The organism is Bacillus cereus (assembly GCF_007678085.1).
GTDB classification, from domain to species: Bacteria; Bacillota; Bacilli; order Bacillales; family Bacillaceae_G; genus Bacillus_A; species Bacillus_A cereus_BE.
In genome coordinates, this window is sequence record NZ_VEDW01000003.1 from 460,038 (window position 1) to 629,980 (window position 169,943).

Genomic DNA, 169,943 nt, shown 5'->3' on the forward strand with positions numbered 1-169,943 from the left:
CCGCACGTACTATCTGAAGCGGAAGAAGCTTTATTAGCAGAAGCATCTGAAGTAATGAGTGCATCAAGTAATACATTTGGTATGTTGAATAATGCGGATTTGAAATTCCCATCTATTAAAGGTGAGGATGGAGAAGAAGTGGAAATTACACATGGTCGTTACATTCAGTTTTTAGAAAGTGATGATCGTCGTGTGCGCGAAGATGCATTCAAAGCTGTATATGAAACGTATGGAAAATATAAGAACACATTTGCAAGCACGTTAAGCGGAGCTGTGAAGCGTAATAATTTCAATGCGCGTGTTCGTAAATATGATTCTGCACGTCAAGCGGCATTAAGTAATAATAACATTCCTGAAGCGGTGTATGATCAACTTGTTGAATCTGTAAATGATAATTTACACTTGCTACATCGTTACATTGATATTCGTAAGCGTGCACTAGGTCTTGATGAGCTTCATATGTATGATTTATATACACCACTTGTACCAGAAGTGAAAATGAACGTGAAATATGAAGAAGCACAAGACATGTTATTAAAATCTTTAAACGTACTTGGTGATGAGTATGTTGACATTTTAAAAGAAGCATATGAAAATCGCTGGGTAGATGTGTATGAGAATAAAGGGAAGCGCAGTGGAGCATATTCATCTGGTGCATATGGAACAAATCCGTATATTTTAATGAACTGGCATGATAATGTAAATAATTTATATACACTTGCCCATGAGTTCGGTCATTCCGTGCATAGTTACTATACAAGAAAGACACAGCCACACGTATACGGTGATTATTCAATCTTCGTTGCGGAAGTAGCATCAACTTGTAATGAAGCGCTTTTAAATGATTATTTATTAAAAACGACAGAAGATAAGAAAGAGCGTCTATACTTATTAAATCATTATTTAGAAGGATTCCGTGGTACTGTATTCCGTCAAACGATGTTCGCAGAGTTTGAGCATATTATTCATAAGAAAGTACAAGAGGGACATGCGGTTACGCCTGACATGTTAACTGAGATCTACTATGATTTAAATAAGAAATATTTCGGTGATGCTTTAGTAATCGATGAAGAAATTGGTTTAGAATGGTCTCGTATTCCACACTTCTACTACAACTATTACGTATACCAATACGCAACAGGATTTAGTGCAGCAACGGCTCTATCTAAACAAATTTTAGAAGAAGGGCAACCAGCAGTAGAACGTTACATTAATGAGTTCTTAAAAGCAGGAAGCTCAGATTACCCAATTGAAGTGCTGAAAAAAGCTGGAGTAGATATGGCATCTCCAGAACCGGTAAAAGAAGCATTGCAAGTATTTGAAGAGAAATTAAATGAATTAGAAGCATTATTATTTGAAGAGAATTAATAGAAAAGACGAGGGATTTACCTCGTCTTTTTTGTTTTAAATCTTTTTGTCGATATTTGTCGAAAAATAAAGCGAATTTCCTTCTTTTTTCTAAAGTAGAAGGCAGTTTTACAGTTAATTAAAATCCTTTAAAGCGTTTTTTATGGTTGAAATAAGAGAGAGCGATGACAATGACTCCAAATAAAAGAGGGAAGGCAATAATTTTAGGAAAAGCTTGTAGTAGAGAGAGGATGTACAAGAAAAAAGAAACGATGACAGCTAGAATGATAAGTAAAATATACGTTTTTTTCATACAGAACACCTCCAAAATAGCTTTTTTATAGCTTATTCAGAAATGAAAACGTTTAGAATGTGACAAAAGTGTGAAATTCGACAAAAGGGGTTGTCATCTGACGTCGAATCTTGTAATATAATAAGCGTGAACGAATTCACATACAAACATATACCCCTTTGTTTGAACGTGAAAATTTCTCCCATCCCCTTTAATATTTTTATAAGCCGTAAAGAAAAAGACCTGGTGTTTACACCAGGTCTTTTTCTTTTGCTATCCATTTCCAATAACGCTCACATTTTACGTCAATCATTTGTACTTTTCGTTTCAGTTGTAATTTTTTCAGTTCACGCTCGATTTCTTGCTGCGAGCAGTCATATATAAATGCTACTTCTTTTGAAGATATAAATTGCGTTGCTTCTAATAACACTTCTAAAGGTGGTAATGGTTCTGGTTCGATTTCACATTTTACAAGCTCTTTCAATAATTGTACGTATACGTCGTAGGAATAAGTTCCAGCGATTTTAATACCTTCTTCATCTGAATTCGCATGAAAAAATACGAGAGAAGGTATTTCTGTAATATGCATCTCATTTGTGAATTTCAAGTCACATTGGAAAGCTTTTTTTGCGCTAGTGGAATGTAGGTCTTTTTTAAATTCTTCTACATCAATATCACTATCTCGTGCGCATGCAAGTAATAATTCGCAGTCAGGGTTTGATACATTTTCAAGGAAGATGTATTCTTGGAGTTTTCGCAAAAACTTCGAACCTGCTTTTCGGCCCTGCAACTCCGCTGCCTTAATTGCCATCGAAACTAAATATGGTGTTGACGATGCCTCTTGCATATGTACTTTTCCATCACATGAAAAACCTTGTAAACTTGTTGTCTTTTCCCACACAAATCGAATATTAGCAGGTTTATTCCATTTGTGTGAGGAAGCGTTCGTTCCGTCCACTTTTCCTGTTACGATATGACGAATAGAGAAGTATTTCCCATATTCAAGCCATAGTTTAATAATAAAGGGCTCAATTTCCCAGCAATCTTTACAAAGTGGATCAATAAATAAATATGCTTCTACAGACTTATGCTCACATGCGGAAGGAGATGGCATATTTATATGCTTTGCTTCCTGCTTATCCATTACACTTCACCTGTTTCGTTTGGAGTATTAACCATATGCTGAGCAGTTAATGCTAAACGTTCGAAAACGAACTCTCTAATATGACCGTGCACTCCTGTATCATCCATTGCTTGCTCCATACATGATAGCCAAGCCTCTGCTCGTTTTGGAGTAATCTCAAACGGAAGATGGCGTGCTCTTAACATAGGATGACCATGTTCTTCAGTATACAAATTGGGACCACCTAAATATTGGGTTAAAAATTGTTTCTGCTTCCTAGCGGTTTCTGTTAAATCATCCGGGAAGATGGGAGATAGGTCAGGGTGTTTCCTGACATAGGAATAAAATGTGTCTACTAATATTGCAATGCATTGTTCACCGCCAATTGCTTCAAATGGTGTCATCGGTTGCTTGCTCATCCTTTATAAACTCCTTTTTCCATGAAATGTATATCTATTGTAGCAATGGAATGTTCCAGAGGGCAAATAAACAGCCTTCATAACGTTCTTTGCTTATTCTACAAATGTAAAAGAATCTTTTCCTTTTAAAAAGTGAGATATATCCACTAGTAGAACGTATTCACTAGTGGAATTTTCACTTTAGCGTGCTTTGTTTTGTTTGGCAAGGAAAAAGCGTTTTACTTTATTATTTGTATGACGGATTGGTATGTCGTGCTGCTTTAATAAATGAATAAATGCTGCTTTTCCTGTTTCTTCATCTTGCACTTCAAATTCAATTTCATAATCATCGTGATTGTAATAGAAACTATGATCAAAGACAAGCGTTCCGCCTTCAAATAACGTTTCGGCTCTTTCAGTTGTTAAACTACCCATATAAGTTAAAGCGGAAACAGGAATTTGTAATTTGTGTAGTTGATCCATTACAGCCCCTTGAATGATTACGTTTGTTTCCATCATCATGTTTGCTTCTTCTGCTGTTACGACTTGATGTGTTTCTAACAAACCAACCTCTGCAGGTTGTTTCAATGTTAATGTATAAGTTTCTCCTTTATGACGAATACGAAGTGCAGAGCCAGCTTCTTTTAATGAGAAGTCAGGTGTTTCAAAGTAGTGATTCACCTGTTTCGTAAATACTTCAATAGAGAATGATTTACATAATGTATCGAATTCTTCTTCTGTAACAATATTTTTAAATTCAATTTCAATTTCTTGTGTCATTGTATGCACTCCTTTTGAAAAATAATTCCTTACACATTATCGCTTTTTCACAAATTTGGTTCAATGTTTTATTTGTTTGCGTCCATGTTATGATACAATAATACTGTTAAGTAAGACAGGAAGTTGAGATGGAGGAGTTAGAGCATGCAAAATAAAATCCAAGTTAAGAGCGTAGAAAAGAGAGAGAATGCTCTTATTTTTTGTGCGGAAAATAGTGAAATAGAGGTAAAGGAGTTAAGTGCACGTAATCACGTACTTGTAGACTCAGACAATTTATCATTTTTATATATCTTAGAAAACGAATCATCTTTCATTTATGTAAGTATTCCGCACATATGCTGGGAAGCAATGCATGAAGCGATGAATAACGATGTTATAATGTTTGTTCGCGTGAATGACATTGAAATGGAATTAGAAGGATTAAAAGAAGAAGTAGAATATTTAGTTGAAAATATTGAAGGTAATGCAAATTACGGAGAAGAACTAGTAACTGCTGTAGAAAAAGTATTTCTATAAGCAAATGGATTGATTTTGGTGGTGGTTGAAATGAATCGAAATTGGGAAGAATTTTTAGCACCTTACCACCAAGCGGTGGCAGAGCTGAAAGTGAAACTAAAAGGAATGCGTACTCAATTTGCAATGTTAACAGAGCATTCTCCAATTGAGTTTGTAACAGGAAGGGTAAAGTCGGTTGCAAGTATTATTGATAAAGCGGAGAAGAGAAATGTACCGCTAGACCGGTTAAGAGAAGATATGCAAGATATCGCGGGCCTTCGAATGATGTGTCAATTTGTTGATGAGATTAAGCCTGTTGTAGAATATCTTCGAAAACGAAATGACTTTGAAATCGTGGAAGAACGTGATTATGTCACGCAAAAGAAAGATAGCGGTTATCGTTCTTATCACGTTGTTATTAGTTATCCTGTTCAAACGATTCAGGGTGAAAAAAAAGTATTGGTAGAAATCCAAATACGCACGCTAGCAATGAACTTTTGGGCAACAATTGAGCATTCTTTAAATTATAAATATAGTGGACGTTTTCCTGAAGATATAAAAATACGCTTACAACGTGCAGCGGAAGCAGCATTTTTATTAGATGAAGAAATGTCTTCTATCCGTCTTGAAATTCAAGAAGCGCAGAAAGCTTTTTCAAGAAAGCAAGAAACGAAAGATTCCGAATCATAAACTAAAGGGTGTTGGGCGATGAAATTTACAATTATGTCAAAGGGAGATCAATCATCAGATACATTGGCAAGCACGATGAAAGAGTACTTGCTAGATTTTGGATTTATAATGGATGAAAAGGAACCCGATATTGTAATTTCTGTTGGGGGAGATGGAACGCTTTTATATGCGTTTCATCGTTATTATAATCGATTGGCTGAAACAGCATTTGTTGGTGTACATACAGGGCATTTAGGTTTCTATGCAGATTGGTTACCGACAGAAGTAGAGAAATTAGTAATTGCAATTGCTAAAACACCATTCCAAGTGGTGGAATATCCGCTTTTAGAAGTGATTATTCGCTATGTGAATGGGAGTAAAGAGTCACAGTATTTGGCGATGAATGAAGCAACTGTTAAAAGTGCGGAAGGTACATTAGTAACAGAAGTGGAAATACGCGGAGAGTACTTTGAAACGTTCCGCGGGGATGGCCTTTGTATTTCTACTCCTTCGGGAAGTACTGCGTATAATAAGGCGCTTGGCGGAGCAATTATTCACCCTTCTATTGAAGCGATTCAAATTGCAGAAATGGCATCTATTAATAATCGTGTGTTTCGTACAGTAGGTTCGCCGCTTGTACTGCCGAAGCATCATACATGTGTGTTGAAGCCGGCTGCAGGAATGAACTTACAAATTACGGTAGACCATTTAACGATGGTTCATCAAGATGTGAAATCAATCCAGTATCGCGTTGCAAACGAGAAAGTACGATTTGTTCGTTTCCGTCCATTCCCGTTCTGGAAACGAGTTCGTGACTCGTTTGTTGCAGATAAATAGAAAGGGTTTATATATTTGAACAGATTTACATTGAAGTGGGATATAGAATCGGCTGAAGAGGGAACTTTAGTTAGAGAATTTTTAAGAACAAAAGGGATTTCTAAAGCCGCATTAACGGATATAAAGTTTCACGGCGGAGCTATTGAAGTAAATGGTCAACATGCGAGCGTTCGTCATCAGTTGCAAGCTGGTGAGGAATTACGTGTCTTTTTTCCAATGGAAGAAAGAAGTGAAGGGATGATTGCAGAAGATATCCCTTTATATATTGTATATGAAGATGATGCGGTTCTTGTCATAAACAAAGAGGCGAACATGTCAACGATTCCGTCTAGAGAACATCCGGCAGGGAGTGTTGCGAATGCGCTCTTATCTCATTATGATAAGCAACATCTTGCAAGTACGGTGCACATCGTAACAAGGTTAGATCGTGATACTTCAGGGCTTATGCTTATTGCAAAAAATCGTTTCGTGCATCATCTATTATCGAAACAGCATCAACAAAAAGCTGTGAAAAGAACATATGAAGCAATCGTTCATGGTGAGATGATAGAACGAGAAGGAACGATTGAGGCACCGATTGGACGAAAATCGGATAGCATTATTGAGCGAACTGTTTGTGAGGAGGGGCAAAGAGCAGTTACTCATTTTAGAGTGATTGATAGCGCCAATCATAATACGCATGTATCGCTTGAGCTTGAGACAGGAAGAACACATCAAATTCGTGTGCATATGGCGCATATAGGACACCCGTTACTTGGCGATGATTTATATGGAGGAAAAAGGGATGAAATGAAACGACAAGCACTTCATAGTACATCTTTGACGTTTTATCATCCTGTTTTAGAGAAGGAAATGTCTTTCACTACAACGATTCCAAGCGATATGCAAGGGGTATTAAGGCATACTTAAAAAGGGAACAAAATTCTTATGTAATGAAGAATTTTGTTCCCTTTTTTCTTAGCGGAATAATATTAAAATTTGATTTTCACCCGTGCGCTTTATAACGAAAAATCCACTTTCGGATTTTGTAGCAATGCCATCGTTATTTGGACGACAATATCCATGCGTTTCGCAAGTACCGTCATCGTGTACTAACATTTGTCCAATCAATCCGACTGGAAGCCACTCGGTACGATCTTTTCTTGCTATATATTTGCAAGCTGGATCCCATTCTGTATTTAAAAGAGGTTGTATGTCTTGTGATTCCGTACGTACATATTGGCGTTTTCCAAAGTTATCTGTTTTATATCGTTTCTGCCAACTTAAAGCACCGCTATTTCCTATAAGGGCGGGGGTTGCACTAGATATTCCTAAAATGAATGAATCGTTTGAAGTAGCGATCCGAATTTTTTCTTCGCTACTAAATGTAACGAAATAACCTACATCAATAAAATTATTGTCTGCTGTTTCAAACATTTGTGCAAAATCAGTTCCACTTGCATTGTAAGAAGCACCATCAATATACATTTCCCCATTATGAGCAAGCCACTTTGCACCGATATTATGGTCAGTTTCATTTGTACCATTTGCAATAAACCAAGAATAAGATTCTTCTGCTGTGCCGAAACGTCCCATAATATGGCTACCTGCAAAATGAGCTGTTGATGTATGATTACCTTCCGCATGAGAAGAGAATCCGTTAGCGATAGTCGCGGTTCCTTCTGCATGTGCTGCTTCGCCTAAAGCGATTGTATGTTTACCTTCCGCATGAGAATAAGAGCCGCCTGCTGTCGTTTCACTTCCTTCACTATGGGAACTATGTCCAGTTGCTTTCGTTTTTGATCCTTCTGCATGAGAGAAAGAAGCTTTTGCATGTGTAAGAAGCCCTTCTGCATGTGAAGCTATACCCTCTGCATTAGAGTGAAGCCCCTCTGCATGTGCATACCGCCCACCTTTTTTTACTTTTGTATTTTCAGGTGTAGGGGCTTGGATTATGATCGTTTTTTCTGTTTGTATATCATTGGATGGTGCTAAAGCTTCTTTTATTTTCTTCACTTGATTGATAATAGCAGCTGGAATTTCTGCTTCTGTTTTTTTATTTATTACTACAGGTATATTTTCTTCTATATTTTTCTCTGTTTGCTCAGAAGGCACAATCTGTTTATTCTGAGTAGAGAGAGGTTTATTTTTTTGCTGCATCTTTGTTTTTCTATTATCAATTATGCGGCTCATTACAGCATTTTCTAAAGAGACATATTTTGGTCTATCTTTGTTTTTTGTGGAAGCCTCTTGTCCTTCCGGTGCTTCTAAAGCTGCAGCTCGAATGCTGCACCAGTTGTTAATTCCGTACATGGGTAGATAAAAAGGCGGGCATTTTCTTTTTTGTTTAGAAGATTTTTTCTTCATACTGTCACCTCCTGCGACAGTATATGCCGTGTAATGAAAAAAAGATGCACTTTCGTGCATCTTTTTTTCATTACTTTACCTAGTTTTTTATGAGAGCCGCCTAAATGAAACGATAATCCCTCGTACATTTTAAATAAGGGTTATGAAATTGGGCGGAATTTTTCAGGTACAAAAGGCAGGGAAGAAGGAACGGAAATGGTCTCCATTTCAGGATAACGTAGTCCGGTTAGTTTGCCACCAAATACAGCCCCAGTGTCAATATTAACTGTATGATTTACAAAGCGAGGTTCTTTTACGGGTGTATGTCCATATACAATCCAAGCTGTTCCTTTATATTCCTGCGCCCAGTCGCGACGGACAGGTGAGCCGTCAGCATGTTTTTCTCCTGTAATATCTCCATATAATACAAAAGTTTGTACTTTTTTATCTTGTCTTCCTATGTAATCTTGCCGAATTCCGGCGTGACAAACAATTAACTTTTTTTCATCGAGTACGTGATAGAAAGGGGATTGCTCGTAAAGTGTGATGAATTTTTCTTTTATCATGTTTTGTTTATGAGAAGGCAGTGCTTCATATTCAGCAACAGTTGTTTCGAGTCCATGAGCAATTGTCACGTTGCGCCCAAGGAAAAATCGGTATAGTTTATTACAGTGATTTCCCGGAGCGTAATAAGCTACTTTTTTATTTATAACAAGTTCCCACACAATTTCAATCATACGTAATGAATGAGGACCGCGATCTGTAATATCACCAACAAAAGCAAGCTTGCGTTGATCAGGGTGAATCGGCAGGTCATTATTCCAGTTATATCCGAGTTTCATCGTTAAATCTTGAAACTCTTGGAAGCATCCATGAATATCTCCTATAATGTCATATTTCATATTTAAACCTCCATCATATTTTTCATTAGTATATCTAAAAAAGGATAGAGATAAAAATATATCGTTTCTATGCTTCAGTTAAACATAAAGGTTTTCGTCCTTGAGCGAACATTTAAAACAAATCCAATCGCTATCATGTATGTGAGCAAGGAACTTCCTCCGTAGCTCATAAGAGGTAATGTGATTCCTGTAATAGGCAGTAATCCAATGGTCATCCCGATATTTTGAAATACTTGAAAAGTAAACATTCCAATTGTGCCCGCGCAGATGTAACTACCGAATGGGTCATTACTTTCTAAAGCGATATGAATCATGCGGAAAATAAGTAGGAAAAAAAGTGCAATAATAACACTTGCGCCTAAAAAGCCGAATTGCTCAGCGACGTTGGTGAAAATAAAATCTGTATGTGGTTCTGGAAAGTATACTTGCCCATTTTCCCAACCTTTTCCTTGCATTTCTCCTGATCCAGTAGCTAAGAAAGCTTGTCTTAATTGATAGCCTTGCGCATCATATTTGTATGGCGCTAACCAGCCATAGAAGCGATTTAGTTGATATTCTTGTAAAATGTGTGCTTTAAAGAATTTTGTATGAGTAAAAAAAATATACGTTAATGTAACGCCAGCTACAAAAATACCAGAAACTAATCCGAAAATAAAACGCCAACGTATACCAGAAACTAGTATCATTGCTGCGAGCATAGCTGAAATTACCATTGTGTTTCCTAAATCAGGTTCCTTTGCAATAAGTAGTAGGGGTGGCAAACTTGTTGCACATATTTTTCCGAGTAATAAAAAATCATCGTGTATTGTTCGGAAAAAATATTTCTCATTGTGATTTGCTATAATTCGTCCAGTGACGATAATTAAAAACAATTTCATGATTTCAGAAGGCTGGAAATTTCCGATGCCGGGAAGCCTGTACCAAGCGGTAGCACCTTTAATTGTAACGGCACCAGGTACTTGAAGTTCTAGTCCGATAAGTAGTACCAATGCAAAGCTATATAAATACCAAGCAATTTTTTGATAACGATCGAAATCAATAATCATAATCATACCAATGGCTATAAATCCAATGAAGTACCATTGGATTTGCTTTAATACAAAATTTACATTTTGCAAAAATGGTGGTAAAGAGGCTTGTGCACTTGCAATTGCAAAGCAACTAACAGTCCCAATGGCAAATAAAATGAGTAGTAATACGTAGTCTATTTGATATTGAGAATTTGGATCTTTCAATGTATGTATTCCTTTCTATCGCCTAGTAAGTATATGGATCATGTCATGATAAAAATAATATACAAGCAGACTATGCATACATTTATTCCACTATTTGTGGGAAGTCATACATCACGAGGAAGGAATAGCTCCTCCCTTGTGATGGACTATATTGCACGGAGCTCTTTTGTAATGATATTTAAACAATAAGAAAGTCGTGCATGTGTATTTTGATCTGGAATGAGGTTTGGAAATAAATCGTAAAATTTGACCGCATTTTTATACCATCCGTAAGCTCTTATCAAACCTTTTTTATAATATCTGGCGTCTTGTAAGAAACCATACTTTTTTGAGGTTAAAACGAGCTGGGAAAAATCTTCACAGCCCTCAAGGAATTTGTGACGTACTTGCTGTCCAGTATGAAGACGGAATGAACTTAAGGGCTCAGTGATATACATCGCATCACCTTTTGAAAGTAAACTTATCCAAGAGGCCATATCAACACTACAACCATATTTTCTGCCATTTAAAGTGCCGAAAGGTTCCGTTAATAGGCTTTTTCTAAAGAGTACGATTGTAGGCTCACCGATAATATTTTGTCCTGCCATAAGCATACGGTTTCCAAAATCTTTCCCATTTAGTAGAGTATCTTCATCATATAATTTTTTCATGGAGGGATGTTGTTCAATTATATCTCCATTATCATCAATCCAAGTGCGATAGGATGTGATAAGAGCGAGATTTTTATTGAGGTCTTGTTGGAAATAAAACATCATTTTTTCGATTTTATTATTATAAAATGTATCATCGTCCATTAAGAAATTTATGTACTCTCCGTTTGACTGTTCTAAGAGCATAAGGGCGTTATGAAATTGTCCTAGAGTAGAGGCATTTCGAATGTATGTTATATGTTTATGTTTATGTAAATAATGTCTGTATATTAATTTTTCTGTTTCATTATTTGTACTATCGTCCCCTACAATAATTTCAATATTTGAATAAGTTTGCGCTAATGCACTTTCTAAAGCGATTTTAAAATAATGTGGTCGATTATAGGTGGGAATAAGGATGGAAACGAGCGGCGGATTTTTTATATTATTCATATACAACTACCTTTCAGAAATTTTTTGTGTAAGAATAATATCTTGATAACTTGTGTGTTCCGTTCTGCTACACCATGAACCATAATGGGGAGAAGTCTGCATTTCTAGTCCATACTTATTTAATAGGGTACGAATATCTTTCTCAGGATGGGCAACTGCGAAATTCGGGATATCTTTATTTAGAACATAACAATTGTCAATTTGGTGATAAAAATCTAACGTACTTAGTCCTGCATTTAAGTAATAGGATGATTCAGGGTTAATTAAAAAGAAAGTAATAAAACATCGCCCATCTTTTTTCAGAACTCGTGCAATCTCGCATACGTAATGTTCTAATTCTTTTGGAAGGAGATGGGTAAATACAGACGTTAAAAAAATAAAATCGAATGATTCATCGTCATATGGAAACTTGTATTGGGAAGCATCTTCTTTTCCATCGGGATTGTAGAATTGATTATATATATCGACATGTTCAAAATGGAAATTGTTACGGCGTGTAGAAATGTTATTTTTGCACCATGTAATGCCCGCATTGAATAAGTCAAATCCATAATAAGTACCTTCATCGTTTAAATAATCCATTAATGGAACCGCCATTCGGCCAATGCCACAGCCTACATCTAACACTGTTTCATTTGATTTTAAATTGCCAATGTCAATAAAATACTGCATAAACTCTTTTCCAACTTCTTCAAAATTACCACCTACATATTGAACGAGTTCTGGTGGTGGAATTAATGTGATTTTTTTCTCGTTTTCGTTCATACATTCACTCCGTCCTTGTAGTAAAGTAGGGGATTTCTATTGTATATATAAGTTAATCATTTATAGTGAGGGGAACTTTACACAATTAGTTTTTATGAATAAGTAGTGTAATAGAACCCCTCAAAAAATAAAGTTATATTCTATTCTTTTCGCCAATAAATACCGAAATCATCAATCTTAGTAATAGGAGCTTGTAAGTTTCTTTCATTTCTGAAATCTGTTACAGCCTCTGCGCATGTTACCAATCCGTAATCATCAATAATAATATAGCCGCCTGTTGAAACTTTATCGTATAAGTTTACCAGACTATCCATCGTTGATTCATACATATCACCATCAAGGCGAGCAATTGCAATTTTTTCTACCGGTGCTGAAGGCAATGTATCTTTAAACCAACCCTTTAAAAATTTTACCTGATCATTTAATAAATCGTATTTTCTAAAGTTTTCTTGCACTGTTTCTAAAGAAACTCGTAAGTAATCGAATGTGTGCAAATAATCACCGTAATCTTTCGGATATTGTTCTAAGTTAGGTGCTGGCAGACCTTCAAACGAATCGGCAACCCACACAGTACGATCTGTAATGTTGTTTGCTTGTAAAAAACCATTCATAAAAATGCATGATCCTCCGCGCCATACACCAGTTTCAATGAAATCACCTTCTATATTTTCCCTGACAACAGTTTCCATAGCCTCATGTAATTGATTCATACGTTTTCGGCCAACCATACTGTGTGCTGCTCTTGGCCAATCCTTACCACCTTGACGCGCATTTTTTGAAACGTTAGGATCAACGATTTTTAAATTGTGATTTTCTACGTATTGCTTGAGAAATAAAGGAAGCGGAACTGTAACTGGTTCATAGGATAGCTCTTTAGATATATGTAACGAAGCAGGTAAGTATGGTTCGTATTCTAACCATATTTCAAATAGAATTGTTTTCTTTAATAACTCGAGATAAAGCTGGACAGCCGATTTATTTTCCATATAAGTGCCTCCTGCGGAATGTCATACAACATTATGACTATGTAGAAAAGAAAGATTTAATGATTGAATTTAATAATGAAAAAGCAGTAAGACTGATATCAGTCTTACTGCTAAGTACAAAATTAAGCGATTTTTTCAATAATAATTGATGCACTTGTACCAAGAGCTAGTGATAAACCAATTCCTGTAACAACTGCTTCAACGAGTGATGGTGTTGTAGTAATTTGTGTAATGGCTTGGATAACGATAGGAGCTCCAAGTGAAATTAAACTTGTGCCCGCACCTGGTACAGTAACTCCGTTAACTTGAATGGCAAGACTTCCTAATAAACTTACTGCTGCTGTATAAGCAATAACAGTAATTTTATAGAACCCAGTTTCACTAATTACGAAAGTATCAGGGTCCATTTGAGAAATTGCTGTACCAAACTGAGATCCAACGGTATTAAATGGTACTGGATCATTAATTCCAAGAGCTAAAGAAACTGTAGCTGAGTTAAAGGCATACAATCCTGCTGGAAGTCCTAAGCCAGAAGGTCCAGTCGGTCCAGTCGGTCCAGTCGGTCCAGTTGGCCCAGTCGGTCCAGTTGGCCCAGTCGGTCCAGTCGGTCCGGTAGCGCCAGTAGCGCCAGTAGCGCCAGTAGCACCAGTCGGCCCAGTAGCACCAGTCGGCCCAGTTGGCCCAGTCGGTCCAGTCGGTCCGGTAGCACCAGTAGCGCCAGTAGCACCAGTAGCACCAGTTAGCCCAGTCGGCCCAGTCGGCCCAGTTAGTCCAGTTAGTCCAGTTAGTCCAGTCGGTCCAGTCGGTCCAGTTGGCCCAGTTGGCCCAGTTGGCCCAGTCGGTCCAGTTGGTACAGTTGGCCCAGTTGGCCCAGTTGGTCCAGTCGGTCCAGTCGGCCCGGTAGGAAGGGTAAACGGTGGTATTGGTGGTAATGTTGGTCCTACAAGATTAGGGTCAAATGCACTAGCTGATAAAGATTCATCGGGATTTAATCCATCTGAATAATTATTATTTGACATAAATTCACCTCCATAAAGCGTTCATTATATAGTAGATGCAAAACCGGAAGAAAATGACACGGACATTTGAATTATTGAAAAGAAATCTTCAACTGCTTGTGCAAGTTAAAAAAGTGGAAAGTTTATTGTATGTATAACATATGATTGATTTGGAAGAGGGTGATTATGTTGAACAAGCAAGGAATTACAATTAGTTTATGTATGATTGTTCGAGATGAGGAAGATACAATCGGTCGATGTTTAGACGCAGTGGAAAAAATTGTGGATGAAATTATTATAGTTGATACAGGTTCCATTGATCGAACGAAAGAAATTGTAGCTCAATATACCTCTAACATATATGACTTTCCATGGATTAATGATTTTGCGGCAGCTAGAAATTTTTCTTTTTCAAAAGCAACGCAAGAATATATATTATGGCTAGATGCTGATGATGTGTTGTTAGAAGATGCTCAAGAGGCATTGAAGCTATTAAAAAAAGATTTAGATTCTAATGTGGATGCTGTTTCGATGCCTTATCATCTTGTAATGGATTCTAATGGGAAACCTTTATACTGTACAAAAAGATATCGGCTTGTAAAGCGTGAAAAAGAATTTCAATGGTTTGGAAAGGTGCATGAGTATTTAGCTATTTTTGGTGAGATTTTTAATAGTAATGTTGCGATTACGCATAAAAAAGAAAAGAAAGTAACGAACCGCAATTTGAAAATTTTTCAAGATGCTGTAGCAGCTGGAGAGGAATTGAGTCCGAGAGATTTGTTTTATTACGCGAATGAATCTATGGATAATCAAAAATATGATGATGCAGTTTTGCTATATGAAACATTTCTTAATCAAGACGAAGGTTGGTATGAAGAGAAAATTTATGCATGTGGTAAATTAGGAGATTGCTATGCAAAGCTTGGAATGTGGGAAAAGGCAGTTGAATCTTGTGTGAAGTCATTTCGGTATGATGTCCCTAGAGGAGAGAATTGTACAAGAATAGGATATATATATATGGATCAACAAAAATATAATGAAGCAATTTTTTGGTTTAAACTTGCAACAGAAGTGACAATGGCAACAGACAGTCCTTTTCACAGTCCAGCTAGCTACACGTGGATTCCTTATTTACAAATGTGTATTTGTTATAGCAAGTTAGGCGAGCAAGATAAAGCTTATTATTACAATGAATTGGCAGCTTCTTATGTTCCGAATAATGCTGCAATTGAATATAACCGCAAATATTTTCGGAGTGTTTTTGATGAACAATATAAATCGTTATAGGTTGCGTTTTTTAGAAATGGCCTATTACGATTCTAACTCTAATAGATTGGCTATCTAGTAAAGTCTATAGATGAGGTTTATATTTCAAATTCAATTTGTATAAGGAGTGTGTGAAATGAATCCCCAAAAGAATTCTTTATATGAAGAAAAGTCTGGGCATTATTATAATGCAGTGAATCCGAATTTATTAAAGCATATAAAAAAGGAATGGAAAGAAGTTCTTGATATTGGTTGCTCGAGCGGTGCATTGGGAGCGGTCATAAAAGAAAATGGCACACGTGTATCAGGAATTGAGGCATTCCCAGAGGCGGCAGAAAAAGCAAAAGAAAAACTAGATCATGTTATTTTAGGTGATATAGAAACAATGGATATGCCGTATGAGGAGGAGCAATTTGATTGCGTTATATTTGGGGACGTATTAGAGCATTTATTTGATCCGTGGGCTGTAATAGAAAAAGTAAAACCATATATAAAGCAAAATGGTGTAATTTTGGCTAGTATACCGAACGTTTCTCACATTTCAGTATTAGCTCCCTTACTCGCTGGAAACTGGACGTATACAGAATATGGTCTATTAGATAAAACACATATTCGTTTCTTTACATTTAATGAAATGCTAAGAATGTTTTTAAAAGCAGGTTATTCGATTAGTAAAGTAGATCGTGTATACGTTGATCATAAAATGTATGAACCGCTTATTGAGGAGTTATATGGGATTTGTAAAAAATATCGTCTTGGAAGTGGCTTCATGGCTGAGACAGTTGTATTTCAATATATTATTGAAGCAGAAAAATCACAATTATGAGTACGGCAGATAAAACAATATTATTTGTTACGTGTATAAATGATCGGAAAATGTATGCACAATGTGCACGACATATATTACAATTGCCAGTTCCTCCAGGATATACAATACAGTTTATGCCGATTCGGAATGCGAAAAGTATGACGAGCGGATATAATCAAGCAATTTCGCATCCAGCGAAATATAAAATATATATACATCAAGATGTTTTCATTGTAAATATGGGATTTTTATATGGATTATTGCAATTATTTCAGGATCATGAACATCTTGGAATGATTGGTATGGTTGGAGCCCAATATGTTCCTCCGAATGGAATATGGAATGTAGGTAGAGGAGTTGTTGGAAAAGTAATTGGTTATATGAATGATTTATTTTATATGGCCAGTCAAGAAAAGCCGTATCATGACTCAAAAACATTTATGCCAGTTGAATGTATTGACGGTTTATTAATGGCAACGCAATACGATATTCCGTGGCGTGAAGACTTGTTTGATGGGTTTGACTACTATGATGTGTCTCAATCATTTGAATTTAGAAAAGCTGGATATACAGTTGGGGTTCCTGTACAGCGTGATGCGTGGTGCATTCATTATCATATTGATGTGAATATGACTAACTATGAAAAATACAGAAAGATATTTGTGGAACACTATATGTCAGATGTAAAACAAGACGAATAGAGGGGCTACAAAATGAAAGATCATACAATATTAGTCGTTGTTTGTATAAATAATGAAGAGCTGTTTGAACAATGTGAGAGACAAGTAAGAAATCTTTTTGTTCCCCCTGGTTATGTCGTACAAATTTTTCCGATACGAGATGCGAAAAGTATGGCAAGTGCATATAACCGAGCACTTTCATATCCCGCGAAGTATAAGGTTTATATACATCAAGATACGTATCTTATTAATCGAGATATGTTTTATACACTCATTTCTCTTTTTAAAGATAATGAAAAACTCGGTTTAATTGGCGTAGCTGGAGCCCAGTTTTTACCGAGCAACGGGATATGGTGGGAGGGGAAAAATTTAGTAGGGAAAGTGATTGAGTATAGAAGGCAGAATTATCAATTATTAAATTTAGACCAGCTGTTTTATGGGAATCAATCATTTATGTCAGTTCAAGCAATTGATGGATTATTAATGGCTACACAATATGATATTCCGTGGCGTGAAGACTTGTTTCAAGGATTCCACTTTTATGATGTTTCGCAGTCTTTAGAGTTTCAAAAGGCGGGTTATTTAATTGGTATCCCTAATCAAGCAAATTTATGGTGTATTCACTACAACGGAGATGAGTTTGATGCGGATACATATGAGAAGGATCGGAAAGTGTTTGTAGAACATTACAAAGATATACTATCTCCATCATAAGGGAGAGATGCAGGATGAAAGGAATTATTTTAGCAGGTGGAACTGGGTCGAGATTATATCCAATAACGAAAGTAACGAATAAACATTTGCTTCCTGTTGGACGTTATCCAATGATTTATCATGCAGTATATAAACTAAAACAATGCGAGATTACAGATATTATGATTATTACGGGTAAAGAGCATATGGGAGATGTTGTTAGTTTTTTAGGAAGCGGTCAAGAGTTTGGTGTGTCTTTTACGTATCGTGTGCAAGATAAGGCTGGCGGAATTGCGCAAGCATTAGGGCTTTGTGAGAATTTCGTCGGGAAAGATCGCATGGTAGTTCTATTAGGAGATAATATCTTTTCTGATGACATTCGTCCGTATGTTGAAGAGTTTGCAAATCAAAAAGAAGGTGCGAAAGTACTGCTGCAATCTGTAGATGATCCGGAGAGATTTGGCGTAGCAAATATTCAAAACCGAAAAATAATTGAAATTGAAGAAAAGCCGAAAGAACCGAAAAGTTCCTATGCAGTCACAGGGATTTATTTGTATGATTCGAAAGTCTTTTCTTATATAAAAGAATTAAAACCTTCCGCAAGGGGAGAACTTGAAATTACAGATATCAATAATTGGTATTTAAACCGAGGGGTACTTACTTATAATGAAATGAGCGGTTGGTGGACGGATGCGGGAACTCATGTTTCTCTTCAAAAGGCGAATACGTTAGCGCGGGATATAAACTTTGGGAAACAGTTTAACGGAGAATAGGTGAGAATATGAAAGTTGTAGAAACAAACTTTATTGACGCAAAATTGTTAGAACCGAGGTTATTTGGAGATGAGCGTGGCTTTTTTACTGAAAGTTATAATAAGAAGGTGCTAGAAACATTAGGGATTACGTATTCATTTGTACAGGATAACGTATCTTATTCAGCGCAGGCGGGAACGATTCGGGGATTACACTTTCAAAAGAATCCGAAAGCACAAACGAAACTTATTCAAGTTATGCAAGGAGCAATCTATGATGTTATCGTTGATTTGCGAAAAGATTCCCCAACGTTTAGGCAGTGGAGAGGATATATTTTAAGTGCGGATAATCATCGGCAATTATTAGTGCCAAAAGGATTTGCGCATGGATTTTGTACACTTGTTCCGCATACGATTGTTATGTATAAAGTAGATGAGTATTATAGTGCTGATCATGACTCAGGGGTACTTTGGAGCGATAAAGAATTAGCAATTCCATGGCCAGTAACAAGTCCTATTTTGTCTGACAAAGATAGAATATTACCGTCACTTCAGGAATGTGAAGATAGCTTTTGAGTAGGGGAGTTGTTTATGAATATATTAGTAACAGGTGGGGCCGGATTTATTGGAAGTAATTTTGTTCATTACATGTTACAAAGCTATGAAACATATAAAATTATTAATTTCGATGCATTAACATATAGCGGGAATTTAAATAACGTGAAGTCTCTTCGAGATCATCCGAATTACTCTTTTGTAAAAGGGGAAATTCAAAATGGAGAGCTGGTGGAGCATGTTATTAAGGAACGTGACGTACAAGTAATTGTCAATTTTGCAGCTGAATCACATGTGGACCGTAGTATTGAAAACCCGATTCCTTTTTATGATACAAATATAATTGGGACAGTCACCTTATTAGAATTAGTTAGAAAATATCCGCATATTAAACTTGTGCAAGTATCAACAGATGAGGTGTACGGCTCTTTAGGGAAAATAGGTCGATTTACCGAGGAAACACCATTAGCTCCAAATAGTCCGTATTCTTCAAGCAAAGCGAGCGCCGATATGATAGCTTTATCTTATTATAAAACATATCAATTACCAGTTATAGTAACGCGTTGCTCCAATAACTATGGGCCGTATCAATATCCTGAAAAACTAATTCCGTTAATGGTTACGAATGCGCTGGAAGGAAAAAAATTACCGTTATATGGCGATGGATTAAATGTAAGAGATTGGTTACATGTAACGGATCATTGTAGTGCGATTGATGTTGTTCTGCATAAGGGGCGTATAGGAGAAGTATATAATATAGGTGGAAATAATGAGAAAACAAATGTAGATGTTGTGGAACAAATTATTTCTCTCTTAGGAAAGACGAAAAAAGACATTGCGTATGTTACAGACCGTTTAGGGCATGATCGTCGTTATGCGATTGATGCGCAAAAGATGAAGAATGAGTTTGGCTGGGAACCGCAGTATACGTTTGAACAAGGGCTAAAAGAAACGGTGGAATGGTATGAACATCATATAGAATGGTGGAAACCACTAAAAGAAAAGTAAGGGGCATATAAATGAAAGAACGGATTATCATAACAGGAGCAAATGGTCAATTGGGAAAGCAACTACAAGAAGAGTTAAATCCTGAAGAATATGACATATATCCATTTGATAAAAAGTTACTAGATATAACAAATATATCCCGAATGCAGCAAGTGGTACAAAAAATAAGGCCACATATAATTATCCATTGTGCAGCGTATACGAAGGTTGATTATGCTGAGAAAGAACAAGATCTTGCGTATAGAATAAATGCAATAGGAGCTCGAAATGTAGCGGTTACTTCACAATTAGTAGGAGCGAAGTTAGTTTATATTAGTACTGATTATGTATTTCAGGGCGACAGACCGGAAGGGTATGATGAATTTTATAATCCGGCACCGATAAATATATATGGAGCTTCTAAGTATGCGGGAGAGCAGTTCGTCAAAGAGTTACATAATAAATACTTTATCGTTCGTACATCGTGGTTATATGGTAAGTATGGAAATAATTTTGTGAAAACGATGATGCGATTAGGGAAAGAGAGGACAGAAGTATCTGTTGTAGCGGATCAAATCGGTTCTCCTACTTATGTGACAGATTTAAATGTAATGATTAATAAGCTCATTCATACTTCTTTATACGGTACGTATCATGTATCAAATAGAGGCTCGTGTTCTTGGTTTGAATTTGCAAAGAAAATATTTTCGAATGCAAATATGAAAGTGAATGTATTACCAGTTTCAACTGAAGAATTTGGAGCGGCGGCAGCGAGACCGAAATATTCTGTTTTTCAACATAACATGCTACGATTAAATGGTTTTTCACAAATGCCTTCTTGGGAAGAAGGATTAGAGCGGTTTTTTATAGAAACAAAAAGTCATTAACAATTTTAAGTTAATGACTTTTTTGTTTGCCTTTAAGAGGTTTTATGGTACTATAATTATAGTATCAGGTACTAATAACAAGTATAAGCAATTCTGGGAGGATATATCATGGAACTATTACAAGGGAAAACATTTGTTGTTATGGGCGTTGCGAACCAAAGAAGTATTGCGTGGGGAATTGCTCGCTCTTTGCATAATGCAGGTGCAAAACTAATCTTCACATATGCAGGAGAACGTTTAGAAAGAAACGTTCGTGAATTAGCGGACACATTAGAAGGACAAGAATCACTTGTATTACCTTGTGATGTAACAAATGATGAAGAACTTACAGCTTGCTTTGAAACAATCAAGCAAGAGGTTGGTACAATTCACGGTGTTGCACACTGTATAGCTTTTGCAAATCGTGATGATTTAAAAGGTGAATTTGTAGATACTTCTCGCGATGGATTTTTACTTGCACAAAATATTAGTGCATTCTCTTTAACAGCTGTAGCAAGAGAAGCGAAGAAAGTAATGACAGAAGGCGGAAATATTTTAACGTTAACATACCTTGGCGGCGAGCGCGTTGTGAAAAACTATAACGTAATGGGTGTTGCGAAAGCTTCATTAGAAGCAAGCGTGAAATATTTAGCTAACGATTTAGGCCAACATGGCATTCGCGTTAATGCTATTTCTGCAGGACCAATTCGTACGTTATCTGCAAAAGGTGTAGGCGACTTTAACTCAATCTTAAGAGAAATTGAAGAGCGCGCACCACTTCGTCGTACAACAACTCCTGAAGAAGTTGGGGATACAGCAGTATTCTTATTCAGTGATTTAGCACGCGGCGTAACAGGAGAAAACATTCACGTTGATTCAGGATATCATATCCTAGGATAAATATAATATTCATTTTTAAAGGACAATCTCTAAATGCTGAGATTGTCCTTTTTATTTGTTCTTAGAAAGAATGATTTTTAACGAAAGTTCTTACCACGTTATGAATATAACTATAATAGTACACGATTTATTCAGCTACGTATGGAAGTGGGAGGGACGAGTGTGAAGAATAAAAATAAAAGTTCAACAGTTGGAAAACCGTTGTTATATATTGCACAAGTAAGTTTAGAACTTGCTGCACCGAAAATAAAAAGAATTATCTTAACAAACTTTGAAAATGAGGATCGAAAAGAGGAAAGTAATAGAAATGAAAATGTTGTAAGTAGTGCTGTGGAAGAGGTAATAGAACAACAAGTAGAAGAAAAAATAGAAGAAGAGGAACAAGAACAAGAGCAGCAAGAGCCAGTGAGAACTGTTCCGTATAATAAATCATTTAAGGATATGAATAATGATGAGAAAATTCATTTCTTATTAAACCGTCCTCATTACATTCCGAAAGTAAGGTGCAGAATAAAAACGGCTACAGTTTCTTATATTGGATCAATCATATCGTATCGTAATGGCATTGTATCCATTATGCCGCAAAATAGTATGAGAGATATTAAGTTGTCTATAGATGATATCCAATCGATTAGTATGGCCGGCTTTTAAATATGTAAAGGTGGTAGAAATCTTCTACCACCCCAATAGTTTTTTAGTTTACTTCACTTATTAGATAGAAACGTCGCGTAAGCACTGAATCGCACAGAAGCAGCTTAAATCAACAGTAAGACAAGTGTTAGTCGATACTAATCTTGCATTTGGTACAGCTAAAAACGTACAAATTGGATCATTATCAGGTGGTACAGGAGAAGTATCACCTAATACTACAGTTAATACACGTAATACAGCACAGCTATCATCATCTACACTTTCCACACGGAAAATTGGAGATCGGCAGCTTGAAAGGCTTGCAGTTGGTGCAAATGCTTCAAAAGGTTCTCCACTTTTTGTGTATAAAATAAAAGGGCGTGTATTTGCTACTGAAGCACTATTGTGTGCTCCTAAAAATGGGATTTCACAACCAGATCCACACGTTGTTGTAGAACAATCTTGTAATTCATTGATGAATTTTACAACGTCAACTACACAATGAGAAGAGCCATGGTGTTTATTTTCGTTACAACTCATTAATGTCACTCCTTATCTTCTTGTTTGTATTTACATTAATAAGATATTGGAGTCGAGGAGATTTGGTCACAATCTCAAGACCTTTTTTTTTAAATAGGCGAAAGAAGATAAGGGAAGGTGGAATCATGCTGTTTACAAGTTGGCTTTTATTTTTCATTTTCGCGTTAGCTGCTTTTAGGCTCACCCGTTTAATTGTGTATGATAAAATTACAGCTTTTTTGCGAAGACCGTTTATTGATGAATTAGAGATTACAGAGCCGGATGGAAGTGTATCAACGTTTACAAAAGTAAAAGGTAAAGGATTAAGAAAGTGGATTGGAGAATTATTAAGCTGTTATTGGTGTACAGGTGTATGGGTTAGTGCTTTTTTATTAGTTTTATATAATTGGACTCCTATCGTTGCAGAGCCGTTACTTGCATTATTAGCTATTGCAGGAGCAGCAGCAATCATTGAAACGATTACAGGATATTTTATAGGAGAATAATATATTTTCATAATATGAGAAAAAGCGGAGTTTAAAAGAATGAGGGAACGGAAATAAAGAGTTGTTCATATAGTAAATAGACAGAATTGACAGTAGAGGAGATGTTTGCTGTGAGCAATAATCCAAGGCAAAATTCATATGACCTGCAGCAATGGTATCATATACAGCAACAACACCAATTGCAACAACAGGCATATCAAGAACAATTACAGCAACAAGGATTTGTAAAGAAAAAGGGATGTAATTGTGGGAAAAAGAAGAGCACAATAAAACACTATGAAGAATGAAACACTCATATTACTGTGAGTGTTTTTTATTATAAATATAAAAAGCGGTATTTCTAATGAAGAAATACCGCTTTTTACTAGCTAATTTGTGCAACTGTTAATGCTGCAGCACGGATGTCTACAGTTCCAATTAACTCAACTGGTACAATTTGAATTAAATCGCCAGGGTTTAAGTTAATAAGAATAACACCACTGGATACGTCTACTTCACCAGTACCAATAACGTTAGAACGAACTGCTGTACCTGATCCAGGAATAATGTTAGCTGGCGTACCTAATGATAAGAAGAAACGACCAGCTTCTGGTGCAACAGGTGCGTTATCAAGACTAATTGTTAATGTATAACTGATTTGATAAATACCAGCTCGTAGAATTCGAATGCCATCTCCGACACTTACTGTATCATTTATTACAGGAACAGTAATATTTGGGTTTGGACTTACGCTAGGTAATAGTAATGGTGTGAATAATGAAGCGAACTGAGGGGCAGAAGCGTTGAAAGCAAAACCGAAGGCAGGTAGTGTACTAGCTGGTTTCGCCTCACAATCGATTTTAGTAAATTCGCAATCAGAAGAGAACATGTTTTTCACTCCTTTATCTGTTTCTACTTTCAGTTAATGAAAAGGACAGGTTCTATGTTCTAGACAAGTTCCCAATTTTATAAAAAATACATAATAATACCTTTTAAGCATGGATTGGGTGGCAGAATTTTCTGCCACCCAATCCATGCTTAACTCATTATTTAGTTTTAAATCGTAACATCACGTAAGCATTGAATAGCGCAGAAGCAACTTAAATCAACAGTAAGACAAGTGTTGGTCGATATTAATCTCGCATTTGGTACAGCTAAAAACGTACAAATTGGATCATTATCAGGTGGTACAGGAGAAGTATCACCTAATACTACAGTTAATACACGCAATACAGCGCAATCATCATCGTCTATACTCTCGACACGGAAAATTGGAGATCGGCAGCTAGAAAGACTTGCAGTTGGTGCAAATGCATGAAAAGGTTCTCCACTTTTTGTGTATAAAATAAACGGGCGTGTATTTGCTACAGATGCACTATTATGTGCTCCTAAAAATGGAACTTCGCAACCAGATCCGCATGTTGTCGTTGCACATTCTTGTAATTCATGTATAAAACGAACGACATTTGATACACAGTTGAAATCACAATCGTGATGATGATGATGATGATGATCTTCGTTACAATTGCAGCTCATTATGTTCACTCCTTATCGTGAGTTCTGACATACACTATTACAATATGAACGGGATATGGTTGATATTACGTTAATTCTTATGATAAAAACAAGGAATTTATATAGTAGGGATGTACATAATGCAATATGAAAAAAGACATCCTTATTTAGTGGATGTCTTTTCAGGTAAATCTTTGCGCGCAGTATATAAAAAACGAGAGATATCTAATTTTTTTCCTCTAAAAAATTGCGGAGAGGAAATGTAAAGTTCTTCTTTCGCACGTGTAATTGCGACATAAAGTAGTCGACGTTCTTCTTCTAAAGCTTCAGAAGTCTCTGTAACACGATCATTTGCATCTTTTAAAGAAGAAGTATGGGGTAGAATACCATCGCTCGCTCCAAGTAAAAATACGCATGGAAATTCAAGGCCTTTTGCGTTATGGATAGACATAAGTGAAACAGCATTTTTTTCCGGCATTGTTTTTAATGCTTCCATTTCTTTTTGACCTTGAATTGCTTCATCAATAAATTGTAAGTATGCTGGAATATCGGTGAAACGAGTTGCAGACTCCATTAATTCTTCTAACATTTCTTCTTGTATATCTTTATGCATTGTAAAGGAAGAGCGATCATTACTTTGTAAGTACTCTAAATACTTTCCTTTACCATGAATAATTTCTTTCAATGCTTTTTTTGGTTCTAATTCTTTTATAAATTTAATAAAATCGATACGCTCATTTACCTTTTTTACTTGAAAAGGTTTTAAGCTCGGATTTAATAATAAGAAATGAAGAAGAGAAGGGAAACGGCCCTCACCGTATTTCCATTGTTCACGTTCAATAAATGAAATACAATCATCACGCCCTATATACATTGTGGGCAATATATTTGAAAGTGATTCTAGTCGAAACGGTTCAATCACCAGTCTTAAATGATCTAATACAGGCTTAATTAAAGAATGTTCATAAAATGATTGGCTCGCACCGTGCTTAATAAACGGGATTTTGTGAATTGTAAGCTGATCAAGTAACGAACGGCTTACAGAATGTGTGCGATACAGTAAACAAAAATCTTTAAAGCTACGTTCGCCGCTATCTACTTTTTCTTGAATGAGTTGCAAAATTTGATTTGCTTCATCAAGAGTCGTAGCAGGTCTGGCGTAAAAAGGTTGTACACCTTCTTCGCGCACAGAATATAGCTCTTTATCAAAACGCTCTTGATTTAGTTTGATAACTTCATTTCCAAGTCCGACGATAAAAGGATTGGATCGATAATTCGTATTAAGCGCGATAATCGTAGTGTTATCAAATTCTTTTGGAAAAGATAAAATAATTTGGTGACTTGCTCCTCGCCAGCCGTATATCGCCTGGTCGTCATCACCTGCGATAAATAAATTATTTCTTGGCGTGGCTAACAATTTTACAATTTCATATTGTGCATACGATGTATCTTGGAACTCATCTACTTCAATATAGTGGAAACGTTGTTGTAATTGGGTAAGCAAAGGAGCATTATTCTCTAACATATAGTATGTTTCTAATAGGATGTCATCGAAATCAATATAATTATATCGTTGTTTTACTTCTTCAAAACGCTCGTATACTTCTTTAAATTCTTGTTCAACGGGTGTTTTTGCTTTTACATCTTTCGGACGATTCAATTTGTTTTTCTCAAGTGAAATCATAGCGAGTATTGTTTCAGCATCATAATCGTCTTTTAAGCGTAACTCTTTTAAAATTTTCTTTATCATAATTTGTTTATGTTTTTCGTTTGCTAAAATTTGCTGATTATAGCCTTGACTACGAAGCAATTTTAAAAAGACTGAGTGGAATGTACCAGCAACAACGTAGCTACTTGCAGCACGATTCATACCTGGTAAATTTGCTACACGGTTCCGGATTTCTTCAGCTGCTTTTTGTGTAAATGTAAGCAGTAAAATATTTCGCGGATGAACTTGTTTTACATTTACTAAATAACCTACGCGGGTTGTTAAAACAGATGTTTTCCCGCTTCCAGCACCAGCTAATGTAAGGACAGGGCCTTCTGTCGTTCGCACGGCTTCTAATTGTTTTTCATTTAAAAATACATTTTGTTGCTCGAGAGCGCGGAAATACGCTGCATCTGCATCTTCTTCCATAATTAAATGGGTAGATGTTTTCGGAATATGATATGTTGCACGCGGAATATCAGCGTGCGTTAATGATTTTTGTGAAAATTTTTCTTGTGTCATATATTCACCTTCAAAACTATAGCATCAACATTTAACTTTAGCGGAAGAAAAAGAAAATAGCAATGTAAAAAACAGGAGGGGATACCTCCTGTTTTCTAATTACAATTCTTTTATCATAACAATGTGAGGAATATTTGCTTCCATGAATACATTAGAATTCGTTACATATCCAAGTTTCTTATAGAAATCTTCAGCATGTGTTTGGGCATGCAGCTTTAATTTGGGTAGCGAGTTTTCCTTCGCATACGCTTCAAGTGCATCCATAACAATTTTTCCAATTCCTTTTTTACGATGGGAAGCTAGTACGCAAATGCGTTCCATTTTTCCTATTCCATCCAGTATGCGAAAACGCCCAGCACCAACTGGAACATCATTATCATATATAACAACGTGTGTTGAAGTTTCTTCAAACTCATCATACTCTTCTTCAGCAGAAACTTGTTGTTCATTTACAAATACTTGCTTACGTACAGAGAATGCGTCTCTTAGTTGTTCGTCCGTTTGTACGATTTGTGCGTGCAAATTAGTTGTTCCCCTTTCCAAGGTGGAATGTTTCGTGTACAGTCCATGTTCCATTTTCTAGTTGGTATAGAAGATGGAAGCGATCAATTGGTTGTTCATAATAGAAATCTTTCATACGTAATCGACCTAATACATCAGCATGCTCTGCATCTGATAAGCCTTGTCCGATTGTTAAATGAGGTACGAAAGCGTATTCGCGTTCTTGTGTAAAGAATTCACTATGCATTTCTTCATTTAAGAAAGTAAGTTCAGGTGTTTTTTCTACTTTAAAATAAAGAACATTATTAACAGGTGCGAATGAACCAACTTTTCCAACATGAAGAGTGAAAGGGTTCGTTTTACTTGCGATTGTATGTAACTCATTTACAATCGATTCTAATTGTTCATCTTGCGTCTCAAAGGGTGTTTTCAATGTAATATGTGGCGGAACTAATGCGTAGTGCGGATCATAACGCTTACGCAATCCGTTCGCTTTATCTTGAATCATTTTAGATGGAAAAATTACAATGCCTAATTTCATGTTCCAATTCCTCCCTTTGTAAGTCTAGTTAGATTTTGAGAAAATAATTCTCTTAATCTATTATATCAAATTATTCTGAATACTGCTCCCTATTATTTCATTGATAGAATATGAGAGAAAGCTTTTGGTAAATCAGTTTGCCAATATTTCCACGTATGGTTACCTTCAAACTCCTCGTAATGCGTGATGAAATTTCTATCTGTCAGAAGCGTATTGAGCTCACGGTTTGGTTTTACGAAATCAGAAACTTGTCCATCCGTGCGTTTTACAGCTGTTTCTTCTGTCCCAATGACGTGATAAAGGTCTAGCGCCTCCGGATTTTTGAATTCTTTTGCTAAGTTCATCACTGTTTCATCCACAAATGGTGATTGCATAACGACTTTACCGAATGTATGCGGATACATAAGTGCAGTCATGAAGGAAACTGTTCCGCCAAGAGAATCCCCAATTAACACACGACCTTTTCCCATTTGGTACGTTGGATAATTTTCATCGATATATGGTGCAAGTTCATGAGCAAGGAAACGAATATACGCAGCGTTTTTCACTTCATTTGGGAAATATTTTTCTTTACGATCGTGTACATTTTTATATGGAATACCGACAATAATTGTACGGTCAATTTCTTCAGTTTCACGAAGGCGCTCAATTACACGGTGCGCTTTACCGAGCTGAAAATAATCTCTACCATCTTGTGCAATTACAACTGTATGTTTGTGCAGTGGTGTGTAATTTACTGGTAAGTAAACGAGAAGTGTGACATCTTCTTGAAGTGATGCACTATAAAATGAAATTTCTTCAATTCTCCCTATTGTTTGATTCATGTAGATCCCCCTAAATAAAAATTTACTGTAATGATTGTAAGAGCGACGCTTGTAGTGAAAAAGAAAGAAATATTCACTAATAGGTGCTTTCGTTTCTATTTTACCATAATGGTACGAAGAATCTAAAAAATTAGTATTTAAGTTATGAAAGAAAACGGATATAATGAAGTGGGATTTTTGACAGGTGAGAGGGGAGACGGAATTTGAAACAAGATAGATCAATCGCACTACCATTAGCCATTTCCATTATAGCCATTTCATTTGCAGCAGTTTTTGTAAAGATGTCCTCAGCACCATCTTCAATATTAAGTATGTACCGATTATGGATTATCGTACTTATTATGCTGCCTATCGTTTGGAAAAAACGAGAAGAATTTAGTAAGATTCAAATAAAAGATTGGGGATTTTTAATTGGATCTGGTTTCTTTTTAGCACTTCATTTTCTTTTATGGTTTGAATCTTTAAAGCATACGACAGTTGCTAGTTCAACGATTATTTTAGCGCTTCAACCAATTGTATCTTTAGTTGGAGGCTTTTTCTTATTTAAAGAAAGAACAACATACTCAGCTATTGCAACAATGGGAATTGCGATATTAGGCGTAATGTGTATTGGATGGGGAGATTTAGGGCTAAGTGAACAAGCAATTTATGGAGATATATTATCCTTTTTAAGTGTAATAGCGGTTGTCGGTTATTTATTTATCGGGCAAACGACAGTAAAGAAAGTATCACACTGGATTTACAGCTTTACAGTTTTTGCATTCGCAGGTATTTTTATGGGGATTTATAATATAGTGTTGCAAGTGCCTTTTACAGGTTATACGAAGTGGGATTGGACCGTTTTTCTTTTACTTGCGGTTGTTCCGACAGTGTCACACGTCATTAATAATTGGTTATTAAACTACGTAAATGCAACAACAATTTCAATGAGTATTTTAGGAGAACCAGTTGGAGCATCTATATTAGCGTTCTTTTTACTCGGTGAACGACTAAATGCCATGCAAATTATCGGTAGCATGCTCGTATTGTTTGGTGTATCTGTGTTCTTACTACAGCAACAAAAACGAACAGCAAAAAATGTAGTAAACGAGCCGGCGTATACACAGGAATTATAGTATTAGGGGAAGAAAAGAGAAGTTGTAATACTTCTCTTTTTGTTTTATATAAATACGGGTGTGGAAAGGGAAAGGAAATGGAATTTCCATCAAAAAAAGATGTATGGTTATATCCGATTTTTTTCGTTGTCATTGGAGCGTGTTTTGCTCCCCTATTTGCAGGAAGAGAATATTTTCTTTTATTTTTTACAATTCCATTAGCAATATTATTTATATGGAGTTGGTTTTCGACAAAATACATCGTCGGAGAAGAAACAATTACAATTAGATCAGGTTTCGTTAAAAAGCGCATATTTATACGAGATATAAAACAAATTTCAAATACGAAAAATCCAATTGCGGCTCATGCTTTATCATTTGATCGGCTTGAAATTGTTTACGGCGCGCATCAAACAGAAATTATTTCTCCTAAAGATAAAGCACAATTCATCAATCTCGTTACAAGTAAAAATTCACACATTGAAATGAAGTAAAAGAGTGGCTACGAGGCCACTCTTTTACTTTGGGTTTGTCATATAAGGTTGTACATGAATCATACATAAATCACGGAACTTTCCTTCAGCAGTTGTGACAATTACGACTGCTCTTCCCGCACTTTTTCCAGTAATCGTTACCGTATCCCCTTTTGGGTACATTGTGATAACATCAGCGTTCATATTTGTCCAAATAAGTTCTGTATTCGTCGCTTGCACTGGCAAAACGGAAGCTGATAACTCAGTGCTTTGTCCAGTTCTTACTTTCAACTTATTTTTTTCCATATGAACACCGATGACTGAAATAACAGAAGGAGCGATAGAAATTTTAGGTGGATTAGGTTGTATGTTTAAACAAGACATAGAAGTATTTGTGATAGGTGAAAATTTTCGTGTTTGTTGTTGCTGGAAAGCTGCTAACATGTTGGAGTCCCCTTTCTGTATAAGTGCTGATAGTACTACTATAAAGGAGTAGTGTTATGTTTAATTTAACGAAACATAAAGAAATTGTTAAATTCGAGCAGAAGATTGTCGAACTTTGATATAAAGAAAGCTCTGCTGATACGATAACAGCAGAGCTTTCCCTTTATAGATTATGACTATGTTGTTTTTCGAAATTCTCAAATTGCTCTTCAACTTCTTTTGAAGGTTGTGTTAGTAAACTAACAATTACGATTACTAGTAAACTAATAGTGAAACCAGGAATCATTTCATATAAGAATTCTTTTAAGAATTTGAATTGAGTCCAAATAATTACTGTAGCGGCACCAGAAATCATACCAGCAAGTGCGCCCCACTTCGTCATACGTTTCCAATATAAGCTTAATAAAATAGCAGGTCCGAATGAAGAACCAAATCCAGCCCAAGCGTATCCAACAAGAGCTAAAATCGTATCATTTTGTTTAAGTGCTAATGCACATCCAATTAAAGCGATAGCAAGAACAGACATACGACCGACAAATACAAGTTCTTTATCAGAAGCAGAACGTTTAAAGAATGTACGGTATAAATCTTCTGTTATAGCACTAGAAGTAACGAGTAACTGAGATGAGATTGTACTCATAACCGCTGCTAAAATAGCTGCTAATAAAAATCCAGTAATAAGTGGATGGAATAAAATAGTGCCAAGTTCAACGAAAATCGTTTCTGGGTCAGAAAGTTTTAAACCTGCTTTTGAATAGTACGCAATACCGATAAGGCCAGTAAACATAGCTCCAGCAACAGAGAAAATCATCCAGCTCATACCAATACGTCGTGCGCTTTTAATTTCTTTTACAGAAGAAATCGCCATAAAGCGTACGATAATATGTGGTTGTCCAACATAACCAAGGCCCCATGCGAATAATGAAATAATTCCTAATACAGAAGTGCCTTTAAAAATATCTAATAATGCCGGATCAATAGATTTAATTGTTTCAAATGCTGGCCCAAGTCCATTTACGTGCATAATTGTTACGACTGGAACAAGAATAAGAGCGACTACCATAATGATTCCTTGCACGAAGTCTGTCCAACTTACAGCTAAAAATCCACCAAATAATGTGTAAGCTACAACAACTCCACCAACGATAAGAAGACCAACATGGTAATTGAGTCCAAATGAATTTTCGAATAATACAGCGCCAGAGACAAATCCTGAAGCTACATAAAACGTGAAAAATATCATAATAACAAGTCCAGATACTAGGCGTAGCATATGGGATTTGTCGTGGAAACGGTGTTCCAAAAATTCTGGGATAGTAATAGAGTTGTTTGCAATTTCAGAGTAGGTACGTAAGCGAGGAGCGACATAGATCCAGTTTGCGTATGCGCCTAATGTTAGGCCAATCGCAATCCAACTACTACTTAATCCAACGCTAAACATTGCACCGGGTAAGCCCATTAAAAGCCAACCACTCATATCAGCTGCTCCAGCACTTAATGCTGTTACTGCGGGGCCTAGTGTACGCCCGCCAAGCATATAATCTGTTAAGTTGGATGTTTGTTTATAAGCGAAATAGCCGATAATTAGCATCCCGAGCATGTAAATAGAGATAGAAGTTAAAATTAACATCTGCGTACTCATGTAGTTCCCCTTTCTTTTGTCATGTCTTTTGATGCGTTATGCATATTTATAATCTATCATGATTATTCTGAAAAATCCATATAGAAATATGAATTTTCAGAAATGTAAGCGTTTTTTGATGTTATTTTACTTTTTTAATATATAATATTCATACAAAAAACCTTATTTTTAATAGAGTATTTATTATATTTACATAAAAAGAGGTTGTTTTGTCAATATAATATTGAAAGAAGAGAAAAATATTTTTTTAAAAAAAGTATTGACTTATGAAAAAAGTTAAGTCTATAATGAGTGCAACTTAAAAAATGCAAGCGTTGATGAAGAAGAGTACACATGATGAACATGTCAGAGAGCTGATGGTTGGTGCGAATCAGTATGGGATTAATGTGGAATGGGCTTCGGAGCTTCCAAACCGAAACGAAAGAAGTAGGCTTTGGCGACATGATCTCATCGATATAAGAGACACGTATTGTTTTTGATACGGTAAAGTGCGTTACATTTGTAACGAATTAAGGTGGCACCACGGGAGTACCCGTCCTTTCTATAGGATGAGTACTCCCTTTTTGTGTACAAAAAATTAAATAAATGAAATCGTTGAAGTAAGAAGAGTACGTATATTGGAGACGTTACAGAGAGCCGGGGATAGGTGGGAGCCCGGTGCGGTGCCATATACGGAATGGGCTTACGAGAGGTATGCTGAACAATTATTTTCAGTAGGCAACCCGGGTTCCGCCGTTACAAGGATAAGGTATATATTTTGTACCTGAACAAAGTGGGATGCTTTTGCGTCCAACATGAGGTGGTACCACGGTAAATTTATCGTCCTCTACATATTTTCGATATGTAGAGGACTTTTTTATTTTTCAGATTGAGGTGAAAGGCATGATAACAAAAGAGGAATTTATGAAGCAAAAAGAAGAGGGAAGAGCATTTTTAGTAATCGCTGAAGAAGAAGGAGATAGCATTACGCCAATTTCTTTATATAGACGTATGAAAGGAAAGAAAAAGTTTTTATTAGAAAGTTCGCAGCTTCATCAAGATAAAGGACGCTATTCTTACTTAGGATGTAATCCGTATGGCGAAGTGAAAAGCATTGGTACGGAAGTGGAACGAACGATTTATGGCCAAACAGAAAAGTTGCAAGGTAACGTACTACAAGTGTTAGAGGAAGAAACCCGGTCAGCTCAAGTAGACAGTCCATTCCCATTTTGCGGAGGAGCAGTTGGTTATATTGGCTATGACGTCATTCGGCAGTATGAAAACATTGGCGTAGATTTACACGATCCGTTAAATATTCCAGAAGTACATCTTTTACTGTACCGTGAGTTTATCGTGTATGACCACTTACGCCAAAAATTGTCGTTTGTATATGTATGCAGGGAAGACGATACAGCTTCTTATGAAGAAGTATACGAAAGATTGCAAGCATACAAAGAGGAAGTGCTACAGGGGGAAGAAGCGGAAGTAACTCAAATAAGATCAACATTATCATTTACTTCTTCTATAACGGAAAAAGAATTTTGCGCGATGGTAGAAACGGCGAAAGAATACATTCGAGCCGGGGACATATTCCAAGTCGTATTATCTCAGCGTTTGCAAAGTGAATGTATTGGTGATCCTTTCGCTTTATACCGAAAACTTCGACTTGCAAATCCATCACCATATATGTTCTATATCGATTTTCAAGATTATGTTGTACTCGGTTCTTCGCCGGAAAGTTTGTTAACGGTAAGAGAGGATAAAGTGATGACGAATCCAATTGCCGGTACAAGGCCGAGAGGGAAAACGAAGCAGGAAGATATGGAAATCGAAAAAGAACTGTTAGAAGATGAGAAAGAACGAGCGGAGCATATGATGCTTGTGGATCTTGGAAGAAATGATATAGGTAGAGTGAGTGAAATTGGCTCAGTTACGATAGATAAATATATGAAAGTAGAAAAATACTCTCACGTTATGCACATTGTATCTGAAGTTTACGGAACATTGCGAAAACAAATGAGTGGATTTGATGCATTAGCATATTGTCTACCAGCAGGAACAGTGTCAGGCGCTCCGAAAATTAGAGCGATGGAAATTATAAATGGGCTAGAGAATGAAAAAAGAAATGTATACGCAGGTGCAGTTGGATACGTTAGTTTTTCAGGGAATCTTGATATGGCGCTTGCGATTCGAACGATGGTTGTAAAGGATGAAAAAGCATACGTTCAGGCAGGAGCGGGAATTGTTTATGATTCAGACCCAGTAGCTGAATATGAAGAAACGTTAAATAAAGCGAGAGCACTATTGGAGGTAATGAAATGATTGTACTGATTGATAATTATGATTCATTCACATATAACTTGTATCAATTGTTAGGTGAATATGAAGAAGATATTGTAGTCGTAAGGAATGATCAAATAACGATAGAACAGTTAGAAGGGATGAATCCAACAGGAATTGTGCTTTCACCAGGACCAGGAAAACCAGAGGATGCTGGTATTTGTATCGAAATGATTCGTTATTTTTATAAGAACATTCCCATATTAGGTATTTGCCTTGGCCATCAGGCGATTATATCAGCATTTGGAGGAGACATTGTAAGAGCAGAGCGCATTAAACACGGAAAAACATCACGCGTGAAACATAACGGAACGTCAATTTTTTCATACGTTACCCAGCCGTTAACAGCGATGCGATACCATTCACTGGTAGCAGCGCAAACGAGTTTGCCACAGTGTTTTGACATACTAGCGACAGCGATGGACGATGGAGAAATTATGGCAGTTCGTCACAATTATTATCCGCTATTCGGATTACAGTTTCATCCGGAATCAATCGCAACAGAAGAAGGCGGAAAGTTGATACGTGCCTTTTTAGGCGAAGTGAAAGAGGAGGAAAGAGTATGAATCACTATCTTCGTAAATTAGTGGAGGGACAACATTTAACAGAAGAGGAAATGTATAGAGCAGGGCTTATTTTATTAAATGAAAACATATTGGAAAGTGAAATTGCAGCATTCTTAGTTTTACTGAAAGCGAAAGGTGAAACGGCAGAAGAAATATACGGCCTCGTTCGAGCTCTTCGTGAAAAGGCATTACCGTTTTCGAACCATATACAAGGAGCAATGGACAATTGCGGGACAGGTGGTGACGGTGCCCAAACGTTTAACATTAGTACAACTTCAGCATTCGTACTGGCAGGAGCAGGCGTAAAGGTTGCAAAACACGGTAACCGTGCTGTTTCTAGTAAAACAGGAAGTGCAGATTTATTAGAAGAACTCGGTGTAAATATTAGCAGTACACCAAACGAAATTGATTATTTATTAGAGCATGTCGGAATCGCATTTTTATTCGCACCAGCAATGCATCCAGCATTAAGGCGCATTATGAAAATAAGAAAAGAATTAAATGTGCCGACGATCTTTAATTTAATTGGACCTTTAACAAATCCGGTGAATTTAGAAACACAATTTGTCGGCATTTATAAACGAGATATGTTATTACCAGTTGCGCAAGTATTACAGAAACTAGGCAGAAAGCAAGCGCTTGTCGTAAACGGAAGTGGTTTTTTAGATGAAGCGTCATTGCAAGGAGAAAATCACGTTGTCATTTTAAAAGATAATGAAATAGTAGAAACGAGTATTGAACCTAAGAAATACGGTTTCCAAATAGTGAAAAACGAAGAGATTAGGGGTGGAGATTCGAAAGAAAATGCAAAGATTACGCTCGGAGTATTAAGCGGAGAAAAGAGTGTCTACCGCGATACTGTTTTATTAAATGCAGGTCTAGCTCTTTTCGCAAATGGAAAAGCAGAAACGATTGAAGAAGCAATTACACTCGCAGCGCATAGCATTGACTCTGGAAAAGCATTAGCCAAACTAAACTTATTAATTGCAGCAAGTAATGAGAAATTAGAAAGGGTGAATTAAAGTGGAGACGATTTTAGACAAAATTGTAGACCAAAAGAAAAAAGAAGTTGCGGCCTTATATGAAACGTATACACCATTAAAAGAAAGTAGAAAGACACATTCTCTTGTAGAAGCGTTACAGCAGTTTATTGTCATTGCAGAAGTAAAGCGAGCATCACCATCAAAAGGAGATATCAATTTACACGTTGATGTACGAAAACAAGTAAAAACATATGAAGAATGCGGCGCAGGAGCAGTTTCTGTTTTAACAGAAGGTCAATTTTTTAAAGGATCGTTTCATGATTTACAAACGGCAAGAGAAGAAAGTAACATTCCGCTTTTATGCAAAGATTTCATAATCGATAAGATTCAAATTGATAGGGCGTATGAAGCTGGGGCAGATATTATTTTATTAATTGTAGCCGCGTTAACGAAAGAGAAGTTACAAGAGCTGTATAACTACGTACTAGAAAAAGGATTAGAAGCAATTGTTGAAGTTCATGATGAACAGGAATTAGAAATTGCGATCCAATTAAATCCGCACGTTATCGGTATTAACAACCGTAATTTAAAAACGTTTGAAGTGGATTTAAGCCAAACGGAAAAGCTCGGGAAACGATTAAATGAGGAGAGATTACTTTGGATTAGTGAGAGCGGGATTCATTCAAAAGAAGATATTATTCGCGTCAAACGAGCCGGAGCAAAAGGTGTATTAGTTGGAGAAGCACTTATGACATCATCTTCTATAAGTACCTTTTTCGAAGACTGTAAGGTGAACATATGAAAGTGAAAATTTGCGGCATCACTGATGTTGAAACGGCAAAACGTGCTTGCGAATACGGAGCAGATGCACTCGGATTTGTTTTTGCAGAAAGTAAGCGAAAAATCACTCCAAGGCTAGCGAAAGAAATTATTCAGGAGCTTCCAGCAAACGTGTTAAAGGTCGGTGTTTTCGTAAATGAATCAGTAGAAGGTATTCAGAAAATTGCAGATGAATGCGGGTTAACACACGTGCAACTACATGGGGATGAAGACAATCATCAAATTAGAAGATTGAATATTCTGTCTATAAAATCGCTAGGAGTAACTTCAGAGAGTGATTTGAAAAATGCTCAAGCATATGAAACGGATTATATATTGTTTGATAGCCCGAAAGGAAAGTTTCACGGAGGAAATGGAAAGACATTTTCATGGGAGTTACTCACGCATATGCCAAAAAAATTGCGAGAGAAAACGATATTAGCTGGTGGATTAAACGCTCTTAATATAGAAGAAGCAATTCGAACGATTCAGCCTTACATGGTCGATGTAAGTAGCGGAGTGGAGACAGATGGAAAGAAAGATGTAGAGAAAATAAAACAATTTATTATAAAAGCGAAGGAGTGTTCCAAATGAATTACACATATCCAGATGAAAAAGGTCATTACGGTATATACGGAGGACGCTACGTTCCAGAAACGTTAATGCAATCTGTATTAGAGCTAGAAGAAGCATATAAAGAAGCAATGCAAGATGAAGTGTTTCAAAAGGAATTAAATCATTATTTAAAAACGTACGTCGGAAGAGAAACACCGCTTTATTTCGCTGAAAATATGACGAAGTATTGCGACGGTGCAAAGATTTATTTAAAACGTGAAGATTTGAACCATACAGGAGCTCATAAAATTAACAATACAATCGGTCAGGCACTTCTTGCGGTACGAATGGGCAAGAAAAAAGTTGTCGCTGAAACAGGGGCAGGACAACACGGAGTGGCAACCGCTACTGTATGTGCCCTACTCGGATTAGAATGCGTCATCTTTATGGGAGAAGAAGATGTGAGACGTCAAAAATTAAATGTGTTCCGAATGGAATTACTCGGAGCGAAAGTAGAAAGTGTAGCGGCAGGTAGCGGCACATTAAAAGATGCGGTGAACGAGGCGCTTCGTTACTGGGTTTCACACGTACATGATACGCACTACATTATGGGATCAGTTCTTGGACCGCATCCTTTCCCGCAAATTGTCCGTGATTTCCAAAGTGTAATTGGGAAAGAAACGAAAAAACAATATGAGGCGTTAGAAGGGAAACTACCAGAAGCAGTCGTTGCTTGTATTGGCGGTGGTAGTAATGCGATGGGTATGTTTTATCCGTTCGTACACGATGAAGAAGTCGCTCTTTACGGTGTAGAAGCAGCTGGAAAAGGCGTTCATACAGAAAAGCACGCAGCGACTTTAACGAAAGGAAGCGTTGGTGTTTTACACGGATCGATGATGTATCTTCTACAAGATGAAGAAGGACAAATTCAAGAAGCTCATTCTATTTCAGCAGGGCTAGATTATCCAGGTGTTGGGCCAGAACATAGCTTGCTAAAAGATATCGGTCGTGTTTCTTACCACTCCATTACAGATGAAGAAGCGTTAGAAGCATTTCAATTATTAACGAAAAAAGAAGGGATTATTCCGGCATTAGAAAGCTCACATGCTGTCGCATACGCTTTAAAATTAGCGCCGCAAATGAAGAAAGACGAAGGGCTTGTCATTTGTTTATCTGGCCGCGGTGATAAAGATGTAGAGAGTATAAAACGTTATATGGAAGAGGTGTAAAAAATGGGAGTAGAAAAAATTAAAGCAGCGTTTGAAAATGGTAAGAAAGCATTTATTCCGTACGTAATGGGCGGAGATGGTGGCCTTGAAAAATTAAAAGAAAGAATTCGTTTTTTAGACGAAGCAGGAGCAAGCATCGTTGAAATTGGCATCCCGTTTTCAGATCCAGTCGCAGACGGTCCAACGATTCAAAGAGCAGGGAAACGAGCACTAGATAGCGGTGTAACAGTAAAAGGCATTTTTCAAGCATTAATAGAGGTAAGGAAAGAAGTGCAAATTCCGTTTGTACTCATGACATATTTAAATCCAGTACTCGCATTCGGAAAAGAACGATTTATCGAAAACTGTATAGAAGCAGGGGTAGACGGCATCATCGTTCCAGATTTACCGTATGAAGAACAAGACATTATTGCACTGTTACTTCGAGAGGCCAACATTGCGCTAATTCCACTCGTTACCGTAACGAGCCCAATTGAGCGAATTGAAAAAATTACGAGTGAATCAGAAGGATTCGTCTACGCCGTTACAGTAGCGGGCGTAACGGGAGTACGTCAAAACTTTAAAGGTGAGATTCATAGTTACTTAGAACAAGTAAAATCACATACGCATTTACCGGTAGTGGCAGGGTTCGGTATTTCAACAAAGGAACATGTAGAAGAAATGATTACAATATGTGATGGAGTAGTCGTTGGAAGTAAAGTTATTGAGCTGTTAGAAAATGAAAAGCGAGAAGAAATATGTGAATTAATACAGGCAACAAAACAAAAAGAAGAGGCATAAGTCTCTTCTTTTTGTTTTACGTAATAAATGTTAAAATATACAGAAAATACATATAACTTAGAGGGTGAGAAGGCATGCTAAGACGGAAACTACTATATCTTCTTTTAACTGTACCACTATACGCTTGGCTCATTAGCATGACGACAATAGAGTTGATGGCTCTATTTTTAGGATATGTATTCATCTTTTCCAACTTAAATCGCATTCAAGAGCAATCTATTTTAGAAATATGTATATTTTCGATTAGTATAGAACTATTTAGTATCGTTTCGATTGTATTATTAAACGAATTATTTCGCTGGATCCATTCATTTGAGTTAATGAAATTTGGAAATGTTGTATTGCAAGTCATATGTGCTTATATTGTGTTTGTTGTGTTAGATAAAATAGTCGGACAGCAGAATGTTTTTCAGGATAATAGAAAATGGGAGTGAAAAGGAGCCGTTTGGCTTCTTTTTTTAATCTGTTGTAAAAACAATTGAAAAATATTACATCTGTTATATAATAGTTAAAAATTGTATTTTAAACGAAATGAGATGATAACATGGCCATATTGTTGGCACTTATCCCAATTATGATGATTTTCATTTGTTTATTTTTATTTAAACAAACGTCATTAAGATCCTCGTTAATTTCTTATGCGGTATGTGTTGGAATCGTTTTACTCTCGCCAACGTTTCAATTAGGGATAAGTGAAACTGTGCACGCAACGATTAAAGGATGGTTAATTTGTTTTATCGTTGGGTACGTGTTGTTTTTCGGTATTTTTTTATTTCACCTCATGAACAAAATGGGGTACATCGACCAAGTAGCACGTTTTCTAGAAGAGGTTACGCATGATCGTTTATTACAAATGCTTCTTATGTGTTTTGGTATTTGCCCACTAATTGAATCAGTAAGTGGATTCGGAATTGGTTTCATGGTTGCAGCACCTATCTTTCTATCATTAGGCTATAAACCGTTTCAAGCTGTACTACTTTCGTTTATTGGTTTACTAGCTAGTTCATGGGGCGCAATGGCAACTGGTACGATTATCGGTTCGCAGCTTATAAATATGCCGCTTACAACACTTGGCACAAATACGGCACTACTAAGCATTCCGATGTTTGCTTATTTCGTCATTCTTTCTTTACACGTTGTTGGTGGCTGGCAGGCTGTGATTGAAAAGTGGAAGGAAGGATTCGGCTTCTTTCTATTATTTTCTCTCGGAATCTATCTTTCTAACGCATACGTAAGTGTTGAACTCGCAGGTATATTAAGTTCCATCGTTACAATTACATTTGGCTTTCTTATCATTAAAGTAAAAGGGAAAAATGAACAAAATCTAATAACAGAACATGCTGCGGCAACGGAAAGAGAAGCATCTATTATAAAAATTATTAGCCCTTATATATTCTTAACTGTTTGTATATTGCTTTCTCGCCTCGTACCAGCATTACATGATTTGTTCAGATCATATGCAGTCCTTGATTTAAAATCATACTCTTACAAGTTAGAAATGCTATATTCACCAGGATTTTGGCTCGGTATGACTTGCTTATTTACTATTATTTTCTTCCGTATTCCATCTCATATTATTAAACAATCAATCTTGCAAACGATAAAACAATGGATTCCTTTTGCGATTACGACAACAATGTTTATCGCCATTTCAGAACTAATGGGTGCATCTGGTATGCATGCATTATTGGCAAAAACAGCAGGTGAAACATTTGGAACGTTTTTCGTTTTCGTTGCTCCGTTTATCGGAGGAATCGGTGGATTCTTAACAGGTAGTAATGCAGGCTCAAATGCGATGTTTATAAAACTACAAATGCAAACTGCGCAAAACGTAGCACTTCCGTGGCAATACGTCACAACGCTTCAAAACACCGCGTCATCAGTAGCGACAATTGCTTGCCCATCACGTATTACATTAGGTGCGTATTTATGTAACATCCCGTATCGTGAAAATGAACTATTAAAGAAGACGACGCTAATGATCTTTGGTGCGGTGTTGCTCGTAGTAGTAGAGGTGATTGTTTGGTATATGTTGAGAAATTAAAAATCCTCCTAACATGGGAGGATTTTTTTTATGATTGGATAATGTTTTAAATATGTAAAGCTTCTACTAAATGAATAGGAGATGAAATGTATGCCCCTAAAAAACTACGGCGTGTTAAAAGGGACAGTTATACAATCAAAGATTGGAAAAGGGAAAACACCTCATTATCAAGTTCATTTACAAGGCGAAGCAGAAGTAGATTATCGTATTGCAATTAACGTGAAATCGCAAAGTTATCCGTCAGAAGTTTTATATTTTGCGAGTAATGATATCCGGTCAGAAGCAATTCGTATTTTACCGACATTACCATTCGGTTTTACAGAAATAAAAAACAATGAACCGAAAGTAGCGTTAGACTATGTAAGAGGTAATGTATTTGATTCGAAGCAAATGATTCCTTTACCTGCTGAAAAAGCAGGAGTAGATAATGATTTAAATGAAAAAATAGAACGTTATATAAAACGAGCAATAGAAGACAAAGCGATTATTTACGCGTTTGGTGAAAGATGGGGACCAGAAGAAAATACACCCGATTCTTATTTTCATTTTGAACCAGGAAACGGTATACACGATATTCACATGAATCAAGGAAATGTAGAGAAATGGAAAGGTGATAATGGTATATGGCAAGACGGAGGCATACTCATTCACTTCGAAAAGGAAGAAGAGTGGATTGGTATCTTTCTTGCCTTCCAATCACAGTCATGGTGTACCGATGAAGAAGGACATGCTCGTGTTCCGGTTGAGCATTGTGATTATAAGAACAATACGTGATGAGAAGAGCTAGTTCGTAATGAACTAGCTCTTCTCATTGTAAACAAGATAAATGGTATATAGTGGTGGGATTATGTATGCAATATTAAAAATGGTGATAGAGTTATTGATTTTTATTCGTATTAGAAAGTAGGTATCAATTAGCAGTACAAGGAGGTCTAGCTTTGAAGATAACGGAAGAAAATGTTGTGCAACAAATAAAAAAACGTAATGAGAAAAGCATTACGTTTATTATTCAAACATACGGCAGTTTACTCAGCGCTATCATTAAAAGATATGTACAGAGTAATCAGCAAGATTATGAAGAATGTTTAGATGATGTATTACTAGCTATCTGGTTTCATATCGACTCATTCGATCCAAGTAAAAATACCTTTAAACAATGGATAGCAGCAATTGCTAAATATCGAGCAATTGATTATCAGCGGAAAAATGCGAGAAATTGGAAACAAACTGTTTGTACGGAGATTAATGATCGTCTGTATCAAGAACAAAGAAGACAAAACGATTTCTTAGACGTACAAGAATTGCTCAGTAAACTGTCAGCAACGGAGCGGAACATTTTTGAAAAGTATTATCTAGAAGGTGTACCGTCTCGTGAAATTGCATCCCACCTTAATGTGAAAGAGTCATGGGTTCATAACAAACTGTCACGTGGAAGAAAAAAGCTCAAACAGATTTTTATTTTTAAAAATGGAGTGTGAGGGCATGTCTATTTATAAAGAGTTAAATGATATTCAGCTGGACATCACAGAGTTTGAAGAGATTCCTTTAACCAAATTAGAGGAAAAACATTGGGAAAAACGTGTGAAAAATAAGCTCCGGAAAAACAAACAGTCAAAGAAATGGTTCGGAGTTGCAGCAGCTTGCATGTTAATGGTCAGTATTACAGCCCCACTTGGACAATCTTCTTTAGCAAATACTCCATTTATTGCTGGATTGATTGAAAAATATCTTGATGAACAGCAACCGCGTGACTATGCTCCCTATAAAACAGCTATTGGAAAAACTGCTGAAAATAAATACGGTAAACTGACTTTAAACGAGGTAATAGTTGATGATAATAAACTACTCATCAGTTCAACATTTGAGCCAGCGAAGGGTGTGGAATTTGATTATCAAACATATTTAATCCCACAGGTACGAATAAATGGCCGTGATTTTTCTAGTATAAAGGATGCACAATCAATTGAAGTAAATGATTCTATGTATAAAATCTACGGTGGTGTCGAGTTAAGTGAAATGCCACAAACTGACGAACTTCAAATCGAAATTACTTATAATACATTCAACAGGGATACTGTAATTGAGCAACCATGGATATTTGATATTGAAGTATCGCAAGCTCAGTTGATGAAAGAGAAGCAGACGTTTGATTTAAATGAAACAATTGTTTTATCTGATGGCAATAAAGTAAATGTTAAAAAAGTAGTTTCAACGCCGATTTCTACAACAGTTTATTATGATGTAACACAAAGTACAAATGAAGATATTTATTTTAAAATTGAATCAGAATCTGGAAAAACATATATATTTAAAGAGGCATTTGCATCGAATAAAGAAGGAGACATTTCTTTTAGTAGATTCGATGGAATTAATGTATCGGTAGGAAAATATTCACTTGTACCGTATTCGGGGAAAGAAAACGAAGTGATTGGGCCATCTATTCCGATTCAATAACTTATTAAATCGGATAAATAGTCATCTAAAAATAGAGGAGGGCGTTCAAAACGAACGCCCTCCTCTTATTTTATAAAACCCAAAACTAACAAGTGTAGAAAGACAAGAGAACAGCAGCGCGACACTAGAAAATGCAATGAGGTACATATTATATTTCATCACTTTGCCAATGAGTTGGTTACTGTCGTACTGAAATAGTCCTGCGATTATGTTGAATAAAAATAACACGATAAACATGACGATCACACCGTCTATTGATCCTTTAATATCTGGTTTACTTAAAGCAATATGTGCAGAAATACAAATGGCGATAAATAAAAATAACCAAAAGGAAGGATTCAATACATTACTTATTGTAAATAAGCTTTTCAATAATACGAACGTCGACAAGAGCATATTCTGAACCATTTCTACATTAATAGAAGTAGAAGCGATTGTTTTTTCGAGAGTTGTATTAAATAAGAAATATGAGTCGGGTACGAAATAGCGCATTAAAAGGATTAATGCAGTAATACCGGAAATAATAGGACCGATTCCAATGAAGAAGTTCCCAATTCGTTGATATACACTTTTTTGATTGTATTGATGTTGTACGTAGCCTAAAGCACCTTGACTTGTATCTGTTGGGAAAAACTGCGTTGCTACGATTTTATGACGAAATAGTACACACATAATGGCATGTCCAAGTTCATGAATAGGAACGCCAATCCAAGCCGTTAAAAGGAATCCTTTTCTTCCGAAAGCTCTCGACCAATACATGCGTGTGAGAGATTCTAAATAGCCTAATAGAAATCCAATTACAATGATAACGCCAATTAAGGAAAATAATTGGATTACGCTTGTAAGGAGTATTTGAAAAATTGAGTTTACCAATTCCATTGCCAGTCATCCAATCTGTTAAAAATGTTATTTGTTCTGTTTCATAATAGCATTATTTTTCAAGATTGCTAGCACATATATTTTCATTTGAAAGAAGGATTTCATAATCTTTTTCTTGTAGTCATGTTTTATGTACAAATTCATATATTGAATTTGTAACACCCCATATGGTATCTGCTTAAGGAGGGAATGAAAGAATGAAATGTCCGGCGTGTCATACGGAAAATGCTGCAGAGGCAAAGTTTTGCGGAAATTGTGGACATTCGTTGACCGAGGAAGTAGTAGCGAGTGGTGCACAGGAAGAAGGTGAGCAACAAGCACGCGTAGCACCAGCAAAGGAAACTCGACCGAATGAAAAGGTAGAGCAAGCGAAGCGGTTTGCGAGTGGCTATTTTCAGTTCTTTAAAAATGCTTTTACATCACCATCGGCCATTATGAAAAGTGGAAATATGGAAGTGCGAAATGGAATTACAAGTCTTGTTCTTATTTGTTTTTTAGGAGCATGTATTTTTTATAGAATAATGAGCGCTGGGGCAGCGCTTACGAGAACATTAGTGCCAGATTTATCTACGGCTTCTTTCTTTGGAGAGTCTATAAAGGTCTTTTTATTTTTACTAATTTTAACTTTATTTGTAGGATTTGTTGTTTTTGTAAGTGGTAAGATGATGAAATCATCTTTTTCGTTTCTTGAAGTATTCGGTATATGGGGAACGATAGCGACGCCAGCTATTGCTATATTGGTGCTTTCTTTTCTTTTTAGTTTTTTATTAATCTTTTTCTTACCAATCTTATTAGGGCTGGCTATAACGTATATGGGAATTAGTATAATTGTAGCTACAGTAAAATTAGATAACGGCGGATTAGATCCCGTTTACACACTTCTTATCGCAAATATTTTAATCGGAATTGCAACATTCATTGTACTGTGGTCTTACATGATCACGATAATTCGAGCCTTTACACAGGGATTCACTGGCCTCTAAAGAAAAGGTGGATGAATGTATGTACAAAGTAAGTGTGGGACTCAGTTTGAAGATTGAATCTTATAATGTTGAACTAATCAAATCAAGAGAATAAACACGTGAAAAAGGTACAGTGTATAACTGTACCTTTTTTATGGTTATTTATCTGAACCAGGATCCCTTGAGAAAAAGATGTGAAAGAGAAATGTGACTTTACTTGATCCTCCTGATGTACTAGCTTGTATATGGGATAAAGGACCAGATGTTAGAGCTGCCTCGGAATGGGGTGGCACGACTATTTTGAGCGCATGATCTGAATCTGGCGAAGCAGTAACAGTTATTGTATCGTCAGAAAAGTTCAAAATTTTAACGGAACCGACTGGAAAGATGGATTTGCCAGCATGTGATGCTGAAGCGAATTGGGTAGCTTTCCAAATATCTTGCGCAAAAGTATCATCGTTAGATAACCAAGCACGAGCGCTGTATATTGTTGCATTAATGGAAAATTCTTGGTCAAGTGAGAGGGCGGGTTTCGGTTCTTTTGGTTCTTGCGGTTCATCTGGAAGCTGGGCGAGAAGGCTGGCGCACATGTATGTTTCACCTACTTTCAATAGTAACTGTTATAGCATATTAAACATGTTGTTTTTAAGACACGACGATTACCTATTCAGGCATAGGTTTGTGCACCAAATTTGAACATGAAATTCTCTTTCTTTACAATAGAAAGTAGGTGTTATTTCTATAAAATATGGAAAACGTAAAGAGTATGTAAAAAATAAGGAGTGGTAAAGTGAACTATGTCATTATTGGCGGAGATGCAGCTGGTATGAGTGCAGCTATGCAAATTGTTAGAAACGATGAAAATGCAAATGTTGTAACGTTAGAAAAAGGTGAAATTTATTCGTACGCGCAGTGTGGATTGCCGTATGTCATTAGTGGTGCTATCGCTTCAACGGAAAAATTAATCGCGCGTAATGTAAAGACGTTTCGTGATAAATATGGAATTGATGCGAAAGTACGACATGAAGTAACGAAAGTAGATACGGAAAAGAAAACGGTGTATGCAGAGCATACGAAGACGAAAGAAGTTTTTGAATTTCCGTACGATCGTTTATTAATTGCGACTGGAGTGCGTCCTTTTATGCCAGAATGGGAAGGTCGAGATTTGCAAGGCGTTCATCTTTTAAAAACAATTCCGGATGCTGAGCGCATATTAAAAACGTTAGAAACGAATAAAGTTGAGGATGTAACTATTATCGGCGGCGGTGCGATTGGACTGGAGATGGCAGAAACATTCGTCGAACTTGGTAAAAAAGTAAGAATGATTGAGCGAAATAATCATATCGGTACAATTTATGATGCAGATATGGCTGCATATATACATAAAGAAGCAGGTAAACATAATATTGAAATTTTAACGAATGAAAATGTAAAAGCATTTAAAGGAAATGAAAGAGTAGAACAAATTGAAACGGATAAAGGAACGTATAAAGCGGATCTTGTTTTAGTGTCGGTTGGAGTAAAGCCAAATACTGATTTTCTTGAAGGAACAAATATACGTACAAATCATAAAGGGGCAATTGAAGTAAATGCATACATGCAAACGAATGTGCAGGACGTATATGCAGCTGGTGATTGCGCAACACATTACCACGTTATAAAGGAGATTCATGATCATATCCCGCTCGGAACGACTGCCAATAAACAAGGCCGACTTGCAGGACTGAATATGCTTGATAAACGAAGAGCCTTTAAAGGTACGTTAGGTACAGGTATTATTAAATTTATGGATTTGACGCTTGCAAGAACAGGCTTAAATGAAAAAGAGGCAAAAGGACTACATATTCCGTATAAAACAGTCAAAGTAGATTCTACAAATATGGCGGGCTATTATCCAAATGCGAAACCACTTTATTTGAAATTACTATATCGCTCTGACACGAAACAATTATTAGGCGGACAAATAATTGGAGAAGAAGGTGTAGATAAGCGAATTGACGTAATCGCAATGGCACTTTTCAATAAAATGAGCATTCATGATTTAGAAGATGTCGACTTAAGTTACGCACCACCATATAACAGCGTTTGGGATCCAATTCAGCAAGCGGCAAGGAGAGCGGAATAGCACTTTTAAAGTGCTATTTTTTTTGCAAAGGTAGGTAAACTTTTTTAGCGAATAATAAAGAGGGAGAAACAGTTACATATAGGGAAGGGGATCATAAAAAATGTTTGTAACACTTCAAACAGTTCAAGAATCAGAAAAAGAAATATTACGTAATTTGTATGCACTATATCTTCATGACCTCTCTACATTTACTCCTAATATAACGATTGAAGAAAATGGCTTTTTTGAATGCAAAGATTTACACATGTTTTGGGAAAATGACGGAATCACTCCGTATTTTATAAAAGCTGAAAATAGTATTGTAGGATTTTTATTACTACTGGAACGTCCATACTTGAAAAAAGAAAATGACTTTGGCATAAATGACATTTTCATATTGAATCAGTATAAGGGAAAAGGAATCGGTAAAAGAGTTATTGAGAATTTATTAAAAGAGAAACGAGGGCAGTATTTTGTTATCGAACTTGTGAAAAATGTACCAGCAGTTTCTTTTTGGAAGAAAGTATATAGGGAGCTAAGCATCGAATTTGATGAGAAAAAACAGTTAATCGATGATGAAGAATGTCTTGTTCAAACGTTTAAAATATAATGAAATCGATGCTCCTAGTATATTACTTTGAAAGTTAACTATATCCCGCGTTAACGGACAGTAAAACTCCCACCTCAAAATTCAGTTGGAGCAAAGAAGTTAGGTGGGAATCGGGCTGTCCGTAAACGTCCGATTGGTGAAGGCTGATAATCAGTGGGGGATGAACAAAACCCCCACTGATTAAAGTTTCACTTTATTTCGAATATACCGTTCACCCTTGAAAACATAGTACTTATCGCTTATATTTTCATATAGTATTTATTTTAAAATAAAGCAATGAACGAACCAGGGGGCACAGTATGGCAATTAATATGAAAACAATTGAAGAATGGATTGCTGAATCAAACGCAAGACATGAAGAAGACTTTGGAAACGTTGTTGAAGAGATGAAAGAAGTATGCGTTGGACTTGATAATGCGACATTAATTTATACGAAAAATGTATTTTGTTTCGGTAAGAAAGTAGAAGTATTGTTCTTCTTCCAAGACCATGTCGTGATCGGACAAGAAAAAGACGAATATGTTGAAATTGAAAAACTAAAGTATGATGCTATTACACATAGTAACTTAAAAACAAATGACAAAAATACAACGCTAGAATTAAAGTTTGCTAATGGACAATCTATCAATTTAGATAGTTTAAATGATAACTATGGTACGAAAAATTGGTTATTCGCGAGACAAATTAAGAGTATTTTTAAGTTAATCTAGTAAAAAAGCAGACCTCAAAGGGTCTGCCTTTTTATTTGTTTCCTATTACACAAAGGCATCCTCTTTCTTCATAACATTTCACGCTTGTAAATCCTGTTTTATAAAATAGGTTTACTATTTCTTCATTCGTTTTACATTTCTCCATATGATATTGAATTTTGAAGGTTTCAGCTACTAATAAAAAAGATCCATTCGGTTGTAGGACGCGAAATACTTCTTTTATATCTTGTTCCACATCAGGCCAAAAGTAGTGCGTTTGAAGAGCGGTAATGAGATCGAAGAAGTTTGTATGATAGGGAATAGAAGAAACACTTGCTTGTTGAATAATGACTTTTTGGTTTTGAACATCTTTTATATTCGTTTGTATAGAATTTTTTACAGCTTGATCGGAGTAATCAATCCCATATATTTTCCCAAGTGGAGTTCGTTTTGAAAGAGTGTGTATTGTTTTGCCTCCGCCACAGCCAATATCTAATATGACTGCATTTGTCTTTATATGTACTTTCTGTAATGCCCAATTTGTTAGTCTCGTATGTGCACTGTTCATAATACAAAGCATGGAAGAACCAATTGTCCCGCGAGGCTTTTTTGCTTGCTGAATTAATCGTTGGAAAATGCTCAAGTTAAAATCTCCTTTTATGTAAGAATATATACTCATTTCGCTTTTTATAAATTAAGTCCTTTAAAAAAAGCACGCCGGTGGGCGGCGTGCTTCTAATTACGCAAATCCCCTTTTAACCAATTCCGCGCTCGATACGCCCCAACAGGAATTTGAATGAGAGACGTTTCATTTCCAGCATCTATTTCGTACAACTGATCACATGAATTTGTATCAAAGCTAAGTAAAGGGTGCCCAGCCATTCCCATTGCGGTCGCTGCAAAAACGAGTTTATGAACGAGTATACCAGCTTCCATTTGGTGAATACGGTATCCTCTATAGCTTAATGCATTTGTATAGTAATCTTTCTTTCCGACTACATGTAGGCAAAGCGGTACTTGAAAAAGGTTTACATTATCCATCGTCATACTAGATTGAAGGGGATAACGAAGGTCTCCGTACCGAAGTGGTTGTATGGAATGCGTTTTACTGTTATAAGTGTAAGCGCCGTTTTCTATATCTTTTACATTATAGAAACATCCATATAATGAGACGCGCGCATTTTCATTTACATACTTACCATCAAGGTCGTTGTAATAAGGGAAGGAGAGGCTCGCTTCTTGTAGTAAAGTAGCGAGCTCGGCTGCATCCCATTTCGTTAAAGTAAAGTCAGCATCAGGGGAATACCGCTGTTTACAAAGTTGTAAGAAATCATACGATAACCGTTCTACTTGCGGCAACTGTACAGCGTACGCATGATGTTGATAGCGCTCTTTATGATGTAGCGTTTGGAAGTGCGCTGTCGATTCAATCATAGAAGCTTCATTTATTTTTGCTATCATTGGATATTCATTTACATGTTTTGAGCGAACGAAATGTTCATGTGCTAACGGCGGAATTTGCTGTAACAACTCATGAGAAGTAACTGTTTTATTTTCACGGTAATCATTGTGAAACCAATTAGATTGCGGTTCTGTACTTAAAGGAACGACAGCATACACACTTTCTTCGCTTTCTGATAGTCCGAGCAAATGATTGATTGCCCGGTCTAGAAACTGAAAGTATACGCCATTGTTGTAACCGAATTGTTTGGCACATTCGAGTAATTGTCCGATGAGAACACCACTATCTAATCCTTGAAGTCGATATGAAAAGTTATTGTATTTAAAGAAGTTTTTCCAAAACATAGTGGATACGAATGCAGCGCCAAAACAAGACTGTATGTTACAACGATTGCCAAGTGCCTCAGTAAGATAAGAATCAAAATTTCCTTCACGAAGTAAGATAAGCCGGTGATGCGCAGCGTCGTAATGGTAAATACCGTCTGGATAATGATCAATCTTTAAATATATATACAATTCATTTGGATATAAAGCGCCGCCTGAAGGGATAGATCTTCGAAATAAAATTTTCTCGCTATTTAGCTGACATAATTGTGTTAAACCAAATGAGGACCAAAGGTAATGACCAATCTCCTTCAAAGTAGGTGTAGTAGAAGAGTTAGGTAAAGATAATGGGATTTCTAAAGGGAGAGGGATGACAGGTACATTTCGATATAATTTATAAGGAAGCGGTGCATCTTTCCAGTCCACTTCATGGTTCGGCATAATTTCATCGATAGAAAAATGGAGATGATGTAAAAAGGTATCCAGCTGCATAAAATCCCCTCCTTTACTATGGAAACGGATGCGGATGTGGATTTAATTGTTCATTCGTTAAAGGTTCGTTTGTATATCCAAGTGTCATCGGCACAGTATATACTCTATCTAGTCCTGTAACTCGAGTGAGGTGATGGCCGAACGTCATCGGTAGCATGCCTGGAATAATGACTTTTACGCAATGTAATCCGTTCTTTTCTATAAGAGGTACGGTTTGATCTACAACGACTACTTCAAGTCCAGATTGCTGCAGGCGGTTTAAAAGTTGATGAAGGTCGGATGTTAAATCAAGGTCAACAGATTGTATTGTATTCATTTCTTGGAACGTTTGCACCGGTGCATCTTCACGTAAAAGGAAGTGAAGACGTTCTTCCGCTTCTTTCAATCCGTACAACATACTATGGTCTTCCATTTTATTTACGAGATAAGGGTCTTGTAAGCAGTTTTCGTAGTGCTCTCTTTTTTGTTCGAGTTCATCGTCTGTTATTAGTAACATACCTGCTATTTCGTGAATAGCACTCTTTAAAGCGCGGACTGGGTCCAAATGAGAGCCCCCAGCACAAACAACGTTCATTCCATTTTCTCGCGTATTTTTCGCAATTACCCATAAGCTTGGGATACCGTGTTCCATCGTTGCGTTAAAAGCATGTAACTCATACCCAGTAATTGTGTACAGCCGCTGGATCATTAATTGTAATTCCGTATCATTTGCTGAATTAAGATCAAGGCGGGGAAGGGGTAGTTCGGTATACCAAGTGAGCAAAAAGGCGTCGCGCTCTACAATTTCTAAAATACCGTGAAAAATTGCTTCTTCTAAACTACCACCAATGGCACATCCATTTGATGTTTCATATACGTAAGCATCTCGATGACCGAGGCTATAATAAGCGATTGATTCAGGAACTAAAATTGGCTGATTTTGTAGTAAAGAGTAGCCCCATACCCAGTTTTGTTCGTAGTCAGGATCAAAAGGTTTAAACGGGAAACTATCACGATTATAATGTTCATTTGTATGTACACCGAGCGAGAGGGGATTCAGTGCATAATCCTCTAAATCATGAAAACTACCATGCACATTCGTCTTTTTTCCTCGAGGTGACATACCACAATATCGTTCTAAACCTTCTAAAATAGCAGTCGCTTCACTCATTGCAAATGAATGAGTTCGGCCTGCAACACCTTCATTTCCAAACATTAATGGCATGTTTATAATAACGTCAGCAAACGGTAATAAAGAATGCTGCATTTTTCCGTTCAACATACCGACGCGGTAATCTAAATAATCTCTCGTTAAAAATGTGTTTAGTTCATGAATGGAACGACAGCGATATGTTGTATCACTTGTTTTTAAGCTCGGTTGTAATGAAATCACAGCTGCATCTGCCGTATCGTCAGGCAAATTGCTACATACAGGGCAGAGCGGATCTGGAAGAAAAGAATGCCGCGTACATTGCAGTGTTTGTAAGTTTAGTAAAATGAGTTCGTTTTCTAAAGAAGAATGGCGATGAGCTAATATCTTTTCTGTTTCTGCGCAAATAAGATGGCACATTTGTAACATGCCATTTTGGGTGGCACATACATCACGCCTCGTTACGTTATCTTCTTTTACCGCGTATTTTCGTTGTAGCTCCCACATTTCTTTTTGATCAAAACCAGCGATAAAGCGTCGTCCATCGGCACAATGGGTACAGCCAGCTGCAAGAGGATGAATGTAAGGACCGATAACACCTTCACCAAATGAAGTAAACCCACGTAGCCACGGAATCTGATTGGAACGAAAAATTAGCTCGGCATCATGATGAATAGCAGAAGGAGAGCCATCGTGTAATACGAGAGCGAGTTGAATATTTTCAGGGAGTTCGTCTGTAATAGTATGTTGGCGAATAATGGAAAATTGTTCACTTAATTGATTGTGTACATAGTCTGCAAGTAAGCCATCTCCTATAAGTAATATATTTTGAGTCATAGACTATCCTCCTTTGCAATTAATACCCCGTACACACCATCTAAGTTTTCTTTCAAAAATGGTTCAATTGCTAAATCAAATACGAATGGATAAAAATTATGTTCTTCTAAATGTTGCAAGGCAAGCTGTACAGATTGCGTGCTTGGAATTTCTTCTTCCGCTTGTATTTCTAACCTAAAAGAATCCGTGTCATATAAAATAATAGAGGATTCCGGCAAAATATTAGCTCTGTATGGAGTCTCTTCATTTTGAATATGAAGAAGGGATAGTTGTAGTGCGTGTCGTAACGCTAACGTTGTATTAATATTAGATGCGCCGTACCATCGCTCATTTATACCGACCCAAACGACTGGAAAGCTGAGAATCTCTTCACTTACTGCTATTTTAGGTGTTTCATGAATTGTAGCGAGAGCATCGTAATAAAATCTACAATGTTTATCATGAATTTCGGTTAATTCGACCGTCGTAATTTCTTCTAGCATATGTGACTGCCGCTCATACAATTTGTTATTTAAGTGTTGTTGTAGCGCCCGGTATACACCTTCTGTCATTGTTTCCCCAGCGCCAATACCGATATCGTTATGTTCAGGAATAAGGCGGTGCATAATTTCTGCTACATATGTTTCAACTCCTGCTAAACCAGCTTCTCGGCGTGCTTCATTATGAGTCAAACCACCACAAGTCATAAGGGGTAGGAGGGAAGCAGGACCATCTGCTAGTGGAGTAGCTACTTGAATATTGCATCGTGATAACGGTAATTGATATAAATCTTGTTCATCCCATACATGGAATATACCAGCTTCTTTAGAAGTTAATGAATCGAAAAAACGGAATAAATCAGTTGAGGTATGTTGGTTGGACCGATGTTCAAGTTGTTCAGAAAGATTTTCTATCGTATCAATTGTAAAACTTTCATCTGTTGCGAGAGGATGTTTTATAAAAGGATGCCATGCGCCTTCGAGTGTTTCATAATTTAATAAAAAGAATTGTGGTTCTTTTTCTCGGTAAGAATCATCAGCGACATGCTTAAATAATTCAAATACGATTATATTTGCTAACATTGCAGATGTAACGGGTGAAAATGATGCTGATGAATGTTCATTTTGTAAAGTCGTTTCATGTAGCCGATGCCATGCGGATTCCCAGCATTCTTCACGATTAGCTGTGACGATAGGGCCGGCTATACCAAGTGCTGATAAACAGACGGCTGGTATGAAGTTCTTTCCTGTATCTCTACAAATCGTGTGAACTGCTCTTAAACCTTCAATATCTCCATTTTGAGAAACGTACAAAATCCAGTCGAAAGGTTCGAACACTTCATGCAGGGGACGATCAATTGTCGTATCTATTTCTTGAACAAGGACGTGATCATCTACTTCATGTGCAAGTTCTACTAGCTCATGAATGCGTTCGTAATTTGTTTCCGCATAATCTGTAATAAGGTAATGAAAGGTCGGTAATCCAGATTCTAATAAAGAAGAAACTAAGGAAATAAGCATATCTCCAGAACCAATTATAAGGACATTTGCCGCGCGATACATTTCGAATTTTAGAGCGCCTGAATGAGAATCCGCTTCTAAAAATTCAATTTGTGAAGCGTATCTATCAAGTAATGCGCTATTTAATTCATGAGGTGCATCTTGACTTACATCCCGAACGAAACCATTTTCATATAAAATCTCTCCGATTTCAAATACACGATTTTGATAGGGGAGAGGGAGACCATCGGTTATTTCTGCTAAAGAGTAATTCCCGTTAAACATCGGCATTAATTTTTCAATCCAGTTGTAAATTCCATCACCGTCCATACGAAATGAACTGGCGTTATTTCGAAAATAGACACCCCCGTTTGAGTCGGGGAGGAAGAAAGTATCTTTATTTGCTTTCAGTTTTGTATGAATTGGAAGGTTACTCATATTAATCCTCCTTACGTTTAGGCATACATTATTAACTTATGTTATGAAATTTGTCCCGTATGAACGCAATAAAAAAAGGCTGTAGAATGATTCATTCTACAGCCTGTAATAGATTATTAATCTATCAACCTTCTAATAATAATGATTTTGGATCTTCAAGCATATCTTTAACAGCAACAAGGAAGCTAACTGCTTCTTTACCATCAACAATACGGTGATCGTAAGATAAAGCGATGTACATCATTGGACGGTTTTCCATACGTTCTGCATCAATTGCAACTGGACGTACTTGGATTTTGTGCATTCCTAAAATACCAACTTGTGGGCTGTTTAGAATTGGTGTTGACATTAGAGAACCGAATACACCACCGTTTGTAATTGTAAATGTACCACCTTGTAACTCTTTTAATGAAAGTTTGTTATCGCGTGCTTTCATACCTAAATTACGAATTTCGCTTTCGATTTCAGCGAAGTTTAATTGGTTAGCATCGCGTACAACTGGAACAACTAATCCATCTGGAGCTGCTACTGCAATACCGATATCATAGAATTTTTTAATGATAAGCTCGTCGCCTTGAATTTCAGCATTTAATAATGGGAATTGTTTTAATGCTGCAACAACTGCTTTTGTGAAGAATGACATGAAGCCAAGACGTACATCATGTTTTTTCTCGAAAGCGTCTTTACGCTCTTTACGTAATTCCATGATTGCAGTCATATCAACTTCGTTAAATGTTGTTAACATTGCAGATGTTTGTTGAACTTCTACAAGACGTTTTGCAATTGTTTGACGGCGGCGGGACATTTTCACGCGCTCAACTGGTTTTTCGAATTCCGTTTTTGCAACTGGAGCAGGAGCTGGACTTTTTGGAGCAGCTGGTGCTTCTTTTGGTGCTGCAGCATGAGCTTGTACATCGTGTGGTCTCACACGTCCAAGTGGATCTGTGCTACGTACGTCGTTTAAGTCGATTCCTAATTCACGAGCCATTTTTCTAGCAGCTGGTGATGCGATAGGACGGTTTGTATTTGGTAAACCTTGTAAAGTTGCAGTTTGCTCAGCATTTGGTGCCGCAGCTTTCGGTGCTTCAGCCGTTTCTTGTTTTGGTTGCTCAGCCACTGGTGCAGGTGTACTTACTGCAACTGGTGCTCCGTTTGCATCTAAAATTGCGATAGTTGCGCCAACTTCAACTGTATCCCCAGGTTCGCCTAGTAACTTCGATACAATACCTGAATCTTCTGCAATGATTTCTACATTGACTTTATCCGTTTCAAGCTCAACAACGCTGCCACCTTTCTCAACTTTGTCGCCTACGTTGATAAGCCATTGTGAGATAGTTCCTTCAGTAATAGATTCTGCAAGCTCAGGTACTTTAATTTCGATCATTTTAAATGTCCTCCCCTTATTTGCCTAACGGTGTGTTTTTTCTTCTTTTGTCTTCGGTAATCTCCATTTGTTAGCCTGCCCCCCGGACAGAATATCTGCCCGGGGGGCAAGCTAGAAAGCTTCGTTGTTACTTTTTAGTTGCTGTAAACTTCAATTTCTTGTTTATCTTGACGGAAGTTATACTTCACATCTAAAGCATGTGCAACAATTAGTTCTTGCTCAGCTTTATGAGCGAATGGATCGCCACCAGATGGGCTAGAGCGATCTGGGCGTCCAATGTAACCTGTTTTCACTTTATCTCCAGCAAGTTCAAACAGAATTGGAGCCATGTAATGCCATGCACCCATATTACGAGGTTCTTCTTGAACCCAAATAATTTCTTCTAAGTTTTTAAAGCGTTTAATAATAGATTGAACTTTCTCAGCAGGGAATGGGTACAGCTGTTCAATACGAACGACATGAACTTCATCTAAGTTGTATTCATGTTTACCAGACTCAATTTCTGCAGCTAAGTCAATCGCCATTTTACCTGTGCTTAAAACAAGACGTTTTACTTTGTTTGGTTTTGTGCCAAGGTTTTCTTGTTCTAGAGCAGGCTGGAAACGTCCTTCGCTTAACTGACTAGCAGTTGAAAGCGTAAGTGGGTGACGTAATAAACTCTTCGGCGTCATCAGTACTAATGGTCGAACAGCTTCTGTTCCTAAGATAGATGCTTGACGACGTAAAAGATGGAAGTATTGTGCCGCGCTCGTTAAGTTTGCAACTGTCCAGTTATTCTCAGCAGCTAACTGTAAGAATCGCTCTGGACGTGCACTAGAGTGCTCTGGTCCTTGACCTTCATAACCGTGTGGTAATAGAAGGACTAAACCAGATTTTTGACCCCATTTTGCTCTTCCAGCTGAAACATATTGATCAAATAATGACTGCGCAGTATTTGAGAAGTCACCATATTGCGCTTCCCACATTACAAGCGTTTCTGGAGCGAATACGTTATAACCATACTCGTAACCAACAACAGCAGCTTCTGATAACGGACTGTTATGAACAGAGAATGAAGCGTTAATGTTTGGTAAGCGATGCAATGGTGAATATGTTTCATTTGTATCAGTATCGTGTAATACGATATGACGGTGCGCGAATGTACCACGCTGTGAATCTTGACCAGTTAAACGAATTGGCGTACCTTCTTGTAAAATAGAAGCGAATGCTAATGACTCAGCAAGTGCCCATTCAATTTTACCATTCTCTTCAAGAGCATCTTTACGGCGCTCAAGAATTTTCTTTACTTTCGGGTATACGTTAAAGCCTTCTGGCCAAGATAGTAGACCTTCATTAATTGCACGAAGTGAGTCGATCTCAACACCAGTATCAATTGGCTGAATCCCTTTTGCAACAACATCTGGCACTTTAACATGAATTGTTGCATCGCTCGTATCAGCTGGTGGTACTTGTGCATAATCAGATTTTAATTGCTCTTGTATAAACTGAGTAATTGTTTCAACCTCATCTGCATTTAGAACACCAGCAGCTTGTAATTGATCTGCATAAATCGCTCTTACAGTTGGGTGATTTTTAATCTTTTTGTACACTTGTGGTTGCGTAACTGCTGGGTCATCCATTTCGTTATGACCGTAGCGGCGGTAACCGATTAAATCGATTAAGAAATCTTTTTTGAACAATGTACGATATTGAATCGCAAGGTTAGCAGCAGCAAGACAAGCTTCGGGATCATCAGCATTCACGTGAACAATCGGAATATCGAAACCTTTTGCAAGGTCGCTTGAATATTTCGTAGAACGAGAATCATAGCTATCAGTCGTAAAACCAACTGCATTGTTTGCGATAACATGAATTGTTCCGCCCGTTTGGTACGCGTTCAATCTGCTTAAGTTCAACGTTTCAGATACAATACCTTGACCAGGGAATGCAGCATCACCATGAACTAAAATGACGAATGATTTTGAAGTATCTTGTTCTGGAAGACCAGATTTTTTACGATTCTCTTGAGCCGCACGTGCGAAACCTTCCACAACAGGGTTAACGAACTCAAGGTGACTTGGGTTATTTGCTAATGTAACACGCGTGCTCACTTCTTCGTTACTAACGACTTGTTCTCTACCTAAATGGTATTTTACGTCGCCAGTCCAGCCAGAATTAGCCACTGCGCCTTCTATTTTTGCATGTTTGAACTCAGCAAACATGTGACTATATGGTTTTTCTAATACGTGTGCAAGTACGCTTAGACGACCGCGGTGAGCCATACCAATCATGACATCCTCTACGCCGCTTTTTGCACCTTCTAGAACAATTTCATCTAGAACAGGTACAAGCATATCAACGCCCTCGATAGAGAAACGCTTTTGCCCAACGAATGTTTTATGCAAGAATTGCTCGAAACCTTCAACAGCTGTTAAACGTTTTAAAAGAGCAGTTCGTTTTTTATTTGATAGTGGTTGACGCAATGAATTTGATTCCACCATTTGATGCAACCACGCGCGTTCTTCACTATCTTGTATATGAGAAAATTCATAAGCTAAAGATTTTGTATAAACGTCTTTTAATCTATGAATTACATCAAGTGCAGTGTGAATACCTTCTGGTGCATCTTGCCATACTGTTTTTGCTGGAATCGCTTTCAAGTCAGCATCGCTTAGTTCGTTCATTGCTTTCTCAAGAAGAGATTGTCCATTTGCAGCATCTTCCATCGGGTTGATGTGAGCCAACGTATGCCCGAAAGAACGAATCTGTTCAACAAGTTGAACGACTTTAAGAATTTTTTCAATGTTCCCTGTGTTTTGAGGAGAAAAATGTGTTGCTGTGTTGTCCCCTGTTACGACATCATCTTGAAACGAAGGAGCTCCAAAAATTTCAAAAAGCTCTTGTAATTCCGGATCAACAGAACCTGCTCCAGTTACGTAAAGATCATACTGTTCAATCACATAACCAAGGTTCGGACCGTGGAACTTGGCCCAAGGGTTTGTCGTTGTATTCTTCCTCGTCATTTGTTTAAACCTCCCAATGCATATAATCCTTTTCCTTACAAAAGGTGCATTTTGCTCTTTTCAATAATTGATGAATCAATAATCAATGTAAATGTTTTCTTTACTCTTATGTTATTACAATAATTTACATAATACCAAACACTATTACTTATCTGTTTTGTAAAAAAACATTCACAATAACTTATCACCCAAGTTAATCTTTCATGTTATAAAGTAATTTTACAGAAAAATGGGGTGGATATATTTGGTATACCTATACGGATAACTAAAATTGTTGCATGTAAATATAAGTATAATAGTTAGAATGTTTCGATAAAAATGAGTTCGAATTATGTATATTGAAATAATAAGCGCTTTCATTGATATTATACAACAATATAACGGAATATAGTATAAAAAATAAAAAATTATGAATTTATCGTAAACTTTATTTAGATAGTGTTAAATATTGAAAGGAAAGTGAAGGATTTCTACAAAAAAAGTTGCTAAACATAAAAAATGCTTCATAAACAGTTAGTTTCTATAAATATGACGAAAAACACCGTAAAACCAATAACGTATTTCGTGGAATAAAGAGATAAATGAAATATTTTAAAAGGATAAAACAAATATGAAGATATTAAATTTTAAAAAAAGAGAGCAAGAGATATAGTAACGATTATTTACAGTGTTCCGCGTTTCATTTCAAAATAGACGTGCTGAAAATGAAAAAGTTTCTTCTATATAAATAGAACGAAAAATAAACAAAATGAATGTAAAGGAAGCTTGACGTAAAGTTTGCTTTACATATATACTCGGTATAAGGGAGGAGGGAGAAATTTCCTTGGAAAATAAAATGGTCGAATACCGAAAAAAATTTGGACTATCTCAAGAAAAATTGGCTGAGAAACTTGGAGTTTCCAGACAAACCATCATTTCAATTGAAAAGGGAAAATACGATCCATCACTTCCGTTAGCATTTGAAATCGCGAAAACATTTCAGACAATGATAGAACATGTATTTATTTACGAAGGAAAAGAAGGGGAGGAATCGGAATGAATTATTCACAAAAGTACTTTGTAATTATGGGAATTATTTTTCTAATCATGAGTGGATTTATGATATTAACAGGTATAATGACGCATTCTGCACCACCACCAGCAACTTATCCATTACTTGGTATGATGATTATGTGTTTTTGCTTAAGTTATTTACACCCACAATTTAAAGAAAAAGATGAGCGAATGAAACTCATTCGTTATAAAGGAATGTTCGTGACCTTTTTTGCCTTAATAGCATATTATCTTCTTTTCTCTTTCGGCTTAAACTTAAAAATACTTACACTATCTGCTACTGAACTATTGAACATACTAATGGCACTTACGATGAGTACAGTTTTTATCTCATTTGTTGTTTTGTCGAAAAGATATTAAGATGGAAGAGAGAAAGGAAGATTAACATATGCAAATGATGTATGCTTTTGGCATTGGGCTTGTATTATTTTTAGCTGTATTTTTACTTATTCGTAAAGACGTTCAAGGCGGGACGTTAACGAAACGAGGCTTTTATAAAATGATCGGCTGTTTAGTTGTTATGTTTATAGCGATTATCGTAATGATCGTTTTAATAAATCAGTCACTATAGAATGAACCTTACTTGAGTAAGGTTTTTCTTTTTGTTATAAAATCCGAAAATCCCTACGATATCCATTTACTACATATAATGGATATTATATAATTTAATAAAATGATAGATAGGGAGCATACTATATGAATAAAAAAACTATCTTCTTTTTATTAACATGTCTACTACTTATAGCTAGTATTACTTATATAATATGTAACAAACGAGAACAAGTGCCACCTATGTTAGTATGGGAGGGGCAGGAATACTATGTAACGCATGAACCTGCCAAAGCAGAAGAAGTCGGGCAAAGGCTAGGAGAAGTAACAAAGAAAATTGAAACAAGTAAAAAGCCTACTAAAAACAGTGAATCCAACACATTACAAGAAAAAACAGAAGTATTTACAATGATAGAAGAAAAAAATCCTCACTCACCTTTAATGATAAAGGAGCCTTATAGTGACGAATATAGAGTAGTAAGACCGATGTTACATGTACTATAAAGTGAAAAGGAGACTCATATGCAGACAGTAACTTCATATCCATGGTCGTTAAGATAAATGTTTGTTTTTTTCCTTTGCTTCATCCTTACGCCAATCGGTGCAATTTATCCCGCATTAACGGGCAGTAAGAACCCCCTGTATAGTGATAATAAAGTTATTGAATTTTGACTAAAAAAGATAAGAGCCTTACTACATTCTATATGCAGCAAGGCTCTTTAAAGTTGTTTCAAATTATATCCATCTGCTTATGTAATGCTTAAAAAATGAATAATAAAGTTGTTTACTTCTTATTAAACTAACGCCCCCTTAGTTTAAGTGTAACTCTTCACAATTATTTGATATTATATAGATAAATAGAAATATAAATCAGAATTTAGTTTATAGTTATAAAAATAAGTTATTTATACCCTTATAATTCTTCAGAAAGGAGAGTGTATGAAAAAGACTATTGTTTTTGTATTAACGATATCTATATTATTCTCAGGATTCGCAACACAAAGTTATGCGTTGTCAGATTCGAAATCTGTGGCAATACAAGCATTGCTAGATGATGCCTGTCGTACGTCAGGTGTGCCTGGAATGTCACTCTCAATACTTGCTGATGGTGAAGTGTTCTACTTTTCTTCTGGGTATGCAGATCTTGAAAAGGGACTGTCTGCAAGTGAAAATACACTCTATGAGTTGGCCTCGGTGAGTAAAGCTTTTACTGGTATGGGGATTTTGCTATTGGAAGAGCAAGGGCTGCTATCAATGACTGACCCTATCCAAAAATATTTACCTTGGTTTACGTTAAAGTATCAAGGTAAACCTGTTGATATGCAAAACCTTACACTAAATAACTTTCTTCACCATACCAGCGGCCTAACAAATATTAGACATCTTCAAAATATTCCACAAGGTAATACGCCTGATATGTTGCAAAAGACTGTGGAAACGCTGGTAGATGCAGAATTGGCGTTCTCTCCTGGTGAACAATATAACTATGGAACCGTTAATTATGACGTATTGGGTTTGGTTATTGAGATTGTATCACGACAAAGCTATGAAGACTTTATGAAGGAGCAGGTATTTCTACCCTTAGGTCTTTACCAGACGTATGTTTATAAAGAAGATGCTCAAGCCACTGGACGGTTAGCACAGGGTTACCGTTCTTCCTTTTTTATAACAACTCCATTTAACGCTCCGTATTATACTGGGAATAAACCTGCCGGCTATATCATTTCTAATACAAAAGATATGGCGCGTTGGATGGGCATACAGATGGGTATCGTGCAGGACATACCCGAAATATTTCACAGGGCCATCGAAAAATCACATAGGGGTGATATGTCTGTTTCGGCTGTCAATGATATGTATTATGCGGCAGGTTGGTCGGTAAACGTCGAACAAACGTTTATAGAACACACTGGGGGTAATCCAAATTTTAGTACCAAAGTAGCCATACTGCCAAATGAAAGAACAGCCATCTGCTTACTGAGCAACGGCGCAAATACCAATATAAACCTGGTACTACAAGTTAAAAATATATTAAACGGCAATCTAACTCAGTCATATGAGATAAGTGGCACACAGCTTTTGGACATCATTTTGTCGTCTACCACAATTATTCTTTGCCTATTAGCCGTTCTGTTATTTTTCTTAGGATTAAGAAAAAGGAAAACGAATGAGCAGCAGCCAATGACAAAAAAGAGAACAATCGTAACAATTATTTTCCTAATCGCTACGATTGCCCAGTGTATAATGTTTTTTGCCTTCGATTGGTCAACGATACTTATTTGGCAAACATATAGTGTTCTTACAGCTTTAATTTCGTCAACATTATTAACAGCAAGCATTACTTGGTTTGTATATACTCACCGATTAGATGCCTCGGTCCGAAAATAAGTACAATGTTAAGTAAATAAATCTTAATTTATCGATATCCTTAATTTAAAAAACAGAAGACACCTCGTTGTCTTCTGTAATGTCATCGACACTTCTCCTAGTTAAACCCACTTGCTATTTCTTCCACTAACCTGCCTCGTTAGTAGAAGAAGGATTTTTAAACTACTATATTATTTTTTAAATGACTTTATTGTAAATTAAACAACTTTATTATCTTTGTACACCCCCACCTCAAAATTCAGGGGAAACAAAGAAGTTAGGTGGGGGATCAACTGCCCGTAAAAGCCCGATTGGTTCAACTAATAATCAGTGGGGGATGAACAAAACCCTACTGATTAAAGTTTCACTTTATATTTTGATGAATAGAGAAGCACTACAAAAGAGAGATTTTATTGTATATGTATCATTTGCTACTATTAATATATCGCTTTGGTTATCGCTTAGGATCTTTGATTGGAGTATTTGGATGGTAGCGGGGCATTATGTACTTGGAGCAATTGTTATTGTTTTTTCGAATATGGATAAGAGATAAGCCAGCAACCTTGAAGGTGTTGGTTTTTATTTTGCTATTTATACGGATTGATTGAAGGTGCCTTGTAGGAATACTACAAGGTTCTTTATCTTTTGGGAATGAATAGAAAATGAATCATATAAATGCTATACTAAAAAATGTTTGTAATGTCAGTTTCATACTATTATATAGTGATGACTTACTAGAAAAGATAAGAGGAGAATGAGCATGCAAAAGATAAAGAGATTATTGCTGTTAATGATGGTAGTAGGATTAACAGTAGGAGTTTTAGCAGGGTGTGCAAATCCGAAAGATACGACAGAAGAATTTTTAACTGCGATACAAAAAGGTGATGCAGAAAAGGCACGTACATTTGTTGAGAGTGACAAGGAATTTAATAAACTAAATGAAAAAACAGATGATGCTGAGGCAAAAGCAATGCTGAGTGCAATTACGAAAAACTTTAAATTTGAAAAGCCAGAAGAAGTATCGAAAAAAGATGACACAGCAGAAGTGAAAGTGAAAATTACATCTGCTGATCTATCCGTTGCTGTAACAAAAGCAGTGGGAGAAGTTATGCCAATGGCCTTCGCTAGCGCTTTTAGCGAAGACAAAGAGCAATCTGAAAAAGCAATCGAAAAAACGATGACATCAGCAATCGTCAAACACTTATCAGATAAAGATGCAATCATGGCAACTCGCGAAGTTACATTGAACTTAAAGAAAAACAAAGATGGTGACTATAAAATCGTTGCAGATGATAACTTGAAAGAAGTATTGTTTGCCAATGCGAAGTCTTTGGAGAAGATGTTTGGTGGGAAGTAACTAGCTTAGATAAAAAAGAGAAACCATATCACGTAGGAGGGTGATATGGTTTCTCTTTTTTATGACCCCGGAGAGGCTCGAACTCACTATCTCCACCAACACTCTTTCATGATTATAGCAGATGATAGGGGATGAAAGTTGTTGTAGCTCCGTTCCATAGAGATACTATACAGGAAACAGTTGATAGGCATACCTCTTTAGTTTTATTTAGAAAGATTGAATAGGGATAGGTCTACGTATCTAATAGTAGATACTTATAGTAGAAATAATTTCGTAGAATGGGACTAGATGATATTACTGAGTTAGCGCGAATGCATAAGTTATAAATTCAAGTGCCGAAAGGGTAACTTTGAGGAGAAAAAGACTTCGAAGTTTTAAGATTATATAAAATATTCATAGTTGCGAAAACTCTATTGTGGTAAAATATTCTATATAAATATTTAAAAGGGGAATGGATATGGGGGATATAAAAGTTACTCCTGAACAGTTGCGAAAAGTGGCAGGAACTATTAGATCAACTATCACGAATGCAACTGTAACACAGGAGAGACTAAAACGAGATATTGATATGATTTCTAGTAATTGGTTGGGCTCAACCTATATGAAATTTAATACGGATTTCCGTGATTCATCCTTTAAGATGGCACAATTTATAATCATATTAGAGCCACTTGAGAAGTTTCTTCTTGATTCTGCTAATAAATTTGAACAAGTAGATAACATGGATGTTGCTATTGCACTAGCCTCCAGTATTTTAACTGGGAAACCTTTTAAAGGGGATTATGAGGTATTAAAGGGGGATTTTAAATTTGCGGAAGGTGACCATACGGGATTCAAAGCAGAAGGGTCACTAATAGAAGGAGAGTATGAAATATCTCAGGGGAACAAACTTGCATTTAAAGGTGGGTCAGGTTCTCTTGAAGTTAGTATTCCAAAGGATGAGAAGATATTAATCGGTGATGTTGCAGGCGGGGGGCTGGTTGGAATTAAAGCTGGCGGTTCTTTTTTTGAGAGTTCGATTCAAAAAGAAATGTCTAATGATTATGTAGGACAAGCAACAGTGACACAAAAATATGGAGATGTATCAGGTGTTGCTGGAATAGATGAGTACACTTTGAAATTGGGGGCGGAAGTTACAGTAAATAAATATGAACTTTTATTGGAAAAAATTGATGTTCCAAATATTATCCCGTTTTTTGAAGATCATGACTTAACAGTTCGCCTAGAGTATGGATTTGGTACAGCTGGGGCAAAAATACACCTTGGTCAAGAGATGGGTGCATACTTTGGGAAAAGTCATGGTGGGGGATTTTTTGCTAAGTTTGAGAAGAAGGATGAGGAGTAGTAAAGTGATGAAGATTCCGAAAATTATAATGGTAATAATAGTTGTAATTTCAATCGCTGTCGGGCTGATGGGGCCATATTCAATAAAGGAAAAGATTGTATATACATTTGGTGTGGTCTTTTGGGGAGCAATGGCGATAGGAGCAATTAATTTAATGGAGTATATTAAAAGGAGAATGAGTAAATGAAACTTTTACCAATCGGAACAGTAGTTAAGCTAGAAGAGATAGAACAATTTGTTATGATTATTGGAAGAATGGTTGTATCAGCAGATAAACGTGATTTTGATTACGTGGGTGTTCCTTATCCAGTAGGCTATCTAGGTGATGAAAAAGTATTATGTTTTAATCATGAAAAGGTTGTAGAGGAAATGCATAGAGGGTATATGACTGAGAGTGAATTGGTTCTACGTGAGAAATTAGTAGAATTGTAAAAAGAAACATAAATCTTAAAGATATGATAGGAGAAACAAAATGGGGAAGATAATGAGAATTATTGTAATTATTGGTATCCTTATTCCTCCAGCGTTAATGTGGAGTGCACCTGACATTCCTCTAAATGTTAAACTTCTTTTTACAGGTTTACAACTAACTGTAGGATTCATCGCAGTAGTAGTGTTAGAGGTAATATTTAGAAATCGAAAAAAGAAGAGGGCAAAATAGATATAAAATGTATAGACTGGCAGATAAGAATATTGGTGGTTAATCTTCTCAATAAAAGAAGCTAACAGAAGCAGGGAGAAATCCTTGCTTTATTTTTTGTATAGAATTACTAAGTAGAGTATCGTTAAATTAGGATATCTGAGGGGGATAGGGATCTGAGTTAAATAAACGGTAGTCTTAAGAGTTATCTAACTGATTTCAACGAGTGTAAAAACTATAATTTTAATTACTATACAAATTTAAGTAGCATTTTCTTTTCAGTCATTTCTCAGTTTTATGGAAACAAAAAAGAGGACTACTTATGGTGTCTGATAGAGATCACCACAAGTTTAGCTTGTGAGAATACTCTATCAAGCCTTGATACTATTAGGTTTTATGACCCCGGAGAGGCTCGAACTCACGACCTCCACCCTGTCAAGGTGGCGCTCTCCCTGCTGAGCTACGGGATCTTCAAAAATGTGTATGTAACAGCATCTTTAATCTGTATGCTAAAGTAATTATATAAAATTAACTGAAATTTTACAATATTATATATTAAATTTGAAGGGAAAGTAGTTGGAATGGCGCTAGTCGTGTATTAAGGAATATATAAGTAGAGAATGTAATGAAAAGTGAGTTCGAATAAAGCAGTTATATTATTTTTTTCTATACCAATCTAAAGGACCCTCATCACTTAAATCAACAAGAAAAGGGAGTAAGAAATGTAAAGGTAAGCTTATAAATTCCGGCATAGCGCTCAATGTTTTCTTTGATAGATATTGTCTCCCAAAACAATACGGGCAATCTTTTTCAAATGTCACGAGTATCGACCATACATCTTTTGCTTTCCACTTCGTTTTACAATACGTACAACGCGCCATAGAGTTCCTCCTCATGTTAAGCTTTCTTCTAGTATATTCCATTCTATTGTACGAAAGTCATTTGTATTTGGTGTGATAAAATATAAGTTATTTTATTTTTATGTGAATGTATTTAGTAATTTATGATCATTTACATATCGTTTGATGTTTTTGCAGGATGATAGATTTTCAGTTTCAATATGCAAATTGGCCAATATATCCTTTTTACAATTTACTTAAAATCATGTATAACAGAGATACAAGATTATTTTACCCCGCATTAACGGGCAGTAAGACCCCACTCAAAATTCAGCAAAGCAAAGAAGTTAGGTGGGGGATCAACTGCCCGTAAAAGCCCGATTGGTTCAACTAATAATCCGTGGGGGACGAAGCCCCCCCACGGATTAAAGTTTCACTTTATAAATATTCAGAAGTAGAGGGAGAATTATTGTAATGGTAAGGAAAACGTTCAAGATGCGCGTATCTAGAAATAGAACGATTTCGATTAATGGCTCGATTCTTGATGTGGATGTTACACATGATGAGTTTTTACAAGAGTTTGTTGAGTGGGTCGATTCTAAAGGTTGGTCGTTTATGGGGATGACAGATGAGATTACACCTGAGGAAGCTAGTCAAAATCTAATAGATTCATTGATTGATGAGAAGGATAAGAAAGAGTAATTCCTTCTTATTTTTTGTTGTATATTTATGTTATTTATCGTAAAAGTATGATATAGTAAAAAACAGTAAATATTCTTCCAATTTAATACAAATTACATATAGATTGGTAGATTCAGTTTTTAAGCTGTGAGAGTATAGTGAAAAGGGAGAGTCATATGGTAAATTTTAAGAAAATTTTGGCTTTTATTACCGTTATTTGTTTATTTTTTTTGACACCTATGACGTTACGTGCTGAGACGAATATTGGAGTGAATCCAGAACAAGTGGCACCACCACCTAAGGAAGGGCCAAATGTTTTTAGTCAGTTTGCAACTGCGATTGATGCGAAAACAGGAGATGTTTTGTACGACAAAAACGCACATCATCGCGCATTTCCGGCGAGTATGACGAAGGTGTTAACAGCAATTTTACTTATGGAGCATACGAAGCCAGAGGATCAATTTACGTTTTCACAATTAGCATTAGATCAAGAGAAGAGTAATTATCAAATTGAGTTTCAACCTGGTGAGACGATTAATAGAAATACAGCGCTTATGATTTTAATGGTGCTGAGTGCGAATGATGTGTCGTATGCAATTGCGGAGCGCATTGGCGGAAGTGTTGAGAATTTCGCTCATATGATGAATGAGAAGGCGAAGCAATTAGGTGCTACAGATAGTCACTTTGTAACGCCAAATGGATTGCATGATCCAAACCATTATACGACGCCGTATGATATGGCTATGATTACGAGAGGTGTACAAAAGTATCCTGAGATTTTACAAGCGATGAATACGAAAAGGACGACGGTTACGACATCTAGCCAGACGGTTTCTATTTTTAATAAGTCTACTTATTTTGAAAATCCATATAGCATTGGTGGTAAGACGGGTTTTACAAATGAAGCACGCAATACACTCGTTTTATTAAATGAGAAGGATGGGAATCGTATTATAAATGTAGTAATGGCTTCTCAAAGACCTGAAATTTATGAAGATTTGAAGCAGATGGCGGAATATTCTTTTGGTCAATTTGTGAAGCAAACTGTACTAGATAAACATAGTTGGCATCAAAAGACAACGTATTTAAATAAAGATATTGATAGTGAACTGGAGCAAAGTGCAGAACTTATGCTTAAGAAAGATGAAGGAAAAAATGTGAGGACGATTTTCCGTGCGGCTTCATTAGATAAAGATTCTTTGTATCATAAAGGAATTCATCGTGGTGAAGTAGTTGGTGCAGTGGATATTACGAAAAACAATCAAACAATTGCGACGATAAATGTTCTTTCTAAAGAAGATGTTACTTTTGCGATGCCTAAAAAAGATACGGCTACGCCTGAAGTAAGCGAATCAAATATGAAAATAATAAGCATTGGAATAGGCGCAGCTGTATTATTTGGAGCCATTCTATTTCTAGTGCTACGCCGAAATACAACAGGAATGAAATCAGAAGAAAAATAAATTATTAGTTAAAAGGCTGTGAAGAGACTTTGTCACAGTCTTTTTTTATATACAAAATAACTAATAATTGTAAATTTTCTTATTGCATTTCTGTGTTGTTCGTTATATTATTTACTTGTGTTCTCGTTAAAGAACGATAGTGAATATTGCATACTTCAAATAATATAAAACAACGGAGAGGGAGAGAAACGATGAAATTAATTTGGAAGGTGATTAGCAACGTTATCTCATTTGTTTTATTTGCATTGATGATTTGCTTAGCTTTTGTAGTTATTTCTTCAAAAGCGAGCGGTGGGGATCCAACAGTGATGGGATATCAATTTAAATCAGTGTTATCAGGATCGATGGAACCGACATTTTTAACAGGATCAATCATTGCGATAGAGCCGACGAAAGATGGTTCTAAATATCAAAAAGGCGATGTTATTACTTTTAAAGAGAAAGATGAAAAAATTATCACTCACCGTATTATCGGTGTGAAAGATACAAATGGAAAAGTAATGTATGAAACAAAAGGGGATAACAACAACGGCCCTGATTTAGAACCAGTACTTGCGGAGAATGTCATTGGGAAATATGCGGATATTACAGTTCCTTATGCAGGATATGCATTAAATTATGCGAATTCAAAAGCTGGAGCTGCGTTGCTTCTTATTATTCCAGGGATCTTTTTACTAGGCTATTCCGCGATTTCTATTTTTAGTGCTATTCGTAGCATTGACGGAGAAAAGAAAGAGAAAAAAGTAGAACAATCCGTCTAGTTCGTTTGGTTATACTTTCCTTTTAGGAAGTTAACAAATATATATATTAAGGGGATATGGACATGACTTTAAAGAAAAAATTAGGGATGGGTATCGCATCAGCTGTATTAGGAGCGGCATTAGTTGGCGGAGGAACATTTGCATACTTTAGCGATAAAGAAGTGTCAAATAATACATTTGCGTCTGGTACGCTTGATTTAGCATTAAATCCATCAACAGTTGTTAATGTATCGAATTTAAAACCTGGTGATACAGTTGAAAAAGAATTTAAATTAGAAAATAAAGGGACATTAGATATTAAAAAAGTACTACTAAAAACAGATTACAATGTAGAAGATGTGAAGAAAGATAATAAAGATGATTTTGGTAAACATATTAAAGTAACATTCTTAAAAAATGTAGACAAGCATGAAACAATCGTAAAAGAAACAACGCTAGATAAATTGAAGGGTGATACACTTACTGCGGTAAATAACGATTTAGCTGCTTGGTTCTGGGATGAAAAAGGTATTTCAGCAGGTAAATCTGATAAATTCAAAGTGAAATTTGAATTCGTTGATAATAAAAAAGATCAAAATGAATTCCAAGGCGATAAGTTACAATTAACTTGGACGTTTGATGCACAGCAAGGCGATGGTGAAACAAAATAATAAGGACAACAAAAAGAGACTATCAAAAATGATAGTCTCCTTTTCTGTTAAAAGGGAAATGTAAAAAGAAACATAATTTCTTATATCATTTTATAATTCCCTTTATTATAATAAAGGTATAGTTCTTGATAAAGAACAAGTTGTTCGATAGGAGAGATTAAAATGCTGAAGCCACCTAGCAATTTCAAAAAGATGCTTATATTGCCATGTTTGTGTTCTATTACTTTTTATTTAGGCTCTCAAATGATGACTTATACAGAAGCAGCTTTCGTTCATGAAACGAAAGTAACGGCTACAATTTCTACAGCAAGTATTTTTCCAAAAACAGTTGATCAATTAACAGAACAAGCTAAGCAACATAAGGAAGTTATTTTACGTGAGTATGAAGAGATGAAATCAAAAGTAACTGTCACTTCCACTCAAGAGTTAGAACAGGCGCTTGTTACGTGGAAGCAAGGGCGTGAGAAAATAGTTGCGGAAAGAGAATTGTTACAAAAAGTATATGTATCAATAGAAACCCCTTATAATCAAGTACAAGAAGAGTTAAAAAGTAATACAACCGAATCGAATAAGCAAGTATTCTCGTATGTGAATGCTGGCTTCCATATAGTGAAAGACAATTGTGAGTATGTTGATAAAGAGGTAAGGTTACAGGTGATTGATAAACAAATTCAAGATTTTGAGAAATTACTAGTAGAGGAAACGGCAAAACAAGTGAGTGAAAGTAAGAAGCAAGAAGAAGCGAAAAAACTAGAAGAGAGTAAGAAGCAAGAAGAAGCGAAAAAACTAGAAGAGAGTAAGAAGCAAGAAGAAGCGAAAAAACTAGAAGAGAAGAAACAAGAAGAGGCGAAAAAGTTGGAAGAGAAGAAGAAACAAGAAGAACAGAAAAATAAAGATAGCAAGTAAAATACAGCAACATTTCAGAGCGAATAGAGGTTATAAAGCTGAATAGGCAAGAGAGCATTGCGCCTCACCTATTCAGCTTGTTTTCTTTATTTCTCAATATTTTTTTGAAAATTTAAAATAGTATTGAGAAATAAAAATAACTGAAAATACTAATAAAAAAATGTTGTATTTATATAGTGTTGTTCGTTATAATGAACTTAAGGTTTTTAAAAGAGAACGAATGTTAGCGAAGCTAATATAGTTTTCTTTATGTTCCTTATTGAAAAATAAGGGGTAAAAATATAAAAAACAGCTAGGGGGAATTGATTGTGAGTCTGAAAAAGAAATTAGGTATGGGAGTTGCATCAGCGGCACTGGGGTTATCTTTAATTGGTGGAGGAACATTCGCTTACTTTAGTGATAAAGAAGTATCGAACAATACATTTGCAGCTGGGACGTTAGATCTTACATTAGACCCTAAAACGCTTGTAGATATTAAAGATTTAAAACCAGGGGATTCTATTAAGAAAGAGTTCTTATTAAAGAATAGCGGTTCATTAACAATTAAAGATGTTAAACTAGCGACAAAGTATACTGTACAAGATGCAAAAGGTGATAATGCTGGTGAAGACTTTGGTAAGCACGTTAAAGTGAAATTCCTTTGGAACTGGGATAAACAAAGTGAGCCTGTATATGAAACAACTTTAGCAGACTTACAAAAAACTGACCCAGATCTTTTAGCTAAAGACATCTTTGCTCCTGAGTGGGGAGAAAAGGGTGGATTAGAAGCTGGTACAGAGGATTATTTATGGGTACAATTTGAATTTGTAGATGATGGAAAAGACCAAAATATCTTCCAAGGTGATTCATTGAATTTAGAATGGACATTCAATGCTAACCAAGAAGCTGGAGAAGAAAAATAATAAAAAAGCGGGTATCCCCCGCTTTTTTTTATAAAGAAAAAAGAAGTGCCGATTGTAAGCACTTCTTTCTATTTATTATTTTTGATCTTGCTTCCATTTTGTAAATTCAAGAAATTCACGAAATTGTTCTTTGGAGACGCCGGAGCTCATCGCATCTTTAACGAGTTGTGTCCATTCGGAGTCTAAGTGATTTTCCTTTGTTGTTTCATCATGAAGTAGAGTGTCAACTGGAATTTGTAGAACTGCTGCGATCTTTTCAAGAAACTGAATGGAAGGGTTTTTTTGTAAATTTCGTTCTATAGAACTAATGTAAGATTTAGCAACACCGGCTTTTTCGGCAAGTTCAGTTAATGAAATACCTTTTTGTAAACGCAGGCGTTTTATACGTTCTCCAATCATATTTGCGCACCTTTCTATCAATATGTCGTCGTCTTATGATGTCATTATTATAACATAAACTTCTTTAAAAAGAACAAACCTATTGAGCCTGGCTTGATGGTTTCGTACGTTGGAAAAAATGTTCGATATCTTGTAGAGCGATACCAGCGTCTAGAGCTTCAAGTATTAAATCAATCCATTCTTGATCCAATGCGTCAGTCTTATCTTTGTACAAATGTAATTCCTCCCTAATTATCGGTCATAACTGCTGCTACAGAATACGTGATAATGCAATCGGATTTTGTATTTTTATGTAGTGAATTATCAAATATTTTGTAGATAAAACAAAGATAAAATCCCCATTAAATTCCCTCTATGGCGATTATAAAGTTTTTGACAAATATTTTCAATATTTTCAGAAAACATTGTTGAATTGTGATATGCTCGTATGCTAACTATGGAATTTTTACAAATATATTAAAAACATTACATAATATGACTAAATATTGAAAAAATATTGAATTTTTAATAAAATTCAATTTGTAATACATATTATTTATTAGGGGAGGAAATAAGGGATGAACAAGAAACCGTTCAAAGTTTTGTCATCAATCGCTTTGACAGCTGTATTAGGTCTTTCATTGGGAGCGGGTGGTCAGTCTGCATATGCTGAAACGCCTGTGAATAAGACAGCTACTAGCCCAGTTGATGATCATTTAATTCCAGAAGAACGTTTAGCAGATGCGCTAAAAAAACGTGGGGTAATTGATTCGAAGGCTTCAGAGAAAGAAACAAAGAAAGCTGTCGAACAATACGTAGAGAACAAAAAGGGTGAAAATCCTGGGAAAGAAGTATCAAATGGGGACCCACTTACGAAAGAAGCATCTGACTTTTTAAAGAAAGTGAAAGATGCGAAAGCAGACACGAAAGAAAAGTTAGATAAACCTGCAACAGGAACACCTGCAGCGACAGGACCAGTTAGGGGTGGTCTAAATGGTAAAGTACCAACATCTCCAGCGAAGGAAAAAGCATACAACGGTGATGTTCGTAAAGATAAAGTACTCGTTTTACTTGTAGAGTACGCTGACTTTAAACATAACAATATCGATAAAGAGCCTGGCTATATGTATTCGGAAGACTTTAACAAAGAACATTATGAAAAAATGTTATTCGGTGATGAGCCATTCGCATTAGAGGATGGAAGCAAAATCGAAACGTTTAAACAATATTACGAAGAGCAATCTGGTGGTAGTTATACAGTAGACGGAACAGTTACAAAATGGTTAACAGTTCCTGGTAAAGCTGCTGATTACGGTGCAGATGCTGCTACAGGGCATGATAATAAAGGACCAAAAGGACCACGTGATTTAGTAAAAGATGCATTAAAAGCAGCTGTAGATAGCGGTATTGATTTATCTGAGTTTGATCAGTTCGATCAATACGATGTAAATGGTGATGGAAATCAAAAACAACCGGACGGTTTAATCGATCACTTAATGATCATTCATGCAGGTGTTGGACAAGAAGCGGGCGGTGGTAAATTAGGTGACGATGCAATTTGGTCACACCGTTGGACAGTTGGACCAAAACCATTCCCAATTGAAGGTACACAAGCGAAAGTTCCATATTGGGGCGGAAAGATCGCAGCATTCGACTACACAATTGAACCAGAAGATGGCGCGGTTGGTGTATTCGCGCATGAATACGGTCATGATTTAGGTCTTCCAGATGAGTATGATACAGACTATACCGGTCATGGTGAGCCAATTCAAGCTTGGTCTGTTATGAGTGGCGGAAGTTGGGCTGGTAAGATTGCAGGAACAACGCCAACGAGTTTCTCACCACAAAATAAAGAGTTTTTCCAAAAAACAATTGGTGGTAACTGGGCGAATATCGTAGAAGTAGATTACGAGAAATTAAATAAAGGTATCGGTCTAGCGACATATTTAGACCAAAGTGTTACGAAATCTAACCGACCAGGTATGATTCGTGTAAACTTACCTGATAAAGATATAAAAACGATTGCTCCAGCGTTTGGTAAGCAGTATTACTACAGCACAAAAGGTGACAATCTGCATACAACGTTAGAAACACCATTGTTCGATTTAACGAATGCAACGAATGCGAAATTTGATTTCAAATCGTTATATGAAATCGAAGCGGAGTATGATTTCCTTGAAGTACATGCTGTAACAGAAGATGGTCAAAAAACGCTAATTGAAAAACTTGGTGAGAAAGCAAATAGTGGAAATGCTGATTCGACAAATGGAAAATGGATTGATAAATCATATGATTTAAGCCAATTCAAAGGTAAGAAAGTAAAATTAACATTTGAGTACATTACAGATGGTGGCTTAGCATTAAACGGTTTCTTACTTGATAATGCTTCATTAACAGTAGATGGTAAAGTAGTATTCTCTGATGATGCAGAAGGTACACCACAATTTAAATTAGATGGTTTTGCAGTTTCTAACGGAACTGAGAAGAAAAAACATAACTACTATGTAGAGTGGAGAAATCATACTGGATCAGATAGCGCATTGAAATTTGCTCGCGGTCCAGAATATAACTCTGGTATGGTTGTATGGTATGCAGACTCAGCTTACACAGATAACTGGGTTGGTTTACATCCAGGACATGGTTTCCTTGGTGTAGTGGATTCTCATCCAGAAGCAATTGTAGGAACTTTAAATGGTAAACCGACAATTGAAAGTAGTACACGATTCCAAATCGCTGATGCGGCGTTCTCATTCGATAAAACGCCAGCTTGGCAAGTTGTATCTCCAACGCGCGGAACGTATACGTATAATGGCTTAGCAGGCGTACCGAAGTTTGATGATTCGAAAACGTATATTAATAAACAGATTCCAGATGCAGGACGTATTTTACCGAATCTTGGCCTGAAGTTTGAAGTAGTAGGACAAGCTGATGATAATTCTGCAGGTGCTGTTCGTTTATATCGTTAATACAGTAAAACTACCGAAAGATTTTCTTTCGGTAGTTTTTTTGTGAGCAATGAATTTTATATACAAGAAGAAGTTATATATAATGTAACTTTACGAATAGGAATTTATTATATATGAAGTCTATATAAATAATGAAAGAATTGGATAAAAATAGTGGGAGAAGGTGAATGAATGAGTGTTTCTTCTATTGTAAATAAACAAAAGGCATATTTTTATAATGGCCATACGAGAAGTATAGAAGTGAGAAAGAATAATTTGAAGAAGCTTTATGAAGGCATTCAGCGTTTTGAAGAGGAAATATTTCAGGCATTGAAATTAGATTTAAATAAGTCAGTTCATGAGTCATTCACAACGGAAGTTGGATATGTATTAAAAGAAATTTCCTTTCAATTAAAGCATATTTCATCGTGGAGTAAACCGAAGCGTGTTCGAACAGCGCTCACTCATTTTGGATCAAAGGGGAAAGTCGTACCTGAACCGTACGGTGTGACACTTATTATTGCACCGTGGAACTATCCGTTTCAATTAGCAATTGCACCACTTGTAGGAGCGTTGGCAGCTGGAAATACAATCGTTTTAAAGCCGTCAGAGCTAACGCCAAACGTTTCAAAAGTGCTTACGAGAATGTTAGAGGAATTATTCCAAGAAGAGCTTGTAGCTGTAGTAGAAGGCGGTGTAGAAGAGAGTACGGAATTGTTAAAGGAACCGTTTGATTATATTTTCTTTACAGGTAGCGTTGGTGTCGGAAAAGTTGTGATGGAAGCAGCTGCGAAACGGTTGACGCCACTCACGTTAGAACTTGGCGGAAAAAGTCCGTGTATTGTACATAAAGATGCAAAAATAGACGTAACAGCAAGACGAATTGTTTGGGGGAAGTTTTTAAATGCAGGGCAAACGTGTGTAGCGCCTGATTATATGTACGTGCATGCTTCGGTGAAAGAACAGTTAATCGAGGCATTACGACACGAAATTGCAGAGCAGTATGGAAAAGAACCTTTGCAAAATGACAATTACGTGCGCATTGTGAGCGAGCGTCATTTTGAACGATTATGTCGATTTTTACAAGATGGTCAAGTTGTAATCGGCGGGAATTATAAGAAAGATACATTACATATTGAACCGACAGTAGTAACGAACATTACATGGCAAGATGCGGTTATGGAAGATGAAATTTTTGGTCCGATTTTACCAATTATAGAATACGACAACATAGAAGATGTAATTGACACAATTCAGCAACATCCAAAGCCATTAGCGTTATATGTATTTTCTGAAGATAAAGAAGTACAAAAGAAAGTGACGAGTAATATTTCATATGGCGGAGGCTGTATTAACGATGTTGTCTATCATCTTGCAACGCCATATTTACCTTTTGGGGGCGTTGGAAGTAGTGGATTAGGGAGTTATCATGGGGAAGAAAGTTTTCGGACTTTTTCACATTATAAAAGCATTTTGGCCCAATCTACGGCATTCGATATGAAAATTCGTTACTCTTCTACAAAAAGTGCTTTAAAATTCATACGAAAGTTGTTAAAATGATGATGGTGTTTATCAGTAGGCGTAGCCGTATGATAATAGCCCCTTCGCAATGGAAGGGGTTTTTCTGTTCGATGTTATGTATCATGCGAAAATGAATCAAACATACTACATAAAGAATAGAAGAGAACGCTGCTAAACAACCATTTTTGTTTGGATCGAAACAAAAAAATAGTCTATAGAACATAAATATTTATTCATGAATATAAAAATTAAAATTTAAGGTAGATAGGACGGGAAAATGAAAAAGATTATTAAAGTTGAAGCAGTAGAAAAACATTTTGGAAATCAAGTGATTATCCCACCTCTTTCTTTAGACATTAAAGAAGGGGAATTTTTAACGATTTTAGGACCGAGTGGTTGCGGGAAAACGACGTTACTTCGTATGATCGCAGGTTTTGAAACGCCAACTAAAGGGAATCTTTTATTAGATGATGAAAAGATTAACGATTTGCCACCATATAAGCGTCATATGAACTTAGTGTTCCAACATTATGCGCTATTCCCACATATGAATGTGGAGAAAAATATTTGTTTCGGTATGAAAATGCAGAAAGTACCGGCAGCAGAGCAGAAAGAGCGTGCTGAAGAGGCAATGCGTTTAACGCAGTTACTTGAGTTCCGTAATCGTAAACCTGCAAAGCTTTCTGGTGGACAACAGCAGCGTGTAGCAATTGCGAGAGCAATTGTAAATAACCCGCGTGTATTATTACTAGATGAGCCACTTGGGGCGTTAGACTTTAAGTTAAGAAAAGATTTGCAACGTGAATTGAAAAACTTACAACGTAATTTAGGAATTACGTTCATATACGTAACGCACGATCAAGAAGAAGCGATGAGCATGAGTGATCGTATTGTCGTGATGAATAAAGGACATATTGAACAAATTGGAACGCCGAAAGAAATTTACAATAAGCCGAAAACGATGTTCGTTGCGACATTTATCGGTGAAAATAATATTGTGAAAAACGGGGAAGGCTATGTAGCAATTCGCCCTGAAAACGTAAAGGTACGTTCGGTTGAAGAGCCGATTTTAAAAGAATACCATCTTGGACATATTGAAGACGTTGAGTTTGTTGGAAATATGGAAAAGCTTTATGTACGTGACGAGAAAACATCAGAATTACTAATGGCATATCAAACTGCTGAAGAAGCAACGCAGTGGAGCATTGGAGATAATGTATACGTAGGCTGGGAGCAAGAGGACGAGGTGACCTTAAATTGAAAAAAGGGAAATTACTCGCACTACCGACAGTCGCGTGGCTGTTAATCTTCTTCCTAATTCCCCTTCTGTTTGTATTGGCATTTGCCTTCATGCAGCGCGGAGCATATGGGACAGTGGAAATGCAATTTACATTAGAAAACATAGCGCGTGTATTTGATCCATTATATATGGGGACGTTATGGGAAACTGTTAAGATTGCAGTTATTACAACAGTAATCTGTTTAGTAATTGGTTATCCATTTGCGTATACAATTACGATTGTTGATCGTAAATATCGTTCCATTCTTTTATTATTGGCAACGATCCCGTTTTGGATTAACTTCCTTGTTCGTTCATACGCATGGATTGTTATTTTACGTTCACAAGGACTTGTAAACACATTGCTATTGAAACTAGGTATTATTAGTGAACCTTTAAATTTACTATATAATACACCTTCTGTAATACTCGGAATGGTCTATTCTTTATTACCATTTATGATTTTACCAGTGTATGCAGCAATTGAGCAGCTTGATAAGCGTAAGCTAGAAGCAGCTTATGATTTAGGGGCAACACCAGTAAAGGCATTTTGGAATGTTACAGTACCAATGACGATGTCAGGGATTGCTACTGGCTCTATTTTAGTGTTTGTTTCTTCTATCGGAATGTTTGTTGTATCAGACGTTATGGGTGGATCGAAAGTAGCATTAATCGGAAACGTAATTCAAAATCAATTCTTAGGAGCGCGTGATTGGCCGTTTGGATCTGCGTTATCTATGATTGTTGTTCTATTCTCTGTACTGTTAATTTACTTATATTATCGTGCAACGAAAGTATATAAATATGATGGGAACGGAGGGGAATAGGCAAAAATGAAGAAGTTTTTAGTTTCTTATTCTTGGTTAATTTTATTGTTCTTGTATTTTCCAATGATGGTTTTAATGGTATATTCCTTCAATGATTCTCGCATTAATGCGGAATGGGAAGGTTTTACATTCCATTGGTATACAGATTTATTTCAAAAGCAAGATGTTATTGATGCGTTTGTAAATAGTATGACGATTGCGATCATAACGACGATTGTAACGACAGTTCTTGGTGTGATTTTCGCGATTGCATTACATCGTTATAAATATCGTTATGAAGGGGCTATTAACGGTCTTGTGTATTTACCAATTTTAATTCCTGATATTTTAATGGGATTATCTTTACTTATCTTATTTAGTCAATTAGGTATGGAACTTGGCAAAACAACAATTATTATTGCGCACATTACATTTAGTATTTCATTTGTTGTCGTTATTTTAGCTGCACGTCTTTCTGGTATGGGACGTGATTTAGAAGAGGCTGCGAATGATTTAGGAGCAACGCCGTGGCAAACGTTTCGTTATGTAACGTTTCCAGCAATTGCACCGGGAGTTATTTCAGCTGCATTATTAACATTCACATTATCAATTGATGATTTTGTAATTAGTTTCTTCGTATCAGGACCAGGATCAACAACATTGCCATTATACATTTACAGTATGGTTAAGCGTGGAGTATCACCAGAAATTAATGCACTTTCAACAATTTTAATTGTAGCTATCGTAGGATTAATGGTTCTATCTGAAATCTTCCGTAACAAAGGTGCAGATGGTGAAGAAAACTCTGGAGGACACCTTCCTTTATAATACGAACGACATAGAAAGTACGAGGGGGTAATAAACCGATGAAATTAATGAAAAGATTAGCCGGCGCAGCAATTAGCTTTAGTCTTGTTGCTGGTGTACTTGCTGGTTGTGGTGAAAAGAAAGAAGAGTTAAACATTTATAGCTGGGCTGACAATTTTGATGAGCAAGTGCTAAGAGATTTTGAAAAGAAATATAACGTAAAAATTAACTATGATAAGTACGCAAGTAATGAAGAAATGCTTGCGAAATTACAAGCTGGTGGCGCGAAGTATGATTTAATTCAGCCATCAGATTACATGGTTAAAACAATGGCAAAAATGGATTTATTAGCGCCGTTAGACAAAAAGAATATCCCGAACATCGAAAATATGGTTTCTAATTTCAAAACACCGGCATTTGATCCAGAGAATAAATATTCTTTAGTATACACTTGGGGTGTAACAGGGATTGCATACAATAAAAAGTATGTGAAAGAAGCTCCTACAAGCTGGGCTGACTTATGGAATGAGAAATATAAAGGGCATGTAACTTTATTAAATGATTCTCGTGAAGTATTAGGTATGGGTCTTAAGAAGCATGGTTTCTCAAACAGCACGAAAGAAGATGCGCAGTTAAAGACAGCAGCAGATGATTTAAAGAAGCTGCTTCCAAACTTATTAGCATTTGATACAGATAATATTAAACAAAAATTCATTACAGAAGATGCTTGGATCGGAACAGTTTGGTCTGGAGATGCAGCATTTATCGCTAAAGATAATAAAGATGTAGAGTACGTTGTACCAAAAGAAGGCGGCACAATTTGGGCTGACACGTTAGCAATTCCAAAAGGTGCGAAAAACAAAGAGCTTGCAGAGAAGTTTATGAACTACTTACTAGATGAGAAAGTAAGTGTAAAAAACTACGAGTCAATTGGATACAGTAATCCAAATGAAAAAGCTCATCCTCTTCATAGTAAAGAATATCGTGATAACCATATGATTTTCTTAACGAAAGAAGAATTAGATCGTACAGAATGGCTTGTTGATGTAGACGATAAGTTAAAAGACTATGATCGTTATTGGACAGAGCTAAAAACAAAAGGTAAATAAGTAAGAGAATGCGGTTTCTAAAACAGAAATCGCATTTTTTCATAGTAGGAGGAAATCGTTTGAAAAAGAAGTTATATCAATATGAGGTAGTATGTATCGTTTTATTACTTGCTGTATTTGGCATTGTTGCTTGGCGTGTACATGCGGGTGGCGTTACAGTGATGGATACATATGTACGAGCATTAGTAAAAGGATTACAAACAGAAGGTTCGCTTACATTTTTTTCACATTATACAAAATTAGGGTCTGCTATTGGGATTGTAACTACGCTCGTTATAAGTTTACTTGTTTTTTGGAGAAAACGTTATTATGGTGCGATGATTGTATATCCAGTTGGTATTTTAGTAACACATCTTGTAAATAAAGGAATAAAAGAAATTGCGAAAAGGGAGCGTCCGTCGTTAAATGAAGCGTTGGATGCACTTGGGTATAGTTTCCCTAGTGGGCATGCAATGTTATCTATTATGACATTCGGGTTTCTTGCTTATATCATTGCGGCAAATTTGAAGAGTGTAACGGGGAAATATGTTATAACGATCTTGATGGGAATTTTAATTGTATCGATTGGGTTAAGCAGAGTTATTTTAAATGTGCATTATCCAACTGATATTTTAGCTGGTTATTGCGTAGGTGGTATTTTGTTAATTATGGCGATTTACTACCATCGTTTACTTACCGAGAGATTGGGGCTTAATAAAGAGAGATGAAAAAACGTCTAGAAAAACTATCATTATAGTGTTTCTAGACGTTTTTTGTTTGTACGAAGATGTGATACAGTATAAATGACAATTGAATTATTTAAAGTAGGTGAAAATGTTTGAAAACAAATGTACATAAAGTAGATAAGTGGGGGAAGTTAGGCGCTTTTTTGTATCAATTTCGTTATACAGTAATTGTAGCATTACTATTGGTTGCGATCGCACTCGGTATTTTCGCTCCAAAGCTTCCGGGAGTATTAGGTGGTGATGGCTTCCAAACGGAAGGAGACTATCAAAAAACGAAAGAAATTTTAGATAAAGATTTTAAGAGGTCTCAAGATACGCTGTTACTCGTCTTTGAAAAAAATAAAGGTGTTTCACATGAGGAATTTCAAAAGCAAGTAGAGGGAATTGTAAAAAATGTACAAGAGGAAGAGACTTATGAATCTTTCCATCACCCAGTGCAAAATAAAGAAATGTTACAAGATGATATCGGCTATGCGACAATTTTATTTTCCGGGAAAACAAACAAGGAACGAATGGAAAAGACGTTACAATTTGCTGATAAAATCGAAAAGGAAAGTAATGCAGAGTTAAAAGTAACACCTACAGGGTTTCCAAAAATTAATCAAGAGATTAATGAAAGAACGCAAAATGATTTAAAAGTAGCAGAGATGATTGGATTACCAATTGCATTTCTCGTATTACTATTTTCATTTGGTAGTCTTTTGGCATCTATTTTACCAATTGTAAATGGGGCACTTAGTGTTATTAGTACGATGGGCATATTATATTTTATAGGTAGCGATAAGGAACTATCTATCTTTGTGTTAAATGTTGCACCGATGATTGGACTTGCGTTATCTATTGATTTTGCTCTATTATTTGTAAATCGCTTTCGAGAGGAAGTTGCAAAGCGAACGGTAAAAGAAGCGATAGCAATTACATATCAAACAGCAGGGCGCGCAATCGTATTTTCAGGATTATGTGTATTTGTTGGATTATCTGGCTTGTTTTTCTTTAAGATCGATTATATTCAGTCTGTCGCAATTAGCGGAATGATTGTTGTCATTATGAGTATTTTATTCTCACTCACACTTCTGCCAGCGCTATTATCATTAATTGGTAAAAGAATATTAAAAAAGAATCAAGTAGCACATACACCGGCAAAGGCGTGGCGTAAATTTGCACAATTTGTAATGAAGCATCCAATTGCGATGATTATTGTTGTTACAACATTTATTGTGATTTGCTTATTACCATTACGTACAGCTAATTTACAGTTCCCTGACGTAGAAGCTTTACCTAAACAAAGTGATACAAGAATTGCATACGAGAAGTATGAAGAGGCATTTAATGAAACTGCAAAAACACATGCTGATGTTACGTTAGTAGTAGAGACGAAAAAAGATATGAAAGAAAAAGAAAGTTTACAAAAGGTAGAAGAAGTCGTTCAAAAATTAAAAGACGATAAAAAAGTGCATGAAGTAAGAAATTTATACGATGGGTTAACAGGTATGAAAGCAGATCAAGTTGCTGGAATATTAGCGTCGCCAGAAGCAGCGAAACTAGCTCCTGTATTTGAAGCATATACGAAAGAGAATAAGACGACAATAGAAGTCTTTTTGAAAACAAAACCACGTACTGAAACTGCTAAACAGTGGGTTCGTGATTTTAAACAAAATTATAAAGAAACAGATGTTACGTATTATCTAGGTGGAATGACGACATTCCAACAAGAGTTAGAAGATGAAATTAAAGATAAAGTTGCAATTGGTATGTCTGTTATATTTGGATCGACCTTTGTTATATTATTATTTGCATTCCGATCTATACTCATTCCGATTAAGGCGATTATTATGAATATACTTAGTTTAAGCGCAACAATTGGAATTGTTGTTTGGTTATTTGAAGGTGGGCATTTTGGATTAGAAGCGAGTCCTGTTCTATTTGTCTTACCAATCTTCATTTTCGGTCTCGTATTTGGACTTAGTATGGATTATGAAGTCTTTCTTATTTCACGTATTCATGAGCTATATGAAGAAACAGGAGATAATGATCAAGCGACGTTAGAAGGACTTGTGTCAACAAGTAGAATCATTACATCAGCTGCGTTAATTATGATTGTTGTAACTGGTGCGTTCGCTTTTACTGATATTTTACCAGTACGACAAATGGGGCTTGGCGTTGCATTAGCGATATTCCTTGATGCAACAATTATTCGTCTTATGCTTGTACCGAGTTTAATGAAATTGTTTGGAGACTGGAACTGGTGGTTACCATTTCAAAAGAAAAGAGAAAAATCATCGTAAAAAATACTCATCTATAAGATGAGTATTTTTTTATGAATAGCAAGACCTACATTTTGCAAATAGTATGTGATAAGAACATTACATATAAGTAGGTGAAGGCAATGTTTCGTTATTTTAAGTTTAAGCTAAATGATACAGTACAGTTTGCAGAAAACGATGGGCATATGTATCGCATTGTCGGTTATCGGTTAGAAAAAGGATTTTATCCAAAAGATGAATGGACTCATATCATTTATGAATTGCTTAGAGATTTTGATGGATATACGATGGATGCGGAAGAGGAGGAACTTGTAAAGGTCATTCAGGTAGAGGATGAGTATTACAAAATACAAGAGGTATCGGGCTATCGTTATCCAGTAAAAATGAAGCAAAAACAACAAGTGATGAAAGTAGAAAAGATGGATGATTTATTAGATACGTATAATGATTATAAAAGATTGGCGGATTTCTTTAAAGATTTATCCTATGAGCAAAAAGCGGACGAAGTATTGCAGGAAATGAAACGGCGTAGAGCGTGAGGGGACAGTCTACTATAAGACTGTCCTCTATTTTTGACGGTGCATCAAATTGTATTTTCCGTTACAATGAGAGAATCAATAGAAATAAGGTGATACAGTATGGAAACGAAGAAAAAAGGCGAATGGTGCGAAATTACTGTTCCAGCGAAATGGAATGGCAGAAGTATTGATTCGTTATTAAAAATAGAATGGGAAATACCGAAAAAGTTGTTACATCAGCTTCGTATGGAAAAAGGTGTTACCGTTAACGGGGAACAGAGAAGATGGAATGAACTTTTAAAAGAGGGCGATAAGTTACAAGTGCATATGTTTATAGAGGAAGCATACGATGTAGAGCCTGAGTATGGTGAATTACATGTAGTGTATGAAGATGATCACGTACTTATTGTAAATAAGCCTGAGAAGATGGATACGCATCCTGCTGAAAAAGGCGGGACGGGAACACTTGCAAACCTTGTTGCTTTTCATTTTCAAATGCAAGGTTTAGAGACGAAGGTTCGTCATATTCATCGGTTAGATAAAGATACGACAGGTGGTGTCGTGTTTGCTAAGCATAGAATTGCGGGTGCAATTATGGATCGTTTATTAATGGAACGAAAAATTAAAAGAACATATGCGGCGCTTGTGGAAGGAAAAGTGAAAAAGAAACAAGGAACAATTGACGCAGCGATTGGAAGAGATCGCCATCATGCGACGAGACGACGTGTTTCTCCAAAGGGAGACCAAGCAATCACATATTATAAAGTAGAGAAGTACTTTAAAAAACAAAATGCTACCCTCGTAACGTTACAATTAGAAACAGGTAGAACACATCAAATTCGTGTTCATATGAGCTACAATGGTAATCCATTAGTCGGGGATGTATTATATGGTGGGCAAACGCAATATATGTCCGGGCAAGCATTACATGCGATGAAAATAAACTTCTTACATCCAATTACGAAAGAAGAGATTGAAGTGGATGTACCATTTCCTATAAAATTAAATAATACAATGAAAGAATTTCAAAGAATGAATGCGTAAAATGTAAGTTTAAATTTGAGAAAAGTAAATTTTTGCAGGGATTTCTCTAAAAGAAGCGAAGCCGTTAAGAGAAAAGAGAGGTGAGAATTACTTGGTCAAATATAAATATATACTAGGAATATTTTTCGCTTGTCTTTTAGTTACTCTATGTCTCTATCCATATTTACCAAATCGTATGGCAGTACATTGGAATGAAAATGGTGGACCGAACGAGTTTATGAGTAAACAAGTTGTTATAGCATTTATTCCTTGTCTTATTACTTTTTTACATGGATGCGTGTATATTATTTCACATAATATATATAAGTTGAATGAAGGCGAGCATATCATTATAAGTGGATTTCTAAAGACGATTACTTTATTTATGTTGTTTATCCATATGCTCATTCTCTTTATTAATTTTGGAAGTGTGATATCCTTTCAGACAGGATTAACAATTGGGATTAGTATGTTTCTTTTTATGCTTAGTAAAGGGTTTAAAGAAGTTAAGAGTACGGAAAAAGACCCAATTCAATTACAAAAAATTCGTTTAGTGAGCAGGCGGATTTTTCAAGTGATGGCATGTAGTATATTGTTCTCATTGTTTTTGAACTTGAAATGGGGATTTTATGTGTTACTTACTGTAATAAGTTGTGGCTCTATTTTGTTTATGTTCTACATATTGTACTCATACATAATAGAAAGTTATGAAACATAAAAAAGAGTCTTCTCATTATGAGAAGACTCTTTTAATCTATTTACTTCGTAATAAATTGTTGTGTCCAGTAGTTGCCGCTTTCTACATAGCCAACACCGATGTGAGTGAAGCCGTTATTTAAGATGTTTGCACGGTGTCCAGCACTGTTCATCCAAGCTTGTACTACTTCTTCAGGTGTACGTTGGCCTTGAGCGATGTTTTCACCTGCAGACTTATAAGAAATACCAAATTTCTTCATCATGTCAAACGGAGACCCGTATGTAGGGCTGTTATGATCAAAGTAGTTGTTTTTTTGCATATCCTCAGACTTGATACGTGCTACTTTGCTTAATTCAGTATCGATTTGTAATGCTGGTAAGCCTTGTTTTGTACGCTCAGCGTTTGTTAATTCAACAACACGTTGTTCGAATTCGCTTAAAGATTTTGCTTCTTCAGCAGGCTTTTGCTCAGCAGGTTTTTGTTCAGCAGGTTTTTGAGTATTGTTGTTTTCAGCAGGCTTTTGAGTTTCTGGTTTTTGAACTTCTTCAGCAGGCTTTTGCTCAGCAGGTTTTTGTTCAACAGGCTTTTGAGTTTCTGGCTTAGCTGTTGGTTGCTCAGTTACAACATTTTCAGTTGGTTGTTGACCAGGAATGAAGCAGTTTGGTTGGAAATTTCCTTGTTGCCATTGTGCTAATGACTCAACTCCCATAGATTGTAAGAATGCTTGTAATTCTTGTTGGCTCATTTGCTTCATCATCACTTTTGAATGCTGAATATTTTGAACCTTTATGTTAGATGGTTGTACTGTTGCAGCTTGTGCATCTAAAGATGATACTCCTAGAGTAAGAGCTGTTGCAGCAGCTACAGATAATAAAACACGCTTTTTCATGATGTGTGTCCCCCTATATAAAGTTTTAATTTGTTTTCACACGATTTGTTTTTGACAGCCTGTCTGACTGACAAATTCATCGTAGCATACAATTTGCAAGAAAAAAGATGGAAAAAAATTCATAGACTTAAAATTTACCTAATTTATCCTAAGAGGGGAAAGGAGGGGAAATAAGAGAAACATAGAGTATAAAAGGAATTTTCAGCATTTTTATACTTCGTTTTAAGAGGGTGTTTTTGGATAAATGTACCTATAATGAAAATGAAGAATCCTATTGTATCAATGGTTTGAGCATTTTTTTGAGGAATATACTGGATTGATTTTTACAAAACTGTAATGTTTCTGTTGTTCTTTTTTATAATAAAGTAACATATTTTTAATGTTGTAGCGGACAAAAAAGCGGCTATCTCTTTACGTAGACGAAGGAGATAGCCGTTTTCTTATTATTACGTATGTTACGAGTTATTACGAGTTGGTTTCAATTGCTTCTAATAATAGATCTACAATGTGAATTCCTCTCATTTTATGAGAAAGACCTTCTCGCTCAATGCCTAATTTCATTTGTAATAAACAACCTGGATTTGCAGTAACAATGGTTGCTGCTTCTGTTTCATGCACACGGTCCATTTTATAATCTAGAAATTCCATTGATAACTCTGAATGAACAATATTGTAAATACCAGCAGAACCACAGCAGCGATCTGCATCTTTCATTTCACGGTATGTTGCGCCTTGAATTGCTTCTAGTAACATACGAGGTTCTGAAGATGTTCGCATAACATTGCGTAAATGACAAGAGTCTTGATACGTAATAATTTGCGACGGAAGTCGTAAGTCATTACGTTTATGGAAATCTAGTTCTACTAGAATAGCGGTAATATCTTTAATTTTAGAAACAAACTGCTTTGCGCGTTCAGCCCACTGTGGATCGTCTTTTAAAAGATAATCGTAGTCTACAAGGTAAGCTCCGCAACCACCGGCATTCGTAATAATATAGTCGATGTTTAAATCTTCGAATGCTTTTATATTGCGTTTCGCTAGTTCTTTTGCTCCGCTTTTCTCACCAGCATGTCCATGTAATGCCCCGCAGCAACTTTGTGTTTTCGGAATAACGATATCACAACCAGCTAATTGAAGAAGTTTCATCGTTGCGTTATTTGTTTCTAAAAACATCGTATCCATTAAACAACCTGTGAAGAATGCAACTTGTTTCTTCTTTGTACTTTCAGCAGGTAAAAATGCAGGACGATCTTTCATTGCTTTCATTTTAGGGACTTTTGGCAAAACGAGATCCATTGTTGCAAGTGTTTCAGGGAATAACTTCATAATCCCTGTTTTATGTGTTAGCGTTTGTAAACCAGAACGCTGATAAAATCCGATTAGTCCTGTTAATGTTCTCATTCGATTTTGATGCGGGAATAGTCCTTCAAAAACGACTTTACGAACGGCTCTCACTGGCACCGAGAACTTTTTATTTTGATTTATAATATCACGAGTTTCTTCTAATAAATGTCCATAATTCATACCAGATGGACAAACAGGTTCACAAGCACGGCAGCCGAGGCAAACATTTAATGTGTTTTCAACATCTTCATCTGGCTCAATTAAACCGTCAACGACCGCTTTCATTAATGCGATACGTCCTCGGGGTGAATGTGATTCTTTATATCCAGATTGGATATAAGTAGGGCAAGTTGGTAAGCAGAAACCGCATCGCATACAGTTTAGTAGTTCATCTTCACTTAATCGTTCTTTAAATTCCTTTTGAATGTTTTCTTTATTTAAGGTTGTCATCGTTCAACCACCACTCTTTTGCGAGTGTCTTTCGCGAACATCTTGCCTGGATTCATAATGTTATTCGGATCGAAGGCTTGTTTAATTCCTTGCATAGCAGCGATACCTTCTTTACCTAATTTCATTTCTAAATACGGAGCTTTCATCGCACCAACGCCATGTTCACCAGTAATTGTGCCACCAAGTTCGATTGCTTTTGCAAATATTTCAGCAAAAGCTTGTTCAGCCCTGTGCATTTCTTCTTCATTACGAGCATCTGTCATACAAGTTGGATGTAGGTTACCATCACCAGCATGTCCAAACGTACAAATAGGAATATTATATTTTTTGGCAATCGCATTAATTGCTTCAACCATTGGAGCTATCTGTGAACGTGGTACCGTTGCATCTTCCAGTATTGTTGTAGGTTTTAGTCTTGCAAGTGCTGATAGTGCACTACGGCGAGCTGTCCGAAGCGCATCTGCTTCTGCTTCATCTTTTGCAACGCGAACATCGACTGCATTCATAGAACGACAAACGTTAGCCATTTTTTCAATATCTCGATTGACAACTTCGGGCGGGCCGTCTTGTTCAATTAATAAAATTGCTTTTACGTCAGTTGGCAAACCGATTTGTGCAAATTCTTCTACTACTTCGATTGTTGGTTGATCTAAAAACTCAAGTGTCGCTGGAATGATTTTATTTGCAATAATAGAAGAAACAGCACGTGCAGCTTCATTAATATCTTCATATAGCGCAAGCATTGTTTTCTTCGTTTCAGGCATAGGAACAAGTTTTAATATTGCTTCTGTTACGACGCCAAGTGTTCCTTCAGAACCGATAAATAACCGAGTTAAATCGTAACCAGCTACATCTTTTGCTAATTTACCACCAGTGCGAATAATATCACCATTTGGTAAGACAAGTTCAAGACCCATCACATAATCACGTGTTACGCCATATTTTAATCCGCGTAAGCCACCTGAGTTTTCATTAATGTTACCGCCGATTGTAGAAATTTTCATTGAGCTTGGATCTGGTGGATAAAATAAACCTTTTTCTTCTACCGCTTTAATAATATCAAGTGTAATGACACCAGCTTGTACAGTAATTGTTAAATTCTCTTCATCAATTTCTAAAATGTTATTCATATGGCGGAAGATAAGGACGATACCGCCTTCAAGTGGGCATGTTCCTGCGCAAAGGTTTGTTCCAGAGCCACGAACATATACAGGAATTTTATGAGTGTTACATACTTTTAACACGTCAGCTACTTCATTTGTATTACGAGGAGCAATGACTGCATCAGGCATTGCTTGGAAGTTTGGAGTGGCATCATAACTATACGTTAAACGCCCCATATTGGATGTATCTACATTATCTTCGCCAACAATGGATACGAATGAATGAATAATTTGCTTTTCTAACATTGGAAATCCCCCTCAAACTGTTAACGTATTTAATCAGTATAAAAAACGTTGTAACAGTGCTTTCATTATAATGATAAAAAAGTTGGGGGATTCTTTCTATGTATAATCATCTAAAGATTAATCTGTTTTATCATTCTTTTTTGTATGATTATCTAATAAGAGTAGCGAGAAGTATAAAATATGTAAGTCTTTGAATTGTTTCGGGTCAAGTCCTGTATGCTCCTCAATCTTTTTAAGTCTGTAATGCAAAGTGTTAATGTGTATATGTAATTGTTCAGCTGTTTGCTTATAGGATTGGTTATAATCGATAAATAAGCGTAAAGTGTGCATAAGCTCAGGAAATGATAGTAAGTTTTCGATCGTTCGTCTTAGAAACTGTTCCCGCGTTTCTGCAGAAATATCTTGTAAGCACATTTCTAAGCGTAAATCTTCATTAAATATAATTTGTTTCGTTTCAAGTGATACGGAAAGGGCTTGTAATGCTTGTTCGTACGATAAGTTCATATTGCTTGGCGTAACGGATTGTCCAATCCCGATATATAAAGGAATAGAAAACGAATTTTCACAGTCTTGTTTTAATCGTGTTAAAAATTGATACGTTTGCTCTTTGGAGTTCGTGGCTGTAAATAAAATAAATCGATCGTTTCCCCAGCGAACAAATAGATGCTCTTTTGTTAATAGATTGCGTACGTGTTGCCAAATCTTACGCTGAAGCATCGTGTCATTTTGATCGATAGAGAACAAAATGAGTTGTTTCTTCTTATATAAATCAATACCAAGTGTTTTTGCGCGATCGAGAAAGCTTGGAGACCAGTCTGTATTTTGGAGCCAATCAAAGACAAATGCTTCATAAGAACGGTGTTCGAGTTCTAGTTGTTCTAAAAAGTAGTTTTCGTGAATGAGTAGTTCGGTCATTTTACGTAATATTTCTCCGTATTGTGAAATGTTTTCAGGTTCGCCTGTAATTCCAATGACACCAATTACTTCGTCATGAAATAGTAAGGGGAGGTTCATACCGGCCTTTACGCCTTGCAAACGTCGCTCATCTTCTTTTGTAATAATGACAGTTTTCTTTTGTTTCGCGCATTGGAGTGCACCTTCATGAAATTGACCGATTCTTTTTACATCTGTACTTGCGATAATAACGCCTTGTATATTAATAATAATGATATTTTCTTTAATTAGTCTGCGTACTTCTCGTACAATTTTATTCGCTAAATCAGGAAAAAGCATAATTTGCACACCTCAAATTCTATTTGTTGTACATTATATATGTAAATGAAGTAAGAAAGGGAAATTTCACACTTTCCACACATTTATTTGTTATTTTACAATTATAACGAAATCATCCGAAGATGGAGGGAATCTTTTGAGAAAGTATGTTTTTCTTCTCTGTTTTTTATTTCTATTAGTAGGGTGTCAAGGAAGTTCATATACACCTATTGCTAAAGATAAAAGTGTTATTATAACAACGAATATAAAAGAAGGTAGTATTAGTTTTGTTGACAAACAAACTAAAAAATTAATTACGACATGGGAACTTAATGAACCAATGGCAGGAGTTGCACTACTTCCAAACGGCGAGGACATACTTGTATATGGGAAGCAGTTAGAGTACATGTATGTATATTCACTAGCAGAAGGAAGGCAAGTGGACAAATATAAAACTGGAAAAGGCATTGTAAATGTAATTGTATCCGAAGATAAAAAGCAATTATTTGCTGCCGATCAAACTGCTCAAAAGGTAAGGTTCTTTACGATAAAAGGGAAAGAGACAGGGAGTGTGTCAACCGGAAAAGGCCCAATAACGATGGTAGAGTACCATAACCAGTTATCTGTATTAAACTTTTATGATACGAAGTTAACGACAATTGATACAAAGAAAAAAGAAGTGATACAATCCTTTATGATTCCCCCAGCATCAACGGGAGCGACAATTAGCTCAGGTGGGAAAGAAATATGGATTGGCGGACATGGTGATGGAAATCAAGTCAATGAGAAAGTATTAGTGTATTCATTGCAGAGCGGAGAAATGGTACGTTCTTTACATGCTCCGTTTATGCCTGTGAATATAACGAAGGATGATAAGTATGTATATGCATTAAGTCACGGTTCGAATACGCTTAGAAAGTTTGATGTTAGCACGTATAAAGAGGTGCTTTCTGTAGAAGTAGGATCGAACCCATTTGCATTTTTGAAGAGCGGAGCAGAAGGATACGTAGCAAGCTATGATAGTGATGAAGTGTGCATCATAGATATGAAGAATTTGAAAATAAAACAAACAATTAAAGTCGGAAAAGGGCCGTTTCAACTCATAGAGAGAGAAGGGAAGGACAATGAGTAAATATAGGGTGCTAGTTGTAGATGATGAAAGTGATATGAGGCAGCTTGTTGGAATGTACTTAGATAATTTCGGATACGAGTGGGGAGAAGCTGAAAATGGAAAAGAGGCTCTAAAAAAATTAGAGACGGATCATTATGATTTCGTTGTATTAGATATTATGATGCCAGAGATGGATGGACTTTCAGTTTGTAAAGAAATTAGAAAAACGTCGGATGTACCAATTATATTTTTAACAGCAAAAGGTGAAGAGTGGAATAGGGTGAACGGCTTACGTATGGGAGCAGATGATTATATTGTAAAGCCATTTAGTCCTGGAGAGTTAATTGCTCGTATGGAAGCTGTGTTAAGACGTTATACAAAGCAAGAGCAACAAGAGGAGATTCAGTTTGGACCGATCCTTATTAATGAAAAAAGTAGGAAGATTGAGGCTGATGGTGAGCCGATTTCTCTTACAGTAAAAGAGTTTGATTTACTCTATTTTCTTTGCCAACATACGGGCCAAGTATTTAGCCGGGAACAATTGCTGGAAAAGGTATGGGGATATGATTATGCCGGAAGTACAAGAACAGTAGATACGCACGTGAAAACGATGCGTTTGAAGCTTGGAGAAAGTGGAAACTACATTCAAACCGTTTGGGGTGTAGGCTATAAATTTGAGGTGTAACGTATGTTTACGATGGTACAGAAGCTTTGGCTTACAGTAGTATGTGCAGTATGTGTAACAGTTTCCTTTCTTTATTTTGTATCTTTATACTCGTATGAAAAACTATACGTTGATAATTTAAAAGATTCATTAGTAATGGAAGGGAAGCGTCTTGCTGCGCAATATGATAAGCGTGAAGGCATATCAACTTTTGAAGAGAAAGTAAGAGCATTTGATCAAATATCTAGTTCAGACGTTCTTTTCGTATCTAATCCGCGTGATTTAAGCGCGTGTTTACCTTTTGATGTTCATCATCATTCTCTTATAAGTGAAGGGGACAGGCAAGCATTATTAGATGGGAAAACTGTGACAAAGATAGGATATGAGGAACATTTTGACCGAAATATTATGGGGGTTGTCATCCCTGTTTTAGAAAATAAAAAATTAGTTGGCATCGTATATTCTTATATTCCTTTAAAAAGTATAAAAGACTTAATATATGATATGGGCCTTATTTTAGCACCGTTAGCACTTGCTATGACTTTACTGACAATATGGATTGGTAGAAAGATTATTATTGCTATTACGAGACCGCTTTCGCAAATGGAACGAGTTGCTAATCATTTGGCTACAGGAGATTTCTCAGAACGGATTACAATTTCTTCGGAAGATGAAATTGGACGGTTAGGAAAAGCATTTAATAAAATGGCAAATTCTTTAGAGACAGAAGACGTAAAGCGTAAGGAATTTTTAGCTAACGTTTCGCATGAACTAAGAACACCGCTTAGTTATATAAAAGGATATAGCGAAGCTATTTTAGATGGTATAGCGAAGGGACCACAGCAAGAAAAAGTAACACAGCTTATTCATAAAGAAGCAGGTCGTATGCAGCGTCTCGTTCATGATTTATTAGATTTAGCACAATTAGAAGGTGAACATTTTCCATTAAAGAAACAACCTATCGTTTTTTCACAACTCATTGAAGATGTGTTAGATACGTATGAGATTAAGTTTATAGAAAAGAAAATTCGTATTTCAACGAATTTAAATCCAGAAATCATTGTAATGATTGATGAGGATCGTATGCAACAAGTACTTCATAACGTGTTAGATAATGCGATACGGTATACAAATCAAAACGGGGATATTGTGATAACACTCAGGCAGATAGATGATTACTGTGAATTAAACATAAAAGATACAGGAATCGGTATTGAAACAGAGCATTTAGAAAATCTTGGTGAACGTTTTTACCGCGTTGATAAAGCAAGAAGTCGTCAACATGGTGGAACAGGTTTAGGCCTTGCCATTGTCAGACAAATTGTTCATATCCATGATGGACAGTGGCGAATTGAAAGTGAAAAAGGGAATGGAACGACGGTTAGTATTAAATTGAAAATACAAGTTGAAGAAAGCATGTTCTAACGTGAAGGATATGCTTTTTTTCATGAATACATATAAATTAATAGCAAATAAATATTAAGAATTTGACGATTTTATGAACAAAACATTTGTACTTCTTACCAATTCGTTCTAAAATAGTTATGATGCAAAGTTCTTATAAATCGTTTCAATTGTTGTTTGGAAGATACTGAGGTGATTTAACTGGAGTACAAATCTATTAAACCGAAAAAGATTTACGAAGAAGTATCTGAAGCTATTTTAACAATGATTAAAAATGGTACGTTAAAACCTGGTGACAAACTACTTCCTGTACATCAATTAGCTGAGCAGTTTCAAGTTGGTAGATCTGCTGTTCGTGAAGCGTTAAGTGCGCTAAGAGCAATGGGCTTAATTGAGATGAAACAAGGAGAAGGTACATATGTGAAGAATTTCGATTCTTCTTCATTAACAAAATCATTAAACAATAAATTATTAATGAAGAAAGAAGATATTTTGAACTTATTAGAAGTACGAAAGGTGCTTGAAGTGGGGGCAGTTCGAGCAGCTGCGGCAAAGCGTACGGAAGATAATTTGCAAAATATGAAGCATTGGTTAGATGAAATGGCAAAGAGCATTGGAGATGAAAAGGCTGGCGAAAAAGCAGATTTTCAGTTCCATATGGGAATTGCGGAGTCTTCGCATAACAACATTTTGCTTGAACTCATGAATCACGTTTCAGAGATGATTGCTGAAACGATTGGTGAATCAAGACGCATTATTTTATATGGTGAACAAACAACATCAGAACGACTTATAGAAGAGCATCAAGTTATATATGATGCAGTGTTAAAGCAAGATGTAGAATTAGCGCAGCAAGCAATGCTAGATCATTTAACAAATGTAGAACACATTGTCACAGGTAAAAACGATATAAATTCGTAATTTAATCTTTTAAAAATCAAATTTTTTGATAAAATAGAGAGAGATTAAGTAAGCGTTTTCTTTAGAAGAGGGAGAGGATAGGCCATGGTTGAGCCTACTTCTTCTTTCTTTAGTCATCTGATGACCATATGTTTGTTGGTGGAGTTGTAAAAAGGGGGAGTAATAGTTATGAAAGTTACTTTATTTGTTACTTGTTTAGTCGATATGTTTGAAACAAACGTCGGCAAAGCAACAGTTGAAGTGTTGGAGCGTTTAGGTTGTGAAATTGAATTTCCAGAAGCACAAGTTTGTTGTGGTCAGCCTGCTTATAATAGCGGCCATGTAGAAGCAGCAAAAGAAGCGATGAAACATATGATTGAAACTTTCGAAGATGCAGAATATATCGTTACACCATCTGGTTCTTGTGCGACAATGTTTCATGAGTATCCGCATGTTTTTAAAGATGATCCGAAGTGGGCTAAACGTGCACAAAAGGTCGCTGATAAAACATATGAATTGACGCAATTTATTGTAGATGTTTTAAAAGTGACAGATGTTGGTGCAAGTTTACCAGGGATCGCTACTATTCATAAATCTTGTCATATGACACGCCTGCTTGGAGTAAAAGAGGCACCAGGAATTTTATTATCAAATGTAAAAGGATTAACTGTGAGAGAACTGCCAAATGCACAAAATTGTTGTGGGTTTGGGGGAACGTTTTCAGTGAAGATGACTCCAATTTCTGAGCAAATGGTAGATGAAAAGGTAGATAGTGCAATGGAAACAGGTGCTGATTATTTAATCGGTGCAGATTGTGGGTGTTTGTTAAACATTGGCGGACGTATTGAGCGTTTAGGAAAAGAAATAAAAGTAATGCATATTGCTGAGGTACTGAATAGTCGCTCATGAAGGGGGAACATAAGCTATGTCTATGAAAATCAGTGAGAAAAAATTTAATGATCGCGTTGGCGATGGAATTCAAGATTCTTTTATGCGCGGAGCGGTATCTTCTGCACAAACGCGCTTATATACGAACCGCTTAAAAGCAGCGGATGAATTAGGAAATTGGGAAGAGTGGCGTGAACTAGGTGAACAAATTCGTCAACATACGCTAGAAAATCTTGATTATTACTTAATGCAGTTAAGTGATAATGTATCAAAAAGAGGCGGACACGTGTACTTTGCGAAAACGAAAGAGGAAGCAGCAAAGTATATTCAAGACGTTGCAAAAAAGAAACAAGCGAAGAAAGTTGTAAAATCAAAATCAATGGTAACTGAAGAAATTAGTATGAATCATGCCCTTGAAGAGATTGGTTGTGAAGTGTTAGAAAGTGACTTAGGAGAGTATATCTTGCAAGTAGATAACGATCCACCTTCACATATTATTGCGCCTGCACTTCATAAAAATAGAACGCAAATTCGTGATGTATTTAAAGAAAAGCTTGGCTATGAAAATTCTGATGATCCATACGAAATGACAAAGTTTGTTCGCAAGCAACTTCGTGAGAAATTTATGGATGCGGAAATTGGTGTAACAGGTTGTAACTTTGCAGTTGCAAATACTGGTTCTCTTTGTTTGGTAACGAACGAAGGTAATGCCGATCTTGTTATGTCGATTCCGAAAACTCAAATTGCAGTAATGGGTATGGAACGTATGGTTCCAACAATGGAAGAATTAGATGTTTTAGTTGGTTTACTATGTCGTAGTGCAGTAGGGCAAAAATTAACAAGTTATGTAACTGTAGCGGGACCAATTCAAGAAGAGGAAGTAGATGGACCAGAAGAATTCCACTTAGTTGTTGTTGATAATGGCCGCTCTCAAATTCTTGGCTCTGAATTCCGCTCAGTATTGCAATGTATTCGTTGTGCTGCTTGTGTTAACGTATGTCCTGTATATCGTCACGTTGGTGGACATTCGTATGGTTCTATATACTCAGGACCAATCGGAGCGGTATTAACTCCACTTTTAGGCGGATATGATGATTACAAAGAGCTTCCTTATGCCTCTAGTTTATGCGGAGCGTGTACAGAAGCTTGTCCAGTAAAAATACCATTGCATGATTTATTATTAAAACATCGTCAAGTAATTGTTGAGCAAGAAGGACGTGCTCCACTTGCAGAAAAATTAGCAATGAAAATGTTTAGTATGGGTGCATCTTCAGCAGCTTTATATAAAATGGGATCAAAAATGGCGCCAGCAGCAATGAGTCCATTTACATCTGGTAACCGTGTATCAAAAGGTGTTGGGCCACTTAAAAACTGGACAGATATTCGTGAATTCCCAGCTCCAAGTAAAGAACGGTTCCGTGATTGGTATAAAGATCATAAGAAAGGCGGGGACAAATAATGACAGGATTAATTCAAAACCGTGAGTCCTTTCTAGATAATATTGCAAAAGAACTTGGACGTGAGCGGAAAACGGAGGGCGTAAAGCGTCCAGCATGGAAAAGTAATGTGAATGTAGAAACGCTAAAAGATTATTCACAAGAAGAATTGTTAGAAGTATTTAAAAATCAATGTACAAACATTCATACAACTGTAGTGGAAACGACAAACGACCGTTTACGTGAGGATATTCAAAAAGTAATCGTGGAAAACGGCGGGGGACCTATTATGTTATCGGCAGATGAACGTTTTGATTCTTATGGATTGACTTCTTTATTTAAAGAAGAGCTTCCAAAGCAAAATGTTGAAGTGAATGTGTGGGATCCTGAGAAAAAAGAAGAGAATATGCGTATCGCAGAAAGAGCGAATATTGGAATCGCATTTAGTGATTATACTTTAGCTGAATCTGGTACGATTGTGGTACAAAGTCATAAAGGTCAAGGACGTTCTTTACACTTTTTACCGACGGTCTACTTTGCTATTATTCCACGTGAAACACTTGTGCCTCGTATTACACAAGCAGTTCAGGATATGAACACACGTGTAGAAAATGGTGAGACAGTGGCATCTTGTATTAACTTTATTACAGGACCTAGTAACTCAGCAGATATTGAAATGAATCTTGTTGTCGGAGTACATGGACCATTAAAAGCAGTATATTTCATCGTATAAAAGAGGGGAAAGCAGGCCAGAAAATGGCCTGCTTTTTTAATAGAATAGAGATAATATGAAGTAGAAGTTCTCTCCTTTTTTTGCTATGTTCTTCTGGAAAGGAGAGGAAGGGATGTTCACTTATTTATATGCATTGTTAGTGGGGATGGTGTTTGGTTCTTTTTTTATGGTAATTGCGATGAGAGTGCCACTAGGTGAGTCTATCATTACCCCGCGTTCACATTGTCATTATTGTAAGTATGTGCTAAAGCCAAAAGAATTGATCCCAATCATTTCATTTTGTATACAAAGGGGACGTTGTACGAATTGTAAGAGGGCTATTTCAATTTTGTATGTAGTATTTGAACTTGTAACCGGAATGATATTTCTTCTTACTGTATACATGATTGGGGTGGAACGAGAGCTTATTATTATTTTATCGCTATTTTCATTACTTCTTATTATTTCAGTTACAGATTACATATATATGTTAATCCCAAATCGTATTTTAGTTTGGTTTGCCTGTTTGCTCATTTTAGAATGTATTTTTGTACCGTTAGTCACTTGGACAGATAGTATAGTTGGTAGTAGCGTTATATTCATTTTGTTATATTGCATGCAAAAGATATATCCAGAAGGGCTTGGTGGAGGGGATATAAAATTACTTTCGTTGCTTGGATTTATAGTGGGACTAAAAGGGATTTTTATGATTTTATTTTTAGCATCTTGTTTTAGTCTTTGTTTCTTTGGAGCTGGTATAGTATTAAAACGTATGAAAATGAGGAGCCAAATTCCGTTTGGTCCTTTTATTAGCCTTGGGGCAATATGTTACATGTTGGTCACGTATACAAAATAGAGAGGGGATAGAAAATGAATGTATATATGGATGATCAAAGAAGTTGCCCGTACGGGTATGTACCGGCAACTACAGTAGAATGTGCTTTGCAAATGGTTCGGGATTATGAGGTGAATATTCTTTCCCTTGACTTTAACATGGGATGGGGAGAAAAAAGTGGATTAGATTTTGTAGAAGTTTTTTGTAAAGAGGGTTTATATGTAAATGAAGCTCACCTTCATATGAATGATGTCATCGGTATGCACAAGATGAAACAGAGGATTAATAAGGGAAAGGAAGAAGGGGAAATTAATCCTCACCTTGTTGTTAAATATGTGGGGAGCTAAAAACTCCAAAGTAAAACTTTGGAGTTTTTAATGTTTCATATGCGCTTGCAACGGAATGATTTCTTCTTGTTGAGCTGCTACTAGTTCAGTTTCTTCTTGTTTCACGTCAGGTACTTTCTTTGTTAAGTAATGGTAAACCATACCAACAAATACAGACCCACCAATAATGTTACCGATTGTAACTGGAATTAAGTTATGAATAGCACCTGTAAAAGAAATTGTCTCCGGATGCGGTGAAATTAAAGATAAAGCAAACAGTGATAAGTTTGCAATGCTATGCTCGTAACCAGATAAGAAGAATGTGAAAACGAGTAGCATCATCATCATAATTTTTGCTGTATCACCTTTCACTTGAGAAGGTAAGAAACACGCAAGACATACAAGCCAGTTACATAAAATTGCTTTAAAGAATAATTGCATTGTAGGTGTATTCATTTTTCCTTCTACTACTTTATTCATGAAATGACCGTGATCAATTGCTTCGAAAATTCCAGTTGCATAAAATAGTAAGGCAAAGAATAAAGCTCCAGCTAAATTCCCGGCATAACAAGCGACCCAGTTACGAAGTGTATCAGAAATCGTTGTTTCTTTTCTTAAAGTTGCTACAGTGAAGTACATTGTGTTGCCAGTAAACAATTCAGCACCGCCATATATAATAAGTACGAGGGCAATTCCGAAAAACATAGAAGCAGCTAAATAAGTTGCTGGTGAATCTGCAATGTGAAAAAAGTTACCTAATTTAAAACATAGTACAATAATAAAACCGATATAAATACCCGCAAGTGCGGCACGAATGAAATATTGCATCGGGTTTGTATCTAGCATTTGTTTTTTGCTCTTAGCCAGTTTGACAACATAATCTAATCCTTGTTCTAGCATGAGTAATACGCTCCTTTAGTACATCATCTATAAATACTCTTTATATGAATAAAGTACATGGATTCGATCATAGTTTCAATAAGTTTGTGCAATGTTTCACAAAAAGGACATACATACATCAAGAAAACGTTTGCAAAATGTAGTACAATAGAAATTTTTCTGGACATTGAGAGGAAGAAAGGAAAAAGAAAAAGCGCTGTAATTACAGCGCTTTTTCGTCTAAATTCTTTTCTACTTTTACTTCTACTTCTTTCGAGAAGAACCAGCCGCCAACTGCGATTCCAACTAATACAATCCAGAATGTAAGCTTCCAAGGTGTAGATTCTGGGAATGAATGCGGAATTACATTTAATGCAGGGTGTGCTAAAGTATAAACTGCTAGTTTCACACCAACCCAACCTACGATTAAGAATGCTGCAGTTTCAAGTCCTGGTTTACGTTTTAAGATTTGTACGAAAGCAGTTGCTGCAAATCGCATAATGATTAATCCGATAAGTCCACCTACAAAGATAACAACGAATTGCCCAGTATCAAGACTACCAATTGTACCTAATCCTGTTTTCGGTAAAGTCATTGCTAATGCAACAGCAGCTAAAATTGAATCAACTGCGAAGGCGATATCAGCAACCTCAACTTTAAATACAGTCCACCAAAAGTTCTCTTGTTTTTTCTTTGCTTCTTTTTCTTCTGTTTCTTCATCCGTATTCTTTTTAACATACGTTTTAAATAAGTGATTACCAGCGATAAACATAAGGTAAATGGCACCGATTGCTTGCACTTGCCATACGTCGACTAGGAACGAAATCATAAATAATGATCCGAAACGGAAAACAAATGCCCCCGCTAATCCGTAAAATAGTGCTTTCTTTCGTTTTTCTTCTGGTAAATGTTTTACCATAATTGCAAGAACAAGAGCGTTATCAGCCGCTAAAATCCCCTCTAGTGCAATTAGGATGAGTAATACCCAACCATACTCCAATAATAATGATACATCCATGTACATTCTCCTCTCATTTCTATAAGTACTAAATAAGTGAAGAATTTCCCCACTATTTAGTTTCCCCATACTCCTGCCTATTAACTTTGGAAGAATTTGGTAATGAATACAAAAAAGACCTCTGCCGTTAATAGGCAAAGGTCTTGCTAGACATATGTAATGAAAATGCCAACAAAGCCGGAAGAACTAAGTTCTACGTAATGACGACTTTGTTTCCAAGAAATATTCTTGGACGCTACTCCCCTTTGGAGATATGCTATTGTACTCTCATTATATGGATAAATTATACGGTTGTCAACCTGTTAAAATATCTTCATTCGGATATTTTATTTTTCTGTTCTTTTTACGTGCAAATGAAAAAGCAAGTGTTAAAGGTCCCATTTTCCCGAAAAACATCATAAAGATGATAATAGCTTTTCCGATCATCGTTAAGTGTGGTGTGAAATTCATACTAAGACCGACAGTCCCAAATGCTGAAAATACTTCGAAAGCACTCATCAATAGAGGAACTCGCTCAGTAATACTTAAAATTAAAATAGCAAAAAAGATAAATGAAATGGAAATAATAGTGATGGTCAATGATTTGACGATGAGAGTATCTTTAATAGATTTTTTAAACACGACAATATCATCTTGTTCTTGTAAAAATTTAAATACCCCAAAAAACATGATTAAAAAGGTTGTTAATTTAATTCCACCCCCGGTTGAGGCACTACCAGCGCCAATAAACATAAGGAGCATCATTAATAGTAGGGAAGGCTTTGATAATGCAGAAATATCAACTGTATTAAACCCCGCAGTTCGAGTTGAAACGGCCTGGAAATAAGCGGCCATTCCTTCTTCAAATGGGGTAAATCCTCTCATAGAAAAAGAATTGTGGAACTCGAATATAAAAATAAAAATAGTCGCAATAATATTGACGATTAGGGTAGAAGAGAGCATAAGTTTTGAGTGTAATGTAAGGTTTTTAAAATTTTTCTTTCTTTTTATATCTACGATTACTGTAAAACCAATCCCACCTAAAATAATGAGGGAAGAAATAACGAGATTGACAAGAATGCTATGAGAATGGGACATTAAATTATCGCTCCACACAGAAAAACCAGCATTGTTAAAAGCAGAGATGGAATGAAAAAAACTATAATAGATCCCTTTAGCAATACCGTATTTTGGTACCCATTCAAAAGAAAGAATCAAAGTAGCGATACATTCGACTGTAAAAGAAAATAAAAATAATGCTTTGGCAAGTCGAATGACGCCTCCAATATTCGTTTGATTTAACGCTTGTTGCAGTAAAATTCGGTTTTGAAGACCAATTTTTCTGCCGAGCATAATCGCAATTAAAACGGCAAAGCTCATAATGCCAAGTCCGCCCACTTGTATAAGCGTTAAAATGACACATTGGCCAAATAAGGTAAATACTTTACCAGTGTCCACAACACCAAGCCCTGTAACTGTACAAGCAGAAACGGTTGTAAATAAAGCATCCAGCCATGAAATAGACGTTGTTGTAGCAATTGGTAGCTTTAATAAGCATGTACCGATAATTGATAACATAATAAAAGACAAAGTAAGAACACGGGGAGGACTCATGCTAATATTAATCCGTTTCATGTCACATATCGTTCCTTTCAGTTTGCTCTTATTAGTATGTGAAAAAGCATGATTATGTATGTTAAAAATAGAAAGAGGCAGAGAATATCTGCCTCTAAGCCATATGTTATAGTATTATCCACGTAATTGTTGTTGAGCTAAAGCAACAAGTCGTTTCGTTACTTCACCGCCAACTGAACCGTTAGAACGAGATGCTGTATTAGAGCCTAAGCTAACACCAAATTCTTGTGCAATTTCATATTTAAATTGTTCAAGTGCTTGTTCTGCACCTGGAACTAGTAATTTGCTTGTTTTTACCATGTTGATACACATCCTTATGAGTAGTCCAGTTCAGCTAAGTACCTATCTAAACTGGTAACGTTATTTTATGTGGAAATGACGTACTCATACGCGGAAGTAATCGGTGTGATTAGAAGTTATTGGATAGAAAAAAGAGTAGCAAATTTGCTACTCTTTTTTCAGTATTGTCGCTGTACCTTCTACGACAATATCACCTGATTGATTATATATGTTTGTTTGCAATGTAATGATTTTTTTATCGTCCCGTTTTTTAATAACTTCTGCCACAACGCGAAGTGTATCGCCTATTTTGACAGGAGCACGGAATGAAACGTTTTGAGATAAATAAATCGTGTTTTTGCCAGGGAGTTTCGTTCCAAGAATCGTCGAAATGAAACTAGAAACGAGCATGCCATGAGCAATACGTTCTTTAAACATTGTCGTTTTTGCAAAAGAATCTAAAATATGAATAGGGTTCACATCTCCAGTTAATTTTGCAAAATTGATAACGTCCTCATCCGTAATCGTTTTTGTAAGGGATGCTTGATCACCGACTTGAATCTCATCATAACGAAGCTCCGGAACAGTTTGTGCTTCTTGAAATGGATTCATTTTGGCCTCCTTCTTTTCCATATCGAAAAATGCCAGCCATCTTGATGTAGTAGGAGGAAGAAAGAGTTTTGTTTGTGCTGCAGTTAGCTCCCACATTTTTCTTACTTGATGGAAGTAAATAAATTTTTTGAGTTTTCCTCGAACTGCTTTGCGAGTTCTAGTTGTTTGGACTTGAACTCCCCCAAAAAAACTTCTAACTGTTTTTGAACCTCTTCACGTTGTAATTGTTGTTGTTCAATAAATTGTTTTGTTGTTTCTTCAAATTGACCGCTAGTTTGAGTAAGAATAGACAAAGATGTTTTCGTAGGAGAAACAGTAAGTTGGTGCATTTGAGTAGAAAGTTCATTCCATTTCCCTTGCCACTCGTTAATTTGATCATTTAAGGAGTTTCCAGTTAATTGCTTCACGTAATCTGTATATTGGTTATTGAACTGAGCAGTGAATTGTTGTAGTTCTTTTTCTAGTTCATCTACTCCTGATGTTAATTTATGCAAAGCGTCTTGTTGTTGTTTTAAAGTTTCTAAAGTAAGTTGCTCTAATTGTTTCCCAGCTGAAGAGAAGAGGGAAAGAGATTGAGACCAGTTTTTCCAAAATGCATCGACTAATTCGTATGGCTTAGTTTCCATTGTTTGACCTCCAAATGTTTTTTTGCATATTGTGAACGCAGATTACTCTGCTGTACCACCAGGTGAAGATGAAGAATCCTTTTCATCCTTTTCTGGAGAAGTAGAAAATGGAAAGAACGCATTGGTGTATAACGTAAAAAACGTCCGCAACATATTTTGATAATGTTCAAAAGAAGTCGCACATGTTGTTAAATATTGCTCTCCATATTCTGTTAAAGAATAAATTCGTTTCGCTGGCCCGCCTTCGCTTGTATCCCAAGTAGAAGAAATAAGGTTTTCTTTTTCTAATTTGCGTAGTGTTCTATACACATTACCTTGGTCAACAGAAGAAAAGCCGATGTCCATTAGCATTTGAATGAGTTTGTAACCATGAAGACTCCAGTCTTTTAGACAGAGAAGTAAGAAAGGAACTAAGAAGTTTTTTGGCATGGAGTTTGGTTGTTTCGCTTGGTTTTTTTCCAAACTTTCTGGGTGTTCTGGTTCATTATGTAGCATGATTGTGCATCACCTCATGAATCAGTTAGATGGAATTTTTTGCTTATAAGTGCAATTTACACCTATCTGTTTTTAATGTCAACACATTTATTGGAAAATAAAGAAAAATAAAATATAGACTTGAAGTTTTATTCAGAATATTAGAAAATAGTGAATAGGTTGAATTGTTTCAAAAACAAAAAAGGGAGTGTAGGCGAAGTGATTGATCAAAAATTCGATCCATTGCAAGCATGGAAAAATGCTTATGAACAAACCGAAACATTTTGGGGAAAAGCGCTCAATGAAACAATTAAAACAGAAGAATATTCTGCTTGGATGGGCAGCGTTCTAGACTTGAATTTGTTTTATCAAAAAGCGTTAAATGATACAACAAAAAGTTATTTAGAACAGGTGAATGTGCCTACGAAAGAGGATATCGCTAGAGTAGCTACGCTTGTTATTAACTTAGAAAATAAAGTTGATAACATTGAGGAAGTTCTAGAAGAGAAAGTGGATTCATTAGGACAAGCCCCTACATTAAAGCGTGATGTTACGAAAGTAAAGCAAGATATTCGCACATTAGAAACGAAAGTTGATCAAATTTTGGAATTGCTAGAAAAGCAAAATGCAGTTCTAGCGAAACTACAAGTACCTGTAAAAGAAGAAGTAAAGCCTGCGAATAAGCCAGAAAATAAAAAATGATAATAGCGTTTGTTTATAACGTGTAAAAGGGAAGGGAGAATCTCTTTTTCATGTATAAACAACGAAACATAATTAATATATGGACTCTATTTATAGGAGTACCAAAATGATTCATAATAATCGTTCACAAATTCATTTAAGGGGGAAAAGAAATGGTTCAATTAAATGGCAAAGTAGCAATCGTAACAGGTGGGGCAAAAGGAATTGGAAAAGCAATTACAGTAGCATTAGCACAAGAGGGAGCAAAAGTAGTTATTAACTATAACAGCAGTAAAGAAGCAGCTGAAAACTTAGTAAATGAATTAGGAAAAGAAGGACATGACGTTTATGCAGTTCAAGCGGATGTTTCGAAAGTAGAAGATGCAAACCGACTTGTAGAAGAAGCTGTGAATCATTTTGGTAAAGTTGATATTCTTGTTAATAATGCTGGTATTACAAGAGATCGTACATTCAAAAAGTTAAATCGTGAAGATTGGGAGCGCGTAATTGACGTGAACTTAAGCAGCGTATTTAATACGACAAGTGCTGTACTTCCATACATAACGGAAGCTGAAGAAGGAAGAATCATTAGTATTTCTTCTATTATTGGTCAAGCTGGTGGATTTGGACAAACAAACTACTCTGCAGCAAAGGCCGGAATGTTAGGATTTACTAAATCATTAGCGTTAGAACTTGCAAAAACAAATGTAACTGTAAACGCAATTTGCCCAGGATTTATTGATACTGAGATGGTAGCAGAAGTGCCAGAAGAAGTACGTCAAAAAATCGTTGCGAAAATCCCGAAAAAACGTTTTGGTCAAGCTGATGAAATTGCAAAAGGTGTAGTATACCTATGCCGTGACGGTGCATATATCACAGGTCAGCAATTAAACATTAACGGTGGATTATACATGTAATGAAGTAAGAAAAAAGTGCATATCCATAGCAGGAATGCACTTCTTTTTTTAGAAAGAAATCGACCGAAAAGGAGATAGAAAAATGACTACATTCGTAACGGAATGGGAAAAGCAGTTGGAGTTGTACCCAGAAGAATATCGTAAAGCATATCGCCGTGTGAAAAGAGCGAGCGAAGTTTTATTACGCGAACCAGAACCACAAGTTGGTTTAACACCGAAAGAGGTTATTTGGACGAAGAATAAAACGAAGTTGTATCGTTACATTCCAAAACAAGAAAAAACACAGAGAGTCCCTATCCTATTGATATACGCGCTTATTAATAAACCGTATATTATGGATTTAACTCCAGGAAATAGTTTAGTGGAATATTTAGTAGATCGTGGTTTTGATGTGTATATGCTTGATTGGGGCACATTTGGTTTAGAAGATAGTCATTTGAAATTTGATGATTTCGTGTTTGATTATATTGCAAAAGCAGTGAAGAAAGTAATGAGAACGGCGAAATCGGACGAGATTTCTTTACTTGGTTATTGCATGGGTGGAACGCTAACTTCTATTTATGCAGCACTTCATCCGCACATGCCAATTCGCAACTTAATCTTTATGACAAGTCCTTTTGATTTCTCTGAAACAGGATTATACGGTCCTTTATTAGATGAGAAATACTTCAATTTAGATAAAGCGGTTGATACATTCGGAAATATTCCGCCAGAAATGATTGATTTCGGAAATAAGATGTTAAAACCAATTACAAACTTTGTAGGTCCATATGTCGCTTTACTCGATCGTTCAGAAAATGAGCGCTTCGTCGAAAGCTGGAAATTAGTTCAAAAGTGGGTTGGTGACGGTATTCCATTCCCAGGTGAATCTTATAGACAATGGATTCGTGATTTTTATCAAAATAATAAATTAGTGAAAGGTGAACTCGTTATTCGCGGACAAAAGGTAGACCTTGCAAATATTAAGGCGAATGTCTTAAATATTTCTGCGAAACGTGATCATATCGCTCTGCCATGCCAAGTAGAAGCGTTGCTAGATCATATTTCTAGCACAGATAAACAATATGTATGTTTACCGACGGGACATATGTCGATCGTTTACGGTGGAACAGCAGTAAAACAAACATATCCGACGGTTGGAAATTGGCTGGAGGAGCGTTCTAATTAAAAATAAAAAATCCAACTAGCTTATGTTAGTTGGATTTTTTTATGGGAAATAACAAAACATAGAAAGGAAAAATTTATATTTTAGGAGTATAATTATGAAACTTATGACTGGTAAGTTGTTTTGGAATACAGGAGTTTCTATACCTTGTTATCCATCATTAGAAAATGATATGATATGTGATGTGCTTGTAGTCGGAAGCGGAGAAGCGGGTGCTCATATAGCGTATTCGTTAGCGAAAATTGGAATGCGTGTTACGCTCATTGAAAAAAGAGCAATCGCCTGTGGTAGCACAGCTGCTAATACAGGTTTACTACAATTTCTTCATGATAAATCGTTAACCTCACTTATCCATACATTTGGTGAAAAAAAAGGGATACGAGCATATAAACTTTGTTACGAAGCGCTACGAACAATGGAGCAAGTTGTACCAACTCTCGATATTGATCCCCATTTTATTCCGCGAAGTAGTTTGTATTATGCAAGTAAAAGTGAGGATGTTTCATTTTTACAAGAGGAGTATAATACGTTACATAATTATGGATTTCCGGTTGAGTATTTTACAGAAACTGATGTGAAAGAGCGTTATTCTTTTACAAAACAAGCGGCATTATATACACACGGTGATGCCGAGGTGAATCCGTATTTATTAGCGCATAGCCTTTTGCATAAAGCAAATCAAATGGGAGCTACTATACTTGAGCATACAGAGGCCATACATATAAAAAAACGCCAAAATGATTTAATTTGTTATACGAAAACAGGAAATCAAATTGTAGCAAAGAATATTATTATGGCGACGGGTTATGAAGCACTTTTCGGAAAGAAAGAAAAAAATACAACAGTGGAAACATCATATGCAGTTGTGACAAATAAGGTAGATTCTTTTGAAGGCTGGCATGAACAATCATTAATTTGGGAAACAGCACGACCTTACTTATATTTTCGAACGTATGAAAACCGTATTATTGTAGGTGGATTAGATGAAGCGATGCAAATTCAAACAATCGGTGATACGAAATTATTGCATAAGCGTGATCTCCTTATTAACATTGTAAAAGAGATGTTCCCGCAGTATAAGAATATACAGGCAGACTACTATTGGGCAGCAGCATTTGGTGGTAGTCATGATGGTCTCCCTATTTTAAAAGAAGACAAAAAGATACATAATTTGTTTTACGCATTGCCGTATGGAGGTAATGGAACTGTGTATGGAATGGTATTTGCCAAATTATTTGAGCAGTTATTTACAAATAAAGAAAGTAAAGATTTTTCTTTATTTAATCGATAGAAAAAGGTAGCGAAGTGATGGAATGAAAGATATAAAAAAGTTTTTACAAAAATTGCGTCCTGTACAACTCATTGTTTTGTTTTATTTATTAGCAGTAGTTGTATCGGTAATATTGCTTAGTTTCCCGTTTGTTACGAAGGCTGGTGTGAAATGGACATTTATCGATGCCCTCTTTACATCTGTTAGCGCGGTAAGTGTTACGGGCCTGTCTGTTGTTACGATTTCAGATACATTTACTACGGCAGGAATTATTATGTTAGCCCTTATTTTACAATTAGGCGGCTTAGGAATTATGGCGCTTGGTACGTTCGTTTGGATTATAACAGGGAAAAAGATTGGTTTGCAGAGAAGAAGACTCATTATGGCAGACCATAATCAAGGGAATTTATCAGGCCTTGTAGAATTGATGCGTTCTATTTTAATTGTAATTATTTCGATAGAACTTATTGGAGCAATACTATTAGGTACAAGATTTCTACTCTATTTTCCAACTTGGCAAGAAGCTTATTTTCACGGTTTCTTTGCCGCTGTTAGTGCAACTACGAACGGAGGATTTGATTTAACTGGACAATCACTAATTCCGTACAAAAAAGATTATATTGTGCAAATGATTCATATGTTACTTATTATTTTAGGAGCGATTGGCTTCCCGGTGTTAATGGAAGTAAAGCAATTCTTTAGTAAAAGACGACAGCAACTATTCCGCTTTTCGTTGTTTACAAAATTGACGACAACGACATTTTTTGCACTCGTTATCGTTGGAACAATTATGATTTTTTTACTAGAACGAAATCAGTTTTTAGCAGGAAAGTCATGGCATGAAACAGTTTTCTATACATTATTCCAATCTGTGACGACGCGAAGTGGTGGACTGGCTACAATGGACATACGTGAGTTGGCACAACCGACGCTTTTATTTATGAGTATATTAATGTTTATAGGGGCATCTCCAAGTTCGGTTGGGGGCGGAATACGTACAACAACATTTGCTGTTAGCATATTATCGTTATACACTTTTGCAAGAGGCGGGAGAACAGTTAGAGTCTTCAAACGTCAGCTACATGAAGAGGACGTGCTGAAAGCATCTGTCGTTATGACGATGGGGATTTTATTATGTGCCACGGCATTATTTATTTTATCTATTACGGAAAATGTACCGCTTATGAGTTTAATTGTTGAAGTGTGTTCTGCTTTCGGGACGACAGGCCTATCGACAGGTATTACGCCAGATTTAACAACTGTTGGTAAACTTGTACTCATTGTACTTATGTTTATCGGGCGTGTCGGTATTTTAACATTTATACTAGCTAGTGGTGGAAGAGAACAGCCACCTCGCTATAAATATCCGAAAGAGAGAATTATTATTGGATAATATGAAACCATTCTACCTACGTTAGGTAGAATGGTTTTTTAGTCGTTAATGCCAAATTGTGGATGCATGAAAGCTTCATTCTTACTATCCACTTCTTTTTTTAGCAACTCTTGATTTTCTTCTGAAATCCACCCAATATCATTTGTAGGATGAATCCATTCTTCTCCAGCCATAATGGCAGGGTCTACTTCATCAGTCCAATTGTGAAGTGGACTATTCTCGGAATCATATTTACTGTCTCCGATTACGACGTCATATTGATTTATGAAAGGTTGTTGCATCTTCTTTCCTGTTCCTTTAAAAGATGGGAAATTCATTTGATGCGGGAGCGTTTCATCTAAAATTGGTGACTGAATTTTATCTTTCTTCTTCAAAATAATCGCTCCTTTTGTAATGTTTTCTTCATAGGTAGTATTTCCATCTAGCGGCCCGTATGTACTTGTTAACACTTGCCAGTAATAATTATTTAATGTTGCTTCAAACTATAGTAGAAAGTGAATTTTTGAGAGCAGGTGAATGTATTGGTAAAAAGAAAAGTGAAACAAAATGCGGCAATCAATAATAATAAAACTCCGAAAGAAAGCTTACCAGATGCAGAATTTGCATTAGAGTATGAAGGAGAAAATAGCGCGAAGTATGCAAATCGTAATTCAAAAAAAGGTAAACAAAAATGAGGCGTTTTTACAAACGCCTCATTTTTTTGTGGGATTATAAAGGTTTTTTTAATTATTTGTAAATTTAGGGTTCATTATTAGCAGAAAAATGCGAAAAAACATAGAAGTAGCAACGTATTACACAAAAACAAACAACAAACAAAAGATTAATGTTGGTTTAATACTGCTTTTACACTAGTTGTTTATATTTGAATTGTACATAAGATTTGTAAAAGGAGAGAGAGACAGTGAAAAAAACAATCTTTAAAGCTGTAGCAACTGGAATGGTATTTTCGTTATTAATGGGGTGCGGTGCAAAGAAAGAAGAAAGTGCTGGGGCAAAAGTGAAAGATGATAAATTATCTGGATCATTAACTGTTTACACAGCGATCGAAGAAGAACTTGTACCAATTTATCTTGATTCATTTAAACAGAAGTATCCAGATGTAAAACTGAACATTGTTCGTGATTCAACTGGAGTTATTACAGCGAAATTGCTAGCTGAAGGAAAAAATACACAAGCAGATGTTGTATGGGGAACAGCAGCGTCTAGTCTATTGGCTTTAGATAAAAAAGATATGTTAAAAGGATACTCTCCAAAAGGAGCAGATCGTGTTCTTCCGCAATTTAAAGATGATAAGCAACCAGAAAAATGGGTAGGTAATACGGCATTTATGACGGGGATTGCTATAAATAAAGAAGAATTAAAGAAGAAAAATTTACCGATGCCAGAATCATACGAAGACTTAACGAAACCAGAATATAAAGGAACGCTTGTTATGCCACATCCAGCTTCTTCTGGAACAGGATTTTTAACAGTTTCTGCATGGTTACAAATTATGGGTGAAGATAAAGGCTGGGATTACATGAAGAAACTTCATGATAATATGGCAACTTATACTCATTCGGGTTCAAAACCAGCGAAATTAGCAGGCGCAGGTGAATATCCAGTTGGCGTATCAATGGTTTATAGTGCTTTGAAAGAGAAACAAAAAGGTGCACCAGTTGAAGTTGTATTGCCGAAAGAAGGATTAGGTTGGGAAGTAGAAGCGAACGCACTTATTAAAAAAGATAATGCAAAAAATGAAAAATTAGCGCAAGCATTTTTAGATTGGGCAATTACTGATGATGTAATGAAGTTATACTTCGAGAAAAATGGATTTGCGACAATTAAAAATGATTATAAACTTCCAGATGGATTCCCTAAAGATGTAACAGAAAAGTTATACAAAAAGAATGACTTTAAGTGGGCAGCAGAAAATCGCGACAAAATTTTAGAAAAATGGGAAAAAGAGTTTGGTCAAAAAGCAGAACCGAAAAAGTAAGTGAGTGGGAGAGAGAAAAAATGAGCGAATATTTATCAATTCAACACATTCAAAAACAGTTTGATGCATTTACAGCGTTAAAAGATATTTCTTTTACTGTGAAAAAAAATGAGTTTGTATGTTTATTAGGCCCAAGTGGTTGTGGGAAAACGACATTGCTTCGAATTTTAGCAGGGCTAGAAGAGGCAACAACAGGTAATATAGCTGTGGATGGAAAAGATATTACAGCATTACCTCCTGGAAAGAGGAACTTCGGAATGGTGTTTCAATCGTATGCATTATTTCCGAATTTAACAGCACTTGAAAATATTGAATACGGCTTAAAGACAAAAAAATATGGAAAAGCAGAAGTAAAAGAGAAAGCGCTAGAGGCGTTAGAACTAGTTGATTTACTGAATGTAAAAGATAAATACCCTGCTCAAATGTCTGGTGGACAACAGCAGCGAGTGGCACTTGCACGTGCGCTCGCTCTGTCTCCGGATATTTTGTTACTGGATGAGCCGTTATCTGCTTTAGATGCAAAAGTACGTGAAAAGTTACGTAGAGAAATGCGTGATTTGCAAGAAAAAGTAGGAGTAACAACTATTATGGTCACGCATGATCAAGAAGAGGCATTAACGATGGCTGATAAAATTGTTGTAATGAATCATGCGGAAATTATGCAGATTGGAACACCAGAGGAGATTTATCAAAGACCAGCCAATCCGTTTGTGGCAGATTTTATTGGTTCTATTAATTTCTTTTCGAAAAATAATGAAGAACATGCAATTCGTCCTGAACATGTAACAGTTGTACAAAAAGATGGTATTAAAACGGTTGTGGAAAGTATGGAATTCCGTGGATCTGTATATCGGACAGAAGTGCGAGTCGTAGAAGAAAAAACACATCTTTATAACGAGAAAATTGTAGTGGATATATTAGCATCAGAAGTAGAAAAAACCGCTATTAGAAAAGGAAAGCCGATTCAAATCTCTTTCTCAGAAAATCATATGTTGTCATATGGAAAGAAGGTCATTGTATAGATGGAGATGTTAGAAAATTTCAAGGTAGAAAGTACGAAAAAAAAGATTAAGAGACGTATTGGTAAAGAAGAGTGGATACAAAGACTATTAATTATTGGTATGCTTCTTGCTTTTTTGATCATGCTTGTATTACCCCTATTACAATTGTTTACACAAGCTTTTTACGATAAAGATGGAGCTTTCATTGGTGTTGCGAATTTCAGTAAATATTTCACAACACCAACGCTAGTTCAATCATTACAAAATACGATATGGATCTCGGGTGCGACAACAATTATTGCAGTGACACTCGCTTTTGTTTACGCCTATGCAATTGCTCGTACGAATGTGTTTGGGAAGCGTGTATTTCAATATGTCGCGTTGTTACCACTATTCGCACCAACGATGATGCACGGTATCGCACTGACATATTTATTTGGTAATCAAGGGTTAGTAACGAAAGGCATGTTTGGTTTGTTTGAAGGGATACAAATCCCTTTATATGGACCAGTAGGAATTGTAATGGCTGAAGTCATGTATACATTTCCGCAAGCATTTCTTATATTATTAATTGCTTTTCAAGGCTCTGATTATCGTTTATATGAAGCTTCTAATATGTTAGGAGCGAGTAAAACAAAGCAATTTTTCACTGTTACTTTACCTAGTGTAAAGTACGGATTAATTAGTGCGATGTTCGTTGTGTTTACACTTAGTTTCACTGATTTTGGGGCACCAAAAATTGTTGGTGGACAATATAATGTACTTGCTACTGACGTATATAAGCAAGTAATTGGACAGCAAAATATGCCGATGGGTGCAACTGTTGGAATGATTTTATTAATCCCAGCTATATTTGCATTTGCAGTCGATCGCATTACGCAAAGAAAGCAGGCGAATCTCTTATCTTCCAAATCAGTACCTTACAGAATAATAAATAATAAGAAAAGAGATGTTATTTCATTCGTATATTGTAGCGTAGTAACGCTTATGATCATTCTATTATTTGTGGCAGTTGGTATTGCTGCAAGTGTGAAAGTATGGCCATATAATATGAGCTTTACATTTGAGCATTTTAACTTTTCTAGTTTAACAGGAGATGGACTTGAAGCGTTTAAAAATAGCGTAATTGTTTCAGCAATCACAGCGGTTATTGGAGCGGTTTTAACATTTATGTTCGCTTATGCGATTGAGAAAATAGATCAGCTACAATTTTTCCGAAAAACAGGATACTTTTTCTCTATCGTCCCTTTAGCGATACCAGGTTTAGTACTTGGGTTAGGCTATGTCTTCTTCTTTAGTCAACCAACCATACAAATCTTTGGACTTTCCGTAACGAATCCGTTTCATTCTCTATACGGAACAATCGCTGTGCTAGTACTAGTCAATATCATTCATTTTTATTCTGTAACATTTGTTACAGCAACGACAGCTTTAAAGAAATTAGATCGAGAGTTTGAACTTGTTTCCCAGTCGATGGGAATTCCGTTTTATAAAACATTCTTTCGAGTAACAGTACCGATGTGTTTACCGGCGATTTTAGAAATGGTAATGTACTACTTCGTAAATTCAATGGTAACTGTATCGGCAGTCGTATTCCTATATGCAGCTGATTTTAAACTAGCTGCCGTATCAATTGTAAATATGGATGATGCAGGAAATGTAGCACCGGCAGCTGCAATGAGTGTACTTATTGTTGTTACAAATATTGTAGTAAGAGTTGTATATGAATGGGGAACGAAAGCACTTCGTAACCGAACTTCACAATGGCAAAAAAGATAAATAAGAAGGGTGATGGATTGAATGAAAATAGAAGCAGTTATTTTTGATTGGGCGGGTACGACAGTTGATTATGGATGTTTTGCACCACTGGAAGTATTTATGGAGATTTTCCATAAACGCGGTGTTGAAATTACTGCAGAAGAAGCTCGTAAGCCAATGGGGTTATTGAAAATTGATCATGTAAGGGCATTAACAGAAATGCCTCGTATTGCGAGTGAGTGGAATCGTATTTTCGGACAATTACCAACAGAAGCAGACATTCGGGAGATGTATGAAGAATTTGAAGAGATTCTCTTCGCTATTTTACCGCGCTATGCGTCGCCGATTAATGGCGTAAAAGAAGTGATTGTTTCTTTACGTGAAAGAGGAATTAAAATTGGTTCAACGACTGGTTATACGAGAGAAATGATGGATATTGTAGCAAGAGAAGCAGCGCTACAAGGGTATAAACCTGATTTTCTTGTAACGCCAGATGATGTTCCAGCGGGTCGTCCATATCCGTGGATGTGTTATAAAAATGCGATGGAACTTGGTGTATATCCAATGAATCATATGATAAAAGTTGGAGACACGGTATCGGATATGAAAGAGGGAAGAAATGCTGGAATGTGGACAGTGGGTGTAATTCTTGGCAGTAGCGAGCTCGGTTTAACGGAAGAAGAAGTGGAGAATATGGATTCGGTAGAACTTCGTGAAAAAATAGAAGTAGTTCGCAATCGTTTCGTTGAAAATGGGGCGCACTTTACGATAGAAACGATGCAGGAACTCGAAAGCGTAATGGAACATATCGAGAAACAAGAACTTATTATTTCATAAAAGGGGAATAGGATCATGACTGAAAATCACTACTTATTATTAACACCAGGACCGTTAACGACAACAAAAACGGTAAAAGAAGTTATGTTATACGATTGGTGTACGTGGGATGCTGAATATAACACAATGGTGCAAGAGGTAAGAGCTAAACTTGTATCGTTAGCAACGAAGGAAGAAGAAAAATATACGACTGTTCTCATGCAAGGAAGCGGTACGTTTTCAGTTGAAGCAGTCATTGGTTCTGTTATTCCTAGAAATGGAAAGTTGCTTGTTTGTACAAATGGTGCGTACGGTCAGCGAATTGTACAAATGGCAGAGATGTTACATATAGATGTGGTGGTTAGTCAAACGGAAGAATGGGAGCCTACTAATATTGCAGAAGTAGAAAAGATATTACAACAAGATAAAGAGATTACACATATTGCAGTTGTTCATTGTGAAACAACAACAGGTATTATCAATCCAATTGTAGATGTATGTAAATTAGGGAAGCAATATGGAAAAGTAACATTAGTTGATGCAATGAGTAGTTTTGGTGGCATTGAAATAGATATCGCTGAGTTGCAAATTGACTTTCTGATTAGTAGTGCGAATAAATGTATCCAAGGTGTTCCTGGGTTCGGCTTTGTTATTGCAAAGCGCGATGAATTGGTGAAATGTAAAGGGCAGGCACGTTCATTATCATTAGATTTATTTGATCAGTGGGAAACGATGGAAAATCAAAATGGGAAATGGCGTTTTACGTCACCTACACATGTTGTACACGCTTTTTATCAAGCACTACTTGAATTAGAAAAAGAGGGCGGAGTAGAAGCTCGTTACAATCGATATGATAACAATCAAAAACTATTAGTGAATAGAATGAGAGAAATCGGATTTAAGCCACTAGTAGATGAAAAATATCAATCGCCTATTATTACATCCTTCATTTATCCAGAAGAGTGGTTCGATTTTGGGCAGTTATATAATGAATTAAAGTGTGATGGATTTGTTATTTATCCAGGTAAAATTTCAAAAGTAGATACATTCCGTATTGGAAATATCGGTGATGTACATGAGGCTGATATTAATCGCTTAGTTGATAGTATCGCTAAAGGAGTTGTTATAGGTTGAAAGTATTTTGCTTAGGTGGAGCAGGAAAAATTTGTCGTGAAGCAATTTTAGATTTAGTGCAATTTTCATCTTTTGAGACGATTACAGTAGCTGATTTTAATGAAGGAGAGGGCCTGAAAGTAGTAGAATGGCTCAATGATCCCCGTGTTGATTTTGTGAAAGTAGATGTAACGAATCACGAGGATACGGTTGCAAAAATGAAAGGCTATGACATTGTAATGGATGGCACGACGATAAAGCTAAATGGATTGTCTACTCGATGTATTGCAGAAGCAGGTTGTCACGGTGTGAATTTGAATGGATTTGGTGAAGAAAATGAATCTCATTCTATATTTACTCAAAATAGAAGAACGTGTTTACCTGGTTTTGGTATGACGCCAGGTGTAACGCAAATGATGGCAATGCATGCAGCAAATCAGCTAGATACTGTAGAGTCAGTTCGTGTAAGTCATGGATCGTATCGTCCAATTGCTTTTTCTGCATCAATTACAGAAACAACGACATATGAATATGATCCACATTTGCCATCGCGTACAGTGTATGAAGATGGTGAGTTTAAGCAAGTACCTCCGTTTGCGCGTCCGAGGGAAATTGAATTACCGGCGCCTTATGGTACGGCAACGCAGTATATAATCCCACACTCTGAAACGATTACGTTAGCGAAGGCACTAGAAAATAAAGGTGTCAAGCTGATAGAGACGAGAGGAACTTGGCCAAAGCAAAATATGCAGCTCGTACGTGCTTTATATGATTATGGTATATTGCGTAATGATCGGGTTGACATAAATGGGAAAGAAATCGGCATTATGGATTGTATTTCGAAGTATTTATTGCAATCGAAAGAAGGACAAGAAACGGAAATTTACGGTTATGCACTTCATGTAGAAGTAATAGGTATGAAAAATAATGAGAAACAAAGGCACGTATTATATCATACACACCCGTTATCTGATGGATCTGTAATAGGATGGGAAAAATTAAGAGCTTATACGAGAAACGTCGGTATTCCATTTGGGATTGCTACAGAGTTAATCGCAAAAGGGAATGTAAATAAAGTTGGTGTTGTGACACCTGAGGAAGCTTTTGTAAATCCACAAATTGTTTTTGATGAACTAAAAAAGCGTGGAATTCATATTCATGAAGAAGTTTCTACTTACAAAGAAAGTTATAATTTTGTATAAGTAAGGCAGTTTATGAGGTAGAAATCAATGGGGTGAGGCTATGTCTGTAGTAGGTGAAGAAAGAAAGCGAACCATTCTTGAGAAGGTAGAGTTTAAAGGAAAAGTAAAAGTTTCAGAGTTAGCGAGAGAGTTTGCTGTATCAACAGAGACGATTCGTCGTTATTTAGAAGAATTAGATCGTGAAAAGAAGTTGAAGAAAGTGTATGGTGGAGCCGTCCAACTTCCGGGAGCTGGAATAGAGGCACCAATGTTAGAACGAGAGATGCTGCATATAGAAGAGAAGAAGAGAATTGGGTATAAAGCAGCAACGTTTGTAGAAGATGGAGATGTGATTGCGATTGATGATGGAAGTACACCACTTCAAATGGTGCCATATCTTGTTCATCGTAAAAATTTAACGATTGTAACAAGTTCATTTCCAGTAGCAACACAATTAATTTCTTCTATTAATAAAAAGATGTTTCACGGTGAAGTTTTATTTATTGGTGGAAAAGTATCTCCAAAGCATTCACGTGTGTCAGGGTCTATTTCGCAGCAAGTAATCCAGCAATTTCATTTTCATAAAGCATTTGTTTCGATTGATGGATTGTTACCCGGTTTTGGGGTTTCTAGTTTTGAATTAGAAAAGGCGAAATTGTCAGAAGCGATGCTGAAATTAGCGGAGAAAACATATATTTTATGTGATCATACAAAAGTAGGTGTAAAAGGAAATTACCGAATAGCAGCATTTTCGCGTATTCAACATGTAATTTGTGATAAGAAAATGCCTTATAGTTTTGAAGAGGAAGTCAAAAAGCATAATATTCAATGGACAATTTGCTGAATAAATTGAACTCCCACCCGATTATGAGGTGGGAGTTTTACTGTTCGCAAATAGCGGGATAAAAGATTTGTATTTATGCAAAAAGTGGACACATTTTCTCATCTCTTTCATATAATTTACCAATACAAAAAAAGTTGGTCGAAGGAAAGAAGGGAGAAGCATGTCAGAACGGATATATAATAAACTTGTATTGTATGCAAATATTTTACAAAAAATTGGTTTTATTAATGAAAAAGAAAAAAGTGAAATTCTTCATACGATAGGCAAAAAAGCCCTGTGAATAAAGGGCTTTTTATTTTTTATCTATGAAAATATAAACTTAATGTAATATTACCATTGACAATGATAATGAGATTCATTATCATTTATTTGTAGGTAATTGATAAGAATTATCAATTGTAAAAATTATATATGATAGGGGATATTATTTTGAAAAAAAGTTATATTAAGGCGCTAGTAGTAGCCACAACATTAGCAATTCCATTTGCTACATACTCTACTCCAGCATTAGCAGCACTAAAAGCTGAAGCAAACCAGTCGGTGGCAGCAGCTAGTGAACGTACATACGATACTGAGATTAAAATATATAAGGATCAAAAAGATGAGCCATCTATGGTTTCTCAGTACATAAAAAATCCTAAAGTAGCAATTGAAGATGGGAAAAAAATTGTTACTGTAACAATACAAGATAGCGATTATTTTCAATATCTTAGAATAGAGGATAAAAACCAACCTGGTGTATTTCAAGATGTGAAAGTTTTATCAGAAGATAAGAGGAAAAATGGAACGAAAGTAGTCCAATTTGAAATTGGCGAATTTGAGAAGAAGCATAATATGCAAATGCATATACTTATTCCGGCCATTGGATATGATCACAAATATCAAGTTCAATTTGAAATTAAAGATCCAACTGTAGGTGACAAAGAAACGGAGAAACCAGATGATAACTCTAATTCAGGCAATACGGAAACGGATCATCCAGTTGATAGTCAAAATATGATAACAGATAATAAATTAAGAGAGCTTGTTAATAAAAAAGTATTTAATAGAAAAGATTTAAATACACCGATTACGAAAGAAGAGTTATTACAAGTAAAGGATTTGTTTTTAAATACGAATGAGATTCTTGATTATAGTGCATTAAAATATATGCCGAATTTGAAGTCTTTAACAGTTGCGAATGCGAAGATAACAGATCCGTCGTTCTTTGCGAACTTAAAGCAATTAAATCATTTAGCTTTGCGTGGTAATGAATTTTCAGATGTAACGCCACTTGTTAAAATGAATAATTTAGAATCTCTTGATTTAAGTAATAATAAAATTACAAACGTTGCACCATTAGTTGAAATGAAAAATGTAAAAAGTTTATATCTATCGGGCAACCAAATAGAAGATGTAACAGCATTAGCGAAAATGGAACAACTAGGTTACTTGAATTTAGCAAATAATAAAATTACTAATGTTGCTCCATTAAGCGCGTTAAAAAATGTAACATACTTAACTTTAGCGGGTAATCAAATTGAAGATATTAAACCGTTATATTCATTACCTTTAAAAGACTTAGTATTAACGCGTAATAAAGTTAAAGATTTATCGGGTATTGATCAAATGAATCAATTAAGTAAATTATTTATCGGGAAAAATCAAATTGAAGATGTGACACCACTTACTAAAATGACTCAACTTACAGAACTAGATTTACCTAACAATGAGTTAAAGGATATTACTCCATTATCGAGTCTAGTAAACTTACAAAAGCTTGATTTAGAAGCAAATTATATTTCAGACTTAACACCAGTTAGCAATTTGAAAAAGTTAGTATTTCTAAGTTTTGTTGCAAATGAAATCCGTGATGTTCGACCAGTTATAGAACTAAGTAAAACAGCTTATATCAATGTTCAAAACCAAAAAGTATTTTTAGAGGGTACAGAAGTAAATAAAGAAGTAAAAGTACCTGTATACGAAAAAGATGGTAAAATCTCTACAAAAATTCGTTTGAAGAGCGAAGGTGGTACGTATAGTAACGATGCAGTTAAGTGGAGTACACCAGGTGAGAAAGTATATGAATTTGGTGTGAAAGATCCATTTGCGGATACAGGAATCTTCTTTACGGGATCTGTCATTCAAAATGTGGTAGAAAGTAAAGGGGATAATACTTCTAAAGAAGATGAAAAAGTAGAAGTAGTGGAATTTAAAGATGTGCCAAAAGGACATTGGTCAGAAGAAGCAATTAATTATTTAGCGAAAGAAAATATTTTCAAGGGATATGGAAATGGACAATTTGGATTTGGGGATAGTATTACTCGTGGACAAGTTGCGTCTTTAGTACAAAGGTACTTGAAATTAGAAAATAAAGTAGAGCAGAAAGAGAGATTTACAGATACGAAAGGGCATATGTTTGAGCAAGATATTGCTGCAGTTGCGCAAGCTGGCATTATGCAAGGTGATGGTACTGGGGAGTTTCGTCCAGATGGAGTATTAACTCGATATGAAATGTCGGTAGTATTGCATAAAGTATTTCAGTTAAAAGAAGCTGGAAATAATAAAGTGAACTTTAAAGATGTACCAACTGGTCATTGGGCAGAAGGTTATGTAAAAACGTTAGCGGATAATAATATATCAAAAGGTGATGGAAACGGAAACTTTTTAGGTGATGATTTCGTAACACGTGAACAATATGCACAGTTTTTATATAACGCAATAACGAAATAAAAGATGAGAAAATACGCTATTCTTTGATTGAAAAAGAATAGCGTATTTTTTATATATAAAATGAGATAGGAAATAGACAGAAGTATAGACATATGAATAGCCCATTTTAAAGAAGAGCTGTGAAACCATATTGACAAAAAAGCGTTCTCATGTGATAATTCAATTAAATTTTTAGAATAATCAAAAAATATTCCTTTTACATAGAAAGGATTCGAACATTATATAAATATTACGCCGGGGGTGACGAAATGTTATTTTTTCTAAAGAAATGGAATGAATTAAAAGATGTGAAATCTGAATTGGCACTTCGTGATTGGTTTTATGGTACAAAAATTAGTTTATCACTCTGTACGTCAAAAGAGCCGTTAACTTTTTTAGTAAACGTTGAGGGAAGAGATAAAGGGTTATTTTCAGAAGAAGACTTTATTGTTGTTAATTGTATGTGTGAGCCAGTATTTGAAAATGAAGAAAAACCAGCTGCAGAATCATTTATGCATGCGGATATTTATAAAAAAAGTAGTGCAGAATGTATTTTACAAGTGCAGACTGTAGATAGCCATTTAATATCAGAGTTATATGGAGAAGAAGGGGAAGTAACATTCGATAAACGTAGCGTGGAACGTGTTTTTGGAAAAGAAGGCATAACAGAAATGACAATTCCCATTGTAGAAGATGAGAAAAAATTCGCTGATTTATTAGAAAATAATGTACCGAATTTTATTGAAGGTGGAGGAGTAGTTCTCGTTCATAATTATGGCATGATCGTGTGGGGGAAAACTCCAGAAGAAGCGAAAAAATGGTTAGAGGGTATAGAATATTTAATGAATTACCATGTAAAGTTGTTAATGATAAAAGGTGCAAAGAGCTCTGTTATATAGAATGTTTGTGATGTCGTTACAAGTCAATAAATAAATGAAAGCGTTTTAAAAATAATTTTACTCATAAAATATAGGTCTCCTTATTATATATAGATTACATGTTGACATGTAAGGAGGAACATATTTTGCGAGTTAAATATCATTTTCTGCCAAAACAGCAAGTAACATTTTGCAAAATGAACGATTCAGGTGAAGAGGCTTTGCACATTATGAATGAAACGGGATTTCGAGCAATCCCTGTATTAGCAGAAGATGAAAAGAAATTCATGGGGATTATTTATAAAGTAGATCTTTTAGAAAAAAAGTGTAATAGTGGATTAGAGAAAGTGAGTACGGAACATATGCTGGAAGATTCCTCTGCATTTATTTTTGAAAAAGATTCTTTTTTTAGAGCATTTTATGTTATTCGTCGACTTCCATTTTTAGCTGTGCTAAATGACTATAATGAATTTGTCGGTATTTTGACGCATTCCAATATATTTGATGTTATTGAAGATTCATTCGGTATGCGGACGGGTGGTTATATATTAACAATTGCAACACAAGATTGTAAGGGAACGATTAAAGAACTTGGGACATTGTTGAAAGCATTTAATATCGGTGGACTATTTACGCTAGATAACGGTGATCAATATATTCGCCGCGTTATCGTAAATATAGCAGATGAGTTAAATGAAAAAAGATTAAAGCAATTAATCGAAAAAATAGAGAAAAAAGGATTCAGGGTGAGTCATGTAGATTATATTTAAGGTGGAAAGGAAAGGTACCAATTTGCTATATGCAAATTGGTACCTTTTTAGTGTGAGTAATGAATCTTATTTTGAAACAGGAGGTGGAGATAGTGCTAAATCAGATAAAAAAATAAAATCTGCATGTTCGCGAATGTTAGGAATAGAAGTTTCTATAACACGTGATGTAATTTCACCTGGAGGCCCAACGTGTCCGATAGCTACCATAATCGGTTTTTCTTGAAGTTTTTTAATGAGTAATTGGGCTTGTTTTGAAATATGTGCCGCTGTATATACATCATCAAAAAATAATTGGTTTTCAATAATAGGCACTCCTAATTCTTTCCCGATTTTTGGGACGACACTCTTAGGATTTGTTTTGCTATCTAAATAAAATAAACCATGTTTTTTACAAGCTGCAAGTATAAGTCTTACAATTCTTTCGTCTGCGGTCACTTTTGATCCCATATGATTGTTCATCCCAATTGCATGTGGTACTTCTTGAATCGCTTGTTCGAGTCGGTTATTTATTTCTTCGTCGCTTAAATCAGTTGTAATTGCTTTTGGTCCAAGCCATTCTTTTTTACCTTTAATAGGTTCCATTGGCATATGTATAATAACTTCGTGTCCTTTCTTATGAGCCGCTATTGCATCTTCCTTTGTGGAAGGAAGAAAAGGCATAACAGCAACAGTTAGTGGAATAGGAAGTGATAACATTTTATCAGTCCCTTTCATATTATTGCCGAAGTCATCAATGACAATAGCTACTTTGTTTGTATGAGCCTTTGCTTCGATAGGAAATAAGAAGGATGGTAAGAACATCGTAAACATAAGCAATGCAATCGTATATTTGCGCATATAAATATTTCCTTTCTATTTTATCCCGCTATTTGCGAGCTGTGAGGAATGAACAAAATCCCCAATGATTAAACTTCACTTTATCAATCATCATTATGTTTTGCGTTTTTATATAAATTAAACAAAAAATGTCGAAGAAAAGTATATGGAAAATAGAGAATCCGCTATTTAATTGGTATTTGTAAAAAAAGAAGATGAAAAAAATGTCTATTATTGCGAATGTATTTACAAAGATAGAATAATTTGTAATAATTCTCAAAGTGAGGGTAAAGATTTGTAAATTACAGGGAGAAAATGTTAAATTTTCTGATTCTTCAAATTCAAATATGATTAAGCTGTTAAAAGGCCAATGGAGAAGTGAAGTTGAGAGCATGGAAGTATAATAAGGGGGATATGAATGTTTACTGTAAAAAGGAAGTACACATTAGAAAAGCTTTCACGTGATATTCATATGAAACGTGAAGAAATGATTCAATTAGGTTTAACAAGTGGGTTAAATAGTATGGAGACAATTCAAGTTAGTCAAGAATTGGACAAGCTTATTTTACAGTACCAGTGTTATAAAGAAAAGCAAACACCAAAATGGTTATCAATTATAAAGGTACCTATTTTTCAAATTGGGTATGAAGGGAAATCAAGTAATTTTTGGCGAATGCTTGTGGCTGGTTTTATGAAATAAGTATAATTACCCTTTTGGGATAAGGATAATTATACTAGGTGTAACGGAATTTCGATATGAACTGTCGTTCCTTCGTTTTCTATACTGTCGATAAAAATATGCCCATTGTACATCTCTACAATTCGTTTACATATGACAAGTCCAAGACCTGTTCCAGTATCTTTATTAGTAAAGAACGGATGAAAGAGGTGTTTTTGAATATGTTTTGGAATCCCTTTTCCAGTATCTATAATTTGCAATTGTGCGTGTGTTTCATTGTTTGTCACGGAAATAGTCAGTGTGTCACTAGAAGTCATGGCTTCAATTGCATTTTTTGTAATGTTTAAAACCACTTGTTTCATATGGTCTTTTGAACAACGGATATGAACAGGGTGGTCTGGCAAATGTAAATGGAATACAATGTTATGTAGATTCGCCTCAGATTGAATAATTAATGCTACCTCATTTAGAATGTTTCTCACATCATATGTTTGTTCAATGATAGCAGTTGGCTTTCCAAGAATAAGAAATTCACTTACAATTTCATTAATCCGTTCTATTTCTTGTTCGATGATGGAAAAATAGAACTGATCTTGTTCATCTTTATATTTCTCTTTTAATAGAGCGACGAGCCCTTTAATTCCGGTAAGAGGATTACGGATTTCGTGGGCTGTACTAGCTGCAAAAGTTCCAACTAATTCAATTTTTTGTAGTTCATTTTGTTGTCTTTCTAGTTTAGTTTGACGTTTTAATAGCATATATTGAGCAAGTAAAAATAAAATAGACATTAAAAATAAAGTAGCTATACACTCTATTGCGACCCACTGGTATAAGGTTTTTTGATGGATAGGCAATGGAGAAACAGAGACCTTCCAATTTAATCTTTGGAGTGGGGTAGTAAGCATATTAGAATGTGCATCGCTTGTTTCGTTATTGTCATCAGTTAGAAAAACTACATCATATTTATCAGTTACTTCAAAATGGTATTGTGGCTTAATGGCATTTAAAGATGATGAAATGTAGTCAAAGCGTAAACTTGCTAACAATAAGCCTGATAGCTCCTTCTGTTTATTGAAAATGGGAGAAGCAATCATAATAGCTTGATGTCCAAGAACACGATCTGTAATGACTGATGATACAGTTGTTTTCTTCGTTTGTAATACGTCTTGAATATATTTGCGATCTGAGACATCAACAGGTGGTCGGTCGCCTTCGGATGCGATTGTAATGATGCCTTCTGGTGTAGCATAATATAACCCAGAAAAACGGGCATCGTTTCCATCTGTATCATGTACAATTTGTTTCACTCCATTTATATTTCCAGTCTCGGTTCCTACGACCTTTGAGAGCATTTCTAATGCAGAAATTGCTTCACCAAGGTGATGATCTAAATAGTCTCTATATAAAAAGAGAACCGTGTGAGCAGATAGTTTGTTTTCCTGTTTCATCTTATACGAATGATATGAATAAAATGTAGCACCAATCCCTATTGTTGGTAGGATAACAAGCACTATATATAAAACTATGCTGTGGAATTTGACTTTCAAATTTGGTACTCCTTCTTTTTTATTATCATTATATATAAACTATGTTAAAATTGTCATGTTTTTATTCAAGAATCATTCATCATATATTTGGGGAGAGGAAATGAATGAGTGAATACTCATTCGGAAATTACATGAAGTACTAAGCTGTTTTTTCTTTTTATTACTGAGAATTTAAGTGAAGGGTTGAAAGTTGTATGACATCAAATAATGAACGAGAAGATATTTCTCAATCTCTAAAAGTATTTATTGCATTATCTCGTGTACATCGTTCTGTTATGGATACTACAAATAAATCTATACAAAGTAACGGGTTAAATCCAACTGAATTTGCTGTATTAGAACTGCTATATCATAAAGGCGGTCAACCACTTCAGCAAATTGGTGAACGTATTTTAATCGCTAGTGGCAGCATTACATATGTTGTAGATAAGCTAGAGAAAAAGGGACTAGTAAAGAGAATTCCGTGCCCGAATGACAGACGTGTTATTTATGCACAATTAACTGAGTCTGGAGAGAACTTTATTGCTTCTATTTTTCCAGGGCATGAGCAAGTTATACATCAGTCGTTTGAAATGTTAACGAAAGAGGAAAAGGATGAATTACTTGATCTATTAAAAAAGATTGGAAAGTATGAAAAGTAATAATATGTTCCAAAGGAGCTTTGGATAAAGAAATCCAAAGCTTTTTTGTTTATATGTAATGAGGACAGTATATGCCTTATTTTGCTGAAGAAGAAGAGGAGATTTGTAAGTAAGCATTGAATTATAGTAAGGATGCATATAATGGAGAGGAGGCTCGTTCATGTCATTTAAAGACTATGAATATAAACGGCCAAATATTGAAGAATTAAAAGAGAAGTTTACTGTTGCTTTAGAGAAGTTTGATAACGCCAAAACTGTAGAAGAACAAAAACAAGTCATCAATTCAATTAACGAAATTCGTAATGACTTCGGTACAATGGGAAATCTTTGTTACATTCGTCATTCTGTTGATACGACAGATGCTTTTTATAAGGAAGAGCAGGATTTCTTTGATGAATTCTCTCCAGTTGTACAAGGATATGGTACAAAGTATTATAATGCGTTAATACATTCTCCATTCCGTGAAGAATTAGAAGCGTATTATGGAAAACAATTATTTGCTTTAGCGGAGTGTGATTTGAAAACATATTCTGATGAAGTCGTGAAAGATTTACAATTAGAGAATAAATTGTCTTCACAATATACGCAGTTATTAGCATCTGCAAAAATTGACTTTGCAGGAGAAGAAAGAACGTTATCGCAGCTTATTCCATTTATGCAAGGGAAAGAAAGAAGTGAACGTAAAGTAGCAAGTGAAGCATATTACGGATTTTTAGCTGAGAATGAAGAAGAGTTAGATCGTATTTATGACGAGCTTGTTAAAGTGAGAACGAAAATCGCCAAATCTTTAGGTTTCAAAAACTTTGTTGAACTTGGATATGCAAGAATGTATCGTACAGATTATAATGCGGAAATGGTGGCGAATTATCGTCAGCAAGTACTTGATTATATCGTTCCGGTTACAACGGAATTAAGAAAACGACAACAAGCACGTATCGGTGTAGAGAAATTAGCGTATTACGATGAAAACTTTGAGTTTGCTACTGGTAATCCAACTCCAAAAGGAGATGCGGATTGGATTGTTAATCATGGGAAAACGATGTATAAAGAGTTATCGGCTGAAACGGACGAATTTTTCAATTTCATGCTAGATAATGATTTATTAGATTTAGTTGCAAAAAAAGGAAAAGCTGGTGGCGGATATTGTACATATATTGAGAATTATAAAGCGCCATTTATTTTCTCAAACTTCAACGGAACATCTGGCGACATTGATGTATTAACACATGAAGCTGGTCATGCTTTCCAAGTATATGAAAGCCGTAAGTTTGAAATTCCAGAATACAATTGGCCAACGTATGAAGCATGTGAAATTCATTCTATGAGTATGGAATTCTTTACATGGCCATGGATGAAGTCATTCTTTGAAGAAGATGCAGATAAATATTATTTCTCTCACTTAAGTTCTGCACTTCTATTTTTACCGTATGGTGTATCTGTTGACGAATATCAACATTATGTATATGAAAATCCAGAAGCATCACCAGAAGAGCGTAAGACAGCATGGCGTAATATAGAGAAAAAGTATTTACCACATCGTGATTATGAAGATAACGATTATTTAGAGCGCGGTGGATTCTGGCACCGTCAAGGACATATTTATAGCTCGCCGTTCTACTATATCGACTACACATTAGCACAAATTTGCGCACTGCAATTTTGGAAACGTGCAAGAGATAATAGACAAGAGGCGTGGGAAGATTATGTAAATCTGTGCCAACAAGGTGGAAGTAAATCATTCTTGGAATTAGTAGAAGTTGCAAATTTAACATCACCATTTGCTGAAGGCTGTGTGAAAAGTGTCATTACAGAAATTGAAGCGTGGCTACATGCGATTGACGACACAAAATTGTAAAAAACATGCGCTTTTTTTCACATGTTTAACATCGACATAACGAGAAAATGATGAGATAATAAAAGAAAATTCAGAATACTAAAGAGGTGTTTCTAATAAGGAGCACCTCTTTTCACCAACAAAAAGGGGGGAAAGAAGTATGCTTCAATCTAATATGGATGTGAGTTTAGAAAGTTTGGTGAACTCATTACAGTCTACTCGAAGCACGCTATTATCAGAAATTGAAATGTTAAATGATACAGAAGTGAATGTAAAGCCACGCCGTGATAAATGGAGTATTATTCAAATTTTGCATCACTTGCATTTAGTTGAACAATCAGTTACGTCTGCCCTTGTATATGCTTTACAAAAAAATGAAAGAAACACGACTCCATTTAAAGACCTCCAACTTACGCTTGATCGCACATATAAACGAGAAGCACCTCAGCAAATGCAACCAACAGAAACGTTAATGAAAAAACAGCAAGGAATTCAATTGCTAGAACATTCACGACAAGAACTATTACACGCGCTTCATAGTGTGATAGATGAAAAAGATCTATTTGAAAATGGATTAAAGCATCCTATTTTTAATGATTTGAATTTGTATCAGTGGGTTCAATTTCTTGATTTGCATGAACAAAGACATCTTACGCAGTTAAAAGAGGCGAAACACGCAATTTTGCAACGATAATCAGAAGGAAGTGGGAGACCACTTCTTTTTTGATACGTGCATAGTTTTCTTTCTTATTTTGGAATACTACATGGAGAAAGAAAAGAAGGAGTTGAAAAGTATGTCCAAGAAAAAGAAAGAAGAAGAGCGCGCGTGGAAAGCACGTAAAGAAAATCAAAAACCACATGGAAAAGTGAAAGCTTTTGCTGAATTAGTTGAAGGAACAGAAAAAACGTGATGAAATACTCATCACGTTTTTTGTATGAGTGGAAAAGTTAATAAGAAGGTTGTACCAGTCCCTTTTTCACTTATAATATCAATTTTTCCATTCATAGCTTGCACAACGCTGAATACGACCATCATTCCAAGACCAGTACCTTTGTCTTTTGTTGAGTAGAAAGGGGATCCAAGGCGTTTTACTTGTTCTTGATCCATGCCAACTCCTGTATCTTTTATATATAATTGAATATGCTTATGATCAGGAACTAATGTGAAATAAAGATCACCGCCTTTTGGCATGGCCTCAATGCAGTTTTTTAAAATATTTAACAAGCATTGATTTAGTTTTTGTTTTTCTCCCGAGATAAAAAAAGAAGTACTTTGCTTTATATAATGAGTACGCACATTTGCTAAATTAGCAAGCGGTGTAATTAGCGATAATGCATGTAATAGTTCTTCTTCTAACTGTAATCTTTGTTCTTTTTCAATACTTGGTTTTGCAAAGGTTAAATAATCTGTAAGAACGTGATTTGCTTGTTCGATTCCGTTGATGGCTATGTCAATATATAATTTTCGCTCTTGCTCAGTGCAGGTATCTGACTGCAAAAGTTGTAAAAATCCTTTCGTTGAAGTTAATGGGTTGCGAATTTCATGAGAGATGGATGCTGCCATTTCACCAATTAAATGAAATTTTTCAGCATTCATAAGTTCGTTTTGTAGACGAACTTGAGTTTGTAATATGTGTAATAAATATAAAATAAGGATGGTACCAAGTATCGTACATAACTCATATACAATAATATGTGGTATATAATCAGCCTTATTTGTAACCTTTGAAAGGAAGAAAGGTATCCAACTAAATCCGTATGTGAGACTGTAGATAATAGCAAGTATTATTTTTATACGATTAGAAGTTCGATTGAAAAATTTGTATGTAAATAGTAGAACAATAAATAGAAGGATAGAACCGATAAGCGATGGGAAAACACCTATTCCTCCTAATAAGAAGCGGTATATATTTAATACCACTAATATTGATCCACCGGCAATAGGACCTCCGGTTAATGTACCGACAACTAATACGATATGACGCATATCAAATTGAAATCCATAATCTGTTTTTGCTGCGAAAGTGATACATAGTATAGTAACGAGGCAACATAATACAATAAATATAGCTGAATTTAATTTAGGAGAGCGTTTCCCTTTTTGATTCCAAAATAAATGGTATACGAGCATTGTAACAAGGATGAATAATATATTTAAAAAGAGATAAATAATAAAGGATTTCAGTGGGATGCCTCCTCTCTTCTCATATTAAATTAATCATACTATAAAATGAAAGAAATGAAATGAGAAATAGCGGAAAAATCAGAAATTTTTTCTGGTAGTATACAATATGTTACAATAAGCTTTGTCAATGAAAGAAGGAATTCCGTGCAATGCGCGGGAGAGGTTCGCGAACTCCCTCTATAAAAAACTATGGAAACAACAATATCTTTAGGTATTGTTTTGTTTTTTTATTGTGACAGTTCAAGAACGTTCTTTCTTCTTATTCGTAGTAGAGAAGGAGAATGAGTGAAATGAAAAAAGAGAAGGCAGTTGTTGTTTTTAGTGGAGGACAAGATAGTACGACATGTTTATTTTGGGCAATAGAGCAGTTTGCAGAAGTTGAAGCTGTAACGTTTAATTACAATCAACGTCATAAGTTAGAAATTGATTGTGCGGCGGAAATTGCAAATGAGCTAGGAATTAAACATACGGTGCTAGATATGAGTCTATTAAATCAACTTGCTCCAAATGCGTTAACGAGAACGGATATGGAGATTACACATGAAGAAGGTGAATTGCCATCGACGTTTGTAGATGGACGAAATTTACTATTCTTATCATTTGCTGCTGTATTAGCAAAACAAGTTGGGGCACGTCATATTGTAACGGGTGTATGTGAAACTGATTTTAGTGGTTATCCAGATTGCCGTGACGTGTTTGTGAAATCGTTAAACGTTACTTTAAATTTATCCATGGATTATCCGTTTGTAATTCATACACCACTTATGTGGATTGATAAAGCGGAAACATGGAAATTATCAGATGAACTTGGAGCATTCGAGTTTGTTCGAGAAAAAACATTAACATGTTATAACGGAATCATTGGTGATGGTTGCGGTGAATGTCCAGCATGTCAGCTTCGTAAAGCAGGATTAGATACGTACCTACAAGAACGCGAAGGAGCAAATAACTAATGGATAATTTCTTTGGATTTCGCATCGTAGAAAATTTGCAAAAAATGGACAAGGATATTCAGCGTAAACAGCTTAAATATCATAATAAAAGAGTAATGGTCAGCAAGGAATTTACATTTGATGCAGCACACCATTTACATTGTTATGAAGGGAAATGTAAAAACTTACATGGTCACACATATAAAGTTGTATTTGGGATTAGTGGATATGTAAATGAAATCGGTCTTGCGATTGACTTTGGAGATATAAAAGAAATTTGGAAGAATGAAATAGAAATCTATTTAGACCATCGTTATTTAAACGAAACGTTACCAGCAATGAATACGACTGCTGAAAACATGGTCGTTTGGATTTACGAAAAGATGGCAGAAGCATTAATAAAAGATAATCGTGCGAACGAATATAAAGGAGCTCGTGTTGAATTTGTTCGTCTTTTCGAGACGCCAACTAGTTATGCGGAAGTAAGACGGGAGTGGATGCTCGATGAGTAAAATCCCTGTCTTAGAAATATTTGGTCCGACTATTCAAGGTGAAGGAATGGTTGTAGGACAAAAGACGATGTTTATCCGTACAGCTGGCTGTGATTATAGCTGTGCTTGGTGTGATTCTGCTTTTACTTGGGATGGATCGGCTAAAGATCAAATTAGACAGATGACAGCAGAGGAAGTTTGGAATGAGCTTGTAGAAATTGGTGGCGAAAATTTTTCTCATGTTACGATTTCAGGTGGAAATCCAGCGTTGCTGAAAAATATTGAGTTTCTTCTTTCTATATTAAAAGAGAATGGAATGCGAACGGCAATCGAAACGCAAGGGAGTAAATGGCAAGATTGGTTACTTCAAATTGATGAGATAACGATTTCTCCAAAACCACCAAGTTCGACGATGAATACTGATTTTCAGAAGTTAGATGCTATTATTCAGAAACTAGCAGGAAAAGATATTAGTTTAAAAGTAGTAGTGTTTGACGATCAAGATTTTGAATATGCAGTTAAGATGCACGAACGTTATCCAGATGTGCCATTTTTCTTACAAGTAGGGAATGATGATACAAAAACAGTGGATGATGCGATGCTGATTAAAAAATTATTAGATAAGTATGAGTGGCTTATTGAAAAAGCGGTTAACTGTAAAGAAATGAATAATGCAAAAGTATTGCCGCAGCTTCATGCGTTAGTATGGGGAAATAAACGCGGAGTATAATGAGAAGGGATGTTTAAAATGGCAGGAAGATTAGATGAAGATTTAATAGATGTAACATTATTAGGAAATCAAAATACAAAATATTTATTTGAATATAGCCCAGAAATTTTAGAGGTATTTGATAATAATCATCCAAACCGTGATTATTTTGTGAAATTTAATTGTCCTGAATTTACAAGCTTATGTCCGAAAACAGGTCAACCAGATTTTGCGACAATTTATATTAGCTACATTCCAGAACAAAGAATGGTAGAGAGTAAATCTTTAAAGTTATATTTATTTAGTTTCCGCAATCACGGTGACTTCCATGAAGATTGCATGAACGTTATTATGAATGATTTAATTAAATTAATGGATCCGCGCTACATTGAGGTATGGGGGAAATTCACGCCACGTGGAGGGATTTCAATTGATCCTTACTGCAACTACGGTCGCCCAGGAACGAAATATGAACAAATGGCAGACTACCGCATGATGAATCACGATCTATATCCAGAAACAATTGATAATCGTTAATAGAAAGAAGGGGCCTGTATACTATACAGGCCCCTTCTTTCTATTATATTATGCATTTTGGTTAATGACAGTATAGTTTTTATGACTTACAACTGTAAGAGGTTCCATATCTAGTTCTCTAAAATTCTCCATAATTGTTATATCAACAATAACAGAGTTTTGATTTACTTTTTGAACACGGCCTTGCATGCCACCTTTAAATTCGATGATATCTCCAGTTTCTGCGATCTGCATAAGCAACTCTCCTTGTTACAGTTTTTCCAAAAAAGAATAATTTGGGATTTTTTATTTTCCTTTATTTTGAACTATGTTTCCTGTTTTGTAAATGTTTTCAAAGTAAAAATTCGAAAAATATTCACTTTTTGTAAGAAAATATATGAAAAAACATCCTTTTAGGAGATGAACGGGAGAAATGCAGATATTTTTATATAAGAGTATAATGAAAATATACAATGACCTACTAAAGTGGGAGAAACTAGGGGCGGTAAAATGATGTTTGAAGTTGTGGGGAGCTTTATAGTGATTTTATTATTTTTATTTTCTTATATACAGTTGAAGAAAATCCGGCATCATGAAACAACTACATATTTTGACGGATTGGATGGTGCGCATGCATCGATAACACATGATAGTGGTGGTAATGTATAACTTTCTTTTTATGCATGGTATGATGGCAATAAGAAATAGTACATAATACAGTTCGTAAGTGATGAATGGAGAGTGGAAAGAATGAGGATTTCTTTTATTCGTCATGGTCGCTTAGATCGTACTATGGAACCAATGACAGTTACTTCATTTCATGAATGGATGAAACGATATGGCTTACACACTATAACAACAGAAGCTTCTATACCAATGGAAACAATTGAAACAATGGAATCAGCAAAATTAGTCGTAACTAGTGATCAAAGGCGTGCTGTACAGTCAGCAGCTGAATTAATGGATTCTTTATCTTTTATACAAAATTCTCTTTTTAGAGAAGCTGAGGTTCCTTCAAGATTTTTTTCTCCAAAATGCTTGAAATGCAAACCTAACGTATGGATGTTTATCGGACGAACATTATGGGTGCTTGGCTATCATAAAGATGTAGAGTCTTATAAGGAAGTAAGGGAGAGGGCAAAGCAAGCAGCTCATCTATTGCACCGTTACGCTCTCGTACATGGAAGTATTGCTCTTGTAGGTCATAGTTATTTTAATACGATGATTGGGACTGAACTGAGGGCAATGGGGTGGTCTGGTTCACCTATTTTCCATAGGAAGCCATGGGGTTGTACAACATATACGTTTCATGAGGCGATGAATGGAAATGTATTAAATACGAATTTAACATAAAAGCACACGATTTATATAAAAAATCGTGTGCTTTCTTTTTAAGATATAGAAACTTTGATGTTTAATGTTTTTACGAGATGTGCATAAGGTTCCCCTACGAGCATAACGATTTGATCTTTTTTATAACCTAGTTTCTCGTATAGTGAATAGGCACGTTTGTTTTCTAAATTAACAAGTAATGCGATTTTTTCATACACCTTTTCAGTTGCATGGATTTCAGCAGCTTCAATTAATTTAGAACCAATTCCTTTTCCGCCATACGCACTTGAAACTGATAATGTATCAATGTAATATTCATCAAGCTCAGCTTCTTTTTCTAACGTAATCGATTCATCTTTATGTAATTCTCTTAAGTGATGTACAATTGGTGCATCAAGCGTTGTTGCTTCACTACCATGATAAGCGACAATAACTCCAACTGCATCCCCTTCTTGCTCATATACAAAACAGTTTTCATAGCTCAGTCGATTTCTTTCTTTTGAGAACCATGTTTCAAGTCCTAGTAATACTTCTGTCTCAACTGTGCTACCTGTGATTTTTTCAGCAATTTCGTGCAGAGCGTTATACAATAAAGGTGCTACTAGCTTCGCATCTGTCTTTTTTGCTTTCCGAATCATAGTATCCCTCCTAGTTCTATTTATATATTGTAGCATAGTGGTATGGAACTTTGCATAATTGAATGTCGAAATGTTTGATATAGAGAAGTAGCTATGTTAGTATATGATATTTAGTGGACATATAGTAAAGTGATATCGTTTGCGAAATATTGAAAATGAAATGAAGGTATAGCATCTGGATAATTTTACAGTTGTTGACCTAAAGAATATACGATAAAATAAAATATTGCATAGAGGTGAAATACATGGATGAGCAATTAGCAAATACAATTTTGGATCAGCTGAAAAACGGTGAAATAAAGGAGTATGTTGTAACGAAAGATGTATTTTATACGTTTAGGAAAGTTGTAGTAGGGCGTGAAGATTTTAAACATATTATTGGGAACGCGCAGCGCGGCGGACAAGTAATTTATACATATTCAGAAACGCCACGTTCGTAACTAGAAGAATATAGGGGAGGAGAATTATGGGCGATTTTAAACAAGGCATATTACCGCATTGGGATTATATGTGGAAAGATAGAGCCGGGAATAGGTTTATGGGGATGGTAATGTACCCAGAGAAACGAAAGTGTTCGGCAAAAATGCTTCAGAAAATAAAAAGAGCATATGAAGAAGCTGTAGAAATTAAAGTAACTGTACAAGTTCAACATACATATCAGTACGTAGAAGGAATGATTGTGTACTTTGATGAAGAAGCTCCTGTATGTACAATGATTGATAAAGATGAAAATCCACATCATATATTTGTAAAAGATATTTTGCGTATTGAGCACTCTGAATAATCTTTTCATAAGTAAGTTGAATTTCCATAATAATAATCTTTTTCTATAATAGTTATCTTTTAGTATGTAACGCGAACCGAAAGTATATGTATAATATTTAATAAACTAAAATTGATAAATGTAATCGTTTTTTAGAACAGATTATCGTTTCATGTCTGTTCTTTTTTGCGTGATGCTGGAGAAATATATTCCTCCAGCATTTGCCGTTTTATGACAAAATATATTGGTAACTTTTTTAAAAATAAGGTTAAATTCGTTGACAACTTTTTTGAAAAGCACTTTATTGACATGAGTTTTAGAATGTTGTTTCATAGTCATTGTATTGAAAAAAATCGACTATCTTGTCGAAAAGTAAAATTTAAAAAAAGAAAGAATTTATACATATATCTTGTGTCTTATTTTGAAACGTAATACAATATATAGAGAAATCAAGAAACAACATACAGAGAGTATAGATTGGAGAGGGAGGGTCGGAAATGATAGTTGCATATGATTCTATGACAGGAAACGTGAAGCGTTTCATTCACAAATTAAATATGCCGGCCGTTCAAATTGGTGAAGATCTAGTAATAGATGAAGACTTTGTTTTAATTACGTATACAACAGGTTTTGGCAATGTACCAGAACGTGTTTTAGAATTTTTAGAGCGCAATAATGAAAAATTAAAAGGCGTATCTGCAAGCGGCAATCGTAACTGGGGAGACATGTTCGGTGCAAGTGCTGACAAAATTTCTGCTAAATATGAAGTGCCTATTGTATCAAAATTTGAGTTATCAGGAACAAATAACGATGTAGAATATTTTAAGGAAAGGGTGCGGGAGATTGCGACACATTGAACTGAATAATGAAATCACGCAAATGCAGGACGGTTTTTATCAGCTTCATAAAGATAAAGAGGCATTAGAAGTCTTTATGGAAGAAGCTAGAGAGAATACCGTTCATTTTAATAGCGTGGCAGAGCGAATGGAGTATATGAAAGAACATGATTACTATTACAACGTTCTGGACGAGTATAGCTTGGAGGAAGTAGAAGAGGTATATAACATCGCTTATGGTGAAAACTTCGAGTTCCAATCTTATATGGCAGCATCTAAGTTCTACAAAGATTATGCGTTAAAAACAAATGATCAAAAACAATACTTAGAAAGCTATGAAGATCGTGTAGCAATTGTTTCATTATACTTAGGACGCGGTGATGTTGCGAAGGCAAAACACTTCGCAAGCATGATTGTAAAACAAAACTACCAACCAGCGACACCAACCTTTTTAAATGCGGGACGAAGCAGAAGAGGAGAAATGGTGTCTTGTTTCTTGTTAGAGATGGATGATAGCTTAAATTCAATCGGCTTTAACATTAATACTGCAATGCAATTATCGAAAATCGGCGGTGGAGTAGCGTTAAACTTATCTAAGCTACGCGCACGCGGTGAGCAAATTAAAGGTATCGATAATGCTGCAAGTGGTGTAGTACCTGTTATGAAATTACTTGAAGATTCGTTTTCATATGCGAATCAGCTTGGCCAACGAAAAGGTGCCGGTGCAGTATACTTGAACATTTTCCATTGGGATATTATTGAATTCCTTGATACAAAAAAAATAAATGCCGATGAGAAGAGCCGTATTCAGTCTCTATCAATCGGAATTATCGTTCCAAGTAAGTTCTTTGAGCTTGCTGAGAAAAACGAACCTTTCCATGTTTTCGCGCCTTATACGGTGTATAAAGAATATGGAAAGCATTTAGATGATATTGATATCGATGAAATGTACGATGAATTAATGAGCAATCCGAAAGTGAAGAAGAAGCCGCTAGATATTAGTGCACGTGATATGCTTATTAAAATTGCTATGATTCAGCTTGAGTCTGGTTACCCATACTTAATGTTTAAATCAAATGCAAATAACCAACATCCACTGAAGGATATTGGAACTGTGAAGATGTCGAACTTGTGTTAAATATGTAGCACCTTCTAGTAGAAATGCTAGTCGAAAACTCCGTTAAACGGGGAAAGCCTCAAATTTGAGGTAACCTACCGTGCTAAATCTTATCTTAGAATGAAAATATAAGAGTTCAGAATGTATCTTATTATTTTGTATAGCAGAGTGATGGGACAACATAAAGTAATAAGAGACTTTCTGAAGTATTAAGATAAGTAAAAGCCTAACGACTATCCCTTATGGGAGTAGAGCGCAAGCGATTGGCGTTCGAAAAGCGGAGCACCTAACCAGGTAATGCTGCAGGTGATGATATAGTCTGTCCTGTATGGTGACATACAGCAGTTGCTTGAGCAACGGACTGAGGAGTAGCGAACTCGGTTGAACATTCGAGACAGAAATCTTCCAGCTACAAGAAACTTCAGAAATAAATGATTACGGTACAGATGACATCATTCGTCGCGATATTAACTGTAACTTAGGATCGTTAAATATTGTAAATGTAATGGAAAATAAAGAAATTCGTGAAGCGGTTCATGCGGGAATGGAAGCTTTAACAGCTGTTTCTGATATGACAATCATTCCGAATGCACCAACTGTGAAAAAAGCGAATGATGAGCTTCATTCAGTTGGACTTGGTGCCATGAACTTACACGGATATTTAGCTAAAAATAAACTCGCTTATGAAAGTGCAGAAGCGAAAGAGTTCGCTCGTACATTCTTTATGATGTTAAATTACTACTCTATTGAGAAAAGTATGGAAATCGCTAAAGAAAAAGGCGAAACATTTAAAGACTTCGATAAGTCTGACTATGCGAACGGCACTTACTTTGAAAAGTACGAAACGACTGATTATAGCCCGGTAACTGAAAAAGTTCAGCAACTATTTGAAGGAATTCATATTCCGACAAAAGAAGATTGGACAAGTTTAAAAGAGCAAGTACAGAAAAATGGTTTATACAACTCATATCGTCTTGCTATCGCTCCAACACAATCTATTAGTTACGTTCAAAATGCAACTTCAAGCGTAATGCCGATTGTAAGTCAAATTGAGTCAAGAACGTATGCAAATGCGACAACATATTATCCAATGCCGTATTTATCAAAAGATACGTTCTGGTACTATAAATCGTCTTACGATATGAATCAGTTTAAATTAATTGATTTGATCGCAGAAGTTCAAGAACATATTGACCAAGGAATTAGTACAATTCTTTACGTTAACAGTGATATTTCAACACGTGAATTAGCACGTTACTACATCTATGCACATAAAAAAGGCTTAAAGAGTCTGTATTATACGAGAACACGTAAGTTAAGCGTGGAAGAGTGCGTGGCTTGTACCGTTTAATATAAAAATTGATACATGATGAGCAGGGTTTTCTGAACCCTGCTCATGCTTAGTTATCAATTTGTCATGTTTATTTAGAGAAGGGGCGATTGAATGCGTGCGGTAAACTGGAACAAAAAAGAAGATGATTTTAGTTTAATGTTTTGGAAGCAAAACATCGCTCAGTTTTGGACAGAAGAAGAAATTGCAGTGTCTTCTGACAAAAATACTTGGGTGCAATTATCGAAAGAAGAACAAATTGCTTATAAGCGTGTATTAGGTGGTTTAACACTTTTAGATACGAAACAAGGCGGCGAAGGGATGCCTCTTGTACTTGTTCATCTTGAAAATTTACAAGCGAAAAGTGTATTAGCTTTCATGGGTGCTATGGAAGAAGTACATGCGAAGAGTTACAGTCATATTTTCACAACGTTAGCTACTGAAGAAGAAATCGATGATATTTTTGACTGGGTAGACAATCATCCATTACTTGAGAAAAAGGCTGGTATTATTACGAGTTACTATCGTCGTTTATTAAAGCCTGAAGTAACGAAAAAAGAGTTATACATGGCAATGGTAGCCAGTGTGTTCTTAGAAAGTTACCTATTCTATAGTGGATTCTTCTATCCACTTTACTTAGCAGGTCAAGGTAAATTGACGGCAAGTGGTGAGATTATTAACTTAATAATTCGTGATGAGTCAATTCACGGCGTATTCGTCGGTATTTTAGCACAACAACTCTTCGCAGAACTTTCTGCAGAAGATCAACAAGAAGTGCAAAAAGAAACACAAGAGTTATTAATGGAACTATATGAAATTGAAATGGCATACACAGAAGAAATTTATACTTCTATCGGTCTTGTAGAAGATGTAAATCGTTTCGTTCGTTACAATGCGAATAAAGGACTTATGAACTTAGGACTTGAGCCGAAGTTTGAAGAAGAAGAAATTAACCCAATCGTTTTAAATGGTTTACGTACAGATACGAAAAACCATGATTTCTTCTCAGTAAAAGGAAATGGTTACGTAAAAGCAACGAACGTTGAAAAGTTATCTGATGATGACTTCGTGTTTAATTTTTAATATATGATTATAAAAAAGCTGTCTTATCTATTGATAAGACAGCTTTTCTTTATGGTTTTGTTTACATAACACTATTATTTTTGTATAACGAATTCTATTTAAAAAGTTCTATCCAGCTAATGGATAAAACTTATTTGTAATTAAATGGGTATTTACAAACTTTTTGTATCAGTGTATTATTTAACTAGTACACCGATACAAAAGGAGGGAAGAAATGAAAATAGAGTTTTCTCCAAATACACCAATTTACATTCAGGTAATGGAATACATAAAAAAAGAAATTGTAACAGGACATTTATTGCCTGGTGATAAAATTCCCTCTGTACGTGAATTAGCGAGTGAATTACAAGTAAATCCAAATACGATTCAGCGTACATTTCAAGAGCTAGAACGGGATAGGGTTGTTGTAACACGTAGAGGAATGGGACGATATGTAACGAATGAAGGGGAGAAAATTATGGAGCTGCGAAAAGAGATGGCGAAAGAATTACTTCATTCTTTTATAGATGGAATGGACAATTTAGGTTTTTCAGAAGAAGAAATTCTTACAATCCTGCGCTCTTCATTACATGAGAAGAGGGAGGAGAGCGAATGACAGAGTTATTAAAAATAGAAAACTTATGGAAGAGATACGGATTAAAAGCAGTGATTCGTGAATTAAACATAGAGATTACGGAAGGGAAAATTATAGGACTCGTTGGAGATAATGGGAGCGGGAAAACGACGTTATTGAAAATGATTGCTGGTCTGCAGCACCCTTCCGAAGGGAGTATTACAATCGCTGGTAAAAAGGTCGGATTAGAAACGAAAGAAATTGTTTCTTTTATGTCGGATAAACCAGTATTTGATGATTGGATGACAGTAAAAGATTCTTTATTTTTCTATCGAGATTTTTATAAAGACTTCGACATTCAAAAAGCGGTAGATACGATTGCGGAATTTAAAATACCGTTAGAAGAAAGAATTACAGCTTTATCAAAAGGTATGGTTGAAAAGCTACAAATTATTTTAACATTTTCGAGGAAAGCGAAGTTATACGTACTAGATGAACCGCTTGGCGGAATTGATCTCGTTTCTAGAGAACATGTATTAGAACTTATTTTACAGTTTTATCGCGAAGATTGTACCATTTTAATTGCAACACATTTAATTGGAGAAGTGGAAAATATTTTTGACGAAGTAATCTTTTTAAAAGATGGTGAGAGTGTACTACATGAAAATGTAGAGGAGTTACGCTTTCAGCGAGGAAAAGCTGTCACAGATGTGTTTAAGGAGGTGTTTAGTAGATGAAGGCCAGTTTAATATATATGTACAATGCGAATAAAAAACAAATTGTTATTTCGTTATTGTCATTCATATTTATTGTAGCTGTCGCTTTTGTAAGTATGGGAAATTATATTAAACAAGAATCAGGAGAAGTAAGGCAAATGATTACAATTGCTTTAGTATTCTTAGTTTATTTAATTTTTGCGGTATTAGTATTTCTGCAGGCGATGTCTGCGTTTGGGAAAATGACTGAAAGTAAATTATTTCGGTTAACACCGATATCTGGTAAAAAAATTGTTTTAGCAATATTGTCATATGCAGCAATTAGCTTAATGTGTTTTGAATTAATAGGTGCTATGTTTTTCTATAGTATTTCGATGAAAGTAATAAAAGGTACAGAACTCCATGAATTGTTATTCACCGAAAGTACACTTACACTAGATATGGTAAAGCAGTTATTTAGTAGCGTGTTATATGTATTTAATTTATCAAGTATATTGTTAGTCTTACTTTTTATAGTAGCTGGAGTTAAAGTATTTTCTTTGAAAAAGAAAAAAATAGAGTATGTAATTATTTTCTTCTTATTTTTACTAGTGACGAAAGTAATCAATATGATATATGAAATGTTAGGCGGATTTGCACCTACATCTGCTTTTATCAAAAAATTAGTTTATATAGATGAATCGACAGATGTAAATCTCATACTATATCCAGAAAAACTTATGAATGTATATAGTATTGCTTTTTCAATCGGTATATTTGTTTTACTTGTTTATATAACAGGTCGCATAATTGATAAAAAACTAGAAGTCTAAAGGAGGAATCAACATTGGGAAATGTAGTAGTAAAGTTAGAGAATGTTCGAAAAAAAATTGGTGGAACGGAAATTATCCGCGGTTTATCATTTGAAGTTCGTGAAGGGGAAGTGTACGGGTTCCTTGGACCGAACGGTAGTGGTAAAACGACGACAATTCGTATGATGACAGGTCTTATATCAATGACAGAGGGCGATATTACAATTTGTGGTCATAGTATTCGCACGGAGCGTGAAAAGGCGCTAGAGCAAATTGGAGCGATCGTAGAAAATCCTGAACTATATGATTATATGACAGGAATGCAAAACTTAAAGCATTTTGCGAACATGGCAATTACATCAATTAGTAAAGAGCGCATTGCTGAGATTGTAAAGCTTGTTGAATTAGAGCATGCGATTCATAAAAAGGTGAAAACATATTCACTTGGTATGAAACAACGTTTAGGAATTGCACAGGCATTACTTCATCAGCCGAAAATCTTAATTTTAGATGAGCCGACAAATGGATTAGATCCAGCTGGTATTCGTCAAATTCGTGATTATTTACAGCGTTTAGCGAAAGAAGAGAATATTGCCGTAATCGTATCAAGTCACTTGTTAAGTGAAATTGAACTTATGTGTGATCGTGTCGTTATTATTAAGCAAGGGGAGTTTGTACAAGAGTACAACTTACATGAACAAGCGAAACATGATGAGACAGTCGTCGTAGCGTTTGAAGTAGATCAAGTACAGAAAGCAAATGAAATCATTAAAGGTAAGGCGCAAGGAAATGTAATTGCAGTATCTGTAACGAAAGAAGAAATTCCACAACTTGTAAAAAGACTTGTGAATGATAATGTGCTTATATACGGAGTTACTGTTCAAAATAAAACGTTAGAGGATGAGTTCTTAGCGATTACAGGGGGAGTGAAAGCGTAATGTTTAAATTAATTCAAAATGAATTTTTAAAGTTGCATGCGAAAAAAGGTATGTATATTTTAATTGGTGCCATTGCAGTATTGGAGATTTTGGGAGTTTTAGCGATGCTGAAATGGGGAGACGGAAGTGAATTTAAAGGATCATATTTAGATTTTGCAAGTTCAGAGATTGGTTTAATTACTTTGTTTGCAACAATTTTTGGAATTACGATTGCTTCTCGTATGATTACGGATGAGTTCCAAAAAGGTACAATTAAGCAGTTATTAATCCGTCCAAGAAAACGAATTACAGTTTTATTCTCTAAGTATATTACAGTGTTACTTACTATAGTATTTATCATATTTGCTAGCACGTTAATTGCAATGATTATTGGCGGAATTGTAATGGATGGTAGTAAAACAGAATTAACGGTAGGAATCGTAATGAAATCTACTTTATATCAAGTGCTTTCACCATTCTTCTTTGCGACGCTTGCATTTTTCTTAGCAAACGTATTTAGAAAGTCTGTATTACCATTAATTATTACGATGTTCCTCTTCTTTTTACAAGGACCAATTAATATGGTACTGATGATGTTTGCAAAAGGTGTAGCAAAGTTTGTAGTGTTTTTCCATTTAAATTTAAGTGTGTATGATAGCAATAAACTAGTAAGCGGCGGATCAGAACCGACATTTACAGAGTTTACATTTACAACTTCATTCTTACTTGTAGCTGCATACTTTGTTGTATTACTTGTAGCATCAAGTGTATTATTCCAAAAACGTGACGTATTATAATAAAAGAAATCCCCGCTTGTAAAAACGGGGATTTTTATTACATAACTTTCTCGTATATTTCAACTGCAAGAAAAGAATGATTACTATATATGTTGTTCGAAAGTATTTGAGAAAAATAGGAAGAATTTCAACTATATTCATATTATAATTTAGTTATCACACCATTTATTTTTACTATCTTTGGAGGTGTACTATATGCACTATGCATTTTCACACATAAGACTACGCAGTTTTTTTGGATGGATGATTATAGGATTGTTCCTTACGATGATTCCATTAAGTCTAGCAAATGTTTCTGAGAATACGATGGAGGTTATTTCACAAATAACTGTATTTTTTGTATTTCCGTTATTTTGGTTATACGTAAAAACAAATAAAAATAATGTTGTATTCAATAGTTTTTTTGATAAAACAGGACGTTTACCGTGGGGATTAATTGTATTAGCAACGATAATGGGAATGATTTTTTCAGTTGGTATATCTCATATTCAATTTTACATATTAGCACATACGTTACCGAATTTCTTAGTTACTATGTTAGAAGACGGAAATGTTATTAACACGAGTAACGTATATATGACGATATTTACTTTCATTTCAGCGTGTGTGTTAGCACCTATTATGGAAGAGGTTATTTTTAGGGGATTCTTTTTACAGCGAATGGCTTACAAATGGGGAATTAAAAAAGCTGTCATTATATCTTCACTTATTTTTGGCCTAGGACATTTTGATGTTATTGGCGCGTTCATGTTTGGCGTTGTTATGTGTCTTTTATACATAAAGACGAAAAATATATGGACGAATATCGCTGTGCACGCTCTAAATAATTTCATTGCAACAAGTATGCAATTTGTCGGTGGAGAAGAGAGTAGTGCCATTTCAATTCCTGAATTACAAGCGCAAAGTAATTTATGGATCGGTATCGGTCTTACAGTTGTTGGATTACTTTGGTTAATTCCTTACGTTTGGAAACAATGGCGCATGGTAAAAGAAGTTGGTGTGCCACCAGTGCGCTTTATAAATGAGGAAAAAATAGTGAGTGCATTACAAGAAAATGAAGAGTATAGTCAAGTGTTCGTAACAGATAGACTGATGGCTGTAGAGCTACCAGATGAGGCTGTAAATAAGCTTCGGTTAGAAGAAAATGATTATGTAACAGTATCTGTAGAAGAAGATAAAATCGTTATAAAGAAAGCACTTGATAGATAATTAAAAAGTAGCTCCTTAGGAGCTACTTTTTAATTTGTAATAATTTCTACACGAAAATTATTACCGTTCTTTACATATTTAATATCTGTAACGATACGGACTGTTTTTAAAATCTCCACTTTTTCACCAATTCGAGGGATAGTCGGAACATTGTCCCAAATGCCAAGCAAGTCATCTAATTGTGCCGTTTTTTCATAAAACCAGATTTTCAATGTAAAGCCCCTTTCTCGAACTTTATGTATTTTAATACATGATATATTATTTTTATTCTTAATGTAAGGGGTTTTTTTATATTTTATGAATAAAAATTAATTAATTTTCTGGGAAGATATGTTCAATATCAGGAGTAAGAGATACTTCTGATAATACGATATGAGAAACAGTCGTTGCATATGAGGAAACATCATTGATAAATTCTTCAAGTTCAACGAGTGAAGGAACAGAAATTTTTACAATGTAACATAAGCTTCCTGTTACGCGGTAACAAAAACTTGCAGATGGATAAGACTGAATAAACTGTTGCATACGTGTTGTATCACCATTTTTTAAAGTGATTTCCAAAATACAATCTAAAACAAGTCCTGCTTTTTTATAATCGATATCGATTGTGTACTTTTGAATCACGCCTTCACTTTCAAGTTTACGAACACGTTCTGCAGTAGATGGAGCAGATAAGTTTACTCGTTTTGCCAATTCACGCATGGATAGGCGACTATCATTATATAATTCATTTAAAATTTTTCGATCTACACGGTCTAGTTGCATTTGTAAATATACCTCCAGTAAAATAATGATGTTTGTAAAGGGAAACTATAAATTAAGATTCATATGAAATGTAAAGTGAACTTTATTTATTTTACAATAAAACAGAAGGAAATAGGAGGGGAAATGATGGAGAGAATTTCATTATCAAATGTAGGAGATACAAAGTTTCAAAAGTTATTAGGGCATAATCCAGAGTTATTACATTCATGGAGTACGTTAGAGAATACACTGTATAGTAAAGGAACTCTTTCGGCAGAGCTGAAGGAGCAAGTAAGAAGAACATTAGCGTACGGGAATGAATGTCCGTACTGTATGGCAAAGGGAAGGCCTGATGATATGCAAAAGGTAGAAGAAATGAGTGTAGCCGTTACTTTTGCACATACATTTGTTCATGACAAAAAGGCGATAGATGATAAGATGTTTTATGTATTGAAACAATACTGGACGGAAAAAGAAATTGTAGAGCTTTGCGCTTATATTTGTTTTATTACTGCGTCACAACAACTTGGTTTTTTGTTTCAATTACAGCCGAATGAAGGAGAAAATAATGACTAATCAAATAGCACTTATCATAATTGATGTACAAAAGGCGTTTCAGTTACCATATTGGGGCCAGAGAAATAATCTTTTTGCTGAAGAAAACATAGGAATTTTGTTAGAAGGATGGAGAAAAAGGAAACAACCAGTTTTTCATATTCAACATGTAAATAAAGAAAATGCTCAGTCGATGTTTTATGAGGGAGCGGAAACAGTAAACTTTAAAGAAGAAGTGCAGCCACTACCAGGTGAAGTGATTATTCAGAAATCTGTTAACAGCGCGTTCATTGGGACAAATTTAGAAGAGCGATTAAGAGAGAACAAATGCAATGCAGTAGTGGTTGTAGGATTAACGACAAATCATTGTGTGGAGACTACGACACGAATGGCAGGGAATTTAGGATTTACAACGTATGTAGTGAGTGATGCAACGGCTACTTTTAACCGTAAAGGTCTAGATGGTAAAGAGTATTATGCAGAGGATATTCACAATATGACACTTGTAAATTTACATGAAGAGTTTGCTACGATTGTGATGACAAAAGAAGTATTAAAATTATTTTAAGAAAATAATTGCGAATTATGTAGAAAAAAATAAGAATATTTCGTATAATCTAAGTACAATCATTTTGAAATAGGGGTGGCATCATATGGAGCAAATTCCGGTGAAAAGAATAGAAGAAGTACTTGTTGTAGCAGGGGACGATAAACAGAAGCAAAAGGAATTTTATGAATTGCTCTTATCTACTGAGTTTTATGTTGCTGGTTCACTAGAAGCAGAGGACGGGGCAACAGAAGGAATACTTCGTTTGCGTCATTTCCAAGGAGAGGGTAGATGGATCGTTCCGTTCTTTACACAAATGGAATTTGTAAAAGACGTGTTGCCAGAAGGAACGCCCCTTATTACGATACGTGGGAAAGAGTTATTTGGTGGCATTGAAAAAGATGCTACGGCAGTATTAAATGTTGGAACTGAGATAAGTAAAACATTTATTCCAGAAGAAATTGCAGATATCGCATCTGGACGAATTTTTAATTATTATAAATAAAAGGAAAAGCGGAATCGCTTTTCCTTTTTAATTTGAAAACGGAGTGACTACGCCAGAAGAAATAGAGAGTGTTTTATTATTTGTACTTATAGTCGCTGTAGCTCCAAGAGGAATCCCGATATTTGGGCTTATATGTCCAATCGGTAAACCGAATAGAACAGGTATATGATAGGGTGCGAAATATTCATATAATATTGTTTGCAATGATTGAGACGGTTTAGAAGGAGTGCAGTCGTGACAACTTGTAAAAATAACACCACTACATTCATTGAATTTTCCAGATAAAAGTAGCTGATTTAACATACGGTCAATGCGATACGGTTCCTCCCCAATGTCTTCAAGCAATAAAAGTTTATTAGCCGTATTTATCTCATAGGTTGAGCCAATTATGCTCGTTAATACAGTTAAATTCCCTCCCGCTAATGTGCCTGTAACTGTACATGAAGAGGTTGATGCGATACATTCTGAAGCAGATAAGATGGTGGAATACGGATGAAATAGTTGCTTGAAAGAAGATAAAGAGAGAGAATCTACACCTTTTCCTAATTCTTCAACCATTGGGCCATGAAAAGTAATGAGCTTTGCATAACGTGAAAAGGCCGTATGTAAAGCTGTAATATCGCTATATCCCCAAAAGATTTTTGGATTTTGCCTAATGATTTCATATTGAATGTGAGGGAGGAGACGAGCACTTCCGTAACCACCCCGTGCACAGAAAATGGCTTTTACTTCATGATTGGAAAATGCTTCATGTATATCATCAAGGCGAACCTGATCACTTCCAGCTAAATATCCATATTTCTCATAAACACTCTTCCCGATTACTACAGATAAACCCATCTCTTGTAATACATTTACACCTTTTAATACACTTTCAATTGTTGGTGGACCGGACGGTGCAATAACCATTACTGTATCACCTTGTTGTAACGCATCTGGATAAATCATCATTTTCAGCCTCCTTCACTTTCAATATATTCGCTTCATAGGAAGTTCAACCCTTGTAAAAGAAGGGGAAAGTTTGTCAAATAAAGAAGATATAAGGGGAATGGGAGAAAGAAACAGTAAACAAAAACATAGACAAAAGTAGGCATATATAATAAAAAGTAATTATGAAACAATATAAACCAAAAGAATTTTCAGAAATGCTTAATGTCTCTGTTAAGACATTGCAAAGGTGGGACAATCAAGGTGTTTTAACTGCTTACCGAAACCAAAAAGGAAGATGATACTATACAGAAGAACAGTATAAGGAATATATGGGTATTCAAGAAGAAAATAAAGTAGGCAAAGTAGTTATTTACACAAGAGTATCAAATCCAGGTCAGAAAGATGATTTAGAAAATCAGGTTGAGTTTTTAAAAGCATTCGCAAATGCACGAAGGATGATTGTAGATGAAGTTATCACAGATATTGGTAGCGGATTAAACTACAAAAGAAAACAGTGGAATAAACTGATTGACATTTGTATGGAAAGAAATATTTCGACTATCATCATTGCACACAAAGATAGATTTGTACGTTTTGGATATGATTGGTTTGAAAAGTTTCTTCGTAAAATGGGGGTGAAAATTATTATTGTTAACAATAATAAACTATCTCCTCAAGAAGAACTTGTTCAGGATTTAATATCTATCATTCATGTATTTAGTTGTAGAATATATGGGTTGAGAAAATACAAAAAGAAAATGTCGGAGGATGAAGACTTATGAAAAGAGCATATTTAATAGAAGTCAAACCGACAACTGAACAAGTTAGTAAAATCCGTCAAACTATTGGGGTGTGTCGATATGTATATAACCTGTATATCTCTAAAAATAAAGAGGCATATGAGTCGGAGGGGAAATTTCTTAGTGGCTATGACTTTTCCAAATGGCTAAACAACATTCATACAAAAGAGTGTGACCAGTGGATTAAAGAAGTGTCGAGCAAAGCGGTAAAACAAGCGATTATGAATGGAGATAAAGCTTTTAAGCGATTTTTTAAAGGTTTATCTAAGTTTCCACGATATAAAAAAAAGAAGAAGCAAGATGTGAAGTGCTACTTTCCGAAAAACAACAAAACAGATTGGACAGTAGAAAGACATAGAGTAAAAGTCCCTACAATTGGTTGGATAAGGTTAAAAGAGTATGGATATATTTCAAAAAATACAACTGTAAAAAGTGGTACAGTATGTCAAAGAGCAGGAAGATACTATGTGTCTATACTCTGTGAAGTGAAAGAGGTAAAACCAAATTCAATTCTCAATGCAGTAGGTCTAGGAATTGATTTGGGAATTAAAGACTTCGCTGTACGTAGCGATGGAAAAACTCACAAAAATATAAATAAAACAGTACAAGTAAAAAAGATAGAAAAACGGTTAAAACGTGAACAACGCTCTTTATCACGCAAATTTGAAAATATAAGAAAGCGAGGTGAACAACCTGTTACTAATAAAAGAGCGAATATAGATAAAAACATTCTTAGGGTGCAAAAACTACATGCTAGGCTAGTAAATATCCGATTAGCGTATGTAAAGTCTATTGTAAATGATGTGGTGAAAACCAAGCCAACGTTTATTACAGTAGAAGATTTGAATGTGAAAGGTATGATGAAGAACAAACATCTATCTAAAGCTGTAGCGCAACAATGTTTTTATACTTTTAAAACATGGCTATCAACGAAATGTAGGGAATATGGAATTGAACTACGGCAAGCGGACAGATTCTATCCATCTTCTAAAATATGTTCATGTTGCGGTCAAAAAAAGTCGGATTTAAAGCTGTCTGACCGAGTATATACATGTGATTGTGGAAATGTAATGGATAGAGATTTAAATGCATCTATCAACCTTTTACAAGCAAAAAAATATACAATACTAACGTAAATAGATTGTATATATGTACGGTGGGCTACATCGGAATTTACGCCTGTGGAGTGTCACAGCAAACTGTAGTAGCAAGTGATTAGCGAGGCAGGGCACGTAGAAGCAGGAATACTCTAAGAATATACATTTGTCTATATTTTTAGTAGCAGGAGAAATGATGTTTACAAGTCGTGTAATAGATCTATTACAAATTAAGTATCCAATCATTCAAGCAGGTATGGCAGGTGCAATTACGACGCCTGAGCTTGTTGCAGCTGTAAGTAATAGCGGAGGACTAGGAACGCTTGGAGCAGGTTATATGAGCCCTGAACAAATTCGTGACGCAATTTATAAAATAAGGGAACGAACGGATAAGCCTTTCGGTGTTAATTTACTGTTAACGAAAGAGATACAGATAGAAGAAGAGAAGGTAACCTTGGCAAAGGGATTACTTAGCGGAGTGAATAGAGAACTCGGTATAGAGGAAGAAGAGCAGCTAAAGCTTCCAAAAAGTTATAAAGAACAATTACAAGTGTTAGTAGAAGAAAACGTGCCAGTCGTTAGCTTTGCATTTCAAACGTTAGAAAAAGAAGAAATAGATGACTTAAAAAGAAGAGGAATAAAAGTCATCGGAACAGCTACTCATGTGAGAGAGGCAAAAGTGCTTGCTGAATTAGGAGTAGACATTATTGTCGGTCAAGGTAGCGAGGCAGGAGGACATAGAGGAACGTTTATCGGGAAAGAACAGGACGCTATGATTGGGACATTCGCATTAATTCCGCAGTTAGTAGCAGCAGTCCCGCATATACCAATTGTTGCAGCAGGTGGTGTAATGAACGGGCAAGGGCTTGTTGCGGCATTTACACTGGGGGCAGAAGCTGTTCAAATGGGATCAGCCTTTTTAACGAGTGAAGAAAGTATTACGCATGATGTGTATAAAGAAGCAGTTTTACATAGTACAGATACGAGTACAACTGTGACCCGTGCGTTTTCCGGGAAATATGCACGAGGTATTCGTAATGAATTCATAGAGAAGCATGAAGGGCATGAAGAAGGGCTTCCGATGTATCCAGTGCAAAATGTATTAACTTCTAAAATACGCCAAGAAGCAGCAAAGCATAATAAAGGAGAATACATGTCGCTTTGGGCAGGGCAAGCGTCATCATTAGCACGAATAGAATCAGCTCAGCATGTAGTGGAGCGAGTTATGAAAGAAGCAGAGAATGTAATCGAACAATTACAAAATGTATATAGAAAAAGACCACTTGAATAATTCAAGCGGTCTTTTCATTAGTTTGCTTTATAAAATTGTTGGATGGCTTCATCGATATAAACCCAGCCTTTCCAACCTAAGTGCATATGATCTTTTAAGAAGTATTTATCATACTCATGATTTGAGAAGTCGGCAATTGGATAGCCAGCTTTCTCAATTTGCTCATGAACTTTCTTGTAGTATAATTCGCGACGTTCTTTCGGGAAGCCAGCGTAATCGTACCAAGGACCTTTTACAGGAACAGAAATGAAGAGTGGTTTTGCACCAGATTGTTTTAGTAAATCAAGTACAATTTGTAAATCTTCATATTCTGGCGATTGATCATAAGCATCATTTTTTAAGTAGCCTTCACGTTGCTTTAATTTCTTCTTAATCTTGCTGTTGAAGTAATCATCTTCGATACCGTATTCGTTAGAACCTGATTCTACTGCACCAGTTTGATCTGCATGTTTACGAGCTTCTTCCCAATTCATTTGTTTTAATGAAGGGTCAAGTTTTTCTTTATGCGGTTTAATATCAAACATTGCTGTAAATAAATCTTTACGATCTAAAATGTTACGATAAATATAAGCGAAAGGTTTAGCAGCAAGTGCTTTTACTTTATGCTTTGTATCATCATAAACGATACCTTCAAGCGAAATTTTTAGTAAAGTTTCTTTCTTAACAATCTCAAAGTTTAATAAACGTTTTGCAATTTGCTTTTTCATTTCAGGCTTTAAGTCATCATTGAAAAGCAAGTGATAGCCTTGTTGTTTCGAAAAGTTAGGTGCAAAGTGTGTTTCATCAATACCTTGTGGTACAAACCATTGAGGAGAAAGAACGAATACCATTTTCTTATCTTTCAATTGATCCATTGTAGATGCAAAGTTTAACACATGTACAAGGTCTTGTGTTCCTCCGCGTCCAAGAAGGAATGGTGTGAACCCTTCAGGCTTTACTTTGAAATAATTTGATGGATGGAAAGCATCCATACGTGCAAATTCCGATGAACCGTACATCGGAAGGTATTTCGGGTCTGCTAACATCTTTTGCTGTAAAATCATACTTTGAATCTTTTCTTCTTTTAAAGAAGTGGCAGCTTGTTCTACTTTTTCATCACTTAAAAGTGGAAGTAGGAAGCGCGTTGGAATAAGTAAGAATACAGCAAAAAGGGCCAATGCTAAAAGCATCGGACCAAATTTTGCTTTGTTCATCGGATTTCTTCCAACTTCTTAATAACCATGTTTGGTGTAGCCCACTCGTCACGGTCAAAATCAGAAATAGAAACTTCAATATCTAAACGCTCTTGGAATTCAACTAATAAAGATACTACAGCGAAAGAATCAAGAATACCTTCTTCAAATAATTGAACATCTAAGTTTTCTTTCACAATATCGTTTTCACATACTTCTTCTAAAATATCTAATACTTGCTCTTTGAATTCTGCCATTTTTAAAATCTCCTTTATATCCGAAATATATTATATGTGCAACTTCTTATTAGTATAAGAAGGGTGCATTAAAAGTATCTGTTAAGGTGTCCAGAGAAAATTAGGAAACCGAAACATACAACGTGGAACGTAATTACAATCGCAAGGACGTGTGTAAATTTATTGTTGGGCCAAAACTTATGCTTCTTGTTTTTTCGTTCGAAAATATCGAATAAAATAAACAGTGCGGCATGATAGAGACCATAAATAACATACTGCGCAATGGCGCTTCCTTGGATGTGCCAAATTCCCATAATGAAGAAGTTTAAAAAGGCACCGATATACGAAATTGTGTAACGGTTCTTGATTAACTTTTTCTTCGTTGCAAAAAAGACGAAACGCATGTAAATAAAATCACGGAACCAGAATGATAAACTCATGTGCCAGCGGTTCCAGAAGTCTTTAATGTTACGACTAAGGAATGGCTTATTAAAGTTTTCTGGCGTTTTAATTCCCATCATGTAACTGATACCAATTACGAACGCACTATAACCTGCAAAGTCAAAGAATAATTGCATGCTAGTAGCGTACATAAAAATCACATTAGATAAAAGTGTATCTTGATTGGCGAATACTGCCTTAACAAGATATGTTGTTATCAAGTGCGCGATTATAAACTTATACAGAAAACCTTGGAAAATACGGTTAAGTCCTGTATATAGTAATTTTTGATATTCCTCAGCACTAGGTGGCTTTTGGATATCTTTTTGGAATCTACGGTAACGATCGATAGGTCCACTTGAAATCGCAGGGAAGAATAAAACGAATTCCCAGAAATTAAAGAAGGAAAGTTCTTTAATTAAATTATCACGAACTTCAAAGACCATTTGTACTGCTCTAAATGTTACGTAAGACATACCTGCGAAAACAATAAAATGTAATTCAGGTACAAATGGTGCGATTTTTGCCAAAATAAGTGGCAAAATTGATAAAATAACAGCTATACAAAACATGAATGTACTATTATTTTGTTTTCTTAAAATTAAATAGCCTTTAATTAGGGCATATTGCCAAATAATAAATGCGGCTAACATAATCGCTTGCTTCGGTTTATCCGAGAAGATAATAGCAATCATGACTAATGTTAAAACGGCATTATATTTACGCAACATTTTACCTTTTAATCCAGCTATGATAGTAGGTATTAATAAAATGCCCACTATAGCGAAAAAATAAAATGATCCATATGCGGTCATGCTGTAACCTCACTCAATAATTTTTTGCGATCTACCTTTCCATTTGGTGTCATTGGAATAGAAGATTGATACATGAATTTACGTGGAATCATGTAGTTTGGTAATCGCTCATTGAGTTCTTTTTTGATTGCAGATGTTAATTTGAATTCTTTTTCAAATGAATGTTCGCCCGGAACAACAACCGCTAATAAATAATCGTATTTCTCACCTTTTTTAATTGGAACGATAACTGCTCCTTCTACGTAAGTACACGCACGAAGATGATGCTCAATTTCTTCTAATTCCATTCGATAACCATGCAGCTTAATTTGGAAATCAAGACGACCATTATAGAATAGAAGACCATTTTCAACATAGCCAGCATCGCCTGTTTTATAGGCGCGCTCACCGTCAATCATAGTAAATGCTTTTTCCGTTAATTCAGGGCTTCCTAAATATCCAACGCTTACGCTTGGACCGACAATTACGATTTCACCTTTTTCACCATCAGGTGCAAGCGTGCCATCTTCTTTCATAATAAGAAGGCGGCAGTCTGATTTACAGTAGCCAACTGGAAGTGATTTGTATTGATCAAGCACTTCTTCTGTAACGTGAATACCTGTTACAGCGACAGTAGCTTCAGTTGGACCGTACGTATTCATAATTGTTGCTTTCGGGAAACGCTCAATTAATTTTCTAGCTACTTCATTTGGTAACACTTCACCGCAGAATAAGAATGTTTTCATGTTCGGTAGCATACTCTCAGAGAAAGATGCTTCCATTAAACACATCTCTGCGAAAGATGGTGTCGAAGTCCATACTTGTATATCCGATTGCTCTAAAGAAGCAAACAAGTCTTTTGGACGTGCAATCATATCTTTATCGATTGCCCAAAGTGTACCACCTGTTACTAATGATGGGTAAATATCCATGACAGATAAATCGAATGAGAAAGGTGCTTGATTTAAGAATACTTGCCCTGTTTGTAAGTTGAAATCTTCTACAGCCCATTTTGTAAAGCTTACAAGGCAGTTATAAGTAATCTGAACCCCTTTCGGATTACCTGTGCTTCCTGATGTGTAAATAATGTAGAAGTTCTCATCACCTTTTACCGCATGTTCAGGATTTGGAGTGTTCCCTTTATGAGTAAAGAAAATATCTTTTAAGTTGTCTTCACTTACAATGCGAACTGGTAAATCAGTTACAGTTACTTCTGCTGCTGATAAAAGTAGTTTCGCACCAGAATTTTCAGCGATACGTTGTACACGATCAGCTGGGATAGATAAATCTACAGGAATATAAGCATGTCCAGCTTTTACACAACCTAAAAAGTTAATAATCATTTCAGGTTGCATATGGCCATACACCATAATTGGTGAACGATCATCTGGATACGCAGAAGAAATCCAATGTGCTAACGCATCAGAATCTTCCTTTAATTGTTTGTACGTAATTTTCGCATCTCGCCAAACAAAAGCAGTTTGATCAGGCGTTTCAATAGCCCACTTTTCAATTTGTTCTAATAACTTCATAACGTTCCCACCCTAGAATTCATTGTAAATAAATGTACTTGTGTTTGTATCATGGAATCCATACAACCAAAGTAATGCAAATAAAATTGCAAGGTAATAAACCGTCTTTGCAACCCATTGTGTGAGTGGTCGAGACCATATCTCTTTTAATCTTTCCATGTCTTTCCCTCTCTTAATGAAATAATAGCTCTTTGTAGGTATCATGTCCTACATTATTGTGAAAAAAACAAAATTCCACATTTTAGGTAAAAATAAGTCAAAAGGCTCTTTTCTGATATTAGCACTAAATACTAAAAAAGAAAATCCCTAACTTAGCAATTATATTACATTCAGCATCAATTTGTAATGGGTTTGATATGTAAATAGGAAGTGGATTGTGTCAATGTATAAAAGTGGTCTGGGAGAATGGATAGGAATGTAATATTTGTTTGAATTTTTGAGTTTTTCATAGTTAATGAATGAATTGTTAAAGTTTCATAAAAGGAGGCATTCCTGATGAAGAGGATGTGGAAGGATCTTATTTCAGCAGACAACATTATTAAATGGAGACGGTATTTTCATAAACATCCGGAATTATCATTTCATGAAAAAGAAACTTCGCAATTTATATATGATACGTTATGCTCATTTTCTTCTTTTGAAGTAACGAGACCGACGAAGTATAGTGTACTAGCAATTAAAAGAGGAACGGAACAAGGGAAAGTAGTTGCGATTCGGGCTGATATAGATGCTTTGCCAATTCAAGAGGAGACGAGGAAATCTTATACGTCTGTGAATAAAGGAGTGATGCATGCATGTGGACATGATGCTCACGCCGCTATTTTGTTAAGTACAGCAGAAGTACTATCAAATATAAAGGAAGATTTTGCAGGTGAGATTCGTCTATTCTTTCAGCACGCAGAAGAGATGTATCCTGGCGGCGGACAAGAAATGGTTGAGGCAGGCGTGATGGATGGTGTTGATTATGTAATAGGTTTACATGCTATGTCAGGACTTGAGAGCGGGAAAATTGGAATTGCGTATGGGCCGATGATGGCGGCACCAGATGTATTTACAGTTGAAATTCAAGGGAAAGGAGGGCATGCAGCGAGGCCAGAAGAAACGATAGATCCTATTGCTATCGGAGCGCAGATTATTACAAATCTACAACATATCGTATCAAGAAATACAAGTGCTTTCATGCAAAGAGTCGTTTCAGTTACACAGTTTCATGGGGGGATGGCTGATAATATCATTCCTAGCACAGCAACTTTAATGGGAACTGTTCGTTCATTTAATCAAGCATTAAGGGTGGAAGCAGAAGAGAAAATTGAAAACATCGTGAAAGGAATTACAAAAGCACATGGAGGGGAGTATATATATACGTATCGATATGGATATGATCCAGTTATTAATGATGAATATATTACGAAAGTAGTAGAAGAAAGTGCACTACATTTGTTTGGGAATGAGCGTGTTGTGAAGCTTGAACCTTCTATGGGAGGCGAAGATTTTTCTGCATATTTAAGAAAAGCACCAGGTTGCTTCATTAAATTGGGAACGGGGAATGAAAAGATAGATACTTGTTATCCACATCATCATCCGAAATTTGATGTAGATGAATCAGCTCTAATTTATGGAGTGGAATTATTTTTAGAGACAGTGATAAGACTACTAAAATCATAGAAAAGTATAAAAAAAGGCAACTGCGCTCTATCGCAGTTGCTTTTATTTCTTTCCGTCAGAGAGGGCTGAGAAAGAACTATGCTCATTTATAGTATATGAATGGCCAACGGACAAGCTTGTACATTTTAATCATTTTTTTAAAAATAGTTATTGACATTGATAATCACTGTCAATTAATCTAAAGATAGTTGAAATTGATAATTATTATCAATAGGATGGATGCGACATGTTAATGAGAAAAAAATTTCACCTTCTGCGGAGGGGATTAAAAGATAAAAATAAAGATGTTGATCAGCATATGGAATGGCAACGAAATGTAATTCGTTCTGAATATGTAGATGAGAAGAGTATACTTCCCACAGAAAAAGAGATACAAGGTAAAAGGAGAGATTCAGTTGAGTAAGTTAGTAATGATTTTTGCAAGTATGAGTGGAAATACAGAGGAAATGGCTGATCATATTGCGGGTGCAGTTCGTGAAACAGAAAATGAAATTGAAGTTATCGATATTATGGATTCACCAGAAGCTTCTATACTAGAACAGTATGATGGAATTATTTTAGGTGCTTACACTTGGGGAGATGGTGACCTTCCGGATGATTTCTTAGATTTTTATGACGCAATGGATTCTATTGATTTAACTGGGAAAAAAGCAGCAGTATTCGGATCATGTGATTCAGCTTATCCGAAATACGGTGTGGCGGTTGACATTTTAATAGAAAAGCTACAAGAGCGCGGAGCTGCAGTTGTGTTAGAAGGACTAAAAGTAGAATTAACGCCAGAAGATGAAGATGTAGAAAAATGTTTACAGTTTGGAGCTGAATTTGTAAAACACCTTTCTTAATGGCAGAAGGGAGATGAAGAGCAAGTGCACGAAAAAATCGCAATCAAAACGATGACCGATTATCATTTGTATGATTTTATGCGTTGTCCGCATAAATTTTATTTTCGTCATATAAAAAGAAGAGAACCTTCTTCATTTGAGTGGCAACAAATCGCACAAATGGTTGTAAATCGAATTATTAACGAATATTACACACTACCTGCGGGCCAACAAACGAAAATCGTACTTTTAATATTAATAGAAAAGTATTGGAAAAAAGTAAGGATTAATATGTTTGCTTCGAAGACGGAGTATTATATTGTGTTAGCAAAGTTAACGGATCACTTATTACAGTTTGTTGAAAGAGATGATAGTCAGACACCGCCGTTATTTTTATATGAAAAATTTCAAACATATATGGAAGAGTTAGGTGTCCACATGTCATTGACATTAGAAGTTGGTGAGTGGAGTACTGAGTCGTTTGTAATTAAAAAGTATGTTGTCGATGCGGATGAGGAAATGCTTGCTCTTTGTCAAAAGTTAATGACAGTATTCAGTTATAAAGCTTTCGGCATTCTTCCAGGGAAAATTGAAGTTATTAATTTAATAGAAGGAACTAAGTATGAGTATATTCCGAAACAGGAAGATATTATAACTGGAATGGCTGATTTATCTAGAATGAAAGAAATGTTGCAACAACCTGAGCATTATACAGAGCGTCATTTTCGTTCTGAGTGTATAAGTTGTGCGTTTCGTAGTGAATGCCAAGGGGAAGAAGTAAAGAAAGAAGCAAAGCAGAAGAAAAATATCGTACATTAAAGGATGCAAATTTGCATCCTTTTTTGTTATTGACATGAAAAGCTTTTCATCATTTACCGTATATTTGTAGCAGATTTTAATAAAGGGAGGAATAATTAATGAAAGATGAAACGAAAGTATTTCAATGGTTAAAAGAACAGAATGCCCCTTTTGGAATTCAACTGCAAATTTTACAAGCATTTCAACTGTATAAAGTCATTGTTGAAATGGATAAAAAGTTAATGATGTATGAGGAGAGAGAGTATAGGGAGAGAATTTAATCTTGCTCCTGTAATATTATTTTCAGTTTTTCTGTACCTGCTAGGAATTCAAGTTCATTCTTTGTTTCAAAGTTATAAATAATATTGTGTAGTAAAGGACTGTGTTGATAAAAATTAATGATACGGAGACTTAGTAATGGGTCACATTGTGAAGTAAGTGTACTGTATTGCTCATATACTGATGTAGTAAATTCATGTCCAAAATCATAATATAGCCCAGCAAAATCAAAGGCGGGATCTCCAATTTGAGCATCACCAAAATCGATAATCCCTGAAATGTTTTTGTTCTGCTTATTAAATAAAATGTGATGATGTGTAAAATCAGCGTGAATAATTGTATTTTGAAAAGTGGATTTAGCTATACACGCAAAGAAATTTTTAAATAAACAATCTAACGCTGATTTTTGGTATGAAGTAAGATTGTTAGTAAGATATTGGTTTAATTTTGTTTGTAGCTCTTTCCAATAGGTGAGTGTTTTTTCTATAGGGAATTCTAATGCTTTCACACGCTTTACAGGAATACTATGTAAAGCCGCAAGGAAAGTCGCTAATTGTGTAATAATTATTTTCCGTTCTTTTTCATCTAACTTCGCAACTAGTTCTGTTTTTAACGGTTCACCATGAATGAGAGTATAGTAACTACAAAGTGGAAAAGTATCAGTATCCTTTTTATATAATAGGTGATACTTTGGAACCTCGATTTCTTGTAGCGAATGAGAGAGAATTATGCACAGTTCTTTTTCTAACGGAATACGCATTGCATATTCCTGTTTTCGCGGGAAGCGAAACAGTAGCTCATCATTTACGATAATTGCTACATTATCCCACCCTTCTTCATTTTGTTTAAAGGAATGTATAGAAAGATTAGGTAAAGCTTCTTTTATATATTGTTTGTAAGAGTCCATAATTGTTCCTCATTTCTATGTTAACTTATTCCACTTTATAATATCAGAATTTTCTTTCTATGTGTTAAAATATACCTATCATTATGAAGAGGGGCGGGAGTATTATGAAGAAAAGGTTATTAATTACTTCTTTATGTATCGCTTTTGGATTGTTTTGGTCATATAAAGAGGAGGTTTTTGCTAGCTATAAATCGATTGATCAGTACGGGTTAAATAAGGGATTACAGAACAAAAATATAGAAACTTTAACTCATAATGAAATGAAAAAGGTAGGAGAACATTTTGTGGCAGAGCAACTATCAGTGTTTGAGTTTAATAATAAAGAAGATGTGAAACGAAAAGGTGAAGAAATATTTTTAAATAGAGGGTATGAACGATTAATAGAAAATTATTATCCAAATCGTTTTCGGGATTTAGAATATAAATTTACAAACGAGGAGATAGGTGAAGTGATGGATGGAAGTTTTCTCTATCAAACTGTAGCGTACGTTGCGGGTACTGAAAATGGTAAGAGAAGCGAAATGAAATTGAATTATGAAATGAAAATTGTAAAGGTTAATAATATATTTAAGGTGTTAGAACAAAAGCAGTATGTACAATAAAGTGCTACAAATAGCCGATAAAAAAATCCCCCAGTTCTTTGAGGGATTTTAAAGGTTTTCATTTTGTTGACCAAGTTCTTTTTGAGCAATATATAAATTTCCTTGCTCGACTTGTTTCTGAGTAAGAACGGAATCACCTGCATATCCTTTTTCTGTTTTTACAGTTCTTTTTGAATGATTAGAATTTTGTTTCTTCATATAATAGACCACCTTCCATCAAAAATAAACGAAAATAATAAGTACGAGCAATACAGCAGCGAAAATGGTAATGCCCATTAAAAACGAAGTGTTTTTATATTTAGGTGGCTTATGTACATCTTGCTGATATCCAGGTGAAATTTCAGGGGCGAATTCTTCATCGAATGATTGCTGTTTTTCTTTTTCATCCATATGTATCCACCTTTCTTTTTCATTATGTTATACGTTCATAGAAAAAATATGCATAAAGAAAACCGCCCTCTATCGTGAGCGGCGGTTTTCTATTGTATATTTTCTTTGAACTTGAACGAGACGGGCAAGAAGGAAGATGGCGCCAAATGCTAGACCGATAATAAGACCGATCCAATATCCTTTTGCCGCCCAGTCAGTATAAGTTGCTAATATGTAACCGAGGGGGAGACCTATTACCCAATAAGCGATTAATGTCATAATTAAGGAAACATTTACGTCTTTATAACCACGTAGTGCCCCTTGTACAGGAGTTGCAATTGCATCTGAAATTTGAAATAAAATCGCAAATATAAGAAATTCTTTTGCTAAATGATGAACTTGTATATCTGTCGTATAAATAGAAGCAATTTCATCATCAAAGAAGTAGAGAAGAATTGAATATAATAGGGCGAATGCAAGTGCTAAGCCAATCCCGATAAATCCATATTGTTTTGCGGTATTATATCGTTTTGCTCCAACTTCGAATCCAACAGCGATGGTCATTGCCATTGCTAAACTTAAAGGAGTCATATATAACAAGGAAGCGAAGTTCATAGCTGCTTGATGAGCTGCGATTGTTGTCGTACTAAAATTACTCATCATAAGTGTTACTGCAGCAAAAATACTTGTTTCAAAAAAGATAGCAAACCCGATAGGGACGCCAAGTTGTAAGAACTCTTTCCAACTCGAAAGAGAAGGACGATATAATTGTTTAAAGATATGGAAAGATGCGAAAGGTTCTTTCGTACGAATAATCATAACGGTAATAATTAAAATGCACCAATAGGTTGCTGCAGAAGCAATTGCTGCTCCGACTCCACCGAGTTTTGGAAAACCGAAATGACCGAAAATTAATACATAATTTAATACTACGTTAATTGGTAATGATAGTAATGTAATGATCATGGTTGTGCGAGTTTTTCCTAATGCATCAATAAATCCGCGTAAAACAGTGTAAGTAAATAAAGGGATAATTCCAATTGCAATAATACTTAAAAATTGTGCCGCAATACGTTCCACAGGTTCTTCCAAGCGCATGCCGTTTAAAATAGGTGAAACAGTGAAGAAACCGATAAGGATGACCACGAAACTAGCACAAATTGCTAAATATACTGCTTGTATGACAATTTTGGGAACATCCTCTTTTTTCTTGGATCCAACGAGCTGCGCAACAATTGGAGTAGTAGCCATTAAAATTCCTGTTAATCCGGTACTAACGGGAAGCCATATACTTGTTCCGATAGCAACACCTGCTAAATCAATAGGGCTCGCGTGCCCTGACATTGTCGTATCAAAAAAGCTCATTGCAAATAATGACATTTGTGTTACGAAAATCGGGAAAAATAGTAATACAAATTGCTTTAATTTTTGTGAGAATGAATTAGTTTCTTTCATAAAATCCCCTTTCCGCTAAAAAACAAACCCTTACTATCATACAATTTAATCAAAAAATAGAAAAGAAATACGCGCATACAATATGTACAATTAATAAAAAAAGGATGCACTTTAATAGGGGATAAGGTATTATGATAAGGTGTGAAAAATTACATATTTGTTATTAAGGAGGCACTACTCGTGGCTGATTGGTTAATTGGAATAATCATGGGTGCTGTTGAAGGTTTAACAGAGTTTTTACCAGTTTCATCAACAGGACATATGATTTTAACAGGTCATTTACTTGGATTTGACGACGAGAGAGCGAAAGTTTTCGAAGTTGTTATTCAATTGGGATCGATTTTAGCAGTTGTTGTTATATTTTGGAAGCGTCTATGGTCTTTAGTAGGTATAGGGAAAGTAACAGATGGACCATCGTTAAATTTATTACATATTATTATCGGGATGATTCCTGCCGGCGTACTTGGCGTATTGTTCCATAGTGCGATTAAAGAAGTTTTATTTGGGCCAGGCCCAGTTGTCATCAGTTTAGTGGCTGGTGGTATTTTAATGATTGTTGCTGAAAAGTTTTCGAAACCAAGTACAGCAAGAACATTAGATGAAATCACATATAAGCAAGCATTTACAATTGGAATGTTCCAATGTTTAGCGCTTTGGCCAGGATTTTCTCGTTCTGGTTCTACAATAAGTGGTGGTTTATTAGCTCGCGTGTCACATACAGCGGCGGCTGAATATACATTCATTTTAGCAGTACCAATGATGGTAGCTGCAAGTGGCTTAGATTTAATTAAAAGCTGGGATATATTAAGTGCGGCTGATATACCATTATTTGCAACAGGATTTATTACAGCATTCGTTGTTGCGATGCTTGCAATTGTTTCATTCTTAAAATTATTATCTCGTGTAAAACTAACACCGTTCGCTTACTATCGTTTCATTTTAGCTGCGGTATTCTATTTCTTCATTATGTAATAAAAAAACTGCCGAGTTCGGCAGTTTTTTTATTTTACTACTTTTTCCATCATGCTTTCCATTACATGTTCCCAAAGAGAAGTATCATCAGCTAACGTAGCACGGAAATTAGCGTACATTTCTTTTTGTTTCTCTTCGAATGTTGGATCTTCTTTTTCAGGCAATGTAGCACGCATTGAAGTTACTAACTCTTGTACTTTTGGAGCACGTGGTCCAAAAACGGCTTGTTCATTTCCATCTTTATCAATGAAAATAAAGATTGGAATGGCACGTGCTGTTCCATTTGTTAAATATTGATCCATTAATTCTAAGTTTTCATCGCGAATTAATAATGACATTTCAATATTTGCAACTTCAGAAATTCGTTTCATAACAGGTACGCATAAAAGAGCGTCACCACACCAATCAGCTGTTAATACGATAACACGCCAGCCGTCATTTTGGCGTTCTTCTAATACAGGAAGTAATTCATTTGGAATTAAAAAGTTATTGTAAATGTGTAGTAGCTCGTATTGATTTACTTTCATTTCATTCACATATGTATCAAAGGACATACCTTTATCAGCCCATTGTTGTAAGTTCATAAGTAACACCTCTTTAGTATGATTTGTTTTCATTGTACCAATTTTTATATAGAAAAGCTTGTATTCTTACTCTTTCTTGTCTCTTAATAATTTATTTAAGAGGAAAAAGAATAGTACGACACATAATTCAGCTATGTTGGACAGTTGTACGCTCTCTATCCAATCGTCGGCAGTATGAATGACGAACCAATCTAATGTAATTTCAATGATTGCAAAAAGAGTAATAGCCAGCCAATTTGGCATGTTTCTTGTCATTGGATATAGCAACGCCTTGAGGAAACCGAAGATAAAGAATGTAATACCGTCTAAGAAAGTGATTAATAAAAAAAATAGAAGTAAAGCAGTGCGTGATCTATACTCTATACCTGTAATATGAAAGATTCCTACATATACAAAGAATATAAATGCAAAAATTATAATGAGAAACAGAATAACAAAACCAATAATCAAAGTCTTATCTTTTAGATTGAGATTAGAAAATTTGTCTTCTTCACTCACTATTCTATCTCCTTTTTCTGGGAATTTAATTTTATTGTATCATGAAATGTATATTAAAAAACTACGAATTATGGGGAAATAAGGTGACAAAAAGTAAGATTTCATGTAAAATTATTAATAAGGTTTTTATTTAACTAAATGAAATAAAAGGGGCTGTCAAAGTTGTCTCAAAATCGAGAGCAATTAATGGAAGAACTATCGACAAATGTATTCTCCATGTTCCGCACGTTGCGTAATGATATTGGAAAGATATTTGGTGGTTACATACCGTGGAATGAGTTCATCGTCCTTAGAATATTGAATCGTACGAATAAAGAAATGGTATCACGTGTAGCAAATGAGTTAAATGTGTCGAATAGTCATATTACAGCTGTTACAGAAAAATTAATTAATAAAGGTTTTGTAACTCGTTCACGTTCTACGTCAGATCGTAGAGTTGTATATTTGGAGATTACAGAACAAGGAAAAGATTTAGTTGCGAAAATGGAAGGGGAGAAAAAGAAATATTTACAAGAAAGATTCTCCGCGCTTTCAGAAGAAGAAATGAATGTAATGATATCTATTTCTAAAAAACTTATTTAATTCATTACAAGTAAGAAAACGCTTACGCAATAAAAGGAGAAGGCCTTCCCTATATGAGGAAGGTCTTCTTTCGTTTGTAAAAGATTATAAAAAAGAAAATATGTAACATACTACTAGTAAAGGAAGGGGGCAGACATATGACAAATCGAAATGGTAGTAAAGGGAGCGGAAATCAAGGCTCACCGAAATCAGGGCAATTTCAGCAAGAGTTTAGTACTGAATTTGAGACTGGTAATGATAACAAAGGAAAAGAATATCGTTCGAAAAAAGGAAGTAAATCAAAAAAGGAGTGAAAATTATCACTCCTTTTTTGATTTAAGATGCTGCAGATTGATCCGTATTATATTTTTCTTCTGATTTTGCGACAATCATTGCGCAAATTGCATCACCAGAAATATTTACAGCTGTTCGTGACATATCTAGAATGCGGTCAATACCGATAATTAAGGCAATACCTTCTACTGGTAGATTTACTTGATTTAATACCATCGTAAGCATTACAAGTCCAACACCTGGTACACCGGCAGTACCGATACTAGCTAGTACAGCAGTTAATACGACGACAGCTAATTGGGACATAGTAAGCTCAACTCCGTATACTTGAGCGATAAATACAGTTGCTACACCTTGCATAATGGCAGTACCATCCATATTAATCGTTGCACCTAGTGGTTGGACAAAAGAACTTATCGCTTTTGGAACGCCAAGTTTTTCTTGTGCTGTTTTCATCGCGAACGGAAGAGATGCATTAGAGCTAGATGTACTAAATCCAATTGCCATTACCGGTCCGAAATGTTTAAAGAAACGGACAATACTTTCTTTTGCTAATACCTTTAATAATCCGCCATACACGAAGACGCCGTGAATAATAAGTACTAGCATAACGACAATCATATACTTGAACATCGCAGCGACGCCTGCAAGACCCATTTTACCAACGGATGAAGCAAGCAATCCAAATGTTCCGATTGGAGCTAATTTCATAACGAGATTAACAAGATACATCATTAATTCGTTGCCCTGTTCAAGTAATGAATGGATACCTTGGACTCGTTTCCCTAAAATAGCTATACCGAGTCCGATTAATACGGCAAAGGCAATAATTTGTAACATGTTTCCATCAGCCATCGCTTTTGCTGGATTATCTGGTACGATATTTAGCAATGTATCGACGAATGATGTTTCGGTTTTTGCACCTTCATATTTAAGGCCTTCGGTTTTAAAGTTACCGCCAGATCCTGGTTGTATAATAAGTGCAAATGTAACTGCAATAGAGATGGCAACGGCTGTAGTGACAAGAAAGAATGAAATTGATTTTAAGCCGATTCTTCCAAGTTGTTTCGGGTCTCCAAGCCCAGCAGCCCCAAGCACGATAGAAATGAACACAACAGGAACAACTAGCATTTTAATGAGTCGAATAAACAATTGACCAAGTGGATTGAACACATATTGATTTAATGGTTCAAAAATGGATGGTGCAGCTAAATTTAAAGTGAGTCCGACAACTAAACCGAGAAATAATGCAATTAAGATTGCTTTTGTTTGTTTCAATAAAACCCCCCCTTATTTTTGTGAAATTACTTTCTATATTAATTGTACTGAAAAACTACCTATTTTGACAATATTTTCTGAATATTTTATACAAAAGCATCTATTTAAATATAGATTGCTTTTGCTAAAGTGAGCAAAAAAAGTTGGAAAATCTAGTGAGAAAACAAAATAGACCATCACATAGGATGGTCTAGGGAAGGGGACAATTTATGTCAATTTAATTAGGGATGGAAGTTGTTCAAGACACTGGGGAATGTCTTATAAATTAGGGAGGAACAACTTCGATACATATACTATAAAAGGTAGATGTGACCAGGGTGTGAACATAGAGTGAAAGAGAGAGGGAGTTTTACATAAAGGATTAGAGTACACAAAAAAATAAGACCATCAAATAAGAGATGGTCAAGGAAGGGGACAATTTATGTCAATTTAATTAGGGATGGAAGTTGTTCAAGACACTGGGGAATGTCTTATAAATTAGGGAG

187 protein-coding genes, 1 tRNA gene, 2 pseudogenes, 2 riboswitches and 2 other annotated features (1 of these 194 only partly in view) are annotated in these 169,943 nt (G+C 35.7%); of the genes and pseudogenes, 126 read left to right on the forward strand and 64 right to left on the reverse strand.

The window, feature by feature from the left end; translation table 11 throughout:
- Positions 1–1,368: the 3' portion of an oligoendopeptidase F gene (gene pepF / locus FS742_RS15955; RefSeq protein WP_088057601.1), read on the forward strand. 459 nt of this gene lie to the left of the window's left edge; 1,368 of the gene's 1,827 nt are visible here — the last part of the coding sequence; the start codon falls outside the window, past its left edge; it ends in the stop codon at positions 1,366–1,368.
- 118 nt (positions 1,369–1,486) lie between these two features.
- Here the strand turns inward: pepF and FS742_RS27630 are convergent, their stop codons facing one another.
- The 4 genes from FS742_RS27630 to FS742_RS15970 all read right to left on the reverse strand — a co-directional run bounded on the left by FS742_RS27630 (position 1,487) and on the right by FS742_RS15970 (position 3,940).
- Positions 1,487–1,660, reverse strand: coding sequence for a hypothetical protein (locus FS742_RS27630; protein WP_002051510.1), 174 nt, complete (start codon positions 1,658–1,660; stop codon positions 1,487–1,489).
- Positions 1,661–1,889: 229 nt separating this feature from the next.
- Complete coding sequence (locus FS742_RS15960) at positions 1,890–2,783, reverse strand: ClpXP adapter SpxH family protein (RefSeq protein ID WP_144613539.1); 894 nt, start codon at positions 2,781–2,783, stop codon at positions 1,890–1,892.
- Positions 2,783–3,181: a globin domain-containing protein gene (locus FS742_RS15965; RefSeq protein WP_144613540.1), complete on the reverse strand. Its 399-nt coding sequence runs from the start codon at positions 3,179–3,181 to the stop codon at positions 2,783–2,785. The genes FS742_RS15960 and FS742_RS15965 overlap by 1 nt, the downstream gene beginning before the upstream one ends.
- 180 nt (positions 3,182–3,361) lie before the next feature.
- Positions 3,362–3,940: a CYTH domain-containing protein gene (locus FS742_RS15970; protein WP_144613542.1), complete on the reverse strand. Its 579-nt coding sequence runs from the start codon at positions 3,938–3,940 to the stop codon at positions 3,362–3,364.
- A gap of 144 nt (positions 3,941–4,084) precedes the next feature.
- Between FS742_RS15970 and FS742_RS15975 the strand changes: the two genes are divergently transcribed.
- From FS742_RS15975 to FS742_RS15990, 4 genes are read left to right on the forward strand one after another with little or no spacing between them, the layout of a single operon-like run.
- A complete protein-coding gene (locus tag FS742_RS15975; protein ID WP_144613543.1) occupies positions 4,085–4,456 on the forward strand; it encodes a UPF0738 family protein in 372 nt (123 codons plus the stop codon).
- A 30-nt stretch (positions 4,457–4,486) separates the two neighbouring features.
- Positions 4,487–5,125 (forward strand): GTP diphosphokinase, encoded by a 639-nt coding sequence (gene yjbM / locus FS742_RS15980; RefSeq protein ID WP_001081480.1) that lies wholly within the window; start codon positions 4,487–4,489, stop codon positions 5,123–5,125.
- Between the two features lie 18 nt (positions 5,126–5,143).
- On the forward strand, positions 5,144–5,941 hold the full coding sequence (locus tag FS742_RS15985) for an NAD kinase (RefSeq protein WP_144613545.1): 798 nt from the start codon (positions 5,144–5,146) through the stop codon (positions 5,939–5,941).
- A 15-nt stretch (positions 5,942–5,956) separates the two neighbouring features.
- Complete coding sequence (locus FS742_RS15990; RefSeq protein ID WP_144613547.1) at positions 5,957–6,850, forward strand: RluA family pseudouridine synthase; 894 nt, start codon at positions 5,957–5,959, stop codon at positions 6,848–6,850.
- A 48-nt stretch (positions 6,851–6,898) separates the two neighbouring features.
- Here FS742_RS15990 and FS742_RS15995 read toward each other — a convergent pair whose 3' ends face one another.
- The 7 genes from FS742_RS15995 to FS742_RS16025 form a co-directional block, all read right to left on the reverse strand.
- Positions 6,899–8,287: a peptidase G2 autoproteolytic cleavage domain-containing protein gene (locus tag FS742_RS15995; protein WP_144613548.1), complete on the reverse strand. Its 1,389-nt coding sequence runs from the start codon at positions 8,285–8,287 to the stop codon at positions 6,899–6,901.
- Between the two features lie 140 nt (positions 8,288–8,427).
- Entirely contained in the window at positions 8,428–9,168 is a 741-nt protein-coding gene (prpE, locus tag FS742_RS16000) for a bis(5'-nucleosyl)-tetraphosphatase PrpE (RefSeq protein WP_144613550.1), read from the reverse strand.
- A 74-nt stretch (positions 9,169–9,242) separates the two neighbouring features.
- Positions 9,243–10,403, reverse strand: coding sequence for an FtsW/RodA/SpoVE family cell cycle protein (locus FS742_RS16005; protein ID WP_144613552.1), 1,161 nt, complete (start codon positions 10,401–10,403; stop codon positions 9,243–9,245).
- 146 nt (positions 10,404–10,549) lie between these two features.
- A complete protein-coding gene (locus FS742_RS16010) occupies positions 10,550–11,485 on the reverse strand; it encodes a glycosyltransferase family 2 protein (RefSeq protein ID WP_144613554.1) in 936 nt (311 codons plus the stop codon).
- A gap of 6 nt (positions 11,486–11,491) precedes the next feature.
- Positions 11,492–12,250, reverse strand: coding sequence for a class I SAM-dependent methyltransferase (locus tag FS742_RS16015; RefSeq protein ID WP_144613556.1), 759 nt, complete (start codon positions 12,248–12,250; stop codon positions 11,492–11,494).
- A gap of 140 nt (positions 12,251–12,390) precedes the next feature.
- Complete coding sequence (locus FS742_RS16020) at positions 12,391–13,236, reverse strand: TylF/MycF family methyltransferase (protein WP_098077747.1); 846 nt, start codon at positions 13,234–13,236, stop codon at positions 12,391–12,393.
- 122 nt (positions 13,237–13,358) lie between these two features.
- Positions 13,359–14,255, reverse strand: a complete 897-nt coding sequence (locus tag FS742_RS16025) for a BclA C-terminal domain-containing protein (protein ID WP_144613557.1) — start codon at positions 14,253–14,255, stop codon at positions 13,359–13,361.
- Between the two features lie 165 nt (positions 14,256–14,420).
- Here FS742_RS16025 and FS742_RS16030 point away from each other — a divergent pair, with 165 nt between their 5' ends.
- From FS742_RS16030 to FS742_RS16075, 10 genes are all read left to right on the forward strand, one after another.
- A complete protein-coding gene (locus FS742_RS16030) occupies positions 14,421–15,521 on the forward strand; it encodes a glycosyltransferase (protein ID WP_144613559.1) in 1,101 nt (366 codons plus the stop codon).
- Positions 15,522–15,636: 115 nt separating this feature from the next.
- Positions 15,637–16,326: a class I SAM-dependent methyltransferase gene (locus FS742_RS16035; protein WP_144613561.1), complete on the forward strand. Its 690-nt coding sequence runs from the start codon at positions 15,637–15,639 to the stop codon at positions 16,324–16,326.
- Positions 16,323–17,009, forward strand: a complete 687-nt coding sequence (locus FS742_RS16040; protein ID WP_144613563.1) for a glycosyltransferase family protein — start codon at positions 16,323–16,325, stop codon at positions 17,007–17,009. The genes FS742_RS16035 and FS742_RS16040 overlap by 4 nt, the downstream gene beginning before the upstream one ends.
- Positions 17,010–17,021: 12 nt before the next feature.
- Positions 17,022–17,702 (forward strand): glycosyltransferase family protein, encoded by a 681-nt coding sequence (locus tag FS742_RS16045; RefSeq protein ID WP_144613565.1) that lies wholly within the window; start codon positions 17,022–17,024, stop codon positions 17,700–17,702.
- A gap of 14 nt (positions 17,703–17,716) precedes the next feature.
- Positions 17,717–18,454 (forward strand): sugar phosphate nucleotidyltransferase, encoded by a 738-nt coding sequence (locus FS742_RS16050; RefSeq protein ID WP_144613567.1) that lies wholly within the window; start codon positions 17,717–17,719, stop codon positions 18,452–18,454.
- 8 nt (positions 18,455–18,462) lie between these two features.
- Positions 18,463–19,008, forward strand: a complete 546-nt coding sequence (gene rfbC, locus FS742_RS16055; protein WP_144613569.1) for a dTDP-4-dehydrorhamnose 3,5-epimerase — start codon at positions 18,463–18,465, stop codon at positions 19,006–19,008.
- A 15-nt stretch (positions 19,009–19,023) separates the two neighbouring features.
- Positions 19,024–19,995, forward strand: a complete 972-nt coding sequence (rfbB, locus tag FS742_RS16060) for a dTDP-glucose 4,6-dehydratase (protein WP_144613571.1) — start codon at positions 19,024–19,026, stop codon at positions 19,993–19,995.
- 11 nt (positions 19,996–20,006) lie between these two features.
- The gene (gene rfbD / locus FS742_RS16065) at positions 20,007–20,861 is read left to right on the forward strand and encodes a dTDP-4-dehydrorhamnose reductase (protein WP_144613573.1); all 855 of its coding nucleotides are present in this window, start codon (positions 20,007–20,009) and stop codon (positions 20,859–20,861) included.
- A gap of 108 nt (positions 20,862–20,969) precedes the next feature.
- Entirely contained in the window at positions 20,970–21,740 is a 771-nt protein-coding gene (gene fabI / locus FS742_RS16070) for an enoyl-ACP reductase FabI (RefSeq protein ID WP_000421885.1), read from the forward strand.
- A gap of 141 nt (positions 21,741–21,881) precedes the next feature.
- A complete protein-coding gene (locus tag FS742_RS16075; protein ID WP_144613575.1) occupies positions 21,882–22,391 on the forward strand; it encodes a spore coat CotO family protein in 510 nt (169 codons plus the stop codon).
- 60 nt (positions 22,392–22,451) lie between these two features.
- On the opposite strand, the gene exsY is transcribed toward FS742_RS16075, so the two are convergent.
- Positions 22,452–22,910, reverse strand: a complete 459-nt coding sequence (exsY, locus tag FS742_RS16080) for an exosporium assembly protein ExsY (RefSeq protein WP_144613577.1) — start codon at positions 22,908–22,910, stop codon at positions 22,452–22,454.
- Between the two features lie 125 nt (positions 22,911–23,035).
- Here exsY and FS742_RS16085 point away from each other — a divergent pair, with 125 nt between their 5' ends.
- Entirely contained in the window at positions 23,036–23,395 is a 360-nt protein-coding gene (locus tag FS742_RS16085; protein WP_144613579.1) for a DUF1360 domain-containing protein, read from the forward strand.
- A 101-nt stretch (positions 23,396–23,496) separates the two neighbouring features.
- A complete protein-coding gene (locus FS742_RS16090) occupies positions 23,497–23,682 on the forward strand; it encodes a cytochrome C oxidase subunit III (protein WP_144613581.1) in 186 nt (61 codons plus the stop codon).
- A 77-nt stretch (positions 23,683–23,759) separates the two neighbouring features.
- Here the strand turns inward: FS742_RS16090 and exsF are convergent, their stop codons facing one another.
- The 6 genes from exsF to FS742_RS16120 form a co-directional block, all read right to left on the reverse strand.
- Positions 23,760–24,263, reverse strand: coding sequence for an exosporium protein ExsF (exsF, locus tag FS742_RS16095; RefSeq protein WP_000492933.1), 504 nt, complete (start codon positions 24,261–24,263; stop codon positions 23,760–23,762).
- Between the two features lie 167 nt (positions 24,264–24,430).
- Positions 24,431–24,910, reverse strand: coding sequence for a spore coat protein CotY (gene cotY / locus FS742_RS16100; RefSeq protein WP_144613583.1), 480 nt, complete (start codon positions 24,908–24,910; stop codon positions 24,431–24,433).
- 142 nt (positions 24,911–25,052) lie between these two features.
- Positions 25,053–27,119 (reverse strand): ATP-dependent helicase, encoded by a 2,067-nt coding sequence (locus FS742_RS16105; RefSeq protein ID WP_144613585.1) that lies wholly within the window; start codon positions 27,117–27,119, stop codon positions 25,053–25,055.
- Positions 27,120–27,218: 99 nt separating this feature from the next.
- A complete protein-coding gene (locus FS742_RS16110) occupies positions 27,219–27,641 on the reverse strand; it encodes a GNAT family N-acetyltransferase (RefSeq protein WP_073517523.1) in 423 nt (140 codons plus the stop codon).
- 1 nt (position 27,642) lies between these two features.
- The gene (locus FS742_RS16115; RefSeq protein WP_144613587.1) at positions 27,643–28,161 is read right to left on the reverse strand and encodes a YjcG family protein; all 519 of its coding nucleotides are present in this window, start codon (positions 28,159–28,161) and stop codon (positions 27,643–27,645) included.
- 92 nt (positions 28,162–28,253) lie between these two features.
- Positions 28,254–28,985: an alpha/beta hydrolase gene (locus tag FS742_RS16120; RefSeq protein WP_144613589.1), complete on the reverse strand. Its 732-nt coding sequence runs from the start codon at positions 28,983–28,985 to the stop codon at positions 28,254–28,256.
- A gap of 203 nt (positions 28,986–29,188) precedes the next feature.
- Here FS742_RS16120 and FS742_RS16125 point away from each other — a divergent pair, with 203 nt between their 5' ends.
- Together FS742_RS16125 and FS742_RS16130 are read left to right on the forward strand one after the other, a co-directional pair.
- Positions 29,189–30,100 (forward strand): DMT family transporter, encoded by a 912-nt coding sequence (locus FS742_RS16125; protein WP_144613591.1) that lies wholly within the window; start codon positions 29,189–29,191, stop codon positions 30,098–30,100.
- Between the two features lie 77 nt (positions 30,101–30,177).
- Positions 30,178–30,573, forward strand: coding sequence for a PH domain-containing protein (locus tag FS742_RS16130; RefSeq protein ID WP_144613593.1), 396 nt, complete (start codon positions 30,178–30,180; stop codon positions 30,571–30,573).
- Between the two features lie 24 nt (positions 30,574–30,597).
- Here the strand turns inward: FS742_RS16130 and FS742_RS16135 are convergent, their stop codons facing one another.
- Both FS742_RS16135 and putP read right to left on the reverse strand, forming a co-directional pair.
- A complete protein-coding gene (locus FS742_RS16135; RefSeq protein WP_144613595.1) occupies positions 30,598–30,996 on the reverse strand; it encodes an Ig-like domain-containing protein in 399 nt (132 codons plus the stop codon).
- A gap of 163 nt (positions 30,997–31,159) precedes the next feature.
- Entirely contained in the window at positions 31,160–32,638 is a 1,479-nt protein-coding gene (gene putP, locus FS742_RS16140) for a sodium/proline symporter PutP (RefSeq protein WP_144613597.1), read from the reverse strand.
- Between the two features lie 305 nt (positions 32,639–32,943).
- Positions 32,944–33,181, forward strand: a binding site (T-box leader).
- Positions 33,182–33,223: 42 nt separating this feature from the next.
- Positions 33,224–33,468 (forward strand) — a binding site (T-box leader).
- Positions 33,469–33,520: 52 nt separating this feature from the next.
- Between putP and trpE the strand changes: the two genes are divergently transcribed.
- The 12 genes from trpE to FS742_RS16200 all read left to right on the forward strand — a co-directional run bounded on the left by trpE (position 33,521) and on the right by FS742_RS16200 (position 44,387).
- Complete coding sequence (gene trpE, locus FS742_RS16145) at positions 33,521–34,939, forward strand: anthranilate synthase component I (protein ID WP_144613599.1); 1,419 nt, start codon at positions 33,521–33,523, stop codon at positions 34,937–34,939.
- Entirely contained in the window at positions 34,936–35,523 is a 588-nt protein-coding gene (locus FS742_RS16150; protein ID WP_144613601.1) for an aminodeoxychorismate/anthranilate synthase component II, read from the forward strand. The genes trpE and FS742_RS16150 overlap by 4 nt, the downstream gene beginning before the upstream one ends.
- Entirely contained in the window at positions 35,520–36,545 is a 1,026-nt protein-coding gene (gene trpD, locus FS742_RS16155; RefSeq protein WP_144613603.1) for an anthranilate phosphoribosyltransferase, read from the forward strand. Before FS742_RS16150 ends, trpD begins: the two co-directional genes overlap by 4 nt.
- 1 nt (position 36,546) lies before the next feature.
- A complete protein-coding gene (gene trpC, locus FS742_RS16160) occupies positions 36,547–37,308 on the forward strand; it encodes an indole-3-glycerol phosphate synthase TrpC (protein ID WP_144613605.1) in 762 nt (253 codons plus the stop codon).
- Positions 37,305–37,919 (forward strand): phosphoribosylanthranilate isomerase, encoded by a 615-nt coding sequence (locus FS742_RS16165; protein WP_144613607.1) that lies wholly within the window; start codon positions 37,305–37,307, stop codon positions 37,917–37,919. The genes trpC and FS742_RS16165 overlap by 4 nt, the downstream gene beginning before the upstream one ends.
- Positions 37,916–39,109, forward strand: a complete 1,194-nt coding sequence (gene trpB / locus FS742_RS16170) for a tryptophan synthase subunit beta (RefSeq protein ID WP_144613609.1) — start codon at positions 37,916–37,918, stop codon at positions 39,107–39,109. The genes FS742_RS16165 and trpB overlap by 4 nt, the downstream gene beginning before the upstream one ends.
- A 3-nt stretch (positions 39,110–39,112) precedes the next feature.
- Positions 39,113–39,889 (forward strand): tryptophan synthase subunit alpha, encoded by a 777-nt coding sequence (trpA, locus tag FS742_RS16175; protein WP_144613611.1) that lies wholly within the window; start codon positions 39,113–39,115, stop codon positions 39,887–39,889.
- A gap of 74 nt (positions 39,890–39,963) precedes the next feature.
- A complete protein-coding gene (locus FS742_RS16180) occupies positions 39,964–40,323 on the forward strand; it encodes a DUF4029 domain-containing protein (RefSeq protein WP_144613613.1) in 360 nt (119 codons plus the stop codon).
- Between the two features lie 110 nt (positions 40,324–40,433).
- Positions 40,434–41,933, forward strand: a complete 1,500-nt coding sequence (locus FS742_RS16185) for an L-lactate permease (protein ID WP_144613615.1) — start codon at positions 40,434–40,436, stop codon at positions 41,931–41,933.
- Between the two features lie 90 nt (positions 41,934–42,023).
- Positions 42,024–42,707, forward strand: a complete 684-nt coding sequence (locus FS742_RS16190; RefSeq protein ID WP_144613617.1) for a DUF2278 family protein — start codon at positions 42,024–42,026, stop codon at positions 42,705–42,707.
- 164 nt (positions 42,708–42,871) lie between these two features.
- Positions 42,872–43,411, forward strand: a complete 540-nt coding sequence (locus tag FS742_RS16195) for a sigma-70 family RNA polymerase sigma factor (RefSeq protein WP_144613619.1) — start codon at positions 42,872–42,874, stop codon at positions 43,409–43,411.
- Between the two features lie 4 nt (positions 43,412–43,415).
- Positions 43,416–44,387 (forward strand): DUF4179 domain-containing protein, encoded by a 972-nt coding sequence (locus tag FS742_RS16200; protein ID WP_144613621.1) that lies wholly within the window; start codon positions 43,416–43,418, stop codon positions 44,385–44,387.
- Between the two features lie 45 nt (positions 44,388–44,432).
- Here the strand turns inward: FS742_RS16200 and FS742_RS16205 are convergent, their stop codons facing one another.
- Positions 44,433–45,266 carry a hypothetical protein gene (locus tag FS742_RS16205; protein ID WP_144613623.1) on the reverse strand — a complete coding sequence of 278 codons (834 nt, stop codon included), beginning with the start codon at positions 45,264–45,266 and terminating at the stop codon, positions 44,433–44,435.
- 197 nt (positions 45,267–45,463) lie between these two features.
- On the opposite strand from FS742_RS16205, the gene FS742_RS16210 reads away from it, so the two are divergent.
- On the forward strand, positions 45,464–46,249 hold the full coding sequence (locus FS742_RS16210; protein ID WP_144613625.1) for a zinc-ribbon domain-containing protein: 786 nt from the start codon (positions 45,464–45,466) through the stop codon (positions 46,247–46,249).
- A 137-nt stretch (positions 46,250–46,386) separates the two neighbouring features.
- On the opposite strand, the gene FS742_RS16215 is transcribed toward FS742_RS16210, so the two are convergent.
- Positions 46,387–46,818 (reverse strand): hypothetical protein, encoded by a 432-nt coding sequence (locus FS742_RS16215; protein ID WP_098095519.1) that lies wholly within the window; start codon positions 46,816–46,818, stop codon positions 46,387–46,389.
- A gap of 200 nt (positions 46,819–47,018) precedes the next feature.
- Between FS742_RS16215 and FS742_RS16220 the strand changes: the two genes are divergently transcribed.
- The 3 genes from FS742_RS16220 (at position 47,019) to FS742_RS16230 (ending at position 49,652) form a co-directional block, all read left to right on the forward strand.
- The gene (locus FS742_RS16220; protein ID WP_144613627.1) at positions 47,019–48,353 is read left to right on the forward strand and encodes an FAD-dependent oxidoreductase; all 1,335 of its coding nucleotides are present in this window, start codon (positions 47,019–47,021) and stop codon (positions 48,351–48,353) included.
- A 100-nt stretch (positions 48,354–48,453) separates the two neighbouring features.
- On the forward strand, positions 48,454–48,942 hold the full coding sequence (locus FS742_RS16225; RefSeq protein WP_144613629.1) for a GNAT family N-acetyltransferase: 489 nt from the start codon (positions 48,454–48,456) through the stop codon (positions 48,940–48,942).
- Positions 48,943–49,241: 299 nt separating this feature from the next.
- Positions 49,242–49,652, forward strand: coding sequence for a DUF3908 family protein (locus FS742_RS16230; protein ID WP_144613631.1), 411 nt, complete (start codon positions 49,242–49,244; stop codon positions 49,650–49,652).
- Positions 49,653–49,683: 31 nt separating this feature from the next.
- Here the strand turns inward: FS742_RS16230 and FS742_RS16235 are convergent, their stop codons facing one another.
- The 6 genes from FS742_RS16235 to odhA form a co-directional block, all read right to left on the reverse strand.
- Positions 49,684–50,274 (reverse strand): class I SAM-dependent methyltransferase, encoded by a 591-nt coding sequence (locus tag FS742_RS16235; RefSeq protein WP_144613633.1) that lies wholly within the window; start codon positions 50,272–50,274, stop codon positions 49,684–49,686.
- Positions 50,275–50,366: 92 nt separating this feature from the next.
- Positions 50,367–51,908, reverse strand: coding sequence for a SagB family peptide dehydrogenase (locus FS742_RS16240; protein ID WP_144613635.1), 1,542 nt, complete (start codon positions 51,906–51,908; stop codon positions 50,367–50,369).
- A 16-nt stretch (positions 51,909–51,924) separates the two neighbouring features.
- Positions 51,925–53,874 (reverse strand): TOMM precursor leader peptide-binding protein, encoded by a 1,950-nt coding sequence (locus tag FS742_RS16245; protein ID WP_144613637.1) that lies wholly within the window; start codon positions 53,872–53,874, stop codon positions 51,925–51,927.
- The gene (locus FS742_RS16250) at positions 53,871–55,790 is read right to left on the reverse strand and encodes a putative thiazole-containing bacteriocin maturation protein (protein WP_144613639.1); all 1,920 of its coding nucleotides are present in this window, start codon (positions 55,788–55,790) and stop codon (positions 53,871–53,873) included. Before FS742_RS16250 ends, FS742_RS16245 begins: the two co-directional genes overlap by 4 nt.
- A 124-nt stretch (positions 55,791–55,914) precedes the next feature.
- Positions 55,915–57,174 carry a 2-oxoglutarate dehydrogenase complex dihydrolipoyllysine-residue succinyltransferase gene (gene odhB / locus FS742_RS16255; protein WP_144613640.1) on the reverse strand — a complete coding sequence of 420 codons (1,260 nt, stop codon included), beginning with the start codon at positions 57,172–57,174 and terminating at the stop codon, positions 55,915–55,917.
- A gap of 134 nt (positions 57,175–57,308) precedes the next feature.
- Positions 57,309–60,176, reverse strand: coding sequence for a 2-oxoglutarate dehydrogenase E1 component (gene odhA / locus FS742_RS16260; protein WP_144613642.1), 2,868 nt, complete (start codon positions 60,174–60,176; stop codon positions 57,309–57,311).
- 823 nt (positions 60,177–60,999) lie between these two features.
- Between odhA and FS742_RS16265 the strand changes: the two genes are divergently transcribed.
- The 11 genes from FS742_RS16265 to FS742_RS16315 all read left to right on the forward strand — a co-directional run bounded on the left by FS742_RS16265 (position 61,000) and on the right by FS742_RS16315 (position 67,508).
- Entirely contained in the window at positions 61,000–61,215 is a 216-nt protein-coding gene (locus FS742_RS16265) for a helix-turn-helix transcriptional regulator (RefSeq protein ID WP_144613644.1), read from the forward strand.
- Positions 61,212–61,589 (forward strand): permease, encoded by a 378-nt coding sequence (locus tag FS742_RS16270; protein ID WP_144613645.1) that lies wholly within the window; start codon positions 61,212–61,214, stop codon positions 61,587–61,589. The genes FS742_RS16265 and FS742_RS16270 overlap by 4 nt, the downstream gene beginning before the upstream one ends.
- 28 nt (positions 61,590–61,617) lie before the next feature.
- On the forward strand, positions 61,618–61,800 hold the full coding sequence (locus tag FS742_RS16275; protein ID WP_144613647.1) for a DUF3976 domain-containing protein: 183 nt from the start codon (positions 61,618–61,620) through the stop codon (positions 61,798–61,800).
- A 125-nt stretch (positions 61,801–61,925) separates the two neighbouring features.
- Complete coding sequence (locus FS742_RS16280; protein ID WP_144613649.1) at positions 61,926–62,282, forward strand: hypothetical protein; 357 nt, start codon at positions 61,926–61,928, stop codon at positions 62,280–62,282.
- 435 nt (positions 62,283–62,717) lie between these two features.
- Entirely contained in the window at positions 62,718–64,166 is a 1,449-nt protein-coding gene (locus FS742_RS16285) for a serine hydrolase domain-containing protein (RefSeq protein ID WP_144613650.1), read from the forward strand.
- Between the two features lie 316 nt (positions 64,167–64,482).
- The gene (locus tag FS742_RS16290) at positions 64,483–64,698 is read left to right on the forward strand and encodes a hypothetical protein (protein WP_087984839.1); all 216 of its coding nucleotides are present in this window, start codon (positions 64,483–64,485) and stop codon (positions 64,696–64,698) included.
- A gap of 207 nt (positions 64,699–64,905) precedes the next feature.
- A complete protein-coding gene (locus tag FS742_RS16295; protein WP_144613652.1) occupies positions 64,906–65,502 on the forward strand; it encodes a hypothetical protein in 597 nt (198 codons plus the stop codon).
- A 457-nt stretch (positions 65,503–65,959) separates the two neighbouring features.
- Entirely contained in the window at positions 65,960–66,847 is an 888-nt protein-coding gene (locus tag FS742_RS16300; protein ID WP_186327186.1) for a WXG100 family type VII secretion target, read from the forward strand.
- Between the two features lie 7 nt (positions 66,848–66,854).
- Positions 66,855–67,034, forward strand: coding sequence for a hypothetical protein (locus tag FS742_RS16305; RefSeq protein WP_000701191.1), 180 nt, complete (start codon positions 66,855–66,857; stop codon positions 67,032–67,034).
- Positions 67,031–67,279 (forward strand): DUF4176 domain-containing protein, encoded by a 249-nt coding sequence (locus FS742_RS16310; protein WP_000771625.1) that lies wholly within the window; start codon positions 67,031–67,033, stop codon positions 67,277–67,279. The genes FS742_RS16305 and FS742_RS16310 overlap by 4 nt, the downstream gene beginning before the upstream one ends.
- 40 nt (positions 67,280–67,319) lie before the next feature.
- The gene (locus tag FS742_RS16315; protein WP_078418797.1) at positions 67,320–67,508 is read left to right on the forward strand and encodes a hypothetical protein; all 189 of its coding nucleotides are present in this window, start codon (positions 67,320–67,322) and stop codon (positions 67,506–67,508) included.
- 376 nt (positions 67,509–67,884) lie between these two features.
- Here FS742_RS16315 and FS742_RS16320 read toward each other — a convergent pair.
- Positions 67,885–67,957: transfer RNA gene (locus FS742_RS16320), tRNA-Val, on the reverse strand.
- A gap of 186 nt (positions 67,958–68,143) precedes the next feature.
- Positions 68,144–68,368, reverse strand: coding sequence for a hypothetical protein (locus FS742_RS16325; protein ID WP_144613655.1), 225 nt, complete (start codon positions 68,366–68,368; stop codon positions 68,144–68,146).
- A gap of 432 nt (positions 68,369–68,800) precedes the next feature.
- Between FS742_RS16325 and FS742_RS16330 the strand changes: the two genes are divergently transcribed.
- From FS742_RS16330 to calY, 6 genes are all read left to right on the forward strand, one after another.
- Positions 68,801–69,028, forward strand: coding sequence for a hypothetical protein (locus FS742_RS16330; protein WP_000251865.1), 228 nt, complete (start codon positions 68,801–68,803; stop codon positions 69,026–69,028).
- Positions 69,029–69,183: 155 nt separating this feature from the next.
- Positions 69,184–70,470, forward strand: coding sequence for a D-alanyl-D-alanine carboxypeptidase family protein (locus FS742_RS16335; protein ID WP_144613656.1), 1,287 nt, complete (start codon positions 69,184–69,186; stop codon positions 70,468–70,470).
- A gap of 191 nt (positions 70,471–70,661) precedes the next feature.
- Positions 70,662–71,231: a signal peptidase I SipW gene (gene sipW / locus FS742_RS16340; protein ID WP_098857355.1), complete on the forward strand. Its 570-nt coding sequence runs from the start codon at positions 70,662–70,664 to the stop codon at positions 71,229–71,231.
- 62 nt (positions 71,232–71,293) lie between these two features.
- Positions 71,294–71,881 (forward strand): CalY family protein, encoded by a 588-nt coding sequence (locus FS742_RS16345; protein ID WP_000172849.1) that lies wholly within the window; start codon positions 71,294–71,296, stop codon positions 71,879–71,881.
- 162 nt (positions 71,882–72,043) lie between these two features.
- A complete protein-coding gene (locus FS742_RS16350; RefSeq protein ID WP_144613658.1) occupies positions 72,044–72,787 on the forward strand; it encodes a DUF4047 domain-containing protein in 744 nt (247 codons plus the stop codon).
- A 308-nt stretch (positions 72,788–73,095) separates the two neighbouring features.
- Complete coding sequence (gene calY, locus FS742_RS16355) at positions 73,096–73,689, forward strand: biofilm matrix protein CalY (RefSeq protein WP_144613659.1); 594 nt, start codon at positions 73,096–73,098, stop codon at positions 73,687–73,689.
- A 75-nt stretch (positions 73,690–73,764) separates the two neighbouring features.
- Here calY and FS742_RS16360 read toward each other — a convergent pair whose 3' ends face one another.
- Both FS742_RS16360 and FS742_RS16365 read right to left on the reverse strand, forming a co-directional pair.
- A complete protein-coding gene (locus FS742_RS16360) occupies positions 73,765–74,088 on the reverse strand; it encodes a helix-turn-helix domain-containing protein (RefSeq protein ID WP_000578882.1) in 324 nt (107 codons plus the stop codon).
- Positions 74,089–74,167: 79 nt separating this feature from the next.
- The gene (locus FS742_RS16365; protein ID WP_060630024.1) at positions 74,168–74,302 is read right to left on the reverse strand and encodes an anti-repressor SinI family protein; all 135 of its coding nucleotides are present in this window, start codon (positions 74,300–74,302) and stop codon (positions 74,168–74,170) included.
- 343 nt (positions 74,303–74,645) lie between these two features.
- Between FS742_RS16365 and inhA1 the strand changes: the two genes are divergently transcribed.
- The 11 genes from inhA1 (at position 74,646) to FS742_RS16420 (ending at position 87,782) form a co-directional block, all read left to right on the forward strand.
- A complete protein-coding gene (gene inhA1, locus FS742_RS16370; RefSeq protein WP_144613661.1) occupies positions 74,646–77,033 on the forward strand; it encodes a M6 family metalloprotease immune inhibitor InhA1 in 2,388 nt (795 codons plus the stop codon).
- A 171-nt stretch (positions 77,034–77,204) separates the two neighbouring features.
- Positions 77,205–78,572 carry an aldehyde dehydrogenase gene (locus FS742_RS16375; RefSeq protein WP_144613663.1) on the forward strand — a complete coding sequence of 456 codons (1,368 nt, stop codon included), beginning with the start codon at positions 77,205–77,207 and terminating at the stop codon, positions 78,570–78,572.
- 238 nt (positions 78,573–78,810) lie between these two features.
- Positions 78,811–79,794 (forward strand): spermidine/putrescine ABC transporter ATP-binding protein PotA, encoded by a 984-nt coding sequence (gene potA / locus FS742_RS16380; RefSeq protein WP_144613665.1) that lies wholly within the window; start codon positions 78,811–78,813, stop codon positions 79,792–79,794.
- Complete coding sequence (gene potB / locus FS742_RS16385) at positions 79,791–80,639, forward strand: spermidine/putrescine ABC transporter permease PotB (RefSeq protein ID WP_000715496.1); 849 nt, start codon at positions 79,791–79,793, stop codon at positions 80,637–80,639. The genes potA and potB overlap by 4 nt, the downstream gene beginning before the upstream one ends.
- A gap of 6 nt (positions 80,640–80,645) precedes the next feature.
- Positions 80,646–81,446, forward strand: a complete 801-nt coding sequence (gene potC, locus FS742_RS16390) for a spermidine/putrescine ABC transporter permease PotC (RefSeq protein WP_144613666.1) — start codon at positions 80,646–80,648, stop codon at positions 81,444–81,446.
- A 38-nt stretch (positions 81,447–81,484) separates the two neighbouring features.
- A complete protein-coding gene (potD, locus tag FS742_RS16395; protein ID WP_144613668.1) occupies positions 81,485–82,534 on the forward strand; it encodes a spermidine/putrescine ABC transporter substrate-binding protein PotD in 1,050 nt (349 codons plus the stop codon).
- A gap of 59 nt (positions 82,535–82,593) precedes the next feature.
- Positions 82,594–83,241, forward strand: a complete 648-nt coding sequence (locus FS742_RS16400; protein ID WP_144613670.1) for a phosphatase PAP2 family protein — start codon at positions 82,594–82,596, stop codon at positions 83,239–83,241.
- A gap of 110 nt (positions 83,242–83,351) precedes the next feature.
- Positions 83,352–85,544, forward strand: a complete 2,193-nt coding sequence (locus tag FS742_RS16405) for an MMPL family transporter (RefSeq protein ID WP_144613672.1) — start codon at positions 83,352–83,354, stop codon at positions 85,542–85,544.
- Between the two features lie 101 nt (positions 85,545–85,645).
- Positions 85,646–86,062 (forward strand): histidinol dehydrogenase, encoded by a 417-nt coding sequence (locus tag FS742_RS16410; protein WP_144613674.1) that lies wholly within the window; start codon positions 85,646–85,648, stop codon positions 86,060–86,062.
- A gap of 99 nt (positions 86,063–86,161) precedes the next feature.
- On the forward strand, positions 86,162–87,085 hold the full coding sequence (locus FS742_RS16415; protein WP_144613676.1) for an RluA family pseudouridine synthase: 924 nt from the start codon (positions 86,162–86,164) through the stop codon (positions 87,083–87,085).
- A 91-nt stretch (positions 87,086–87,176) separates the two neighbouring features.
- A complete protein-coding gene (locus tag FS742_RS16420; RefSeq protein ID WP_144613679.1) occupies positions 87,177–87,782 on the forward strand; it encodes a DUF1648 domain-containing protein in 606 nt (201 codons plus the stop codon).
- A 40-nt stretch (positions 87,783–87,822) separates the two neighbouring features.
- Here the strand turns inward: FS742_RS16420 and FS742_RS16425 are convergent, their stop codons facing one another.
- The 4 genes from FS742_RS16425 to FS742_RS16440 form a co-directional block, all read right to left on the reverse strand.
- Positions 87,823–88,650 carry a CAP domain-containing protein gene (locus FS742_RS16425; protein WP_088083445.1) on the reverse strand — a complete coding sequence of 276 codons (828 nt, stop codon included), beginning with the start codon at positions 88,648–88,650 and terminating at the stop codon, positions 87,823–87,825.
- 465 nt (positions 88,651–89,115) lie between these two features.
- Positions 89,116–90,444, reverse strand: a complete 1,329-nt coding sequence (locus FS742_RS16430) for a (Fe-S)-binding protein (protein ID WP_144613681.1) — start codon at positions 90,442–90,444, stop codon at positions 89,116–89,118.
- Positions 90,441–91,853: a glycolate oxidase subunit GlcD gene (gene glcD, locus FS742_RS16435; RefSeq protein ID WP_144613683.1), complete on the reverse strand. Its 1,413-nt coding sequence runs from the start codon at positions 91,851–91,853 to the stop codon at positions 90,441–90,443. The genes FS742_RS16430 and glcD overlap by 4 nt, the downstream gene beginning before the upstream one ends.
- A gap of 117 nt (positions 91,854–91,970) precedes the next feature.
- Complete coding sequence (locus FS742_RS16440; protein WP_144613685.1) at positions 91,971–93,086, reverse strand: CdaR family transcriptional regulator; 1,116 nt, start codon at positions 93,084–93,086, stop codon at positions 91,971–91,973.
- A 136-nt stretch (positions 93,087–93,222) separates the two neighbouring features.
- Between FS742_RS16440 and FS742_RS16445 the strand changes: the two genes are divergently transcribed.
- The 9 genes from FS742_RS16445 (at position 93,223) to FS742_RS16485 (ending at position 101,362) form a co-directional block, all read left to right on the forward strand.
- A complete protein-coding gene (locus FS742_RS16445; RefSeq protein ID WP_144613687.1) occupies positions 93,223–94,197 on the forward strand; it encodes a YncE family protein in 975 nt (324 codons plus the stop codon).
- Complete coding sequence (locus FS742_RS16450) at positions 94,190–94,861, forward strand: response regulator transcription factor (protein WP_000049878.1); 672 nt, start codon at positions 94,190–94,192, stop codon at positions 94,859–94,861. Before FS742_RS16445 ends, FS742_RS16450 begins: the two co-directional genes overlap by 8 nt.
- Positions 94,862–94,864: 3 nt before the next feature.
- On the forward strand, positions 94,865–96,265 hold the full coding sequence (locus tag FS742_RS16455; protein ID WP_144613689.1) for a sensor histidine kinase: 1,401 nt from the start codon (positions 94,865–94,867) through the stop codon (positions 96,263–96,265).
- Between the two features lie 210 nt (positions 96,266–96,475).
- Positions 96,476–97,165 (forward strand): FadR/GntR family transcriptional regulator, encoded by a 690-nt coding sequence (locus FS742_RS16460; RefSeq protein ID WP_254913065.1) that lies wholly within the window; start codon positions 96,476–96,478, stop codon positions 97,163–97,165.
- A 168-nt stretch (positions 97,166–97,333) separates the two neighbouring features.
- On the forward strand, positions 97,334–98,053 hold the full coding sequence (locus tag FS742_RS16465) for a (Fe-S)-binding protein (RefSeq protein WP_000869154.1): 720 nt from the start codon (positions 97,334–97,336) through the stop codon (positions 98,051–98,053).
- A gap of 16 nt (positions 98,054–98,069) precedes the next feature.
- Positions 98,070–99,491: a LutB/LldF family L-lactate oxidation iron-sulfur protein gene (locus FS742_RS16470; protein WP_144613691.1), complete on the forward strand. Its 1,422-nt coding sequence runs from the start codon at positions 98,070–98,072 to the stop codon at positions 99,489–99,491.
- Positions 99,491–100,201, forward strand: a complete 711-nt coding sequence (locus tag FS742_RS16475) for a LutC/YkgG family protein (protein WP_000147206.1) — start codon at positions 99,491–99,493, stop codon at positions 100,199–100,201. The genes FS742_RS16470 and FS742_RS16475 overlap by 1 nt, the downstream gene beginning before the upstream one ends.
- 112 nt (positions 100,202–100,313) lie before the next feature.
- Positions 100,314–101,036, forward strand: coding sequence for a prepilin peptidase (locus FS742_RS16480; protein ID WP_144613693.1), 723 nt, complete (start codon positions 100,314–100,316; stop codon positions 101,034–101,036).
- A 14-nt stretch (positions 101,037–101,050) separates the two neighbouring features.
- Positions 101,051–101,362 (forward strand): cyclic-phosphate processing receiver domain-containing protein, encoded by a 312-nt coding sequence (locus FS742_RS16485; RefSeq protein ID WP_144613695.1) that lies wholly within the window; start codon positions 101,051–101,053, stop codon positions 101,360–101,362.
- A 27-nt stretch (positions 101,363–101,389) separates the two neighbouring features.
- On the opposite strand, the gene FS742_RS16490 is transcribed toward FS742_RS16485, so the two are convergent.
- The 7 genes from FS742_RS16490 to phaQ form a co-directional block, all read right to left on the reverse strand.
- The gene (locus FS742_RS16490) at positions 101,390–102,241 is read right to left on the reverse strand and encodes a formate/nitrite transporter family protein (RefSeq protein ID WP_144613696.1); all 852 of its coding nucleotides are present in this window, start codon (positions 102,239–102,241) and stop codon (positions 101,390–101,392) included.
- Positions 102,242–102,443: 202 nt separating this feature from the next.
- Positions 102,444–103,238, reverse strand: coding sequence for a TerC family protein (locus tag FS742_RS16495; protein ID WP_000383326.1), 795 nt, complete (start codon positions 103,236–103,238; stop codon positions 102,444–102,446).
- 90 nt (positions 103,239–103,328) lie between these two features.
- Positions 103,329–103,494, reverse strand: a riboswitch (yybP-ykoY riboswitch).
- Between the two features lie 38 nt (positions 103,495–103,532).
- Positions 103,533–104,852 (reverse strand): TrkH family potassium uptake protein, encoded by a 1,320-nt coding sequence (locus FS742_RS16500; protein WP_144613698.1) that lies wholly within the window; start codon positions 104,850–104,852, stop codon positions 103,533–103,535.
- Positions 104,853–104,966: 114 nt separating this feature from the next.
- A complete protein-coding gene (locus tag FS742_RS16505) occupies positions 104,967–105,152 on the reverse strand; it encodes an alpha/beta-type small acid-soluble spore protein (protein WP_144613700.1) in 186 nt (61 codons plus the stop codon).
- 147 nt (positions 105,153–105,299) lie between these two features.
- Positions 105,300–105,743: a MaoC family dehydratase gene (locus tag FS742_RS16510; protein WP_001067917.1), complete on the reverse strand. Its 444-nt coding sequence runs from the start codon at positions 105,741–105,743 to the stop codon at positions 105,300–105,302.
- Between the two features lie 101 nt (positions 105,744–105,844).
- Positions 105,845–106,369, reverse strand: a complete 525-nt coding sequence (gene phaP, locus FS742_RS16515; RefSeq protein ID WP_075308595.1) for a polyhydroxyalkanoic acid inclusion protein PhaP — start codon at positions 106,367–106,369, stop codon at positions 105,845–105,847.
- A 42-nt stretch (positions 106,370–106,411) separates the two neighbouring features.
- Positions 106,412–106,864 carry a poly-beta-hydroxybutyrate-responsive repressor gene (gene phaQ / locus FS742_RS16520; protein ID WP_000903018.1) on the reverse strand — a complete coding sequence of 151 codons (453 nt, stop codon included), beginning with the start codon at positions 106,862–106,864 and terminating at the stop codon, positions 106,412–106,414.
- 198 nt (positions 106,865–107,062) lie between these two features.
- On the opposite strand from phaQ, the gene phaR reads away from it, so the two are divergent.
- From phaR to FS742_RS16545, 5 genes are all read left to right on the forward strand, one after another.
- Positions 107,063–107,545: a polyhydroxyalkanoic acid synthase subunit PhaR gene (phaR, locus tag FS742_RS16525; RefSeq protein ID WP_000566960.1), complete on the forward strand. Its 483-nt coding sequence runs from the start codon at positions 107,063–107,065 to the stop codon at positions 107,543–107,545.
- A 152-nt stretch (positions 107,546–107,697) separates the two neighbouring features.
- A complete protein-coding gene (locus FS742_RS16530; RefSeq protein WP_000250412.1) occupies positions 107,698–108,441 on the forward strand; it encodes an acetoacetyl-CoA reductase in 744 nt (247 codons plus the stop codon).
- 82 nt (positions 108,442–108,523) lie between these two features.
- Complete coding sequence (phaC, locus tag FS742_RS16535) at positions 108,524–109,609, forward strand: class III poly(R)-hydroxyalkanoic acid synthase subunit PhaC (protein WP_000206842.1); 1,086 nt, start codon at positions 108,524–108,526, stop codon at positions 109,607–109,609.
- A gap of 94 nt (positions 109,610–109,703) precedes the next feature.
- A complete protein-coding gene (locus tag FS742_RS16540) occupies positions 109,704–110,897 on the forward strand; it encodes an NAD(P)/FAD-dependent oxidoreductase (RefSeq protein ID WP_144613702.1) in 1,194 nt (397 codons plus the stop codon).
- A 22-nt stretch (positions 110,898–110,919) separates the two neighbouring features.
- The gene (locus FS742_RS16545; RefSeq protein ID WP_144613704.1) at positions 110,920–112,269 is read left to right on the forward strand and encodes a TrkH family potassium uptake protein; all 1,350 of its coding nucleotides are present in this window, start codon (positions 110,920–110,922) and stop codon (positions 112,267–112,269) included.
- 38 nt (positions 112,270–112,307) lie between these two features.
- Here FS742_RS16545 and FS742_RS16550 read toward each other — a convergent pair whose 3' ends face one another.
- A complete protein-coding gene (locus FS742_RS16550; RefSeq protein WP_144613706.1) occupies positions 112,308–112,643 on the reverse strand; it encodes a DUF3905 domain-containing protein in 336 nt (111 codons plus the stop codon).
- Positions 112,644–112,790: 147 nt separating this feature from the next.
- Here FS742_RS16550 and FS742_RS27635 point away from each other — a divergent pair, with 147 nt between their 5' ends.
- The 11 genes from FS742_RS27635 (at position 112,791) to cbpA (ending at position 125,299) form a co-directional block, all read left to right on the forward strand.
- Complete coding sequence (locus FS742_RS27635) at positions 112,791–112,943, forward strand: hypothetical protein (protein WP_000240799.1); 153 nt, start codon at positions 112,791–112,793, stop codon at positions 112,941–112,943.
- Between the two features lie 227 nt (positions 112,944–113,170).
- Positions 113,171–114,247: a putative 2-aminoethylphosphonate ABC transporter substrate-binding protein gene (locus FS742_RS16560; protein ID WP_000750910.1), complete on the forward strand. Its 1,077-nt coding sequence runs from the start codon at positions 113,171–113,173 to the stop codon at positions 114,245–114,247.
- Positions 114,248–114,267: 20 nt separating this feature from the next.
- The gene (locus FS742_RS16565) at positions 114,268–115,269 is read left to right on the forward strand and encodes a putative 2-aminoethylphosphonate ABC transporter ATP-binding protein (RefSeq protein ID WP_144613708.1); all 1,002 of its coding nucleotides are present in this window, start codon (positions 114,268–114,270) and stop codon (positions 115,267–115,269) included.
- Positions 115,270–117,027 (forward strand): putative 2-aminoethylphosphonate ABC transporter permease subunit, encoded by a 1,758-nt coding sequence (locus FS742_RS16570; protein WP_144613710.1) that lies wholly within the window; start codon positions 115,270–115,272, stop codon positions 117,025–117,027.
- Positions 117,028–117,048: 21 nt separating this feature from the next.
- Complete coding sequence (gene phnX, locus FS742_RS16575) at positions 117,049–117,843, forward strand: phosphonoacetaldehyde hydrolase (protein ID WP_144613712.1); 795 nt, start codon at positions 117,049–117,051, stop codon at positions 117,841–117,843.
- A 15-nt stretch (positions 117,844–117,858) separates the two neighbouring features.
- On the forward strand, positions 117,859–118,956 hold the full coding sequence (phnW, locus tag FS742_RS16580; protein WP_144613714.1) for a 2-aminoethylphosphonate--pyruvate transaminase: 1,098 nt from the start codon (positions 117,859–117,861) through the stop codon (positions 118,954–118,956).
- Complete coding sequence (locus tag FS742_RS16585; protein ID WP_144613716.1) at positions 118,953–120,137, forward strand: saccharopine dehydrogenase family protein; 1,185 nt, start codon at positions 118,953–118,955, stop codon at positions 120,135–120,137. The genes phnW and FS742_RS16585 overlap by 4 nt, the downstream gene beginning before the upstream one ends.
- Positions 120,138–120,177: 40 nt before the next feature.
- Positions 120,178–120,960: a DeoR/GlpR family DNA-binding transcription regulator gene (locus tag FS742_RS16590; RefSeq protein WP_000117658.1), complete on the forward strand. Its 783-nt coding sequence runs from the start codon at positions 120,178–120,180 to the stop codon at positions 120,958–120,960.
- 429 nt (positions 120,961–121,389) lie between these two features.
- Positions 121,390–123,672, forward strand: coding sequence for an NEAT domain-containing leucine-rich repeat protein (locus FS742_RS16595; RefSeq protein ID WP_144613718.1), 2,283 nt, complete (start codon positions 121,390–121,392; stop codon positions 123,670–123,672).
- Between the two features lie 248 nt (positions 123,673–123,920).
- A complete protein-coding gene (locus FS742_RS16600) occupies positions 123,921–124,550 on the forward strand; it encodes a class II aldolase/adducin family protein (RefSeq protein WP_060630058.1) in 630 nt (209 codons plus the stop codon).
- A gap of 125 nt (positions 124,551–124,675) precedes the next feature.
- Complete coding sequence (gene cbpA, locus FS742_RS16605) at positions 124,676–125,299, forward strand: cyclic di-AMP binding protein CbpA (protein ID WP_144613720.1); 624 nt, start codon at positions 124,676–124,678, stop codon at positions 125,297–125,299.
- A gap of 66 nt (positions 125,300–125,365) precedes the next feature.
- On the opposite strand, the gene FS742_RS16610 is transcribed toward cbpA, so the two are convergent.
- Positions 125,366–126,136 carry a divergent polysaccharide deacetylase family protein gene (locus tag FS742_RS16610; protein WP_144613722.1) on the reverse strand — a complete coding sequence of 257 codons (771 nt, stop codon included), beginning with the start codon at positions 126,134–126,136 and terminating at the stop codon, positions 125,366–125,368.
- 397 nt (positions 126,137–126,533) lie between these two features.
- On the opposite strand from FS742_RS16610, the gene FS742_RS16615 reads away from it, so the two are divergent.
- Positions 126,534–126,815 (forward strand): aspartyl-phosphate phosphatase Spo0E family protein, encoded by a 282-nt coding sequence (locus FS742_RS16615; RefSeq protein ID WP_000495532.1) that lies wholly within the window; start codon positions 126,534–126,536, stop codon positions 126,813–126,815.
- Between the two features lie 29 nt (positions 126,816–126,844).
- Here FS742_RS16615 and FS742_RS16620 read toward each other — a convergent pair whose 3' ends face one another.
- Positions 126,845–128,341, reverse strand: coding sequence for a DUF3149 domain-containing protein (locus tag FS742_RS16620; RefSeq protein ID WP_144613724.1), 1,497 nt, complete (start codon positions 128,339–128,341; stop codon positions 126,845–126,847).
- A 194-nt stretch (positions 128,342–128,535) separates the two neighbouring features.
- Here FS742_RS16620 and FS742_RS16625 point away from each other — a divergent pair, with 194 nt between their 5' ends.
- The 4 genes from FS742_RS16625 to FS742_RS27820 all read left to right on the forward strand — a co-directional run bounded on the left by FS742_RS16625 (position 128,536) and on the right by FS742_RS27820 (position 131,727).
- Positions 128,536–128,982, forward strand: a complete 447-nt coding sequence (locus FS742_RS16625) for a MarR family winged helix-turn-helix transcriptional regulator (RefSeq protein ID WP_000203340.1) — start codon at positions 128,536–128,538, stop codon at positions 128,980–128,982.
- A 160-nt stretch (positions 128,983–129,142) separates the two neighbouring features.
- A complete protein-coding gene (locus FS742_RS16630) occupies positions 129,143–130,837 on the forward strand; it encodes a M3 family oligoendopeptidase (RefSeq protein ID WP_144613726.1) in 1,695 nt (564 codons plus the stop codon).
- Between the two features lie 139 nt (positions 130,838–130,976).
- Positions 130,977–131,510 (forward strand): DinB family protein, encoded by a 534-nt coding sequence (locus FS742_RS16635; protein ID WP_087979889.1) that lies wholly within the window; start codon positions 130,977–130,979, stop codon positions 131,508–131,510.
- A gap of 100 nt (positions 131,511–131,610) precedes the next feature.
- On the forward strand, positions 131,611–131,727 hold the full coding sequence (locus FS742_RS27820; protein WP_000038254.1) for a DUF6254 family protein: 117 nt from the start codon (positions 131,611–131,613) through the stop codon (positions 131,725–131,727).
- Positions 131,728–131,738: 11 nt separating this feature from the next.
- Here FS742_RS27820 and kinB read toward each other — a convergent pair whose 3' ends face one another.
- The gene (kinB, locus tag FS742_RS16645; protein ID WP_144613728.1) at positions 131,739–132,947 is read right to left on the reverse strand and encodes a sporulation sensor histidine kinase KinB; all 1,209 of its coding nucleotides are present in this window, start codon (positions 132,945–132,947) and stop codon (positions 131,739–131,741) included.
- Between the two features lie 207 nt (positions 132,948–133,154).
- A riboswitch (PreQ1 riboswitch) is annotated at positions 133,155–133,198 on the forward strand.
- A 93-nt stretch (positions 133,199–133,291) separates the two neighbouring features.
- Here kinB and queC point away from each other — a divergent pair.
- Genes queC through queF form a run of 4 tightly spaced genes read left to right on the forward strand, consistent with a single transcriptional unit; the run spans position 133,292 to position 135,670 of the window.
- Positions 133,292–133,954, forward strand: a complete 663-nt coding sequence (queC, locus tag FS742_RS16650) for a 7-cyano-7-deazaguanine synthase QueC (protein ID WP_098155139.1) — start codon at positions 133,292–133,294, stop codon at positions 133,952–133,954.
- Positions 133,954–134,445: a 6-carboxytetrahydropterin synthase QueD gene (gene queD / locus FS742_RS16655; protein WP_000368410.1), complete on the forward strand. Its 492-nt coding sequence runs from the start codon at positions 133,954–133,956 to the stop codon at positions 134,443–134,445. The genes queC and queD overlap by 1 nt, the downstream gene beginning before the upstream one ends.
- A complete protein-coding gene (gene queE / locus FS742_RS16660; RefSeq protein WP_144613729.1) occupies positions 134,438–135,154 on the forward strand; it encodes a 7-carboxy-7-deazaguanine synthase QueE in 717 nt (238 codons plus the stop codon). Before queD ends, queE begins: the two co-directional genes overlap by 8 nt.
- 18 nt (positions 135,155–135,172) lie before the next feature.
- Positions 135,173–135,670 carry a preQ(1) synthase gene (gene queF, locus FS742_RS16665; RefSeq protein ID WP_144613731.1) on the forward strand — a complete coding sequence of 166 codons (498 nt, stop codon included), beginning with the start codon at positions 135,173–135,175 and terminating at the stop codon, positions 135,668–135,670.
- Between the two features lie 48 nt (positions 135,671–135,718).
- On the opposite strand, the gene FS742_RS16670 is transcribed toward queF, so the two are convergent.
- Positions 135,719–135,904: a YkvS family protein gene (locus FS742_RS16670; RefSeq protein WP_001165081.1), complete on the reverse strand. Its 186-nt coding sequence runs from the start codon at positions 135,902–135,904 to the stop codon at positions 135,719–135,721.
- Between the two features lie 255 nt (positions 135,905–136,159).
- Between FS742_RS16670 and FS742_RS27640 the strand changes: the two genes are divergently transcribed.
- Together FS742_RS27640 and FS742_RS16675 are read left to right on the forward strand one after the other, a co-directional pair.
- Complete coding sequence (locus FS742_RS27640) at positions 136,160–136,318, forward strand: hypothetical protein (RefSeq protein ID WP_186327187.1); 159 nt, start codon at positions 136,160–136,162, stop codon at positions 136,316–136,318.
- 81 nt (positions 136,319–136,399) lie between these two features.
- Entirely contained in the window at positions 136,400–137,002 is a 603-nt protein-coding gene (locus tag FS742_RS16675) for a histidine phosphatase family protein (protein ID WP_144613733.1), read from the forward strand.
- Between the two features lie 38 nt (positions 137,003–137,040).
- Here FS742_RS16675 and FS742_RS16680 read toward each other — a convergent pair whose 3' ends face one another.
- The gene (locus FS742_RS16680; protein WP_144613735.1) at positions 137,041–137,619 is read right to left on the reverse strand and encodes a GNAT family N-acetyltransferase; all 579 of its coding nucleotides are present in this window, start codon (positions 137,617–137,619) and stop codon (positions 137,041–137,043) included.
- A 245-nt stretch (positions 137,620–137,864) separates the two neighbouring features.
- Between FS742_RS16680 and FS742_RS16685 the strand changes: the two genes are divergently transcribed.
- From FS742_RS16685 to FS742_RS16745, 12 genes and pseudogenes are all read left to right on the forward strand, one after another.
- Positions 137,865–138,059 (forward strand): abortive phage infection protein, encoded by a 195-nt coding sequence (locus FS742_RS16685; protein WP_073517441.1) that lies wholly within the window; start codon positions 137,865–137,867, stop codon positions 138,057–138,059.
- Between the two features lie 26 nt (positions 138,060–138,085).
- Complete coding sequence (locus tag FS742_RS16690) at positions 138,086–138,403, forward strand: hypothetical protein (protein ID WP_000502201.1); 318 nt, start codon at positions 138,086–138,088, stop codon at positions 138,401–138,403.
- Between the two features lie 476 nt (positions 138,404–138,879).
- Positions 138,880–139,239: a class Ib ribonucleoside-diphosphate reductase assembly flavoprotein NrdI gene (nrdI, locus tag FS742_RS16700; protein ID WP_000634376.1), complete on the forward strand. Its 360-nt coding sequence runs from the start codon at positions 138,880–138,882 to the stop codon at positions 139,237–139,239.
- Positions 139,226–140,353, forward strand: a pseudogene (locus FS742_RS16705) (ribonucleotide reductase N-terminal alpha domain-containing protein); the annotation flags it as partial. The gene nrdI and the pseudogene FS742_RS16705, both read left to right, overlap by 14 nt.
- A 382-nt stretch (positions 140,354–140,735) precedes the next feature.
- On the forward strand, positions 140,736–141,686 hold the full coding sequence (locus FS742_RS16710) for a ribonucleotide reductase large subunit (protein ID WP_313956675.1): 951 nt from the start codon (positions 140,736–140,738) through the stop codon (positions 141,684–141,686).
- Positions 141,687–141,779: 93 nt separating this feature from the next.
- Positions 141,780–142,748, forward strand: a complete 969-nt coding sequence (nrdF, locus tag FS742_RS16715) for a class 1b ribonucleoside-diphosphate reductase subunit beta (protein ID WP_144613736.1) — start codon at positions 141,780–141,782, stop codon at positions 142,746–142,748.
- 214 nt (positions 142,749–142,962) lie between these two features.
- On the forward strand, positions 142,963–143,343 hold the full coding sequence (locus FS742_RS16720; protein ID WP_144613738.1) for a GntR family transcriptional regulator: 381 nt from the start codon (positions 142,963–142,965) through the stop codon (positions 143,341–143,343).
- The gene (locus FS742_RS16725) at positions 143,340–144,038 is read left to right on the forward strand and encodes an ABC transporter ATP-binding protein (RefSeq protein WP_064476714.1); all 699 of its coding nucleotides are present in this window, start codon (positions 143,340–143,342) and stop codon (positions 144,036–144,038) included. The genes FS742_RS16720 and FS742_RS16725 overlap by 4 nt, the downstream gene beginning before the upstream one ends.
- Positions 144,035–144,829, forward strand: coding sequence for an ABC transporter permease (locus FS742_RS16730; protein ID WP_144613739.1), 795 nt, complete (start codon positions 144,035–144,037; stop codon positions 144,827–144,829). The genes FS742_RS16725 and FS742_RS16730 overlap by 4 nt, the downstream gene beginning before the upstream one ends.
- 14 nt (positions 144,830–144,843) lie before the next feature.
- Complete coding sequence (locus tag FS742_RS16735; protein ID WP_144613741.1) at positions 144,844–145,746, forward strand: ABC transporter ATP-binding protein; 903 nt, start codon at positions 144,844–144,846, stop codon at positions 145,744–145,746.
- Entirely contained in the window at positions 145,746–146,522 is a 777-nt protein-coding gene (locus FS742_RS16740) for an ABC transporter permease (RefSeq protein WP_144613743.1), read from the forward strand. Before FS742_RS16735 ends, FS742_RS16740 begins: the two co-directional genes overlap by 1 nt.
- A gap of 195 nt (positions 146,523–146,717) precedes the next feature.
- Positions 146,718–147,731 carry a CPBP family intramembrane glutamic endopeptidase gene (locus FS742_RS16745; protein ID WP_144613744.1) on the forward strand — a complete coding sequence of 338 codons (1,014 nt, stop codon included), beginning with the start codon at positions 146,718–146,720 and terminating at the stop codon, positions 147,729–147,731.
- A 29-nt stretch (positions 147,732–147,760) separates the two neighbouring features.
- Here the strand turns inward: FS742_RS16745 and FS742_RS16750 are convergent, their stop codons facing one another.
- Positions 147,761–147,943 (reverse strand): DUF3913 family protein, encoded by a 183-nt coding sequence (locus FS742_RS16750; RefSeq protein WP_000707104.1) that lies wholly within the window; start codon positions 147,941–147,943, stop codon positions 147,761–147,763.
- A 100-nt stretch (positions 147,944–148,043) separates the two neighbouring features.
- Positions 148,044–148,496 (reverse strand): Lrp/AsnC family transcriptional regulator, encoded by a 453-nt coding sequence (locus FS742_RS16755; RefSeq protein ID WP_001175499.1) that lies wholly within the window; start codon positions 148,494–148,496, stop codon positions 148,044–148,046.
- Between the two features lie 63 nt (positions 148,497–148,559).
- On the opposite strand from FS742_RS16755, the gene FS742_RS16760 reads away from it, so the two are divergent.
- The 3 genes from FS742_RS16760 to FS742_RS16770 all read left to right on the forward strand — a co-directional run bounded on the left by FS742_RS16760 (position 148,560) and on the right by FS742_RS16770 (position 150,082).
- Complete coding sequence (locus tag FS742_RS16760) at positions 148,560–149,051, forward strand: carboxymuconolactone decarboxylase family protein (protein ID WP_144613746.1); 492 nt, start codon at positions 148,560–148,562, stop codon at positions 149,049–149,051.
- Complete coding sequence (locus tag FS742_RS16765; protein ID WP_144613748.1) at positions 149,044–149,598, forward strand: cysteine hydrolase family protein; 555 nt, start codon at positions 149,044–149,046, stop codon at positions 149,596–149,598. The genes FS742_RS16760 and FS742_RS16765 overlap by 8 nt, the downstream gene beginning before the upstream one ends.
- Positions 149,599–149,683: 85 nt before the next feature.
- Positions 149,684–150,082, forward strand: coding sequence for an SseB family protein (locus tag FS742_RS16770; protein WP_042515547.1), 399 nt, complete (start codon positions 149,684–149,686; stop codon positions 150,080–150,082).
- A 27-nt stretch (positions 150,083–150,109) separates the two neighbouring features.
- On the opposite strand, the gene FS742_RS16775 is transcribed toward FS742_RS16770, so the two are convergent.
- Positions 150,110–151,030 (reverse strand): S66 peptidase family protein, encoded by a 921-nt coding sequence (locus FS742_RS16775; protein ID WP_144613899.1) that lies wholly within the window; start codon positions 151,028–151,030, stop codon positions 150,110–150,112.
- 164 nt (positions 151,031–151,194) lie between these two features.
- Here FS742_RS16775 and FS742_RS16780 point away from each other — a divergent pair.
- The 3 genes and pseudogenes from FS742_RS16780 to FS742_RS16790 all read left to right on the forward strand — a co-directional run bounded on the left by FS742_RS16780 (position 151,195) and on the right by FS742_RS16790 (position 154,200).
- Positions 151,195–151,794, forward strand: a pseudogene (locus FS742_RS16780) (IS607 family transposase).
- Positions 151,791–152,948 (forward strand): RNA-guided endonuclease InsQ/TnpB family protein, encoded by a 1,158-nt coding sequence (locus FS742_RS16785; protein ID WP_144613750.1) that lies wholly within the window; start codon positions 151,791–151,793, stop codon positions 152,946–152,948. The pseudogene FS742_RS16780 and the gene FS742_RS16785 overlap by 4 nt, the downstream one beginning before the upstream one ends.
- Before the next feature lie 157 nt (positions 152,949–153,105).
- A complete protein-coding gene (locus FS742_RS16790; protein ID WP_144613752.1) occupies positions 153,106–154,200 on the forward strand; it encodes an NAD(P)H-dependent flavin oxidoreductase in 1,095 nt (364 codons plus the stop codon).
- 17 nt (positions 154,201–154,217) lie between these two features.
- Here FS742_RS16790 and dltD read toward each other — a convergent pair whose 3' ends face one another.
- From dltD to FS742_RS16815, 5 genes are all read right to left on the reverse strand, one after another.
- Positions 154,218–155,393: a D-alanyl-lipoteichoic acid biosynthesis protein DltD gene (gene dltD / locus FS742_RS16795; RefSeq protein WP_048544965.1), complete on the reverse strand. Its 1,176-nt coding sequence runs from the start codon at positions 155,391–155,393 to the stop codon at positions 154,218–154,220.
- Positions 155,390–155,629: a D-alanine--poly(phosphoribitol) ligase subunit DltC gene (gene dltC, locus FS742_RS16800; RefSeq protein ID WP_000807310.1), complete on the reverse strand. Its 240-nt coding sequence runs from the start codon at positions 155,627–155,629 to the stop codon at positions 155,390–155,392. The genes dltD and dltC overlap by 4 nt, the downstream gene beginning before the upstream one ends.
- 68 nt (positions 155,630–155,697) lie before the next feature.
- Positions 155,698–156,864 (reverse strand): D-alanyl-lipoteichoic acid biosynthesis protein DltB, encoded by a 1,167-nt coding sequence (dltB, locus tag FS742_RS16805; protein ID WP_144613754.1) that lies wholly within the window; start codon positions 156,862–156,864, stop codon positions 155,698–155,700.
- A complete protein-coding gene (dltA, locus tag FS742_RS16810; protein ID WP_144613756.1) occupies positions 156,861–158,375 on the reverse strand; it encodes a D-alanine--poly(phosphoribitol) ligase subunit DltA in 1,515 nt (504 codons plus the stop codon). The genes dltB and dltA overlap by 4 nt, the downstream gene beginning before the upstream one ends.
- Positions 158,376–158,387: 12 nt before the next feature.
- Entirely contained in the window at positions 158,388–158,534 is a 147-nt protein-coding gene (locus tag FS742_RS16815; protein ID WP_000440293.1) for a teichoic acid D-Ala incorporation-associated protein DltX, read from the reverse strand.
- 336 nt (positions 158,535–158,870) lie between these two features.
- On the opposite strand from FS742_RS16815, the gene FS742_RS16820 reads away from it, so the two are divergent.
- The 5 genes from FS742_RS16820 (at position 158,871) to FS742_RS27655 (ending at position 161,940) form a co-directional block, all read left to right on the forward strand.
- Entirely contained in the window at positions 158,871–160,040 is a 1,170-nt protein-coding gene (locus FS742_RS16820; protein WP_144613758.1) for a M20 metallopeptidase family protein, read from the forward strand.
- 226 nt (positions 160,041–160,266) lie between these two features.
- Positions 160,267–160,443, forward strand: coding sequence for a hypothetical protein (locus FS742_RS27650; RefSeq protein ID WP_186327188.1), 177 nt, complete (start codon positions 160,267–160,269; stop codon positions 160,441–160,443).
- Positions 160,436–160,882, forward strand: coding sequence for a flavodoxin (locus tag FS742_RS16825; RefSeq protein WP_144613760.1), 447 nt, complete (start codon positions 160,436–160,438; stop codon positions 160,880–160,882). Before FS742_RS27650 ends, FS742_RS16825 begins: the two co-directional genes overlap by 8 nt.
- Positions 160,883–160,906: 24 nt before the next feature.
- Complete coding sequence (locus FS742_RS16830) at positions 160,907–161,680, forward strand: hypothetical protein (RefSeq protein ID WP_144613761.1); 774 nt, start codon at positions 160,907–160,909, stop codon at positions 161,678–161,680.
- A gap of 98 nt (positions 161,681–161,778) precedes the next feature.
- Complete coding sequence (locus FS742_RS27655; protein ID WP_002149564.1) at positions 161,779–161,940, forward strand: hypothetical protein; 162 nt, start codon at positions 161,779–161,781, stop codon at positions 161,938–161,940.
- On the opposite strand, the gene FS742_RS16835 is transcribed toward FS742_RS27655, so the two are convergent.
- Positions 161,937–162,845 carry an aminoglycoside phosphotransferase family protein gene (locus FS742_RS16835; protein ID WP_144613763.1) on the reverse strand — a complete coding sequence of 303 codons (909 nt, stop codon included), beginning with the start codon at positions 162,843–162,845 and terminating at the stop codon, positions 161,937–161,939. The genes FS742_RS27655 and FS742_RS16835 overlap by 4 nt on opposite strands.
- An 83-nt stretch (positions 162,846–162,928) precedes the next feature.
- Here FS742_RS16835 and FS742_RS16840 point away from each other — a divergent pair, with 83 nt between their 5' ends.
- Complete coding sequence (locus tag FS742_RS16840; RefSeq protein WP_144613765.1) at positions 162,929–163,447, forward strand: biotin transporter BioY; 519 nt, start codon at positions 162,929–162,931, stop codon at positions 163,445–163,447.
- Between the two features lie 48 nt (positions 163,448–163,495).
- On the opposite strand, the gene FS742_RS27660 is transcribed toward FS742_RS16840, so the two are convergent.
- From FS742_RS27660 to FS742_RS16850, 3 genes are all read right to left on the reverse strand, one after another.
- Positions 163,496–163,645, reverse strand: coding sequence for a hypothetical protein (locus FS742_RS27660; RefSeq protein WP_186327189.1), 150 nt, complete (start codon positions 163,643–163,645; stop codon positions 163,496–163,498).
- An 18-nt stretch (positions 163,646–163,663) separates the two neighbouring features.
- Positions 163,664–163,837: a 2-isopropylmalate synthase gene (locus FS742_RS16845; RefSeq protein ID WP_144613766.1), complete on the reverse strand. Its 174-nt coding sequence runs from the start codon at positions 163,835–163,837 to the stop codon at positions 163,664–163,666.
- A gap of 69 nt (positions 163,838–163,906) precedes the next feature.
- A complete protein-coding gene (locus FS742_RS16850; RefSeq protein WP_144613768.1) occupies positions 163,907–165,271 on the reverse strand; it encodes an MATE family efflux transporter in 1,365 nt (454 codons plus the stop codon).
- Between the two features lie 180 nt (positions 165,272–165,451).
- Here FS742_RS16850 and uppP point away from each other — a divergent pair, with 180 nt between their 5' ends.
- Positions 165,452–166,243: a bacitracin resistance undecaprenyl-diphosphatase gene (uppP, locus tag FS742_RS16855; RefSeq protein WP_000796248.1), complete on the forward strand. Its 792-nt coding sequence runs from the start codon at positions 165,452–165,454 to the stop codon at positions 166,241–166,243.
- Positions 166,244–166,272: 29 nt separating this feature from the next.
- On the opposite strand, the gene FS742_RS16860 is transcribed toward uppP, so the two are convergent.
- Both FS742_RS16860 and FS742_RS16865 read right to left on the reverse strand, forming a co-directional pair.
- Entirely contained in the window at positions 166,273–166,860 is a 588-nt protein-coding gene (locus FS742_RS16860; RefSeq protein ID WP_144613770.1) for a thioredoxin family protein, read from the reverse strand.
- 33 nt (positions 166,861–166,893) lie between these two features.
- Positions 166,894–167,325 carry a YrvL family regulatory protein gene (locus tag FS742_RS16865; protein WP_144613772.1) on the reverse strand — a complete coding sequence of 144 codons (432 nt, stop codon included), beginning with the start codon at positions 167,323–167,325 and terminating at the stop codon, positions 166,894–166,896.
- Between the two features lie 162 nt (positions 167,326–167,487).
- Here FS742_RS16865 and FS742_RS16870 point away from each other — a divergent pair, with 162 nt between their 5' ends.
- The gene (locus FS742_RS16870) at positions 167,488–167,907 is read left to right on the forward strand and encodes a MarR family winged helix-turn-helix transcriptional regulator (RefSeq protein ID WP_144613774.1); all 420 of its coding nucleotides are present in this window, start codon (positions 167,488–167,490) and stop codon (positions 167,905–167,907) included.
- 137 nt (positions 167,908–168,044) lie between these two features.
- Positions 168,045–168,200 carry a hypothetical protein gene (locus tag FS742_RS16875; RefSeq protein WP_000184933.1) on the forward strand — a complete coding sequence of 52 codons (156 nt, stop codon included), beginning with the start codon at positions 168,045–168,047 and terminating at the stop codon, positions 168,198–168,200.
- 22 nt (positions 168,201–168,222) lie between these two features.
- Here FS742_RS16875 and FS742_RS16880 read toward each other — a convergent pair whose 3' ends face one another.
- Positions 168,223–169,458 (reverse strand): dicarboxylate/amino acid:cation symporter, encoded by a 1,236-nt coding sequence (locus FS742_RS16880; protein ID WP_061678898.1) that lies wholly within the window; start codon positions 169,456–169,458, stop codon positions 168,223–168,225.
- Positions 169,459–169,943 lie beyond the last annotated feature (485 nt).

Bases quoted from the DNA above. Each gene is read 5' to 3' on its own strand.
- FS742_RS27630 (WP_002051510.1), bottom strand. From the start codon at position 1,660: ATGAAAAAAACGTATATTTTACTTATCATTCTAGCTGTCATCGTTTCT.
- FS742_RS15960 (WP_144613539.1), bottom strand. From the start codon at position 2,783: ATGGATAAGCAGGAAGCAAAGCATATAAATATGCCATCTCCTTCCGCA.
- FS742_RS15965 (WP_144613540.1), bottom strand. From the start codon at position 3,181: ATGAGCAAGCAACCGATGACACCATTTGAAGCAATTGGCGGTGAACAA.
- FS742_RS15970 (WP_144613542.1), bottom strand. From the start codon at position 3,940: ATGACACAAGAAATTGAAATTGAATTTAAAAATATTGTTACAGAAGAA.
- FS742_RS15975 (WP_144613543.1), top strand. From the start codon at position 4,085: ATGCAAAATAAAATCCAAGTTAAGAGCGTAGAAAAGAGAGAGAATGCT.
- yjbM (WP_001081480.1), top strand. From the start codon at position 4,487: ATGAATCGAAATTGGGAAGAATTTTTAGCACCTTACCACCAAGCGGTG.
- FS742_RS15985 (WP_144613545.1), top strand. From the start codon at position 5,144: ATGAAATTTACAATTATGTCAAAGGGAGATCAATCATCAGATACATTG.
- FS742_RS15995 (WP_144613548.1), bottom strand. From the start codon at position 8,287: ATGAAGAAAAAATCTTCTAAACAAAAAAGAAAATGCCCGCCTTTTTAT.
- prpE (WP_144613550.1), bottom strand. From the start codon at position 9,168: ATGAAATATGACATTATAGGAGATATTCATGGATGCTTCCAAGAGTTT.
- FS742_RS16010 (WP_144613554.1), bottom strand. From the start codon at position 11,485: ATGAATAATATAAAAAATCCGCCGCTCGTTTCCATCCTTATTCCCACC.
- FS742_RS16015 (WP_144613556.1), bottom strand. From the start codon at position 12,250: ATGAACGAAAACGAGAAAAAAATCACATTAATTCCACCACCAGAACTC.
- FS742_RS16020 (WP_098077747.1), bottom strand. From the start codon at position 13,236: ATGGAAAATAAATCGGCTGTCCAGCTTTATCTCGAGTTATTAAAGAAA.
- FS742_RS16025 (WP_144613557.1), bottom strand. From the start codon at position 14,255: ATGTCAAATAATAATTATTCAGATGGATTAAATCCCGATGAATCTTTA.
- FS742_RS16030 (WP_144613559.1), top strand. From the start codon at position 14,421: ATGTTGAACAAGCAAGGAATTACAATTAGTTTATGTATGATTGTTCGA.
- FS742_RS16035 (WP_144613561.1), top strand. From the start codon at position 15,637: ATGAATCCCCAAAAGAATTCTTTATATGAAGAAAAGTCTGGGCATTAT.
- FS742_RS16040 (WP_144613563.1), top strand. From the start codon at position 16,323: ATGAGTACGGCAGATAAAACAATATTATTTGTTACGTGTATAAATGAT.
- FS742_RS16045 (WP_144613565.1), top strand. From the start codon at position 17,022: ATGAAAGATCATACAATATTAGTCGTTGTTTGTATAAATAATGAAGAG.
- FS742_RS16050 (WP_144613567.1), top strand. From the start codon at position 17,717: ATGAAAGGAATTATTTTAGCAGGTGGAACTGGGTCGAGATTATATCCA.
- rfbC (WP_144613569.1), top strand. From the start codon at position 18,463: ATGAAAGTTGTAGAAACAAACTTTATTGACGCAAAATTGTTAGAACCG.
- rfbB (WP_144613571.1), top strand. From the start codon at position 19,024: ATGAATATATTAGTAACAGGTGGGGCCGGATTTATTGGAAGTAATTTT.
- rfbD (WP_144613573.1), top strand. From the start codon at position 20,007: ATGAAAGAACGGATTATCATAACAGGAGCAAATGGTCAATTGGGAAAG.
- fabI (WP_000421885.1), top strand. From the start codon at position 20,970: ATGGAACTATTACAAGGGAAAACATTTGTTGTTATGGGCGTTGCGAAC.
- FS742_RS16075 (WP_144613575.1), top strand. From the start codon at position 21,882: ATGGAAGTGGGAGGGACGAGTGTGAAGAATAAAAATAAAAGTTCAACA.
- exsY (WP_144613577.1), bottom strand. From the start codon at position 22,910: ATGAGTTGTAACGAAAATAAACACCATGGCTCTTCTCATTGTGTAGTT.
- FS742_RS16085 (WP_144613579.1), top strand. From the start codon at position 23,036: ATGCTGTTTACAAGTTGGCTTTTATTTTTCATTTTCGCGTTAGCTGCT.
- FS742_RS16090 (WP_144613581.1), top strand. From the start codon at position 23,497: ATGTTTGCTGTGAGCAATAATCCAAGGCAAAATTCATATGACCTGCAG.
- exsF (WP_000492933.1), bottom strand. From the start codon at position 24,263: ATGTTCTCTTCTGATTGCGAATTTACTAAAATCGATTGTGAGGCGAAA.
- cotY (WP_144613583.1), bottom strand. From the start codon at position 24,910: ATGAGCTGCAATTGTAACGAAGATCATCATCATCATCATCATCACGAT.
- FS742_RS16105 (WP_144613585.1), bottom strand. From the start codon at position 27,119: ATGACACAAGAAAAATTTTCACAAAAATCATTAACGCACGCTGATATT.
- FS742_RS16115 (WP_144613587.1), bottom strand. From the start codon at position 28,161: ATGAAATTAGGCATTGTAATTTTTCCATCTAAAATGATTCAAGATAAA.
- FS742_RS16120 (WP_144613589.1), bottom strand. From the start codon at position 28,985: ATGAATCAAACAATAGGGAGAATTGAAGAAATTTCATTTTATAGTGCA.
- FS742_RS16130 (WP_144613593.1), top strand. From the start codon at position 30,178: ATGGAATTTCCATCAAAAAAAGATGTATGGTTATATCCGATTTTTTTC.
- FS742_RS16135 (WP_144613595.1), bottom strand. From the start codon at position 30,996: ATGTTAGCAGCTTTCCAGCAACAACAAACACGAAAATTTTCACCTATC.
- putP (WP_144613597.1), bottom strand. From the start codon at position 32,638: ATGAGTACGCAGATGTTAATTTTAACTTCTATCTCTATTTACATGCTC.
- trpE (WP_144613599.1), top strand. From the start codon at position 33,521: ATGATAACAAAAGAGGAATTTATGAAGCAAAAAGAAGAGGGAAGAGCA.
- FS742_RS16150 (WP_144613601.1), top strand. From the start codon at position 34,936: ATGATTGTACTGATTGATAATTATGATTCATTCACATATAACTTGTAT.
- trpD (WP_144613603.1), top strand. From the start codon at position 35,520: ATGAATCACTATCTTCGTAAATTAGTGGAGGGACAACATTTAACAGAA.
- FS742_RS16165 (WP_144613607.1), top strand. From the start codon at position 37,305: ATGAAAGTGAAAATTTGCGGCATCACTGATGTTGAAACGGCAAAACGT.
- trpB (WP_144613609.1), top strand. From the start codon at position 37,916: ATGAATTACACATATCCAGATGAAAAAGGTCATTACGGTATATACGGA.
- trpA (WP_144613611.1), top strand. From the start codon at position 39,113: ATGGGAGTAGAAAAAATTAAAGCAGCGTTTGAAAATGGTAAGAAAGCA.
- FS742_RS16180 (WP_144613613.1), top strand. From the start codon at position 39,964: ATGCTAAGACGGAAACTACTATATCTTCTTTTAACTGTACCACTATAC.
- FS742_RS16185 (WP_144613615.1), top strand. From the start codon at position 40,434: ATGGCCATATTGTTGGCACTTATCCCAATTATGATGATTTTCATTTGT.
- FS742_RS16190 (WP_144613617.1), top strand. From the start codon at position 42,024: ATGCCCCTAAAAAACTACGGCGTGTTAAAAGGGACAGTTATACAATCA.
- FS742_RS16200 (WP_144613621.1), top strand. From the start codon at position 43,416: ATGTCTATTTATAAAGAGTTAAATGATATTCAGCTGGACATCACAGAG.
- FS742_RS16205 (WP_144613623.1), bottom strand. From the start codon at position 45,266: ATGGAATTGGTAAACTCAATTTTTCAAATACTCCTTACAAGCGTAATC.
- FS742_RS16210 (WP_144613625.1), top strand. From the start codon at position 45,464: ATGAAATGTCCGGCGTGTCATACGGAAAATGCTGCAGAGGCAAAGTTT.
- FS742_RS16215 (WP_098095519.1), bottom strand. From the start codon at position 46,818: ATGTGCGCCAGCCTTCTCGCCCAGCTTCCAGATGAACCGCAAGAACCA.
- FS742_RS16225 (WP_144613629.1), top strand. From the start codon at position 48,454: ATGTTTGTAACACTTCAAACAGTTCAAGAATCAGAAAAAGAAATATTA.
- FS742_RS16230 (WP_144613631.1), top strand. From the start codon at position 49,242: ATGGCAATTAATATGAAAACAATTGAAGAATGGATTGCTGAATCAAAC.
- FS742_RS16240 (WP_144613635.1), bottom strand. From the start codon at position 51,908: ATGCAGCTGGATACCTTTTTACATCATCTCCATTTTTCTATCGATGAA.
- FS742_RS16245 (WP_144613637.1), bottom strand. From the start codon at position 53,874: ATGACTCAAAATATATTACTTATAGGAGATGGCTTACTTGCAGACTAT.
- FS742_RS16250 (WP_144613639.1), bottom strand. From the start codon at position 55,790: ATGAGTAACCTTCCAATTCATACAAAACTGAAAGCAAATAAAGATACT.
- odhB (WP_144613640.1), bottom strand. From the start codon at position 57,174: ATGATCGAAATTAAAGTACCTGAGCTTGCAGAATCTATTACTGAAGGA.
- odhA (WP_144613642.1), bottom strand. From the start codon at position 60,176: ATGACGAGGAAGAATACAACGACAAACCCTTGGGCCAAGTTCCACGGT.
- FS742_RS16270 (WP_144613645.1), top strand. From the start codon at position 61,212: ATGAATTATTCACAAAAGTACTTTGTAATTATGGGAATTATTTTTCTA.
- FS742_RS16275 (WP_144613647.1), top strand. From the start codon at position 61,618: ATGCAAATGATGTATGCTTTTGGCATTGGGCTTGTATTATTTTTAGCT.
- FS742_RS16280 (WP_144613649.1), top strand. From the start codon at position 61,926: ATGAATAAAAAAACTATCTTCTTTTTATTAACATGTCTACTACTTATA.
- FS742_RS16285 (WP_144613650.1), top strand. From the start codon at position 62,718: ATGAAAAAGACTATTGTTTTTGTATTAACGATATCTATATTATTCTCA.
- FS742_RS16290 (WP_087984839.1), top strand. From the start codon at position 64,483: ATGAACAAAACCCTACTGATTAAAGTTTCACTTTATATTTTGATGAAT.
- FS742_RS16295 (WP_144613652.1), top strand. From the start codon at position 64,906: ATGCAAAAGATAAAGAGATTATTGCTGTTAATGATGGTAGTAGGATTA.
- FS742_RS16300 (WP_186327186.1), top strand. From the start codon at position 65,960: ATGGGGGATATAAAAGTTACTCCTGAACAGTTGCGAAAAGTGGCAGGA.
- FS742_RS16305 (WP_000701191.1), top strand. From the start codon at position 66,855: ATGAAGATTCCGAAAATTATAATGGTAATAATAGTTGTAATTTCAATC.
- FS742_RS16310 (WP_000771625.1), top strand. From the start codon at position 67,031: ATGAAACTTTTACCAATCGGAACAGTAGTTAAGCTAGAAGAGATAGAA.
- FS742_RS16315 (WP_078418797.1), top strand. From the start codon at position 67,320: ATGGGGAAGATAATGAGAATTATTGTAATTATTGGTATCCTTATTCCT.
- FS742_RS16325 (WP_144613655.1), bottom strand. From the start codon at position 68,368: ATGGCGCGTTGTACGTATTGTAAAACGAAGTGGAAAGCAAAAGATGTA.
- FS742_RS16330 (WP_000251865.1), top strand. From the start codon at position 68,801: ATGGTAAGGAAAACGTTCAAGATGCGCGTATCTAGAAATAGAACGATT.
- FS742_RS16335 (WP_144613656.1), top strand. From the start codon at position 69,184: ATGGTAAATTTTAAGAAAATTTTGGCTTTTATTACCGTTATTTGTTTA.
- sipW (WP_098857355.1), top strand. From the start codon at position 70,662: ATGAAATTAATTTGGAAGGTGATTAGCAACGTTATCTCATTTGTTTTA.
- FS742_RS16345 (WP_000172849.1), top strand. From the start codon at position 71,294: ATGACTTTAAAGAAAAAATTAGGGATGGGTATCGCATCAGCTGTATTA.
- FS742_RS16350 (WP_144613658.1), top strand. From the start codon at position 72,044: ATGCTGAAGCCACCTAGCAATTTCAAAAAGATGCTTATATTGCCATGT.
- FS742_RS16360 (WP_000578882.1), bottom strand. From the start codon at position 74,088: ATGATTGGAGAACGTATAAAACGCCTGCGTTTACAAAAAGGTATTTCA.
- inhA1 (WP_144613661.1), top strand. From the start codon at position 74,646: ATGAACAAGAAACCGTTCAAAGTTTTGTCATCAATCGCTTTGACAGCT.
- FS742_RS16375 (WP_144613663.1), top strand. From the start codon at position 77,205: ATGAGTGTTTCTTCTATTGTAAATAAACAAAAGGCATATTTTTATAAT.
- potA (WP_144613665.1), top strand. From the start codon at position 78,811: ATGAAAAAGATTATTAAAGTTGAAGCAGTAGAAAAACATTTTGGAAAT.
- potC (WP_144613666.1), top strand. From the start codon at position 80,646: ATGAAGAAGTTTTTAGTTTCTTATTCTTGGTTAATTTTATTGTTCTTG.
- potD (WP_144613668.1), top strand. From the start codon at position 81,485: ATGAAATTAATGAAAAGATTAGCCGGCGCAGCAATTAGCTTTAGTCTT.
- FS742_RS16410 (WP_144613674.1), top strand. From the start codon at position 85,646: ATGTTTCGTTATTTTAAGTTTAAGCTAAATGATACAGTACAGTTTGCA.
- FS742_RS16415 (WP_144613676.1), top strand. From the start codon at position 86,162: ATGGAAACGAAGAAAAAAGGCGAATGGTGCGAAATTACTGTTCCAGCG.
- FS742_RS16425 (WP_088083445.1), bottom strand. From the start codon at position 88,650: ATGAAAAAGCGTGTTTTATTATCTGTAGCTGCTGCAACAGCTCTTACT.
- FS742_RS16430 (WP_144613681.1), bottom strand. From the start codon at position 90,444: ATGACAACCTTAAATAAAGAAAACATTCAAAAGGAATTTAAAGAACGA.
- glcD (WP_144613683.1), bottom strand. From the start codon at position 91,853: ATGTTAGAAAAGCAAATTATTCATTCATTCGTATCCATTGTTGGCGAA.
- FS742_RS16440 (WP_144613685.1), bottom strand. From the start codon at position 93,086: ATGCTTTTTCCTGATTTAGCGAATAAAATTGTACGAGAAGTACGCAGA.
- FS742_RS16450 (WP_000049878.1), top strand. From the start codon at position 94,190: ATGAGTAAATATAGGGTGCTAGTTGTAGATGATGAAAGTGATATGAGG.
- FS742_RS16455 (WP_144613689.1), top strand. From the start codon at position 94,865: ATGTTTACGATGGTACAGAAGCTTTGGCTTACAGTAGTATGTGCAGTA.
- FS742_RS16465 (WP_000869154.1), top strand. From the start codon at position 97,334: ATGAAAGTTACTTTATTTGTTACTTGTTTAGTCGATATGTTTGAAACA.
- FS742_RS16470 (WP_144613691.1), top strand. From the start codon at position 98,070: ATGTCTATGAAAATCAGTGAGAAAAAATTTAATGATCGCGTTGGCGAT.
- FS742_RS16475 (WP_000147206.1), top strand. From the start codon at position 99,491: ATGACAGGATTAATTCAAAACCGTGAGTCCTTTCTAGATAATATTGCA.
- FS742_RS16480 (WP_144613693.1), top strand. From the start codon at position 100,314: ATGTTCACTTATTTATATGCATTGTTAGTGGGGATGGTGTTTGGTTCT.
- FS742_RS16485 (WP_144613695.1), top strand. From the start codon at position 101,051: ATGAATGTATATATGGATGATCAAAGAAGTTGCCCGTACGGGTATGTA.
- FS742_RS16490 (WP_144613696.1), bottom strand. From the start codon at position 102,241: ATGCTAGAACAAGGATTAGATTATGTTGTCAAACTGGCTAAGAGCAAA.
- FS742_RS16495 (WP_000383326.1), bottom strand. From the start codon at position 103,238: ATGGATGTATCATTATTATTGGAGTATGGTTGGGTATTACTCATCCTA.
- FS742_RS16500 (WP_144613698.1), bottom strand. From the start codon at position 104,852: ATGAAACGGATTAATATTAGCATGAGTCCTCCCCGTGTTCTTACTTTG.
- FS742_RS16505 (WP_144613700.1), bottom strand. From the start codon at position 105,152: ATGGTAAAAACAAGCAAATTACTAGTTCCAGGTGCAGAACAAGCACTT.
- FS742_RS16510 (WP_001067917.1), bottom strand. From the start codon at position 105,743: ATGAATCCATTTCAAGAAGCACAAACTGTTCCGGAGCTTCGTTATGAT.
- phaP (WP_075308595.1), bottom strand. From the start codon at position 106,369: ATGGAAACTAAGCCATACGAATTAGTCGATGCATTTTGGAAAAACTGG.
- phaQ (WP_000903018.1), bottom strand. From the start codon at position 106,864: ATGCTACATAATGAACCAGAACACCCAGAAAGTTTGGAAAAAAACCAA.
- FS742_RS16530 (WP_000250412.1), top strand. From the start codon at position 107,698: ATGGTTCAATTAAATGGCAAAGTAGCAATCGTAACAGGTGGGGCAAAA.
- phaC (WP_000206842.1), top strand. From the start codon at position 108,524: ATGACTACATTCGTAACGGAATGGGAAAAGCAGTTGGAGTTGTACCCA.
- FS742_RS16540 (WP_144613702.1), top strand. From the start codon at position 109,704: ATGAAACTTATGACTGGTAAGTTGTTTTGGAATACAGGAGTTTCTATA.
- FS742_RS16545 (WP_144613704.1), top strand. From the start codon at position 110,920: ATGAAAGATATAAAAAAGTTTTTACAAAAATTGCGTCCTGTACAACTC.
- FS742_RS16565 (WP_144613708.1), top strand. From the start codon at position 114,268: ATGAGCGAATATTTATCAATTCAACACATTCAAAAACAGTTTGATGCA.
- FS742_RS16570 (WP_144613710.1), top strand. From the start codon at position 115,270: ATGGAGATGTTAGAAAATTTCAAGGTAGAAAGTACGAAAAAAAAGATT.
- phnX (WP_144613712.1), top strand. From the start codon at position 117,049: ATGAAAATAGAAGCAGTTATTTTTGATTGGGCGGGTACGACAGTTGAT.
- phnW (WP_144613714.1), top strand. From the start codon at position 117,859: ATGACTGAAAATCACTACTTATTATTAACACCAGGACCGTTAACGACA.
- FS742_RS16590 (WP_000117658.1), top strand. From the start codon at position 120,178: ATGTCTGTAGTAGGTGAAGAAAGAAAGCGAACCATTCTTGAGAAGGTA.
- FS742_RS16600 (WP_060630058.1), top strand. From the start codon at position 123,921: ATGTTATTTTTTCTAAAGAAATGGAATGAATTAAAAGATGTGAAATCT.
- FS742_RS16610 (WP_144613722.1), bottom strand. From the start codon at position 126,136: ATGCGCAAATATACGATTGCATTGCTTATGTTTACGATGTTCTTACCA.
- FS742_RS16615 (WP_000495532.1), top strand. From the start codon at position 126,534: ATGTTTACTGTAAAAAGGAAGTACACATTAGAAAAGCTTTCACGTGAT.
- FS742_RS16625 (WP_000203340.1), top strand. From the start codon at position 128,536: ATGACATCAAATAATGAACGAGAAGATATTTCTCAATCTCTAAAAGTA.
- FS742_RS16630 (WP_144613726.1), top strand. From the start codon at position 129,143: ATGTCATTTAAAGACTATGAATATAAACGGCCAAATATTGAAGAATTA.
- FS742_RS16635 (WP_087979889.1), top strand. From the start codon at position 130,977: ATGCTTCAATCTAATATGGATGTGAGTTTAGAAAGTTTGGTGAACTCA.
- FS742_RS27820 (WP_000038254.1), top strand. From the start codon at position 131,611: ATGTCCAAGAAAAAGAAAGAAGAAGAGCGCGCGTGGAAAGCACGTAAA.
- kinB (WP_144613728.1), bottom strand. From the start codon at position 132,947: ATGCTCGTATACCATTTATTTTGGAATCAAAAAGGGAAACGCTCTCCT.
- queC (WP_098155139.1), top strand. From the start codon at position 133,292: ATGAAAAAAGAGAAGGCAGTTGTTGTTTTTAGTGGAGGACAAGATAGT.
- queD (WP_000368410.1), top strand. From the start codon at position 133,954: ATGGATAATTTCTTTGGATTTCGCATCGTAGAAAATTTGCAAAAAATG.
- queE (WP_144613729.1), top strand. From the start codon at position 134,438: ATGAGTAAAATCCCTGTCTTAGAAATATTTGGTCCGACTATTCAAGGT.
- queF (WP_144613731.1), top strand. From the start codon at position 135,173: ATGGCAGGAAGATTAGATGAAGATTTAATAGATGTAACATTATTAGGA.
- FS742_RS16670 (WP_001165081.1), bottom strand. From the start codon at position 135,904: ATGCAGATCGCAGAAACTGGAGATATCATCGAATTTAAAGGTGGCATG.
- FS742_RS27640 (WP_186327187.1), top strand. From the start codon at position 136,160: ATGATGTTTGAAGTTGTGGGGAGCTTTATAGTGATTTTATTATTTTTA.
- FS742_RS16675 (WP_144613733.1), top strand. From the start codon at position 136,400: ATGAGGATTTCTTTTATTCGTCATGGTCGCTTAGATCGTACTATGGAA.
- FS742_RS16680 (WP_144613735.1), bottom strand. From the start codon at position 137,619: ATGATTCGGAAAGCAAAAAAGACAGATGCGAAGCTAGTAGCACCTTTA.
- FS742_RS16685 (WP_073517441.1), top strand. From the start codon at position 137,865: ATGGATGAGCAATTAGCAAATACAATTTTGGATCAGCTGAAAAACGGT.
- FS742_RS16690 (WP_000502201.1), top strand. From the start codon at position 138,086: ATGGGCGATTTTAAACAAGGCATATTACCGCATTGGGATTATATGTGG.
- nrdI (WP_000634376.1), top strand. From the start codon at position 138,880: ATGATAGTTGCATATGATTCTATGACAGGAAACGTGAAGCGTTTCATT.
- nrdF (WP_144613736.1), top strand. From the start codon at position 141,780: ATGCGTGCGGTAAACTGGAACAAAAAAGAAGATGATTTTAGTTTAATG.
- FS742_RS16720 (WP_144613738.1), top strand. From the start codon at position 142,963: ATGAAAATAGAGTTTTCTCCAAATACACCAATTTACATTCAGGTAATG.
- FS742_RS16725 (WP_064476714.1), top strand. From the start codon at position 143,340: ATGACAGAGTTATTAAAAATAGAAAACTTATGGAAGAGATACGGATTA.
- FS742_RS16730 (WP_144613739.1), top strand. From the start codon at position 144,035: ATGAAGGCCAGTTTAATATATATGTACAATGCGAATAAAAAACAAATT.
- FS742_RS16740 (WP_144613743.1), top strand. From the start codon at position 145,746: ATGTTTAAATTAATTCAAAATGAATTTTTAAAGTTGCATGCGAAAAAA.
- FS742_RS16745 (WP_144613744.1), top strand. From the start codon at position 146,718: ATGCACTATGCATTTTCACACATAAGACTACGCAGTTTTTTTGGATGG.
- FS742_RS16755 (WP_001175499.1), bottom strand. From the start codon at position 148,496: ATGCAACTAGACCGTGTAGATCGAAAAATTTTAAATGAATTATATAAT.
- FS742_RS16760 (WP_144613746.1), top strand. From the start codon at position 148,560: ATGAAATGTAAAGTGAACTTTATTTATTTTACAATAAAACAGAAGGAA.
- FS742_RS16765 (WP_144613748.1), top strand. From the start codon at position 149,044: ATGACTAATCAAATAGCACTTATCATAATTGATGTACAAAAGGCGTTT.
- FS742_RS16770 (WP_042515547.1), top strand. From the start codon at position 149,684: ATGGAGCAAATTCCGGTGAAAAGAATAGAAGAAGTACTTGTTGTAGCA.
- FS742_RS16775 (WP_144613899.1), bottom strand. From the start codon at position 151,030: ATGATTTATCCAGATGCGTTACAACAAGGTGATACAGTAATGGTTATT.
- FS742_RS16785 (WP_144613750.1), top strand. From the start codon at position 151,791: ATGAAAAGAGCATATTTAATAGAAGTCAAACCGACAACTGAACAAGTT.
- FS742_RS16790 (WP_144613752.1), top strand. From the start codon at position 153,106: ATGTTTACAAGTCGTGTAATAGATCTATTACAAATTAAGTATCCAATC.
- dltD (WP_048544965.1), bottom strand. From the start codon at position 155,393: ATGAACAAAGCAAAATTTGGTCCGATGCTTTTAGCATTGGCCCTTTTT.
- dltC (WP_000807310.1), bottom strand. From the start codon at position 155,629: ATGGCAGAATTCAAAGAGCAAGTATTAGATATTTTAGAAGAAGTATGT.
- dltB (WP_144613754.1), bottom strand. From the start codon at position 156,864: ATGACCGCATATGGATCATTTTATTTTTTCGCTATAGTGGGCATTTTA.
- dltA (WP_144613756.1), bottom strand. From the start codon at position 158,375: ATGAAGTTATTAGAACAAATTGAAAAGTGGGCTATTGAAACGCCTGAT.
- FS742_RS16815 (WP_000440293.1), bottom strand. From the start codon at position 158,534: ATGGAAAGATTAAAAGAGATATGGTCTCGACCACTCACACAATGGGTT.
- FS742_RS16820 (WP_144613758.1), top strand. From the start codon at position 158,871: ATGAAGAGGATGTGGAAGGATCTTATTTCAGCAGACAACATTATTAAA.
- FS742_RS27650 (WP_186327188.1), top strand. From the start codon at position 160,267: ATGTTAATGAGAAAAAAATTTCACCTTCTGCGGAGGGGATTAAAAGAT.
- FS742_RS27655 (WP_002149564.1), top strand. From the start codon at position 161,779: ATGAAAGATGAAACGAAAGTATTTCAATGGTTAAAAGAACAGAATGCC.
- FS742_RS16835 (WP_144613763.1), bottom strand. From the start codon at position 162,845: ATGGACTCTTACAAACAATATATAAAAGAAGCTTTACCTAATCTTTCT.
- FS742_RS16840 (WP_144613765.1), top strand. From the start codon at position 162,929: ATGAAGAGGGGCGGGAGTATTATGAAGAAAAGGTTATTAATTACTTCT.
- FS742_RS27660 (WP_186327189.1), bottom strand. From the start codon at position 163,645: ATGAAGAAACAAAATTCTAATCATTCAAAAAGAACTGTAAAAACAGAA.
- FS742_RS16845 (WP_144613766.1), bottom strand. From the start codon at position 163,837: ATGGATGAAAAAGAAAAACAGCAATCATTCGATGAAGAATTCGCCCCT.
- FS742_RS16850 (WP_144613768.1), bottom strand. From the start codon at position 165,271: ATGAAAGAAACTAATTCATTCTCACAAAAATTAAAGCAATTTGTATTA.
- FS742_RS16860 (WP_144613770.1), bottom strand. From the start codon at position 166,860: ATGAAAACAAATCATACTAAAGAGGTGTTACTTATGAACTTACAACAA.
- FS742_RS16875 (WP_000184933.1), top strand. From the start codon at position 168,045: ATGACAAATCGAAATGGTAGTAAAGGGAGCGGAAATCAAGGCTCACCG.